The sequence below is a fragment of the Methanomethylovorans hollandica DSM 15978 genome (genome assembly GCF_000328665.1).
Classification (GTDB): Archaea; Halobacteriota; Methanosarcinia; order Methanosarcinales; family Methanosarcinaceae; genus Methanomethylovorans; species Methanomethylovorans hollandica.
In genome coordinates, this window is the sequence record NC_019977.1 from 2,012,842 (window position 1) to 2,243,527 (window position 230,686).

245 protein-coding genes, 2 tRNA genes and 1 pseudogene (2 of these 248 running past the window's edge) are annotated in these 230,686 nt (G+C 42.9%); 123 read left to right on the forward strand and 125 right to left on the reverse strand.

What is annotated here, in order from left to right; genetic code table 11:
• Positions 1-1,010, reverse strand: partial view of an indolepyruvate ferredoxin oxidoreductase subunit alpha gene (gene iorA, locus METHO_RS09720; protein WP_015325361.1) — the 5' portion only. It extends 796 nt beyond the left edge of the window; the window shows 1,010 of its 1,806 coding nt (coding positions 1-1,010); the start codon lies at positions 1,008-1,010; the stop codon falls past the left edge of the window.
• A 205-nt stretch (positions 1,011-1,215) separates the two neighbouring features.
• Between iorA and METHO_RS09725 the strand changes: the two genes are divergently transcribed.
• The 5 genes from METHO_RS09725 to METHO_RS09745 all read left to right on the forward strand — a co-directional run bounded on the left by METHO_RS09725 (position 1,216) and on the right by METHO_RS09745 (position 6,476).
• Complete coding sequence (locus METHO_RS09725; protein WP_281162781.1) at positions 1,216-2,589, forward strand: glutamate-5-semialdehyde dehydrogenase; 1,374 nt, start codon at positions 1,216-1,218, stop codon at positions 2,587-2,589.
• Positions 2,590-2,602: 13 nt separating this feature from the next.
• Positions 2,603-3,727, forward strand: a complete 1,125-nt coding sequence (proB, locus tag METHO_RS09730; RefSeq protein ID WP_015325363.1) for a glutamate 5-kinase — start codon at positions 2,603-2,605, stop codon at positions 3,725-3,727.
• A 134-nt stretch (positions 3,728-3,861) separates the two neighbouring features.
• Positions 3,862-5,223, forward strand: a complete 1,362-nt coding sequence (gene cca / locus METHO_RS09735) for a CCA tRNA nucleotidyltransferase (RefSeq protein ID WP_015325364.1) — start codon at positions 3,862-3,864, stop codon at positions 5,221-5,223.
• A gap of 93 nt (positions 5,224-5,316) precedes the next feature.
• The gene (locus METHO_RS09740) at positions 5,317-5,511 is read left to right on the forward strand and encodes a hypothetical protein (protein ID WP_015325365.1); all 195 of its coding nucleotides are present in this window, start codon (positions 5,317-5,319) and stop codon (positions 5,509-5,511) included.
• 368 nt (positions 5,512-5,879) lie between these two features.
• Positions 5,880-6,476 (forward strand): hypothetical protein, encoded by a 597-nt coding sequence (locus METHO_RS09745; RefSeq protein ID WP_015325366.1) that lies wholly within the window; start codon positions 5,880-5,882, stop codon positions 6,474-6,476.
• A gap of 61 nt (positions 6,477-6,537) precedes the next feature.
• Here METHO_RS09745 and METHO_RS09750 read toward each other — a convergent pair whose 3' ends face one another.
• From METHO_RS09750 to argC, 6 genes are read right to left on the reverse strand one after another with little or no spacing between them, the layout of a single operon-like run.
• Positions 6,538-7,377, reverse strand: a complete 840-nt coding sequence (locus tag METHO_RS09750) for a DNA-3-methyladenine glycosylase family protein (RefSeq protein WP_015325367.1) — start codon at positions 7,375-7,377, stop codon at positions 6,538-6,540.
• 10 nt (positions 7,378-7,387) lie between these two features.
• Positions 7,388-8,725, reverse strand: a complete 1,338-nt coding sequence (locus tag METHO_RS09755; RefSeq protein WP_015325368.1) for an ADP-dependent glucokinase/phosphofructokinase — start codon at positions 8,723-8,725, stop codon at positions 7,388-7,390.
• An 11-nt stretch (positions 8,726-8,736) separates the two neighbouring features.
• Positions 8,737-10,215, reverse strand: a complete 1,479-nt coding sequence (gene pfkC / locus METHO_RS09760; RefSeq protein WP_015325369.1) for an ADP-specific phosphofructokinase — start codon at positions 10,213-10,215, stop codon at positions 8,737-8,739.
• A gap of 48 nt (positions 10,216-10,263) precedes the next feature.
• Positions 10,264-11,448, reverse strand: coding sequence for a bifunctional ornithine acetyltransferase/N-acetylglutamate synthase (gene argJ / locus METHO_RS09765; RefSeq protein ID WP_015325370.1), 1,185 nt, complete (start codon positions 11,446-11,448; stop codon positions 10,264-10,266).
• Positions 11,445-11,918 carry a CBS domain-containing protein gene (locus METHO_RS09770; RefSeq protein WP_015325371.1) on the reverse strand — a complete coding sequence of 158 codons (474 nt, stop codon included), beginning with the start codon at positions 11,916-11,918 and terminating at the stop codon, positions 11,445-11,447. The genes argJ and METHO_RS09770 overlap by 4 nt, the downstream gene beginning before the upstream one ends.
• A gap of 30 nt (positions 11,919-11,948) precedes the next feature.
• Complete coding sequence (gene argC, locus METHO_RS09775) at positions 11,949-12,962, reverse strand: N-acetyl-gamma-glutamyl-phosphate reductase (protein ID WP_015325372.1); 1,014 nt, start codon at positions 12,960-12,962, stop codon at positions 11,949-11,951.
• Positions 12,963-13,423: 461 nt separating this feature from the next.
• Here argC and METHO_RS09780 point away from each other — a divergent pair, with 461 nt between their 5' ends.
• On the forward strand, positions 13,424-14,881 hold the full coding sequence (locus METHO_RS09780; protein ID WP_281162808.1) for an ATP-binding protein: 1,458 nt from the start codon (positions 13,424-13,426) through the stop codon (positions 14,879-14,881).
• Positions 14,882-15,013: 132 nt separating this feature from the next.
• Here the strand turns inward: METHO_RS09780 and METHO_RS09785 are convergent, their stop codons facing one another.
• The gene (locus METHO_RS09785) at positions 15,014-18,814 is read right to left on the reverse strand and encodes a disaggregatase related repeat-containing protein (RefSeq protein ID WP_048831144.1); all 3,801 of its coding nucleotides are present in this window, start codon (positions 18,812-18,814) and stop codon (positions 15,014-15,016) included.
• Positions 18,815-19,499: 685 nt separating this feature from the next.
• Here METHO_RS09785 and METHO_RS13760 point away from each other — a divergent pair.
• Positions 19,500-19,700, forward strand: a complete 201-nt coding sequence (locus tag METHO_RS13760; protein WP_156811106.1) for a hypothetical protein — start codon at positions 19,500-19,502, stop codon at positions 19,698-19,700.
• Positions 19,701-20,269: 569 nt separating this feature from the next.
• Here the strand turns inward: METHO_RS13760 and METHO_RS09790 are convergent.
• Together METHO_RS09790 and METHO_RS09795 are read right to left on the reverse strand one after the other, a co-directional pair.
• Positions 20,270-21,379 carry a transposase gene (locus tag METHO_RS09790; protein ID WP_015325375.1) on the reverse strand — a complete coding sequence of 370 codons (1,110 nt, stop codon included), beginning with the start codon at positions 21,377-21,379 and terminating at the stop codon, positions 20,270-20,272.
• 181 nt (positions 21,380-21,560) lie between these two features.
• A complete protein-coding gene (locus METHO_RS09795; protein WP_015325376.1) occupies positions 21,561-23,000 on the reverse strand; it encodes a TIGR00297 family protein in 1,440 nt (479 codons plus the stop codon).
• Between the two features lie 510 nt (positions 23,001-23,510).
• On the opposite strand from METHO_RS09795, the gene METHO_RS09800 reads away from it, so the two are divergent.
• The 5 genes from METHO_RS09800 to METHO_RS09820 all read left to right on the forward strand — a co-directional run bounded on the left by METHO_RS09800 (position 23,511) and on the right by METHO_RS09820 (position 28,664).
• Complete coding sequence (locus METHO_RS09800) at positions 23,511-24,065, forward strand: helix-turn-helix domain-containing protein (RefSeq protein WP_015325377.1); 555 nt, start codon at positions 23,511-23,513, stop codon at positions 24,063-24,065.
• A gap of 17 nt (positions 24,066-24,082) precedes the next feature.
• A complete protein-coding gene (locus tag METHO_RS09805) occupies positions 24,083-25,753 on the forward strand; it encodes an AMP-binding protein (RefSeq protein WP_015325378.1) in 1,671 nt (556 codons plus the stop codon).
• A gap of 162 nt (positions 25,754-25,915) precedes the next feature.
• Entirely contained in the window at positions 25,916-26,155 is a 240-nt protein-coding gene (locus METHO_RS09810) for a 4Fe-4S dicluster domain-containing protein (RefSeq protein WP_015325379.1), read from the forward strand.
• Positions 26,156-26,178: 23 nt separating this feature from the next.
• Positions 26,179-27,243 (forward strand): 3-methyl-2-oxobutanoate dehydrogenase subunit VorB, encoded by a 1,065-nt coding sequence (locus METHO_RS09815; RefSeq protein ID WP_015325380.1) that lies wholly within the window; start codon positions 26,179-26,181, stop codon positions 27,241-27,243.
• Positions 27,240-28,664 (forward strand): 2-oxoacid:acceptor oxidoreductase family protein, encoded by a 1,425-nt coding sequence (locus METHO_RS09820; protein ID WP_015325381.1) that lies wholly within the window; start codon positions 27,240-27,242, stop codon positions 28,662-28,664. The genes METHO_RS09815 and METHO_RS09820 overlap by 4 nt, the downstream gene beginning before the upstream one ends.
• A gap of 122 nt (positions 28,665-28,786) precedes the next feature.
• Here the strand turns inward: METHO_RS09820 and METHO_RS09825 are convergent, their stop codons facing one another.
• The 5 genes from METHO_RS09825 to METHO_RS09845 form a co-directional block, all read right to left on the reverse strand.
• Positions 28,787-29,143, reverse strand: a complete 357-nt coding sequence (locus tag METHO_RS09825; protein ID WP_015325382.1) for a P-II family nitrogen regulator — start codon at positions 29,141-29,143, stop codon at positions 28,787-28,789.
• A 4-nt stretch (positions 29,144-29,147) separates the two neighbouring features.
• Entirely contained in the window at positions 29,148-29,852 is a 705-nt protein-coding gene (locus METHO_RS09830; protein WP_015325383.1) for a DUF1538 domain-containing protein, read from the reverse strand.
• Positions 29,853-29,861: 9 nt separating this feature from the next.
• Positions 29,862-30,557, reverse strand: a complete 696-nt coding sequence (locus tag METHO_RS09835; protein WP_015325384.1) for a DUF1538 domain-containing protein — start codon at positions 30,555-30,557, stop codon at positions 29,862-29,864.
• A 278-nt stretch (positions 30,558-30,835) separates the two neighbouring features.
• A complete protein-coding gene (locus METHO_RS09840) occupies positions 30,836-31,276 on the reverse strand; it encodes a universal stress protein (RefSeq protein WP_015325385.1) in 441 nt (146 codons plus the stop codon).
• 208 nt (positions 31,277-31,484) lie between these two features.
• On the reverse strand, positions 31,485-33,542 hold the full coding sequence (locus METHO_RS09845; protein ID WP_015325386.1) for a cation:proton antiporter domain-containing protein: 2,058 nt from the start codon (positions 33,540-33,542) through the stop codon (positions 31,485-31,487).
• Positions 33,543-34,027: 485 nt separating this feature from the next.
• Here METHO_RS09845 and METHO_RS09850 point away from each other — a divergent pair, with 485 nt between their 5' ends.
• A complete protein-coding gene (locus tag METHO_RS09850) occupies positions 34,028-34,819 on the forward strand; it encodes a hypothetical protein (RefSeq protein ID WP_015325387.1) in 792 nt (263 codons plus the stop codon).
• Between the two features lie 3 nt (positions 34,820-34,822).
• The gene (locus METHO_RS14310) at positions 34,823-34,945 is read left to right on the forward strand and encodes a hypothetical protein (protein WP_281162782.1); all 123 of its coding nucleotides are present in this window, start codon (positions 34,823-34,825) and stop codon (positions 34,943-34,945) included.
• A 321-nt stretch (positions 34,946-35,266) separates the two neighbouring features.
• Here METHO_RS14310 and METHO_RS09855 read toward each other — a convergent pair whose 3' ends face one another.
• The 6 genes from METHO_RS09855 to mdh form a co-directional block, all read right to left on the reverse strand.
• Positions 35,267-36,559, reverse strand: coding sequence for a methanogenesis marker 16 metalloprotein (locus tag METHO_RS09855; RefSeq protein ID WP_015325388.1), 1,293 nt, complete (start codon positions 36,557-36,559; stop codon positions 35,267-35,269).
• Positions 36,560-36,714: 155 nt separating this feature from the next.
• Complete coding sequence (locus tag METHO_RS09860; protein ID WP_015325389.1) at positions 36,715-37,848, reverse strand: hypothetical protein; 1,134 nt, start codon at positions 37,846-37,848, stop codon at positions 36,715-36,717.
• 76 nt (positions 37,849-37,924) lie between these two features.
• Entirely contained in the window at positions 37,925-38,884 is a 960-nt protein-coding gene (locus METHO_RS09865) for a tyrosine--tRNA ligase (RefSeq protein WP_015325390.1), read from the reverse strand.
• 54 nt (positions 38,885-38,938) lie between these two features.
• A complete protein-coding gene (locus tag METHO_RS09870; protein WP_015325391.1) occupies positions 38,939-39,670 on the reverse strand; it encodes a tRNA(His) guanylyltransferase Thg1 family protein in 732 nt (243 codons plus the stop codon).
• A gap of 7 nt (positions 39,671-39,677) precedes the next feature.
• Entirely contained in the window at positions 39,678-39,950 is a 273-nt protein-coding gene (locus tag METHO_RS09875; protein ID WP_015325392.1) for a PRC-barrel domain-containing protein, read from the reverse strand.
• A gap of 55 nt (positions 39,951-40,005) precedes the next feature.
• Positions 40,006-40,956, reverse strand: coding sequence for a malate dehydrogenase (gene mdh, locus METHO_RS09880; RefSeq protein ID WP_015325393.1), 951 nt, complete (start codon positions 40,954-40,956; stop codon positions 40,006-40,008).
• A 163-nt stretch (positions 40,957-41,119) separates the two neighbouring features.
• Here mdh and METHO_RS09885 point away from each other — a divergent pair, with 163 nt between their 5' ends.
• From METHO_RS09885 to METHO_RS09905, 5 genes are all read left to right on the forward strand, one after another.
• On the forward strand, positions 41,120-41,890 hold the full coding sequence (locus tag METHO_RS09885) for a ribonuclease H-like domain-containing protein (protein ID WP_015325394.1): 771 nt from the start codon (positions 41,120-41,122) through the stop codon (positions 41,888-41,890).
• A 312-nt stretch (positions 41,891-42,202) separates the two neighbouring features.
• A complete protein-coding gene (locus METHO_RS09890; protein ID WP_015325395.1) occupies positions 42,203-43,636 on the forward strand; it encodes a TrkH family potassium uptake protein in 1,434 nt (477 codons plus the stop codon).
• A gap of 170 nt (positions 43,637-43,806) precedes the next feature.
• On the forward strand, positions 43,807-45,645 hold the full coding sequence (gene uvrC / locus METHO_RS09895) for an excinuclease ABC subunit UvrC (RefSeq protein WP_245546282.1): 1,839 nt from the start codon (positions 43,807-43,809) through the stop codon (positions 45,643-45,645).
• A 122-nt stretch (positions 45,646-45,767) separates the two neighbouring features.
• A complete protein-coding gene (locus tag METHO_RS09900) occupies positions 45,768-46,499 on the forward strand; it encodes a glucose-6-phosphate isomerase family protein (RefSeq protein ID WP_015325397.1) in 732 nt (243 codons plus the stop codon).
• A gap of 74 nt (positions 46,500-46,573) precedes the next feature.
• The gene (locus METHO_RS09905) at positions 46,574-47,329 is read left to right on the forward strand and encodes a DUF128 domain-containing protein (protein ID WP_015325398.1); all 756 of its coding nucleotides are present in this window, start codon (positions 46,574-46,576) and stop codon (positions 47,327-47,329) included.
• A gap of 4 nt (positions 47,330-47,333) precedes the next feature.
• On the opposite strand, the gene METHO_RS09910 is transcribed toward METHO_RS09905, so the two are convergent.
• Together METHO_RS09910 and METHO_RS09915 are read right to left on the reverse strand one after the other, a co-directional pair.
• Positions 47,334-48,734 carry a single-stranded-DNA-specific exonuclease RecJ gene (locus METHO_RS09910; protein ID WP_015325399.1) on the reverse strand — a complete coding sequence of 467 codons (1,401 nt, stop codon included), beginning with the start codon at positions 48,732-48,734 and terminating at the stop codon, positions 47,334-47,336.
• A 9-nt stretch (positions 48,735-48,743) separates the two neighbouring features.
• Positions 48,744-49,241 carry a hypothetical protein gene (locus METHO_RS09915; RefSeq protein WP_015325400.1) on the reverse strand — a complete coding sequence of 166 codons (498 nt, stop codon included), beginning with the start codon at positions 49,239-49,241 and terminating at the stop codon, positions 48,744-48,746.
• Between the two features lie 77 nt (positions 49,242-49,318).
• On the opposite strand from METHO_RS09915, the gene METHO_RS09920 reads away from it, so the two are divergent.
• Positions 49,319-49,513: a DUF7472 family protein gene (locus METHO_RS09920; protein ID WP_015325401.1), complete on the forward strand. Its 195-nt coding sequence runs from the start codon at positions 49,319-49,321 to the stop codon at positions 49,511-49,513.
• 197 nt (positions 49,514-49,710) lie between these two features.
• On the opposite strand, the gene METHO_RS09925 is transcribed toward METHO_RS09920, so the two are convergent.
• The 7 genes from METHO_RS09925 to METHO_RS09955 all read right to left on the reverse strand — a co-directional run bounded on the left by METHO_RS09925 (position 49,711) and on the right by METHO_RS09955 (position 57,080).
• Positions 49,711-50,109: a DUF1699 family protein gene (locus METHO_RS09925; RefSeq protein ID WP_015325402.1), complete on the reverse strand. Its 399-nt coding sequence runs from the start codon at positions 50,107-50,109 to the stop codon at positions 49,711-49,713.
• A 609-nt stretch (positions 50,110-50,718) separates the two neighbouring features.
• Complete coding sequence (locus METHO_RS09930) at positions 50,719-51,120, reverse strand: DUF1699 family protein (RefSeq protein ID WP_015325403.1); 402 nt, start codon at positions 51,118-51,120, stop codon at positions 50,719-50,721.
• A 207-nt stretch (positions 51,121-51,327) separates the two neighbouring features.
• Positions 51,328-51,729, reverse strand: a complete 402-nt coding sequence (locus tag METHO_RS09935) for a transcriptional regulator (RefSeq protein WP_245546283.1) — start codon at positions 51,727-51,729, stop codon at positions 51,328-51,330.
• Between the two features lie 31 nt (positions 51,730-51,760).
• Positions 51,761-53,401, reverse strand: coding sequence for a tRNA uridine(34) 5-carboxymethylaminomethyl modification radical SAM/GNAT enzyme Elp3 (locus METHO_RS09940; RefSeq protein ID WP_015325405.1), 1,641 nt, complete (start codon positions 53,399-53,401; stop codon positions 51,761-51,763).
• 15 nt (positions 53,402-53,416) lie between these two features.
• A complete protein-coding gene (locus METHO_RS09945; protein WP_015325406.1) occupies positions 53,417-54,457 on the reverse strand; it encodes an AAA family ATPase in 1,041 nt (346 codons plus the stop codon).
• Positions 54,458-54,459: 2 nt separating this feature from the next.
• The gene (locus tag METHO_RS09950; protein ID WP_015325407.1) at positions 54,460-56,172 is read right to left on the reverse strand and encodes a preprotein translocase subunit SecD; all 1,713 of its coding nucleotides are present in this window, start codon (positions 56,170-56,172) and stop codon (positions 54,460-54,462) included.
• Complete coding sequence (locus tag METHO_RS09955) at positions 56,169-57,080, reverse strand: protein translocase subunit SecF (RefSeq protein ID WP_015325408.1); 912 nt, start codon at positions 57,078-57,080, stop codon at positions 56,169-56,171. Before METHO_RS09955 ends, METHO_RS09950 begins: the two co-directional genes overlap by 4 nt.
• A 104-nt stretch (positions 57,081-57,184) precedes the next feature.
• On the opposite strand from METHO_RS09955, the gene METHO_RS09960 reads away from it, so the two are divergent.
• On the forward strand, positions 57,185-57,646 hold the full coding sequence (locus METHO_RS09960) for a deoxycytidylate deaminase (protein WP_015325409.1): 462 nt from the start codon (positions 57,185-57,187) through the stop codon (positions 57,644-57,646).
• On the opposite strand, the gene METHO_RS09965 is transcribed toward METHO_RS09960, so the two are convergent.
• From METHO_RS09965 to METHO_RS09975, 3 genes are all read right to left on the reverse strand, one after another.
• The gene (locus METHO_RS09965) at positions 57,629-58,393 is read right to left on the reverse strand and encodes a coenzyme F420-0:L-glutamate ligase (RefSeq protein ID WP_048831145.1); all 765 of its coding nucleotides are present in this window, start codon (positions 58,391-58,393) and stop codon (positions 57,629-57,631) included. The two genes, METHO_RS09960 and METHO_RS09965, sit on opposite strands and share 18 nt — an antisense overlap.
• 198 nt (positions 58,394-58,591) lie before the next feature.
• On the reverse strand, positions 58,592-59,053 hold the full coding sequence (locus tag METHO_RS09970) for an Hsp20/alpha crystallin family protein (protein ID WP_015325411.1): 462 nt from the start codon (positions 59,051-59,053) through the stop codon (positions 58,592-58,594).
• A gap of 112 nt (positions 59,054-59,165) precedes the next feature.
• Entirely contained in the window at positions 59,166-60,365 is a 1,200-nt protein-coding gene (locus METHO_RS09975; RefSeq protein WP_015325412.1) for a cofactor-independent phosphoglycerate mutase, read from the reverse strand.
• Between the two features lie 103 nt (positions 60,366-60,468).
• On the opposite strand from METHO_RS09975, the gene METHO_RS09980 reads away from it, so the two are divergent.
• The 4 genes from METHO_RS09980 (at position 60,469) to METHO_RS09995 (ending at position 64,280) form a co-directional block, all read left to right on the forward strand.
• Positions 60,469-61,470, forward strand: a complete 1,002-nt coding sequence (locus METHO_RS09980) for an S-layer protein domain-containing protein (RefSeq protein WP_048831146.1) — start codon at positions 60,469-60,471, stop codon at positions 61,468-61,470.
• A gap of 102 nt (positions 61,471-61,572) precedes the next feature.
• A complete protein-coding gene (locus tag METHO_RS09985) occupies positions 61,573-62,967 on the forward strand; it encodes an aspartate kinase (protein ID WP_048831147.1) in 1,395 nt (464 codons plus the stop codon).
• A gap of 13 nt (positions 62,968-62,980) precedes the next feature.
• Positions 62,981-63,982: a phosphoribosylformylglycinamidine cyclo-ligase gene (purM, locus tag METHO_RS09990; protein ID WP_048831148.1), complete on the forward strand. Its 1,002-nt coding sequence runs from the start codon at positions 62,981-62,983 to the stop codon at positions 63,980-63,982.
• 10 nt (positions 63,983-63,992) lie between these two features.
• Positions 63,993-64,280 carry a DUF1894 domain-containing protein gene (locus METHO_RS09995; RefSeq protein WP_015325416.1) on the forward strand — a complete coding sequence of 96 codons (288 nt, stop codon included), beginning with the start codon at positions 63,993-63,995 and terminating at the stop codon, positions 64,278-64,280.
• 90 nt (positions 64,281-64,370) lie between these two features.
• Here the strand turns inward: METHO_RS09995 and tnpB are convergent, their stop codons facing one another.
• Entirely contained in the window at positions 64,371-65,483 is a 1,113-nt protein-coding gene (gene tnpB, locus METHO_RS10000; RefSeq protein ID WP_015325417.1) for an IS200/IS605 family element RNA-guided endonuclease TnpB, read from the reverse strand.
• A gap of 134 nt (positions 65,484-65,617) precedes the next feature.
• Positions 65,618-66,184 (reverse strand): hypothetical protein, encoded by a 567-nt coding sequence (locus METHO_RS10005; protein WP_015325418.1) that lies wholly within the window; start codon positions 66,182-66,184, stop codon positions 65,618-65,620.
• A gap of 194 nt (positions 66,185-66,378) precedes the next feature.
• On the opposite strand from METHO_RS10005, the gene METHO_RS10010 reads away from it, so the two are divergent.
• Positions 66,379-67,431 carry a hypothetical protein gene (locus METHO_RS10010; RefSeq protein WP_156811108.1) on the forward strand — a complete coding sequence of 351 codons (1,053 nt, stop codon included), beginning with the start codon at positions 66,379-66,381 and terminating at the stop codon, positions 67,429-67,431.
• A 49-nt stretch (positions 67,432-67,480) separates the two neighbouring features.
• Here METHO_RS10010 and mtrH read toward each other — a convergent pair whose 3' ends face one another.
• Genes mtrH through mtrE form a run of 8 tightly spaced genes read right to left on the reverse strand, consistent with a single transcriptional unit; the run spans position 67,481 to position 72,445 of the window.
• Positions 67,481-68,437 carry a tetrahydromethanopterin S-methyltransferase subunit H gene (gene mtrH / locus METHO_RS10015; protein WP_015325420.1) on the reverse strand — a complete coding sequence of 319 codons (957 nt, stop codon included), beginning with the start codon at positions 68,435-68,437 and terminating at the stop codon, positions 67,481-67,483.
• 12 nt (positions 68,438-68,449) lie between these two features.
• Complete coding sequence (gene mtrG / locus METHO_RS10020; RefSeq protein ID WP_015325421.1) at positions 68,450-68,680, reverse strand: tetrahydromethanopterin S-methyltransferase subunit MtrG; 231 nt, start codon at positions 68,678-68,680, stop codon at positions 68,450-68,452.
• Complete coding sequence (locus METHO_RS10025; RefSeq protein WP_015325422.1) at positions 68,680-68,913, reverse strand: tetrahydromethanopterin S-methyltransferase subunit F; 234 nt, start codon at positions 68,911-68,913, stop codon at positions 68,680-68,682. The genes mtrG and METHO_RS10025 overlap by 1 nt, the downstream gene beginning before the upstream one ends.
• Before the next feature lies 1 nt (position 68,914).
• Positions 68,915-69,640: a tetrahydromethanopterin S-methyltransferase subunit A gene (gene mtrA / locus METHO_RS10030; protein WP_015325423.1), complete on the reverse strand. Its 726-nt coding sequence runs from the start codon at positions 69,638-69,640 to the stop codon at positions 68,915-68,917.
• A gap of 1 nt (position 69,641) precedes the next feature.
• Entirely contained in the window at positions 69,642-69,965 is a 324-nt protein-coding gene (locus METHO_RS10035; RefSeq protein WP_015325424.1) for a tetrahydromethanopterin S-methyltransferase subunit B, read from the reverse strand.
• On the reverse strand, positions 69,962-70,789 hold the full coding sequence (gene mtrC / locus METHO_RS10040) for a tetrahydromethanopterin S-methyltransferase subunit MtrC (protein WP_015325425.1): 828 nt from the start codon (positions 70,787-70,789) through the stop codon (positions 69,962-69,964). Before mtrC ends, METHO_RS10035 begins: the two co-directional genes overlap by 4 nt.
• A gap of 1 nt (position 70,790) precedes the next feature.
• Positions 70,791-71,534: a tetrahydromethanopterin S-methyltransferase subunit D gene (gene mtrD / locus METHO_RS10045; RefSeq protein ID WP_048831317.1), complete on the reverse strand. Its 744-nt coding sequence runs from the start codon at positions 71,532-71,534 to the stop codon at positions 70,791-70,793.
• Positions 71,535-71,539: 5 nt separating this feature from the next.
• Entirely contained in the window at positions 71,540-72,445 is a 906-nt protein-coding gene (gene mtrE / locus METHO_RS10050) for a tetrahydromethanopterin S-methyltransferase subunit E (RefSeq protein WP_015325427.1), read from the reverse strand.
• A gap of 404 nt (positions 72,446-72,849) precedes the next feature.
• On the opposite strand from mtrE, the gene METHO_RS10055 reads away from it, so the two are divergent.
• A complete protein-coding gene (locus tag METHO_RS10055) occupies positions 72,850-73,662 on the forward strand; it encodes a sugar phosphate isomerase/epimerase family protein (protein ID WP_015325428.1) in 813 nt (270 codons plus the stop codon).
• Here the strand turns inward: METHO_RS10055 and METHO_RS10060 are convergent.
• Positions 73,636-74,088: a universal stress protein gene (locus tag METHO_RS10060; protein WP_015325429.1), complete on the reverse strand. Its 453-nt coding sequence runs from the start codon at positions 74,086-74,088 to the stop codon at positions 73,636-73,638. The two genes, METHO_RS10055 and METHO_RS10060, sit on opposite strands and share 27 nt — an antisense overlap.
• A gap of 92 nt (positions 74,089-74,180) precedes the next feature.
• Between METHO_RS10060 and METHO_RS10065 the strand changes: the two genes are divergently transcribed.
• Positions 74,181-74,648 carry a DUF5806 family protein gene (locus METHO_RS10065; protein ID WP_048831150.1) on the forward strand — a complete coding sequence of 156 codons (468 nt, stop codon included), beginning with the start codon at positions 74,181-74,183 and terminating at the stop codon, positions 74,646-74,648.
• Between the two features lie 4 nt (positions 74,649-74,652).
• On the opposite strand, the gene METHO_RS10070 is transcribed toward METHO_RS10065, so the two are convergent.
• The gene (locus METHO_RS10070) at positions 74,653-74,916 is read right to left on the reverse strand and encodes a hypothetical protein (RefSeq protein ID WP_156811110.1); all 264 of its coding nucleotides are present in this window, start codon (positions 74,914-74,916) and stop codon (positions 74,653-74,655) included.
• A 120-nt stretch (positions 74,917-75,036) separates the two neighbouring features.
• Between METHO_RS10070 and METHO_RS10075 the strand changes: the two genes are divergently transcribed.
• Together METHO_RS10075 and METHO_RS10080 are read left to right on the forward strand one after the other, a co-directional pair.
• A complete protein-coding gene (locus METHO_RS10075; RefSeq protein ID WP_156811112.1) occupies positions 75,037-75,453 on the forward strand; it encodes a hypothetical protein in 417 nt (138 codons plus the stop codon).
• A 63-nt stretch (positions 75,454-75,516) separates the two neighbouring features.
• Entirely contained in the window at positions 75,517-75,801 is a 285-nt protein-coding gene (locus METHO_RS10080; protein WP_015325432.1) for a signal recognition particle protein Srp19, read from the forward strand.
• A 55-nt stretch (positions 75,802-75,856) separates the two neighbouring features.
• Here the strand turns inward: METHO_RS10080 and METHO_RS10085 are convergent, their stop codons facing one another.
• Both METHO_RS10085 and METHO_RS10090 read right to left on the reverse strand, forming a co-directional pair.
• Positions 75,857-76,030 (reverse strand): preprotein translocase subunit Sec61beta, encoded by a 174-nt coding sequence (locus METHO_RS10085; protein WP_015325433.1) that lies wholly within the window; start codon positions 76,028-76,030, stop codon positions 75,857-75,859.
• A gap of 89 nt (positions 76,031-76,119) precedes the next feature.
• On the reverse strand, positions 76,120-77,139 hold the full coding sequence (locus tag METHO_RS10090; protein WP_048831151.1) for an S-methyl-5-thioribose-1-phosphate isomerase: 1,020 nt from the start codon (positions 77,137-77,139) through the stop codon (positions 76,120-76,122).
• A gap of 568 nt (positions 77,140-77,707) precedes the next feature.
• Between METHO_RS10090 and METHO_RS13765 the strand changes: the two genes are divergently transcribed.
• The 4 genes from METHO_RS13765 to METHO_RS10100 all read left to right on the forward strand — a co-directional run bounded on the left by METHO_RS13765 (position 77,708) and on the right by METHO_RS10100 (position 80,686).
• A complete protein-coding gene (locus METHO_RS13765) occupies positions 77,708-77,860 on the forward strand; it encodes a hypothetical protein (RefSeq protein ID WP_156811116.1) in 153 nt (50 codons plus the stop codon).
• 18 nt (positions 77,861-77,878) lie between these two features.
• Positions 77,879-78,007: a hypothetical protein gene (locus tag METHO_RS14315; protein WP_281162783.1), complete on the forward strand. Its 129-nt coding sequence runs from the start codon at positions 77,879-77,881 to the stop codon at positions 78,005-78,007.
• A gap of 88 nt (positions 78,008-78,095) precedes the next feature.
• The gene (locus tag METHO_RS10095) at positions 78,096-79,925 is read left to right on the forward strand and encodes an HD domain-containing protein (protein WP_015325436.1); all 1,830 of its coding nucleotides are present in this window, start codon (positions 78,096-78,098) and stop codon (positions 79,923-79,925) included.
• An 8-nt stretch (positions 79,926-79,933) separates the two neighbouring features.
• Positions 79,934-80,686, forward strand: coding sequence for a tRNA (adenine-N1)-methyltransferase (locus tag METHO_RS10100; RefSeq protein WP_015325437.1), 753 nt, complete (start codon positions 79,934-79,936; stop codon positions 80,684-80,686).
• A gap of 3 nt (positions 80,687-80,689) precedes the next feature.
• On the opposite strand, the gene radB is transcribed toward METHO_RS10100, so the two are convergent.
• Positions 80,690-81,343 carry a DNA repair and recombination protein RadB gene (gene radB / locus METHO_RS10105; protein ID WP_015325438.1) on the reverse strand — a complete coding sequence of 218 codons (654 nt, stop codon included), beginning with the start codon at positions 81,341-81,343 and terminating at the stop codon, positions 80,690-80,692.
• A gap of 379 nt (positions 81,344-81,722) precedes the next feature.
• On the opposite strand from radB, the gene METHO_RS10110 reads away from it, so the two are divergent.
• The 6 genes from METHO_RS10110 to METHO_RS13155 all read left to right on the forward strand — a co-directional run bounded on the left by METHO_RS10110 (position 81,723) and on the right by METHO_RS13155 (position 91,245).
• The gene (locus METHO_RS10110; protein ID WP_015325439.1) at positions 81,723-81,974 is read left to right on the forward strand and encodes a glutaredoxin family protein; all 252 of its coding nucleotides are present in this window, start codon (positions 81,723-81,725) and stop codon (positions 81,972-81,974) included.
• 114 nt (positions 81,975-82,088) lie between these two features.
• Positions 82,089-84,377: an anaerobic ribonucleoside-triphosphate reductase gene (gene nrdD / locus METHO_RS10115; RefSeq protein ID WP_245546385.1), complete on the forward strand. Its 2,289-nt coding sequence runs from the start codon at positions 82,089-82,091 to the stop codon at positions 84,375-84,377.
• Between the two features lie 10 nt (positions 84,378-84,387).
• Positions 84,388-85,164, forward strand: coding sequence for an anaerobic ribonucleoside-triphosphate reductase activating protein (locus METHO_RS10120; protein WP_015325441.1), 777 nt, complete (start codon positions 84,388-84,390; stop codon positions 85,162-85,164).
• Between the two features lie 69 nt (positions 85,165-85,233).
• On the forward strand, positions 85,234-86,091 hold the full coding sequence (locus METHO_RS10125; protein WP_015325442.1) for a DUF4349 domain-containing protein: 858 nt from the start codon (positions 85,234-85,236) through the stop codon (positions 86,089-86,091).
• 141 nt (positions 86,092-86,232) lie between these two features.
• Positions 86,233-87,231 (forward strand): thiamine-phosphate kinase, encoded by a 999-nt coding sequence (gene thiL / locus METHO_RS10130; protein ID WP_015325443.1) that lies wholly within the window; start codon positions 86,233-86,235, stop codon positions 87,229-87,231.
• Positions 87,232-87,273: 42 nt separating this feature from the next.
• Positions 87,274-91,245 carry an S-layer protein domain-containing protein gene (locus METHO_RS13155; protein ID WP_015325444.1) on the forward strand — a complete coding sequence of 1,324 codons (3,972 nt, stop codon included), beginning with the start codon at positions 87,274-87,276 and terminating at the stop codon, positions 91,243-91,245.
• A 6-nt stretch (positions 91,246-91,251) separates the two neighbouring features.
• Here METHO_RS13155 and METHO_RS10140 read toward each other — a convergent pair whose 3' ends face one another.
• Positions 91,252-91,773: a helix-turn-helix domain-containing protein gene (locus tag METHO_RS10140; RefSeq protein ID WP_015325445.1), complete on the reverse strand. Its 522-nt coding sequence runs from the start codon at positions 91,771-91,773 to the stop codon at positions 91,252-91,254.
• A gap of 161 nt (positions 91,774-91,934) precedes the next feature.
• Here METHO_RS10140 and METHO_RS10145 point away from each other — a divergent pair, with 161 nt between their 5' ends.
• From METHO_RS10145 to METHO_RS10155, 3 genes are read left to right on the forward strand one after another with little or no spacing between them, the layout of a single operon-like run.
• Positions 91,935-92,942 (forward strand): ABC transporter substrate-binding protein, encoded by a 1,008-nt coding sequence (locus METHO_RS10145; RefSeq protein ID WP_015325446.1) that lies wholly within the window; start codon positions 91,935-91,937, stop codon positions 92,940-92,942.
• 50 nt (positions 92,943-92,992) lie between these two features.
• Positions 92,993-93,820, forward strand: coding sequence for an ABC transporter permease (locus METHO_RS10150; protein WP_015325447.1), 828 nt, complete (start codon positions 92,993-92,995; stop codon positions 93,818-93,820).
• On the forward strand, positions 93,820-94,587 hold the full coding sequence (locus METHO_RS10155) for an ABC transporter ATP-binding protein (RefSeq protein WP_015325448.1): 768 nt from the start codon (positions 93,820-93,822) through the stop codon (positions 94,585-94,587). The genes METHO_RS10150 and METHO_RS10155 overlap by 1 nt, the downstream gene beginning before the upstream one ends.
• Before the next feature lie 25 nt (positions 94,588-94,612).
• On the opposite strand, the gene METHO_RS10160 is transcribed toward METHO_RS10155, so the two are convergent.
• From METHO_RS10160 to METHO_RS10185, 7 genes are all read right to left on the reverse strand, one after another.
• The gene (locus tag METHO_RS10160) at positions 94,613-95,044 is read right to left on the reverse strand and encodes a DUF583 domain-containing protein (RefSeq protein ID WP_015325449.1); all 432 of its coding nucleotides are present in this window, start codon (positions 95,042-95,044) and stop codon (positions 94,613-94,615) included.
• A 95-nt stretch (positions 95,045-95,139) separates the two neighbouring features.
• Complete coding sequence (locus METHO_RS10165) at positions 95,140-95,832, reverse strand: prenyltransferase/squalene oxidase repeat-containing protein (protein WP_015325450.1); 693 nt, start codon at positions 95,830-95,832, stop codon at positions 95,140-95,142.
• A gap of 35 nt (positions 95,833-95,867) precedes the next feature.
• Positions 95,868-96,098, reverse strand: coding sequence for an anaerobic ribonucleoside-triphosphate reductase (gene nrdD, locus METHO_RS14415; protein WP_083885804.1), 231 nt, complete (start codon positions 96,096-96,098; stop codon positions 95,868-95,870).
• Between the two features lie 39 nt (positions 96,099-96,137).
• Positions 96,138-96,977 (reverse strand): Mrp/NBP35 family ATP-binding protein, encoded by an 840-nt coding sequence (locus METHO_RS10170; protein ID WP_015325451.1) that lies wholly within the window; start codon positions 96,975-96,977, stop codon positions 96,138-96,140.
• 53 nt (positions 96,978-97,030) lie between these two features.
• Entirely contained in the window at positions 97,031-97,366 is a 336-nt protein-coding gene (locus tag METHO_RS10175) for a DUF134 domain-containing protein (RefSeq protein ID WP_015325452.1), read from the reverse strand.
• A gap of 71 nt (positions 97,367-97,437) precedes the next feature.
• Entirely contained in the window at positions 97,438-98,421 is a 984-nt protein-coding gene (locus METHO_RS10180) for a radical SAM protein (RefSeq protein WP_015325453.1), read from the reverse strand.
• 36 nt (positions 98,422-98,457) lie between these two features.
• Positions 98,458-99,168 (reverse strand): MBL fold metallo-hydrolase, encoded by a 711-nt coding sequence (locus tag METHO_RS10185; protein ID WP_015325454.1) that lies wholly within the window; start codon positions 99,166-99,168, stop codon positions 98,458-98,460.
• Positions 99,169-99,309: 141 nt separating this feature from the next.
• Between METHO_RS10185 and METHO_RS10190 the strand changes: the two genes are divergently transcribed.
• The 7 genes from METHO_RS10190 (at position 99,310) to METHO_RS10220 (ending at position 105,305) form a co-directional block, all read left to right on the forward strand.
• The gene (locus tag METHO_RS10190; RefSeq protein WP_015325455.1) at positions 99,310-101,244 is read left to right on the forward strand and encodes a hydantoinase/oxoprolinase family protein; all 1,935 of its coding nucleotides are present in this window, start codon (positions 99,310-99,312) and stop codon (positions 101,242-101,244) included.
• A 166-nt stretch (positions 101,245-101,410) separates the two neighbouring features.
• Positions 101,411-101,743, forward strand: coding sequence for a NifB/NifX family molybdenum-iron cluster-binding protein (locus METHO_RS10195; RefSeq protein WP_015325456.1), 333 nt, complete (start codon positions 101,411-101,413; stop codon positions 101,741-101,743).
• 11 nt (positions 101,744-101,754) lie between these two features.
• A complete protein-coding gene (locus METHO_RS10200; protein ID WP_015325457.1) occupies positions 101,755-102,180 on the forward strand; it encodes a NifB/NifX family molybdenum-iron cluster-binding protein in 426 nt (141 codons plus the stop codon).
• A gap of 51 nt (positions 102,181-102,231) precedes the next feature.
• A complete protein-coding gene (locus METHO_RS10205; protein ID WP_015325458.1) occupies positions 102,232-103,077 on the forward strand; it encodes an ATP-binding protein in 846 nt (281 codons plus the stop codon).
• Between the two features lies 1 nt (position 103,078).
• Positions 103,079-103,951, forward strand: coding sequence for an ATP-binding protein (locus tag METHO_RS10210; RefSeq protein WP_015325459.1), 873 nt, complete (start codon positions 103,079-103,081; stop codon positions 103,949-103,951).
• Positions 103,952-104,600: 649 nt separating this feature from the next.
• Positions 104,601-104,777, forward strand: coding sequence for an MM0924 family protein (locus tag METHO_RS13910; RefSeq protein ID WP_015325460.1), 177 nt, complete (start codon positions 104,601-104,603; stop codon positions 104,775-104,777).
• A 339-nt stretch (positions 104,778-105,116) separates the two neighbouring features.
• Positions 105,117-105,305 (forward strand): hypothetical protein, encoded by a 189-nt coding sequence (locus tag METHO_RS10220; protein WP_015325461.1) that lies wholly within the window; start codon positions 105,117-105,119, stop codon positions 105,303-105,305.
• A 51-nt stretch (positions 105,306-105,356) separates the two neighbouring features.
• On the opposite strand, the gene METHO_RS10225 is transcribed toward METHO_RS10220, so the two are convergent.
• Positions 105,357-105,992: a hypothetical protein gene (locus METHO_RS10225; RefSeq protein ID WP_015325462.1), complete on the reverse strand. Its 636-nt coding sequence runs from the start codon at positions 105,990-105,992 to the stop codon at positions 105,357-105,359.
• Positions 105,993-106,118: 126 nt separating this feature from the next.
• The gene (locus METHO_RS10230; protein WP_015325463.1) at positions 106,119-107,558 is read right to left on the reverse strand and encodes an MBL fold metallo-hydrolase; all 1,440 of its coding nucleotides are present in this window, start codon (positions 107,556-107,558) and stop codon (positions 106,119-106,121) included.
• Positions 107,559-107,741: 183 nt separating this feature from the next.
• Here METHO_RS10230 and METHO_RS10235 point away from each other — a divergent pair, with 183 nt between their 5' ends.
• The 4 genes from METHO_RS10235 to METHO_RS10250 all read left to right on the forward strand — a co-directional run bounded on the left by METHO_RS10235 (position 107,742) and on the right by METHO_RS10250 (position 110,781).
• A complete protein-coding gene (locus METHO_RS10235) occupies positions 107,742-108,173 on the forward strand; it encodes a metal-dependent transcriptional regulator (RefSeq protein WP_015325464.1) in 432 nt (143 codons plus the stop codon).
• A gap of 91 nt (positions 108,174-108,264) precedes the next feature.
• Complete coding sequence (locus METHO_RS10240) at positions 108,265-109,203, forward strand: metal ABC transporter solute-binding protein, Zn/Mn family (protein WP_015325465.1); 939 nt, start codon at positions 108,265-108,267, stop codon at positions 109,201-109,203.
• Positions 109,204-109,953 (forward strand): metal ABC transporter ATP-binding protein, encoded by a 750-nt coding sequence (locus tag METHO_RS10245; protein ID WP_015325466.1) that lies wholly within the window; start codon positions 109,204-109,206, stop codon positions 109,951-109,953.
• A 12-nt stretch (positions 109,954-109,965) separates the two neighbouring features.
• Entirely contained in the window at positions 109,966-110,781 is an 816-nt protein-coding gene (locus METHO_RS10250; RefSeq protein WP_015325467.1) for a metal ABC transporter permease, read from the forward strand.
• A gap of 21 nt (positions 110,782-110,802) precedes the next feature.
• Here METHO_RS10250 and METHO_RS10255 read toward each other — a convergent pair whose 3' ends face one another.
• Positions 110,803-111,126 carry a DMT family transporter gene (locus tag METHO_RS10255; RefSeq protein ID WP_015325468.1) on the reverse strand — a complete coding sequence of 108 codons (324 nt, stop codon included), beginning with the start codon at positions 111,124-111,126 and terminating at the stop codon, positions 110,803-110,805.
• 291 nt (positions 111,127-111,417) lie between these two features.
• On the opposite strand from METHO_RS10255, the gene METHO_RS10260 reads away from it, so the two are divergent.
• The 5 genes from METHO_RS10260 (at position 111,418) to METHO_RS10280 (ending at position 116,071) form a co-directional block, all read left to right on the forward strand.
• Positions 111,418-113,199, forward strand: a complete 1,782-nt coding sequence (locus METHO_RS10260; RefSeq protein ID WP_156811118.1) for a DUF2207 domain-containing protein — start codon at positions 111,418-111,420, stop codon at positions 113,197-113,199.
• 21 nt (positions 113,200-113,220) lie between these two features.
• Positions 113,221-113,793, forward strand: coding sequence for a LemA family protein (locus METHO_RS10265; RefSeq protein ID WP_015325470.1), 573 nt, complete (start codon positions 113,221-113,223; stop codon positions 113,791-113,793).
• A gap of 327 nt (positions 113,794-114,120) precedes the next feature.
• Positions 114,121-115,155 (forward strand): MFS transporter, encoded by a 1,035-nt coding sequence (locus METHO_RS10270; protein ID WP_245546389.1) that lies wholly within the window; start codon positions 114,121-114,123, stop codon positions 115,153-115,155.
• A 52-nt stretch (positions 115,156-115,207) separates the two neighbouring features.
• On the forward strand, positions 115,208-115,537 hold the full coding sequence (locus METHO_RS10275) for a nucleoside triphosphate pyrophosphohydrolase (protein WP_048831153.1): 330 nt from the start codon (positions 115,208-115,210) through the stop codon (positions 115,535-115,537).
• 111 nt (positions 115,538-115,648) lie between these two features.
• Positions 115,649-116,071, forward strand: coding sequence for a phosphate-starvation-inducible PsiE family protein (locus METHO_RS10280; RefSeq protein WP_015325473.1), 423 nt, complete (start codon positions 115,649-115,651; stop codon positions 116,069-116,071).
• A gap of 164 nt (positions 116,072-116,235) precedes the next feature.
• Here the strand turns inward: METHO_RS10280 and METHO_RS10285 are convergent, their stop codons facing one another.
• From METHO_RS10285 to METHO_RS13385, 3 genes are all read right to left on the reverse strand, one after another.
• Positions 116,236-116,541: a hypothetical protein gene (locus METHO_RS10285; RefSeq protein ID WP_015325474.1), complete on the reverse strand. Its 306-nt coding sequence runs from the start codon at positions 116,539-116,541 to the stop codon at positions 116,236-116,238.
• A 117-nt stretch (positions 116,542-116,658) separates the two neighbouring features.
• Complete coding sequence (locus tag METHO_RS10290; protein ID WP_015325475.1) at positions 116,659-117,546, reverse strand: DMT family transporter; 888 nt, start codon at positions 117,544-117,546, stop codon at positions 116,659-116,661.
• A gap of 573 nt (positions 117,547-118,119) precedes the next feature.
• A complete protein-coding gene (locus tag METHO_RS13385) occupies positions 118,120-118,314 on the reverse strand; it encodes a CxxC-x17-CxxC domain-containing protein (protein WP_083885766.1) in 195 nt (64 codons plus the stop codon).
• 414 nt (positions 118,315-118,728) lie between these two features.
• Here METHO_RS13385 and METHO_RS10295 point away from each other — a divergent pair, with 414 nt between their 5' ends.
• On the forward strand, positions 118,729-118,938 hold the full coding sequence (locus METHO_RS10295) for a YwbE family protein (protein WP_015325477.1): 210 nt from the start codon (positions 118,729-118,731) through the stop codon (positions 118,936-118,938).
• A gap of 57 nt (positions 118,939-118,995) precedes the next feature.
• Entirely contained in the window at positions 118,996-119,835 is an 840-nt protein-coding gene (ygiD, locus tag METHO_RS10300; protein WP_015325478.1) for a 4,5-DOPA-extradiol-dioxygenase, read from the forward strand.
• A gap of 144 nt (positions 119,836-119,979) precedes the next feature.
• Here ygiD and METHO_RS10305 read toward each other — a convergent pair whose 3' ends face one another.
• From METHO_RS10305 to METHO_RS10320, 4 genes are all read right to left on the reverse strand, one after another.
• Positions 119,980-121,605, reverse strand: coding sequence for a tetratricopeptide repeat protein (locus METHO_RS10305; RefSeq protein ID WP_015325479.1), 1,626 nt, complete (start codon positions 121,603-121,605; stop codon positions 119,980-119,982).
• Positions 121,606-121,811: 206 nt separating this feature from the next.
• A complete protein-coding gene (locus METHO_RS10310; RefSeq protein ID WP_052309360.1) occupies positions 121,812-122,819 on the reverse strand; it encodes a ComEC/Rec2 family competence protein in 1,008 nt (335 codons plus the stop codon).
• A 167-nt stretch (positions 122,820-122,986) separates the two neighbouring features.
• Complete coding sequence (locus METHO_RS10315) at positions 122,987-123,751, reverse strand: GTPase (RefSeq protein WP_015325481.1); 765 nt, start codon at positions 123,749-123,751, stop codon at positions 122,987-122,989.
• A 69-nt stretch (positions 123,752-123,820) separates the two neighbouring features.
• Positions 123,821-125,131, reverse strand: a complete 1,311-nt coding sequence (locus METHO_RS10320; protein WP_015325482.1) for a hypothetical protein — start codon at positions 125,129-125,131, stop codon at positions 123,821-123,823.
• Between the two features lie 250 nt (positions 125,132-125,381).
• Here METHO_RS10320 and METHO_RS10325 point away from each other — a divergent pair, with 250 nt between their 5' ends.
• The 6 genes from METHO_RS10325 to METHO_RS10350 all read left to right on the forward strand — a co-directional run bounded on the left by METHO_RS10325 (position 125,382) and on the right by METHO_RS10350 (position 135,111).
• Entirely contained in the window at positions 125,382-127,706 is a 2,325-nt protein-coding gene (locus METHO_RS10325; protein WP_015325483.1) for an efflux RND transporter permease subunit, read from the forward strand.
• Positions 127,703-128,812, forward strand: a complete 1,110-nt coding sequence (locus tag METHO_RS10330; RefSeq protein ID WP_015325484.1) for a COG1361 S-layer family protein — start codon at positions 127,703-127,705, stop codon at positions 128,810-128,812. Before METHO_RS10325 ends, METHO_RS10330 begins: the two co-directional genes overlap by 4 nt.
• Positions 128,813-128,835: 23 nt before the next feature.
• Positions 128,836-129,633: a TrmB family transcriptional regulator gene (locus tag METHO_RS10335; RefSeq protein WP_015325485.1), complete on the forward strand. Its 798-nt coding sequence runs from the start codon at positions 128,836-128,838 to the stop codon at positions 129,631-129,633.
• A gap of 206 nt (positions 129,634-129,839) precedes the next feature.
• Complete coding sequence (locus METHO_RS10340) at positions 129,840-131,345, forward strand: small ribosomal subunit Rsm22 family protein (RefSeq protein ID WP_015325486.1); 1,506 nt, start codon at positions 129,840-129,842, stop codon at positions 131,343-131,345.
• Between the two features lie 136 nt (positions 131,346-131,481).
• Complete coding sequence (locus METHO_RS10345) at positions 131,482-132,816, forward strand: COG1470 family protein (protein ID WP_015325487.1); 1,335 nt, start codon at positions 131,482-131,484, stop codon at positions 132,814-132,816.
• 327 nt (positions 132,817-133,143) lie between these two features.
• Positions 133,144-135,111 carry a methyltransferase domain-containing protein gene (locus METHO_RS10350; protein WP_015325488.1) on the forward strand — a complete coding sequence of 656 codons (1,968 nt, stop codon included), beginning with the start codon at positions 133,144-133,146 and terminating at the stop codon, positions 135,109-135,111.
• Between the two features lie 310 nt (positions 135,112-135,421).
• Here METHO_RS10350 and avs4 read toward each other — a convergent pair whose 3' ends face one another.
• Entirely contained in the window at positions 135,422-140,128 is a 4,707-nt protein-coding gene (gene avs4 / locus METHO_RS10355; protein WP_015325489.1) for an AVAST type 4 anti-phage nuclease Avs4, read from the reverse strand.
• A gap of 431 nt (positions 140,129-140,559) precedes the next feature.
• Here avs4 and METHO_RS10360 point away from each other — a divergent pair, with 431 nt between their 5' ends.
• The 4 genes from METHO_RS10360 to METHO_RS10375 are packed head-to-tail and all read left to right on the forward strand — an operon-like array spanning position 140,560 to position 144,556.
• On the forward strand, positions 140,560-141,819 hold the full coding sequence (locus METHO_RS10360) for a UbiD family decarboxylase (RefSeq protein WP_015325490.1): 1,260 nt from the start codon (positions 140,560-140,562) through the stop codon (positions 141,817-141,819).
• Positions 141,820-141,826: 7 nt separating this feature from the next.
• Positions 141,827-143,005, forward strand: coding sequence for an aconitase X (locus METHO_RS10365; RefSeq protein WP_015325491.1), 1,179 nt, complete (start codon positions 141,827-141,829; stop codon positions 143,003-143,005).
• Positions 143,002-143,406 (forward strand): DUF126 domain-containing protein, encoded by a 405-nt coding sequence (locus METHO_RS10370; RefSeq protein ID WP_015325492.1) that lies wholly within the window; start codon positions 143,002-143,004, stop codon positions 143,404-143,406. The genes METHO_RS10365 and METHO_RS10370 overlap by 4 nt, the downstream gene beginning before the upstream one ends.
• A 43-nt stretch (positions 143,407-143,449) precedes the next feature.
• The gene (locus tag METHO_RS10375) at positions 143,450-144,556 is read left to right on the forward strand and encodes a TIGR04013 family B12-binding domain/radical SAM domain-containing protein (RefSeq protein ID WP_015325493.1); all 1,107 of its coding nucleotides are present in this window, start codon (positions 143,450-143,452) and stop codon (positions 144,554-144,556) included.
• Positions 144,557-144,587: 31 nt separating this feature from the next.
• Here the strand turns inward: METHO_RS10375 and METHO_RS10380 are convergent, their stop codons facing one another.
• Complete coding sequence (locus METHO_RS10380) at positions 144,588-145,292, reverse strand: YkgJ family cysteine cluster protein (protein ID WP_015325494.1); 705 nt, start codon at positions 145,290-145,292, stop codon at positions 144,588-144,590.
• A 183-nt stretch (positions 145,293-145,475) separates the two neighbouring features.
• Here METHO_RS10380 and METHO_RS13915 point away from each other — a divergent pair, with 183 nt between their 5' ends.
• Together METHO_RS13915 and thsB are read left to right on the forward strand one after the other, a co-directional pair.
• On the forward strand, positions 145,476-145,649 hold the full coding sequence (locus METHO_RS13915) for a DUF5350 domain-containing protein (protein ID WP_015325495.1): 174 nt from the start codon (positions 145,476-145,478) through the stop codon (positions 145,647-145,649).
• A 184-nt stretch (positions 145,650-145,833) separates the two neighbouring features.
• A complete protein-coding gene (thsB, locus tag METHO_RS10385; RefSeq protein ID WP_015325496.1) occupies positions 145,834-147,489 on the forward strand; it encodes a thermosome subunit beta in 1,656 nt (551 codons plus the stop codon).
• A 78-nt stretch (positions 147,490-147,567) separates the two neighbouring features.
• Here thsB and METHO_RS10390 read toward each other — a convergent pair whose 3' ends face one another.
• From METHO_RS10390 to METHO_RS13770, 4 genes are all read right to left on the reverse strand, one after another.
• On the reverse strand, positions 147,568-148,683 hold the full coding sequence (locus tag METHO_RS10390) for an ORC1-type DNA replication protein (RefSeq protein WP_015325497.1): 1,116 nt from the start codon (positions 148,681-148,683) through the stop codon (positions 147,568-147,570).
• A gap of 100 nt (positions 148,684-148,783) precedes the next feature.
• Positions 148,784-149,311 carry a GNAT family N-acetyltransferase gene (locus METHO_RS10395; protein WP_015325498.1) on the reverse strand — a complete coding sequence of 176 codons (528 nt, stop codon included), beginning with the start codon at positions 149,309-149,311 and terminating at the stop codon, positions 148,784-148,786.
• Between the two features lie 48 nt (positions 149,312-149,359).
• Positions 149,360-150,541 carry a cysteine desulfurase gene (locus METHO_RS10400; protein WP_015325499.1) on the reverse strand — a complete coding sequence of 394 codons (1,182 nt, stop codon included), beginning with the start codon at positions 150,539-150,541 and terminating at the stop codon, positions 149,360-149,362.
• 40 nt (positions 150,542-150,581) lie between these two features.
• Entirely contained in the window at positions 150,582-150,737 is a 156-nt protein-coding gene (locus tag METHO_RS13770) for a hypothetical protein (RefSeq protein ID WP_015325500.1), read from the reverse strand.
• A gap of 196 nt (positions 150,738-150,933) precedes the next feature.
• On the opposite strand from METHO_RS13770, the gene METHO_RS10405 reads away from it, so the two are divergent.
• Entirely contained in the window at positions 150,934-152,211 is a 1,278-nt protein-coding gene (locus METHO_RS10405) for a YcaO-related McrA-glycine thioamidation protein (protein WP_015325501.1), read from the forward strand.
• Positions 152,187-152,870 (forward strand): TfuA-related McrA-glycine thioamidation protein, encoded by a 684-nt coding sequence (locus METHO_RS10410; protein ID WP_048831155.1) that lies wholly within the window; start codon positions 152,187-152,189, stop codon positions 152,868-152,870. Before METHO_RS10405 ends, METHO_RS10410 begins: the two co-directional genes overlap by 25 nt.
• A gap of 157 nt (positions 152,871-153,027) precedes the next feature.
• On the opposite strand, the gene METHO_RS10415 is transcribed toward METHO_RS10410, so the two are convergent.
• The 11 genes from METHO_RS10415 to trpD form a co-directional block, all read right to left on the reverse strand.
• Positions 153,028-153,798 (reverse strand): CPBP family intramembrane glutamic endopeptidase, encoded by a 771-nt coding sequence (locus METHO_RS10415; RefSeq protein ID WP_015325503.1) that lies wholly within the window; start codon positions 153,796-153,798, stop codon positions 153,028-153,030.
• 167 nt (positions 153,799-153,965) lie between these two features.
• Complete coding sequence (locus METHO_RS10420) at positions 153,966-154,532, reverse strand: flavin reductase family protein (RefSeq protein ID WP_015325504.1); 567 nt, start codon at positions 154,530-154,532, stop codon at positions 153,966-153,968.
• 79 nt (positions 154,533-154,611) lie between these two features.
• Positions 154,612-155,217 carry a YkgJ family cysteine cluster protein gene (locus METHO_RS10425; RefSeq protein WP_015325505.1) on the reverse strand — a complete coding sequence of 202 codons (606 nt, stop codon included), beginning with the start codon at positions 155,215-155,217 and terminating at the stop codon, positions 154,612-154,614.
• Between the two features lie 162 nt (positions 155,218-155,379).
• A complete protein-coding gene (locus tag METHO_RS10430; RefSeq protein ID WP_015325506.1) occupies positions 155,380-156,150 on the reverse strand; it encodes an ABC transporter permease in 771 nt (256 codons plus the stop codon).
• Positions 156,147-156,803, reverse strand: coding sequence for an ABC transporter ATP-binding protein (locus METHO_RS10435; protein ID WP_015325507.1), 657 nt, complete (start codon positions 156,801-156,803; stop codon positions 156,147-156,149). Before METHO_RS10435 ends, METHO_RS10430 begins: the two co-directional genes overlap by 4 nt.
• A 16-nt stretch (positions 156,804-156,819) precedes the next feature.
• Positions 156,820-157,257, reverse strand: a complete 438-nt coding sequence (locus METHO_RS10440; RefSeq protein ID WP_015325508.1) for a MarR family winged helix-turn-helix transcriptional regulator — start codon at positions 157,255-157,257, stop codon at positions 156,820-156,822.
• A 143-nt stretch (positions 157,258-157,400) separates the two neighbouring features.
• On the reverse strand, positions 157,401-157,952 hold the full coding sequence (locus METHO_RS10445; protein ID WP_015325509.1) for an adenylate kinase family protein: 552 nt from the start codon (positions 157,950-157,952) through the stop codon (positions 157,401-157,403).
• Positions 157,953-157,976: 24 nt separating this feature from the next.
• Positions 157,977-158,564 (reverse strand): anthranilate synthase component II, encoded by a 588-nt coding sequence (locus tag METHO_RS10450; RefSeq protein ID WP_015325510.1) that lies wholly within the window; start codon positions 158,562-158,564, stop codon positions 157,977-157,979.
• On the reverse strand, positions 158,564-160,135 hold the full coding sequence (gene trpE, locus METHO_RS10455) for an anthranilate synthase component I (RefSeq protein ID WP_015325511.1): 1,572 nt from the start codon (positions 160,133-160,135) through the stop codon (positions 158,564-158,566). The genes METHO_RS10450 and trpE overlap by 1 nt, the downstream gene beginning before the upstream one ends.
• On the reverse strand, positions 160,128-160,814 hold the full coding sequence (locus tag METHO_RS10460; RefSeq protein WP_015325512.1) for a phosphoribosylanthranilate isomerase: 687 nt from the start codon (positions 160,812-160,814) through the stop codon (positions 160,128-160,130). Before METHO_RS10460 ends, trpE begins: the two co-directional genes overlap by 8 nt.
• Positions 160,768-161,826, reverse strand: coding sequence for an anthranilate phosphoribosyltransferase (gene trpD, locus METHO_RS10465; protein ID WP_015325513.1), 1,059 nt, complete (start codon positions 161,824-161,826; stop codon positions 160,768-160,770). Before trpD ends, METHO_RS10460 begins: the two co-directional genes overlap by 47 nt.
• 122 nt (positions 161,827-161,948) lie before the next feature.
• Between trpD and METHO_RS10470 the strand changes: the two genes are divergently transcribed.
• Positions 161,949-162,455 (forward strand): mCpol domain-containing protein, encoded by a 507-nt coding sequence (locus METHO_RS10470; RefSeq protein WP_048831156.1) that lies wholly within the window; start codon positions 161,949-161,951, stop codon positions 162,453-162,455.
• 41 nt (positions 162,456-162,496) lie between these two features.
• Here the strand turns inward: METHO_RS10470 and METHO_RS10475 are convergent, their stop codons facing one another.
• Positions 162,497-163,975, reverse strand: a complete 1,479-nt coding sequence (locus METHO_RS10475) for a cobyric acid synthase (protein WP_015325515.1) — start codon at positions 163,973-163,975, stop codon at positions 162,497-162,499.
• 120 nt (positions 163,976-164,095) lie between these two features.
• On the opposite strand from METHO_RS10475, the gene cbiT reads away from it, so the two are divergent.
• From cbiT to METHO_RS10510, 7 genes are all read left to right on the forward strand, one after another.
• Positions 164,096-164,647: a precorrin-6Y C5,15-methyltransferase (decarboxylating) subunit CbiT gene (gene cbiT, locus METHO_RS10480; RefSeq protein WP_015325516.1), complete on the forward strand. Its 552-nt coding sequence runs from the start codon at positions 164,096-164,098 to the stop codon at positions 164,645-164,647.
• A 14-nt stretch (positions 164,648-164,661) separates the two neighbouring features.
• Positions 164,662-165,273 carry a cobalt-factor II C(20)-methyltransferase gene (locus tag METHO_RS10485; protein WP_015325517.1) on the forward strand — a complete coding sequence of 204 codons (612 nt, stop codon included), beginning with the start codon at positions 164,662-164,664 and terminating at the stop codon, positions 165,271-165,273.
• Between the two features lie 16 nt (positions 165,274-165,289).
• Complete coding sequence (cobM, locus tag METHO_RS10490) at positions 165,290-166,021, forward strand: precorrin-4 C(11)-methyltransferase (protein ID WP_015325518.1); 732 nt, start codon at positions 165,290-165,292, stop codon at positions 166,019-166,021.
• Between the two features lie 77 nt (positions 166,022-166,098).
• Entirely contained in the window at positions 166,099-166,530 is a 432-nt protein-coding gene (locus METHO_RS10495; protein WP_281162809.1) for a cobalamin biosynthesis protein CbiG, read from the forward strand.
• Positions 166,527-166,880, forward strand: a complete 354-nt coding sequence (locus METHO_RS10500; protein ID WP_015325520.1) for a cobalamin biosynthesis protein — start codon at positions 166,527-166,529, stop codon at positions 166,878-166,880. Before METHO_RS10495 ends, METHO_RS10500 begins: the two co-directional genes overlap by 4 nt.
• The gene (gene cobJ / locus METHO_RS10505) at positions 166,849-167,655 is read left to right on the forward strand and encodes a precorrin-3B C(17)-methyltransferase (protein ID WP_015325521.1); all 807 of its coding nucleotides are present in this window, start codon (positions 166,849-166,851) and stop codon (positions 167,653-167,655) included. The genes METHO_RS10500 and cobJ overlap by 32 nt, the downstream gene beginning before the upstream one ends.
• Positions 167,645-168,370, forward strand: a complete 726-nt coding sequence (locus tag METHO_RS10510; protein WP_015325522.1) for a precorrin-8X methylmutase — start codon at positions 167,645-167,647, stop codon at positions 168,368-168,370. The genes cobJ and METHO_RS10510 overlap by 11 nt, the downstream gene beginning before the upstream one ends.
• Before the next feature lie 33 nt (positions 168,371-168,403).
• Here METHO_RS10510 and METHO_RS10515 read toward each other — a convergent pair whose 3' ends face one another.
• The 6 genes from METHO_RS10515 to METHO_RS10540 form a co-directional block, all read right to left on the reverse strand.
• Positions 168,404-169,060 carry a cytochrome c biogenesis CcdA family protein gene (locus METHO_RS10515; RefSeq protein ID WP_015325523.1) on the reverse strand — a complete coding sequence of 219 codons (657 nt, stop codon included), beginning with the start codon at positions 169,058-169,060 and terminating at the stop codon, positions 168,404-168,406.
• 29 nt (positions 169,061-169,089) lie between these two features.
• Positions 169,090-169,560 (reverse strand): thioredoxin family protein, encoded by a 471-nt coding sequence (locus METHO_RS10520; protein ID WP_015325524.1) that lies wholly within the window; start codon positions 169,558-169,560, stop codon positions 169,090-169,092.
• Positions 169,561-169,655: 95 nt separating this feature from the next.
• The gene (locus tag METHO_RS10525; protein WP_015325525.1) at positions 169,656-170,339 is read right to left on the reverse strand and encodes a 2,5-diamino-6-(ribosylamino)-4(3H)-pyrimidinone 5'-phosphate reductase; all 684 of its coding nucleotides are present in this window, start codon (positions 170,337-170,339) and stop codon (positions 169,656-169,658) included.
• Positions 170,340-170,393: 54 nt separating this feature from the next.
• Entirely contained in the window at positions 170,394-171,245 is an 852-nt protein-coding gene (locus tag METHO_RS10530; RefSeq protein ID WP_015325526.1) for a CBS domain-containing protein, read from the reverse strand.
• 18 nt (positions 171,246-171,263) lie between these two features.
• Positions 171,264-171,719: a universal stress protein gene (locus tag METHO_RS10535; protein ID WP_015325527.1), complete on the reverse strand. Its 456-nt coding sequence runs from the start codon at positions 171,717-171,719 to the stop codon at positions 171,264-171,266.
• 20 nt (positions 171,720-171,739) lie between these two features.
• Entirely contained in the window at positions 171,740-172,843 is a 1,104-nt protein-coding gene (locus tag METHO_RS10540) for an amidohydrolase family protein (RefSeq protein ID WP_015325528.1), read from the reverse strand.
• A 415-nt stretch (positions 172,844-173,258) separates the two neighbouring features.
• On the opposite strand from METHO_RS10540, the gene METHO_RS10545 reads away from it, so the two are divergent.
• From METHO_RS10545 to METHO_RS10550, 3 genes are all read left to right on the forward strand, one after another.
• On the forward strand, positions 173,259-173,576 hold the full coding sequence (locus tag METHO_RS10545) for a DUF167 domain-containing protein (protein WP_015325529.1): 318 nt from the start codon (positions 173,259-173,261) through the stop codon (positions 173,574-173,576).
• A 79-nt stretch (positions 173,577-173,655) separates the two neighbouring features.
• Complete coding sequence (locus METHO_RS14320; RefSeq protein ID WP_015325530.1) at positions 173,656-173,781, forward strand: hypothetical protein; 126 nt, start codon at positions 173,656-173,658, stop codon at positions 173,779-173,781.
• Between the two features lie 63 nt (positions 173,782-173,844).
• A complete protein-coding gene (locus tag METHO_RS10550; protein ID WP_015325531.1) occupies positions 173,845-174,345 on the forward strand; it encodes a toprim domain-containing protein in 501 nt (166 codons plus the stop codon).
• Here the strand turns inward: METHO_RS10550 and METHO_RS10555 are convergent.
• The 3 genes from METHO_RS10555 to METHO_RS10565 form a co-directional block, all read right to left on the reverse strand.
• Positions 174,342-174,734, reverse strand: a complete 393-nt coding sequence (locus METHO_RS10555; RefSeq protein WP_015325532.1) for a DUF356 domain-containing protein — start codon at positions 174,732-174,734, stop codon at positions 174,342-174,344. The two genes, METHO_RS10550 and METHO_RS10555, sit on opposite strands and share 4 nt — an antisense overlap.
• A 125-nt stretch (positions 174,735-174,859) precedes the next feature.
• Positions 174,860-175,675, reverse strand: coding sequence for a pyrroline-5-carboxylate reductase (gene proC, locus METHO_RS10560; RefSeq protein WP_015325533.1), 816 nt, complete (start codon positions 175,673-175,675; stop codon positions 174,860-174,862).
• Between the two features lie 21 nt (positions 175,676-175,696).
• On the reverse strand, positions 175,697-176,179 hold the full coding sequence (locus tag METHO_RS10565; protein ID WP_015325534.1) for a multiprotein bridging factor aMBF1: 483 nt from the start codon (positions 176,177-176,179) through the stop codon (positions 175,697-175,699).
• Positions 176,180-176,262: 83 nt separating this feature from the next.
• Here METHO_RS10565 and METHO_RS10570 point away from each other — a divergent pair, with 83 nt between their 5' ends.
• Both METHO_RS10570 and METHO_RS10575 read left to right on the forward strand, forming a co-directional pair.
• Positions 176,263-177,555, forward strand: coding sequence for a proteasome-activating nucleotidase (locus METHO_RS10570; protein ID WP_015325535.1), 1,293 nt, complete (start codon positions 176,263-176,265; stop codon positions 177,553-177,555).
• A 50-nt stretch (positions 177,556-177,605) separates the two neighbouring features.
• On the forward strand, positions 177,606-178,196 hold the full coding sequence (locus METHO_RS10575) for an endonuclease dU (RefSeq protein WP_015325536.1): 591 nt from the start codon (positions 177,606-177,608) through the stop codon (positions 178,194-178,196).
• A gap of 7 nt (positions 178,197-178,203) precedes the next feature.
• On the opposite strand, the gene glmM is transcribed toward METHO_RS10575, so the two are convergent.
• The gene (glmM, locus tag METHO_RS10580; protein WP_048831325.1) at positions 178,204-179,544 is read right to left on the reverse strand and encodes a phosphoglucosamine mutase; all 1,341 of its coding nucleotides are present in this window, start codon (positions 179,542-179,544) and stop codon (positions 178,204-178,206) included.
• 100 nt (positions 179,545-179,644) lie between these two features.
• On the opposite strand from glmM, the gene larE reads away from it, so the two are divergent.
• From larE to METHO_RS10595, 3 genes are read left to right on the forward strand one after another with little or no spacing between them, the layout of a single operon-like run.
• Positions 179,645-180,451 (forward strand): ATP-dependent sacrificial sulfur transferase LarE, encoded by an 807-nt coding sequence (gene larE, locus METHO_RS10585; RefSeq protein WP_015325538.1) that lies wholly within the window; start codon positions 179,645-179,647, stop codon positions 180,449-180,451.
• Positions 180,432-180,908 carry a GNAT family N-acetyltransferase gene (locus METHO_RS10590; protein ID WP_015325539.1) on the forward strand — a complete coding sequence of 159 codons (477 nt, stop codon included), beginning with the start codon at positions 180,432-180,434 and terminating at the stop codon, positions 180,906-180,908. The genes larE and METHO_RS10590 overlap by 20 nt, the downstream gene beginning before the upstream one ends.
• Positions 180,877-181,422, forward strand: coding sequence for a DUF531 domain-containing protein (locus tag METHO_RS10595; protein ID WP_015325540.1), 546 nt, complete (start codon positions 180,877-180,879; stop codon positions 181,420-181,422). The genes METHO_RS10590 and METHO_RS10595 overlap by 32 nt, the downstream gene beginning before the upstream one ends.
• Positions 181,423-181,448: 26 nt before the next feature.
• Here METHO_RS10595 and pheS read toward each other — a convergent pair whose 3' ends face one another.
• The 6 genes from pheS to METHO_RS10625 form a co-directional block, all read right to left on the reverse strand.
• Positions 181,449-182,927: a phenylalanine--tRNA ligase subunit alpha gene (gene pheS / locus METHO_RS10600; protein ID WP_015325541.1), complete on the reverse strand. Its 1,479-nt coding sequence runs from the start codon at positions 182,925-182,927 to the stop codon at positions 181,449-181,451.
• 30 nt (positions 182,928-182,957) lie between these two features.
• Positions 182,958-184,256, reverse strand: a complete 1,299-nt coding sequence (locus METHO_RS10605) for a tryptophan--tRNA ligase (RefSeq protein WP_015325542.1) — start codon at positions 184,254-184,256, stop codon at positions 182,958-182,960.
• 106 nt (positions 184,257-184,362) lie between these two features.
• Positions 184,363-185,580, reverse strand: coding sequence for a radical SAM/SPASM domain-containing protein (locus METHO_RS10610; RefSeq protein WP_015325543.1), 1,218 nt, complete (start codon positions 185,578-185,580; stop codon positions 184,363-184,365).
• Complete coding sequence (locus METHO_RS14170; RefSeq protein ID WP_015325544.1) at positions 185,567-185,761, reverse strand: ATPase domain-containing protein; 195 nt, start codon at positions 185,759-185,761, stop codon at positions 185,567-185,569. The genes METHO_RS10610 and METHO_RS14170 overlap by 14 nt, the downstream gene beginning before the upstream one ends.
• A gap of 82 nt (positions 185,762-185,843) precedes the next feature.
• Complete coding sequence (locus METHO_RS10620; RefSeq protein ID WP_015325545.1) at positions 185,844-186,452, reverse strand: translation initiation factor IF-2 subunit beta; 609 nt, start codon at positions 186,450-186,452, stop codon at positions 185,844-185,846.
• A 32-nt stretch (positions 186,453-186,484) separates the two neighbouring features.
• Positions 186,485-187,003, reverse strand: a complete 519-nt coding sequence (locus METHO_RS10625) for a 50S ribosomal protein L16 (RefSeq protein WP_015325546.1) — start codon at positions 187,001-187,003, stop codon at positions 186,485-186,487.
• 219 nt (positions 187,004-187,222) lie between these two features.
• Between METHO_RS10625 and METHO_RS10630 the strand changes: the two genes are divergently transcribed.
• The 3 genes from METHO_RS10630 (at position 187,223) to METHO_RS10640 (ending at position 188,987) form a co-directional block, all read left to right on the forward strand.
• Positions 187,223-187,768, forward strand: a complete 546-nt coding sequence (locus tag METHO_RS10630) for a MogA/MoaB family molybdenum cofactor biosynthesis protein (protein ID WP_015325547.1) — start codon at positions 187,223-187,225, stop codon at positions 187,766-187,768.
• Between the two features lie 117 nt (positions 187,769-187,885).
• A complete protein-coding gene (locus METHO_RS10635; protein ID WP_015325548.1) occupies positions 187,886-188,587 on the forward strand; it encodes an RAD55 family ATPase in 702 nt (233 codons plus the stop codon).
• Between the two features lie 139 nt (positions 188,588-188,726).
• Positions 188,727-188,987, forward strand: coding sequence for a YhbY family RNA-binding protein (locus METHO_RS10640; RefSeq protein WP_015325549.1), 261 nt, complete (start codon positions 188,727-188,729; stop codon positions 188,985-188,987).
• 6 nt (positions 188,988-188,993) lie between these two features.
• Here METHO_RS10640 and METHO_RS10645 read toward each other — a convergent pair whose 3' ends face one another.
• The 11 genes from METHO_RS10645 to METHO_RS10695 all read right to left on the reverse strand — a co-directional run bounded on the left by METHO_RS10645 (position 188,994) and on the right by METHO_RS10695 (position 195,924).
• Complete coding sequence (locus METHO_RS10645; protein ID WP_015325550.1) at positions 188,994-189,320, reverse strand: DUF190 domain-containing protein; 327 nt, start codon at positions 189,318-189,320, stop codon at positions 188,994-188,996.
• A 23-nt stretch (positions 189,321-189,343) separates the two neighbouring features.
• Positions 189,344-189,724, reverse strand: coding sequence for a fluoride efflux transporter FluC (locus METHO_RS10650; protein ID WP_048831326.1), 381 nt, complete (start codon positions 189,722-189,724; stop codon positions 189,344-189,346).
• The gene (gene crcB, locus METHO_RS10655) at positions 189,705-190,079 is read right to left on the reverse strand and encodes a fluoride efflux transporter CrcB (protein WP_015325552.1); all 375 of its coding nucleotides are present in this window, start codon (positions 190,077-190,079) and stop codon (positions 189,705-189,707) included. Before crcB ends, METHO_RS10650 begins: the two co-directional genes overlap by 20 nt.
• 60 nt (positions 190,080-190,139) lie before the next feature.
• Positions 190,140-191,330: a molybdopterin molybdotransferase MoeA gene (locus tag METHO_RS10660; RefSeq protein WP_015325553.1), complete on the reverse strand. Its 1,191-nt coding sequence runs from the start codon at positions 191,328-191,330 to the stop codon at positions 190,140-190,142.
• A gap of 5 nt (positions 191,331-191,335) precedes the next feature.
• Positions 191,336-191,620 (reverse strand): ubiquitin-like small modifier protein 1, encoded by a 285-nt coding sequence (locus tag METHO_RS10665; RefSeq protein ID WP_015325554.1) that lies wholly within the window; start codon positions 191,618-191,620, stop codon positions 191,336-191,338.
• Between the two features lie 188 nt (positions 191,621-191,808).
• On the reverse strand, positions 191,809-192,192 hold the full coding sequence (locus tag METHO_RS10670) for a hypothetical protein (protein WP_015325555.1): 384 nt from the start codon (positions 192,190-192,192) through the stop codon (positions 191,809-191,811).
• 390 nt (positions 192,193-192,582) lie between these two features.
• Positions 192,583-193,029, reverse strand: a complete 447-nt coding sequence (locus METHO_RS10675; RefSeq protein ID WP_245546287.1) for an AraC family transcriptional regulator — start codon at positions 193,027-193,029, stop codon at positions 192,583-192,585.
• Positions 193,030-193,614: 585 nt separating this feature from the next.
• A tRNA-Pro gene (locus METHO_RS10680) sits at positions 193,615-193,692 on the reverse strand.
• Positions 193,693-193,818: 126 nt separating this feature from the next.
• The gene (locus tag METHO_RS10685; protein WP_015325557.1) at positions 193,819-194,370 is read right to left on the reverse strand and encodes a UbiX family flavin prenyltransferase; all 552 of its coding nucleotides are present in this window, start codon (positions 194,368-194,370) and stop codon (positions 193,819-193,821) included.
• Positions 194,371-194,374: 4 nt separating this feature from the next.
• Positions 194,375-194,731 carry a prenylated flavin chaperone LpdD gene (lpdD, locus tag METHO_RS10690; RefSeq protein WP_015325558.1) on the reverse strand — a complete coding sequence of 119 codons (357 nt, stop codon included), beginning with the start codon at positions 194,729-194,731 and terminating at the stop codon, positions 194,375-194,377.
• On the reverse strand, positions 194,728-195,924 hold the full coding sequence (locus METHO_RS10695) for an HD domain-containing protein (protein WP_015325559.1): 1,197 nt from the start codon (positions 195,922-195,924) through the stop codon (positions 194,728-194,730). Before METHO_RS10695 ends, lpdD begins: the two co-directional genes overlap by 4 nt.
• 80 nt (positions 195,925-196,004) lie before the next feature.
• Here METHO_RS10695 and cofD point away from each other — a divergent pair, with 80 nt between their 5' ends.
• The 11 genes from cofD to METHO_RS10750 all read left to right on the forward strand — a co-directional run bounded on the left by cofD (position 196,005) and on the right by METHO_RS10750 (position 203,914).
• Positions 196,005-196,919 carry a 2-phospho-L-lactate transferase gene (gene cofD, locus METHO_RS10700; RefSeq protein WP_015325560.1) on the forward strand — a complete coding sequence of 305 codons (915 nt, stop codon included), beginning with the start codon at positions 196,005-196,007 and terminating at the stop codon, positions 196,917-196,919.
• A 67-nt stretch (positions 196,920-196,986) separates the two neighbouring features.
• A complete protein-coding gene (hpt, locus tag METHO_RS10705; RefSeq protein WP_015325561.1) occupies positions 196,987-197,544 on the forward strand; it encodes a hypoxanthine/guanine phosphoribosyltransferase in 558 nt (185 codons plus the stop codon).
• Between the two features lies 1 nt (position 197,545).
• Entirely contained in the window at positions 197,546-198,538 is a 993-nt protein-coding gene (gene dph2, locus METHO_RS10710; RefSeq protein WP_015325562.1) for a diphthamide biosynthesis enzyme Dph2, read from the forward strand.
• Between the two features lie 17 nt (positions 198,539-198,555).
• Entirely contained in the window at positions 198,556-199,158 is a 603-nt protein-coding gene (locus METHO_RS10715; protein ID WP_015325563.1) for an METTL5 family protein, read from the forward strand.
• Between the two features lie 133 nt (positions 199,159-199,291).
• Positions 199,292-200,020 (forward strand): exosome complex RNA-binding protein Csl4, encoded by a 729-nt coding sequence (locus tag METHO_RS10720; protein WP_015325564.1) that lies wholly within the window; start codon positions 199,292-199,294, stop codon positions 200,018-200,020.
• 28 nt (positions 200,021-200,048) lie between these two features.
• Positions 200,049-200,327, forward strand: a complete 279-nt coding sequence (locus METHO_RS10725) for a DNA-directed RNA polymerase subunit L (RefSeq protein WP_015325565.1) — start codon at positions 200,049-200,051, stop codon at positions 200,325-200,327.
• A gap of 109 nt (positions 200,328-200,436) precedes the next feature.
• The gene (locus tag METHO_RS10730) at positions 200,437-201,012 is read left to right on the forward strand and encodes a flavodoxin family protein (RefSeq protein WP_015325566.1); all 576 of its coding nucleotides are present in this window, start codon (positions 200,437-200,439) and stop codon (positions 201,010-201,012) included.
• Between the two features lie 26 nt (positions 201,013-201,038).
• Positions 201,039-202,202 (forward strand): O-phospho-L-seryl-tRNA:Cys-tRNA synthase, encoded by a 1,164-nt coding sequence (pscS, locus tag METHO_RS10735; RefSeq protein ID WP_015325567.1) that lies wholly within the window; start codon positions 201,039-201,041, stop codon positions 202,200-202,202.
• Between the two features lie 97 nt (positions 202,203-202,299).
• Entirely contained in the window at positions 202,300-203,190 is an 891-nt protein-coding gene (locus METHO_RS10740; protein ID WP_015325568.1) for a mechanosensitive ion channel domain-containing protein, read from the forward strand.
• A 69-nt stretch (positions 203,191-203,259) separates the two neighbouring features.
• Positions 203,260-203,331, forward strand: a tRNA-Gly gene (locus METHO_RS10745).
• Between the two features lie 40 nt (positions 203,332-203,371).
• Positions 203,372-203,914 carry a copper chaperone Copz family protein gene (locus METHO_RS10750; protein WP_015325569.1) on the forward strand — a complete coding sequence of 181 codons (543 nt, stop codon included), beginning with the start codon at positions 203,372-203,374 and terminating at the stop codon, positions 203,912-203,914.
• Positions 203,915-203,941: 27 nt separating this feature from the next.
• On the opposite strand, the gene METHO_RS10755 is transcribed toward METHO_RS10750, so the two are convergent.
• The 4 genes from METHO_RS10755 to mer all read right to left on the reverse strand — a co-directional run bounded on the left by METHO_RS10755 (position 203,942) and on the right by mer (position 206,838).
• Positions 203,942-204,151, reverse strand: a complete 210-nt coding sequence (locus METHO_RS10755; RefSeq protein ID WP_015325570.1) for a hypothetical protein — start codon at positions 204,149-204,151, stop codon at positions 203,942-203,944.
• A gap of 126 nt (positions 204,152-204,277) precedes the next feature.
• Positions 204,278-204,796, reverse strand: coding sequence for a nicotinamide-nucleotide adenylyltransferase (locus METHO_RS10760; RefSeq protein WP_015325571.1), 519 nt, complete (start codon positions 204,794-204,796; stop codon positions 204,278-204,280).
• A 12-nt stretch (positions 204,797-204,808) separates the two neighbouring features.
• Positions 204,809-205,840, reverse strand: coding sequence for a F420H2 dehydrogenase subunit FpoF (fpoF, locus tag METHO_RS10765; protein WP_015325572.1), 1,032 nt, complete (start codon positions 205,838-205,840; stop codon positions 204,809-204,811).
• A 17-nt stretch (positions 205,841-205,857) separates the two neighbouring features.
• Positions 205,858-206,838 carry a 5,10-methylenetetrahydromethanopterin reductase gene (gene mer, locus METHO_RS10770; protein ID WP_015325573.1) on the reverse strand — a complete coding sequence of 327 codons (981 nt, stop codon included), beginning with the start codon at positions 206,836-206,838 and terminating at the stop codon, positions 205,858-205,860.
• A 388-nt stretch (positions 206,839-207,226) separates the two neighbouring features.
• On the opposite strand from mer, the gene METHO_RS10775 reads away from it, so the two are divergent.
• The 8 genes from METHO_RS10775 (at position 207,227) to afpA (ending at position 211,796) form a co-directional block, all read left to right on the forward strand.
• Positions 207,227-207,466: a DUF2180 family protein gene (locus METHO_RS10775; RefSeq protein WP_015325574.1), complete on the forward strand. Its 240-nt coding sequence runs from the start codon at positions 207,227-207,229 to the stop codon at positions 207,464-207,466.
• A gap of 8 nt (positions 207,467-207,474) precedes the next feature.
• Positions 207,475-207,693: a DUF2180 family protein gene (locus METHO_RS10780; RefSeq protein ID WP_015325575.1), complete on the forward strand. Its 219-nt coding sequence runs from the start codon at positions 207,475-207,477 to the stop codon at positions 207,691-207,693.
• A 27-nt stretch (positions 207,694-207,720) separates the two neighbouring features.
• Positions 207,721-208,086: a carboxymuconolactone decarboxylase family protein gene (locus tag METHO_RS10785; protein ID WP_015325576.1), complete on the forward strand. Its 366-nt coding sequence runs from the start codon at positions 207,721-207,723 to the stop codon at positions 208,084-208,086.
• 105 nt (positions 208,087-208,191) lie between these two features.
• Positions 208,192-209,607: a multiheme c-type cytochrome gene (locus METHO_RS10790; RefSeq protein WP_172635198.1), complete on the forward strand. Its 1,416-nt coding sequence runs from the start codon at positions 208,192-208,194 to the stop codon at positions 209,605-209,607.
• Positions 209,608-209,670: 63 nt separating this feature from the next.
• Positions 209,671-209,859, forward strand: a complete 189-nt coding sequence (locus tag METHO_RS10795; RefSeq protein WP_015325578.1) for a 4Fe-4S dicluster domain-containing protein — start codon at positions 209,671-209,673, stop codon at positions 209,857-209,859.
• Positions 209,860-209,900: 41 nt separating this feature from the next.
• Positions 209,901-210,539, forward strand: a complete 639-nt coding sequence (locus tag METHO_RS10800; protein WP_015325579.1) for a flavodoxin family protein — start codon at positions 209,901-209,903, stop codon at positions 210,537-210,539.
• The gene (locus METHO_RS10805) at positions 210,536-211,234 is read left to right on the forward strand and encodes a ferredoxin--NADP reductase (RefSeq protein WP_015325580.1); all 699 of its coding nucleotides are present in this window, start codon (positions 210,536-210,538) and stop codon (positions 211,232-211,234) included. The genes METHO_RS10800 and METHO_RS10805 overlap by 4 nt, the downstream gene beginning before the upstream one ends.
• Before the next feature lie 16 nt (positions 211,235-211,250).
• Positions 211,251-211,796 carry an archaeoflavoprotein AfpA gene (gene afpA / locus METHO_RS10810; RefSeq protein ID WP_015325581.1) on the forward strand — a complete coding sequence of 182 codons (546 nt, stop codon included), beginning with the start codon at positions 211,251-211,253 and terminating at the stop codon, positions 211,794-211,796.
• 4 nt (positions 211,797-211,800) lie between these two features.
• On the opposite strand, the gene METHO_RS10815 is transcribed toward afpA, so the two are convergent.
• A complete protein-coding gene (locus METHO_RS10815; RefSeq protein ID WP_015325582.1) occupies positions 211,801-212,619 on the reverse strand; it encodes a DUF429 domain-containing protein in 819 nt (272 codons plus the stop codon).
• Between the two features lie 4 nt (positions 212,620-212,623).
• Positions 212,624-213,727 carry an inositol-3-phosphate synthase gene (locus METHO_RS10820; RefSeq protein ID WP_015325583.1) on the reverse strand — a complete coding sequence of 368 codons (1,104 nt, stop codon included), beginning with the start codon at positions 213,725-213,727 and terminating at the stop codon, positions 212,624-212,626.
• Between the two features lie 282 nt (positions 213,728-214,009).
• Between METHO_RS10820 and METHO_RS10825 the strand changes: the two genes are divergently transcribed.
• From METHO_RS10825 to METHO_RS10855, 6 genes are all read left to right on the forward strand, one after another.
• Positions 214,010-214,501: a ferritin family protein gene (locus tag METHO_RS10825; protein ID WP_015325584.1), complete on the forward strand. Its 492-nt coding sequence runs from the start codon at positions 214,010-214,012 to the stop codon at positions 214,499-214,501.
• A 15-nt stretch (positions 214,502-214,516) separates the two neighbouring features.
• Positions 214,517-215,719 (forward strand): FprA family A-type flavoprotein, encoded by a 1,203-nt coding sequence (locus METHO_RS10830; protein WP_015325585.1) that lies wholly within the window; start codon positions 214,517-214,519, stop codon positions 215,717-215,719.
• Between the two features lie 43 nt (positions 215,720-215,762).
• A complete protein-coding gene (locus METHO_RS10835) occupies positions 215,763-216,038 on the forward strand; it encodes a ferredoxin-thioredoxin reductase catalytic domain-containing protein (protein ID WP_015325586.1) in 276 nt (91 codons plus the stop codon).
• Between the two features lie 338 nt (positions 216,039-216,376).
• Positions 216,377-216,916: a PfkB family carbohydrate kinase gene (locus tag METHO_RS10845; RefSeq protein ID WP_015325587.1), complete on the forward strand. Its 540-nt coding sequence runs from the start codon at positions 216,377-216,379 to the stop codon at positions 216,914-216,916.
• A 12-nt stretch (positions 216,917-216,928) separates the two neighbouring features.
• On the forward strand, positions 216,929-219,640 hold the full coding sequence (locus METHO_RS10850) for a cation-translocating P-type ATPase (RefSeq protein ID WP_015325588.1): 2,712 nt from the start codon (positions 216,929-216,931) through the stop codon (positions 219,638-219,640).
• A gap of 510 nt (positions 219,641-220,150) precedes the next feature.
• The gene (locus METHO_RS10855) at positions 220,151-221,632 is read left to right on the forward strand and encodes a S8 family serine peptidase (RefSeq protein ID WP_245546289.1); all 1,482 of its coding nucleotides are present in this window, start codon (positions 220,151-220,153) and stop codon (positions 221,630-221,632) included.
• Positions 221,633-221,726: 94 nt separating this feature from the next.
• Here METHO_RS10855 and METHO_RS10860 read toward each other — a convergent pair whose 3' ends face one another.
• Positions 221,727-222,170: a Fur family transcriptional regulator gene (locus METHO_RS10860; protein WP_015325590.1), complete on the reverse strand. Its 444-nt coding sequence runs from the start codon at positions 222,168-222,170 to the stop codon at positions 221,727-221,729.
• 281 nt (positions 222,171-222,451) lie between these two features.
• On the opposite strand from METHO_RS10860, the pseudogene METHO_RS13395 reads away from it, so the two are divergent.
• Positions 222,452-222,804 (forward strand): annotated as a pseudogene (locus tag METHO_RS13395) (IS1 family transposase); the annotation flags it as partial.
• A gap of 149 nt (positions 222,805-222,953) precedes the next feature.
• Entirely contained in the window at positions 222,954-223,307 is a 354-nt protein-coding gene (locus METHO_RS10865; protein WP_015325591.1) for an ArsR/SmtB family transcription factor, read from the forward strand.
• Here the strand turns inward: METHO_RS10865 and nikR are convergent.
• Positions 223,301-223,723, reverse strand: a complete 423-nt coding sequence (nikR, locus tag METHO_RS10870) for a nickel-responsive transcriptional regulator NikR (protein WP_048831329.1) — start codon at positions 223,721-223,723, stop codon at positions 223,301-223,303. The genes METHO_RS10865 and nikR overlap by 7 nt on opposite strands.
• 290 nt (positions 223,724-224,013) lie before the next feature.
• Between nikR and purC the strand changes: the two genes are divergently transcribed.
• Both purC and METHO_RS10880 read left to right on the forward strand, forming a co-directional pair.
• On the forward strand, positions 224,014-224,727 hold the full coding sequence (gene purC / locus METHO_RS10875; protein ID WP_015325593.1) for a phosphoribosylaminoimidazolesuccinocarboxamide synthase: 714 nt from the start codon (positions 224,014-224,016) through the stop codon (positions 224,725-224,727).
• A gap of 21 nt (positions 224,728-224,748) precedes the next feature.
• Positions 224,749-226,224 carry a phytoene desaturase family protein gene (locus METHO_RS10880; RefSeq protein ID WP_015325594.1) on the forward strand — a complete coding sequence of 492 codons (1,476 nt, stop codon included), beginning with the start codon at positions 224,749-224,751 and terminating at the stop codon, positions 226,222-226,224.
• Here the strand turns inward: METHO_RS10880 and METHO_RS10885 are convergent.
• The 6 genes from METHO_RS10885 to nifS form a co-directional block, all read right to left on the reverse strand.
• Positions 226,213-226,905 carry a TIGR00153 family protein gene (locus METHO_RS10885; RefSeq protein ID WP_015325595.1) on the reverse strand — a complete coding sequence of 231 codons (693 nt, stop codon included), beginning with the start codon at positions 226,903-226,905 and terminating at the stop codon, positions 226,213-226,215. The genes METHO_RS10880 and METHO_RS10885 overlap by 12 nt on opposite strands.
• Positions 226,902-227,939 (reverse strand): inorganic phosphate transporter, encoded by a 1,038-nt coding sequence (locus METHO_RS10890; RefSeq protein ID WP_015325596.1) that lies wholly within the window; start codon positions 227,937-227,939, stop codon positions 226,902-226,904. The genes METHO_RS10885 and METHO_RS10890 overlap by 4 nt, the downstream gene beginning before the upstream one ends.
• A 96-nt stretch (positions 227,940-228,035) precedes the next feature.
• Positions 228,036-229,259, reverse strand: a complete 1,224-nt coding sequence (locus tag METHO_RS10895; protein ID WP_015325597.1) for an Nre family DNA repair protein — start codon at positions 229,257-229,259, stop codon at positions 228,036-228,038.
• 51 nt (positions 229,260-229,310) lie between these two features.
• Positions 229,311-229,619 (reverse strand): transcriptional regulator, encoded by a 309-nt coding sequence (locus METHO_RS10900; RefSeq protein WP_015325598.1) that lies wholly within the window; start codon positions 229,617-229,619, stop codon positions 229,311-229,313.
• A gap of 17 nt (positions 229,620-229,636) precedes the next feature.
• Complete coding sequence (locus METHO_RS10905) at positions 229,637-230,008, reverse strand: iron-sulfur cluster assembly scaffold protein (RefSeq protein WP_015325599.1); 372 nt, start codon at positions 230,006-230,008, stop codon at positions 229,637-229,639.
• A gap of 2 nt (positions 230,009-230,010) precedes the next feature.
• Positions 230,011-230,686, reverse strand: the 3' portion of a protein-coding gene (gene nifS / locus METHO_RS10910) for a cysteine desulfurase NifS (RefSeq protein WP_015325600.1). The gene runs 488 nt beyond the window's last position; the window shows 676 of its 1,164 coding nt (coding positions 489-1,164); its start codon lies off the right edge, out of view; the stop codon is at positions 230,011-230,013.

A 230,686-nucleotide genomic window follows, 5' to 3' on the forward strand; every position in this document is an offset into this window, starting at 1 on the left:
AAAGCCTTTGAGATGGCATCCATACATATATCAACATTCAACTCCCCATGCCTGGGAACAAGACCCTCTAATTTCCCCAGAACCTTTACTCCGATACCATGCTTCTGTGCCATGATACGTATTTCATCTTCTAACACCGGCTCAAGTTCCTCTATCACAAGCACTGTGTCTGCATGCTCCAACATACCGGTAATCTTGTCCTCAGGAGCCGGATATGCACATATTTTTAGGAAAGATGCATCCAGACCTATTCTTTTTATGGCTTCCCTGGCATAGACAGAAGCTACGCCTGAAGATACAACACCTATTTTCGATCCTGTCTTGAGTTCAAGCTGGTTCCATGGGGAATTCTCAAGCTCTTTTCTGATGTCCTCGTACACCTGCAACACATAAGGATGTCTTAGCCTTGCATTCTTAGGCATCATTATCCATCTTTCAGGGATCTTTTCGAACTTTACCTGCGGCCTCTGTTCAGTTATATCCCCAAGTTCCACATCAGACTTGCCGTGAGAGATACGGGTAGTAGGTCTGAAAATAGCAGCCGTCTGGAACAAATTAGACAACCTGAAAGCATCCGGTATCATATCCTTTGCCTCCTGGGGATTTGAAGGATCAAAACAGGGCATCAGCGCGAACTGGGCATATTTACGAGTATCCTGTTCGTTTTGAGAGGAATGACATGAAGGATCATCCGCAGAGATTATTATCATTGAACCTTTAACACCCATATAAGAGAGGGTCATAAGTGGATCTGCAGCTACATTAAGACCCACGTGCTTCATGGTGACTACAGATCTTACACCTGCAATAGCAGCCCCTGCAGCCACTTCAAAGGCTACTTTTTCATTAACCGACCATTCCACATAGAAATCCCTGTTTTCCATTGCTGCCAGAGTATCTATGATCTCCGATGAAGGAGTGCCCGGATAACCAGCAATTACCTGGCCACCTCCTTCTACAATGCCCCGTGCTATAGCGACATTACCTAGCATGAATTCACGTGTGCTCATGTCAATCTCCTGCTACCCCTTACAGAGCAATTATTGATAAATATATCTAAAATTGGAAATGATGATCTAGTTAATTCATTATATACAGAGTTTTTATACGTGTCAGGCCATTATCGATAAGTATAAGACTTAAGAACTAATTGCAATATCAGTTAGTCTATAATCCGAAGAAAATGAGATATCCCTCTTTAAGGAACATGTTCAGGTGGTCCGATCCATGGTAACAGAGATAGAAGCAAAGGTGATCGAAGCTAAAAAAGCATCAATCACACTTGCAAGTGTGAGCACGGATATGAAGAACCGTGCACTTGAGGAGATGGCAAATGCGCTGGATATTAACAGGCAAGCCATACTTTCAGCTAATGTAAGAGACCTGGAAGCCGCTGAGAAAGCCCAGAGAAAAGGTGAACTTTCCCAGGCAATGGTAGACAGGCTTAAGGTCAGCGACAGTAAGATAGATGGTATGATGGCCGGCATCAGAGATGTGATACATCTCGAAGACCTCGTAGGAAGAACGATGAGTTCTCTTGAACTTGATAATGGTCTGGAGCTTTATCAGGTAAGCTGTCCGATCGGTCTGATCGGAGTTATATTTGAATCCAGACCGGATGTTGTTCCTCAGATAATGGCACTTTGTCTGAAAAGTGGTAATTCCACTGTGTTCAAAGGCGGAAGCGAGGCACTTAACTCGAACAGGACTATCTTCAATATATTGGTAGAAGCCATCGAGAAAGTCGAAGGCATACCAAAAGGAGCTTTCCAGCTCATGGAAACCAGGGAAGAGGTAATGGATATACTGGCCATGGACCCTTACATCGACCTGCTCATACCCAGAGGATCTAACTCCTTCGTAAAGTTTATCCAGGACAATACAAAAATACCAGTCCTTGGCCACGCCGATGGAATATGTCATGTATATGTGGATGATGAAGCTGACCTGGCAAAAGCCTATAATATCTGTTTCGATTCAAAAGTGCAGTATGCTGCCGTGTGCAATGCCATGGAAACTTTACTGGTACATGAAAAGATCGCAGAGAAATTTCTGCCTAAAATGGCTCAGATGCTGGAAGGTGCAAGTGTTGAATTGCGCTGCGACAATAGATCGTTTGAGATATTAGAACAGATAGACTTTATTAATAAACTAGTGCGTGCCATAGAAGAAGACTGGTCTACCGAGTATAATGACCTAATTCTGTCTATAAAAGTAGTCAACTCGATAGAAGAAGCTATTGAACATATCAATACTTATGGTTCCCACCACACTGATGCTATAGTTACCGAAAACAAGAAGAAAAAGAAAAAGTTCGCTGACTTTGTAGACTCCTCCAGCGTCATGATAAACGCATCTACAAGGTTTGCCGATGGTTTCAGATATGGTAAAGGAGCAGAAGTAGGTATAAGCACTAACAAGATACATGCCAGAGGACCTGTGGGCATGGAAGGTCTTATGATCTACAAATATGTGCTCATAGGAAACGGAGACAAAGTTGCCGACTATGTAGGACCAGCAGCAAAGGAATTCACTCACAAAGAGCTAAACAAAAAACTCTCCGATGTCATAACAGAAAATAAAGTGTGAAGAGGCAATGTTCTTGAGCAGCAGGAAAGAGCTTTTAGGCAACATAAACAAAATTGTGGTGAAAATAGGGACTACATCAATAAACCAGGATGATGGTAAAATTAGCCCGGCTTTCTTAGACTCTATAGCTTCCCAAGTTTCCAACCTGCATAATGCCGGCAAAAAAGTGATAATAGTAAGCTCTGGCTCTATTGGACTTGGCGTGGATGTACTGGACCTTGACTCAAGACCACGGGAAATACCTGTAAGACAAGCTGCAGCAGCTGTTGGACAGAGCATACTCATGCAGGAATGGAGTAAAGCCTTCAGCAAGTATGGACTGAAAGTAGCTCAGTTGCTCCTTACTTATGATTCCTTTTCTAACAGATTAACATACCTCAATCTCAGGAACAGTATGCACACCCTCCTTAGTTACGGAGTTATCCCCATCATAAATGAGAATGACCCAATATGCGTACATGAGATAGAAGCTACTTTTGGGGATAATGACAAGCTCTCTGCCATGGTTGCAAGTAAAACAGAAGCAGAGCTTCTGATAATCCTCTCGGATATTGACGGGCTCTATGACAAGAATCCACACAACAATCATGGTGCTAAACTGCTCCACCTTGTAGAAGAGATTACTCCTGAAGTGGAAAGCTATGGAGGAAATCCAACAAGCCTTAAGGGCGTGGGAGGCATGCGAACAAAGATAATGGCTGCCAAGATCTGCGGCCTTTCCGGATGCCACACGATGATCGCTAGCAGCAGAGAAAAAGATATCTTGCTCAGGTTGCTAGATGGTGAGGAAATAGGTACGCTATTCATGGCGAACAAGGAAGTCCACACAAACAGAATACGCTGGATCTTATTATCAAAATCCTGCGGTTCAGTGGAAGTTGACGAGGGTGCAAAAGAAGCCATTGAGAATAGTATGAGTCTCTTACCTTCCGGAATAACTAATGTTGAAGGTGATTTCAGAAGAGGGGATATCATCGAAATTAAATCCAGAGGAGAAGTCTTTGCGAAAGGTATCACTGATTACTCATCAACTGAGCTTGCAAAGATAAAAGGTCAACACACAAACCAGATAATAGATATCCTTGGATACAAGAATTACAACCATGTGATCAAAAAAGAGAACATTGGACTGTACTGAAGATCACTTCGCTTTCTCCGGATCTCTTCTATGGCTAAATAAAACAAAAAAATTTTATTTTTATTTTGGTAGCACTCCATAAATTATAACTTCAAGAACAACATAAGCAGCCTCATAGGGTAGAAAGTGGCTTTATGGAAAACGATTTACTTAAAGATTTGAAAGAAGCCGTTCTGGAAAGTATAAGTCCAAAAACTGAAGAAAGAGCTTATCTGAAAGAGATCGCAGAATTGCTTATAAAAAAAATTGATCGTATAGCCTGCTCAATGAACCTGAAGGATGTTTCTGCAAAACTGGTTGGTTCAGCTGCCAGAAATACCTGGATATCGGGTACACATGACCTGGACATATTTATTATGTTCCCTGGCGATGCCAGCCGGGCAGAGCTTGAAAAAAAAGGACTGATCATCGCAAGAATGATAGCTGAAGAATCCGAGAGTTTTGAAGAACGCTATGCAGAACATCCTTACATAAATATGAGATATAGAGGGTTCGATGTGGACATTGTTCCCTGTTTCAGAGTGGATTCGGCCTCTTGCATAAGGTCTGCTGTAGATAGAACACCTTTTCATAACGAATTTATAAAAGAGAATATTCAGGGACTTGAAAAAGAGGTACTGCTCTTAAAACAGTTCATGAAAGGAACAGGTGTATATGGTTCAGAACTTAGAACACAGGGTTTCTCAGGTTACCTCACAGAGCTGCTTGTGATAAAATATGGTTCTTTCGAAAATGTGATCAGATCTGCCTGCGACTGGCAGCCTGGAACATATATTGACCTTAATTCTCATGGAATTATGAAACATAAAGAACCACTTATTATGGTAGATCCCACTGATCCGAAACGTAATGTTGCTGCCGCCCTGTCGCTGGATAAATTCTGCATGTTCATTGATTCATGCAGGGAATTTGTATTGCACCCTTCATTGGATATCTTTTTCCCACGAGCAGTGATACAAATTGATGACATGAAACTTTTCCAGAAACTGAAATCACGTGGTACCGCTTTTATTGCCATAACATTCAAAACACCTGATGTAGTGGAAGATGTGCTGTATCCACAATTGTATAAGATGGAGCAGGCAGTTGTTGCATTGCTCGAAGAGCATGAATTCAAGGTTCTGAATAAAGGATCATGGGCAGGACAAAACACAGTGGTCTTACTGGAACTCATATCTGCCAACCTTCCAGCCTTGAGTAAGCACAGGGGCCCACCCGTATGGGTACATCAACATGCCGAAAGCTTCAAAAACAAATATATGGCTGCAGAAGACGTTTTTACATTCTATATCGAAAATGGTATCTATGTAGCAGAAGTTCCCCGGAAATACCCGGATGCATATTTACTTTTAAAAGAAAGACTTACTTCGTGTTCTATAGGCAAACAGGTCAGCTTTGCAGTAAAAGATGGATTTAAGGTGCTGAGAGGCAGTGAAATATGCAGTATTCAGGACCCGAGCTTGAAATTGTTCCTGATGAACTGGCCAGGGATCTAATATAGATGACTTTTTTTATATTTAAAGCAGTATTCATTATTACCAATTCAACTATTAAATAGTAGAAGATCATTTTTAGAAAAGGGTGATATTATGATATGGGTATTTTCTTCACTTACGGATGAACAGATAAAATCTATCAAAGAACTGGAAGGGAAAATGGGTGTAACATTGTTGGCTTTTTCGGGAATTAAAACCAAGTATGCTGACATTTCCGAAGAAGATCTTAAACTTCTCCTTCAAGCTGAAAAGGACATTGGGGTTTCATTGGTTGCAGTTAATGTGTAATGAAAAAGAAGGAAAATAGTTGCAATTTAAACCTTGCAACTTGCCTTTATTCAACAGTTTGATCATGCCTTTATGAGCCCCTCAAATCCATATTTAAGCAATTATTTAGCTTCAATTCAGGCATTCTATGATAGACGTCTATTTTTTATTGACGACACTGCAGTAAGTCTTAAGAAGAAAGCATGACCTGCTCCCAACATCTGATGCTTTAACATCTTAATAGAGATCAGAAAACAAACATATAAGAAAGTGTAGAAAATAATATAGCATAGTAATATACTTGTAATCTATAGAACCAAAGACTAAAGATCATGGACTGAAAAACAAAGAAAAATATGAATAATATATCTCTTAAAGGAGGATTTTTCATGGGGAGAAAAAACAATCTGTTCCACAGGGCATGTATTGTATTGATGCTACTTTTTGTATCATCGTTTGTTGCTTGCGGGGTATCAGTTGCAGCGGAAGATACAAACGACATGGTCAACAGTGATATAGACCTGCAGATCTCTGAACAGCCGAACAAGAATAATATGACAGAGGCTGAAGAGAAGTTGAGCACGGATCTGCTTGAACTTCTGAGAACAACAAGACCAGGATCATCAACCGGAGCTATTATTAACTCAGATGAACAGGACCTTGTACATGTATATGTTTACCTGTATAAAGGTAACAACACCGATGTTATAGCACCTATAGTACAGGAGATCACCAACTGGGACGAGGAAACTTCAGTAGCTGTTGCATGGGTAAGTGTAAACAGGCTGGAAGAGCTTGCCTTGCTTGAAGAAGTAAAAAACATAAGAACGGTAATTCCTCCTGTAGTGAATAATGGTTCTGCTACAAACGAAGATAACATAAGTACTGATGCTGAAAAGGGTAACTATCTTGAAGACGGGAACTGGATAAAAATAATAGGGGTACTCCTTTTTACTGCAATAGTATTTAAAAAGAGATCTGAATGACAGTGTTTTATGCTGCTCCCCTCAGCAGTGTTTTTCATCAGATCACCTTTCTTTTATCAAATCACTTTAACCCTTCAAGTCTTTTCTGATAGAACAGATATTGCTGTGCATAACCACAGTACTTGCCAAAGTACATTCTGCCCCACATACCGATCTTGGTCTTGCTCATACCACCCTTGAAGAAGTCCTGGTTGCCATAGTAGGTCCTGATCACCTTTTCAACATGTGTGTCCACTGGAAAAGCTTCCATTTTCTCAAAAGCGAAGAGAAGGATACAATCTGCCACTTTCTCGCCTACACCATCAAGCGTCATTAGCTTCTTTTTAGCAGCCTCGTAGTCAAGTTCAAAAAGCTCGGCAAGGTCGATATCCCCATTAACTACCTGTACCGCTGCCTTTCTTATACGATTTGTTCTAAAACCCAGTCTGCAATCGCACAGATCGGAATCACATGCTATCGCTAATGAGTCTGGTTTTGGAAAACTATAATAGCCATCAGCAATTTCCTCACCAAAAATTCTAGATAGCTTGAAAATGCCATTTTTTATATTGGGAATGCTCCAGGCAGTGGCAAGAAGATATGATATCAAACATTCCCATGGGTCCTGCCGGATAAGGCGCATTCCCCTGTAACCGCTGATAGCTTCAGCCATGTATTTATCTTTATTTACAGCTTCCATTATACTGTTAAGATCATCATCAAATCGGAAATAATTAAGGAAAAAATCCTTCGGCAATATGGAATCGATGTGTACAGCACCTGTTTGTATGTCCTGCCAGGTACGTACCACATCCCCCCGGACGACACCTGTCCATACATCACCAACCTTGTCCCATCTGAAAACCTGGCCACAATCCAGTGTATAGTCCAGATTGAAATCATCACACTGTAGAGTATGCATTGTTCTCACCTTACTTTTTCCGCAGTTCCAGCTCCCTGAGAAACATTGAAGCGGTTACAGTATCTCCAAGACCCACAGTGGAAACAGGATCATCAGTAAGCAGAGCAGGTATCATGCACACCTGATACTCATTATAAGTTCCTGCTGCACCACGACCTAACTGAACAGCTGCTGTTGCTTCAATGAATCGCTGCATCTGACCAAGACCAATTTCGCTTTCCTTCATATCTGAAGACATTGACCATAGTTTATTTCGATCATGAAGCTGGCCAGTAGATGCAAAAACTCCTGCACATGCCACACCGAAACCCATAGCTTCAAGCTGCTCTTCCGGCAAAATGTCTTTCTGGGAAGATATGCTTAAGATATATTCCCTGGTGTGAACTATCATTTTCCGAAGACCTGAAGCCACAATACTACGCCTTGCAGCTTCCATTAAGGAAAAAACTTCCATCCGCAATATTTTGGCTGCATCCACCTGATGTATGGAAGTTAACATGGCAAGCTCATCTTCATTCATACCTATAGAACTTACAAGAGGTGATATCCTGGAAAACACATCCTGGGCGAGAACCGGATTACTAAAATGACCAAATTCAGCATGTATTGACATGTCATTGTTCATGTGACCCCACACATTTAACTGTTCCATTACTTTGTTGAGTTTGTCCCTGAAAGTAGAACCATCGGGATAGGACTCAAGCATCATGTGGAAGCCCGATATAAGAAGACCATCCATTTCACCCGCATGCCTGATGGCATATTCTTCGAAGCAAGGATTGACCAGAAGAGACATGTTCATAATGTCATAAGTAGCTATGAAACGGTTCTCCCTTGGTACTGTAAAATGTACATTCCCCCATGCCACCTTATCCCCTTTTTTGAAATCGAACACAAAATGTATGGGCTCATCTTCTTCACACCTGGTTTCCTGAGAATATGTACCATCCCCGGGAATAAGAACAGCTTTTTTGGAAAAAAAAGAGAGCTGCCTTTTTGTGGGTTTCACAACGTTGGCAATTACGAGTTCTGCACCCATTTCCGAGAGTACATTTGCCATTATACCCATATTGCCACCCATCCTCAGTCGGGACCCATTGATGAACTTATCCTTAAGAAGTTTGAATGCTTCCGGTCTGTGGACAAGCCATTCTGCACCTGTGCCCTCTTTCATACAGATAAGAAGTCCAGCAAGAAGATCAGACATGGAGTTTATAACGCCTGTGGGAGTTGCTATTTTTTCCACCAGCTCTGCTGCATCTTCAGAAGCGAGCATATCAGACACTTCCGCTCCTGTGATGGAATATAAGGCGTCTATATTGGCATTGTATGCGCAGAGTATCTTCATCTCTACTCCTATCAGTTAGCTTCATTCTTTTTCTTGAGCATAGCAAGGATCGCTACAAAAGCACCTGCTGAAATGGTGTCCCCGATACCCACAGTAGCCACAGGGTCAGGTACCACTTTTGAGGGGATGACAATAAGGTCATGGGTAAGCGCACATACGCAACCATCCTCGAACTCGGTCCCGGTACAGACATCTCTTCTGACAAGATATTTTTCAAGTTGATCAAGATCATGATGTCCCTGGCTGGATATTGGGACACTGAGACCGATTTCCCCTTCCCGGAGACTACCAATGCCACCATGCAATGCCTGGGCTGCTGCAAGAGTAGACGAGAACATCAAAGCATCTCTGTGCTCTTCAACGCTAAGGGGGAAATCCCTGCAAGCCACACAGATATAGAACCCTAGGCAATGAATATGGACCCTTTCAAGTTTCAGTTCACATAAGAGCTTAACAGCACCCTCGTACAGGGCAGAGATACTATTCTCGCCTTTGCTGATAACAGCATATGCAAGCTCCTCATGGCCCAGTACATTAAGAGCGTTAGCCACCTCAACAGTATCCAGTCCTAAAGAAGACACATGCTTGTACACAATATCCTTAAGGATCGTTTTTCTTATGACCTTGTTCTGGATAGAAGTAAACTCCACATGTATGCGCATATCAGGGTTGCCTTCCTTAAGCCTTTTGATAACCTGCACAGCCTTTTTCACATAATCACGGTAAGTGGTCCCATCCTCATATTTCTCCTTTATCATCTGATAACCTGCGAGTATAGCACCATCGATAACTCCATTCATATGCGGAATCTGATCGTATAGCTGCTCGCTCATATCTATGCGCAGCCAGGATGGTCGTGAAGAAATGATCAAACGATTATCTCTGGGAACTTCAAAACTGTCTTCATAATATTCAACCTTAGTACCTTTTGAGAATTCAAGTATCCAGTTTACCTTAGGACGCTGGTCCGGATCATAGGCCTCTGAGGGATGTCTCAGTTTGAGCACACCATCCTCAATTACCGGATATTTGAGATTAGGAGAATCAACAAAATATTCTGCTTGTTCCCTGGACAACCATGGAACATAGGTTATAACATTTTTAATTCCAAGATTGGCAAGCAAGTTAGAAATGATGCCAGCCTGACCTCCCATACGGGCTTTATCGAATACCAGATTATCCATGAGCCACTGGTGGATATCAGTAGTATAGGTAGGCACTTCGGCAGCTTTGCCATCGCGCATGGCTATCACAAGCCTCGCCAGAAGGTCCACCGGATCCTGAACTTCACGTGGATATCCTGCTATCCTTTGCTGCACCGCCTTGGCACCCACTATGGAAATGAGCTTATGGATATCTTTTTCAGTGACATGCTTTATAGCATCTACATTACTGTTGTATGCTACAAAGATACCATTAATGTCACCAAGTACATCACTGATACTGGAAAAGGCCGTAGAATAACGCTTCTCCCATTCTTGTATGTCCATGCATTCACCCTTATTTGTAACCCCTTGATCTGAAAATAAAAACTGAGCTTATGTAGTGTACTCAGCATTTATGCGCACATAATCATAAGTAAGATCACAACCCCAGGCTGTAGCACTGCTTTCCCCCAATCCCAGGTCAACTATGATATACACTTTCGATCCGCCCATTATTTCCCCAAGCAAAGAGAGAGCTGACTCACTTGTCCCCTGGACCTTACCCCTGCTGACTAATTCGATCATGTTCTTGCCATCTGAGAAAGCCAGCGATAGCTTGTGCTGATCTACCTCTGCACCGGAATAACCCACTGCTGCTGTTACACGCCCCCAGTTAGGATCTTTACCAAATACTGCCGACTTCACAAGTGGTGAGCGTACAATGGCCTTTGCTGCTATACGAGCATCTTCATCAGATAGGGCACCTGTTACCTTTGCCTCTATGAGCCTTGTGGCCCCTTCGCCATCTGCAGCTATCATTTTTCCAAGCTCTGTCAACACATGGTCAAGCCCCTGCTGGAACGCAGCTGGCACTGGCTCAATACCAGACTTACCTGTTGCTGTTAAGAGCACCATATCATTGGTACTTGTGTCACCATCCACTACTACCATATTAAAACTTTTGTCCACAGTCCTGGTAAGGCATTCTTGCAATGAGGCTGAAGGCATTTTTGCATCCGTGTAAGCAAAACATAGCATTGTGCCCATGTTGGGCTCTATCATACCAGCACCTTTGGCAATGGCCCCGATACGGACACCGCTATCAAGTTCAATAGCTATCTCTTTCATTGTCGTATCAGTGGTCATTATGGACCTTGCTGCTGCACGGCTGCCTTCGTGATCTGCTTTTAATGAAGCTATGACATCCAGAAGGTTCGAAGCTATCCATTTTATGTCCAGCCGCCTGCCAATGACACCGGTAGAAGCTACTGCCACCTGTTCAGGATCCAGGGACAACGCATCCGCCAGCATGCTGGCCATTTCCCTTGCATCTTCAAGACCCTGTTCACCGGTAAAAGCATTTGCATTGCCGCTGTTGACTATTAAGGCACTGAGCTTGCCATGTTTTTGAAGATGCTCCTTTGTAACTACCAGAGGAGCAGCAATGACCTTGTTCCTGGTAAACACTCCAGCAGCATTGCCTTCTGCCACGATCACTCCAAGACCCATCTTACCGGGTTTGATACCCCAGGCTTTAACACCCTTTACAGCACAAATACCACCATCTATCGGTTTCATTGCTCCGTATTCCCTCCAAGCCCGTGTATGATATCACCACGAGTGATGATACCGACCAGAATATCATCCTCTACAACCGGGAGGCGGTTCACCTTGTGCTTCGTGATAAGCCTGACCGCATCCTGGATACTGTTTTCAGGGGATATCAAATGCACATTCTTTTGCATGATCTCGCTGACAGGCTTTGAACCAATGTCATCAAGCATGTGTTTAGTTTCCTCCCAGTTCAGAAGTTCACGTATGGGTATCTCTATTACCTCAAAGGGACTGGGCAGCCACAGACCTCCATGCTCAGGAACTTCCAGCAATTTGAGAAGGTCGCCTTCTGAGACTATGCCTACAACCCTTCCCTCTTCTACAACCGGAAGGCCACTAATGTTATGCTTTTTGAGCAGCTGAGAAGCCTCACTTATGGTTGTGTGAGGATCACATACGATCACATCGGTATTCATTATGTCTTTGACTTGCATAGATTACACCATCTTAATAAGCATTGAAACTTAAGGGGCTACACCTGACATCCACAAACCGGTAGTTTCACCTAAGCCACACATGATGTTCATATTCTGTATAGCCTGTCCTGAAGCTCCCTTTACCAGGTTGTCGATCGCGGAGATAACAACTACGCGATTATTACGGGTATCCACTTCAAAGCCTATATCGCAAAAATTGGAGCCTCTTACTGCACTAAGAGAGGGAATACCATCCACCACTCTGACAAAAGGCTTGTCCTGATACATTTCTGCGTACAGGTCCATGACATCATATTGTGTAAGCTTGCCTTTGGTAAAGATGTGAGCTGTAGTAAGTATGCCCCTCACGGAGGGAATAATATGAGGTGTGAAACTGATCCTGGTAAGAGAATTATCCAGACGCTGTAGCTCCTGAGTGAACTCGGCCAGATGCCTGTGAGTTGTCAGTTTGTACGGCTGAACATTCTCGGCCATGTTTGGATAGTGTGAAGCCTGACTCGGTTCAATACCAGCACCTGAAACACCGGTCTTCGAATCAAATACGACATTTTCGATCATAGAAACCTGCGCAAGGGGAGCGGCTGCAAGAGTGGCACCTGTTGGAAAACAACCAGGATTGGCTATGAACTTTTCGTGCTTCACTTCCGGATGCAACTCCGGCATTCCATAGACCACATGACGCGGATCCTGGTGTTTAATACCGTACACTTTCTCAAAGACATCTGGATTAAGACGATAATCAGCACTCAGATCAATTACCTTCACTTTGTCGTCGAGGAGCTTTGGTACGATCTCCATGGCAGTGCCATGAGGCACAGCTACAAAGACCACATCACACCTATCTTTTATTTCCTGTGAATCGGGGTTTTCAAACTCCAGGTCCACCATGTCCTTGAGATGCCTGTGAGTAGCAGATACTTTCTGGCCGATCAACTTACGGGATGTAGCAAGTTCGACCCTGGCCTGCGGGTGGTTAAACAGCAAGCGCATAAGCTCGCCGCCTGTGTAACCTGATGCACCGATGATTCCTATGTCAAGCATGATATTCACTTTTGTATTAGATGATAAAGATTAATTTGAGTATTGTTTAATGCTTGAACTAATAAAAGGGTTTGTCAAGAATAGAGCTTGATCAGGGGATGCAAGATACCAGATATCTGTTTTTCAGGATACTATTAAAAAATGATGCTTAAATCTAACAGAATGCAGCAATTTGGCAGCGCATCTTAAATGCTGTAAAATACGATATCCTGTACCTTAGTAGAATATTGCTAACAACTAGGAGAAGTTACAGGAAAAATTTACAGCGAAATGGATACGCTACATTTATAATTGAGGGAAGATTAGAAAACAAGAATATAATGAAATATAAATTCTCCCTTAAATACGAAATCTGTACTTGTAAGCGTTCAATGCAGGATTATTAAAGGAGATGTGAGAAAATATCGCTTCCTGTAAATGTCAAAGAGCTGATCAATGGCCACACAGTTGAATGGGAGCGTATCGAATTTAAAAATGGCTGGAACCCAGAATCAATTTTGCACAGCATCTGTGCATTTGCCAATGATTTTAATAACTGGGGTGGTGGCTATATTATTGTTGGGATAGGGGAAAAAGAAGGACTTCCTGTTTTCCCTCCTTCTGGGCTTGAAATTGAACAAATCGACAGGATACAGAAAGAACTACATGGCATGTGTAATAAACTGTATCTGGCATATTTTCCTGTTGTTGAACCTGTATACTTCCAGAAAAAGCATGTTTTGATCATCTGGGTACCTGGAGGACAAAATCGCCCTTATAAATCTCCTATTTCACTTGGTAAGAAAAATGACTATGCCTATTACATTAGGAGATTCTCAAAGACTGTAAAGGCAAAAGGCGATGAGGAAAGGGAACTGTTGTCTATGACTGCGTCACTACCATTTGATGATAGGATAAATCACAATGCAAGTATTGACGACCTGAACTTTACTCTTATCAAATCCCATCTTAAAGAGATAGGTAGCGATCTTCTCACAGAAGCTGATAGAATACCGTTCATAGACCTGTGCAGAAGGATGAACATTGTAGAAGGACCTGATGAATATGTTAAGCCAAAAAACGTGGGTCTTTTATTCTTTAACGATGAACCCCACAGGTACTTTAAGGGAGCACAGATAGATATTGTTGAGTTCAAGGATGAGGTAGGAGATAGCTTCACAGAGAGAATTTTCACAGGTCCTCTGAGGCAGCAGATAGTTTCTGTTCTAGCATACATAAAGAACAATATCCTTGTTGAGAATATAAGGAAAGTACCTGACAGGGCAGAAGCGATACGCTTTTTCAATTACCCATACCAAGCTTTCGAAGAAGCCCTTGTGAATGCGGTCTATCACAAAAGTTATGAGATAAATGAGCCCGTAGAGGTCAGGATATACTCTGACAAAATGGAGATACTCAGTTACCCGGGACCACTTCCTCCTCTTAATAAAGACAATCTGATGAATGAAAATATCTCTTCAAGACGATACAGAAACAGGATAATAGGAGATTTACTTAAAGAACTACATTTGACAGAAGGCAGAAATACTGGATTCCGGAAGATAAGAAAATCTCTTATGATGAACGGTTCCCCAGAACCTGTATTTAGGACAGATGACGAGAGGAGCTATTTCCTGACAGTTCTAAGGATACATCCTGAGGCCCAAGTCGAGGCCCAAGTCGAGGCCCAAGTCGAAAAGGTAATAGGATTGACTGATACTCAGGCAAAGATCCTATCTGAATGTGCTATAAAACCGATGTCTAAAAGAGAAATAGCTGAGATACTAGGCCATTCCAATGTGTCCGGGAACTTGAAAAAAGCTATAACAGAACTTCTAAGTAATGGGTTGCTCGATTATACGATACCTGAAAAACCAAGAAGCCGATTACAGCGGTATCAAACAACTGTTTCAGGCAGGAAACTCATTAAAAAAGACTGAATTCGTGGTAGCATTATTTGCAATCCTTTTCTTTACAGTGCCCATAGACTTCTTTCAGACATATCTTTTTAAGATTGTTATTTAAAAATAAACGGAATAGAGCGAAATAATATTCGCTCACATTCAAACTATTCAAGCTTTTGTCACGGTCAACTTCGGTCTTTGAGCTGCATTGGTCCACTCCGAGCTGTAAAAAGCAATGTAATTGCCGCTCTCGACCTTTGCTTTCAGGAAGAAGCCCGTGTTCTTGTATTTGACACTTACATATTCCTGTACAAGCTGTGTGACATCAAAATCATAGTACTTGTTGTCAGGAACTTTACTACCTGCAAATGTTAGTGAAGCATACGGTGTAGCACCCTGAGCAACATTATTCTTATCATACCAGCTTCCTCCAGCATTGCTCCATAAGACACCAGACATTCTTGAATTCCAAGTCACATATTGTGGATTCCATTCAAGAGGTCTATAGACTTCGACGATTGTATCAGAAGTGCGTGTCTTACCTGCAGGATAGTACCAATACAACGACAGAGTTGCCTTTGATATCATATCCGTTGTTTTATAACTGCTCAGATCGAATATCATCACATCTCTACAAACAGGTGTGCTCTTTCCTATGTCAAGATAAGTGGTCGTGGATAGAACACTAGATGGAGTATCTGAACGTAACCTGTTGTCAGAGGTTGGTGCATAAGATACTGTACTTGTTGGAGGTGGTGTACCACTTACAGTTACCTGCAATGTATCAGTAGATTTCTGGCCAATTGTGTCTGTAACAGTAAGTGTTACAGTGTAAGTCCTTGCGGTAGTATAGGTCTTTGTAGCACTAACAGTGCTTGCTTCTGAAGTTATGCCATTTGATGCATCGAAGTCCCACGAATAAGATACTATTCCCTTATCATCAATGGAAGCACTTCCGTCAAATGTCACTGCAGAACCTACAGTACCGGTTTTATCGGCGCCTGCATTTGCAACTGGCATTGGGTCCCCAGTACTTGCTCCCTTAGTCACAGTTAATTTTGGCCTCTGTGCTGCATTAGTCCACTCAGAGCTATAGAATGCAATGTAATTGCCGCTCTCGGTCTTTGCTTTCAGGAAGAAGCCCGTGTTCTTGTACTTCCCACTTACGTATTCCTGTACAAGCTGAGTAACATCGAAATCGTAGTATTTATTGTCAGGAACTTTGCTACCTGCAAATGTCAGAGAAGCATAAGGTGTCGCACCCTGAGCAACATTATTCTTATCAAACCAGCTTCCTCCAGCATTGCTCCATAAGACTCCAGACATTCTTGAATTCCATGTCACATACTGTGGATTCCATTCAAGAGGTCTGTATACCTCAACTATAGTGTCAGATGTGCGAGTAGCGCCTGCAGGATAGTACCAATAAAGTGACAGAGTCGCTTTGGAGATAGTATCCGTTGTCTTATAGCTGCTTAGATCGAACAGCATTACATCCCTGAAACTGGATGTACTTCTTCCAATGTCAACATACGTGCTAGTGGAAAGAAGTGTAGTTGGAGTAGCATCCCGCAATCTGTTGTCATAAGTAGGCGGATAAGAGACTGTACTTGTTGGAGGTGGTACAGCACTGACAACTACCTGCAATGTATCAGTAGACTTCTGGCCAATTGTGTCTGTAACAGTAAGTGTTACAGTGTAAGTCCTTGCGGTAGTATAGGTCTTTGTAGCACTAACAGTGCTTGCTTCTGAAGTTATGCCATTTGATGCATCGAAGTCCCACGAATAAGATACTATTCCCTTATCATCAATGGAAGCACTTCCGTCAAATGTCACTGCAGAACCTACAGTACCGGTTTTATCGGCGCCTGCATTTGCAACTGGCATTTGGTCCCCAGTACTTGTTCCCGAAATCACAGTTAACTTTGGCCTTTGAGCTGCATTGGTCCACTCCGAGCTATAGAATGCAATGTAATTGCCGCTCTCAGTCTTTGCTTTCAGGAAGAATCCAGTGTTCTTGTATTTGCCACTTACATATTCCTGTACAAGCTGAGTAACATCAAAATCATAGTATTTGTTGTCAGGCACTTTGCTGCCAGCGAATGTTAGTGAAGCATACGGTGTAGCACCCTGAGCAACATTATTCTTATCAAACCAATTACCTCCTGCTGTAGTCCATTTAGTGCTTGATGCACGGTTGGTCCAGCTTACATATCTTGGATCCCAGTCAGCTGCTGGTCTGTAGATCTGTACTACTGTATCAGAAGTACGTGTCTTACCTGCAGGATAATACCAGTACAGGGAGAGCGTAGCCTTTGAGATTACATCTGTTGTTTTGTAGTTACTCAGATCGAACATCATTAGATCCCTGCAACTAGCTGAATTCCTTCCAATATCAATATAGTTTATAGTGGGGAATGCACTTGTCGGGGATGAAGTCCTCAGTCCATTGTCATAGGTCGGAGAATATGAGGTCGATCCTGCTGGAGATGGTGTGGTAGTTGTTGAATCGCTGGTAGATGGAGCTGTATTCACATTGTTGCTCATTGTGAAACCTCCTCCATATGTGTCCCCATTCTTATTATTGTAAAAATTGTTGCTCTGAACTATGAACTTTGCATAGGATGGCTGTGTGTTCCATATACCCACTCCTGAGCCTGTAACCCCACTCATTCCATCATTGTTCATTATGACATTGTTCCTCACATAAGTGGTGAACTGTGCCTTTTGTTGTGCAACAGATACAAAAGCATCATGATTTGGATACCCAGACCATACATGCCATTTTATTGCAGCATTACCACCATCATCAAATACATTATTCTCGATGATAGTATTATCAAAATTCTGCATTGTGATCGCTGCATTGGTGTATCCGGTATTCAAAGGATCCTGTCCTACTTTTGTAAAAGTATTGTTATGTATATAGACATTCTTTGCCCTTATGACATTATCAGTATATGCTGCAACCATCAAGATTCCTGAACCTCTCATGGTACTTATCTTATTATTATATATTTCTATATTATTAAAGGACAAATTGCCTAAACTATTGGTTTTATCGATCTCTATTGCCGGCCCTGTTGATGTGCCGCCCCCGTCAGAATAGATTATATTATCATGAACAGTAAAATCAGAGGCACCGCCGAATAACCTGCACGCACTATTTGTCCGTGTGAAGACAGTGTTGTATGCAACTTCACCATTATTCGAGTAAAGTATGTGAAAAGCATCATGCCCAATCTTGTAAACATCATTATGAGTAAAAACGATGTTACTGCCTCCTCTTACCTGTACACCATCGTTACAACTCCATTCAAAACGCATGTTGGATACTTCTATGTTACTAGAATCTACAAAATTTATTAGATTATAATAGCTTCTTCCAAAAGGAACACCCTGAGTTTCGCTGTTTCCATCGATAATAAATCCGGTGATCATGATATTCTTTGCTCCGGTATCACCTCGGATCATTGGAACATTGCTGGACCAACCTGCCTTTGGAACAAGTTTTATTTCAGCAGTGGAGTCACCTGTGAGTTTTGTGTTTGAGCCGATGTAAAGAGTGCTATCTATCCAGTATGTGTTTGGACCTTTCAGGTATACAGTACCGCCACCAGTACTTTTTACGTATGCCAGTGCTTTATTTATTTCAACATGATCATTCGTTCCGTCACAAATGTAGTCGGCACTTCCACTCGCCGCAACATATGCATTTGCTGCAGATGATATACCGGATCCGATTATTGAAAAACACAGGAAACAAAATACTAATCCAAGGACAGAAAAAGATGTTTGTTTAAAGGTGGTGTTGTTTTTATTTTTAGCGAAATTGTATTTTGCAGAGAAAGTAGCTGATGTTGAGTAAAAAGAACTGCTCAACCATAAAACAAGTAAGAACACATAACGTGATTTAGCCCACCTATGGGCACTAAATCTTTTAAAAATCTTAAAACATATATTATCCATATATTTACACCCCACTTTGACATCACAAGTGATAAAAATATTATTAGCCTTGCAGTTGTTGACTAGATATGCAGCAAAAACTAGGAACATACGATATAATTCCTAACGACAATATATGCATTCCTATCGGAACCATTATGGCTGTAAACAAACTCTATGATGTTCTTGACTTTCCCACTATTATTGGTAAACACTAAAAGAATGGAATTGATATCAATGACCTGCTGAAAGCTCTTGTGAGCTACAAGCTTACAGACAATTTCAGCATAAGTAAGGGTGGGCAGCGTATCTATTTTGCTGTAAAATATGATAGCTCTGTACCTTAATAGAATATTGCGAACAACCAGGAGAAGGTACAGTGAAACGGGGACACTACCTAAAATCCCAAGCCATCTGTATATTCACATACCTTTAGCATATTATGCTGCCCATAATAATTTACATTCGGGTCTTGTTAAATATCATTGTGCTATAAGTGGTTTCAACCCAGTCATAAATTACTGGGGCTAAATCCATAGGGGATTAAAAATCCCACAAACTTCCCACGATGTCAGCAAAATTCTCATTCTCTCCATGCTGGCATCTCCCACTCTTCACAAAGATGTTGGTTAAAAGATTTGATATGCTATCCTGCTTTGTTGCTTTACCGGACTGCGTTCATGTTTGACAGCTTAATATAAAAAATATGCACCAGAAGCATGATCATCTCCTCCTGTTGATCGTACGGAATGCTGTTGCAAAGAATCCTGCGAACACTGCATCTGCCAGCCATGCCTTCGGCAGCCATTTTGTTTCTTTGATCCAGTATGTGCCATCTGCTAACCGGGTTACTGACCGTTGCCTGCGTTGCGTTAGCGATAGCCGTGCCATACACAGTATTGGTTAAAGGGTCGTACAATTCGTAGGTCCATTTATTCGTTACATTGTATAGCGGGAAGATCTATTCGGTTGCATTTGTGGAATTAGCTATGATGATCTGCACATTGCAGGTCATGCTATTGGTATTCCAGTCCTTCCACACGGTTGTGGGTGGGAAATAGCCAGGAACTTCAGTGATGGGAGTATGTCAGCTGCCTGCCTACAGACCTGCATTAACAATTAGTTGTTCATGATATTTTACAATAAAAGAGGAGAATATGAACTAAAACACAGGCATATCAAAGACACAGTTAAATTCGACATCAGAAAAGTAAGAGTGACGAGTAGAGAACTTTACTCCCTACTTAGTTTCGTAGCATATCAGTTTTTGATACTTACGGTACTATAAAATTGTTTTCAAGAAATAAATTCATTTGGGAGGTTCTTTCGACAAATATTGTCTAATTAGAATTGGGAATATTTGAAGCTAATTAGATGGTCTCAATGATAGAAAAGGTATGGCCAAATAACTTAGGTCTTCATAAAGAGGCCATCAAATTAGCTCCTTATATTTCTATTCTAATTTGATGTACTTTTTTAGAATAGCCTCCCAAACGAATTCCTGAGTTTAACTTTATTTTGCAATTCAGTAAGCACTAATAGTTGATAGGAAACGAAATTCAGCAGAGAGTAGAGAGCTCTGCTCTCTACTCTTATTCTTCTGACATCGAAGTTCATCGTATCTTTCATGTGGCCATGTACTTTTTCGCATTCTACTCTTTTCTTGTATAACTCCCAAAATAATTCATCGAGGATGTTTTGATTTCTTAGGTACATCCCAACTTGTTCTTGTCTTCCATTTTCATACAGAAACTTCAGCTTATTTTCTATTTTGGTATGAACTTCTCCACCAAGTTTCCACATTTTGTTCACCCAATGATCAATCCTCTCTACTTCACCTTCTTTGTGCAATACTGCATCACACGAGTAGGAAATAATTGGTTTTGCATTCAGATGATACCATATATCTGCATTGTTTTGGAATGAGTCATAAGCTCCATCCGCAGCATAAAATTCAATATTAGCTTCCATTTTCTTTAATGCGTGTATGTGTTTGATAAGTTCCGTAGAATCAGAACTAAGGCCATTAGTATATGTCATAAATACCGGATAAGTTCCAATCATTGTAATGTGAGCTTTGTCCATTTTACATTTATAATGCGGATTATAATCCGCATATTTGTCATATCGTGAAGCTTCAAGAGGTGTTGAATCTATCTTGGCGTCTTTTAACTTTGAGCTTTTAAGAATCTTTTCGCCTACCATTATTATTAGTTCATTGATCCCATCTTCTCCAAGTCTATATTTTACAAAATGATGGAGGGTTCCAGCTGAAGGAAGTCTTATTTGCCCATTTTTATCACAGAACGATAGCATAATAGCTTCTTCTTCTGTTAAACTGGATACTGTTTTTTCATAAGAGAGATTCCTGAAGCACTTTACAATAAAGAGCTTTATCATTGAGGAAACGTTATATTTAAAATGCCAACGTTTGTTGGTATACACAGTACGTTCAACGTATTGTGAAATGTCTTCTATACAGAGAAAATGAAGAAATTGGCAAATAGAGGCAGTTTCTCTGTAAAGATAGTTTTCTATGGAGTCCTCGAAGAGGACTCCTCTATACTCGATAGATTTTTTATCCATAAAGAAGCAAAATTTTTTATATTTATAGCTACCACTGACCAAAAAAAAAGAGAATAGCAGTATCAACGAAAAAAGGAATAGGTTTTTAAATCAAAATCCTAATTTGAGATTCTCCATAAACATACAGGCAAAATAGGCTTATGGCAGTTGCCGCAAATAGAGAAGCAACATATACCGTAAATTACCCCAATAGTAAAAAAAGTAAACCTGAAACTGCAGCTCCGACAAAGGTAGCATAGAAATTCACACCACTGTTGGTCAGTATCCCCCTGTTCTGAAGTGTTGCACCAAGTAAGCTGTCAATGTTGGTGCCAATGAATCCTCCAAGAGTTGTCACTAAGAGCGCCAGGGGTATGTTTTCTACCCTGCCGAACAGAATAGCTAAAACAGCTATGACAAGAGAACCAAATATGCACGCAAGTTCACCAAGTATAGTAACAGCACCATCACGCCCTGGTTTTGCAGGCTTGAAATTCGTGATCATGCGTGGTTTTTCCTTTGAAGTTGTCCCGATCTCACTTGCAAGAGTATCCCCGGTAGCCGTTGCAACTGTACCCAGATATGAATACATTATGAGTTCACTGTGCTGTGGATATATACCATAGGCAACAGCAAGCACAAGAGCTGCCATACTATTGCTAAAGACATTCTCATAGCTCCTGACACCCCCTTTGGATTCAGCTATGCCAATGGAGGCCTTGTAAGCATACTTGTATTTGGTAAAACCACCACCCAGTATGAAAAAAGTTAGGAGTAACAGGAACCAGAAAATATCGGCAAAGACTATGATCAGTACACCCACAATGCTGGCACCCAAAAGAGCAGAGATATCTGCTATACGTGCTCTGTAAGCAAGATATCCTAGCAAAAGGGAAAAAAGAAGAGCAAAGAACATGTGTCCTGGAGGTACTGTGTACCCAAACGACGCAAAAAGCCACATTACCATGCATGACCCGAAAAGAATGGAAATATTATCATCCACTCTGGATGGAATGGACTTAAAAAGAGCACCAGTTACCGAACCTATAACAGCTATGAAAAAGATCATGTCGTAGGATACGGCAATTTCCTTCCAGTGAATGATCCATGCCCCTACCAGAAAAGCTGAAATGATACCAATGATCAGCATGACGAGACTTGAAGACAGATTGAACATATCGTTGTCTTCTCCCTTATATTTCTTTTCGGGATAATCCAGCCTTGCCAGACATTTTAGTTGAGCTCGTTTCCAATACCGGAATAAGTTAGCAGAGGCACTTCCAAATGTGCTGATTGCTACAGCTCCACCGATCACATATAAAGGGAAGGTTACCCCTTCCAGCCTAAAAGCATAGTTGAAAAGCAAAAGCAAAAGAATGGCAAAGACGATATTGTTTGCACTCCTGACCCCCTTATCGAAGGTCTTTTTCTGGTCGACATTTTCATTTGAGGAAAGGATCTCATATAGTTTTGACCTTTGTGAAGACCGCCTCAAAACCACAAGCATAAGGAACATGATCAATGCCAGTATACCTATAGGAAGAAAAGGATAGAGAAAGCAGGTAAGCCCAAGTGAAGCATGAAGCAGATATCTGATGTATACTGGATCCATCTTTTTGATAACCCTCTCTATATTATCCATGTTCACCCTTTCCGAAACTGTTGGACATATGTTTAAGAACATATATATTTGTGATGTGTCTCTCAATGTACAAAGCTGTCAATTACCCCTCCCTGCCACGCTAACGCGTGGCTAGGAAAGAACTTGCATATCAGTGATGAGAATATCAGATTATCTCATGCGTATGGGTGATTGACTGACACCCCTGAGATTCTAAGGTATACCTAAAATCTCGTGCTCTGTGCTCTATGTTGTTTGCAGCATTAAGATCAGCATTCATCTCATAACCACATATAACAATGGAATTTAAGGCTGTGTCGATTGTTCCTGCTAATAAATGCATTGCTACTGATATCCTTAATAAGAATGAATATGTTAAAATAATAGTAGATTTTAACTGAACTAGACTATCGTGATTGGTCCAATCAGACATGCAGTGAAGCGTCTATCTCCTTAAAGATTATTTTGATCTGTCAAAGCTCGACCAAACATGTGATATTCAAGGTAAGTGCAAGAAAAGGAAGGCTGAATATGCAGGAAAAGATAAAAGAAATAGCTATTCGTGTTAAGGAACTGCGCGAGATATCCAACATCTCGGCAGAGGAAATGGCCAGCCGGTTGAACATTGATACTGCCACATATCTAAGATACGAAGCAGGTGAGGCAGATATTCCTGCCAGCATCCTCTATGAGATAGCCACTGAGCTTAAGGTCGATATGGCTGTGTTGCTTAAAGGTGAAGACCCCAGAATGCATGTTTTTACAGTGACCCGTAAGGATAAAGGTATAGTCGTTGAAAGAAGAAAAGAGTACAAGTATCAGAGCATTGCTGCCAACTTCATTCACAAGAAAGCCGAGCCTTTTGTGGTCCAAGTGGAACCAAAACCTGAAGGCACACCGATCTCTATGAACGCACATCTTGGACAGGAATTTGATTTTGTTCTTGAGGGGACATTGAAAGTGGTTATACATAATAATGAGATCGTGCTTGAAGAAGGCGATTCTATATTCTTCGACTCCAATTATCCGCATGGTATGGCTGCTGTCGGTGGAAAGAGTGCCAGGTTCCTGGCAGTAATAATGTAATTGGGAGACGAGAAAACATGAATTCTTTGTTAAACTGTTTCGTTCCTGTTTCAGAATTTAAATCCTATGAGGATTTTAAGGAGAACTTCACGATCAATGTACCGGATAAATTTAATTTCGCCTACGATGTTGTAGATGTTTATGCTGCGCAGCAGCCACACAAAAAAGCCCTTGTCTGGTGTGATGACAATGGCAATGAAGCGGTCTTCGATTTCAAAGACCTGCAATACTACAGCAATAAAACAGCAAACATGTTCGTCAAATATGGCATTAAGAAAGGCGACAATGTGATGCTCATAATGAAAAGCAGATTTGAGTTCTGGTTCTGTCTGCTTGCCCTGCACAGAATAGGAGCTGTTGCGGTGCCTGCCACTCACATGCTTACCAAAAAGGACATAGTATATCGCGTGGAGCATGCAGACATAAAGGCAATAGTCTGTGCCATGGATGATTATGTACTTGGAGAAGTTGATGCAGCCTATAAGGAATGTGATTCTATCCTTAAGCAAAGGATGGTACTGGGTACAGATCGTGAAGGCTGGATCAACTTTAATACCGAACTGGAAGCAGCCTCCGAGAGCTTCAAGCGTCCTGTGGGTGAGGAGGCAACCAACAACAGTGACATATCAATCATATATTTCTCATCAGGTACCACAGGCTTGCCAAAAATGGTACAACACGACTTTGCATATCCTTTAGCACACATCATAACTGCGAAATACTGGCAGAACGTAGCTAATGAAGGGCTCCACTACACAGTGGCAGACTCAGGATGGGCTAAATGTATCTGGGGAAAGATATACGGTCAATGGATAGCAGGTAGCGCGGTCTTTGTCTATGATTATGAAAAATTTTCTGCAAATAAGATGCTGGAAAATACCGTAAAATATAATGTGACCACTTTCTGTGCTCCTCCCACTATATACCGTTTCCTTATCAGGGAGGATCTTAGCAAATACGAGTTCAGTAACCTGAAATATTGTGTGGTTGCAGGTGAACCCCTGAATCCGGAGGTTTACGAGCAGTTCCTTGAGCTTACCGGTCTGAAGCTCATGGAGGGCTTTGGACAGACTGAGACCGTGGTGAGCGTAGCTACATATCCCTGGATGGAGCCAAAACCCGGTTCCATGGGTAAGCCTTCCCCTATGTATGATATTGAACTCCTGAACGCACAGGGAAATGCCTGCGAGGTGGGTGAGGAAGGAGAGATATGCATAGATACAAGTTTTAGTAACCCTCCTGGGATATTTGCAGGTTACCGCTCAGAACCTGAGAGGACGGCAGATGTGTGGCATGATGGTTACTATCACACTGGAGACATGGCTTGGAAGGACGAAGATGGATACTTCTGGTTCGTGGGCAGAGCAGATGATATAATCAAGACCTCCGGATACAGGGTAGGTCCTTTTGAAGTTGAAAGCGCATTGATAGAACACCCGGCAGTACTCGAGTGTGCCATAACCGGTGTACCTGAACCCGTACGTGGGCAGGTCATTAAAGCCACTATAGTGCTTACAAAGAACTACAAGGCCAGTGATGAGCTGAAAAAGGAATTACAGGACCATGTGAAGAAGGTTACTGCTCCATATAAATATCCACGCATAGTAGAGTTCGTACCTGAACTGCCAAAGACGATCAGTGGTAAAATCAGGCGTGTGGAGATACGCGACAAGGACAAAGAAGAATGAATGCGTCCTGTGGTGAACTATTTATAAGATATGTATAGTAGCAAATGCCAAAATACAGAAAGCTACAAATATAAATGGCCTTTTCAATAAGGCCATTATTTTGTATGAACTGTTTTCTGAGATTTGTTGATCAATGCATCTTGAGTATTAGAGGCTTGAAATATGTCAGATTTCGTAGAAAAAAAGGATCCTTACCCGGTAATAAACATATTGGAGTGTAAAGCCTGTGGACGCTGCATAATCGATTGTCCGAAGGACGTGCTTCGGATGAGTGAATGTCTTAATGAGAGAGGATACCACTATGTGGAATATGTGGGTTCTGGATGTATAGGATGCGCTAACTGCTACTATACATGCCCTGAGCCTCTGGCAATAGAGATACACATTCCCCTCAAGGAATGAATTAACCTAGCGGAGTTTTCATCATGGTTACACAATTAGTGAAAGGCAACACTGCAGTTGTTATCGGGGCTTTGTATGCAGGATGTGACTGTTACTTTGGCTATCCAATAACCCCTGCCAGTGAGATATTGCATGAAGCATCCTCCTATTTCCCGATGCTTGGCAGGAAGTTCGTGCAGGCGGAATCAGAGGAGGCAGCCATAAATATGGTCTATGGCGGAGCATCCACCGGCCACAGGGTGATGACAGCCTCATCTGGCCCTGGGATCAGCCTGAAGCAGGAAGGCATTTCATACCTTGCAGGCGCAGAACTACCCTGTGTGGTAGTGGATATAATGAGAGCCGGACCTGGCCTTGGTAATATCGGTCCTGAACAGGCCGATTATAACCAGGTGGTCAAAGGAGGAGGCCATGGCAACTACAAGAACATAGTCCTTGCTCCTAATTCCGTACAGGAAATGTGCGACCTTACCATCAAGGCCTTCGAACTTTCTTTTAAATATCGTAATCCTGCATTTGTCCTGGCAGACGGAGTGCTGGGCCAGATGGTGGAGCCGCTGAAGTTCCCCACAATTGCGGTAGAGCCACAGATAGATACTTCCTGGGCTGTGAATGCTACCGCGCAGACAAGACAGAACCTGGTAACTTCCATCTTCCTGGACTTCAAAAAGCTTGAAGGATTCAACAATGAGCTGCAGGAGAAGTACAAGCTCATTCAAGAGCATGAAGTTGACTATGAAGAATATATGATGGAAGACGCCGACATCATCCTGGTGTCATATGGTATAAGCAGCCGCATTTGCCGGTCTGCTGTGGAACAGGCAAGGAAGAAAGGTATAAAGGCAGGTCTCTTCAGACCCATCACCCTTTTCCCCTTCCCTGAAAAAGAACTGCTCACATTGGCACAAGCAAGAGATTGCACATTCATCTGCGTGGAGATGAGCAATGGGCAGATGAAAGATGATGTACTGCTTGCAACAAAATGCCTGCGACCTGTTGAACTTGTGAACAGGCTTGGAGGGAATCTAGTAACTTTCGACCAGGTAATGCAAAAGATAGAGAGTATTGCAACAGGAGGCTCAATATGAAAGAGAAGGTAATAGGTAGACCTGCAGGTCTTTATGCCGAATTCCCCCGAAAAGGAGGAGCTGCTCCTACTGCAACTCACTACTGTCCGGGATGCGGCCATGGTATCCTACATAAGCTCATAGGTGAGGCTATGGGTGACCTGGAGATTCAGGACCGTACAGTGATGATCAGCCCAGTGGGCTGTGCAGTGTTCGCTTATTATTATTTTGATTGCGGGAACTTGCAGGTCGCACATGGCCGCGCTCCTGCAGTAGGTACCGGTGTTTCCAGAGCCCTTGATCATGCAGTTGTTATTTCCTATCAGGGTGATGGTGATCTGGCATCCATTGGTCTTAATGAGACCATCCAGGCGGCCAACCGGGGAGAGAAGATAGCTGTATTCTTCGTGAACAATACTGTGTACGGTATGACGGGAGGACAGATGGCACCAACCACCCTCATAGGCGAGAAAACAGTGACGTGCCCCACCGGGAGAGACCCAATGTATGCAGGTTATCCCCTACACATGTGCGAATTGCTGAGCAGTCTGCAGGCACCCGTTTTCATAGAAAGAGTGTCTGTTTCAGATATATCTCACATCCGCAAGGCTCGTAAAGCCGTAAGGAAAGCTCTGGAGATCCAGCGTGACGGTAAAGGCTATGCCTTTGTGGAAGTGCTCTCCAACTGCCCTACGAATCTGAAGCAGGATGCAGAAGCAAGCACAAAGTTCGTGAACGAACAGATGGAAAAGGAATTCCCTCTGGGTAATTTCAGGGACAAGTCAGATGAAGTGGATACGCTGTGTCGCAATGGAAGCAATTTCAGTAAGGAAGCTATCGATATAGCTTTTAGCCTTGAAACAGAAGCATCACCTGACGCTGTGGAAGATCAGGATTTCGGACAGGTTTTGGTAAAGGTCGCGGGCTTCGGCGGACAGGGAGTATTGAGCCTTGGTCTGATACTTGCAAAAGCAGGATGCAGAGCCCAGAGACATGTATCATGGTATCCTTCCTATGGCCCTGAACAAAGAGGGGGTACAGCCAACTGTTCTGTAGTGATCTCAGGTTCTGCCATTGGTTCACCCATAGTATATGAGTCAAACATATTGATCGCCATGAACCGTCCATCCCTGGAAAAGTTCGCCATGGACGTAAAACCCGGAGGTGTCATACTCTATGATTCGACCATAGGGGAATATGATATTCCTGAAGGAGTAAGAGGTATTGCGGTACCTGCCATGGAGATAGCCTGCAAGGCCAAGGCAGAGAAGGCCGCAAATACTGTAATGCTTGGCGTACTGAAGGAACTTGGTGTTACAAAACTTCCGGCAGATGCATTTACTGAGGCTCTGGCAGAGAACTTTGCAAGTAAACAGAAACTTATCGACATCAACAAGAAGGTACTGGAAGCAGGAGCGCAGTGGGTTAGAGATAACCTGTAAATATGTAAATAAGATCCCAGGCTCCTTGCCTCTTTTTTTTCTTTTTCTTTAAATGAAGAAGTGCCTGGAAGTGTATCTCCTCTATTCAATTGAGTGCCTGATTGAATCTAAAAAAGACGGGATCATTTTTCATCTTTAAATGAAAAATCAGGAGAAGATAGTATCTGAGCAGTACCGAATACGCTATCCAATGGTACAACAAATCCTATACCGCATCCTGGTTCATTGATACCTATTGAATCCTTTATTGCCCCGATGACCTTATCTGTGATTTCAGCTTCGACTATTGTCAGAATTATTTCTTTTTCAGGTTCTATCATCAGGCCAAGCAGGCTTTTGTTCTCATGTACCCCGGTACCTCGACCAAACAAGATCGTGCCACCTTTAGCTCCTGCTTTTCGTGAAGCTCGCACAACTTTGTCTCCCCAGCCCTTTTTTACAATCGTTACTATCAATGAAAATGAATTTTCTTGTGACATTGCCTCATCTCTTCTTATATTTCACATATACACCAAGCAGCATAATAAATATGATAGGTGCCAAAGCCACCAATGCAATAAGCCCAAAACCATCCACTATGGCATTTCTTTCACTATGTGAAGAAGCCACACCCACAAGCATTGACATAAGGAATGATACAGCCATAGGACCGGTGGCAACACCTCCTGCATCAAAGGCAATACCAATAAAGTCTTTATCAGATACCCATAGTAGCATCAAAGTTAACAGATATCCAGGAACAATGATGTATATAAAGGGTATTCCATATACTATTTTTACCATCCCGATAGCAACAAATACAGCAACACTAAATGATAAAATGTAAAGCATAAGCTTTGCTCGTAGATATCCACTTGAAGACTGCTCAACCTGGTAACAAAGTACCCGCACAGCAGGCTCGGCGAATGCTGTCAGAAAACCAAGAACAAAACCTATCGGTATCAAGATCCACATTTGTTCAATGTTCCCGAGGAATTCGCCGATCTGAAACCCTACTGGGTAAAATCCATTGTAAACCCCATAAAGGAACAATATCATCCCTACAGCTGTCATTAACATGCCTATTAAGATCTTGACGACCTCAAAGGAAGGAAGTTTCAAATATCTCAGCTGAAAAAAAATAAAAAATAGAATTATGGGAATAAGTGCCTGAAGGACCTCTATTGTGACATCTGTGATTCCTTCCATATATTCTCCTCAGTGTGATAGAATTCCTAAGATCATCAAGCTCAAAATTGGACCAAGAGATGCGAGTCCTATCAAGCCATAACTTTCTGAAAGTTCAGACTTGCCCCTAAGAACAGAAGATATACCTATTCCAAGAGCCAGTATCACAGGTACTGTCACCGGACCCGTAGTCACGCCACCTGAGTCGTAGGATATTGCAAGATACTCGGTTGGTGTTATGAAGGACAGCAAAACTACCATCAAATAACCGACAAATAACATATGATTCAAAGGAATACCATAGATTATCCTGAGCAGAGATGCGGCTACGAAGAAGCCAACACCCAGAGATATAGAGAGTATCATCGTAGTGCGTTGTATACTACTTTCAGAGACTGATTCGATTACAGTGCTTAACACCCTAACATCAGGCTCAGCTACAGTTGCCACAAAAGTGAGCAAGAAACCGACGATAAAAACAAATATCACTGAGCCGTGCTTTGGCAGATCAGCGCCGATGGCTTCTCCAATGGGCAGCATTCCTAGTTTCACACCCATCAGAAAAAGGCCCATGCCAAATATTACAAATAGAGCTCCTTTAAGAAAGGTAATCAAAAGACCGGTATCCGCACCCATGAACAGCAACATAATTAACAAGACTGCTAGTGTTAATGGCAATGTTGCCTGTAGTACTTCCTTATATGTCTCTTTGAAGTCTTGTATCATGATATATTCCTTAAAGATGTGGTTTCATATATTATTTTGATATTTTAAAAGTCTTTCTATAGAGTAGAGTAGAGTACACATATAGTTCTGTTCATATTGAATTTTGCTATAAACATAAAAGTATTAAAATGCTGTACAGGAATATAGATAATAAATTCAAATCAAAAAGTAAATAAAAAAAAATAAAGAAATAAAATTGGTCTGTTTATTGAGCTTTCTGGATTCAGGTATGCACCTGCTATTAAGAAAGTCCAACAGCAAAGTTTAACCCTTTATAATTATGGAATGACCAGTACCGGCTTTTTTGCATGCCTTACCACATTCTCTGCAACGCTTCCAAGGAGAATATGCGTGAGTCCTGTGAGTCCCAGTGTTCCCATCACTATGAGGTCTATATCGTTCTCTGTAGCAAAATCCATTATTCCATCGGCAGGGGCTTTACTATCAATGATCACGCATTCCACTTCAACCCCTTCTTTCTTGCCCATTTCCACCACATATGCAGTAGCTTTCTCACCTTCTTCCTTCAGGTGGCTCTCCAACGCCTTTGCCCACATCTCACCACGCATAGCAACAGCTACACCTGCAGGAGGCACAACATAAAGAGCCGTGATCTTGGCATCGTTTGCCTTTGCCAATCCTATACCCCAGTTAACTGCATTTTTTACATTTTCTGATCCATCAGTTGCTATCAGTATCGACCTTACATTTACAGTCATAATTAATACTCCCAATATAGAGTTAAGGTTTGTATATAATATACCTATTGGTTGAATCCGTATCTGTAGAACTGATAGATAAAGCTGACAAGGAGTATATACGACCATAAGAAAAAAGAAAGAAAAAATAGTACAGATTTGTGTACTAATATCCGACCATCTTTTCAATTTCGATACGTATATAGATTATTTTGCAGTAAGACAAATCTTATGCACCTTCATAAGAACAAACTCCGGAGGAAACAGTATCAGCATCTCCTCCCAGGAAATTTCTCAGCTGACATAGCCTTTCAGGTTTTCCGAGTACAATTAGCAGATCACCTGATAGGAGTTGCGTATCACCCACAGGGTTCTCAATGATTTGTTCACCTCTGCGAATGGCCAGTACTGTTGCACCATGAATGTTCCTTAGATCCGCATCTTTGAGGGTACTTCCGTGAATGAGACTGCCTTCCTTGATCTTAAAAGATGTTACATCCAGTCCCGGGAGATCATCTTTCAGGCTGAAGGTGTCCTTTTTAGTTCCAACGGAATGCTTTCTCAACATAGAGTAACCGTTTGCACGTATCTCCCTTGTGAATGAATAAATATCCTCTTCCGGTACAAGATATTTTTTAAGAAGACGACTGAATATTTCCACCGATGTTTCATACTCTTCGGGAATTACCTCATCGGCACCCAGCTGACTGAGGGTTTTGATCTCGCTCATATATCGTGTCCTTGCGATAATATAGATATCCGGATTCATCCTTCTTGCAACATCGGTTATTGCCCTCGTACCGATGAAATCAGATATGCCTACTACAAGTACTCTGGCGGACTTTATGTTAGCAGAATCAAGAACAACTTCATGAGTTGCATCCCCATAGTAGATCCTTTCTCCCTTTTTTCGTTCATTGCGCACGGTTTCAGGGTTTGTTTCTATGATGACATAAGGTATGCCTGCAGTCTTTGCAGCATTAGAAACTGTTTTTCCATTGAATCCATAACCTACGATAATAAGATGATCATCCAATTCCACATTTTCGTCTACAGGCATTGCATTAGTTGAGTATATACCCATGCTCTTTGCATACAGACCGTTGACCAATATAGGATTTTTAGTCTTGTTAGTTAGTTTGTGCGAGAAACTGTGTGAGAAAGTCATCACAAAGGGAGTAGCTGCCATAGTTACTATGGAAACAGCAAGGAAAGCCTGATAAAGACTTTCATCGAGCAGCCCGTAAGACTTTCCAAAGCTTGAGAGGACAAATGAGAACTCACCCACCTGGGCCAGCGTCATCCCGGTTATGATCGTGGTTCTCAGAGGATAGCCCAAAAGGAAGGTAACAAGCCCCGATGCCATAGATTTTACAAGTATTACCCCTGCAGCCAATGCCAGGAGGGTGAATATATTCTCCAGGAAAAAACCGACATCCATCAACATTCCTATGGATATAAAAAAGAAGCTTATAAAAACATCCTTAAAAGGCATCATGTTACCGACAGCCTGGTGACTGTACTCAGATTCAGATATGATCAGACCCGCCAGGAACGCTCCTAGAGCCAGTGATAATCCTGCTTTGGAAGTCAGCCACGCTGTACCGAACACCGTGAATATGATGGTCAAAAGGAAAAGTTCTCTGTTCTTGGTCTTAGCGATCCTGAAGAGCAGTGCAGGCATTATCCATCTAGCAGTGACAATCACAAACAGCATGATACCAAGCCCTTTCAGAAGAAAGGTGACAGGACTGTCTCCTGAAGTGGAGGGCACGCCTGCCAGTATGGGCGTGAGGAGTATCATGGGAACAATAACAATATCCTGGAATATGAGTATGCCAAGGGAGATCTTGCCGTAAGTGGTGTATGTCTCTCCTTTTTCCTGAAACAGTTTCAGTACTATAGCAGTACTGCTGAGAGATACCAGAAATCCAAGGAAAAGAGCAGTGCTGGGACTGTGGCCCATATAAAGTGAAATATAGTAGACAAGTGCTGTAGTGATACCCACCTGCAAACCACCGCCCACCAGCACGAATCTTTTGATGTCCCAGAGCTCTTTGATGGACATCTCAACCCCTATTGTGAACAATAACAGAATTATCCCTATCTCTGAAAGTACCTCTACCTGCTCCACTTCACGGATGATACCAAGGACATGAGGGCCTGCTACAATTCCCGTAACAAGAAAACCAAGAACTGGCGACAATTTAGCTTTATGAAAAACCAGCAAAATAAATATCGACAAACCAAAAATTATTTCAATATCAGTAAACAGTGTCAGATCCATATAGTAGCCAATCAGTCCTGATTGAGCCTAAACTATAAAGATGTGTTGACCTGCATAAAATCATATAACCAAAGTTTGGCAGTTTCATTTTTTGGCCTTATAGAATTTGACAGTGAACTGGTTTCAAAACTTATTCTCCACTCATTTCATCAAAATTCGGTTAAATGAAATAAAAACAGATTATGTTTAATAATTTATCGTTGTAGTTAAAAATGAAAATAGTAGAGGTTTTGAATTCGATGCATCACAATAATTAAATATCATTAAATAAATACCCATATATGGGTGAGTTGTTCTTAATGCTTACATTGAAAAATGTGGCAAACAAGAGTAGCTTGTAACTCGTTTTCTCAGTTTTTTGGTTATACAATAGTAGGCTAAATAATTTTTTACTGGGAAGTAAGTTTACGACAGAAATGTGTACTTGTGAAAGTACGTAGCTCTGATCGAAGTATGTAAATAAATGGGAATAAATGGGGGTATATATGATGACTAATGAGATGAAATCATTTAAAGGATACCTTTCTGGAAAAAGATTACGGTTAAGTGTTGTTGCGATCATCCTGGGAATACTGGTGCTCGCACCATTGGCTGCGGCAGCAAAAAATCCGAATCCTGGTGTTTTGCCGGTTGATTCACACGCCTATGGGATGACTTATGGAGAATGGAGTGCAGAATGGTGGAAGTGGGCTTTTTCCATGCCTGCAGGCCAAAATAATCCTATCCAAGATACAAATGGAGATTTCGCTGCTGAAGGACAATCTGGAAAAGTATGGTTCCTTGCTGGTACCACGTTTGACTTGTCAGGACAAACTGTAGAGCGCTCTTGTGAGATTCCCGCTGGCAAAGCTCTCTTTTTCCCAGTAATTAATAGTGCCTTTTCGGAATTAGAGCTCGGTTTAGATAGTAGCGTAGATAATGAAGAGACGTTGCGTGCTGCCGTCACTGAAGCAATGTATTACGTAACAGATATAGAGGCAAGCGTCGACGGTAAAGAAATAGAAGATCTGGAGAATTATAGAGTCCAATCCGATCTTTTTGACGTAGTGATAGATCCAGAGACCATTTTTTTTGAAGTGCCAGACGATTGTGTAGATTATGAGACTGTTGCAGTATCTGATGGTTACTGGATAATGTTAGCACCTCTTTCTGTCGGTGAGCACACAATTCATATTTACGGCAGAATGGATGGTGTGGATTCGGAGGATAAGCCTTGGGTTTTTGTTACAGACGTGATCTATCACCTTACTGTTGTGCCCGGAGGTTCAACTAAGTAAGTGATGGCAAACATCGAGAGTATGGAAATTATCTCAACAAAAGGGGGAGAAAAAATGTTGTATATGGAGATAATTACATGGGACCCAAAGGATGATATGGAAACTGCTAAGCGCTATGCTGAATAAGTTCATGGAGATTGCTGCAAAATTTGGGGAAATGTGACTACCTTCGTATATTCTTGACAATATACTCAGAAGTAACACTTTCCTTCACTTTTTTTATTTATAACATGGGTTCGCCATGACAAAAAACAATTAGGGAGTGGATGATATGAATCAAGATGTTAAGGTCCGAATGAATTGGCTGAAGGGGATGTATATTTATACCATCATTGGAGATATCATCGCAATTCCTTGTGCTTACATTTTTGCGAAAGAACAGTAGGTTCGTTTTTATTACTTTTTTCATTTTTTCTTTTTTTAGATAGGTTTTCCACAGAGCCGGTATTACTTTATCCTCTGAGCCATCTGTCCCATGACAAAAGAACCTTCCATCAACTTGTTCTTTAGTTCTTCAGCCATCTTCTGTGCTCTTTTGCGGTCAGATTGGCGTAGTACAATAGGTACTTCCCTGTAGCTGTCTGCATCATAACAATTCAACTTTGTCTTGATATTTCCAAGCTTTGCAATGAATACGCCTGCAGGACATAGAGTGGAGCAAAGACCACAATTAAAACAAAGATACCTGTCAAGCACAAGCTTGCCTTTATTCCTATGTATGGCATCCATGGGACAGTTTTCTTTGGCTTCACATGTTGTACATTGAATGCATGCAGATGGATCAAAACGAACATCAAGGTCCACATTCTGCCAGACATCCCCATAGCACGCCTGACCTATGGGCTTTCTGCGAGCAACATCCATTACAGGAAGAGGTATATCTTCATCTGTGGCCTTGATAGCATCCAGCACAGACTGACTTGTCACTGGTATGGGAATAGCCCAGGAAACAATGCATTCTGGTCCGGAACTGGTGGTAAAACCACCCATTAGCTGAGGGTCCATGCCATGCATATCCGCAAATCCTGTGAGGTTTGGTTTTGCTGCACTACTACGAGTACCATCGCCTATGACAAAACCCTCACTACCATTCATAAGGAAACGCGTACCAATGCCAATGGTTTCCAGCAGAGGGTCATTCTTAACAGGATTTATCTCTCCGCAGCCGGATACAGTAGCTCCTGAAAGTTCGGGACTGAAACCCATTGCATGAAAGATGGTGTGAACTGCCTCAGAAGAACAATTAACAAATGCAGAGTAGTTCTTGAAGCAGTGTCTGGTCCCGAACAGGCGGGCAAAAGGTACATGGTCCAGAGTAATGCCTGAGGTGAAAGTATCATGCTCATCAGTGATCACAGAAACCTCGATCTCTTTTTGCTGCACCATATCCCGGAAAAGATGACCAGCACCGTAGTCTGGCCTGAGGCCGGAATGAGAGGTCCCAAAGACCATAAGATCAAGTATGCCCAGCCTCTCATTAGGACAGGGGCCTGCAAAAGCAGGTACACCATTCAGGAATATCTTTTTCGCCCGTGTGAACTGCCGCGGAGCTTCAATGGGAAATGACATAACTGCATAAGTACCGCTCATTATTGCCCTTGTGGCTGTGGTAACCACATCCACATCTTCCATTCTTATATCCTTACCCTCTCTGACAAGCTGACAGATCTCGTGGGCGGTCATGACCACAGCTTCTTTCCTGCTGATCTTGGAACATATCTCTTCCACAGTACGTTGCATGGCCTTATTCCCCTTTATGATTCCAATATCCGATCTGATTCGGAATTAAGCACCCAGTATGTTGTTATTTAATGGTGAAACTATCAAACACAGAAACAAAATCCAGGATCCGGGTGTCTGTAAGGATCATTGGATGAAGAACATTAGCCCTCTTTTTATTCCACATTAAGTATGCTTGCCAGTTCAAGTCCTTCACTGCCAAGTTCCGCCAGCTTGTTAAAGAGCTCTTCTTTTGTTACGTACTTTTCTGTCCTTGTGCCATCAGTACGTTCAATCTTTATGGTTATCTCGTTCTTAACGAATCCTCTGTCAATGCATTCGCGAACAACATCACCATACCTTTCCATAATGATCTTGAAACAATCAAAGACTTCATTGTTATGGACTGCATCCCTGCCATCAAGCATGACTTTTTGAAGTTTCTGAGACATAATAGACATTTCTAAAAACTTTATAACATCAGTGCCTAGTGGTCCTATCCGGTCCATATCAATAGATTGGGATAGAGTTTTATCTGTAGTTATATCGCTGCTCCCTTGAAGGATCTGAATATCCTCGGAGTTAAAAATTATTTTGAACTGCTGGTCCTGCTTTTTGTTCTCAAAGGCCAGGTCAAGATGGGAAATACCATCAAAATCGATATTCGTGATCATGAACTCACTTACATAGACCATCTTTACTTTGTTTTCCTTATGTATTATCCCACTTTTTGCCCAGACAGGGAGCTGGATATTCCCATGAACTTCACGCATAAATAATGGCCCATTGCGATATAGAAGATCACTTTCGTATTCCACACCTGATATAAAAGCTTTGAGCTCTCCCCGCATAATGCCATTGTCAAGACGAACCGAATACTTCCGAGTAGCACCGTATATACCGTCCTCAAAAAGAGAATTGAGCATGGGAAGCATTTTTTGTTCCAGTTCGCTGATATGCACCTCATGTTCCCGCTTTTTTTGCTCGAGCTCTTTTTTGAGATTATGAAGACCAATACTGGCACTTTCATCACATGCATCGATGATGGCATTATGACAATCGAGGATCTCCACACTTTCTGCATTAAGAGAAATAGAGCTTACATATGTTTTTACATCTGTTGCAAATTTTTCCAGATCGACTATCCTGCTTTCCAGAGAGGAAATAGCCTTCAATTCAATTTCATTTGCATCGATAGCATCATTTTCCAAGGAGAGGACTTTCCCTGCTATTTCAATAAGATCATTTATATCCTGAATAAAATCACGCTGTACGGGCAGGTCTGTGGAATCCTGATAGGTATACCTCATTTGATCCTCCGCCTGAATAAATATTCAGACTATTTCTTGTATGTAACCACTTAAATATGTTGCGACTTTAAAAAGTTCAATTACCTTTCAGAACCTTTCTGACAGGCTCAAGTATCATGCTCATGTACTTTGCAGCACCTTTCTTGAGATCCATAGGATGCAGTTGTCCATCAGAAAAAACCTTAGTAAGCTCTTCGTAGCTTCTGCATACGAGGTTTCCACCGTATTTCTCCGGCCTTTCAAATATAATTTCCTGATATCTGGGACAGATGTGATACCTGAACAATTCCAGCATAGGATTCTCATTCACCTGACCGGCCGGACAAAAAGCTTTTCTCATCTTCTGATCAATTTCTTCTTCTGAATCATCCACAGAAATGAAATTCTCACTTGAAGAGGACATCTTTTTTCCGTCCAGACCCAGAAGTATGGGAGTATGTATGCAAAGAGGTGATCTGAAACCCAAAGCTGGCAGACCTTCCCTGGCAAGCATATGTATCTTGCGCTGGTCTATACCACCCACAGCTACATCCACACCAAGAAGAGCGATATCTATTGCCTGCATCATTGGATAGACCATCTGGGAAACCTTGGGATCTTCCATCTTTCTGCCAACCTCGTCCATACTTCTTCTTGCCCTGTTAAGAGATGCAGTAGTTGTAAGCTTGAGTACATTGAGCATGTAATCGGATGTTAGCTGGAAATCAGAACCATACACGAATTTAGTCTTGTCCGGATCAAGCCCAAGTGCAATGAAACAATCCCTGTTATAATCAGCAGTTTTACGTACCTCTTCGAGAGTGCCTTTCTGATTAAGGTATGCATGTACATCGGCAAGCAGGACTATTATCTGAAAACCGGCATTTTGCAGATCAAGGAGTTTATTGACAGTAAGCACATGGCCTAAATGGATCTTGCCACTTGGCTCATAACCCACATACGCAACAGGTTTATCCTTCTTTTTTAGAAGTTCTTCCAGTTCTACCTCTGTAACAATTTCCTGTACGTTCCTCTTTATAAGCTCCAGTTTGTCCATGTGTTCACCATTCGTAAATAATGGTTCATATAAAACCCCTTTCTGTTTATATGGTTAACTGTCGTCAATCAACGAATTAATGAGCGATCTGCCTTCTGGAGAAGTAAAGAGAGGTACATCCCAGTTCTGAACAACTCTTGAACGGATGCTGCTTGTATTTACCTGCATCAAAGGATCATATCCTTCAATAGAGTATTGCTCTTTATGGACAAGTATTCCTTTCCTCTGCCATGCAGGCACTTTAGAGATGTTGATACCATGCCTGAAAAGTAATTCATGGACATCTGATGACCTTTTCTTTTTAAGGGCAGCAGCTGCTTCCTTCTCACTGGACCCTTTTGAGACAAGAGTGTAAAAAGCATATGAGTTGATACAATTCCTCCATGCTTCCTTCTGCCTCCATTCCAAATATTCAACTATCTGCTCTCTGCACACAGGAACAATTCGGGAATCAAAGGCAAGTGGCTCCTGTACATTTAGACCTAAAGTAAGTGCACTACTTAAAAAACTGGGAACAATCGAATTCAGTTTTTCCACCCTCCCGTCAAATGGCGTGTCCTTGAACAGGAGGTTGATCTCATCAGAGAAAGTATATCCAAAAACAGGTGACAGACCACTTTTCTTTAATAGTGCCTCTACGATGTTACCCATAGAAACTGCAAACCTGCTATCAAAGGGCTTTTTTAAACCCATACGTAACAGTGAGGCTTTGAATGTTCTGCCATCTACACGAATAATAAAAGGAGGTGCACAGCGCAGATCACTGTAGATCTCTCGCTTCTTCATGTGCTTTTTACTCTTCTTCTTGTTCTTTTTCTTTCTTATTCTTAAACTTGCTAACGATACTTCTAATTATAACAATGTCCCCTGTGGTCACTACCCATCTGTAGGGAATAATGGCACCTCTTGTAGGTACATCAAATATATCCCTGTTGATGTCAGTTATGGCTATCCCTTTAACATTCCTTTCTTCCACGTTCAATACAAGGTCAGCCACTTTTCCAATGTATGTGCCAGCATCTGTGTAGACATTAAGCCCGAAAAGTGATGTTAGATCCGTACGCATGCTATCTCTCCTTTATTTAAGAGTACTTATATATGAATATTCGTATGTAAAAGCGCTATACTAGAAATGCTTTTTCATATAACCCCATATCTAGCTTTCCTATACCGTGCCGAACGGACTTTTCCGATTTTGAAAGCGCTACTATCTGTTCTTCTGAGAGTTGTATTTCAATGACCTTTTCAATGCCATTCTTTCCCAGCTTTGCAGGTACTCCCAGACATAGGTCACTGAACCCATACTCCCCTTCGAGATATACAGATACAGGCACCACTCTTCCTGAGTCGTTTATGATCGCGTCCACCATGGATACGATTGCCGCCGAGGGAGCGTAGAAAGCACTTCCTTCTTTTAGAAGGCTGACTATCTCAGCTCCCGCGTCTATGGTCCTTGCGACAAGCCTGTCAATAGTGTCCTTTGGCAGGAATTCGGATATGGGTATACCTGAAACTGTCGTATACTGTGGGAGAGGGACCATGCTATCTCCATGCCCGCCCAGGACCATAGCATCTACATCCTTTACAGAACAGCCTACCTCCATGGCTACAAAAGAGGCAAACCTGCTTGAATCCAATAGTCCGCTCATACCAAATACCCTCTTTTTCCCAAATCCTGTACATTTGTATACAGCATAAGTGATAATGTCAAGTGGATTGGTAACCGTGATAACTATGCTCTTTGGTGCATACTCCCTGATATTGCCGCATACTTCTCTTGTGATCTTGGCATTGATGTTCAGCAGATCGTCTCTTGTCATACCAGGCTTGCGTGCTATACCTGCAGTTATGATCACGATATCGGAACCCTCTATGTCTGCATAGTCATTGGTTCCCTTTATGTTCACATCATATCCCATCAAAGGCGCAGCCTGCATAAGATCAAGTGCTTTCCCCTGAGGAAGTCCAGGTACCACGTCCAGCATAACAATATCACCTAATTTGCTCTCTGCCAGCCTCTGCACAGTGGATGCACCCACATTGCCTGCACCTATTACTGAAAGTTTTTTCATGTCCATTCCTCTTATAAGGTGTTTTTTGACATTAATACACTAATATAAAAGCTATTCATATAATATAGTGGTTGTGATTCATCGTTAAGTATATCCTCATTATATACGCATAACGTCACGGTTATTAATCAATAGCCTATACTAAAGAACAGAGGCCGGTTGAATGCTAGAAAGCACTTATATCCACATGCCGACTATAGGCGCCACGATCGAGAAACGCATATGGAGCAGTGGTGTGAGAACATGGGAAGAATTCCTCTGTGAAAGGGACAGTGTGTACATTCCTGACAAGAAGAAAAGTCTCATTTGTGCAGGCATAGTTGATTCTCTGGACCGGCTTAAGGCAAAAGATCATGAATTCTTTGCCTGTTCCCTGCCTTCTTCAGAACATTGGAGGGCTTACAAGCATTTTTTGGATGATGTGGCATGTGTGGATATCGAAACCACGGGTCTTGCCCCCTGCCGCGACAATATTACCGTAGTGGGCATCTATAATGGAAAAGAAGCGAAAACATACGTCAAAGGTATTGACCTTGAAGATATCGTTGACGAATTGCCAAAATACAAAACACTTATTACTTTTAACGGTGCCCGCTTCGATCTGCCTTTTATCAAAAGAGAATTCCCTGAGATCGAATTTGACCAGTTGCACATCGATCTGATGTACCCTCTGCGCCGTATCGGTTTTTCGGGCGGATTGAAAAAGATAGAACAAATTCTTGGCATCTCCAGAAGTGAGGGAACTACAGGACTTTCCGGTTTTGACGCAGTGCGCCTCTGGCGGGAGTACGAACGCGGAAACAACAGATCCCTTGACCTTTTGCTCGAATACAACCGTGAGGATATAGTTAACCTTAAAACTATAATCGATATGGTATATGACCGGTTAGTGGAGAACAAGTTTGGGCAAGCTGGGACCTCTTGTGAAAAGTAAGTCCTGTGGACTTTAATCAGAAACTCATAGGACCCATTTCCAAAACTGAGCTTTTGGCCTAATTCAACAGATCTGCATAGTGATATGATTTTAACTTAAATATCCGAACCTATAGTCCAGGTGCTGATAATTTATAATATAATTACAATGTTATAAGAAGTGCATACGCTAAAAAATGAGGAATCAGAGAATAAAGCTGAGGAAATATTATATTGTACTGTAGAGATTCTAAACGCCAGATGTGGAAGGAAATATATCTATGATGATATATGGAAGTTTCAAAGGGGCTTGTGAAGTAAAAAGGGAGATTCAATGAATTCAGCCGTTGTGCTTAGTGTACTGGGAACTCTCCTGCGCTTTCAGGGAATTATAATGATAATTCCCCTGTTAGTAGCAGTATATTACAATGAATCCACAATGCCTTTCATTGTTGGCATTGTCCTGACCGAGATAGCAGGGACATTTCTCTGGTTACGCTATAAGTCTGATGCTGAATGGAAACACAGAGAAGCTTTTGCTACCGTAGCTTTCGGATGGTTGACAGTTACGATCTTTGGCACCATACCTTTTATTATAAGTGGCATATCCCCTATTAATGCTTTATTTGAATCCATGGCTGGATTCACAGCTACTGGCGCAACTATCCTTGATAATATCGAAAGTCATTCGAAAAGCATTCTATTCTGGCGCAGCATGATCCAATGGATAGGAGGCATGGGTATAATTGTGCTGTTCATTGCCATCCTTCCTAAATTAAACATTGGAAGTAGACACCTATTCCGTGCAGAAGTTCCCGGATTGAAAGAAGAAAAGATAAAGCCCAGGATAAGAGAAACAGCGAAGATCCTCTGGATGGTCTATTTATTGATATCATCTTTGCAGATCGCAATGTTATACTTGGCTGGCATGTCAATATACGATGCTATCGTTCATACGTTCACTACTATAGGCAGCGCAGGTTTCTCTCCTTATGGAGAAAGTATTGTCGCTTTTAACAGTCCTTTGATAGAGGCGATAATCACACTATTCATGTTCATAGCAGGAGTTAATTTTGTACTCTTGTACAGAACATTCTACATAGACCACACAAGTATTTTCAGGGATGAAGAATTCAAGTTCTACACTGCTATAATTTTAACAGCCACCGCTGTGCTTATCCTTACATTAAGATATGGCATAGCTGCTGATCCATTCACATGCTTACGCTATGCTTTATTCCAGGTCGTATCTATTATCACCACCACTGGTTTTGCGAGTGTGGATTTCAATCTGTGGCCTGATTCTTCCAGGATCGTCCTGGTGTTTATGATGTTCATAGGAGGATGTGCCGGATCCACCTCTGGTGGCCCAACAGTTGTAAGAGTGCTCTTACTTTTGAAATATGCAAACGGTGAATTATTCAAGTTTATTCATCCCAGAGCAGTAAAACCGATCAAATTCAATGGAAAAGTTGTCCCAGCTGAAATAATACACCAGGTAATATCATTTATGGTCATCTATTTCCTTATATTCGTTACCAGTACTTTCCTTATTTCCTTAATGAATGTTGATATAGTCACTGCTTTTACAGCATCTATTGCGACTCTGGGCAACGTTGGTCCTGGCTTGAATCTTGTTGGACCGATGTCAAGCTACAACTGTATGCCATCCATAGCTAAACTGATAATGATAATGAATATGTGGATAGGAAGACTTGAAGTATTCACAGTTATGGTATTGTTCACACCAGAATTCTGGAAAAAATAAAAGACTCACACTAATAGGTCATTGATTAATGTCATCCACAGCTTTACATATAATTTGGAGTTGCGATCAGCATGGATCTCACAAGAGTGAATTCATGCAGCTTCAGGCAGAAGATCATTTTACGGATCACAACGAGCATATATATATTTCCAGTTTACGCATAATTATATTTGGAGAATTGTTCCATGGCCATTGATCTATCTTCACTTCCGGATTTTTCGGGAGTGTACCTCATGAAGGATGATTCGGGAGAAGTGATATACGTGGGTAAGGCGCTTTCCCTGAGAAAAAGGGTACGCCAGTACTTCCAGTCCTCAAAGAACCTCACGCCAAAGACTAAAACTCTTGTTAGACACATAGAAGATCTGGAGTATATAATCACAGATACGGAAGTAGATGCTCTTGTTCTTGAAGCTAACCTTATCAAAAAATATAGGCCACGATACAATGTACGCTTGAAGGATGATAAGAGATACCCTTATGTCAAGGTCACAGTGAATTCCAGATATCCCAGGATCTTCCTTACACGCCGCAGACTCATGGACGGTGCTCTGTATTTCGGACCATATACCAATGCAGGTGCTGTCAGAAAAACATTGGATATCATTTCTCAGGTGTTCAGAATACGCAGGTGTAGGCAACCTCTTAATCAAAAGAAGGAAAGACCCTGTCTGGACTACCATATTAAAAGGTGCTTTGCACCCTGTGCTGGCAAGATAAGTGAAAAGGAATACATGGAAAATGTCCAGGAAGCTATAAAATTCCTCAAAGGAGAGACCTCTGAACTAGTGAAAGAGCTGGAAGAAAGGATGTATGACCTTGCATCAAAGCAGGAGTATGAAGCTGCTGCCCAGCTCAGAGATCAGCTGGAAGCTATAAAGGTGCTCTCACAACAACAGATAGCCACCTCCGGAACAGATGATAGGGACGTTATAGCAGCTGTTCAGAGCGGTGACACTGCTTCCATTCAGATATTCTATGTAAGACATGGCAATATGGTAGGAAGAGCTGACCTTGCTATGAGCTCTGCTGAAGGCACCACACTTCCTGAAACCATCTCACAATTCATAAAACAGTATTATCTGGATTCACCCATCCCTACGGAAATATTGGTACAGTACGACATACCTGACCATGACCTTATCACCTCATGGCTCAAACAGAGATCCGGAAGAGAAGTTCACATAAATGTACCACAGAGAGGGGATAAGAAGAAGATGCTTGAAATGGCTTTAAAGAATGCAGAAATGACCATGCGGATGAACCGGTTGAAGGTTACTGCAGCAAGCGAGTCACTGGGATCGCTCAAAGAACTGCAATCAGTACTTTCACTGCCCTCAGTGCCTCTATACATAGAAGGATTTGATATATCAAATATCTCAGGGACAGATGCAGTAGGCTCAATGGTAGTATTCGAGAATGGAAAGCCATCGAATAGCAAATACAGGCAACATAATATCAGAACTGTAAAGGGTATTGATGATTTCGCAATGATGGAAGAAGTAGTGGGAAGGCGCTATTCTCGCCTTAAAGACGAAAAAATGCCTTTCCCTGATCTTATCCTTATAGACGGAGGACCAGGACAGTTATCTGCAGCAAAAGCTTCACTTGATGAGTTGGGGATCGATATCCCTGTGATTGGCCTTGCCAAAAGGTTCGAGCACATAATCACTACTGAAAAAGGTCCTGGTGAAGTGATAATTCTGCCCCATAGCTCCCAGGCTTTGAAACTCCTTATGCATGTAAGAGATGAGGCACACAGATTTGCAGTGTCCTCTCACAGACGCAGAAGATCAGCAAGGCTTACGCATTCCATACTTGACGGTATAAACGGCATAGGAGAAGCAAAGAAAAGAGCGCTTATCAGTCATTTTAGTTCTGTGGAAAAGATTGGGCAGGCCACAATGGAAGAACTATGCAAGATTGAGGGTATAAACAAAAAACTGGCGCAGCGTATACTGGAAAAATTCCAGGAACATGGACCCTGGAATCAGAATGATAAAATGTGAAACCTATAAGGCTATATATATACAAATCAATAATAATAGTGTATTTACATAGAATGTAATATTGAACAGTAGACATTGATTATGTATTAAAATATATATTAAAGATACTGAGGGATGTAAAAATGGGGAAAGAACTTAATTTTTTTGGACATATTAAAACACCAGACATCAGGATGCTGCATGATATGGATGAGGTTCTTTATGATACTGAGTGGGCCAGGACCGCAGAGAACACAGAACTTTATTATATGTACAGGGATCTCTACAGAAACGAAGTAGAACATGAATCTATTAAGGCCCAGCAACTTAGATACGATATCACTGCCATTCCACCCCAAATGCTTGGAAGGGAATATGTTAAAACAGCAGGCCATTATCACCCTAATGTGCCTGGGGCTTCAGTATCCTATCCAGAGCTCTATCAAGTCCTTGAAGGTGAAGGTAATTACCTGTTGCAGAGAATGGAAAAAGAATCTATTGAGGACGTAGTGCTCGTCGAAGCAAAAGCTGGAGATATAATAATGGTTCCACCAGGATATGGCCATATTACCATAAATTCTTCAGATGAAGTCCTTAAGATGGCAAACTGGGTGTCCAGAGAGTTCGCGTCCATGTACGAACCCATCAAGGAGCATTCAGGAGCCGCATATTATCTTCTTGAGAAAGGATATATACCCAACCCGAAGTATACTAAAACACCACCTATCCGCTACCTTAAACCTGCTGATGCTTCAATGCTGGGGCTTGCAAAGGGAGAGGATATGTACAATCTTGTCAGTGACCTCAGCAAACTGGATTTCCTTAAAAATCCTCATTTATACAGTGCAATGTTCTCAAAGGTGCTTGAAAAATGAATGTGAAACTTCTCATATCTGCATCGATAGTGTATAATAGAATAAAGACAAATAGATTCTCTTGAGGTCTGTCGGTGCAGAAAAACTACTGTATCCAGTTCACATCAGCAAAGATAGAAGATCTGATGTTCAGAACAACTTTTGATCCGGTAACACGGGAAGGTAAAGTAATAGTCAATCTGTCCATTACCAATAAGAAAGATCTGGAAGATGTGATGGGGATATTTGAAATGGCCATCAATAGTGGCCTTTCAGTAAGTCCTTATATAAGAGTACTTCATGAAGGAGATAACATTGAGGGAATCACTGTGGGGCCAGATCAAGTTGGTTTTCTAACAGTGTGCAGCATTACCATAGATGGAGTCCTGCTCAAGAAAGGAGTGCTTGTAAATCCACGATTTGGCGGATTGGTGGAGATCAAGAATGGAATACCACTTAGGTTCACTAATGTGCTCACATACCATAGTACTACGATCGATCCTCTGGAAGTGCTCATGTCCCAGGAGGTCACATCGGTAACTGAAATGCTAAAAACAGGTTCCGGGAAAATACTGGCGAACCTCAGAGAAGCCCCCTTGGCTGCAAGGGATGATATCGACCGCATCCTTTCAGATATGATGGATGCCGGTATCACAGGTATCCTGGAAGTGGGAGAGCCAAATACACGCATTCTGGATGTGCCGGTAGAAAGGGATCATCTGGGAATTGTTGTGATTGGAGGCACTAATCCCATGGCCATTGTCCAGGAACACGGTATAGGTATAAAATTAAATGCAATGTCAAATGTTGTTGATATAAAGGAACTGCGACATATCAATGATTACACCTGACAAGTCATTTTTTCAATATCTGAGTACCGATAATTGAATCGAGCTTGCGGATGAACTCATCCTTAGTACTTTGAGGAATGGTTGCTCCGGCTGCTATGTCATGTCCGCCTCCAGCTCCTCCCACCTCTGCAGATACAAAGGCTAATGCTTCTGAGAGATTTAGCCCTTTTCTTACAAGGTCCTGAGTACCTCGAGCAGAGACTTTGACACCTTCTTCCGCATCTGCAAATGCGATAATAGGATAATTCCTGTCAGCAACAACTGATGTACTCATACCGGCAACAATTCCTATTATTGTTTCCTTTATATTTGAGCCAGCATCGAAATACTGTAAGTTACTGAGTTTTGTGATTCCATTTGTCTTTACGAATTTAAGTCCATTCACAAGGTTAGATCGATGTTCAGTAAGCAATCTGCTCGCTTTCTGATAGGCTTCCTCCCTGTCTCCCATACATACTTCCATCCCGATTTCAGCATTGTCATATCTTCCAGTTGCGTTCAACAATGTCGAATACTCAGTGGCATCCCGCATTTCAGTGCCTTCCCGTTCATTCAACAATATATAAACTTCCCCAATAAGCCTCTCCAGTTTGCAGGATTCCTGTCCCGAGGAAAGACCGTGTTGTAAAAGAGCAGAGACTATTCTTTGCTTTTCTCCCTGTTCCAGATCTATCCACCTTCTCCATCGGTCATCATCTCCAAAACGAAGCCCTATACGATGAAGGAAATCTATACAGGCATCTTCATCTCCTGTTAGACCTGGAAGATATGGATCCGAAGCATATTGCAAGAGTTTAAAAATGGGTCTTGTTTGCTTACCAAAAAGCATGACATCTTTTTCAAAGGATAATACCTTTTTAGAAACACCTTCCTCAAGGATCTCCCTATTGAGATTGATAAGATGGCCATTACGTCTGTTCTGCATATCACCGATGGCACCAACTATTGCGAGATCTGCAAGGTCATGATTATCTCCAAGTTCACTGGCCAGCAAATATGTTGTTCCTGAGCCACTTATGTCTGTAGAGCCATTGGCTCCAAAAAGATGAGGATTAAGATGGTTCTTTACAAGATTTTCCGGGTCGCCGCGCGGGCGATGATGATCAGAGATCACAACGTGCAACCCGGATGTTATGATAGATTCAAGCATTCCGCTTCCCAGGTCAGTGAATATGACAAGCTCAGGATTCTGATCCTTGAGCCTTGATATAGCGTTTTCATCAAGTTGCTTTACAAAATTAACAGAATTGTCAATGCCTGCACGATCAAGTGCTTTGCAAATAATGGCAGCGGATGTGATCCCATCTGCATCTATATGTGATACAACTTTTACTTCACTTATCTTCTGTATAGTTTCTGCACATTTTTTTGCACAATCCCTCATTTGCTGTAGACTACCTGACATTTCAACCACTTATCCGAGTACTCTTCCTGCTTTCCATTTTGCAGGATCTATAAGATACCTGTTTCCCTCTCTCTCTATCATGGAATACTCCTTTAAATCTGATATAGATAACTTAGTTTCTCCCTCGGTATTAAAAAGAGTATCCAGTTCTGTCCAAGGCACTATATATGCTTCACGGGCATAACCTACCCCCATCCTGAGTTCCACTGCCAGAAAACCTGCGCGCCCCGAAAGCCTGAGAAAATCAGAGATGCGTGATATCTGATGAGTGCCTTTTTTATCTACAGTAAAGTGCTGAGAAAAATACAGAGCTTTTGCTCCTTTATCCACAGAAATACTTTTGCATTCTATTCCCATATAAAAGTCAGGGTCAAGTGAATCCACAAGTACATCCAGAAACTGGGGAGTAAAACGGTGCTGTTTTACTCTGTGTGCTATACCTTTTATTCCATTCTCAGTGAAAAAGGAATTAAAAGATTGCACAAGCACTCTCTCAAATTCTGTCATATATCACCTATTAATTGGCATGTTTACTGACGATCCGGTGCGTTAAATTGATGTACATCATCCTCTAATTGAAGCACATGAATAAAAAGACCCTTGAAGTACTATTGTCCATCTTTTCAGTGCTAGTCCTGATCGCCCTTATTATTGTCACCCATTCTACATTTTCTTCTAATCCGGACCCATTGATGGAAAGTTATGGATTCATAGCCTCCTTGGTTATTTTTATACTTCTTATTTCCGGAATAGGTATTAAGCTGATGGATGTGGAGTGAAAGTATTCAGGCATTTTGACATTGATCTAAGTCTTCTTTGTAACTCAGCTACCAAAAATAATGTGAATTTTAATCTCTAGCCGCAGTACTGTGCTGGGTGAGTAATATACTGCGTGATACTTTACTGTGTGCGGGAGTGAGAAAGACAGATAAAAAAATGATACCGATCGTTTAGACCGGTCTGATATACATTGGAATTAATTGCTTTTGATAAGGAATGAAATGAAATCCGGACTGAGCCTGGTTTCCCTTACCATCTTGTCAGCTATATCGTCTTCCTGCATTCCATCCATACGATACTGCTTTATGCGATCATAAACATTCTGTGAGACCTCAGAATACTCGTTGATGTCCTTACGGTGCCCCCACACGTCTCCCTCGAGCAGTTCGATACCCTGCATTTTGAGATACATTTTTGCAGAGTTGGAAATAGTTCTCTTGTAAGAACTTGGAATGTGGAGTGCCTTAACCTGTGGACACTTCATGATAAGTGAGAAGATGTCCGTGTTGGATGGCCTGAATGCAAGATGCACTATCTCTTCATTTGGGCTCAATGTGTTGATTTCTTCTTTGGAACTGACAACTCTTATTTTCATATCTTATACCTCTGTGGATCGTAAAATATTGTTTTTTTACAAGTAAAATACTTTATAATCCTATTTTCTGTGTATCTACAACTTTCTATTTAAAGTTTATTAAACTAATTTTATACGGATCATATAATATGTAAAATTTATTAAGTTAATTTTACATTAATAGCCTTTGATATAAAGTAATCAATTAAGTTAAAAAATTTGAATATAAATCTAGCGCCGACATATTATAGAAAGATAAATAGTAATACACATATAAAATATTTCTTACTCATTTAATCTGTATTAATTATATGATATTTATTAAAGATAATTAGATATTATGATTCATATTCTTTGCATATATTAAATTTTAAGACAGATGAGATCGTCGTCAACTGTAATACACATATACAGAAAAACTTGATCTTTATATGGATATAGCATGCACCTAATTATATAATAAAAAAAGTTTGTCAACTACAGTAAAAATATGTTAATTTAGAGGTAACAAGACAAACATTGGAAAAATAATAAATATTGATAAATAGAATAGTATACACTTTTCAACAATACTGAGATCAATAACTTGATAAAGATGTCCAATGATAAATAGAGGGAGGAAAACTCCCGTCATTTAGTTCTGTTGATGAGGAAAGAAAGGATATCAAGACTTAAACCGGTCTCTGTTTTCATTTGTGTTAGTATATCCTCATCAGACATTCCCTTTTGTCTATATTCCCCGATACTGTCATAAACATGTTGTGAGATCTCAGAGTACTCTTCTATTGCTTCTCTGTGCCCCCACAAATCACCTTCAAGAATTTTTACACCCTGCATTTCTAGGAACATGAGGGATGACTTGGAAAGTGTTTTGTTATATGAGGTAGGCATATGGATAGCTTTGAGTTTAGGGCATTTTGCTATCATTGAAAAGATATCTGTATTTGAGGGCCTGAAAGCCAGATGTATCATTTCCTCACTCTGGTGCAGGGTTTCTATCTCTTCTTTTGAACTTACTACTCTTATTTTCAATTTGACCTCCAGCTTTGTATAAAGCTAGTTACTGTTATAAAATTTTTAACTGAAAGCGCGAAATCTATGTATATTATCATATATATAGTTAATGACAACTATGTTCACAAAACAATATACACTGACACAACAAGACAAAAAAGTTAAATTAATTTCAATAGCGAGTAATCAAAGTAATCCCTATTCTGAAAAAAGATTATATGAGATTTAATCAATGTTCTTATTATCGATGATGCAAAAATATACCTTTCTACCTGCACGGTATTTTTTCACATGTCTCATCCTCACAAGCTGATTGAGGTAGCCACTTTCGACAGCCCCCTCCTTAAGTGTAACCTGTGATATGTCTTCAGCAGTAGACTCCCCCAGTTCAAATAATACCGTTGCAGTGGTTCTCAAATGTTCCGGCAGAGAAAGCAATGTCATTACATCCAGACCAGTGGATGGACCCTCATTGTCATCTTCTATTGAAGTTTTTCTGGTCATAGAGACATCCCCCGGAACCAAACGGTCCATTCTCTGATCGATACTGATCAGTGTTTTAAGGATCTGCACCAGTATCTCTTTTTCTGACATGTTCTCTATCTGATCACTACTCATTATTGTCATGATCCATTACAGGCATTGGTAAAAAATGTATCTAAAACCACTTAGACATGTAGACCCCATCCAAAATATAACCCTGCTTACGATAATATTCCCTTACTCCAATACCACTTATAACAGAGATCTTTTTAAAGCCTGCACCCTTTGCCACTTCTTCCGCATGTGCAAGCAATTCTGCTCCATAGCCTCTGTGCTGCCAGGCATATTCTTTTGCATGTTCACCTACAGGAACCATAGATCCGTATACATGCAACTCCCTGACCAGAGCTGAATTCTGAAGCTCGGGTCGGTAAGGATCATGAGGGAACCTCAATCTCAAAAAACCTATCAAAATATCCGATTGTATATCTTCAAAAGATATGAAATGTTCCACACCACCACAACAATCATATTTTTCAACAACCAGCTTAATGTTGTCAGGATGAGGATACTTTCCATTAAGAATATTATGACCTACCTCGCGGCAGCGGATGCACTGACAGGAACCACCATGTTCTTCCAGCATACTTCTAGCAAGTTGTCTGATATTGCTTTTACGAGTACCTGCAAGTATCTGATAAGCAGGAATATCCCGCTGTATCCGTTGTAATCTTACCCATTTAGGCAGGAAGGATTTGATCTTAGCAAGCAGTTCCACAGCATTTTCATCTGTAAGGGCTTCATATTCCCCGTCCTTCCACATTCTCTGAAGTGCTGTCCCCTCTGTGACCAGTGTAGGATATATTTTCAGATAATCCGGCTTGAATCTGGTATCTATAAAAAGTTTTTTGAAATTGCGCACATCCCCTTCAATATCCATTCCCGGAAGATGAGGCATCATGTGAAAACCTACTTTCAGAGCGCTGTCCCTTAGAACCCTATTAGCCTCTGTGGCATCTGCAACAGTATGCCCACGGTTCATCCTGGAAAGGACAAAATCATAGGTGCTCTGCACTCCGATCTCAACTTTGGTGGCACCTAATTTTAACAGTACATCTACATGATCTTCTTTAGCCCAGTCTGGCCTGGTCTCAAATGTCATACCTACATTGCGGACCTTTGCTGTCTCATTGGCCTTCTGCACGTCCTCAAGAGTGAGGTAGGGGAAGGTCTTACCAATAGTAGGGACATGTTCACGCCATTGGGTATCAAAAAAATCGTTCATTGCTTCAAGACATCGTTTTACATACCATTCCTGATAGTCTAAAGTGCGGGCTGAATATGTTCCCCCCATTATGATCAATTCGGCTTTCCCTATATCATGCCCTATCTGTTTTAATTGCTCAAGACGGGCAGCGGTTATCCTGTATGGATCATACTCATATTGGATCGCGCGCATTGCAGAGGGTTCCTGCCCCATATAGCTTTGCGGCGAGTTAAAAGAAGAAGCTGGGCCTCCTGGGCAGGGAACACATGTGCCATGGGGGCAGGGGGCAGGCGATGTCATAGCTGCGATCACAGCTACACCTGAGATAGTACGAACCGGTTTTTTCCGAAGGAAATCCCTTACCAATAGTTGCTCTTCTTCGCTACCGGAAATCATAATGTCCGCATTTGTAGGCAGTGAAGGAAGTTTGTGATGTTTACTTACAAGTTTCTTTGCCTGAACCAATTGATCCGGATCCCGTATCTCGCCATTAAGCACCATTTCCAGAAGCTTGCGGCAAGCCAGTGTGAATTCACTATTTGCATCCATGATCACTATTATATGTTAGTTGCAAAAATCTGTCACAAGAGCTTCAAGCTGAATTCTGTCATTAGCAGCCTGTAGCATTTTAAAGTTGGCATCTGCGATCTTAATGTTCCATCTAGCGATCCTTTGCTCAGGTTCTCCAGACCCTGCAACAATTCTGTGAAGGCGTTCTAGTATCTCATTGCCTGTAAAACCGTAATCAACCAGCATACGGTCTATGAATTTCCTGGCCTCTATTATATTCCCGACAGTTGCAGCCTCATAGAGCAATCTTACATCTCCTACTTCTTCCCTGACAGCAGCCGTATATATGGCTTGGGCCCCTATTGGTTCACCATTTGAGAGAATAACTGCCACCTGTAATGTATTAAGTGAGGTTGCTACGTTACCTCTTGAATGATACAACAATGCCTGTACTCCATTTTCTGTGATCAGAAAGCCTTCGGTTTCCGCTATATGCTTTATGAAATCAGCCAGTTTTTCATCAGATACATGCCTGAAAAAAAGCTGTAGACCTCTGGAACGCAGAGGTGCTATCAATCTTGAGGGCTGAGTGGTAGAAAGAATGAACCTGCAGGTTGTTGTGTATTTTTCCATTATGCGCCTTAATGCATGCTGTGCATTCGTATCAAGAGTTTCGGAACTGTCTATGAATATGATCTTGTAGTCCGAGTCTATTGGCGCCATACTTGCATATTCGTTTATTATTTCCTTGAAAACAGAGATCACACTTTTCTGGATCTTCCGTGGGTCATCTGTGCCCAGTATACGCGTGAACCTCTTGTCCCGGACAAGATAACTTTTACCGTTATCAAAGAAATCGGATGCATTGAAGTAAGTGAAATTTCTCTCAGACCCTTCTCCGTAAATTTCATTTGCAAGGGCGAAGGCAGCGGTGGCTTTTCCGGAATTGGACGGCCCATACAATAACAGGTGCGGAACATTACGAGATAATGCGAGCCTGCGAAGGGTATTCACAGACTCTTCATTACCTACAAGCTCCTCAAGCCTTGAAGGTCTATATTTCACAGTCCAAATATCTTTTATGCTTGCTTGCATAATCAGATCTGACCCTCACTTTTATCTTTCAATACTTCATTTATCATCTTTCCATAAACTGGCCTTGCTATTACCACACCTATGAACACACCTATTATGGTGGTTATGGCAAATCCTTTGAGGGATCCGAAACCCATCAATACCAATGGACCCATGGCAATTACCGTTGTTGCTGCTGCACCCAATATTATAGTAAATGCCTTGGCTATCCTGGAAAGATACACCTTTGTAGGAGGTAATTTTCCTTCATACAATACTTCGTCAGTGATGATAACAAGGTGATCAATACCTGTACCAATGGCAGCAATAATACCTGCAATACTTGGCAGGTCAAGTTGCCATCCTATCGCAGAGGCGACACCTAATATCATTATTACCTCACTTACAGAAGTACCCACCATAGGGATAAGAATTTCCTTTTGGTGATATTTTCTGTACACCACAAAGGCCACTGCGAACAAAGCGATAAGACCTGAGATCACAGATTGTTTCTTGAATTGAGTTCCGAGTGCTGCATCCACGTGTCCTGCGCCTATGACCTCCACATTGACAGGGAGAGCTCCGGCCCTCAGATGAATCTGAAGCTGCTGTGCTTTTGACTTACCCTCATCATCAGAACCTGTAGAAGATTGCCATGAATAGATCGGACCTGTTTCCAATTGCTGAGCAGCAGAGTTACTTAAAGGAGCACTATATACCTCGTTGCCGTCAAGTAACATTATCAGATTATGCTCCATGGGATTACTTGTAGCCCCGGTCTCGATAGCTGCTTTTTGCAGGGCTAGTGCTCCCGCTTCGTTGAGAGTGAAGGGTGTAGACCACATTCCATCCTCCTCATTATAACCAACTATCCCGACACTCTCTATATTTTCCCCATATAGTACATGTTTTGTTTCATTGCCTGTTGTCTGGATGCGTATCTCGAATTTACCGGGTTTCTCTGCAATCTCCCTTGCTGTTGCCAGATCAATGCCTGCAAAGTCTATGAGGATATACTCATCACCTACAGTCTTTACAGGTATGTCCTTAAGTCCAAGAGAGTTCATCTTTTCACTAAGGATGGTTTTGGTAAGATCGCGGGTCTCTGCCCTTACCCTGTCTTGATACCGTGAACTGCCATCGGCATTTTTAACAATGGAACCGCCCACTGCGTTCATGAGGGCTTCTATCTGCTGCTCTGTTACAGCTGTCCTTATCTCATATTCCACTCCATCAGTAGTAACCATTGGAACGATCTCAGCTTTTAATGAATTACCCAGATAGGAATCAATAAGTGTCTCTTTAGAAGTGGTTAGTTTGACTTGTGTAAGCTCATTTTGCTTACTGATGGTGTATTCACCCAATCCAAGGAGATCCATCTGAGAATTTGTAATGGTACCAGGAGTTGTGAACGTGATGGTCTGGGTTTGGGCCTGTCCTTGTACATTCACAGTGGCTGTTGAACCTGTGATCTCGATAGTATTAGTTATCAACGGTTCTATAAGAGCCTTAAGCAGCATATTCATGTCTGCGTCTACCTGCACCAGTGCGCCCTGAAGCTTAACCTGTAACCATGAGCCACCTTCCAGGTCCAGCCCATATTTGAGATTTGTCGTAAATCCATCTTCAGAGTTATATCCGGGATGAATGAAAACTATCGATCCCAGAAGAGCAATTATGAAGATTATCACCCGTAGATCCCTGAATATACTTTTTGGCTCCTCATCTTCTCTCATGCTCTTCTCCTCCTTGCTCCTTTTGTTCCTTCTCTTTTAACATACCAGCGTAGAATTGAAACGTTAGTAAGCCATGTATTTATAATATCAGCCAAGAGCCCGAATATGAGTACAATAGAAATATCCGAAAGCAGATTGATCTGGGAAAAAGAAGGTATGATCAAATAAGAATATGTGGTCACTACATACAGCACTATCAGGGCTGCAAGAGTAGTGGTGGTCATTGTTATACCAGTACCCATAGCATTTGTTATGTTTTCTTCGACTTCTCCTCTTCTCTTAAGCACCCTGGTAGTGAGCAATATGTCGCTGTCTACAGAGTAACCTATAAGCATAAGCAGCGCTGCAACAGTACCAAGAGATAGCTCGATACCGGCTACATTCATAAAAGCTACTGCGATAACAATATCACAGAAAGCAGCTAAAACTATTGCCAATGATGGAATGAAGATCCTGAAGATTATGAACACAACAAGAGACATGCCTATGAATGAGAAAATAACTGCTTTAATTGCCTGTTTTTGCAGATCTGTCCCATAAACCGGACCTATCTGTCTAATCTCCACATTCTGATAAGTATCCGTAACATCCTGGGTAAGACTCAGCTGTTCTTCATTGGATAGTGGACCAAATTGTATGACTGTCCTTGAGCCTGTCTGCCGTACGTCAGTCAGAGGATAAGCCGAATACTTTTCCTTAAGAGCAGCTGCCGGCGTATCAGTTGTCAGAGAGATCATTGTACCACCTTTGAATTCCATGCCCAGTTTCACCGGTGCCCCGGTCGTAGCTAAGGTGAAGGCAATGATTAATATGGCTATAAGGAAGATAGCAACAGGCAAAACCAGCAATTGTCGGTCGTTGTGCTTCCTTACGAACGAATCCAGTTTTTCCGTAAGAGATAGACTCATCTTCTGATGCTCCAAGAGTGTAAGAGTGATGGAAATTGAGATTTATATTTTGTTTCCAACATACACTACAACTTATATATACTACTTGCTATTTTTATAAGTCGATGATAGAGAGGCCGGGATTAGACGAATATTTCCTCGAAATAGCTACCGTTGTAGCAAAAAGGTCAACATGCCTGAGAAACCAGGTGGGTGCTGTGATCGTCAAGGATAAAAGGATACTTTCCTCAGGCTATAATGGTGCCCCCAGGAACATGGCCCATTGTCTTGACATTGGCTGCATCAGACAGCAGAACAACATCGAATCGGGTACACGCCACGAGAAATGTCGGGCAGTGCACGCCGAGCAGAATGCCATCATCCAGGCAGCACTTTATGGGGTCAGCATAGACTCGGCAACCTTGTACTGCACACACCAGCCATGCATCCTGTGTGCCAAAATGATCATCAACTCAAATATCAAAAGAGTTGTGTTCCTGCAATCCTATCCGGATAGGGATTCCATTGAATTCTTTGATGAGGCCGGAGTAGAACTTGTTAACCTGCCCTCAAACCCGGCACCTTAGATATTTCAGGCTTTTTTTAATCAGATCTTCTTCATCCGACCTATACATTTCCTTTACGGATGCACTATCTTTGGACCTTAATTTCAGGCCACGTATTATCACTACAGGATATCCGCCGTTACCTTCACCCATAAGCAGGTTCGCAGCTCCTGCGACCTCATCAGCGACAGCTTCTTCTGTGATCTTAAGTTCTTTACCGAACAGATCTTTTTGTCCCTTCCAGTCTTTGAGAGGATGGATACGATAGACTCCTACAGCAACCCCTGTTTGACCACGCTTAAAGGCTCTCCCATTCGTATCGGTAATGATTACACTGATCTGCGTACCAGTGTAACTCTCGATCCCCTTTCCAATATATGCAGCGCTTGCATCAGAATCTGCCGGAAGCTCCAGAAGTATTTCCTCTTCAACATTAGATTCATCAATGCCTGCATTGATGCATATATGGCCATTTTTCATCTCCACAAGCAATACTGGTGAAGAAATCAGGCATTCCCGGCTCCTTTCAAGAACCGCCTGTATAAACTCGGGAGTGAAACGGATATGTTTGGAGAACTCTACTGCCTCTGCACCAGGAACTATATCCACCAGGGAAAAAGTCCTTCCTTCAGCTTTCCCCACAATGGTGGAAGCTATAACTATGACATCCCCATCAAGGATATCGGTTCTTTCACAAATGATCTGTGCGATATCATCCTCTTTTTTTATCAGTGGGATGTTTTCCACTACAAAAGCCTCGAATCTCAAAAATTACACCTGGTGTTAACAGGTCATTAGGCATAAATAAGCCTATCTACATATGAACAGATGCGGCGATGATGATAGTTACCCCGACTGAGCAAAATATGAAGAGGTTATTTCCCTGATGCCGTAAATATATAAATTACTGAAAAAAGCGATAGTACGTCCATCATATATGGACGTACCCTAGAAATTATCCACAACTCATTCGATAAGTATCTTCTGCTTTTCCTCTATCTCTGCCTTAGGTATTTTTATGGTCAGAACGCCATCCTCCAGTTTGGCTTTCGCTCCTTCTGTCACAACATTCGCAGGCAGGCTGAAGGTCCGGGCAAACCGTGAAAAAGCGCGTTCATGCACCACATATCCTTCCTTCTCTTCTTCCTTTTCGCGATGCGTGTTTGCATTGATGTAGAGCATATTATTCTTAATATCGATCTCCACATCTTTCTTGTCTACTCCGGGCATGTCGGCCTTTACAACTATTTCGTTATCCTTATCCTGCACGTCCATCATGGGTGAAAGCGTGTCTAAGGTCTTTATTTCACCCGAAAGTGACAGTTCACTGAACAGCTGTCTTAGAAGTCCCTGCATCCTGCCTACCTCTTCAAAGGGATCCCATTTAGATATACCCGAAGGTGTCCATCTTGTAAGACCTTGTTTCATGCAATCCACACCTTTGAGTATCGGGGTTTAGCCATTCCCCGCATAACTCCAATGAAATACATGAGAATTAATTATAAAATTTGACTATGGTTAAAAAAAAGAGATTGTGTTCTTATGTGTGGCGTTGTATCATGAGCTTTACCAGATCAGCAGCATACACAATTCCATAGGATCCCTCCCGCACATCAACTTCATTGAATGCTGTGGCATTGTCGGGATGTTTCTCATTGGTGGAGTAGATAGCAAAAGGTATGGGATCAGATGTATGCGTCCTCAGGTGCACAGGAGTCGGATGATCAGGCATTACCAGGATGGTCACATCTGCGGCCATGGAATTAGCACCCTGCAGTATGGTGCCAACAACCTTCTCATCAAAATCCTCGATGGCCTGGATCTTAGCCTTTGCATCTCCCATGTGCCCTGCCTCATCCGGTGCTTCCACATGTACGACAACGAAATCGTGATCCTTCAGAGCATCCAGTGCATACTCGGCCTTTCCTACGTAATTGGTATCCAGATAACCTGTTGCTCCGGGCACCTCGATTATATCGAAACCTGCGTATATTCCGATCCCCTTCACAAGATCTACTGCGGAGATGATAGCTCCGGTCTTACCGTACATATCCCTGAACAGAGGAAATGCAGGCGCACCTCCCTGTCCCCATAACCAGATCGAATTGCCTGGCTTCTTACCTGCTGCTATCCTGTTAAGGTTCACAGGATGCTTCGCAAGAATGGCCATGGAAGTATCGATCAATTCACAAAATATCGTACTGTCCTTGCCTTTTGGCATATGATCTTCTTTTTTTTCGCCTATCACGTCATGAGGAGGAGTGCACGCGGTTTCAGCACCAAAGTTGTTCTTTGTAACCATCAGATGTCTGTAGCTGATACCCGGATAGAAGCTGATCCCGTCCTTACCTAACTCTGCATCTACGGTTTGTATAAGTTCCCTGGCCTCTTCGCTTGAAATGTGTCCGGAACTGTAATCAGCGATCATTCCGTCCTCTATAGTTATGAGGTTACATCTGAAAGCCACATCATCAGCATCCAATTCAATGCCCATGCTTGCAGCTTCAAGAGGAGCCCGGCCTGAGTAATACTTTTTAGGATCATATCCTACAATAGACATGTTCGCAACATCGCTTCCCGGATGCATACCTTCCGGGACGGTCCGGGCCAGCCCCGCTTTTCCATGGGCAGCAATATAGTCCATGTTGGGCGTTCTTGCCTTCTGGAGTACAGTTCTTCCTCCCAGTTCAGCAATAGGTTCATCCGCCATACCATCTCCGATCAGTATTATATATTTCATGATATACACCAGGGATCCTAAAACCGACAGACTAATCAACTAATAGAAGAAACAAGCATGCAATCACATGTAATGTCCTTTAATTTGTATGATAGTGGTTCCTATGAGATATATACGTTTTGTGGTTGTCTGTGTAATGACATTGCTTATTCTGCTGTCTTCCCCAGTTTATTGTTCCCCTGAAGAAGGGGCAATGATATATTACTCTGAGGAAACTCTGAGTGCAGGCGATATTGTACAGTTAGAGCAAGGTTATTCTTTCAAGCTCATAGATTCCAGCAAAGACTCCGGAGACATATTATTAAAAGTGTACTATAAAGATGAAGAGATCGATATAAGGGATTCTTTCGGAGACGAAGATAAACCATTTGAGTACATAGTCACCATGGAAGAAACAAATGAAGACAAAAAGGAAGAGGAAATAGATTACGTTGTACTCAGGATCACACCCGTGGATTTTGATGAAAAAGATGATAGGATATATGTTGAAGTGGAGATCGAACAGTTCCTTGATCCTGAGCAGGAAGATGACGATTTCCTTATGCTGGATACCTCAAAGTCTGTTAAAGTTGGAGAAAGCCTTTCCCTTGAAGACGGTTACACTCTGGAAGCAAGTGATGTGGAAGATGATTCTGTGATCCTTGAACTGAGCAGGGATGGGAGATCGCTGAAGAAAGAAGAACTGGAAACTGGCGATATATTCATTTATTCCAAAAATGTGGATGGCAATTCACGGACCATTTTTATAGCAAGGATAAGTAAATTTTTTGAATCTTCGACCAGTTCCACTGTTATCCTTAAAGATGTGACGCAGAGACCTGATCTGGAAGAAAATAGCATAGGAAATGTAGTAAGAGATATATCAAAAAATGTATCTGAAAACAACAATAATGATACGAATCCTTTGATATCAATACCTGATAGCATTGACAAAAATAAGGGAGAACTTAATAGCTCTGCTACACAAAACATAATGAATCCTTCATCAACACCTGCCACTAACGGAAATGGGAATGTGACAGATCATGTGAATACTGATAGTTTTATGCCAATTCTATTCATAATTATCATAGCGATAGGAATTGTGATCTTTAAATTGAGCTAAAAGTAAAAAATACATTAATCTTACTTTAATGGGTTCATAATCTTTATATCACACAATCTTCTTTATAGTGCAATCCATAACCGCGGAAAGTGTGAAATTAATATGAGAATCGTAATGAAATTTGGTGGTACTTCGGTAGCAAATGGAGAAAAGATCCGCCATGTTGCTACACTCCTGAAAGGCTTCCATGAAAACGGTCACGAGCTTATTGCAGTTACATCAGCACTTGGTGGTACTACAGATGGGCTTTTGAGCACAGCAAAGGATGTTTCAAAGAACGGCAAAGTCTCGCTGGTCAAAGAGTTCATAGCGGACATCACCAAAACGCATTATGATGCCATACATGCTGCAATAGATGATGAGAATATTATCTCTGAAACCACAGAGGTAATTGATGTTAGATTAGATGAACTGGAAAAAGCCTTAATAGGAATATGTTATCTTGGAGAGCTTACGCCGCGTTCAATTGATTATATTTCTTCTTATGGGGAGAGGTTGGCTGCACCCATAGTAAGTGGCTCTATAAGGTCTTTAGGTATTGATTCCAAATGGCTGACCGGTGGAGAGTCCGGCATTATCACTGATGGCAATTATGGGAACGCACTGCCCCTTGAAAAAAGCTATGAACTTATCAAGGAAAAATTATCTCCTTTACTGAACTGTTCAATAGTAACAATTATCACTGGTTTTATTGCAGAGAACGAAGACGGAATCATCACCACCCTTGGCAGGAGCGGATCTGATTTTTCAGCTTCGATCATTGGCGCAGCTGTCCAGGCTGACGAGATTTGGTTATGGAAAGAAGTACATGGAATAATGACCTCTGATCCAAAAATAGTTCCTGAGGCAAAACCACTGGCTCAGGTTTCTTACATCGAGGCTATGGAACTGTCATATTTCGGCGCCAAGGTACTTCACCCCAGGACAATAGAACCAGCTATCAAACACAAGATACCTGTTAGAGTAAAAAATACTTTTGAACCTTCTTTTGAAGGCACTCTTATAGTGGCTGATCAGGTACCAAGCCAGAATGTAGTAAAAGCAGTGACCTTGATCAAGAAAGTGGCGCTTATAAACATCTGTGGAGCTGGCATGATGGGCACGATCGGTACAGCTGCACGGGTTTTCACAAGTCTTGCTAATGCAGGAGTAAACATAATTATGATAAGCCAGGGCTCTTCTGAAGCAAATATGTCTCTGGTGATCGATGAGGACCAACTGGAAACTGCTGTCGCTGCAGTGCGTTGCGAATTCAATAGAAATGTGGTGGGAGACGTTGTCTTTGACAGAGATATCTGCGTGGTCGCTGTTGTAGGTGCAGGTATGGATGGCACACCAGGTGTCTCGGGCAGAGTATTCAGTACGCTGGGAAGAGAAAAAATAAATGTGATAATGATCAGCCAGGGCTCATCACAGCACAATATATCCTTTGTTGTGAGCTCAAGGGACGCCATTAATGCAGTTAGGGTTTTACATCGCGAATTCTATAATTTATGAAAGGGGTAGTTCAATGAGTGAAAAGCATCTCACATATGCAGGATCGGGCGTGGATATAAGACAGGAAGAGAGCACTATCAAAGCCCTTACCAGTAAAATGACCTATATGCGTACAGGCCTGGGTGCTCCGCTAACAGATATAGGGCATTATGCAGGTCTTCTTGATTTTGGGGAATACGCCCTTGCAATGACAACAGATGGAGTTGGTTCAAAAGTCCTCATTGCAAACGCGCTTAAAAAATGGGATACAGTCGGAATAGATTGCGTTGCTATGAATGTAAATGACATACTGGCTATTGGCGCAGAGCCAGTGGCTTTTGTAGACTACCTGGCACTTGAATCCCATGATGAATCATTCGCAACTCAGATTGGAGAGGGATTAAGAAATGGTGCTGAGTTTTCCCGCATGTCAATAATAGGCGGTGAGACTGCTACCCTCCCGGACGTTATAAAAGGTTTTGATCTTGCAGGCACTTGCCTTGGTATGGTTAAAAAAGATAAGATCATCACTGGTGAAAATGTGCAAGTGGGTGATGTGCTTGTCGGCATACCCAGCAGTGGAGTACATAGCAACGGTTATTCCCTGGTACGCAAAATAGTCGAAGGGTCCGGACATTCTTATAAGGATCCATTCCCATACAACGATTCTACTACCATTGGTGAAGAGCTGCTCATTCCCACCAGGATATACATGGAAATACTTGATGTGATCGGGCAATGTGAAGTACACGGTTTGGCTCATATCACGGGAAGTGGCCTCTTAAAACTTCAGAGGGTCACCAAGCTCGGATTTGATATTTCCGATCCCATAGAACCCAACGATATTTTTAAGTTCTTGCAAAGAGAAGGTAATGTAGACGAACTTGAGATGTACAGGACGTTCAACATGGGAATGGGGTTTGTAATAATACTGCCCAAAAAAGACGCTTTAAAAGCAGCTGAGCTTACAGGCGGGAAGATCGTAGGCAGTATAGTAGAATCCGGTATAAGAGTAAAGGGACTCACAATAATTTGAGGCGGTTAACATGTCCAGATCATCATGCACAAAAGATATGCCTTATGAGGTATTGACTAGTGGGGTTACTCTTACACAAAGTGAAAAATACATAAAGGACAACTCTGAAAAGGTATTTCATGTACCCGGAGGTTATAGCATAAAGGGTATGAAACTTATTGGTTCAGATAAGATCCCTGTGGGTGTAAAAGGTAACGATCTGATCTTCCAGTTCATAAAGCCCTGTTTTGGATTATTCATACTAAAAATGACTGATGTTCAGGAAGAAATAGAAAAGCTGCAAAAAGAGTTTCCGTGAACTACTACCCTATTAATAGGGTGGCTTCCTACTTCATACCCCTGACCATTGCCAGTAAGTCCATAGGCTCTTTCCGTAGTCCCTACGGTGTTATATCCCGATTAGGTTTTGCTTATTAAGAGCAGACTTTTTGATATTAATAGCGGCATTAACATCCCTGTCATGATTGGTTTTACAATCAGGACATTGCCATTCTCTATCTGCAAGTGTTAAGTTCTTATTGTGATATCCACACACATTACAGATTTTAGTTGACGGTTCAAACTGTCCTATGCGTAAAATTGTTTTTCCAAACCATTCTGCCTTATATTCCAGTTTAGTTACAAAAGAACTCCAAGAAGCATCTGCTATGTGTAGTGCAAGGCAATGATTTTTCAACATACCGCTAACGTTCAAAGTTTCCAATGCTAACGCTTGATTCTCGCCTATCAGCTTAGAGGATAATTTATGTTGAAAATCATTTCTCTGGTTGCTTATTTTTTCATGGAGCTTTGATACTGCATTTCTGGCCTTTGCCCTGTTCTTTGAACCTTTTTGCTTTCGACTCATCCTTCTTTGTAATACATGAAGACGTTGTATAGAGGTTTTAAGGTATTTCGGATTATCTATTTTTTTACCATTGGAAAGTATAGCAAAGTCCTTGATTCCAATATCGATACCAACAGTTACCTTTTCATTGAACAGACTTTTAACAGGTGTTTCCTGTTCATCATCTACAAGAATACTAATGTAGTATTTTCCAGTTGGTGTTCTGGATAATGTAGCGGTCTTTTCAATACCCTTAAATTTACGATGTAGTTTTGTTTTTATCCATCCAATCTTAGGGAGCTTTACTTTATTGTTATCAAAGTCCACTTCGTAGAATTGTGGTACTGAAAAAGATTGTACTGGATTTTTCTTAGATTTAAAATTCGGAAATCCTTTTTTTTCTCTAAAAAATTTGGTAAACGCAGTTTCAAGATTAAGAGTAGCACCTTGTAATGATTGTGAGTTTACATCCTTTAACCATGTATGTTCCTCCTTCAATTCAGTTATCATTTTATTCAAGGTGAATCTTGATACGGATTTATCATTTTGCTCGTATGACTTGATTTTGTTCTCTAAAGCCCAATTATAGACAAACCTACATGCACCGAAATGTTGGAAGAACGATTCTTCCTGCTCCTTTGTAGGATATATTCTATACTTGTAGGCTTTTAACATACAAACAGTATATTGTTTTAACAATATATATATATATATTTAGTATTGAGTTGTGTGGAGAACTTCTTTTGTAGAATAGACGTAATTCATCCACCGTTTGAAAACGGTGGTCTTCTTACTCCAACATGATAAACTCAGATCTTGCAGCTTGAAGACATAGCCACTATAGTTTGCAGAAAATCTTGAGAAGGAAACTCATGTATGGAACAGGCTATGACCTTGCCCTTACCTACATCTTTTACGACCATCAGTGACCTGCCCTTTGGGTCCTTTAACACAACGTTTGCATCCGTGTCAAGGAAATACCCGTCATATTCCACTTCAGTTACATGCTTTTCGATGACACAGATATCTTCATGTGCTTCCATCCTCTGCACTGTGCAAGAACCCTGTTCCTGCACATATTTCAGTTTAAAGGGTAGCCAGTCATAATCATATTCCGGCACCATCGGCCCAAATATGACTACAGTACCTCCTTTTTTGAGGAAGTTTTCAATTTTATTTTTGTTCCTCACGATACCCTTGAGAGTGGAGGTATATACAGGGTTGGCAAAACCTGTGGGAAGAACAATACATCTGCACGGAGGCAGGAAAGGTGTGCCTATAGATTCAGCTTGCACTCGCTGGCATTTAATATTATACTCTACAAATAATTTCTCAAATAAAACGGGCGTGTCCCAGAGAAGCATTACATCTGTCATGGAAGCAGCATTAGTGCATTCTCATATTAATCTTTCTGAGTAACTGGTTATATTTAAATAGCATTAGATCAAACCTTCTTATAAGGAGTATATTAAAAAATGTCCCCTTGTATGTGAAAGGGTGGGGAGTAAATCCATCTGATTTACACCCGGTTAATTTTGACCGATTTGTGGAACATCAAAATGTCATGGTGATGATGCATGAAATGACCGGTTACAGAAGAATCCGGTGCATCGACCAAGCAGGCTTTGGTATCGAGGCTTTTAGAATGGTGATACCTGATGACTGGACGTGTTATGGCGGGATCACTTGGGTTAATGACATGCATATGCCTGTATACATTAATTTTGCAGTGGCCAGTCCCGATGGACTAATTGCATTTGAAGGTTTTCCCATCCTGAAGTTCACGTGGTCGAGCAAACCTATGGCAGTTATGAACCAGCAATTATGGCAGAGCCAGAGTACAAAAGTTGCTGCGCCCATGCAACCGGACGAAGTGCTCCTTAAATATATAATAGCTCCTTTCCGGCAAAAGATGCAGCCTTACAGGATAGTTCTTAGAGGTCCGGTGCATCCTGATGACCCAATGGTTGCAGATGCTTTTACTCCTCGTACCGAAGCCAATGTGAGATTTGGAAAAGTACGAATAGCCTATGAAATTGCAGAAAATCCTATTGAAGAGGAATTTTATGCCGGAGTCTTATACGAACAGGTTCCGGTGATAGGTGGAAACTTCATCCTCTGGCAGATGCAGACTGGATCTATCCGTGCCCCTGAGGGGCATCTTGAAGAGAATCTGCCCCTTTTCAGAACGATGAAGGCTTCTCTTCGGCCAAATGAGATATGGGTCCGGCAGCTAACAGACCTGATGATAGGATTGTATCAGCAGCAGATTGCAAATATCCAGAAGATAGGCGTTTTTTCAAGAAAATACAGCCAGATGCAGGATAGGTTAAGAGAGCAGAGAATACGCAGCTGGGAAGAGTCCAACAGGCAATTCGAGGCTGACAGAGCAGTAAATAATACACAGATCGATCGGGAAAGCCCTTCTGAAAGGTTCAGTCGCGAGGCCATTCTTGGCCTTGAAAGACGCTGGGACCCTTATGAAGAGAAGGAGATCGATGTTGAGAGCGGACATGTGGATGTTTGGATAAATGCTCTGGGAGACAGAATCCTCTCTGACAGCTACAATTACAACCCGGATGAACATCTTATGGGCAACTGGAAGAGAATGGAAACACTTTAGAATGGATTTGATCAAAAAATCAATTAAAAAAGAATGGAAACTGGTATGATCATACCAGTTTGAATATGGGGTGGTTCGGGTCCTTAACCTCAAGACCAAGTTCCTTTGCAGTTTCGGCCAGCATGATATCTACCATGGCTGTTGCAGGGAACACTTTGTCAGTGTTCTCAATTGGACCGAAAAGCTGGAAGTTTGAACCGAGCACCTGTGGCACAAGGTTTGTACCTATATCTGCCGGCATGTAGATTGCCTGCTTTTCTTCCTTTGTCTCGAACTTCTTCTTGTAGTTCTTCATCCAGTCCCATGCAGATGCCATGTTGTGGTATCCACCGCCCACAGGAAGACCAAGGTGCCCCTTGATCGCCAGGACTGCTCTCATGGATGCACCGGAACCAGCTCCCAATGGTGTTGCTGCCACATCGACCAATGGTTTTGTGATACCACATTCCTTGGCAATCTCAAGCATTCCCTTTGTCTGGCCTGTACCACCGGTCTCAAGGATCTCGAGCTTACCTTTTACACTTGGGTCAGTTGCATTGAATGCAAGGACAATAGAACAGTTGATGTCACTTTCCCTGACTGCTTCCATCTCGTCCGGGTGGATACTGGCATTGATAGAGTTGTAGATAGCCCTGTCAGCTACACCGATCTCTGTAACGTGCTTCGCGGCTGCTGCACGAACATCGCCTGCTGAAGAGTCGATAAGGAAGGGAGTCTTATCATCAAGCTCAACAAACCAGTCAATGTACTTTGTGATCGCTTCAGGAGTTTCTCCCACGATCTGGTTGACATATGGGTTACCTGTGGTTGCACCCATCTCCTGAATGTTATGCCACAGATTTTCTGCAGCTGCCTTGTCGAATATACCTTTATCTTCATCTGACACGATCTTGTGCCTTGCATAGAACATCGTACCTACAAGTACTGTTGGGTATTCTCCGGGCTGGCCACCGAACTTGACGCTGCCTACCTCGTATACCTCTTGCTTTTTATCAAATCTGAACATTTGTACACCTCTTTATCCAAATAACCATGGTTTTATTGACAGGTAAACAAGGAATATTAGTATTCCGGCAACGGCTCCATACAGTATTCCAATGTCCCTTCCAACCTTCCTACCTATCCTCTGTGCGACTTCACTGTGGACGAACTCTATTTTCTCGTCTATCTTGTTAAGTCTCTCCAGCACTTCAGCGAAATCCGCTGGGTCTGTGACCACGCTGGGTACTCTATCGCTTCTTTCGGTCATTAGTAAATCACCTGCCAGATGATCAATGGAAGAACTACTGCCATAAGAATGGCAAATATAAAACCAGCAGCAAAACCAATGAATCCTGTTGCACTTACACCGGAATCAAGCTTCTGGTTCCTTGCAATGAGCTGGGCGCGGGCCCTTATGTCCGCTACAACATTATCTATAGGTCCCATCTGAGGTGAGATGACCATAGGGACACCTTTATCATATTCCAACTGTTCAGCCATGTTAGTTACCTCCCAGCAGAAGACCCAGTATTGTCAGAGTAATACCCAGGCCGATCATTATACCTTCTACCTTACCGGCATGGACACCTGCATGGAACTTGTTGAGGTTACCGATACCCATCATCTCTTTGTTGACACTGAGTATACGGCTCCTTACAGTAGCCATCTCTGCAGCCATTGGCTTGAGGCCACCTGCTTCTTCCTTCTCTTCTTCTCCTCCCTCCCCTATCTTCAGGAGCATAGGCTCTGCATCATAGGCTCCGGGGTCCTTTGCAGCATACTCTTTGATCTTTGCTACAATTGCATTGGTATCTTCTGTTCCTATGAAGTTGACACATTCGACCTGTTGCTGGAACCTTTCTATGGCTTCTGCCGTAAGGTTCTCTATATAGGGAATAGCACCTACTGCACCAACTATCCTGTTATCTTTAACACCGTTCTGGTGCATCTTCAGGATTGCATCACCGGTAACGTGTCCTTTGACCTCTGAACCGGTTACAATGAGAAATCTTATGTTAGGATTGGAGATTATGTGTACAACTACCTTCTCTATACCCAGGTTCTCTGTCTTACAGGGCCCAGTGATGCAGGCTCCTGCATCAAGTTGAGGACCACCGGTAAGGTGTGAACCCAGGGTGATGACAGCAACACAGTTCTTTACATCTCCTACTTCATATTCACCTTTAAGTACAGGCCACTGTGGTGCTGGCTCTCTCTTATCTACCATCTCACATCACTCCCATAGTTTTTAGCACATACATCACGATGAGCAGCAGACCTGCAACTCCAAGACCTACAATTATTCCGTAGAAGGAATTTCCATATATACCGGCAATGTAGGATGTATTTTCACGACCGGGGAATGAGTTCATAAGTGGCCGGTCAGGTGCAAGGGAGTTCACCAGATCATCCGCTATCTTGTCCAGTTCATCAATCTTTGCAAGTATGGGATCCATTGAATACTGGATAATATCGGGACGTTCCTCTGCCAGTAAAGAGGTTAATGGATCAAGCACCAGGTGCGCTTCTGGTGCAACGTGTATCATGCTCATTCTAACTCCTCCTCAGATGGCAGTAACCCAGTTCCAACTACTTTGAAGGCATCTCTCTTGACACGTTCATAGAATCCCATGAACCCAATGTACCAGAGGAATATACCTATAATGATGGTTACCATACCAGCTGATGCATTCTGCACAGACAATGCTACTATACCTGCTATGATCATTGCTATAGCACTTTTTTCAAATGCAGTATACAGAGTACGGTCCTGCTTTTCATCCGGGCCGAGGTTTGCATTGAACGGGTGAAGCATAGCCATACCGCCTGCAATGAAGATCACTGCGATGTAACCTGTGGTGATGACCTCTGTAAGCACAACATCGAACGTGAATGTGCCTGTCATTGCAACAGCAAGACCAATGATCAATATGGTCCCTGATGCAGCTATCTCTGTCATTGACTGTTCCATTACAGGGATATTCATATTCAGGACCTTGTTAGCAAAGATACCAATAACTAAACCAATTATTGATGCCACTACAACAGCTACCACAGGACCGGCGATTTCAATACCCAATCCTTTACCTACTGCAAGGCCGAACATGGCTGCAACGACACCCATACCTAAGGCCAGCATGCCTATAGAAGGTACACCGGTACCAAGACCATAGCTTGCCACTCTTCTAACGGCTGCAGCGCCCCATATAGTAGCGCATATAGCACCAAGAGCACCCATGAATGATAAGACGCCGCCTGCTACATTTGACAGGAAATATGCTGCATATATTCCTACAAGGCCTCCGATTATACCGAAAGCTATTAGCTGATTCTGTGGGATAGCTGCATGAGCTTCCCCGCTTCCTCCTGCTGACATCTTACATACCTCCTATGGTGACCACTGCCAGAACAGCACAGAGAAGGGTAACGACTAAAGAAGTGATCGCTGCCTTTGGCCATTTCTTGAACTTCGGGTCATGGAAACCTTCTATGGTTCCTCCAATGTTGTATGATGGAATAACCGCGTTCATGAAGAATATACCTACTGCGAAAATACTGGCAAGGCCCACCAGTTGATGACCTGTTGCACTCATGATATCCTTAATGGTCAATCCTGCAGCAACTTCTCCCATCTTCAGCAGTGCATAATAAACAGTGCCTCCGCCAAGTCCTCCAAGCCCTGCTCCGATAACACCGCTCACAAATGAAACGGTTGGGATCGCATGGCCTTCAGTACCCTGGGATATGTAAAGGTCCTGCCTGTCCTTTGTTATAGGGTCGTATTTTACTTTTGCTGATGCTGCGGGACAACCCACACCATAGAAGTAGACCCATTGACCTACAATCATGGTAACAGCTATCATGATCATACCACCCACTGCACCTGAGGCAAGCACCAATCCAATATTATCAGTAACGCCCATCATTGAACCTGCTGTGACCAGGCCTGTAAGACCTGCTCCGGCAGCCAATTGCACGGTACCTGTTCCGATACCGGTTGCCTGGGCCATTGCAGCTGGCGCACCGCCTACTGGCACGAAGTGAACGCTAACAGATACAAGGACACCTCCGAGGGTGATAAGCAACATATACATTATGTTATCTGCAATTAATCCTACTATATCTATCATGCTGCTTCCTCTTTATCTTCTTTGTAGGGACCGAATGCTTTCCTTGCCTGGATTTCGATCTTTCTGTTATAGATGATCATAATGAAGACAATGAGAGCTCCTGCAATAACAGACTCCCATCCGGCCGTGGGGCCTTTTGACGGATCGAAAACAGTAGTTATCCATCCACTAAGGAAGACTGTCATACCAAAGGCAATACCCGTTACAGGTCCTCCGAACTTTGCACAGAACCAGGAATTATCCATACTGCTCCTGATCCCGGATTCTGCCTTTCTTACGATCTTACCGGAGTTTGCGGTGTTAAGACCGGAACCGAACTCCACATCCTGGAACTCACGCTCGGCACCATAGTGCACATCACCTGTGGATGAGCCGATAGCGCCAACGGTGATACCCCATATGAATGCCAGTAGCGGAAGCGGGAAGGGATGAGCAAAAACAGTCATCATTAAGTAAGATACTACAAGAATAGAGAATGTTGTTATGAATGAGTATCCCATTATTGCCGGCGTGTGAGAACGCAGCACATCAAGGTATACCATCTGTTTGAAACGTTTCTGGCTGGAGCATCTGCCCATGTATGAAGTTACTGCATATGTTCCGTGTACCATGGCTGCGACCAGTGATCCTATGGTCAGTGCAAGCACTGCGGAAAAGTTGGCGTTCAACATAACATAAGCTATAGTTCCACCGATAGCACACATAAGAGCGTTCGATGGTGGTTCTCCAGAAATGGCTTTATTATAGATCCTGTGTGGATACGACATCTGGGGCGCAAGTTGCACTTGAGAGTTAGGGTTACTCTGAGATCCGATATCGGATTCCAGATCTTCTGATGCACCTGCTATGGTAGCAGCAGCACCCATAAGTGCTAACGCGCCCATGCCTATGAGCGGGTCCATATATTTTCCTCCTACATCTTTGTCTTCTGATTGTGAATTAATTCTATTATATGGATAATATTTGTCCATCATATAGTAAGTAGTGTCAATGATGGTAATATATTACCATTCGCTGAAATTGAAGATACTGTCTCATTATAAACCTTTCGAAGAAAAACTCGCATTGCATAGAGCTATTTTTTATCTTAGTTATATTATAATTAGAGATATGTCAGAACATTACATATGACAGTAGAGTTTAAATACTACTATACGCTTTTGTCTAGGCCAACCGGATTTTTAAAATATTCAAATTCTAGAATATAGAAGTTTTTTCTGCGTGTGCCCTGTTAAATACAAAGCCTATGGTACATTTTGGCAGTCAACCACAAATATCTTATTACCAGGATATCACCTGATAGTATATGATAATTGGAGCATCTTCCTTTGCAGGTTCCCTCTCTGAGCTGTCAGATGAAGTAAGATCTGTGGAACTATACATACCCAAAATGCATGTATATAATGGTCCAAGGCTGGACCGTGATGTACTGTCAACGATCCTCGATGAGCTCTCTACTTTGAACCTCATGACCTCGATACATGCCCCCTACTCTGCCCAATCATCCACCTATCCTAAAGACCTGCAAGTAGACACTGCAAATATGGAACCAAAAGATTTCAGGCTCATGCGTGAATCCATTGAACTTGCAGCAAGCCTGGGCTCAAAAGCAGTTGTCCTTCATCCCGGCAGGATCACTGGTGATCGTGAACTTTCCTTTATGAACATGGTATCCAATCTGAAGCAGCTTGCAGTACAGGCAGCTGACTTCGGGGTGATGCTGGGACTTGAGAATAAGGAAGGTACAGACCCCACAAACCTCTGCTGCCAGGCAGAGGAACTTATGGCTGCAGTGGAAGCCGTGAATTCGGATAATCTGAATATCACACTGGATATCGGACACGCAAACCTTACATGCGATGGTGATCCTGAAGAATTGCGGACATTTGTCAGAACTGTAGCACCCCGTGTGATACACATGCACATGCATGATAACAATGGTAGGTGGACCAGTACGTACGACGGGGACGAGCACCTGGCCCCTGGCAAAGGTACTGTAGACTATACAGTATTAAAGGAGATACATAACTATAGAGGCATCTACAATCTTGAAGTGTTCTCCATGACGGAAGTTATCCAAGGTAAAACTACATTAATGAATTGTCTGGACATCATTTGAGTTGTCTTCGACCTGCGAAAATGTGTAATTAGGCGGTACCACCAATACTAGCTTTTCTGAAAGCTCCAGCACCTTAGCAGTGACAGAGCCCATTATTTTCTTTAGACCACTTTTACCCTGGTTACCCATGACTATAAGATCAACTTCATATCGATTAGCCACATCCACGATTTGTGCAGGTGCATTTCCTTCTTCTACGACCTTCTTTATCCTGGAACTGTCAAAACCTATCTCGATCAGTATATTTTCGATAGAAGAGAAAAGAACATCAGCTCCATCTTTCTGCCATGATTTCATACCCATGCCTTTATCTGCAAGTACATGAAGAATAATGAACTCATTATGCTCATTTCCTATCCTTTTAGTGACACGCGCAGCATTTTCTGAATATGTAGAGCCATCAGTGGGTAGTAAGATCTTCATCATTCCTTCATTAGAGTTAAATATATTAAAGCCCTTTGAATTGAAATTGTACTATAGTGGCTGCAATACAAATTTGGAATTTCAGGAGACAAGGCATGAAGTACCAGAAGTTCAGAAAAATGGATAGCAAAAAATACCTAGAGGTTACCCGATTCCTGAAAAGGACAACACACCTTACTGCAAGAGAGTGGGTGATAGCTCACCTTTGCGCAGATTTCAAAGATGCATCCAATAGATCTGAGATGACATGGATAGGCTCCAATCTTAAAGAACTTGTTCCTTTTATGGAAGAAGAGTATACTCGCCAGGAAGTTTCAAATGCAAGAGCAGTGTTCAAAAAAAAGGTTCAGCGCAGTGGCACTACCTTCTTTTATGCATATTATGCAGGCCTCATTACACAGGAAGAAATGATAGGCATGATACATAAGATGGTACAGGACATGAAAAAACTTATCGAAACTGAAGGTGGGGAGATTCCGGCAGAACATGCGACCGAAGTGCAGATGCTTGTAGCAGATGTGCTGAGAAAGATCAATGAATCAATGGAAGAAGATTTTTATTAAGATATTAAATCCTTTTTTCCATATACCCTTCGTAATAAGCAAGCATGTGCTTTTCAATGCGCCTCAGATGATGAGCCTGTACCCTTGAAATATAAAGCTTATTGGGTCCTATCTGCATAACGATATCCGAATCCTTCGGAGCTTTCATCTCAACTGGCACGATCACAGGCCCCCCACATGTAGTGCACAACCTGAAGTCTCCTTTACGTTCCGATATGAAAGCTCTGACCTCCGGATCAACATCAAAGATGCTCTGATTTTTTTCCATGCCAAACATGCATAAAACACCAACTATATGTATCTTGCTGAAACTTGCCCGAGAATATCTTAAATACAAGAGATAGAAATATTATAAAATATATATATGCATATATATATACCCAGAGTTATGGTATCATTGATATTGATAGCAGCCATCTGCCTTTGTGGTTATATCGAGAAAAAAGAGGAAGAAATTCCATTATATACTGACCCTGGATACCCGAATACTTATTTTGCCCATCCTGTCCTGGGCTGGCACCTGAACAAGACATCCCATGTGTATGAAGCTCAAGGACAGTCAGCGGCTTTCCTGTATTATACTTCCGACCCTTTGCTGAGCACCCGGGAAGGTGATCTTAAATTAAGGATCCACACAACTGAAAAGGATCCTAACGATCTTGAGACTTTGAGGGGACTTGGCACAGACATACTCACAGTTTCTGTTGATGGCACCACTATAGCATGTTATATCCCAATCGGTAGTCTGCAAGAGCTTGGAACCCTTGACTTCGTGAAAGATGTAAGTTCTGAGAAAAAGGAGTAAATCGTCAAAAAGGATCATCAGGGAATTTTAAATCACATGAAGTACTAACTAAAGGCCATGTTGATGCGTGATAGGAATAAACTGGTCATATGGCCAGCCTATATAGACAAGAACAGATCAAGAAGCCAGGGACGTATTATTTCAAGAAAATCCTCCGTTGGAGAACCAACTCTCACTGAGATAGAGAAAGCAGCATTGAAGCTCGGCCTTAATCCAGAAGTCGAAAAAGAGAAGTCCTACCCCAGATCATGGTGGGAAAAGAGCGGCAGAGTCCTTATTGATAATACGGCTCCGAAAACACAGCTTTCAAGAAAAATAGCTGCAGCTATAAAAGAGATACGTGCATAAATAACAGAAAGCCGATCTGGAAAAAAACAGAAAAAAAAACTGAATATAATAAGAATTATGGCCAGAGGCCATACATAGCATTGAGCATTATGATAGCAAAACCAATAACTACACCGAATACCAGCACAGATTTTGGATCGATGTGAATTGCCTTCTTATCCGCTTCATAATAACGCATCAGACCGGCTGAGGACATCAACCCGCTACCACTTGAACTTTTCTTAGACATATTTTCTCCTGCTGATAAATAGGCTATATTTATATTAGTGCTTTATGCTGAATTGCATTTAACCATTTAAAGCCTTATGGTCTAAGCGATCAAATGAAGAGTTCTTCCAGCAGAAATGGAGGATAATATACCCCCTTTTCTGTGATAAGAGCAGTGATATTTTCCATAGGGGTTGCATCGAATGCCGGATTATATACCTTTACATCTTTTGGAGCTATTGCTTTTCCATTACAGAAACGCAACTCATCCTCGTCCCTTAGTTCAATGGGTACAGTTTCCTCCCACCCTTCAAGATCAAAGGTAGATAGGGGTGCAGCTACATAGAAAGGTATCTCGTGCTCCTTTGCAAGCACAGAATGGGTATATGTCCCTATCTTGTTAAAAACCACGTCACCTGTTATCCTGTCAGCTCCCACTATAACCTTATCTATGAAACCGTTTCTCATCAGGTGTCCTGACATAGAATCCGCTATCAGAGTGACAGGGATATTATCCTGCATCAGTTCCCAGGCAGTGATCCTGCCCCCCTGGTTAAGCGGCCGGGTCTCGCATGCTACCACCTGTATTTGCTTACCATCTTCCACTGCCGAACGTATCACACCAAGTGCTGTACCCCAGTCCACACAGGCCATCCTGCCTGCATTGCAGTGAGTGAGCACCACGTCACCATCTTCCAGCAATCTGGCACCATGTTCCCCTATTTTCCTGTTCTTGGCTACATCTTCATCTGCCATCCTTTTTGCCTCCGATAGTGCCACAATTCTTATACCTTTCAGATCATACGTATCGTTGATGGCATGCAATATCCTGTCAACACCCCACGCAAGGTTGACAGCAGTGGGTCTTGTAGCCTTTATGGTCTTTGCCGCAATTTGCATGTCTTTTAACAATGCATCCATATCCTTGGCACTACTAAGCCTGGCTGCAAGAGCCATACCATACCCACCTGCGACCCCCAGAGCCGGAGCTCCGCGCACTCTGAGAGACATGATGGCCTCACACAAAGATGCGAGAGTCGTACATTCAATCACTTTGTATTCTGCCGGAAGCAGAGTCTGATCGGTCATTACTATTGAATTTGATTCATCATCCCAGTCTATTGTCCTCATGGTATCTGCTTTGTAAAGGTGCAAAGAAGGATAAAAATATGGAGGTTGGTACATGAGTCGGTAAGTCCGAAGATCGTGCCAGCAAGTCACGTGTGGAATTTGTTTATTGGAGCCGGACATTCTTCCTGGAAAACTTATTCCCTTTCATATTTTATGATAAATAATAAATATACTAAATTATATAATAAATGCTCAATCACTTGAGGAGAAAATATGCATCTTTCCAATTACATTGGTAAGTACTGGACCGGAGCAGAGGTTATCTATGCAGTGATCCTCGCAATGACCTTCACCAGTTTCCTTAGGACTTAAATTGCCATGCCAGTAGGATCATACTTCCCTATAATATATTCTGCACTTTTCTGCTGTATTGCATGAGGGATCGCTGATGGTGCATTCTATATATGGAAGAGAAATTATAATCTCGGGATAGAGAAATATAATAGAAATATGTAAGTCAGACCTGAAAGGAGAAGCTGCGATTTACCTGATCAGCGAAAAGCTTGAAAATACTATTATTAGCAACATTTCTGAAGAAAAGAGACTTGAATTATACAGAGATCTTATATTGCATCTTGCAGCAACCGGGGAAAAAGAAACAGTATCTACCCGGGAAGTGCTGGCTATAATCGTGGTCACATCCCTGATATCCACAGCTTCAGGAGTCACAGTTGTCCTGCCGTTCTTTCTGGCGGACAAGCTGATCCATGCACTTGCTTAGTCTAATCTGCTGGGAATATTGCTATTGTTTATCACCGGCTACTACAGAACATACGAAAAGAACCTTTACGGCAAGGTGAGATCAGGATTTGGCACTACGGTCATAGGCATGTCGATTGCAGCGATAACGATCGTATTGGGAGGTTAAGGGTATAAAGTGGCTGATAAGACCTGGTCAGGCATTTAAGATCGCATTTGCCTTTCCTTTATATATCCTCTTATCCTAATATAATCCAATGCAAAAACCCCTCATAATACATGATCCTGTGCACAAGACCATCATCCTTGATGAGTTCGAGCAGATGCTTCTGCACACACGTCAAGTCCAAAGGCTCAGGAACATACAACAACTTGGGTTAGTTGACCATGTCTATCCCGGTGCAAATCACACTCGTTTCGAACATAGCATCGGCACCATGCATATGGCATCTGTCATCGGCCAATCGCTTTCACTTGAAGAAGAGGAAATACGCAAAATAAGAATCGCTGGACTCTTACATGATATAGGCCACTCAGCATTTTCTCATGCAGTAGAGAGTGTCCTCAGGCGTAATCCCCATTTACAGCCAGTGGTCAAAGACAGGAAGTTCATAAAACACGAGGCCTTCTCAAAGGATATAATCAGGATGATGCCAGAGGATAATTTCATTGCAAGATACACGGAATCTGAATTTGGTACAGACCCTTTCTGTTTCTTTGATGAGATCGCAAATATTGCCACAGGTAACGCATATGCTATCTCAAAGCCATACCTCGCCCAGATAATATCAGGTGATATAGATGCCGACAGAATAGATTTCCTTCTAAGAGATTCTTATCATACAGGTGTATCCTTCGGACTCATCGATGTTGACCAGATAATCGACAGCCTCACCATCAAGGATGGGAATGTCGTGTTGGGAAGCCCGGATGACTCGGACTATGGCAATGAAATGGCACTCACGGCTGCAGAATCCATGTTAATATCCCGAGCTCACCATTATACTGCTATCATACACAACCCGAAGACTCAGGCCGCCAGGGTAATGCTGCTCTACGCACTTGAGGATGCACTTGAAATGTTCAGAAATGAGTATGGAATAGAAGCTGCAAAGAACGAGATAATTAGCTTTTTCACTGAATACAATGACAAGGACCTGCTTGGTTTCATCAGGTCACATGCATCTGAAGGACCTCTCCGGCTACTTAATGACCTCCTGGGTGATAGATTATATGTACCGATTGCAAGGTTCAGCCAGAAGATGCTCAGACCTTCCACAAGGATGGCACTTGCAACCATTGCCCGACACAGTGTGGCTAAAATGAAATTTGAATCAAGGCTTGCCCGGGAGCTGGGAGATGTGCTGGTAGACCTGGATGTAGCATCCGGTGTTCCAAAAAGTATGAGAGTATTGATAGGGAATGAAGAAAGCTTCTTCTATGATGAATCTGCCCTGGCCAACGGACTTGTCAGGTCCATTTCAAGGCAGCTTTCACTTACGACATTTGCACATCCCGATGCTGTCGCAGGGATGGATGGATCAGTGGTTTCCGATCAGATGCATAAAGTTGTGGATGAACTATCGCCCAGGCTTCTGGGCTTTATTCGTGCAGAACAGTATCTTCCCATAGAAAGCATAATACTGCTTTTCTATGCAATATACAATATCTTTAAGAAGGAAGAAACTGGTTTCATCTCAGTGCCACGGCTCAGGCATATTACCTGGTTGTACCGTACCATACATCAGTTAAGCAATCATGCTTCTCTGAAGAACCTTTTCGAGTATGACTTCCATGAAAGATATGGGTTCCCATATAGTGACAAAGCCTTCGAGGATATACAGGTGCTTGTTGCTATGGGCATAGTAGATGAGGATCTTAGATACTATGAAAAGCATGGGCGATACAGACAGAGATACGAGTACGTGCTCACACACGACGGCACTGAATATGCACATAAACTTGCCGGGTCCTATGCACATGAATTCAGGCAGATAGAGAATTATGTTCAGATAAATAAACATTCTATTCCCAAGGACATAGTGACCATGCCCCTGGTAAGATACACGCCCCAAAAACATATCTAGGAGATATTATGGAATATGGAGAAATGGTATTATTGAGAACGTTCTTTAAGGAAAAGCCAAGAGAATTCATAGTATGCGTTTCTGAGGATGCGTTCCACAGCGATTTTGGTATTATCGAGCTGGAAGAACTTACAAGATTATCGTCCGGAGATAAGATTTGTTCTCACAAGGGTCAGGAGTTCATTGTGCAGAAACCGCGTATGCCTGATATGTTCAGGCATGCACAGCGTTCTGGCGCCCCTATGATGCCCAAGGACATAGGCATGGTCATTGCATACACTGGAATTTGTAAAAACGATGTTGTGTTAGACGCAGGTACTGGCTCTGGCATTTTATCTATGTACCTTGGTTCCATAGCAAAAAAGGTAGTCACTTATGAGGTAAAAGAAAATTTTGCACAGCTTGCACGCAGCAATATTTCAAAAGCCGGTCTGGATAATGTGGAAGTGCGTTGTGGCAACATCGTTGAAGAGATCAGCAAAATAGAAGAAAAATTTGATGTTGTTACCCTTGACACTATCAATTCCCCTGAAGTTATTCCAATGGTGCGAAGAGTGCTTGTACCCGGCGGATTTGTAGTGACATATTCCCCATTCATAGAACAGACAATAGCAATACGCAAAGCTCTGGATGCTTCCGGACCATGGGATGTCACTACCATAGAATGCATAGAAAGACCTTTATCCGTATCAGAAAGAGGGACAAGGCCCGCGACAGGTGGAGTGGGCCATACAGGCTATATCACTATTGCCAGGGTATGACTTTCATTCAACCCCTTCAGAAGTTATTGTGAACTCACAGCTTATACCTTCCGGAAGGGAACGATGTTTCCTGAGAACTGCCCGCCTTTTTCCATCGCCAACGCGTTCTAACTGGATAATGGTCTTGGATATATGCTCGATGATATTCCCTCCAACGGGCCTCAGCGTGCCTGAGGTAATATCCGTGTATACCTGATTGGTGATGACTACAGATATGCCATATTTTCTTGCAAGGCTGTGCAGAAAACCTATCTGACTGCCAAGTTCGCGTCTTGCCCGCATAGCAGAATCGTCCTGCTCCAGTTCAAATCTGTAGAAGGCTGTAGCAGAGTCAACAATGATAAGACCAATGTTCTCCTTTATGACCTTTTCAAGTTCTCTTACTGCCGCATGCTGCTCTTCAAAGTTATGGGGTTCATAGATTATTATCTGCTGAGCTATTTCCTTTGCCCGGTCTCCTGCTATCTGCCGGAACCTACTGGGAGAAATACCTTCTGTATCAATGATAATGACCTTTTTTCCTTGCTCAACACATCTTATGGCAAGCTGAAGACACAGATTTGTTTTGCCGCTGCCAGCTTCTCCAAAAAACTGAGTAACAACTCCGGCTTCTAGCCCTCCTGCAAGGAGATCATCAACTGATTTGCAGCCAGACATTAAATGTGAATCTATGTAAACACCTCTTGAGATTACTTGCTATAGGAGGATAATTTATATCACTTTTTTGTACATTGGGTTGATGATCAAACCTGATCAGCGATATATTACCAGATATGATTATTAAACATGGAGGCGGATAAGGTTGTAGATCAAGTTTGTTACCGGAAAGGATTTTTGTGTATATAGATATGCTATGAAAAACCATTATTAAGCTATAGGTCATTTGTATAATTTACCTTCAAACGAGAGAGACGAGTTATTGAGAAGGGTTTTTTGCTTGTGGTTTTTAGATAGGTACAGGCAATGCTTGCTCATGACTAAATAATATACAATTAGAATAATAGATTAACGAATAAGGAAGAATGGACGCGAGAAAATGGCTGAAGTCACTATATATACAACAAAAACCTGTCCTAAATGTGAACTGCTCAAAAAGACCCTTAAAGAGAGTGGAGTGTCCTTCAAGACCACTGATATGTCCACACCGGAAGCTCTCACAGAACTGAGAGTCAATGGAGTTTTCACCCTTACAGCTCCTGTAATGCAGATAGATGAAGAGTTTCTCACTCATGATGAACTGTTCAATGGAATGGAAGTAAAAAGAGAAGTATTTAATAATTTACTTTGATCAGAAGGAGACCGGATAATGGATACATGCACCATAGAGACACAGGACAAGAAGGAAGAAGTACCTGAAAGGAGTGACAAAAGGCTTAAGTTCACGGGTACTGTTCAGGAGGACATGACACAACCGCAAAAACAGGCCGTACAAAGGACCCTTGATGGCCATTCCATATCTGTTATGCCAAAAGTGCGTACCACTGACGGACACATGGTGGACTGGGATCGTAATATAGTGGTCAACCAGCTGATGAAGGAAACAGGCCTTGCCACAAGGTTCTACAATAAGCCTGGCATAACCAGAAAAGAAGCTCAGGAAATTGCAAAAGATACAGAAAGACGTATAAGACAGATGGACCTCAAATTCCTTTCAGGCCCACTCATCAGGGAAATGGTAAACATGATCCTGCTGGAGCGAGGACATGTGGAATGGAGGAACGTTTCCACCAGAGTGGGTACTCCTGTATATGATGCCTGCGAGATCGACCTGGGATCAGGTTTTGAGGCGAAGGACAATGCAAATCTGCAGGAGAATGCCGAAACATCACACAAAAAGAAGGCAGACAAGATCTCCAAAGAGCAGTATTTGCTGCTGTTGCCACCCAGACTGGCAGACCTACACCTTAACGGCGATCTGCACATCCACGACCTGGAATACATGGGCACACGTGCCTTTTGTCAGGACTGGGACCTGAGGTATTTCTTCTACTATGGCCTTATGCCCGATGGGTCTGGTGCCAAGGCCAGTGTTGCGGGTCCTGCCATGAAGGCAGAAGTTGCCATCCTGCATGCAGTAAAAGCATTGGGTAGCGCCCAGACCAATTTCGCTGGAGGACAGGGATTCTACAATTTCCTGACATTCCTTGCACCTTACTTCGAAGGCAAGAGCTACAAGGACATCGAACAGCTTATGCAGATGTTCGTGTACGAGATGACACAGATGATGGTAGCCCGGGGAGGCCAGGTTGTCTTCTCCTCAGTGCAGTTATCCCCTGGTGTGCCAAAGCTCTGGAAAGATATTCCTGTAGTATACAAGGGCAAGGTGCATGATGGCACCAACGGCACTGTCAGGCGTACATACGAAGAGTTCGAACGGGAGGTAAGGCTGGGATTCGCAGCACTCATGAACGTTATGCTTCAGGGAGATAACTGGGGCAAGCCGTTTAACTTCCCAAAGCCAGAGATATCCATTGAACCGGATTTCATGCAGGAGGATGATTTATTCAACCGTGCCCATCCTGAGCTTCCCACCTATGATGGCCTGTACACCCTGGCATTCGAACTGGCTGCAAAGTTCGGCACACCTTACTTTGATAACCAGTTACCTGAGTATAGAGGATCAGGAGATGGGATCTCATGTTATCAGTGCTGTGCATACCAGTTCTCTGCAAATGCAGATGCAGATGACAGATTTGATGACAAACTCCATTTCAGGGATGGTATGCATTTCTCCATGGGCTCATGGCAGGTAGTGACACTCAACTGTCCAAGAGCAGCATACAGGGCAAATGGTGATGATATGGCGCTGTTTGCGGACCTCAAGAGTCTGATGGACCAGGCCATCAAGATCTTTGCAACCAAAAGACAGTGGATGGAGAGTATTATAGAGAATGAAAGGATGCCCTTTGCGACCCAGCGTCCAAAAGACCCGATGACCGGTAAGAAGGGCTCAATAGCAGTGGATATAGACTCACTGGTATATACCATAGGTGTTGTGGGAATAAACGAGATGGTGCATTACCACACAGGCAACCAGATATATGAGTCAAAGGCTGCCTTCAAGTTCGCTATAAGAGTTATGACAGAACTTGAAATGTATGCACGCGAGCTGGGCCAGAAGCATGGAATCGAGATAGCACTTGCAAGGACCCCTGCAGAGACCACAGGTCAGAGGTTTGCTGCATCCGACCTGTTGCATGAGGAATATGCAGATAGTGCAAAGCAGGTCGTGCAGGGAGATCTGGAAACAGCTCTGGCAAAGATAAAGGACACACATGACCTTCCTATCTATTACACCAATGGAACTCATGTGCCACCTGGAGCTGATATATCCCTTGCTGAGAGGATAAAGATAGAGCATGTGTTCTTCCCCATAGTGGATGGAGGAAATATCTGCCACATCTGGCTGGGAGAAGGTTCACCGGATCCAAAAGGTCTGAAGGAATTTGCTATGAACATTGCAAAGAACACACAAGTAGGATACTTTACCTTCACCAAGGACATGACTATCTGCCTGAACGATTTCCACATGATGTCCGGACTAAAGGATGCATGTGAGAACTGTGGTTCTTCCAATGTGGAACAGATGTCCAGGGTCACAGGATATATCCAATCTGTCAGCGGCTGGAATGCTGCAAAGAAGCAGGAACTGGCAGACAGGAAGAGATATAAAGTAGCTGGCATTGCTTGATTGTGGTATAATGAACGCCAATTACGGCTCATATATACCCATTTCGACTGTAGACTGGCATGGGAAAGCGGCTGTAGCCCTCTTTTTGAGAGGATGTCCTTTCCGCTGCCCCTACTGCCAGAACTATGAGATCCTGGAAGGATCCGACCTTCTTGAAGTGAAGGTCCTGAAGGATAAAATTGAAAATTCGATTCCTTTTGTAAGCAGCCTTGTAATTTCCGGCGGAGAACCCCTGATACAAAAAAATATTGTGAAGGAACTGGCAAGCTTTGCTAAGAAAAAGGGATTGCTGGTTGGCATACACACCAATGGTTTTTTTCCACAGGTTATTGACGAACTCTTGCAGGAATCATTAGTAGACGCTTTTTTCCTGGATATCAAAGCGCCTATGAACGACCCTATAGCTTACGGCAAGGCCATTGGCCGTGATGAATATAACCTTGATCTGGAACCTAAAATGGTTATAGAAAATATTACAAAGAGCCTGGACATCATTTCCGGAAGTGGTGCACAGCTGGAGTTGAGGACTACTGTTGTACCCGGCATTGTGGGCAGCAAGGAGGATATTGCTGCTATAGGTCAGTTATTATCCCCTTATGTCAAGGACAAAGACATACCCTATGTGATACAACAGGGACTACCTGAAAATGCCATGTCTGAGGGCTTAAGAGATACAAAGCCTTTCACAAGGGAAGAATTGCTTGAGATGGCTAAAGCTGCATACCCTTTTCTACATAATGTCTGGATAAGGACAAAAGAATCAGGCAATGAAGAAGTTAACTTCTAATTTGTTTGAAGTTAACATAATTTGTTTATATGTAAGACTTCATACATTATAAAAGTTGGAGTCAATCGAATGAAAATAAACTATCAACTACTGGTTGTAGTATTGCTCCTTATAGGAACAAGTGTTGCAGGCTGTATATCTCAAACGAGTACAGACTCATCATCTCAAGCCCCTCAAGTCACCGTATATCCTGCTTCTGAGAACAGTGCAGCATATGAATATACGAGTGATGAGACGTTCGCGGGAGCTGGCACTTCTGAAATTTACCTTTCTGAAAGAAAGACTATCACAAACGTGGATATATCGATGGAAGCAGACAATGCTTTCAGGACTGTGGATGAGATCACAGTAATGGCAACTGCTGCAGGTGGTTATGTTTCAGGTTCATCTGTTTATGATCCATACTACAGTGATACCTCCCGCCAGGAAGGTTATATCACTGTACGGATACCTGCTGAAAATTATACTGCTTTCGTGAGAGATGTTGAAAAACTGGGTGAAGTTAACTCTAAAAGCATAACAGGTACTGACGTTACAGAGGAATACATAGACATGGAAGCCAGGCTCAATAACCTGCTAAAGCAGGAAAAACGCCTGACAGAGATCCTCAATATATCCACTACCGTCGAAGAAGTGCTTAGTGTGGAAAAAGAACTAGAGAGGGTACGCGGAGAAATAGATAGCCTTACTGGAAGGTTGCAGTATCTGAACAACATAATAGATTTTGCCACGATCAATATCAGAGTAACAGAACCAACACCTATCACACATTCATGGGGTATGAGGGATGCTCTTTCCAGTTCAGTGCAGGGTTTTGTGTCAACTGTCAGAGCCATGGTAATTCTGGTCGGATATCTGCTCCCAATTCTAATAGTGCTTTCGACCCTTGTAGCTATCCTGTTGGTGATAAGGCGCAGGAAACAATAAATGAGTAATATTAGTAGCTTATATGGACAGTATATAGAAGGCGTAGAAGCCTTATATTGAATGAAGGTCTATGACACATGCGATCATATAAAAATGGTATGGCCTATGTAGAGACTTTTTCCAGATATTAAATGATGACTCATGAGATACACACCAGTTTCAAAAATTGGAGAAAGACCTCTGATATCCCTGATATCGAATATATTCCGTGAATTGCCTGATGGCATCATTTTAGGTGCCGGTCCCGATGACTGCGCAGTAATAGATATAAAAGAGAGTTCATATCTTGTAGTTACTACGGATATGCTGCATCGTATGACAGATTTTCCCTGGCAGATGAGCCCCTGGCAAATTGGATGGATGTCTGCTGCAGTTAACCTGAGTGATATTGCTGCTATGGGTGCCAGGCCACTAGGTGTACTGGCAGCTATAGGCCTTCCGATTGACACAGATGTCGCTTTTGCGGAAGAGATCGCCAGAGGCATGAGGGACTGTGCCAGAGAATATGACACTGCAATCATAGGCGGAGATATTGACACCCATGATGAACTTACTATTTGCGGTACAGCCCTTGGAACCGTGCCAAAGGAACAACTGCTTACAAGAAAAGGTGCGCATGTGGGCGACAAGGTATGTGTTACAGGATATGCAGGTGCTGCGGGTGCTGCCCTCTATGCTTTGGAAAACGATATTAACGCACCGGATAGTGTCCTTAAGGCTTTGCTCGAACCCACACCCCGAATAAATGAAGCAATGAAACTTGCATCCATGGGCCATGTGACAAGCATGATGGATACAAGTGATGGCATTGCAATGTCACTTTATGATCTTTCAAAATCCTCCGAAGTAGGATTCAGGCTTCAGGAAAAGATGCTACCCCTGCAGCCGGAGGTAGAAGAATTGATGTCTTTTAACAGGGAAAATCTATATTCTATGGCCCTTTATACAGGCGGTGATTTTGAACTGATCTTCACTGTGAGGCCAGAAGGCATTGAAGATGTGCTGAAACTGGGTAATATCAGTATGATCGGAGAGGTTGTACATCAGGAAAAATCGATCTCCATACAAAAGTCGGATGGTACTGTGTTGCAAGTGGAACGAAAAGGCTATGAACAGTTAAAGATAGCAGATAATACATAAAATGCAAGAAATAAAGTAAGTAGAAATATGGTAGGTTATATCATGAAAACGCGTTTAGGTTTTGCTATATATTTAGTATTGATACTGCTGGCAGGTGGGGCAATTGCGATCCCAAGCATTTCTGACCACTCTCCAGCCAGCGATCTGACTTCAACAGTTGGTGATAGCCAAGATTTCAGTGTTAACATAAATGAAACTGCTGATGTTACCTGGTTTTTGAATGGGACACTGGTCAACACAGATGAAGCAGTAACCACTTCTACATATTCAAATGACGATGCATCCGCTGGAGTATATAATGTTACAGCAGTAACACAGAATGCCAATGGAACTGACCAGTATATCTGGATTTGGACTGTAAATAGTACACCTTTGACTATAACAGGCTACAACCCCGATGACACTACCCCAGAATCCATAACAGGAGAATCAGTAAATTTTGATGTCACACTCAACCAGGAAGCTGAGATAAGATGGCTTATTAACGGAACAGAAGTGGATACAGCAACAGGTGCTTCAGACTCATATTCAAACAGCACAGCTCTTGCCGGAAGACATAATGTAACGGCTGTTGCATCGAACATGAACGGTACTGAACAGAGAACCTGGGATTGGACGGTCACAAACGCAACAAATGAAACACTGTCCATTACAGATTTCAGGCCTACTGATACCACCCCAGAATCGACCACCGGAACTCCAATAGAATTTAATATTACACTCAACCAGGAAGCTGAGATAAGATGGCTGATCAATGGAACCGTTGTGGATACAGCAACCGGCACTTCTGATTTATATACTAACAGTACGGCTGTTCCAGGAACATATAATGTAACGGCAGCTGCATCGAATGCAAATGGCTCTGCTCAACAAATATGGGGTTGGACGGTCACAAGCGCAACAAATGAAACATTATCCATTACAGATTTTACACCCACTGACACCACTCCAGAATCTATCACAGGAACTTCAATGGAATTTAATGTTACACTCAACCAAGAAGCTGAGATAAGATGGCTGATCAATGGAACTGTTGTGGATACAACAGCTGGAACTTCTGATTCATATTCTAACAGTACGGCTGTTCCAGGAACATATAATGTAACGGCAGCTGTATCAAATGCAAATGGCTCTGCTCAACAGATATGGGACTGGAAGGTTTCAAATGCTGAGATCGGATCTCCCGAGATCACAGGTTTCACTCCTGAAGAGGACCCTGCAAGTGTGGTGGGTGCTTATCAGAATTTTACAGTTGAAACTAATCAGGATGTCGATATCGAATGGTATATCGATGGAGATCTGGAGCAAACCAACGAATCTGTATCATTTGCAGCATTAAATGTTTCGGATAAGGCTACAGGTTCCTATAATGTAACAGCGATAGCATCAAATGAAAATGGAGATGCTCAGAAGAGATGGACATGGACAGTAGCTTCAAAAACATATCTGAGTGGTGACCGTATATGGGACGCTGATGCCAATCAGTCTCTTGATTATACATGGACGGCCCTGAGCTACTCCGGTTTTTACTATGACCTTGATACAGGAGAAGGATCAGAGACCATGACCGTGCATCTTGACAGCAGGTCTGACAGATCTATTGACAGAGAGGATCTGGAGTATGAAACCACACCTATAACTACTGATTTTGAGTATGGCAATTGGGGTAAGTATCAGGTCATAGGTTTCATGGCCGAGAAATATTTCGCAGGATATCTGGACACTACTCGGTTTACTGACGAGATAAGTGTCATGTCGGACGGCATACTCTCTAAAGTGCTCTTAGATGAAAGTGATAAAAAATCACTATATGCAGGCTCAAGCCTTACCCTGGAACAAGGTTATGCCCTGAACATAGTAGAAGTAGACGTGAACGGTAACAATGTGTATGTAACCCTTTCCAAGGATGGCTCACAAGTTGATGAGACCATAGTAAGAGATAATGGTACCTATGTCTATGAAGCCGAAATGGGAGACAGTAATGATGTCCCAATAATAGCGGTGCATTTCGGCAATGTATTCCTGGGTACTGAGGCCAGTGCAGTGTTCATAGATGCTATTTTCCAGATATCTGATGAATACATAAGCGTTGATTCCGGTGACAGCTATGGGGTCATGGAAGTTCAGACCGTGAGCAACGAGAAGATAACCATGCAGAATGATGATTCGATCTCCCTCAATAAGGGCAAGGTAACCAATATAATGGGTAAACTGGAATTCATCGTTGCTGATGACTCTACTCTGAGATTTGCTCCTTTTGTTGACATGTCAGAAACTGGAACCTATGAACTAAGAGGTACTGTTTCAGAGGAAGAGGCCTTTGAATGGACACCTCTGAACTTCGAGGGGTTTTACTACAACATTGATGAGGGGATAGGCACCGAAAAACTTGAGATAACTGAATTATCCGGCAGGACCATTGACGACGGGAATCTGGTATATACTTCAACTCCGGAGGATGTGAGTTTCGAGTACGATGACTGGGGAGATTTTGAAGTAATAGGATTCATGGCTGACAAATACTTTGCAGGTTATCCAAAAAATGATTTCACAAATGAGGTAAGCCTTGTTTCACAGGGTCAGCTCTCCAAAGTGCTTCTGGACAAAAGTGATAAAACATCGTTAGTCTCAGGTTCATCTTTAGTACTGGAAGAGGGTTATGCACTGAGCATTGTAGAGGTTGACGTGAACGGCGACACAGTGTATATACGGCTTACAAAGGATGGCGATCAGATAGATGATGACATTATTTCCTCAGACGCGACCTATGCCTATAAAATGAATGTAGGGGATGTTGATGATGTACCTGTCATAGCGGTTCACTTCCAGGATGTATTCCAGGGAACAGAAAGTAGTGCTGTTTTTGTAGATGGCATCTTCCAGATATCAGATGAGTATGTATCTGTAGAAAGTGGTGAAGCCTTTGGTGAGATGGAAGTGACCGGTATCTCGGAAACCGGCATTACAATGGAGAACGAAGATTCAATATCACTTTCAAGGGACAAAGAAGTCTCTGTTATGGGTGACATTAAGTTCAAGGTGGCTGATGACAGTACTGTACGGTTCTATCCCTTCGTGGAAGTGGAAACAGCTGCATCTGAAGCACTCATTATAGATAATAATGAGGTAGTAACCCAGGGCGTTCCAATGAATATAACGGTCACTTCCAGAGGTATGGCTGTAGGCAATGCCACGTTGAAATTAGATAGCGAAAATATTGGCTCCACTTCTAATGAAGGAACACTCCGATATACACCCGATCAAACTGGTAACTTCACCATCACTGCAGAAAAAGATGGATATGCCTCTGCAACCTCGAATTTAGAGGTAATATCTTCTCAGGATGAATCAAGAAAGATGACCATCGATATCATTCCAGAAGAAGTTTTTGAAGGAACTACTGTTGAATTCCGCGTACTTAAGGCAATCGGCGGAGAAGCCATTGAAGGAGCAGAAGTGGCTTTCGATGGTAGGCCTATAGGTAACACTTCAAGTAATGGTAACATTACCCATACGGTTACAGAAGTGGGCATACACAAGCTGACTGTTTCAAAGCCCGGATTATTGGACGCAGAACTTAACTTTGAGGTAAAGGAGCTTGCTGCCAGGTTCACCTTTACGAACCTGCAGATATCACCCCTTGAAGTGAGAGCCGGAGATGAGGCAACTTTCTCTGTGGATGTATCGAACACTGGCACAGCACCTGGGAACTATACTGTTGAACTGAAGATCAATGGTACTGTGGCAGACTCCCAAGCAGTGACACTTAACAACGGAAATTCCACAACACTAAAATTCGTCCATGTGGAAGAGGAGCCAGGTACATACATTGCTTCAGTGCGTGAACTGAACAGTACCTATGAAGTACTTGAGAAATCAGGTACTATATGGTATATCCTAGGGGGTATAATCCTGCTGGCTGCAGCAGGGGTTGGATACCTCTTTACAGCTGGCGGCTGGACAGTGGAAATGGCAAAGGCGAAAATAAATGAATTTATCGGTTCTATCCGATAAATTCAATTAACCTATTTTTTTTGACACTCTTTCTATTGCCTCTATCAGGCTGTTCTTTGGCATGATGGTAGCCACCGGAATCCTCAATATTTTTTCTACTGTTGAACTTACAATTGGTGCACATACCAGTGCACGAGCTCCTTCACGTTCTGCTTTAACTGCTGCAATTATGGCTTCCTCTATAGAGGTTGCAGAATATTCCCTGATAGTACAGAGGTTTCCCCCTATCTTTTTCTTTGTCTCTCTTATATTATCAAGCACAGGTCTTGCAGCAATTACCGCGATAAAACTTCCTTTTTCAGAATTTTGCAGTCTTTTTATGGTTCTGACTATCTGTCTCAATGTTTTCATGTTAGGCTCTCTTTTGCCTGACATTATCTTATACAAAGTACTTGCAGGCATATTTGCCTCCTGAGCAAATTCCACCGCATTCAAACCCAAATCTTCTTTCATTACCCTGGATAATGTTTTTTGGAACTCCTCATAAGAGGCCAGTATAGCATCTACTACTTCATCTGATGATTCCATGTTCTTTCCTTATATCTGATAAAATATCCGCATAAGGAAAATGTACCGACAATATTTATACTTTCAGGAAAATTCCTTTGTAGCTCACAGGAAACATTAAATATAGCTCAGTAGAACGAGTTCATTATTAAGATTCACCATTGAGAAAAAGAGGTGGAATTATGTACAGCAAACAAATTAACAAAATAATAGGGGCCATTTTAATCATCACTGCTATGATGGCTATTGCATTTATTTCAGGTTGCACTGAACCTCAACAGAAAAAGGAACTGACAGAGATAAAATTCGGATACCAGCCCAGTACTCATCAGATAGCGTATCTGACAGCAAAGGACAAAGGCATGTGGAACACGAGCCTGGCACCTTTGGGTATAGTGAAAACAAGTGATAATCTGTTCCCAAGTGGAGCCCCCGAAATGACAGCTATGCTTTCAGGAGACCTTGACGTGGCGTATGTGGGGGCCGCACCATTCATATCTGCTCTGAGTGAGGGGCTCGATGCCAAAATAGTGGCTGCTGTTCAGGTACAGGGCTCTGATCTCGTAGTACGCACAGGTGTACCTTATGAGAAGCCTGAAGATCTCAAAGGACTGAAGATAGCTACATTCCCGCCAGGGACTATTCAGGATACACTGCTTAGAAACTGGCTGAAAACAAATAACATTGACCCGGACAGAGATGTGACCATCCTGCCTATGACATCTGCAGACGCTGTAACAGCCATCTCAGCCGGCCAGGTGGATGCTGTGTTCCTGCCACATCCCTCACCAACTGAAATAAAGGAAAAGGGTTATGGAAGAACTGTAATCCAGTCCGGAGAGATCATGCCTAACCATGCATGTTGTGTCGTTGTGGTCAGTGGAGATCTCATCAAGAATCACCCTGAAGTAGTGAAGCAGATAGTTAAGACACATGTAGATGCTACAGAGTACAACAATGCGCATCCTGATGAAGCGGCCCAGATCTATGCGGCTGATCAGCAAATGAATATAACCATTGTCCAGCACTCAATTAATGAATGGGATGGCACATGGGTGTCAGATCCGCATCTGATCGTAAACTCAACAGTGGATTATGCAAATATACAGTATGAACTGGGATATATAAAGAAACCACTAACGGAAAAAGATATATTTGATATGTCTTTTTATGATTCCTTACAAAACTAAGAGCATTGACAGCAATTTACATGAAGTAGCAAGGAGTCCTGTAGGCAGACATGATAAAAAAAATAATACACGCAGTAAAGAGCAGAGCAGTGGAGACCATTTCCATAGTCTCTGCCCTTCTGCTGTGGCAAATGACAGCGGATCTTATAGTTCGCAATAAGTTCTTTCTGCCAAGTGTCCTTGATGTAATTTCTGCTGCATTAATGATAGTTCAGCGCCCATCGGTTTTAGAAATAGGGGCATTGGCCATAGAAATACCGGTGGTTTTAGTTGACCTCTTGCAAAGCCTGTTACATTTTTCCATAGGCATGGTAGCAGCCTTGTTCGTAGGAATACCCGTAGGCATGATCATGGGCTGGTTCACAACATTGAACAGAGTACTTGATCCGATCATTGAGATGTTAAGGCCTATACCCCCACTTGCCTGGATACCTTTTGCGATAATATGGCTGGGCCTCACTCCTGTATCAGCCGGTTTTCTGATCTTTATTGGAGCTGTGTTTCCCATTATTATTAACACTTTCACAGGCCTTAAGAACGTACCACGGATATATGTAGAAGCTGCCAAGGTACTTGGATGCAGGCAGGACCGTGATCTTATAAGATACGTTGCCCTTCCTTCTGCTCTACCGTCAATTGCAGCTGGTATAAGGATAGCTATGGGCGTGGGGTGGATGTGCCTGGTGGCTGCGGAGATGTTCGGTGTGAGCAAATACGGACTAGGTTTCAAGATATGGCATCATTACCACCTTCATCAGATGGACTTGGTGCTCGTATACATGATGGTCCTGGGCCTTCTGGGGCTTTTGATTGACAAGACCCTCAGATATGTTATCGATGAACACCTGCTCAAATGGCAGGCAGGAGTTGTCAGATAATGGGAAAAGTAGAAATAAACAATATTACCCGCGTGTTCAGAAAAGAAGGTGCACCTGAAACCCTTGCATTAGATAACGTGAGTCTTAACATAAATGATAAGGAGTTTGTATGTTTCGTTGGACCTTCTGGTTGCGGTAAGACCACTCTTCTGCGCATTATTGCCGGACTTGATACTCCAGATTCAGGAGAAATACTATTGGATGGAGCAAAAATATCCATACCGGACTCAAAAAGAGGCATGGTATTTCAGGAATATTCGCTGTTCCCCTGGAGAAACGTCACCGAAAACATCATCTTTGGCCCGGAAATGAAAGGCATTCCCAGAAAAAAAGCGAAAGAAGATACTGAAAAATACCTTGAGCTGGTGGGCCTTACCCAGTTCAGGAATAGTTTCCCTCATGAACTATCCGGAGGTATGCGACAAAGAGTTGCTATTGCCCGTGCACTTGCAAATGAACCGGAAGTATTGCTCATGGATGAACCTTTCGGTGCACTGGATGCTCAGACAAGGAACGCGTTACAGTATCAGTTGCTGGATATATGGGATAAGAAGCACATAACCATCCTATTCGTCACCCATAGTGTGGATGAAGCTGTATTTTTGGCCGACAGGATAGTAATTATGACAGCAAGGCCCGGAAAGATTAAAGAAGTAATAAATGTGGGTCTTCCACGTCCCAGAATACGAACAAGCCCTGAAGCAAACCAGCTGAGGACCACCGTATTAAAATTACTTTCCGAAGAAAGAAAGGAAAGAATTGATTAAGCTAAAATAGCTGGTTCAAAATAACTCATTCGGAACGTACTATCACTTTCGTTCCGGCCTCTATATCCTTTATGCTGACCTTGCCTACCAGTTCCAATAGTGTCTCAGCTTTTACAAAACCCACCGAACAGCCTGGTCGCACAAGCATCTGCCCACCACATGTAGCAGAACCTGCGATATCGACATCATCCATTAGTGTAAGGTCTTTGTCCACCTGTAAGCTACCCCTTATCTCACAGTGCGGACCAATGATCGCATTATGTGCCTGCACATCCCCTTTGACCAGAGAGTTCTTCCCAAGTTCCAGATTTCCTTCAACTCTCAGTTCCTGCCAGAAGTTACAGCTTGCGCCGACTATCAGATTGCCTTTGAGCAGAACACTATTCTCAAAGTATGCTTTTTTCTGGATGATGTAGGTATTAGAACCGGGATGGTATTTGATAAATTCTGTATTCATTTTATCACTGGTACAAGATGATGCAACTAAGAACGTGTATTATAGGCTGGCCTCTCATATATATTAGTTTCATAAGAGGCTATTTGAGAAAGCTGCTATAAATGCCATAATGCAAGCGTGATCAATGAAAGAGAACTTGCAACAATGCTATCTTCTCCTATACCCCAGAAACCTTCAGAGTTCTGTGCTTGCATAAGCCAGTCAATAGAAACTTTAAGCTCTTCCCTCAAACCTATCATTAAAAGTGACTGCATCACTATATTGCTGGTTGCTATGTTCTTCCATCCACCATCAGGTCCGCGTTTTTCAAGCAACCAGCGTGCTCTTCCATCTATAAGGTCACGATATTCATCCTGGGTAGCACCCTGTTTTACCAAAGCCATGATCACCAGCGCAGTGGTTCCAGGATGTTCCCATTCAGGCCCATAGTTATCAAATAACCATCTGCAACCTTCCGGATCATGAATACCCATATCTGCAAGGGCTATGAGGGAATATGTGGTATCGTACACGTTACGGTCCCAGGAGCCTTCTTTTTTTTGTGAAAGAAGCCATTGCCCCGCATCCGGGAAGATCAGACCCATATGAAAAAGAGAAGAGATCACTCTTGCAGTTTCTCTTACATTCCCTCCCCAGGGTGGATTGCCTTTGAGCCAGACAAGGCGAGCAGTATGCCGGCTGGGAAGTTTCCATGCGCCGCGAGCCCAGACCACGCGGGAGATCTCCTTGGTGGAATCAGGTTGTTGTATATCGATCCAATCAAGTGCCTTTGATATCCTGGGGTCCATGAAATATAATATACGGGTCTGTATTTAGTGTTTTTCTAGCAATGCATCCTATACCTGTGCCTCTTAGCATACTCTGCTTTTTTTCCGGGATTCCATTGGTTCACATGACTGTAATAGCCGGTTACCCTGGATACAGGATCAGTTACCGGACTTGAGCATAGCGGGTATATTTCACTTACACCTCTGGAAGTATACCCCTTATAACATATGGAAAAATGAGGGGAGAAACAGAAATAAACAAAACAATATAAAAATGTATTGTGCAGGGATCATAGACTTTTCCCCGCACAAAAAGTGTACGAAACTTACACCTGTTTTTTAAATCCAACAACAGAATCTACTATCTTTGTGAATTCCCTTGACCACTCAGTGGAATCGGCATCCAGAGTATGCACCTTTCCGCTATCCTCGATCTCAGCGAGCTTTGGATCCATGGGCAAAGCGCCAAGCACCGGCACATCAAAGTCCTTGGCTGCCTTTTCAACTCCACCTTTACTGAAAAGATCTATTCTCTCATCACAATGAGGGCAGATGATCACACTCATATTCTCCACTATGCCGATCACAGGAACCTTTAGCATATGGGCGAAGGTAATAGACTTGCGTACACTTACCAGTGCCATGTCCTGAGGTGTAGTGACGACCACAGCACCATCGATCTTTTCAATGAGCTGAGCAATGCTGAGGGGCTCATCACCGGTTCCCGGTGGCAGGTCAACGATCAGGTAATCAAGCTTTCCCCATGAAACATCTTCCAGGAACTGTTTGATAGCTGCCATCTTGGCCGGTCCTCTCCATATCACTGGAGAATCCTTGTCCTCAATTAGTAAGGCAATGGACATAACTTTGAGGTTATCTGTCACTGATACTGGAACAATGCCTTTCTCGTCCACTTCAGGTCTTTTGTCCTCTATCCCGAACATCTTGGGAATGCTTGGTCCGTGAATGTCACCGTCAAGGAGACCAACTTTGAATCCTTTTCGGGCAAGCTGGGCAGCAAGATTGGCTGCAACAGTACTTTTGCCGACCCCACCTTTTCCACTCATTACCATTATCTTGTTCTTAATAGCCCTCATATTGGCAACTAATTTTGATTCCTGTGGTTTCTGGAGCAGATCCTGCGTTTTCTGAACTTTCTTGTCCATATTGTTTCACCTGAATGATAATTCAAATTTTAAGAGATATCCGTGCATGTGGCTTATGCTGACCTTCTGCAACCTTTGTTTTCCTCTCCGACAGTGACATAATCCCCGCCTGAGATCTCGATAGCTTTCCCATTAGTGAGAGCAAAAGTAACTTTTCTTCTGGCACTTTGCAGATCTTCCCAGAAGGCTCTTCTTGATATCCCCATTTTAAGGGATGCCTCTTCCTGTGTAAGACCTTCAAGATCCACAAGACGCAAAGCCTCAAGTTCTTCTATTGCAATACAAACTACCTCCAGTTCACGTAGAGGCACTCCTCTTGGTTTAAAATAGATCACTTCCGGAGTAAGCTCCACACGTCGTGGGCACTTAGGACGTCCTCGCTCTTTCATAGCATTTTTTCACAATGGATATTAATTATATATAGTTTCCTACAGTCAAAAGTGACCCGATGTAGAAAGGGTCAAGATGCTTTATAATATCTTCCATTTTTGGATACGATACTTATTATATCGTCAGAGGAGATCAGTTTTTCCAGAATAGGAGTCAGTTGTGCACTTGAGATACCAAGGGATGCACATATTTGCTCGCAAGTGCAAGGCCTTCTAAGTATAAGGTCATAAACCTCTTCTCCCAAATTTTCGTGCTGCATGCTTGACCTTTCTCGTCTCAGGCCTTTGAGTACCAGTTTCACTCTATCCCTTCCAAGCTCTGCACCAAATCTGTGTGCTATCTCCTTTAATCTTATTTCTGCCACCGGAACAATGAACTTCTCCGCAGATGGCCTGCTGACAGTTAGTATCTCTATCTCGTCCGGATCAATGGTTTTAATGACCTCTATAAGCTTGGTAATCTCCTCATCCGTACTATTCACCAGATACCCATTGGTTGAATCAACAAGCATTACCTCAATCCCAAGTCTGGGACATTTTTCCAGATCTTTCATTGCCTGCAACCCTTTAATGATGTTATTAAGTCGTATACCTTCAACAGGCCTGTGTATGGCTCTGAACGTATCTTCATTGCCAGAAACAAGGGTTGCTATTACAAGATCTGCTTCAGCAAGATTGGAACGCACGTCATCCCTGTCCACAAGAGAAGAATTTGTTAGCACACAAACAGATTGATCTGTGATCTGTTTTACTCCTAGTATCATTGATCCAAGTGAAAGGTTAAGTGTGGGTTCGCATGTACCGGAAAAAGTAATATAATCAAGGTTTTCGATATTCCTGTGAAAAGATCTGATCCCCTCCACCACTTCTTTGGTGGTGACGGCTCCTGTAACATTTTCCGGTGCTTTTACCATATTATCTACATGTCCCAACTGACAATAGACACAATCAAAATTACAATTCTTCTTTGAATCCTTTCTTTTGATCACATCGATACCCAAGGACCTTCCAAGCCTTCTTGAAAGAATGGGACCATAGATAATTCTTGATTTCATTTATTCTACGACCTAAGTATTATTGATGTGTATTATTCAAAACTCCACAGAATATCCTGCAAAAACATCGACAAAAGCATCCGGATATTTCATCCTGATCTCTTCTTTATGAGCTGTACAATGACCCGCACCTATCAAATGCATGCCTTTGAATAGACCATATTCCTGGCTGTCGTGCAGACCACCCACGATACCAACTACATTACCATAAGAAGAAGCCGCATCCAATATTGCAGGAAGCCCAGGGTGGGCGCAACCAGTTATAACATACAGTCCTTTACTGGAATACAGTATCAAAGATTGTTCTTTTATTTCTTTTCCAAGCTCGCCAGTCGTGTAGATTCCTTTACATATCTCCTGAGGTTCTTTTATCTCATACAACCTCGGATTCATGGAAACATCCACCTCCGAAAAAGAGAGATAAGTACCCCCCTGTTTTCTCCTTGTAGAGATCTCTCTTTTCAGATTGGATGAAAAACTTGCCGGTATAAAGATGTCCACATCTGACTGCATATTGAGGAAAGTTGGCACACCGCCAATGTGATCCCAGTGCTGATGAGATAGCACCAGAATGTTAACATCTTCAGGAGAAAAACCAAGTTTTGCCATATTTGCCAGAAGAACATGGCCATCCCAACCAGTGTCAAAAAGAATATTATGCCCTGCAGTTTCAATTAAGCAAGAAAAACCCCACCCGCTATTCAAACCTTTCTTTGCTTCATTATCATAAATTACCGTAAGCTTCATATTGATACTCCGAACCGACAATAATCGCCTCTTATTGAACCATATTAAACACATGTGAGAATAAATATATATAACTATCTGAAAAGTCTTAAATATAAAATCTCCATATAGAGAATATAAGAAATGATAGGAGAATAATTTTTGCACTATGGTCTTGGTATTGATACCGGTGGAACGTACACCGATGCTGTCCTTTTAAGAGGATCAGACGGTATGATCGTAGATTCTAAAAAAGCGTTTACCACATATCCTGACCTCCAGATCGGCATAAGTTCGGTTCTGGATGCCCTTGACCAGGAACTGCTTAGCCAGGTCAACCTCGTGTCAGTCTCTACCACTCTTTCCACTAATTCGTTACTTGAAGGCACAGGAACCCCGGTGGGACTTATACTCATTGGGCAGCACCCTGTGGATAAGGAATTCCCCACTACGGATTTCATTGTGGTTCCTGGCGGCCATGGTCCAAGCGGTGAGGAGGAAGTGCCCTTAGATAGTGAAGTTATCAGGGAGTTTGGCATCGGGACAAAGGACAAAGTGTCAGCATATGCTATCTCAGCCTTCTTTGGTACAAGGAACCCCGACCATGAACTGCGGGCAAAATCCCTGATCCAGAAGATAACTGGTAAACCTGTCGTATGTGGTCACGAACTTTCCCAGGAACTAGGAGCCTATGAAAGGGCAGTGACTGCTGTGCTTAATGCTCAATTGATACCTGTTACGCATCATTTCGTCAGCGCTGTGATGGCAGATATCAGGAAAAGAGGTATAGATGCCAGGATGCTGATGCTGAAATGTGACGGTTCTGTGTACAATCTGGAGGATGCTCTGGAAAAGCCTATTGAGACCATTTTTTCCGGCCCTGCTGCAAGTCTTCTCGGAGCATCGTATCTTGCAAAACTGGACACATGTGCAGCTATAGATGTGGGAGGAACCAGTACCGATGTATCTGCCATATACCACGGAGTACCGGAAATAAGCGCTTCGGGTTCTATGGTGGGTGGGTGGAAAACAAGAGTAAGAGCTATGAAGATGGAAACTTCAGCCACTGGTGGAGACAGCCATGTATGGATAACTGATGGAAAAGTGAAGATAGGCCCCAGACGTGTTATTCCCCTGTGTGTTGCTGCTATTAAGTATCCAGGTCTGTTGCAGAAACTTAATCTTATGAGGCTGCTGCCCCGTAAGTCACTGGATGAGAACTATCAGCCCACCAAATTCTTTGTACGGACCGGCTATGCTAGCAATGGGCTGAATAATGAGGAAGCTGAAATGCTTCAGCATATCGGAAGCGACCCTATCAGCATACATGAACTCTATAAATATATGCATGCCATGCCTTCCGGAAAGATAATTGATTCACTTATAAAGAAAAGACTGGTGCAAGCTATTGGTTTCACTCCTACGGATGCTTTGCACGTGAGAGGAGAATACACTGCCTGGAACCTGGATGCTTCCCACATGGGTGCTGAGCTCCTTTCCCGCCACAACGGCAGTAAGAAATATGAATTTTGCACCCATGTGAAAGAACATGTGGCAAGGAATATGGCATACAGTCAGATGGCTTTTCTTTTGCCTGAAAGGTCCAGACCCCTTGTGGATGACCTGCTGAGTGGTCTGTATCCGGCAAAGTTCAGCCTGAAATTGCCTATTGTATTATTGGGAGGACCTGTAAAAGCATATTCAGAGGAAATGTCTGCACTTTTAGATGCTGAAATTATTGTCCCGGAACATGCAGATGTGGGGAATGCAGTGGGAGCTCTTGCCGGAAAAGGCGTCAAGAAAGTTGAAGTGCTGATCATGCCAGTGTCCATAGAAAAACCTGCAGAGGATTTCCTTATCTTCTATCCGGGTGGAAGGGAACATGTTGTAGATTACAGAGAAGCCTTTGAGAGAGCAAGGCAGATCGGACTGGACATGGTGCTTGAATATGAAAATAGATGCGGGGTAAGCAAAGAAGAGACCCAGACTAATATTTCAGTGAAGAACATTTCTCCTGAGAACTGGCCTTATCCACCTCTGGAAACCAGGATTACCGTTGTGGGCATAGGCAATCCCATGATGATAATAAAGAAATAAAAATATTAATTTTTACACTTACAGTAAACTAATCTTTTATTTATATAAGACAAGGTTGTATTAAATTTAGTATATTAAGTTTTCGAGGTATGTATTTATATTTTATCTCATATTAGAGTAAATAACAATAAAGAATAGACTTAAAAATACGTAATATAAACGGGCCATGAGCAAAATGAAGATATGCGTTACTACGAAGGACAATGGTCCTGAAGCGAAAACTGACCCACATTTTGGAAGATGTGCATATTTTATGTTCTTAGATACGGACACCATACAGCATGAATTTGTGAAGAATCCCTATGCTGCTGAATCCCAGGGTGCTGGCGTGCAGGCTGCACAGTATATTGCAGACCAGGGAGCAGACATGCTGATCTGCGGGAACCCTGGCCCAAATGCCGTATCAGTAATGGAAACTGCAGGCATAAGGATAGTGAAGTATCCCGAAATGAAAGCTACGGAAGCTGTACAAAAATTTCTTGAAACAAATGATATTTAAAAGGTGAAAATATGAAGATATGTGTACCATCTATGGGTGAAACTGGCCTGGAAGACCAGGTCGGACAGCATTTTGGAAAAGTTTTGAACTATATTATGTACGATACAGAAACCAGCGAAGTTTCAGTAATACCCAATACAAGTGAGCACAATGGCGGAGTAGGCCTGCCTCCTGAACTGATGTCCCAAAATGGAGTCAGTGTTATGCTTTGCGGAGGTCTTGGGACAAAAGCTGTTGCAATGTTTGAGCAATATGGAATAGAAGTATATGTGGGAGCGCAGGGCACTATCTGGGATGCTCTGAAAGCATGGGAAACAGGAAAATTACAAAAGGCAACCATGGACAACGCATGCACTTCTCATGAACACGACGACCACAATCATAGCCATGATCATCACAATCATCACAGTCATGATCACGGTCATCAGCACCACTAAAGTTCACATCCTCTGCAGAATGACAACAACATAAAAAGTAACAGAGGCTTCATGAGAATAGCAGTAGCAAGTGGCAAAGGAGGTACTGGTAAGACCACAGTGTCCCTTAACCTTGCATTATCCCTTGGAAATGTTCAGCTCCTCGACTGTGATGTAGAAGAGCCGAACTGCAATCTGTTCCTGGACCATAAACTTGAAAAAGTAGGAGATGTGGAGATCCAGGTACCTTTTATTTCAAAAGAAAAGTGTGATCTGTGTATGAAATGTGTAGATGTCTGCCGTTTCAACGCACTTGTTAAACTGCCTAAAAACCTCATGTTCTTTCCCAAATTATGCCATGGCTGTGGAGCATGTTCCATTATATGCCCACAGGGTGCTATATATGAGGAAGCAAGATCCATCGGGACCATTGAAAGGTCCGTTTCAAAAAATTGCGGCACAGAGCTATATCAAGGTCTATTGAATATCGGCGAGCCTATGGCCTCTCCTATAATCCATGCACTTAAAACACATATTGATGATACAAGGACCGTGATCATAGACTCTCCGCCAGGTACTGCATGCCCGGTCATTTCTGCCATAACCGGGGCAGATTACTGTGTGCTTGTCGCTGAGCCCACACCTTTTGGATTACATGACCTGTCACTCGCAGTGGAACTGGTAAAAGAAATGTGTATCCCATATGGAGTGGTGATCAACAGATGTGACATAGGCGATGAAAGAGTGGAAAGATATTGTTCTGAGAACAACATTCCGGTGCTTATGAAGATACCAAATGAAATGAAAATAGCTGAACTGTACTCTAAGGGTATTCCTTTCGTGCTGCAAATGCCACACTGGAAAGAAAAGTTCCTTTATATGTTCAGACAACTCCAAGCGCTGATAGGAAGGTGTTGAAATGCCACAAAAGATCACTGTTATCAGTGGCAAAGGTGGTACCGGCAAGACCACTCTTACAGCGGCTTTTGCTTCCCTCGCGAACAAAGTCCTGATAGCAGATTGTGACGTGGATGCTGCGGATATTCATCTGATACTGGATCCAGAATCGACCAGTAAAATGGATTTCTATGGCATGGAAGTAGCTTCAATCAACGAGGACAAATGTTCTGCCTGTGGCTTATGTGTGGAAAGATGCAGGTTTGGTGCTATCTCAAAAGAATTGGTGATCGATGCACATATCTGCGAAGGATGTGGCGTATGCTCGCTTATCTGTCCTGAAAATGCCATAACAATGAAGGAACATAAAGCTGGAGAAATATTCAGATCTGTAACAAGATTTGGTCCTTTAATTCATGCGAGGTTAGGAATAGGAGAAGAGACCGGCGGAAAACTGGTCTCGATGGTTAGAAAGATCTCCAGTGAAATGGCTGCAGAGAATGACATTGATATAATTATTATAGACGGACCTCCGGGAACAGGATGCTCTGTAATTGCTTCCATATCTGGCGTGGACCTTGTATTCATAGTTACAGAACCAAGTGTATCAGGGATACATGACCTTGAGAGGGTACTTGAGGTCACTGCTCATTTTGGGATAAAGGCAGTTGTCTGTATCAACAAATACAACATCAATGAAGAAAAAACAGCAAATATAGAAGAATTCTGTAAAATTAAAGGTATTGATGTAGTAGGCAAGCTCCCTCTGAGTGACATCCCCATTAAAGCAATGCTTGAAAGCCAAACAGTTATAGAATATGATGATAGCATATTTTCCGGAGCAGTTAGGGACATGTGGCGTAAGATAATGACATGCGATACGTTGAAAGAATAAAAGATGAGAGGTGGAATTTTTAAACTAGATGCACAATGAAAGGCATCTAAAAAGTAATTGCTAAAAAGTATTGTAATGAGAGACCAAGTTTACCTTAAAGCTTTCCTATGTGCGTTAAGTCATCAGTTGTCAGCTTAGTATTCTTATGTTCTGCCCTGCACATTGTTGGTTACTATCCATCCGAGCAAAGTATAATTTTTATGGGTATTCAGAAAAAATATTGATTTTTTACGTTTTTGTTGGAGGAGGTAATTCTGGATGGATGGTAACACAACTTAGATTGTATTAAGCTTTTATTAGATATAAATATTACTGTGTTACCAAACATTATTTGCACCTTTTATTGTAGCTTATTATTTGAAAAAATACACTCTGCATTTGTACACAAATATTTTAAATCAATTAAATTTAAGTTATAACATTCTATTTGAAATGGCTAATAACATATGGATTACTACTACAGGCATAGGGGTAGTATACCATCAGTTAAGGTAACATAAAAGATGCCACGATGTAATACATTAATAGAACATGTTTAAAGAAAAAACAACCATTCATCACCTTTTTATTGCATTATCACCTTTCTTTTAATAAGAATAGGAGAAACTTTTCATATACCTATTCACTAAAAAGAGGAGGAAGAAAAGATATGCAATCATTCATTGTTGAACACTATCTGCAAAAAAATGTAGATGTATATTGTGGTGGACCAGATACCTTCCAGGGAATAGTTGAAGCCTGTGCTGATGGAGTCCTTACTCTCAGGAAAGAGGACAAGTACACTCACATAGCTATTGACAAGATCATCGCTATCTGGGAGAAATAATTCATCCGAGAGTAGAAAGTTTTACTTTCTACTCCAATAGCTGCACATTTCGCAGTGTTCCGATGCTTCACAATGGCAAAAATAAACAGAGTAAGCTGCGGAAGATTTAAGAGACTGTATGCAAAAATAATTTTGCACTATACTTATTTGATTCAACCCATCATAACTAAAATAACCTTCTCTTTTGTTTATAAAGAGATATTTGCAGGCTTAACGGCCGTTTACATGTGGATTATTTTTGTTATGATGTCCCTTGACAATATAACAAACATTCATTATAATTATCAAAGTGCTTTTATTGGAGAAGCGAGATAAGATTAAGTATAGCAGGGGATAGATATGTCCAGCATCCTTAACAAAAAAGCTGGTGGATCTCACCCACTGGCAAATGCGACTCTGGATTATGCAGAGGTCCTTATTGCACTTCTTATCCTGATACTATTAGCGCTTTCAATAGACAGGGCAGTAGATTTTTTTAGCCTGATAAAAGCAGTTCTTTGTCCTGGCGGTTTCTCATACGGGCCATAAAATGCCTGAAACATAAATAAAAAAGAAAGAAAGAAAGAAAGAGGATTTTTCTTATTTCCTCTTTTCTACGAACAGAAGTGCAATGAATGCGAAAATAGCTGAAAACACTACAAATCCTGGGGTCGAAGGTACAGATACAGCACCCTTAGGTTGTTCTCCGAAATTAAGGGCTTCAATTGCATCGATATCTGAACCAGGGGACCTGCCAGAAATACTTGTTTCCCTATCTTCGATCTTCACATATCTTGCCCAATCGAGATCTGAATCACCAAGATCGAACTCAGCAGTTCCTATTCCCTCACCCAGGGATTCCCACGCATCCATATCCTGGCTGACAAAAACTTCATATGCTTCAGGGGTGTCCATACCATAGAAAATCTGGTCGGTCTCATATACTCTCAGGTCATCCCCTTCTTCATCAAGGATTACCTCATTCGCACCCATATCAACTACCACATATCCGCCGCCCAATGACATTGGTTCGATCTTTTTCAGATCTACGACGCCTATAATATAACTATCAAGATTGTTGATATTGGCCGTCCCCCCTAATTCCTTTTCAACAACAATGTTAGCATAGGCACGACTGTCAGTTCCCGGGTTTCTCTCATCTGCAAATGCAACGATCGAGAAAGAGAACATAAGAATCAACGATATGATCATATACGATATTCTTCTTTTTTGCATGCGACCACCCATAGTGAATTGTCATAATTGATACTTACTTATCTGTAGATAAAACTATCTGTATTTTCAGAGAATACTCTGCATCTAAAGCACAGCATATTGAAAAAAAGAATGCCTGCTGAGGTATTAGTTATTATTCCTTATTCTATCCGACCTCCCTGCAAAAGATGCCCATGGCAGTGTACAGAGTGGGCATTCCGGGCCAAAACCAGCAGCTGCATAACCTCGCATTCCACCTGCTACGTTGAAAACCTGATCAAAACCTTTTTGTTTCAGAATACTGGCAGCCATGCTTGATCGTTGCCCGCTTCCGCATATAAGAACTGTTTCTTCTGCAGGATCAAGTTCCACATACCTCTCCCTCAACTCAGCTACAGGAATATTGAGAGCATTCTGAATATGGGAAGTTTTGTATTCACTTAATGCCCGAACATCCACAAGGACAGCTCTCCTGCCTTGGTTCACCCGCTGATTCAATTCATGGGAAGATAGCTGTGGTACATGCGCTGTAGGATAACCGGCAGTGACCCATGCATACATACCACCGGCCAAATACCCATAAACTCTGTCAAGTCCCACCCTGTGCAACTGTCTGGAAGCCTCAACGGCCTGTCCATATCCTTCGCAGACCAGGAGTATGTCTTTATCCGGAGGAAGCAACCATCCTGCAAAGGTTGGAAAATTACCATTCATATCAATGCTGTACGCTCCTGGAACGTGTTGTCCTCCAAATGCTTCAAAGTTGCGTACATCCAGCACCAGAACATTGTTATCGGCTGTCAGAGAGGAAAACGCAGGGGGCTCAAGCTCTTCCAGAGAGGGCAAATCAATAACCTTTACAGGACCTTGTCGATTGATATCGGTACACCTGCTGAAATGATCAGGTGCATCGGGCATACCATGTGTCAGAGAGTCTATGAATTTCCTACGATCATTTATCTTCAGTGCATAGTTGAATTTCTTTTCGTACCCTATAGTGCTTGTTCTCTTTGCAGCCATTGCCCTGCCACAGAGAGAACCTGCACCGTGGGCAGGATACACTTCACAGGTATCGGGTAATCTCATAATTTTCTCATGGAGACTGTCATAAAGTTTGGAAGCAAGTTCCTCCGCTCTTCCTGGAAATAGATCAGGACGGCCCACATCCCCTACAAAAAGAGTATCTCCACAGAACAATGCCACCGGATCTTCTCCCCGGGACCTGTCAGTCACCACATAGGAAATGTGTTCAGGAGTGTGTCCTGGGGTTTCAAGCACCTTTATGGTCATATCTTCCATCTCAAAAGAATTGCCTTCTAGGAGAGGTACATGATCAAAATCGAAATTAGCAGACCTGGGGCCACATATAGCGGCTCCGGTCTTCTCTGCCAGATCCATGTGCCCGGATATGAAATCTGCATGCAGGTGAGTTTCAAGTATATACTTGATCCTGGTTCCCATCTCTCTTGCAACTTCAATATATATTTCAGGATCGCGGCGAGGATCTATTATAGCGCATTCCTTGTCCCCGCCCAAAAAATAGGAACTATGTGCTATCTTTTTGGTAAAAAACTGCTGTATTATCATTTAATTCACTCCCATTTTGTATATTGGTTATTTTGTTTATCTAGAAATAAATGACTTATAAATATATATGACCTTAAAGTCCCTCATATCTATAGCACTTATTTGAATAACAATCCAAATAACAATTTGGAATTTGATACAATATCAAAAAACTTAAATAAATCCTATTTGCTACAAGAATTCATGGAAGTGTTTACCGGACTGGAAGTATCCCCGCGAAAAGTTGATTACCTGAAGTTCCTTCTCAAAAAAGAAGAAACTGTGCGTACGACTGACATATCATCCGAACTCAAAGTGGACCCATCCACTACAACAAAGACCCTTGCAGATCTTGCCTCTCAGGGATATGTGGACCATGTACCCTACAGAGGAGTACGGCTGACAGAAAGGGGTAAAGAATATGCCCAGTTCCTTATCCACCGACATAACATTTTAAGCTTGCTTTTGACACATTATGGCCTCTCTGCCGAAGAATCCTGCCATGAGGTGTCCAGGTTCGAAGCGTATGTTTCAAGAGATGCTGTAGAGAAGATATGTGCTTCAATGGGTCATCCTGCTGTAAGCGCCTGTGGGAAAATCCCTCATGGATCATGCAGAATAGGGGATATTGCCTGATTAGAACGGTACTTTAATTATAGATGTTTGGTATGAGACCAAACTTTTTGGATATATGGAATAAAAATGAGAGTTCAATGAAAGGTGGAATATGAACAAACTAATAAAACCATTAGTTATCTGTGCGATCTGTGCTATATTGCTTTTTAGCGGTTGTACTGAGAAAGCACAGAATAAGAATACAGAAACTTCGGCTGATGAACTGGTAGTTGCCGTAAGCGTTCTTCCACAGGCAGAATTTGTGGAACAGATAGGAGGAGATAAAGTTCGCACCGTGGTAATGATCCCTTCCGGAGCAAGCGTGCATACATACGAACCCACTCCAAATCAACTGAAGGATCTCAGCAAAGCACAGATCTATGTAAAGGTAGGATCGAACCTGGATTTTGAACTTGTCTGGATGGATGACCTCCTGTCTGTTAACCCTGATATGTATGTAGTGAACTCATCTGAAGGTATCCAGTTCAGGAGCATAGAAGAACATGCTGAAGAAGAAGCCAACACTTCAGAAGAGCAAATGGAAGAAGAGGAACGTGAACATACAGGTCTTGATCCGCATGTCTGGACTTCACCTCAGAAAGCAAAGATAATTGTCAAGAACATATATGACGGACTTGTGGCCGTTGACCCTGAGAATGAAGAAACATACAAACAGAACTATGATGTTTACATCACCAAACTGGATGAAGCAGATGCCAAACTGAAAGCTGCACTTGCCGGAAAAGAAGGAAGCAGTTTCATTGTGTATCATCCTGCGTGGGGATATCTTGCAGATGATTACGGGTTACATGAGATCTCCATAGAAATAGAAGGCAAGGAGCCAAGCGCACAGGATATGCAAAAGCTGATCGACACTGCTAAAGAAAAAGGAATAAAGGTCATCTTCGTACAAAAAGGTTTCAGCACATCAAGCGCCCAGACCATTGCCAAGCAGATAGGCGGAGAAGTGGTGGAGATAGACCCACTTGCAAAGGATTATATAGATAACTTGGGTAGGGTTTCTAATGCATTTGCAAAAGGACTGGCATAAATGACAGAGGTCGTAGAGCTTCAGGACATATGGGTGAGTTATGGTGACGTCACAGTACTGGAGGCAGTTGACCTTACAGTACAGGATAAGGATTTCCTGGGAATCATTGGCCCAAACGGAGGAGGGAAAAGTACACTTCTTAAAGTAATCCTGGGCCTCATAACCCCTGACAAAGGGATTGTGAAGCTTCTGGGCGACAATCCCGTAAAGACGCGCAAACATGTGGGGTATGTACCCCAATATGCCTCCTTCAATCTAAATTTCCCTATCAGTGTCTTGGAAGTAGTCCTTATGGGACGCATGAACACGGTCGGACCTTTAAGGAGATACGGTAAAAAGGACCATGATGCTGCACAGGAAGCTCTGAAGAAGGTCAAGATGTTGGAATACAAGGACCGGCAGATCAGTGAGCTTTCCGGCGGACAGCGTCAGAGGGTGTTTATAGCCAGGTCACTTGTAACCGACCCAAAACTCCTGATACTTGATGAACCAGCAACAGGAGTAGACTTTGTCATGCAGAAAGAGTTCTACGAACTGTTACAGGAACTTAAACAACACATAGCTATTATCATGGTCTCTCATGATATCAGCGCTATTTCTGTCTACGTGGACAAGGTAGCATGTCTTAATAGAAATTTACACTATCACAATTCCAAGGAACTAAGTCCGGAGGATCTTGAAGCCTCCTATGTATGCCCGGTGGAAATGATTGCACACGGGATGCCACACAGAGTGCTTAAACTACATTGAGGTAGTAAAAACATGATAGAGATCCTTCAGTATGATTTTATGAGAAATGCCCTGTTCACTGCGATCCTTGTAAGCATAGCCTGTGGAATAATAGGCGTCTATGTTGTTGTCAAGAAGATCGTGTCCATTAGCGGAGGAATCTCCCATGCTTCTTTTGGTGGCGTTGGCCTTGGATATTTCCTTGGCATTAATCCCCTTTATGGCCTCATACCCTTCAGCCTCTTTTCCGCCCTGGCAATGGGGCTTGTGAGCAAACGTGCAAAGATGTCCGAAGATACTGCTACTGGTATACTCTGGTCGCTGGGCATGGCCATAGGGATCGTTTTTATCAACCTGACACCAGGCTATGCACCTGACCTGATGACCTATCTTTTCGGTAATATTCTCACGGTTTCAACATCTGACCTATATGTAATGCTTGCTCTGGACGCCCTCATAGTGGTGATCGTATATGTGTTCTATAAAGAGTTCATGGCAATGTGCTTCGATGAGGAATTTGCATCTGTTATAGGAGTTCCCGTAGAACGCATGTATCTACTCCTTTTATGCCTCATAGCCCTCACTATTGTGTTACTCATAAAAGTAGTTGGCATAATCCTTATCATCGCCCTGCTTACAATGCCTGCTTCACTGAGTGCACATTATACGCATAACCTGCGTAACATGATGTACCTATCCATGTTCTTTGGAGCATTTTTCAGCATTACAGGCCTTTCCCTGTCCTACCTTCTGGATATCCCATCGGGTGCGACCATCATCCTGGTGATGGCAGGAGTATACATCATCCATTTCATATACGACGGACTTACAAAGAAAGTACACGCCTAACAAGGAATGAAAATAAGGTGATCATTGTAGATAGCTGCTTAAATGCAATCCTACAACTCCTACTATAACCAGTACTATAGATATTATTTTTACAAGGGACATTGGTTCATGAAAACCCACGTATCCGATAATCGAGATCATTGCCACGCCAAGACCAGCCCATATAGCATAGGCAACACTTACATCTATCTTTTTCAGGGCGATGGTAAAAGACACAAAACTGATACCATAGAACACAAATATCAATATTGATGGCAACATTCGTGTGAACCCTTCGGACAGTTTCATACATGTGGTCCCGCATATCTCGAACAGTATGGCAGCAGCAAGGTATAGATAACTCATAATCCTCCTTTATGTTTTTTAGATCTTGTGAGAAAATTGAATTTAGTTAGCAGCAGTGTTTGACACCTAATTATAAACAATTTCCTCTGAGTCGAACATGTCTACAAGAGAGAAAACATAACATTATAGAAATGTAGCTTCCGGAAGGTAAAATCAGCTTTCTGTTGTTTCTCCAAAATAAAGATGACTTTAATTAAAAGGAGGCGAATGTTATTTACAATTATCAATACCTTGCCATAACGATAAGTGTATATACCAACACCCTCTTTTTTTAAATAGGGTGCGTGTTTCGTGTATAAGTTCTCCACAGGCAGAAGTGGCTGTTCAAGAACTATGGCTTTTGTTTCTGCAATAGCCCTTATTTTGTTATTACTTTTGCCAATTGCATCTGCCCGGGATTATTCTCTTGAAAGTGCAATTTTAAATGTCACAGTATCTCCTGAGGGCATAGTTCATGTTCAGGAGTTCCTCACATATCACTTTGATGGCACATTTTATGAGGTATACAGGCAAGTATACCCTCCACCTGGAGGTTCCATGGAGAATATACAGGGCTACTGCGAGGGAAGTTCGTGTGATTTTTACGTGAATGATATTTACGGAGGTTATGAACTCGTAGGCAGGCTCCCGTCTCCGACACCGGAAAATATCACCTTTGTCACTTCTTATGACTACTATGGCGGCCTCAAAGTATACAACGATGTCTCAGAGCTGCACTACAAATTCTGGGGAGATGAATGGGAAAAGCCTGTCCATAACCTTGCAGCAACCGTTACCATCGTTCCCTCCAAGGGCTCTGAGATAACCTACTGGCTACATCCGAACGACTATACCAAAACCGCGACCATAAATGATAATACGATCACAGTGCAGGCAACTGATATCCCTGCCAATAGCTGGTACGAGATACGGGCCATCTTTCCAAGGCTCACTTCACCGGACTCAAGATATGTGACCATGTATGATCAGAACGCTAAGTTCCAAATATTCCGTATAGAATCTCAGTACGCACTGAAGCAGAAGGCTCTGTATGTGGTTTTCATAGTATATGTGCTTCTGGCATTATCTCTTCTTATAGCTCCGTTCTATCTGTACTTCAAATATGGGAGGGAACCTGACATAGCATACGAGGGTATCTACGAGCGTGAACTGCCATATGATTCCAGCCCGGCTGTGGTCAATGCCATGATGAAAGGTGCAATCGGCCTACCTACAATAGAAGGTTTTGCTGCTACAGTAATGGATCTTATACACCGGGATTATCTGAGTATAGATGACAGCAACCCACAGGACATTGTGCTGCATATTAATGTCCCGGAAAGGAAAAAAGGAAATTCCTCTGGACTTCTGGATTTCGAGCAGGATGTGCTGGACCTTATCATAAGTCATTCGGATGCACGCCAGTTGCATTGGAAAGAGTTTCATTCCAGGCTCAAAAAAGGCACATCCTTCTATAATTTCATAAATTCGTGGAATAAAAAGGTGAAGGCTCATATAGATCTTGAAAAGCTCTTCATCGAAAAAGGTGCCACGAAAATGGACTATTTTGCGGGCATACTTTTCCTTGTATCCCTCCTTAGCCTTTTCGCTATTCCCTGGCTGGGAGACTCGTCTGCTTATCCGATAATTAAAAAATTGGGTTTCATGCCTATAATCATTGCATTCAGTTCACCTGTTGTGTTTGTCCTCAATGCCAGATACAGGACCGTTCTGGGCAGATGGACCCCGGAAGGTAAGCTTTTTGTAGATCGCTGGAAGAACTTCAAGAAATATCTCACAGACTTCTCTGCTCTGAAGGACCATGCTCCGGGGTCGGTGAAGATCTGGGACCATTATATGGTATATGCTATGGCGCTGGGTGTGGCGGAAGAAGCACTCAAAAACATGTCTTTAATAATTCCAAAAGAGGAGTTCAGGACAAGCCACTTCCGTAACAGGGTCTATGTTACAGGCTATACTTCAGATTTCAGCCATGCTTACCAGGTATCCGCCCCAAAGTCATCTTCAGGAGGAAGCAGCGGAGTAGGCGGTTCCGGAGGTGGTTTTGGTGGTGGCGGAGGCGGTGCGAGGTAAGTCAAGAAAAGAGGGAAAAAGATGATACAAGATGTATTATGGATAATAGGTGTAGTTCTTGTTATAGTGTTGCTTGTTGCAGTGTTTGTCTTTTCCATTTATAACAAACTAATAGTACTGCGCAACAGGGTGGAGAATGCATGGGCTCAGGTAGACGTCCAGCTTAAGCGCAGATTCGACCTGATACCCAATATAGTGGAAACAGTAAAAGGCTACGCAAAGCATGAGAAATCTGTGTTTGACGAGGTCACAAAAGCCAGATCTGCATGGATGTCGGCATCTACTGTAGGCGAGGCTGCACAAGCATCTAATATGCTTACCAATGCATTGAAGTCCTTATTTGCTGTTGCAGAGGCATATCCTGAACTTAAGGCCAATGAAAATTTCAAGCAATTGCAGCAGGAACTCTCACAGACCGAAGATAAGATCGCCTATAGCAGGCAGTTCTACAACGATACTGTTATGAAATACAATATTTCCATCCAGCAGATACCGAACAATATAGTTGCAGGTATGTTCCATTTTGAAAAGAAGGAATTGTTAGAGACCACAGAAGAGGAAAAGATCACTCCAAAGGTGAATTTTGAGTCATAATTCTTAAGCCGGTTGAACAGGCTATAGTTTTTTTCCTCCTTTTTTTCAGATCATGATCTTCAATAATCATTGCTGTTCAGGTCATAACTATGCTCTCACACTCCGTATTTATGCCATATGATCCTATAATAGGCTTCATTTTCTATACACGGAAGAATATTTTAAAGATCACTTTGAATTCAGAACATTTATTTTTTACCGGACAATTATAAAATCATGAGCTTCCAATAAATAGAAGTAGTTTAACATTATTCTGGAAATATATTTAGGACATGATGAGCAATGAGATTAAACCTTATCCAATTTCTGGCAAATTGTTCCCTTATGATGTCTGGTATCTTTATACCTGTTTTTGCGAGATCCCTTGGAGCTTCATACTTTGAAGTTGGCCTCATCAGTGCCTTTTTTGCAGCAGCTTCCTTTTTTTCTTCATTCATGTTTGGGAAAGCCGCGGATATAAATCGTCTGCGACCTATAATTCTCGCAGGCCTTGCAGTGTCTGCAGTGTCTTTCTTCATGCAAATATTCGCTCATAATGCCGCTTCACTTGCCGTGGTACGTGCAATGGTGGGTTTCAGCGTAGGAGTATATCCGGCTGCCCTTATTGTTAGCGTGTATTATGAAAAAGAAAGTATCGGCAAATTCAGCTCTTTTGGTTCCCTTGGCTGGATGGTGGGGTACCTAGTTGCCGGTTTCATAGGAAATATAGAGCATCTTTTCATTTTATCATCGCTTTTTTTCACCATCGCTTTTTTTGCAGCTTTTGGGCTTGCTGATGTACAGAAACCTTCTATTTCCGTGAGTTATTTTTCATTGGCTGCTTTCAGAAAGAACCTTGATGTCTATCTGTCAATGTTCCTGAGGCATATGGGTGCAATTGCTGTGTGGATCATTTTACCTCTGTACATGGCTTTCCTTGGTGCTTCTAATTTCTGGATAGGAGTTATATACGCCATCAACCCTTCCATACAATTCATAATTATGCGCAGGCTTGATAAGTTCAGCAACGAATGGCTCATCAAATGGGGAATTATCATTTCCGGGATATCTTTTGTAAGCTATTCTCTGGCACAAGATTTTTATTCCATTGTTCCTGGGATGGTATTGATAGCCTTTGGGTGGTCATTCTTATACGTAGGTGCAAATCAGCTGGTTGTAGAGCGAAGCATTGAAAAAGCAAGTTCTGTAGGTATTTTGAATTCCTCCATATCTGCAGCGGACATTGCAGGATCGATAATAGGAGGAATTATCATGCAATACTTTGGTTTCAGGCAAACAATGCTGTTCGCTGCGATATGTTCAATACTGTCTATAATGGTTTTTAGCTGGATGAACAGATCTTCGCAAAAGGGTTCAATTTAAATCGATATAATTTAGTTGTCATTTGATATCAAAGCATGTGTGGTCAATGAACATGGTCATGAATTCAGATGATTGCAATGGAAAGCTCGTAAGAGATAAGATCCCTTACATTATCAGGCAGAGTAGCAGAAAACCTGTGTATCACCGGGCTTCCGAGGAAGAATATATTACAAAGCTGCTGGATAAACTTGTAGAGGAGACAAATGAGTTCAAGTCTTCTCCTTCTGAAGAAGAACTTGCAGATATATTAGAAGTGATCTTGGCTCTTTCAGACATTTTTGGATTTGGCCTTGATAATGTTGATGATATTCGCTCTTCAAAGCTCAAAGATAGAGGCGGTTTTAGGGAAAGATATATTCTGGAAACAGTAACTCATGAATGAATCAATACATAGCTCGTATTTTCCCCCATGAACACTTTTATAATCAAGTAAAGCATGTTTTCATTAGAATTTTCAGATATCATCTCAGATAATTGCCAGAGGGAATATTTCATGATGAAATATGTCAGCGGTTTTCAAAAATTGGTCATCAAGGCAATTATTTTGATGATGATTGTGGTCATTCTCAGCTCCACTCTGGAAATAGGATGGATAATCCTTAGTGACTTGGTCAACCCCCCGGTAATGTTCCTTAACGTAAAAGAAGTACTGGATATATTCGGCCTTTTCTTCCTAGTCCTTATCGGTATTGAATTATTGGAAACTATAAAGATGATCATCAATGAATCTACATTGAACGTTGATGTGATCATACTTGTAGGTATTACTGCAATTGTAAGAAAAGTAATGATTATCGATCTGAAAACCACTCCTCCAATGTTCCTGGTAGGGATGGGTATACTGGTGATCGCTCTGGCAGGAGCATATTATCTAATTAACAAATCAGGCAAAGAGTTCAGATGTGAACTTAAATGAATATACTGAAACCGGATGTTCACAATCATATATTTACAGATTTTTTACCCTTAAATGAGTTGTTGCCCATAAAAAAGAAGAACATTTCCTGATGCTCTGTCAGCTAACCAGTTCACCATATGCCCTTTTCAGTTCATTTTTTGGATTACTACCGTATTTGAACTTTAATTTCTGTGAAAGTGCCTGGATAGTGACTGTCCATTCTGATCTGCTGCCATTTTCACATACCTTTGAGTGTAGTTCATTCCACCAGCTATCTGGCTGCCCCATTTCCCTAAAAAGCCTTTCCTTTCATCTTCAGCTTGTTGTCTTGCATCCTCTACCACTTTCTTCACTATTTCGGATGTCAATTTGGCAAAAACACTATGATCCTTTGTGACGATGAGAGTAAAACTATTATATGCAAGGCCCATTATTTTCGGTTTATGGAGGGGGCCTATTATTGAAACTACATTTCCATTGTCAGACATATTCCCACCTCAATATTATATTTAGACTTATTTAGAAATTAAAGTATTTTAACCTATGGACCAGATGAAAAATACGATTGAAATATCGTTGTGACGGTTTTTTCATGGGAATGGCAATTAATTGTCTTTCCTTACAGGATCCCTTGCACTCACCATAAACGCAGAGATCAGCACCAGAACACAGCCTATGAATACGTTAATTCCAAGTTGAACGCCCAGTAATGTAACATCAAACAGGACACCACTCACAGGTTCTATCAATGAAAGCAGGGAGCCTGTTTGTGCTTCAACCTGAGAGAACCCTATTATAGTAAGGAAGGCCCCTATCCCTATGGATACGGCTCCAAATGATGCGAGCACATTGAGATTTTCTACGAATATGTTCCAGGGAGTACTGAATGCAAAAGGTGTCATAAGTAAGCAACTAATTCCCATTGACCAGAACGCTATCCCCATTTCCGGATATTCGTCTTTCATGAGCCGTATGTTCATGATCAGAGTAGCCGCAAGGATACCTGAAAATATGCCTGAGAGGATTCCTGACAGATAAACAGGATCTGTCTGAAGTCCTGAAAATCCACCTTCTGGTCTTATCACAAGTATTATACCTGTAATAGCTATGACCATTGAATAGATACTTCCTCTGGCTATCTTTTCTTTCAGTACGAAAGGCGAGGCTATCATGACATAGATGGGGGATGTATATTCAAGCAATATGGCGATCGAAAAACATGTGGTTTTGACACAATAGAAATAGAATAACATGTTCACTACAGTGATAATTCCCTGCAGTGCCAGTAATTTCTTTTTTTTCCGAAGCATGATCTGGGATAGATTTCCGGTAATAAGAATAACCAGAAGTATCAACAGAACACCGAAGAACAATCTATAGAAGATCATAGATGGAATGGCCATTGCATGTATATGAGCCAGGAATATGCCTGTTGTCCCATAGAAAACACACCCAAGAAGTATGGCCAGATGTCCTTTCTTGCCTTCTAACATAGGATACAGAAGTCTAAGGTTTCTTAAAAATATTGCGTGACATCAGATATCTCAGAAAAAGCTTGCCCCACATATACTAGAGTCCGTTTATGGCTGATGCTATATGGACAAAGATAATTATCACTAATTACAAAAGGCTGCAATTTACCAACGAGAAAAATAGTATTGAGAACTACTAAAAGAAGGTAAGTATATAACCCAGATTAAAATAATTTTTTTAATTAACTTACTAAGCATTCATGCTTATTATTGGTGTAACATGTAAAGCTTTTATTGCAGTTAGTACATCTGGATGCAGACTTATATTTTGCTCCGAAAGCAGCAGGATCCCCCTGTTTCAATGAGACGCATATTATCTGCTGTCCTAATGGTACCGTAGCAAAAATTTGAGTTTCACAACTTGGACATATTATGTTCTCTCTTGTCATTTATGTACTCCATTAACTTCATTAAAAAATTACATCACGTAATTTTATATTTTTAAGAAAACAATGAAAAAATCATATGGCAGAAATATTTTCATATATCTGCCTTTGAATTAAGTTATAGAATTAGATATCTGTTAGTACAGATCTAATATCTGGCTGGTCTATGCTTCTGGTAGCATTCTCTGCAGTACACTGGCCTGTCACCGGATGGGACGAAAGGTACTTCAGTTTCCTGTTTACAGTCTGCGCAAGTTGCTTTGTGCATTTCTCTTGGGCCACTTGGTCTGAAGCCACCGCTTCCACCGCTTCTACCGCTTCCGCCTCTACTATCGAATCTCATATATTTTACTTTCCTTTATTTAGGTAGTTCGCCTCAGCAAAAGCTGAGATCGAGAATTTTCGCATGACAGGTTTGATCTGATCTTGATCAGATCTCTACTTTATGCTACGATCAACTCTTTGTTGTGAAATCAATAAACTAAAAGAAGAACACAAGAATGATATAATCCTTTTATTAAATCGACAAACACTCGAACTCTAGTTATAGAAACACACACATACTATATAAGCATGTTGCACTCAATATACTCTTGACTTCTAAATATATATCTGGAATGAATATACATATAAAACAAAGTCAGTAATTACTTACTATTAACTCATTCCCCGGCAATCCTGTTGCCATAAATCTGATTGGTGTAAAATTCAATTTTATGAAAGAACATGCTTATATGATGGAAGATCTACTATTGTCATGAGCTCAGGCAATATAAGAGGGAATATTAAAACAGGTTTGAATGTGGGAATTGTTCTGAAAAAAGATCAATCTACCGGAAGGATAACACGTGGTGTTGTGAAGAGGATATTAACCAATTCTTCAACTCATCCACATGGAATCAAAGTGCAATTAGAAGACGGCTGTGTAGGAAGAGTTAAGGAAATCTATACCTCAGATACCGCTTAAGGTCCAGTTTTATCCTATGGAACCAAAATATGTATCAATTTATCCGATCCTCTATTAATGGGTGATATGATGCACAGAGAGATCGATGAAGAACTGCCGGGAACTGAAAGAATGCCTGTACTGTTCATAGGACATGGCTCGCCTTTGAATATAATTCTAAATAACAGCTATACAGACAGCCTAGTGCGTCTTGGAAAAAGCCTTCCAAAGCCCAGGGCCATACTGGTAGTTTCAGCACACTGGCTTACAAATGGAACATATGTCACATGCAATGAAAAACCAAGACTTATCTATGATTTCTACGGTTTTCCCCGCGAATTGTATGGGGTAAAGTACTCCAGCCCTGGATCACCTGACATCGCAAGGCTTACGTGCGCAACAGTACGCAAAGTGCAGGTCAAATGCAGTAATGATTGGGGGCTGGATCATGCTTCATGGGCTGTCTTAAAGCACATGTACCCAAAAGCCGACATCCCTGTTTTCGAAATGAGCCTGGATTACTCCTTTAATGAATGGCATCCCAAAATGATCCAGCATCATTACGATCTGGCATCAGAACTTGGAGAATTGCGCAAAAAGGGTGTTTTGATCATTGGAAGTGGTAATATAGTCCATAACTTGGGGATGCTCGATTTTCGTAACATCGATGCAAAACCTTTTGACTGGGCTGTGGAATTTGATGAAAAAGTAAAATACAATCTACTTTCAGGGAACCACAGGGACCTCATTGATTACCGGAATATGGGAAGAACTGCACATTTTGCAGTGCCTACTCTTGAACACTATTTGCCTATGATCTATGCTCTAGCCTTGCAGAAAAAAGATGATCATTTGGAGTTTGTGCATGAAGGGTTCCAGTATGGTTCAGTTTCCATGAGAAGTTTCCGTATAGGCTGATCCCATACAAGGAAGTGTTATTAACGTATTAACGTATGAATAAGTTACAGAAGGAAGTGTCAGGACAGGCCAGGGGCTGTCCTCATTTATGGATATCATCAGGGATTCCTGCCCATAATTCACTTTCAGTACATATTCTCTGTTTTAGTCTTCTTGTCGCAATTCTCTTAGTATGACAACAAGATCATTCTTTACTATTTCAGCATGATGAGGAAGTTTCAGATTTTCAAATGTTTCAAGTGCTTCACCATAGGATTTTGCTGCTTTTTCGAGATTATTGTTCATATCTTCAACATCTGCCATGCAAGTGTATGCCATCCCAAGGTTCTTCCAAGCCATTGCATATTGCAGGGAGAATTCTTTGAGGGTTCTTGCTTTGATGGCTTCCTCATAGGCTCCTATAGCTTTTTCCAGGTTTTTCTTCCTCTCGTCAACTGCTGCCAGGTCACTGTATGCAAGTCCCACATTGTTCCAGTTCATTGCATGGTCCATAGGGAATTCGTCCAGCGTGTACACTTTGAGCGCGTTCTCATGTGCTATGATGGCTTTTTCCAGGTTTGGTTTTCTTTCTTCCACCGCTGCCATATCCCTATATGCAAATCCCAGACTACTCTGGACCATTGCGTGATCGAGGGGAAATTCTTCCGGGGGTCTTAATCTCAGTGCTTGTTCATATGCTTTGACAGCGGCTTTCAAGAACTCGGCTTTTTGTACCCTGACGAGAGAATACGAGGAAGCTTCGTTGCCAATACCTGTAAGGACAGCGTAATTTAGCGAAAAGGTGTCTACCATCTCATTGAGGACCAAGAGTTTCGATGCTGTTTCATTGAGTTTAACTATCTTTTCCAGATATACTTCTTCAAAATGGATCTTGTTTTGATCACGTACAGAAACTAATTCACTGCCTTTAAGCGGACCAAGCACATGTTCCCACTCTAATTCAGCATCAGGGTGATCCTTTGTATAGACGGTTTCTATCAGTGCATAAGGGAACAGATGATTTCCCTCATATATGCCACACATATGCAGCTTCTTTATTATTCTTAATAGTTCTTTTTCCCTTTCCATAAGAGCATCATATCTTCTTCTCATTTCATGCAATTTCATGAAAACAGAACCAAGGGTCCCGTCAAAATCTATATATTCCCACTTGATATCTTCTCTTTCACCTATTCTCTGAGCTTCATCTTTGGAGATAAGACCAATGTCAATAATATTATTGCCAAAAATAGTTCCAATATCAACCTTTTTACTCACAAGTTCTAACTTCTCATCGCTCTGACAAGTTGCAACGATGAGAAAATGTTTAGCCTTGATCATATCCATTATCTTTCCAAAACTGCTCATTCCAACAAATCTGTCAAGATCGTCTAGGATAACAATTTCAATGTTCATCCCATAATTATCTGCAAACGGATAATCCCCTGAATCAAGATCTTCAGGGAGGGGAATGATCACATCGACCAGGGAACCCATGCTTTTCAGTACTTCAAAGGCAGTTCTGGTCTTGCCGGCAAGGGCATTTCCCCTGATCAACACGCTCTTATCTTCAAGCAACAGGTTTCTCAGGATCTCATCTTCTTCACGTGGACGATATTTGCAATAAGGCCTATCCCCCAGCATGTCATTTGGTTCAAGTCTTGCACCGGATATCCATTTTCGTGTTAAAGACTTTTTTTGCTTTTTTTTCCTTTCAGAATACTTATCGTACAGACCATATAAGAATTTCACACGAGAAAAAGGAACAGATTCTTTAGTATCACCACTCATTCGCAGCACCTTCAACACAAATGTTCCATCTTGCAGGATATATATTTTATGCACTGCTGCTTTAAAAAATCACATTTATGCTCAATAGGTCCTTGGATTTCTGACTGAAGCACCTTTTGCCTGAATATCCTTTACGGGGTCAATGATCATGGTATAACCTTCCTTTATGCCTTCAGGCAAAAGGAGAAGTATGCATCTATGAGAATTTATTCCCTCACTTTAATAACGGGGAAATGTGAAGAAGTCCCATCCTTCATGCTGTCCTGATCTGTAGGGTTTCTTTCAGTGATCACTTCCCAGGTTAAACCATCAGTTGTGACAGTTATGGTACCGTGGTGATCTGTTCTGTAAATCGTGGATACGTTCTGCAATCTTTCGAGGATCTCAGCATGAGGATAGCCATAGTCATTATCTGTGCCCACTGAGATAATACTTATGCCAGGACTTACCTCTTCAATAAAGCTTGCTCCGGAAGCATCAGTGCTAGCATGGTGACCCACCTTGAGGATATCGGAATCCACATAATAGCCTTCATATATGATGCTGTCTTCCGTTTCAAGGCCTGCATCTCCCATGAGCAGGAACGAGACATTATTATCTATGATCCTGAGAACTATTGAATTCTCATTGATCTCTTTGGAGTGCTGTTTCTGCGGGTTCAGTACCTGGACCTGTATGCCGGGAGCAAAGTCCAGAGCTTTCCCTCTTTCTGCTACCTGGAAAGAGATGCTTTTATTTTCAATGATACCAAGCATTTCTTCGTATATCTGTGTTGTATGAGGATAGCCCGAGTCCACGAAATTACCTACAGGATATTCATTAAGGATTGTGAGAAGGCCGCCTATGTTGTCCTCATGCGGATGGGTCGCTACCACATAATCAAGGCTGGATATTCTCAGCTCCCTGAGAAATACTGAAACACTCGCACCCTTATCCCTTCCACCGGCATCTATAAGCATTGTCGCATTGGCACATTCAACGAGAATGGAGTCACCCTGCCCAACATCTATAAAGTGGATTGTCAGGTTGTCTATTTGAGTGTCAGATGATACTTGTTCATGCAAAGCATCTTGATCTACAAAAGCGTTCTCATCAAGGCCAGTAGTAGTATTATTTGGGGGCTGAACCGCAGATCCGGGCGGGCGTTCCTTTGGCTCTCCTAGCAGGACACCTAGCATCACTAGCACAATGAAAGCTATTAGTATCCATTTCAATTCCTTTTTGATTATATCCCCTCTACACAGCAGATAAAATAAGCGTTGAGACCTAATGCAGATAAAGTTTTCTTGTGAGAGGTCATGGAATATATTTTAGTGAGAGTAGATTAGAAAAATTGAGGATATGGTACAATCAATTTATATATAATTATTTGATCCATATTCTACACCAGCAGCAATCCCCGCTGCCAGTCGTTCACAATGCGTATACCTACCCGTGTATCGTCTACCTCTCCTTTCTTTTTAAGGCAGTTTGCCTGCCGGCCAATGAGTTCGAGCACATCATAAGAGTCCTGGCTCTCGATGGTCACCTTGTAGAAGGCTTCCAGGGCAGTTCTGTTCTCAGCACACATTTTCTCTATGATCTTCAAAGCCACCCCTATGGGATCCTTCAGATGAGTAGCGTCCTTTATACCAAGCATCCCCTGAATGTATTCGTCATGCTCATCAAAAGGTATCACTCCCGGGGTATCGATGAACTTGATCCGGGAACCAGCATTCACGAGCTGTACCCCTTTTGTGTGGCCTGAGATGGAAGAAGTGCTGGTTCTGTGCCTTCCTACCACGCCATTGATTACGGAAGATTTCCCGGTATTGGGATATCCAAGGCTTCCGACAAGTATGTCCCGGTCCTTAATGTTGGCGAGTTCAAGGATCCTGTGCCTTAGCATTGTTGTGCCGAACCTCTCTTTGCTGGATATGAATACAACAGGAGCAATCTTAGACAGGAGGGATTTCTTTTTCTCAAGGGTTTCCTGAGATACAAGATCACATTTGCTCATGACTATGATAAAAGGTTTCTTTGCACGTACTATTTCAGCTTCCACCTCGCTGTTCCTTGTCTCATCCGGAAAACGGGCATCTACCACTTCAAGCAGGACATCAGCCTTTCTGATGACATCCTTTACCATTACCTTGTAGCTTGCCATGGTACACGTAATGCTCCATGAGCATATAAGGATGTCAGAATAGGCCCTCGATAGAAGTCCGGTCTACAATTATTTTTCATTCCCGGAGGCAGAAAAGGTGTCTATTCTTCTTGCAAGCCTATAGGAAATATCCGACAGATAAGCAGTACCCCATGCAGCCACAACAAGTGCACCAAGCAGATCAAAGAACATATCACGCATCGTATCATCAATCCCGTGCTGTGTTAAAAACGCATCCATCTCAAACTTAGCTACCATCTCATCTGTAAGGAATTCGAGGATCTCCCATATTACACCTGCTGCGAGGATGAAAAGAAGGATGAATACAAACATGAATTTGGGAGGTATGTATAACTCATCAGTGTAGATATCAATGGCCCTTATCACCACATATCCTGCAGCTGCAATTACACTTGCAGAAAGTGCATGGGTCAGGTTGTCCCATCTTGCTACTGTTTCATAGAATGACACAGTACCTAGCGTATGCAAGAAAACGGCAAGAGTGATCCACAATGCCAGGCTGGGATCGAGTGAGATATAGTATTTATGGGTAAGGACAATTGGCACAAAAGTAATGCCCAATGCTATAATTGCATTAAGTACTACATGGGTGTCCTTCAAATATATCCCAACGAACATCATTATCAACAGACATGCCTGCATGACCCTTGTTGCAAGCTCTAGTTTTTTTTTCGATATACCAAGCAATTTACGGATAGGTTCAGGTGGTCTAGCTGATGTGTATGCGGGAACGTCCCGTTCATCCTTTGAGGGAAATCTAACTATACTGGGAATAGATCCTCCTCTGGATCTAAAGTACCATCCAAAGATAAGACCTGCGACAATACCTGCAACTGTAGCATACATGAACTCATACATTACCGCAGTGTTGACAGCTTCCTTGGACCTGCCATCTAGAATGAAACTTGTTCCAATATTTGTGTCCAGTAACCATTGCATAAGGTACCATAGACCCGATATTGCAAGAGTGGTAATGAAAACGAAAAGAATTGCAAATTTGTGATTCATTTTCACAGAAGTGAACCAGTTGATCTCTGCAGCTAACAGCAGTGCAATAGTTGCTACTGAGATATAATGAAGTATACTGCTGGAAAAAAACTGATAATCTATTGCATTTCCAACTATTGGTAATGCAACTAACATTAAAAGATACCATGGTGGCATGATTGACAAATTCTTAAAGAACAATGCTGGAAGGAGTATTATACAGATAGCGAATGAACTAAGGATACCCCATGTATATCTGCCATCCATAAAATCCATGAAGGTCAGAAAAACCAGGCCCGATAGGATCATCCAGGATAAGATCGCATTTCTAGAGGTATTTAAAAGAAGTTTGCTAAGCTTATCTCTGTCCATATTACATCACTTAAATGTCAGGTCTAAACTTTATTGTGTAGTAGATAATGTTATAAGAATATATAAGTCTGTCAGAGTGCGGATTATCGAACTTCAGATCAATTATATTTCTCCGGTCTTTGTGCCGTGCACTTTTAACATCTTTTGAGATCAAGTTTTCTCACATATAATAGTAGACTCATTATATTAATTAATGGTTGATAATAGCAAATTATATATTCATTTAGTATTGTACTACTAACAGCATATCATGTCTGTAAAACAAATATTTGAGAAAATTGGGGAATTTGTAGAAAAATCACCCAAAAAAATACTTGCGACAGCCATTATCTTGATGCTATTGTCATTCATAGGTGCAGGCCTGATAGAACAGAGAAGCGGTACAGATACATTTGTTAAAAAGAATTCTGAGACATACCAGAACTATGACCATCTATACAAACAAAACTTTGGTAGTGAGGTCATAGTTGTACTTGTGGAATCTGATGATGTAAGAGAGTCCGAAGTGTTGGAGGCCATTAACAGCTTTGACAGGATAATTGAGCAAGACAAGGATGTAGAGAATGTAGTCAGTATGGCATCGCTCATCAAAAGTGCATCCTATTCTGCAACAGGCCGTTCAGAGATTCCTGATGATAACACCATCCTGACATTGATCGACCAATTGCCATCTGCTTACGTTGAGCAGTTCATGCCAGACACCACACATACGCTCATAATGATCCAGATGCCTGGCAGTATAAATGAAGATAACAAGAAAAGGGTCCTTGCTCAAGTAGAAAAAACAGTAGAGATAGTTGACTTTCCAGCAGGTACCACTGCTGTGGCCACTGGTGAGCCGGCATACATAATAGCGATGTCAGAAGAAATGACCTCCAGTCTTGGAAGCATGTTGTTCCTTGCTTTCGTTCTGATGATAATAGGGCTTAAGATAGTTTTCAGACATGTTAGATGGTCCTTGCTTCCAATACCGGTTATCCTTGTGGGCTTGATTTATACATTTGGAGCCATGGGTTTGCTGAGCATTCCCATGACTATGGCATCAATGGCAGTATTTCCAATCCTTATCGGACTGGGAGCAGATTATGCGATCCAGTTCCAGAGTAGGATCGAAGAGGAGCTCGCAAAGGGAGAGTCTGCCGAAGAGGCAATAATCGATACGATAAAACACACGGGGCCTGCAGTAGCTATTGCGGTCACGGCAACATCTTTAGGTTTTATAGCGCTGTTCATTTCTCCTGTTCCCATGATACAGGACTTTGGAAAGATGAGTCTTGTAGGAGTGATCCTGTGTTACCTTGTTGCAATGTTCGTGTTGGTCGCTCTACTATACAGGCTCGATAGAAGATCATTGGAAAAAGAAGCAGAAAAGAACTTGAAAAAAGAACTTAATGGAAATAAAACAACCGCAGAGCCAACAACAGAGCATAACTCACCTCTTGGGACATTCCTTGCAAGAGTTTCTCTGCTGACAACAAAACACTATATGATCGTCATCGTACTAGCATCTATTTTTGCAATTGCGGGACTATATGCAGATGAACATGTCGGAGTACAGACAGACACAAAGGACTTTGTGCCTCAGGACATGCAGGCACTTCAGGACCTTAACAAGCTTAACAGGGTCATGGGGGGTAGCGACCAACTAAGTATAATAATCAGGGCAGACGACATAATGGACCCGGACCTGCTACAATGGATGGTCGATTTCAGTGAACTGGAAGAGGAACGCCACAACCAGATAACAGGCTCTGGCAGCATTGGTTCATTAATATACTCTGGCTATGGCTCAATACCTTCTGATAAGGACACAGTAATTTCTATAACAGACAGTATGTCTTCTGTCATTACTGACCAGTACATTGAAGGCGGGAACCTTGGTGTTCTTAACCTTAAACTTGAGAGCAATCTGCAAACACAACAGGTATCTAATATCATTGAGGCAGTTGAAAATGATCTGCAGTGGTATGCTCCTCCGCCTGGGGTCACAGTCACTGTCACGGGCAATAAAGTAACAGAAACTTCCATTATAGGTGCCCTTACATCAGGCAGGACTGCCATGGGTTACCTGGGAATGGCTATTATCTTTATAGGCATGTTACTGATCTACAGGGACTGGATGAAATCCCTGGCAACAATACTGCCTATAGTGATGGTCACGGGATGGCTCGGCGGAGTGATGTACCTGTCGGGTATGGAATACAATCCGCTTACAGCCACACTCGGTGCTCTTGCAATAGGGATAGGGGCAGAGTTCACTATCCTTATGCTGGAACGTTATTTTGAAGAACGTGACAGGGGACTGGAGCCACTTGATGCCATGGAGACGGCTGCACTTAGAATAGGACCAGCGATCCTTGCATCAGGTTTTACTGTGATATTCGGTTTTTCAGCTCTTGTAGCATCATCATTCCCAATGCTGCGTGGTTTTGGGATCGTTACGGTGATAGCTGTAGCTTTTTCATTATTCAGCACCATTGTCGTCCTGCCACCTATTATGGTTAACCTAGACAGGTGGAGATCAGGACGCAAAGCATCAAAAAAATATATAGAAGATAATAAGGTGAATATATGATCACTCTTAAAAATTTAAAGTTTATTTCGATCGCAATTCTATTACTCAGTAGTATGCAGTTTGCATCTGCGGGTATAGACGAGAATGTTGTCGCTGAAATTGCAAGCGATTACTATGATGTGTACGGATCTCCTAATCTGATAGCAAACCTCGCTTGTGATGAAGTGTTTGAGAGAGGAGAAAAAGGCATCCTTTATGTGAATATACTGAACAATGGGCAGATCACAGGATTTGAAGCCAATGAGGATGAGATAGAAGATGATATAGATGAGTACGGTGAAACACTCACCCGCACTTATATGTCAAGCGAACTTCTGTCAGACCGGGCGATAACAACAGCAGATTCTATGACAGCAACACTTTCACTTGTTGACCCCGATGCTCCCATAAAGATAGAACAGGATACTTTACTCCTGGGTTCACTGAACGCCGGCAAATCCCTATCTACACCCGCCGAATTCCCTATAGAAATATACGACAATGCAAAAGCTGGCACTTACGATCTGCAGCTTTATATTGCATACAGGTCCCAGAAGGATTCTGCGGTAACACCTCCTTACGGTGATACCAACTACTGGTATGAGGATATGAACCAGACAATGATCCTTCAAGTAGTCGTTGAAGAAGAACCGTATTTCAGGATAGATAATGTTGAATCTGATCTGCGGGCTGGCGATGAAAAAACCATCAATGTAACATATACCAATACAGGAGAGCAGATAGCACGTGAATGTATTGCAAGGATAAGTGTTGTAGATCCTTTCACAACCACAGACGATCAGGCATATCTGGGAGACATGCATCCCGGCGAGTCAAGGACCGCAATATTCGATCTCAATGTGGCAAAAGATGCGACCGTAAAGGAGTATTCAATAAGCAGTGAGATAAAATATAAGGACGAACAAGATAAAAGCCAATATTCGGATAATCTTAAATTACCTGTGTATGTTGGTCCTGCAGAATCCCTTAATGCCTCTGTTGCAGTTGGACTTGTGCTTCTTGTAGGTATCATCGGTACTCCGGTATATATGATCTCCAGGAAGAGGAAGCAGAATAATTACAAGAAATATCTGGATAACAAAGAAACAAAGGCAAATGACAAATAAAAGTATCCTGTGAAAGTATTATTATGAACAACTTGATAGAATCACTTCAACAACTAGGTCTGACAACCTACGAAGCTAAAGTGCTCATAGCACTTACACGCTATGGTAGCGGAACTGTGGCGGATATCCATGCATTATCGGGTATCCCCCGCTCTGCCGTGTACGGGGTGATCACCAAACTTGACGATAAAGGAATTATCGAGACACAGCATACCAAACCCATGCGTTACAGAACACTATTTCCGAACCAGATCATTGACAGGCTGAAAGTGAATTATGAAAATGCTGTTGAAACATCTCTTGAGCAACTTGAGAAGATTTATCATGCACCTGATACCTTAGTAGAGGAAGATGGAGTATGGAACATCAGTGGTGTGAAGAACGTTACTGATAAGATAGTCCAGATGCTGGACTCGGCTAAAGAAGAAATAATACTTGCATTAACCTATCCTTCTTTGGACAAGGCCACCGAAACATATCCTGTCATGGAGATCATCACAACAAAACTTCAGGAAAAGATAGATAAGGGTCTTAAAGTAAAGATCACTATCAATGAACAGCAGGCAAGATGTGGTCAGCAGACAGGTAAAAATCCTATTTGTGGTGCAGAGGTAAGAGTCTATTCCACAGAAGACAGCGCTCATCCTTTGAAGGGGGGAATTATTGTGATCGATGATAAAGAACTTCTTATCGTCACAGTTAAAGATGATCCTACTCCCCCTAACCTTACTGCCACATGGTACAACGGAAAGGAACAGGTTTCAATTTTCAGGCATTTTATAGAGGTAGAATGGAATGCATCCAGACCTCTGGAACGCTGAGGAAATGCCATATTTTGAACATTCCTATCCCATTGAACTCACATTGTGTGCCTTCTTTCATCCCTTTAAATATCTATTCACTGAAAACATAAGGAGACCATTATATTAGACCGCAGATCTAATGAGGTTATTTGCTGTCCTCTTTGTATTGGATATATTTTTTGGAATCAGTACATTTATGAGCCTTCCCGCCGTCCCTACTATTAATGAAGGATAGTGAAAAGGAAATTATTTCCACTCTTAAGTATGTCTGCCACATGAAACATGAGTTCATGCTGTCGGAGATAAAGAATTACATTACAAGTGACATGTCCGTAGAACAGATCTATGATATTATTAAGCCATTTCTGTACGAGCTGGACATTGATGCCATTCCGGAAGGTGCTGATTTCAGAATGAGGCTGTCTCCTCCTGCAACAGTGATGCAACTTACCGAGGAAGAAGTAAAGAAAACTGAGATTTTCTTAAGGTCTGCAGTGGTGTCGGCAAAACTGCAAACAGTTATCGAGCAATACATCAGCAAAAAGACCGCAAAGCAGTGGGATGATCCGGTCGTTCTGGACAGGATCAGAAAAGCAGTCGTAGGTCAGAAGAACGCTTATTGGAGAGAAGGCAGTTCCAGGAAGATCTCTTATGAAAAAGGCTACAATGTGCTGGGATACCTTGCTTATCACTTCCCGGTGTATTTTGTGCAGTTCCAGCATATGTTATATGACATGGCTCAGGCCGGTATTCTCAAAACACGCATGAAGATCCTTGATGTGGGCACAGGTCCGGGCACAGTGCCTCTGGCTATTGCCGATTTCTACAAAAGGCTGGAAGGTCGCAAGGCCGACATCTACTGTGTGGAACTGTACGATGAGAATATCGAGGCTTTCAACTCCCTTGTTCCAAACTATGCTTCGGATTCCATAAATCTGCACGAGCCTGTAAGATCAGATATACGTAAAATAAAGCCAGAAAGTCTGCCTGAGAATATCGACCTTATGGTGTTCTCGAATGTGCTCAATGAGATAAAAGATATTACCATAGAGCAAAAAGCGGACATCGTGCTAAAAATGGCTCAAAGACTGGCATCTGATGGCAGTATACTTGTAATAGAGCCCGCAGACAGAGCAAACTCAGTGGAGCTACGCAGGCTGAGCATTGCGCTCAAGGAAGCTGGTCTTGGCATATATGCCCCATGTTCCTTCATATGGGGTGCAGGCTGCAGCCTTGAAGAATGCTGGAGCTTCGGGCAAAAGCAGGACATCAATCCAACACTCCTGATGCGCAAACTTGCAGAGTGTGATGAGCCGTACCGTTATATCAATACTGACATTAAGTACTCTTATTTTATAGTAAGAAAGGATGGCCTAACCAAAGAGTGCTACAGAGTCGCGCCCAAAGCAAAGTTTGCACGTTTCTCCAAAATGAGTACGCACAAAGATAAGCGTATCAATGTAGTATGTTCCCTAATGTCAGGTGATCTGGGTGATGAAAAGTACAGCCTTTACAAAATGTGCGACGGCACTTCCAGAAAAGCAGTCTATGCAGTAATTCCATGGCATAATGTGACTGAGGACAATAGTCTTATTAAACGGGCAGATTACGGAGAGATACTGGAGCTTTATGATGTACTCGTGAACTATAATAAGGAGAAGGATGCCTATAATCTTCTTCTTAGCAAAGGAAGTACAGTTTACCGGGCAGGTGATGAAAGAGACGATTAATGGTCTTTTTCTCTTATTTGATCTCACCGGGTGCTTTATTTACTAGCCGATAACTACGAATTGATTTGAAGTTTAAGAAGTTCTTTAATATGTGCACACCCATATTATGAATTGTCAGTTCAGGAGGGTGAAATTCATGAGCAGATCACAATTCATAATATACGCATCATTAACTGTGCTTTTTGTATATATGGCAGTAGCAACAGTATTTGCAGGCAACACGGCAGTTTCCGAGCCTTCGATGGCGATTACAGATAAGGTAATATCTTCTACGGTAGGTGGCGTGATCTCCAATACAGGGACGATCACTGAAATGGATACGATCAGCGTTGATCCCAGCTACTATAATACGATGTTGCAGCCCGGAACCAGTGAGAACTTCACCGTTACCGTGACCAACATGGAAGATGCTGCGATCACAGTTAATCCGACAATGGTTATCACACCATATACTTACAGTTTCATGGACGAGAGCTGGATCACAATAACTCCTGCACAGGAAGTTCTAGAGGCAGGAGAAAAGGCACAGTTCGGAATAAAGATATCTGTCCCTGAGGATGCTAAAGTAGGGAACTATGCTGCAACGCTGACCTTTATGGAAAATGTGCCTGAAGGAGATATACTGTACCAGGGATTCCCGGGCACTGTACAGTTAAACGTAGATGTCTGGATACCCCCTAAGGTGGAGATCCTCACAACGTACGTATACGACAGGGTTGAAGCAGGTAAAGTATACGACTATGAGATCATGCTCAGGAATACCGGTGATTCCGAAGTAACTATTGATCCGAAGCTTGTGGAGAACATGTACTACCCCTACCCCATGAGCGCAGAAGCACGCCCGATGGCAATGGATTCTGCAGTATCTATGCCATATTATGGCGGATATGAGCAGGCCTTTGGAAAAGATGCGATCACCATAACTGGTCCTTCAACCATAAAGCCTGGAGAAACAGTTGTTGTAAAGGTACAGGTTAAGGTACCTGCTGATGCAAAAGGAGATTTCTCCGGCAGCATAGATCTGAACATAGATGATCCGGGTATCCAGGATTATGAAGAGATGGTACACCTCAGCTTCCATGTGGCAGTGCAGCCTGAAAAGCCCTATGAGATCCCCTTTAAGGTAAATGACAATGGAACCGTCACTATTGAGCTAAGATCATATATATATGATGTGTATCCTTCAAACAGCATTGCAGATCCATCCTTTGAAGTAAAGCTCACAGATCCAGATGGCAAGGAGGGCAAAGCTGTGCAGAAAGCTGTGCAATATGCAGGTTCAGTCACAATGGGAAATGTTCCCTATCCGGTATTCAAGGTATCCGGGAATAATTCAGAATATCAGGAATACTCAAAGAGCTATGTGGAAACATATACATTAAAGGCATCTGCAGGCCAATGGACACTGTCAGTAATGCCACATAACACGGAGAACTTTGAGTACTCCATAAGTGCCGAACCTTCCCAATGAAACGAGGTGAAGTTGCCAGCCTGACGGGAACTAGAGGGGAAGCTGGCACCTCACACCTTTTTTACTTCTATTGATATGGATGTTATCAATTAACAATAGGCCAGAGGGTTTTTGATCTATATTAAAACCGACCAGAAAGCTTCCAGGCACTTATTTTTGATCTCCTGCTATCTTTAGCTGCATTACGGCATCAGAAATACCCCATAGATCATCACATCATGGAAGTATTACGTTTAAAATATTAGCACTTCATTTTTATTCTATTAATTACATTAAATTAACTTGTGGACATTCCAGTCCATTTCCAAATCCGGAAGGTCAAGTCAGATGAATATAAATACTTTGGTAGATCCCCAGAAGAAGTGTGCGCCAAAGCCCAAAAGTCTTGGGCCTGTATCCAGTCTTGAAGAACATGTGAACCCTGACTGGTGGAAGAAGATATTCAATTCCCTCTATCTGAAGACAGATGCTGATGTAGTAGGTGATTCCGAGATAACCAGGGAAGAGATCGATATGTTCCTATCCGTTCTGAACCTTGCGCAGGAGAGTAAGATCCTGGACCTGTGTTGCGGACAGGGACGCCACTCCATGGAAGTATCAAGAAGAGGGTTCAAGAACGTGGAAGGACTGGACAGATCTCATTACCTTATTCAGAAAGCAAAAAGCGTTGCTAAAAGAGAAGGCCTGAATGTTCGTTTCAGGGAAGGGGATGCACGTAAAACACCCTATTCGACTGATAATTTTGATGCTGTGTTCCTGCTGGGGAACAGTTTTGGTTACTTTGAGACATCCGAAGAGGATCTGAGGGTGCTGAATGAAGTAAAAAGAGTGCTTAAACCCTGGGGAAAAGTCCTGCTGGACGTGACTGATGGCTCTTACCTGAAATCAAATTATCAGCCCAGGTCCTGGGAATGGATTGATAAGCACAACTTCGTGTGCAGGGAACGTTCTCTATCTCTCGATGATCAGAAACTGATCTCCAGGGAGGTAATAGTCAATGATGAACAGGGTGTCATTGCCGATCAGTTCTATGCTGAAAGGCTGTACACACAAGAGTCACTTCAGGAGCTCCTCAAAAAGGCTGGTTTCAGTGATGTTGAGGTCGTAAACTCCATTGGATCTAACAGTAAGAGGAACCAGGACCTTGGCATGATGGAGAAGCGCATAATAATCACTGCTAACCTGCGCAAGGAATGGACAGAACCTAAAAAGAAGGTCCATGCAATACAAAAGGATGTAGTGGTAGTATTCGGTGATCCGTCCAAGAGAGATTCTCTGAAGCCATGCGGTGTTTTTGATGATGATGATCTGTATACCATTGACCAATTAAAAGGTGCTCTTAAGGAAAGAGGAGAATATTCTTTCAAGTTCCTGGATAACCATGACACCCTGATACAGGATCTGCAACGCCTTAAGGGAAAAGTGGATTTCATTTTCAACCTTTGTGATGAAGGTTATTCTAACGATCCACTGAAAGAACTGCATGTGCCGGCTTTGCTTGAGATTCTGGGTATACCTTATACCGGATCAGGTCCTCAATGTCTTGCTTTCTGTTATGATAAAGCTCTGGTAAGGGGTATTGCTAAGGATCTTGGCGTGCCTGTTTCCGAAGGTATAGTCATTAAGGCGGAGGATGTTCTGTTCGAAGTGCCTATGCAGTTCCCTGTAATAGTCAAACCCAACTTCGGGGATTCAAGTTTCGGACTCAATCAGCACAGTGTATGCCATAACCGTGATGAGGTTGTAAGGGCTATCTATGACATAAGAGAGGGTCTGGGCTATGATAAGCCCATCCTTGTTGAAGAGTTCCTCACAGGAAAGGATCTGAGCATAGGCATCATAGGAAATCCTCCGGAGAACTATACGGTTTTACCCATTATAGAGGAGGACTATTCTGAACTTCCTTCCGAATTACCCAGGATGTGCGGTTATGAGGCAAAATGGATCCCTGATTCCCCATACTGGAAGATCCATTCCATTGCAGCTGAAATTCCAAAGGATGTTGAAGAGTTCATACTGGAATGCAGCTTAAAGATGATAACAAGGCTCGAGTGCAGGGATTACACGCGTCTGGACTGGCGTATGGATGCAGCCGGCAACCCAAAGCTACTGGAAGTAAATCCCAATCCCGGATGGTGCTGGGACGGACACCTGGCTAAAATGGCGGCCTTGGCAGGCATCTCCTATCCGGAAATGATCGCCAGCATCCTCAAAAGCACAGATGAGAGGATAACCGGGGCAGAACCGGTCAAGAGTTCGGGACCAGTTCCTGAATTTAAATTTGAGCTCTGTTAGAAGCAGCGTAGGGAGTGAATTTTAGTATTGGCCCATGTCTTGATGATGTGGGCTTTGATTCTATTTTTGGTGATGTGCAGCATTCTATACATCAGATACTATTTCAGAATTATGATTCAGTGTATCGATTCCTAATTCTATGATAAGAACGGAACCCGAATATTCTGTAGACATTGACACGAAAGATGCTTATTAATTGCACAAATTGTACATAGAACAATTCCATCATTAAAAACAATTGAATCACTGCCTTAATCGTAATTGTAATTTTAATATAAATTTTTGTAGAAAGTGTTTCGATGTCAAAATACTATAGGATATCCTCCCTTACCATGTAACCAACGACAGATTCTTTCTCAATTAAAAAATTTAATACAACTAAAAGTTCTTGTTTCAATTTTACAGTTTTTCTTATATCTTCCCGATTCTTATAACTGTACTTCTTCACAATATTTTCTATATAATAAATGGTATTTGTCTCTAACTTCTCATTCCATAAATTCTGATTAGTAGTCAATATTTCAGAAATCCAAGATATGCCATTGTTAAGATAGTTACTTCCTATACCATTTAACAATTTTGAAATTGAATAAAGGGTAGAAGTACAAGGCCCTATCTTTTTTATTATATTTGCAAAGAATCGTCTATTAGCATCTGTTAGTGTTTGCCAATCTGTGTCTTTTTCGTTCCAGTAGGTTTGAGCGAAAAGATAACTTTGCACAATACTTTTTACATCCTTTTGTTTATCACCATCTTTACATAAATCAACTACTTTCTCATAAAACATATCCCATACTTTCCAGAAATTATTGTAGCTATTCAACCTATATTCTGCTACTATGAATTCTTCAAATAAGTCAGCTATAGCTTCTGAACTGCTGAAATTATCAATAAATGGCCTTAGATAAGTAGGAATATCTTGTTCAGAGGAACTCAACGTAAAATATGCTAGTTTTTTTAAAAAGGAGTGCCCAGTGTTATAATCAACTATTTTCTTGGTTCTGTTAGATAATAGTTCTTTTGCAAAAGTGGAAATAATAGACTGAGCAATTATTTTATGCTCGTTATTGTCGGTATTTAATGGGATTATCTTAAAAGCTGTTTTTAATATACGTGGATCTAATTGCTCGATATTTTTTAAATCATCAAATGATATCTTGTTCTCGATGACTTTTTTTATATCTTCTTCATTCTCTGTTAAGAACTTTTGATTCACTTCCGTATATAAGTCATGTGTATTTCTTACATATTTTCCATATCGAAGATCTTTTTTTAATGCTTCATATCTCGGTTTTAGGAGTAAATATCCGAAAAGTAAAGATTGAGCCTCTTTGAAATTTACTGACCATATACTATCGATTCCTATAATAGCGAATTCATTGAATTCTGTTCCTGCCATGCCAAAAGTTTCGTCTTTAAACATGGTTAATATCAAAATTATTTTTATTTTTATTTTATCTTCTGGAAATTTTTGAAGCAATAGAGGAAGAACAGAAAGTGTTGACTGTGTTCCATCTGATACTTGATATTTGTAATTTGGCTGTAAAGAATGACAAGCAACATTTAGAACGACCTCTTTACAAAAAATTCTATCATCTGCACTGATATCTCCAAAGTACTCTCTTAATAAAATAGAGCAAACCTCTGCAGGGATGGAATAATTAAAAAGATAGAACGTATCTTCAGGGGCTTGCTCTAAAGTATAAACTATTTCTTTAACTTCTTTCAATGCAAGCTGAGGATTATTTTCATATTGTGTATATTGTTGATGTCTTTGATCATTTTGTATTTTATATTTAGCCCATAATTTTAATCTGCCGTATTTCATTGGTTCCAAGTCATTTTCTACTGATCTGTCTATGTATTTTCTTAGTTCAGAATCGATCTCAGGGTTTAAATGAATAACAAAACCATCTTCTTTTTCTTCGATTGTAGGTTTAATTTTTCTTTTGTCCATCCTTGCTAGAAAGAGTCGCCATGTTTTATCATCTTCAGTTTCATCTTGCTTGTTTGGTAGTTTTTGATGATATTCGTCAAGAATATTCCATATAATTCTTTGTTTTCTATCTGCCTCATTTTCGCTAATATCTTTGCTCCTAAAAAGCTGATAGTTTAAAATTATATTCTCTATGGATAGCTTTCGGTGTTTATCATCACAAGCTTCTCTCCTCTCGTCTGCATATATTTCTTTTTTGTAGTCTATCCTAAATCCAGCTAAACCCAAAAGGGTATTATTATTGTATTGTTCAGAGAATAATCTTTGGGTGTCATAGAATAGTAATTGCTTAGTTTGGAATAGCGCCATTGCAACATTAAAAGTTTTATCGGGATATGCTAAAACAATGCTAGTTACTACTGCTGTAATAGAAGCTGATTTCGAGTTTTTTAGCAAAAACAATAGCAGCCTTTCTAAAGTCTGTTGATCTGTATATTTCCCAAAATCTAAGAGAAATTTCTCTAAAGCCATATGGATTGATTCAAGTAGATAAGTAGATCCTTTTGTACCTCTATAAGTGTTCCAAAGTCTATCATTAATGTATTGCTTATAAGTGCGATCATCAATTGTGACTTCTACTTCTTCAATTTTGTCTTCATATTTTGCAAAGTCCGACTTTGCATAACAGTCAACTACTTTGTTAGTAAATTTGATTATAAAAAGGATTGTTTTCTCGGGAGAACGTTTAAGTAACCAATAAATAGGTGTTTGAAATGCACTTGATGGATAGTAATTTTGATGATTTTCTTCTATACAAAAATACTTTTCAATTTCCATTATTGAATACGACTCAAATTTTTCTTTTTCAGGGATTTGGAACCAAAATAAATCTGCAAGTTTTAATATGCAATCGGGAAGTGTCTTAATAACTTCAATGTTTTCCATGCATTTAATCAAAATAGTATTTACCATATCATAATATGGATCTCCGTATCTTTTCCATTTATTATTTAATATGTTTTCAAAGATCTGATTTAATTCATATTTGATTTCGGATGCACCAGATAAAATAGTTTTGCAAAGATTTTCTTTGACATCACCATGAGAATAGTAGCTATCTTTTTGAACTAGCCATTGATAATACTTTAAAGCTATTAGACTAGATAATTTTGTGGTTTTTCCGTGCTTGAATTTGCCATTCCAATCGTATATTATGGGTAATAAAAAAGAAGTATTTTCCACTCCTATCTGATTCAAAAATTTATACGTAAATTCTATAAGACTATTCCACCCCTCACCCTTGGGTTTGGAAAATATATATTCTATTGGATACAAATTTAATTTTTTAATTCCTAATTGTGTAATGAATTCGTAATCAACTTCTTTGCAGGCAATTTTTAGTAAAAATGATATTCTTTTCAGTAGTTCTTGGTTATTCTCTAGCAATTTCTCTTCAAACAATTCAAAGAAAGTATCTGAATAATCAGAAAGTAAAATCGATATTAAAATCTCATCTTTCCAATATAATTGAATCTTTTCATCATCGATTGCTTCTTCAATGAATTGTTGAATTGATTCATCTTTTAATAATAACTTTTCTGAGACCCAATTTCTAAAACTTCTACGAATCGGAAGCTCTTCTCCAATTCGTTCAAAAAAATCTAAATTATTAGACCTTTTTAAATATGCATTTTGAATTATTCTCTCTAATGCCCATTCTTCATAAATATCTTGAGTAATGAAGTAACCTGCTGTATTATATTCTAATATTCCATCATGGTATAATTCTTCCAAAATATATGGATCACAATTTGGGGTCACAAAGAATTGAGATTCTTTAACTCTTTGCAAAGCAATATGTAAAAAGCATTGTTCCCTTGTTGACTTTGATTTTTTAATTTCTTTATTCCACAAATTGTTTCTAAAATTCAAATAACCAAGGTTTTCTTTTGTATAGTACTTTAGGTATTCTTTCAAATAGAACGAATTTTTGATAAGTTCTATTACTTTTTTATCCTCTGGAAGTATGAACCCATGCTTCTGGGATAGTTCAATTAATTTGCCTTCATCTAGAGTTTGTAGATCTATATTGTAAGGTATAATCTTATAAATTTCAATAAATTGGTAATTGAGATCTTCTAAATAGTTAGTTCTTGTAGTAAAAATAATCTTCCAATTGTTTTTTATCATGGCAGATAGACACTCTTTAAAAGGATCTGTATTTTGTAGATCCAATAATCTTTCTGCCGAATCAATGACAATAATCTTATTTTCTTCCTCTCTATGAGCTTCTATAAAATCTTGTAAATTAAAATTTGAAAATAGAACCTTTATGTTGCCTACGTTAAACTCATTAGACTTAAAAATATAGAATGGAATCTTCTTTTCTAATTCTTGGTAATATTTTTTAATGACAGCAGTTTTTCCTACTCCTCCAACTCCACTTAAGATTATTATCTGTCTTTCACTAATGTTATTTTTAATCTTTTGTAAAATGTTACTTCTGTCAATTTCTATTTTTTCAGTATCGAACTCTATATATGTTTGAATTTGAGATAGCAATGACTCTGTACTTTTTTCTTTTTCTTTTAAAAGGGTAATAATACTTCCATCTAACAAAAAGAAGTGAGATGCTATATTTTCATTGGTAGTTGTTACAAAAGGGGATTCAAAAAAGCTTGCTGTTCTCCAATCGATTTCAATACTTAAATCATTGGCTCTTTGTTCTATAGTTTTTTTTGTTTTTGGAGCATCTTGCCCTGTTCCTTTAGTCCAGTCCAGATTTGTATAAACAATAATTTTAGTAATATCGGGGTAATCTCTTTTGCTTTTGTTTAACATTTCAGTGAAATCATCGAGATGATCTTTCAAAGGAGTCTCATAAAATTTTGCTTGCCAACCGATTACCTCCCCTTCTTTATTAATAGGGTTTGTCTCAATCCCAGATTGGTTTTTGTATCGAAAAATGCCCGGAGTCTTGTCGTATTCTTGACAAAAAAGAGAATAGCATAACCACTCAAAATTTCTGTGAGGATTGTCACTAAACTTTGCTTTAAATATATTCCAATCTGGTTTAATCATGTATTTGAATTCATTCCAACATCTTATAAATAAATCGTTTTCATAGGTTCATAGTGAAAAAGTTCTAAATCGCTTTCAGAATGTAGAAATATGGCATAATATACAGATTTTTATTTAATCGGGTGATAAAGGAATCAATATGGTAAAAATAATTACTGTGTATCTAAAAGCCATGCACACAGCTTACAGATTCTGATTTCTTCTTGCTATAAGACGTTAATACATAGCTCCAATTATTATATTTGTATTTTAATCCCTCGGTGCTTCATCGTCTATAGATTTTCAATTCTTTCAACTTAGCATTCTTTGTGTCTATAATCCTCTATTTTCGGATCAGTTCTCAGAATAGAGAGGGTCTATTATCTCGCCTACCTAACCATTCTTACACGAAAAATGTATGTATCTCTCCGAGCATGTAATAACCAGATACGATGAGAGAATTTATAGAACAGCTAAGAAGCAATGGCAAGATCACGGATATCAGGCAGAGTGTTTCAAGGGAGTTCGAAGCACCCAGGATAGCGAAAAAGACACCTGGACCTGTGTTTTTCCATGATATCGAGGGAAAGAAAGCGATCATGAACCTGCTGGGTACGCGGGATGAGCTTGCAGTCATGCTCGGAGTGCCCCGGGATATGATCATTCAGAAACTTTCTGAAGTCCAGCCGAACGGGGAGGTAGTAATAGTTTCGGGGTCTCCTACAATGGAAGTTGTGGATGAGGAGGTTGACCTGTACAGCCTCCCCATTATGAAACATTTTGCAAAGGACGGAGGTCTTTACATCACTGCCGGTATCGTGGTCAGTGAGTACGAAGGCTCCATGAATGCATCCATACACCGCCTGATGGTGCTTGATAAGGATAAGCTGGCTGCAAGGCTTGTGCCTCCGAGGCATACCTATGTATTGCACAAAAAGGCTGCTTCAAAGGTAGACAAACTGCCGATAGCAATTGTCATAGGTGCCGATCCGGTAATAACGTTCGCCTCAACCACCCGTGTGCCCGTAGGAACAGAATTCCACTATGCAGCAGCTCTTAGAGGTGCTCCGGTGGAATTGTTCGCATGCAGCAATGGCGTGAAAGTTCCTCACGCTGAGATCGTACTGGAAGGTTACATCGACCCTGTGGAACGTGTGTCAGAAGGACCATTTGTTGATATCACCGGCACTTATGACGAGATACGTCCTGAACCTGTTATACACATTACAAAGATCATACACAGGAAAGATCCCATTTATCACGGCATCCTTCCGGCGGGACCGGAACACCTGCTTATGATGGGTGTGCCATACGAACCTAAAATATACAGAGCTGTGAGCGAGGTGACCACAGCGAAGAACGTGGTGCTCACAGAAGGCGGATGCTGTTATCTGCATGCAGTGGTGCAGATCGAAAAGCAGACCGAAGGTGATGGAAAGAACGCTATCATAGCAGCCTTTGCAAGCCACACAAGCCTTAAGCATGTGGTGGTAGTGGACGAGGACATCGATATCTTCGACCCGAAGGACGTGGAGTTCGCCATTGCGACCCGCGTAAAGGGCGACATGGATGTCATGATCATTACCAATGTCCGGGGAAGTTCCCTGGACCCGCGGGGCGCACCTGACGGCACAACTACAAAAATAGGTATAGATGCCACTAAAGTCCTGAAACAGGTGGAGATATTTGAAAGGGCGAAGATGCCCGAGTAGGTGGACCATGTATCTTACAACAGAAGAACAGGCAATGCTCGATGGCGAAGAAGGCGAAACACTTCGGAAGGCCATTGAGATACTGGTTTCCCTGGGCGATATTTACGGTGCTGACAGGCTAATTCCTGTCAAGAGCGCACAGATTGCCGGTGTTTCCTACAAGACCATAGGCGATGCAGGCCTGGAATGGATATCTGATCTGCATGGCAAAGTAAGGATCCCCTCCATACTCAATCCTGCGGGCATGGACCTGCAGGACTGGGAAAAAATGCGGATAGATCCGGAATTTGCACATAAACAACAGCTTATTATTGAAGCTTACGAAAAACTGGGTATCAGCTCCAAATGCACGTGTACTCCCTATTATCTGGAAGGATTCAATGCCATCTGCGCAGATCACCTTGCATGGAGCGAGTCATCCGCAGTCTCCTATGCAAATTCCGTCATCGGGGCAAGGACTAACCGTGAAGGTGGTCCATCAGCTCTCTCGGCAGCCCTTGTGGGCAAGACTGCCAACTATGGATACCATCTCGATGAGATGCGCAAACCCACAGTATCGGTTACAGTGGATTATGAACTGAAGGGCTCTGATTACGGTGCCCTTGGGTATATCGTAGGGAATATAGTGGGCAGCAGAGTGCCTTTGTTCATCCTGAAAGGCAAGCCTGACAATGAAGAGCTGAAGTCGCTGGGTGCTGCCATGGCCGCTTCCGGAGCTGTTGCCCTGTATCATGTGGAAGGCGTTACCCCTGAAGCAAGGAAGAACAAATTTGCAAGGCCCGATGAGAACATAGTCATCGAGGAAAGTCAGATAAGGGAAATATACGACAAGACAAAACCCGACATCAATGACCTGGATATCATAACAATAGGCTGTCCGCATTGTTCCCCGGCCGAACTTTCTCTGATAGCAGGATTGCTTGAAGGCACGACCGTTAGTAAGGAAGTGTGGATCTGCACTTCCAGGGAAGTTGCAAACAAGTATGCTGGAATTGTAAAGTCCATTGAGAAAAGCGGGGCAAAAGTGATCTGCGATACATGTATGGTCGTATCACCGGCAACTGAAAAATATAAGGCGATGATGGTGAATTCCGGCAAAGCCCTGGCATACGTACCCGGTATGTGTGGGGTTCCCACCCTCTTTGGTGATATCTATAAATGTATCAGGGAGGCGGTGAAGGAATGAAGGTCAAGTGCCGGACCATTTCCAGAGGCTGTGCAGAGGGGGAAGTGCTGATTACGAGTGATACCATCTCGTTTTTGGGTAACATAGATCCTAAGACCGGGAAAGTGGTGGATGGCAACCATGAACTTTTCGGGCAGTCGATCAAGGACAAGGTCTTGGTCTTCCCTCATGGGAAGGGCTCGACTGTGGGTTCATATGTAATATACCAGCTCTTCAAGAACGGCGTTGCCCCTGCAGCCATGATCAACCTGGAATCTGAGCCTATAGTTGCTGTAGGTGCTATTATTTCTGCCATACCGCTGGTTGACAGACTGGAGAAGGATCCAGGTTCCATCCTCAAGAATGGCATGTCCATAAAAGTAAATAGTAGTGAAGGGTATGTCGAAGTACCTGAAGGATAATGACCCTGAAAATGCAAAAAGTTACTGAAAAAGTGGGGTACTAATGGAAATTTGTCTGAGGTGGAAAAGAAAGAACGCTTTCAGCCTTGCTGCGCTTGCACCATTGCTGCCCAGTATACGCAGAGTTAAAACACCCACTGACGGTATAATGATCTATAGTCTGGTGACCAGGCAGGCAGCAAGCGTTTTCAGGGAAGTGCAGAATGCAACCACCAATTCAATTTTCATAGCTGGTGGCCCTCATCCATCTGGAGATCCTGAAGGCACTTTGCGATACTTTGATTATGTGGTGATAGGTGAAGGTGAAGCAACACTTCCAGAGCTTGTACAAACGTTGCTGCAAGGTGGAGATGTGAGCACTGTCAAAGGTATCGCCTACAGGGATACCGATGGAAAAATAATCTTCACTCCAAAAAGGGAGCCTATAGAACTGGATGATTTCCCCTGTTTCGATCCGCATCTTATCAAAGCTCCCATAGAGATCAGCCGGGGATGTCCCTGGAAGTGTAAATACTGCCAGATCCCACAGATGTTCGGCAGTAAAGTAAGGCACCGCAGTATAGATTCCATAGTGAAGTATGCTCAGCACTATAAGGACCTGAGGTTCGTTTCATCTAATTCGTTCGCCTATGGAGGCGATGGTATACATCCGAGGTTCGATAAGGTGGAAAAACTACTGGAAGCGTTGCATGCGATCGGGAACAAGGACATTTATTTTGGTACTTTTCCTTCGGAAGTGAGACCAGAGTTCGTGACAGACGAATCTCTGGAAATGGTGAACAAGTATTGTACCAATGACAGGATCAGTCTTGGTGCACAGTCCGGCAGTGAATGTGTTCTTAGAGAGATCCGCAGGGGTCACAGTGTAAGGGAAGTAGAAATAGCCGTTGAACGTTGTTTTGAACATGGGATCACACCTACTGTTGACTTTATCCTGGGTTTCCCTGATGAAACCGAAGAAGAGCAGGAGATGAGCCTTGAACTTATAAAGTGGATATGCATCAAAGGCGGTGAAGTGCGGGCACATTATCTTGAACCTTTGCCTGGAACACCTTATGCTCGTGTGTCTCCAAGCAAGGTAAGCGAAAAGGTTAACAGTGAACTTGGCAAGCTTGCTCTGAACGGCAAGATAACGGGTTCATGGGAGTGAATGTTCTGTGATGATCTGGGTATTGTAGCTTTCAAAGCAGGTGCTCTTCGAATTTCCCATTACAAAATACCATGACCCTCACTTTTTGACCTTTACTCAGCTTGCGCATCATGCGGTCATAGATGCTCTGGACATGTTTCAGGTGGTTTTTTTTAAAATGTGCACTGACCGTTTCCAGAAACCATATATGATGCTTAAGGTATGCTGTTTCGTATTCTTTTGTCAGGGACGCTATACTGGCGCATTCTTCATCGGTTATCTCTGAATGATAGCATCCATGTTCGTTCAGACCGCTGATCTGTCTCCAGTCCATTTTCCCGGACTCATCTGCTTCACGGTGCAGCATGTACGGATAAAGCCTGCAGATCAAGGGCCTGTCTTCGTAGATCCGACATCTTCCTCCTTCAAGGAACATGCATGACCCATCTTCTTTGGTACGCAGCGCGTAGCCGGAAACATAGAAAGCCCCGTTGTTATCGCAAAATTCAAAATATGGCGCAGGTTTCAAGGTATCAGATGCTATTTCCCTGATACGGCGTACTTCCGGATCAAGCAGGAAAATATGATCGTTGAACTCATGAGTACAGCATTTTGCGCACATATCACACTCAAAGCCTACCTCTTTGATGATCTCGCAGAGCTTTTCCACTGGGTATTCCTCCAGATCATGGAGCTCTATTTTTATGTCAAGTATCTGTTCTTCTATAGATGGTCTGGCTACAATGACCAACTCCATTGATGATGACCAACATTTGACCGGTACGTTATTAAGTCTATCTTCAATGTATTCTGAAGGCTTTCCGCAGCAAGGTCAAAAAAGAGCAATGTTCCCGTAAAGTTTAATTATGAGCATCGCCTCTAATGCTAAACTTACTTATGATTACATTATCGATATTCAAATATTACATGAGGATTCATAATGGGTAAAACAGGCAGCATAGTATGGGCAAAGGTCAAAGGAAGAAAAGGTAGGACCATAAAGGTAAAGAAAGCAGAGGAAGCTAAGGCACACCCCGGCCCTGCACAGAGGTATATGGCATCGGGTGCAAAGAGAAGATTCATAAGGCGCTCTCCGAAATCTATAGTCAAGTAAAGATTATTCTTTTTTCAATGGCAGAGTATTCATAGTGTTTTCGATATCACTCTGCGATTTTTCACTTTTTGTCTTTAAGTGGGTTTGACCAAACTCATGCGTAAAGGATATATAGAACTACAATCATTAAAAAACGTCTGATAAAACTAATCCCTTATTACACTATTAAGGAGGATAAATACAAATGGCAGGACAGATGGCTGGACAGCCGATTTTCATCTTAAGAGAAGGAAGCCAGAGAACAAAAGGCAGAGACGCTCAGAGCAACAACATTATGGCCGCAAAGGCAGTTGCAGAAGCAGTGAGGACTACCCTGGGACCAAAAGGCATGGACAAGATGCTGGTGGACAGTCTCGGAGATGTTGTTATCACCAATGATGGTGCAACCATTCTTAAAGAAATGGATATAGAGCACCCGGCTGCAAAAATGATCGTAGAGGTCTCCAAGACCCAGGACGATGAAGTGGGCGATGGTACCACCACAGCAGCAGTAATAGCAGGCGAACTGCTGAAAAAAGCAGAAGAGCTTATAGAGCAGGACGTTCACCCAACTATTATCGCTTCCGGGTACAGGCTTGCTTCAGAAAGGGCTGCAGATATCCTTCAAACCCTTTCAAAGAAAGTCACCATTAATGATGAGGCTATTCTCTTGAACATCGCCGGGACAGCAATGACCGGAAAAGGTGCAGAGGCTACCAAGGACGTGCTTTCCAGGATCGCAGTATCCGCTATTAAGAGCATTGTTGACACTACCGACGGTAAGAATAAGGTAGAGATGGACAACATCAATGTCGAAAAGAAGGTTGGAGCACGTATCGAGGAATCCGAGCTCATCACCGGTATGATCATCGATAAAGAGCGTGTGCACAGCAATATGCCCAAAAAGGTTGTAAATGCAAAGATAGCTCTTATCAATATAGCTATCGAGCTTAAGGAAACCGAAGTTGACGCAGAGATCTCAATAACATCCCCCGACCAGTTACAGTCCTTCCTTGACCAGGAAGAAAAGATGATAAGGAGCATCGTCGAGAAGATTGTGGCAAGCGGTGCAACTGTTGTATTCTGTCAGAAGGGTATCGATGATATGGCACAGCACTTCCTGTCCAAGAGCGGTATCTTCGCAGTGAGGCGTGTCAAGAAGAGCGATATGCAGAAGCTGGCCAGAGCAACAGGCGGCAGGCTCATTACCAACCTCGATGAGATCACAGCCGAGGACCTGGGCAAAGCACAACTTGTAGAAGAGAAGAAGGTCGGCGGCGACGAGATGACCTTTATCACTGGTTGCGAAAACCCCAAGGCAGTCTCAATTTTGCTGCGCGGCGGTACCGAGCATGTCATAGATAACATCGAAAGAGCACTGCACGATGCACTGAGAGTGGTCGGAGTTGCTATAGAGGATGAGACACTGGTCGCAGGCGGCGGTTCACCTGAGGTAGAACTCGCACTGAGACTCTATGAGTATGCAGCGACCCTCAGCGGCAGGGAACAGCTTGCAGTTAAGGCATTCTCAGAGGCACTTGAGATCATCCCAAGAACACTTGCAGAGAACGCAGGACTTGACCCCATAGACAAGCTCATGGAGCTGCGTGCTCACCACGAGAAGGGATCCAAGACTGCAGGTCTTAATGTGTACACTGGCGAGATCATTGATATGTGGGAAGCTGGCGTTGTGGAACCTCTCAGGGTCAAGACCCAGGCGATCAATGCAGCTGCAGAATCTGCTGTTATGATCCTCAGGATCGATGATATCATTGCTTCAACCCGTGCACCCGCAGGTCCATCTGGCGCAGACATGATGCCAAACATGCCACCAGGAATGGGCGGCATGGGCATGGAATAAACAAATTCCAATAGAACAGAGCGCAGTACATCTGCGCTTACATCTCTTTTTTATTTATTTGTTTATAAAAGAAAAAAATTACTTTTCAAGACAATGGAGTATGTCTGCCGGATTATATCGAGTTTTTATGATCCTGGTCCTTCCACGCATGCCCTTTCCAGAAAAATCTGCATCTATATACTGCAAAGCGTTAAGTTTCTGTACCAGCTCATAGAAGCGAGTGTATCCAAGTTGCGTGATTTCATGGAATTCCTTGTAAAGTTCCCCTGTTTGAGGGTCCTTGCCCTGAGCTATTAGACGTAGCAATGTTTTCTCATGTTCATTAAGGGAAACTATGCTCCTGCACAGGTGTAAAAGTCGGGAAGCTTCGTATGCTTTTTCCACATCTTCTATAGAAACTGTACGACTTGCTTTTCTCTCTGCGTTCAGGCCAGCTCTCTTGAGCAGATCTATCCCTATGCGCAGGTCACCTGTAAGGTCTGTGTACTCAACTATCTTTTCCTGTACCTCAGAGGGTACAACATGTGGAAAGAATGCGTGGTACACCCTATTATTGATAATGTCCTGCAACTCACCATACTCATACCTTGGAAAAGCGATCTCTTCCGGCAAAAAGACAGATCCGACCCTGGGATCGAACTTGTACATGGCACCAGTATCGCTCACAATAGCTATAACCCCGATACGTGCTCCTGTGTATTGTTCATGTGCTCTTAGGAGAGAGTACATAACCTCATCGGCATGACCTTCATGAAAAAGGTAGTTGATATCATCAAGGGCAACCACGAGTATCTTGTCAGAGGCTATAAGGTGGTTCACAACCTTCTGGAAAACTTTTCCGAAGGACACTCCCGAAGAAGGGGGAGAAACCTTTAGCAGATTTTCATATATCTTAGCCATAACGGCAAAGCGAGTGGAATCTATCTGACAGTTGACCTTCACAAAGACTACATTCTTGACATGTTCCTGCAGCTCAGCGAATACCTTTTTGATGGCTGTTGTCTTTCCGGTGCCCGGGGGACCGCTTATGAGACAGTTGAGAGGCCTCATGCCTCTTGCAGCAGGTCTGAGAGTAAATTTGAGTGACTGCAACTGGCTATCTCTGTGAGCAAAATATTCAGGAACATGATCTAGTTCAAGTATTTCGGGATTCCTGAAAATAGTTTCGTCCCACATTAACATGTCCTTGCTCAATCAGATGCCTCCTTGTTAATTAAGTAAATTACATTATATTAATATAAAATGTTGTTTCAATTAGTTATGAATAATCTATCTGAAAATACGGTTCCGTATATCAAAGGTATTTTCTCATCACAATAGCATCCGAATTAGCCATATCATTGAAAAATCCATGTATCCTTTTTGTTTCCCTGAAACCATCGCTCTCATATATCTTTTTTGCAGGCATCCACTGAACTGAAACTATCAGGATCATGCTTGAAATATTGTATTTTTCAGTAACCTTGCTGGACAGTTCTGAAAACAATAGTTTTCCATATCCTTTTCCACGATACTTTTTAAGGATACCTATTGAAGAGACATACAGCTCTGACCCTGTAGCGTCATGGACACTGGTGATGCTGTGGCCCAGATAGAACATATCTTCCCTTACATTTTCCGAGTAATTCCAGATCTCTGAAGATATATATCCGCAAACATGCCCTGCTACTTCCAGGACCAGGAACCCATCTGGAAAAGTTGTGATGCGATCTCTGAAAACCGTTATGTCCTCATGCACATTCTCACAAAAAGATTCGTGTTCTATGTCCATAATATGCGCGATATCGTTTACTGTAGCACTCCGGACCAGTATATCTTGCAACTAACCACCCATCCAACACTATGTGATAGTATTCTTGTTAATATACTTTTACGCAACAAGTGTAGCTATATCTGAAACAGTTTCTACAAGTGCCTCTACTTCTTCCATAGTGTTATAGAGGGCAAAGGATGCACGTACTGTGCCTTTAAGACCAACACTCTGTATTGCGGGCATGGCACAATGGTAACCACTGCGCACGCATATCTTACGTGTCTGGTCAAGTATAATGGCCACATCATGCGGATTCATTCCCCGCACATTGAAAGATACAACTCCTGCCCTGTTCTGAGGACCATATACCTGGACCTGAGGTATCTCGGCAAGCAGGGAAGCAGCTTTCTTTGCCAGTATTGTTTCATGCTTTTCTATATCCTCAATGCCTGTATCCCGTACATATTCCACAGCTCTGCCAAGACCAATGACTCCGGGAATATTGGGTGTACCTGCCTCAAAGCGTGCAGGGCTTGCCTCTATCTGGTAACTGTCTATTGATACAGAACTAACCATGCCTCCACCTAAGTACATTGGTTCAATTGAATCAGGATCCCTGAGACAGAGAACACCAGTTCCCTGCGGGCCCAGTAATCCTTTGTGCCCCGGAGTTACCAGAAAATCCATACCTAATTCTTTTATGTTCAGCGGCATGTGTCCCGCGGACTGGGAGGCGTCTATGAGCACCTGCGCACCATTTTTATGTCCGATTCTGGTAATCTTCCTGACATCCTGAATGGAGCCGAAAACATTGGTCACATGGTTGACAGCCACCAGACGCGTGTTATCTTTTAGTGCTAGATCGATCTGCTCAGGTGCTACAACTCCTTCTTCATTGGCCTGTACAACTGTTACCTCTACTCCATGGTCACGTAACCTCAACCAGGGCAACAGATTGGAGTGGTGTTCCACAATGGATACGATCACATGGTCGCCAGGATGCCACTGCAGGCCGTACGCCACCATATTTATACTTTCTGTGGCATTGCGGGTAAAAACAGTTCCAGTAACATCAGTATTAAGGAATGATGCAATTGTTTCTCTGGCATCTTCGTACTTATCGGTAGTCATCCGTGCAAGCCTGTGGGCTCCTCTGCCATGATTGGCGGCATATTTGTAAAAATATTCCTCCATGGCTTTTACTGCCGGCACAGGGGTCTGTGTTGTGGCAGCATTGTCCAGATATATAAATTCCTCAAGAAGAGGAAAATCCTTTCTTATTGCTGGGAGATCGTACATGCGACCTAATACGCCAGCCTGTAAAAAATAGTTTTGCAGGCTATTTTGCCTGAAGACCACCGACCATGAAACGGTACAGGTCCATATCTTCTGGATCAAGCCTGCCTTTTATGACCCCACCGACCACTGTATAGCAATCAGTGGATGAACGGCAGGAATCGTTTTTCCTACTTTTCTCTTGTGTTTTTGTATTCATATTACACCTCATCTCTCTTTTTAGACAGGACAAGCCTTCTGGCATTATTATACACATAATAAACATATTTATTTTTGTGGGGCTTGCTGAGCCTCACATTTGTTTTTTAATATATAAATATTTAACGCTTATTAAATATAAGAGATAAAATTGACGTCGAAAAACATATAATACATGCAGGAGAGTTTCGATACTAATGCCTGAGATTATCATAGACGAATCACTTACCTACATAGAGGGAACCCAGCGTGTGTTCACGGAAGAGGAAACCCTTCAAAGGGTGCAGCCCCTGCTCAAGGATATTGGAGTGACCCGTATTGCCAACATCACCGACCTCGACAAGATAGGCATACCCGTATTCTCCAGCATCAGGCCCAGCGCCGCTGAGGGTGCCATCTCAGTATACTCCGGAAAGGGAGCTAATGAGGTGCAAGCGCGTATATCTGCTATCATGGAAAGCTTTGAGAGGTGTCTTGCAGAACGCAGTGGTGTTAATAAAGATGTGCAGGAGAGCATAGCTTCCAAAGAGTTTATAGAAACACCGGAAATTGCCGGTAGTAGTTACACTCTTATAGAACCCCGCTCACTCCTGCTTTCCGAGAAACCGGCGTCTTCTTCCCGTGTTGAATGGACTACCGGATGGGACCTGCTGAAAAAAGAAGAGGTTCTCCTACCCTCTAATGCCGTATATCATCCGTACGATCCCCCTGGACTTTCTTTAAAACTTTTCCGTACCAATACAAATGGTCTGGCTGCAGGTAACACTATTGAAGAGGCTATTTTTCATGGACTGCTGGAAGTCTTGGAAAGGGATGCTCTAAGCATTGCAGAGTTCAATCGTTTTCCCGGAAAGGAAATTGTGCTCAGTGAAGATGACGGGGAGAACTACAGGCTTGCTCAGATGTGTAAAGAGAATGGTATAGATATCAAACTCTGGTTGCTCTTCCATGATACTGATGTTCCTACAGTGGTAGCTGCCTTGGATGATGTGCAGCTCAAGGACCCAGCATTGCTTGTAATGGGTGCGGGCTCGCATCTCGACCCTTCCATAGCTGTGAGGAGGGCCATTACTGAAGCCGCACAGTCAAGAGTGGTACAGATACATGGTGCCAGAGAGGATACCGAAAGGGAGAAGTTTGTAAGGGATATCGGCTATGAGCGCATCAAACGCATGAACAGCTACTGGTATGAGGAAGGAGAAAAAGTGAAGCTTGCCGACATCAAGGACCTGTCCAATGACCGTCCTTCTGCTAATATTGATCTGCTACTTCAAAAGATAGGCAATGTAGCACAACGTGCGGTGGTTGTCGACCTTTCCAGAAAGAGTATAGGTGTACCGGTAGTGCGGGTCACAGTGCCCACATTCGAGGTGTACACTATTGATCACGAACGCATGGGTAGCAGGATCAAGAAAGCTCCCCGCAGAAAACTGTCTGCAGATGAAAGGCCATGGAAGCGGAGAATGCACCATTGATGAACGACAGAAAGATCGTAGTGTTCACAGGCACCAGCATAAGTCACCAAGAAGCAAAGAGACTCTTGGATGCCACATACAAGCCCCCTATCTTCCGGGGGAATATAGATGAAGTTCTCCGCGAGGGTTATGGGACCATAGGCATTATTGATGGCACTTTCTTTAACAGGGCTGCTGTAGCACACAAGGAGATCATTAAAGCTCTTGAGTCCGGTGTAACGGTTATCGGAGGCAGCAGTATGGGGGCTTTGAGGGCCTCTGAACTTGATGTTCATGGCATGATCGGTGTTGGGAGGATATACGAATGGTACAGAGATGGTGTTATTGAGGACGATGATGAAGTCGCAGTGGCCACAAACCCCGATACTTTTGAACCGGTATCTTCTCCCATGGTAAACATACGTGAAACATTAAAAGCTGCATCAGAGAAAGGTATTATTGTCCCGTCTTTGTGTTCGGAACTGATTGACATAGCCAAGAAGACACAGTACGGGCAGAGAAGCTATTTCGGAGTGGTGCAGAAGGGAATAAAGGCCGGGTTATTTTCCGAAGAAATGGGAAAAAAACTTTTGGACTATTGCCGCAATCAGGAGACGGATGTTAAAAAACAGGATGCTATCATGGTACTGAATAAGATAAGAGAGATATCAAATGCTTAAGAGAGATTTTCGATAAGCCTCTTTTGTAATCTACCTACACAATTTTTTCTCGATGCTAAGGCGCAAAGAAGCAAGTAACAAGCTTTGCACCTTGCGACTTTGTGCTAAAAATAATTTGCAGTAAAAAAGTTATCCCATAGGTGCAAAAGCTGATACTTCAGATCACTGCTATCAATGGTAACATCACATGCAACACTAGATCCGCAGAGAAATGTGATATCATGGACGCTTCTAAACCTTTTTTCCAATAAAGCCATCCAAATATAATTCCGCCAACAGCATTCAGAACAATGGTACGGGCAATTACCAGCGGTGTGAGCGTTGTTATAGCCATTACTGCCGGTAAATGGCCAATGCCAAAAATAACAGCTGCTATAATGATAGCTAACCACATACCTGCATTTGTTGGCTTTCCTTCTTCTATTGATTTGATTTTGAAGATTATCCATGCAATGAGAGTCATTACGAATAATCTTAACAGTACCTCTTCATTTATCCCGCCATAAAACGATGCAAGAAGGCCCTGCCATGCAGGAGGAGTTATTGAAGCCTGAGTTAAACTGATCGGTACGCCGGCAAAGGAAAACAAAATATCAAGTCCGATTATAAGGATACCGCCCAGAATTCCAAGCCCTATCGATATTCCAAGTATGGATCTTAAATAACTTTTAACTTCCCTGCCTTCAAGCCATCCTTCAAGGATCGGAAGGCCAAGTCCAACTTTTTTGGCAAGATGAAGGCCAACAAAGATCGCAATACCAAACAATACTATAGATTGGATAAGCTGAGCAGCCAGGAGGACGTATAAAGGTACAGGTAAATTCTGAAGTAATTCTCCCTGAAGAGTAAGAGTATAAGGCAGTACAGCTATTGTCCCAAAGATACATGCAATTAGTAAAATCAGGAATAATTTTCTGTCTGCTCTCATATTAGATCTCCTTATTGCCTGTAAATCCTCTAATGATCAAAGTCAATTGCCCAAAGTAGATTGTTTACATCAACATCCGACAGTAGATCCAGAATAATTATCCACCTAGACCCTCACCCCGAAATTGAGGAGTTATACATACCCTCAATTCCATCGCTTTTTATCATTCAGCGTTCTTTCCCTATAGAGAAAGCTTTTCCAAGATCAGGTCCAATGCCGTAGTAGGTTCTGTTCCCTGGCCCATATATAATCGGTCGGATCTTTTCTATATCGGGATTTCCGTTTTCGTCAAGTACGGACTCTTCTGCCTTGATATCGACTATCTCTCCGACAAACATGGTGTGAAGCCCTATTTCAAATGAGTGGAGCAGTTTGCATTCGAGAACGAAAGGAAACTCTCCGACATAGGGAGCAGCTACAAGCTCACTCCTTACAGGGGTCAGACCGGTTGTCTTGAATTTATCTTCATCCCGGCCACTTGCAAGGCCAAAGTAATCGGCTTCTTTTACATGATCTTCGGAAGGAATGCTTACGGTAAATGCCTTATTTTCTATGATGCCGCCGTAGCTGTAGGTAGCCTTTCGTAAAGACACGCTGATACAGGGAGGGGCAGAACAGCAGATCCCGGCCCAGGCTACGGTCATGGCGTTTGGCTTTCCGTTCATATCATATGTACCGACAACCCATGTTGGTGTCGGGAACGCGAGTGTCTTTGCTCCAATTGATCGTTTCATGGTTTAATGTTCTTTCAGATGATATAAAATGGTTTTCGAGCCTAATCTAAATGTTCTTCTGCTAACCGAGGTATAAATGCTATCCTAAATCCACACCAGAATTAATTCTCGGCAGATCCTTTGAAGCCATATACATGGCAAACATTTCCAGTTCATCGAAAGGTATTTGAATCTCTTTTAAAGTATTCTTCATGTGAAATCCGGAAAGTTCTTCGGCATAAGACTCGATGGTGTTTTCCCATTGTGCTATAACCCTGGTCTTTTCTTCATCGGATATGCCTGCTTTTGAGATATTGGAGATCATCCACAATGCGAACTCCCTGATGATCAGAAAACCTACTGGACAGGGTTGTAAGCCTATGGAATTGCCTGAAGTGTTTACCTTAAACGGATACAGACCACACACAATGGGGCGCTCGTAATAAACACCGCATCTGTTATGTGGTTTTAAAAAAGAGCACGGCGTCTCTATTCTGTAAAGAGGACTTGCAGGCATCTCGCTCTGTATCCTCTTTGCCTTTTGTGGATCAATGAGAGAGAAAATTCTGTACTCTTCCTCGAATATGTGGATCTGGCCATGCTTGCAGCAATGAGCTTCACATTCCTCCGGGCATATGTAATATTGCAGTATGCCCTGTATGGCACCATAGTGAATGGCCTTTTTGACAGCTTCTCTCATATCCATAAATAATCGCACCGAATTTGAACTTTTTATGCTGTGACATCTGTAAAGTGTCTGATAAAATCAATAAATTGAATATATAGGTTTCCCAGAAAGAAATATTATTTTAGAGCTACTGCCTTCAATTAAGATGTTCCCGGATATTTTTTAAATGTTGTTTTGTTTTCATTTAATTGAGATCAATTGTTTCCTGTTATTGAAAAAGTTCCTGTAAGACAGGTAGCAAGCCACATAGGAAGAAATAGAAGTGGTCGAGAGCAGCATGAAAGTGACCATGATCTGATATTTTATTGCCTCAATGGGAGATATTCCGGCAAGTATCAATCCCGTCATCATTCCCGGAAGAGATACGATCCCTAATGTTCTTGCAGAGTCAATCGTTGGGATAACACCTGTTTTGATCGCATCCCTTATAATTGCGACAGAAGAAGGCAGGATATCTGCCCCTAACGATAGTTTAGTTTCTACTTCTTCACGCTTGATCTTAAAATCAGACAGCATCTGCCTATAACATAGTCCAAGTGCGATCATGGAATTGCTGATGATCATACCGGCCACAGGAATTATCTGGTAGGGCTCATATGCTATTGTCCCCGAGAATACAAGTACAGAAAGGGTCAGCACTGTGCCTGTTGCAATGGAGCAGAAAGATATGACCAGTATTTTATTAATGCCCTTCCCTCTTTTGGAAGCATTGTATGCAGCGCTGAAGGTCATAAAAAGAAGCAGAAGAGTTGTAAACAGAGGGCTTTCAAGACCGAATATGTATTCAAGGATGTATCCTACAATAACGAGTTGGATAATAGCTCTTACCACACTGACAAGTGTTTCCTTCTCAAGGCCCAGCTTTTGTGAGTATGACAGATATAGCGACACCAACACAAGGGATGAAGCAATGAGCAACGACGTATTATCGATAGCTACTGAACCATTCATTTTAAAGCCTCCAGTGACCTGATCTCACCAGCTTCCAGAGTAATGATCTTATTTGCATACTTCTGGCTTTGTTCAGGATCATGTGTGATCCACAGGACAGTAATACCACCCCTGTTCAGGGAAGAAATAGCATCCTCAACCATGCGTGTATTTTCCACATCAAGGGCAGATGTGACCTCGTCCAGCAGCAGAACTTCAGGAAGGAACAATAAAGCTCTTACCAGCGATATCCTTTGCTTCTCGCCCCCTGAAAGGTTTTGGACATCTGCATTGCGAAAAGTGAGGGATATATTGAACAATGAAAATAGTTCCTTTACCCTGCCTTCGTTAAAGTGCATATTTCTGACGGAGAAGGGAAAATCCAGGTTCTCCTTCACATTATTGCCAAAAAGGCAAGGTGATTGAGAGCAATAAGCAATGTTTTTTCTTAACTCCGTTGAAATGTGCTCGGTCATATTTATGCCTTTATAGAATATGTTTCCAGCTGTCGGACTTATCAAATGACTGCAAAGTTTTAGCAATGTGCTTTTACCACTGCCTGAAGGACCAACTATAGAGATAAAATCTCCAGCCTCAACAACAAAGGATACATTTCTGAGAATTGTCTTACCATCATTGACAAAAGATACGTCCTGAAGATCAAGCAATGGCAAATCCAATACCTCCTTCCTATCGGTGCTTTGGAAAGAACATGGACACCAACTCGATATTATCAAGCAGTTCCTCAAGAAGTGCTTTGAACTGCTCTCTTTTTAGAGGTTCCAGACCATCGAACAGGTTCCTGGCAAAGATATGGTCCTCTGTAATATGCTTTTCAACAGCCGACTTCCCATTTTCCGTGGCTACCAGCTCTATAGACCTTCGATCTTTGTTTGTTTTCAACCTTGCAATGAGTTTTTTATTTTCCAGCCTGTCAAGGATCCCCGTGAGCGTGGATGGAGGAATATTGTATTTTTGAGAAATGTCCTTTGAAAGTATGTTGTTGTGCAAGTATATCCTCTCAAGCACATACATCTCCTGAGGAGGGATCCTGGATGTCTGAAGCTGATATTCATTTTTGTACTGAATGATGTCGATGATCTTATGAAGTAAGACATTCTCATCCAAATCTCATTTCCCCCAAAAATAATTCGTCTATCGAATATTACGATATACGAAAGATATATCTCTTTTGGTTTCAATCCCTATTATTTTTTCATCAAGACGCATTTTATAAGATCAGGGTGTTTTCGATAACTGCTTCAAAGGAACTATGCAAAAAAATCCTCACTCCAGTCCACAGAACCAGGTTTGTATTTTGCCGCTACTTGTTCATCCCGGCCTTTGAGCAGTGCATCGAGGATCTCTTCAATATCTGCAATGGTCTCCCCAATGGTCTGGTCAGTGGTGTCTATTTCAAAGACCTTGTCGCACCACTCCACTGATTCGAACAGGATAACATCCAGAGCCTCAGCTTCCAGGTTTTCCTGGACCTTATTTTCAAAATAGTTCCTTTGCTGTAACCTTTCCCTCAGTTTGTCAGGAGATACCCTAAGCACGATGACAATATCAGCAATATGATGGGAAAGATGGCTGTCAAGTATAGTAACTGGGCTGAAAATGTCGACTTTTTCCATGACCCGCTGTTCCACAAGGTCCATGTCAGCCACAATACAGTCCCTTTCGGAATCCACCTCAGAGTAAAGCTTCTCTTCCCTGATCAGTTCATTGAGGTGGATCACCTGGTATCCGGGCTTTTCTTCCAGCCGGACTGTGACCGATGTTTTACCCGTTCCGGGTGTTCCTGTGATCCCTATAAGCATGATCCTCAATAAACCTGCAAAGGCTTAATCCTTATGCATGCCAGCTATTATTAGAAAGTTTTCGACGATTTTCATCCCGCTTTCAGTAAGCACGGATTCCGGATGGAACTGCACACCGTATATAGGATACTTCGTGTGTTCCACTGCCATGATAATGCCATCAGGTGTCCTTGCAGTCACCTCAAGTTCATCCGCCAGCTTTTCAATGGCAAGGGAATGGTATCTTCCTCCTTTGAAGGTGAGTGGTATACCAGCAAATAGACGTGAGCCATCATGGCTGATGTCAGATGTCTTGCCGTGGATCGGACCGCCTTTTGCATGTCCGACACTGCCTCCGAAAGCTGCATTGATGGCCTGGTGACCAAAACACACACCTAGCACAGGGATATGGGGACCAAGATCCCTTATGATACCAAGACAGTTGCCCACATCTCCAGCCTTGTGAGCTGTGCCCGGCCCAGGCGATATCACGATGGCATCCGGCTTTATCTTCCGTACTTCTTCTGAAGAGACGGTATTTGGAACGACCACTGTGTCCGGCTCGAATATGGATACATAGTCCACAAGGTTCCAGACAAAAGAATCCTTGTTATTGATGAACAATACCCTCATTATTTTCCCCCGATGGCTTTTATCATTGCGGCCATTTTCCGTTCGGTTTCCAGGTATTCGTATGTCGGATCTGAATCTGCCACAATACCTGCTCCGGCCTGCACATAGGCAGTATTGTTCCTGATCAGGACCGTCCTGATGACTATGGCAAAGTCGGCATCACCATTCCAGGAATAATAACCCACGCCACCACCGTATATGCCTCTTGCATTGGGCTCCAGGTCATCGATGATCTCCATTGCGCGTATCTTGGGTGCACCGGATAGCGTACCTGCCGGGAAGATGGCGCGTGTGGCATCGAACTGATCACATTCATCCCTCAGTTCTCCACTTACAGTACTCTCTATATGCTGAAGATGAGAATATTTTACCACGCTCATGAGGTCATCTACCTTGACTGTTCCGCCTTTTGAGACCATCCTCACATCATTGCGTCCTAAGTCTACGAGCATGATATGTTCTGCCCTTTCCTTCTCATCTTTAAGCATGTGAGAGGCAAGTTCTTTGTCCTCGCCCTCATCCTTGCCCCGGGGGCATGTCCCTGCAATAGGATTGGTGATGACCTTCCTGTCGTAGACCGTCATGAGGGTCTCAGGGCTTGCACCCACGATACCGATATCCTTGAAATTGAAAATATACATGTAAGGGCTTGGGTTTATGTCCCTGAGCCTTATGTACAGTTGCAGGGGGGTCTGGCTAATTTTGACAGTGTACCTGCGTGAAAGCACTACCTGGAAGATATCGCCGTCAATGATGTGCTGCTTTGCAGCCAGCACTGCTTTTTCAAAGGTTTCCTGATCAGTGCCTGGAACCGGTTCTTCTGACTTTACCTTTGCCAGGATATCGGAACTGATGCCTATCACTGAAGACATGTGCAGTGAGCGCTCCATGAGCTGCGCATCTGCTAAAGCGTGTTCGTATACTGCTTCAAGATCACTTTCCTTTGTAACGAACGGAGTGATGACCAGATATGTTTCATTGGTTATATGATCAAAGACAAAAGTCTTGGTCATTATGGCAAAATGCATCTCAGGTGTGTCAGCATCCGGCTTTTTCTCCCTGTCGATCCAGGAATCATAAACCAGTTCATAACCGTTGTAACCGATAGCCCCCCCAAGGAACGTTTGCCTGTCAAAACGTTTCTGATTAAGCATCTCAACATTGTTGCTTGTAGGGAACACCTCACGGAAGGCAGTAAAATCATCATCCTGTTCCTTTAACTGTACCCGGAACCTGCCTCCTATAAGCGATTCAGTAGTCCCCATTGCTTTTACTTTATCATAGATGAACTTTGAAAGCTCGGAATTCTTCTGGCAATCGATGGTAAGGTACCTGTCCTTTATACCTACCACGATCTCTGGTTCAGAACCCACAAAAGAGTATCTTGCATGCCTTTTTTCCTTTTCCACTGATTCAAGAAGATATGAATAATTTGCGTTCTGCAAGGTCGCATACAGTTGCAGGGGAGTGCATATGCTGTCCACCTTAGCCATTAGCTGTACGATGGCGGGTGTCTTTGAGCGTTCAACAAGAGCAATAAAATTATCTTTATTAAGATCGAACTCAACCATTTGCACACCTTATCTGTGAAATGAACCTGCGCACTTTATCAGGGTCCTTCTTTCCATTTTTCTCAACTCCGGATGCAACATCCACTGCATAGGGCCTTACTTCTTCCACTGCCTGGCGTACATTTTCTGGATCCAGGCCGCCTGCCAGCATCACTGGAGCTTCAAGCATTTCCACGATCTGCCTGCTTACGGACCAGTCATGCACAGCGCCGGTCCCACCCACGATACCGGCTTTGCTGGAGTCAAGCAGTACGCCATCTATAAGATCATTCTCGAATCTCTCTTCTATTGTAGCTATTGCAGGACCCATCTCTTCCAGAATGTTATGTGTGTCAACAGGTATGGCAAATGTTTTGATGATCTTCTGCCGGACATTATCTCTTACATATTCAAGATCTGAAAGTAAGAGGTCGCTATGCAGCTGGACGATGTCTGGCTTGCATATGTCAATAAGTTCCACAGCTTCCTCCCCGTTCTCCGGCATGATCACAAGCACAGAATCCACGAACAACGGCACCTGTTCTATAAGGGCAGATGCGGATGCAGCGTCGAGCCTTCTGGGACTAGGTACTGGCACTTCCGTTACAAACCCCACAGCATCAGCTCCAAACTTCACGGCCATTGCTATGTCTTCAGCACACCGCATACCGCAGATCTTCGCCCTTATAGGAAATTGCATATTCTATGCCCTCAAAGGTCTTGTCGCTGAACTGTCTGAGCTTTCCCATGGCCCTGCCTGAATCAATGACTTCCTCGACCATGGGTATAGCTTCCTTCAAAGAGTCCGCAGCACCTGCAACATAGAGTGTGGCTGCAGCATTTATGACAATAAGATCTCTTTTAGGTCCCTTTTCCCCTTTGAAAATGTAGATTATATCCTTTGCGTTCTCTGCAGGCGTGCCGCCTACGATATCTGTAGCCTTTGCTCTCTTGATGCCCAGGTCTTCAGGAGAGATCGTATATGTCCTGATCTTGCCATCTTTAAGCTCTGCAACCTTGGTCTCTGAGATATTGGAGATCTCGTCCATGCCGTCCCCATGTACGATCATAGCCCGCTTTGCACCCATTTTCTTAAGCACCTGTGCAAAGACCTCACAGAGGCCGGGGTCGTATACGCCTATGAGCTGTGCATCAGCACTTGCCGGATTTGTAAGAGGACCCAGGATATTGAAAATCGTCCTTACACCCATTTCCTTCCTTATGCCTGTAACTCTTTTCATTGCAGGATAGAATACAGGCGCAAGCATGAATCCGATGCCTATATTTTCAATCGATTCTTTCACATGTTCAGGATCTTTATCGATCTTTATCCCCAACTGCTCCAGTACATCCGCACTGCCGGAAAGAGAAGTGATAGCACGGTTGCCGTGCTTTGCCACATTCACTCCTGCAGCAGAAGCAATGATGGCAGCAGCAGTTGAAACGTTGATGGTCTTATGTCTGTCAGCGCCTGTTCCCACGACATCCACAAGTGTGCCTTTTACATCAGGGTGTATGCTCCTGGCAGCTTTTTTCATGCCGCATGCGAACCCTGCGATCTCATCAGCAGTCTCACCTTTCATTTTCAAAGCCATGAGCAATCCGGCTATCTGGGCATCTGTGGCCTGAGTGAATATCTCTGTGATTGCCTTCTCAGCCTCTTGCAATGTCAGGTTCTCACCTGCACTTACTTTTTGTATGTACGACTGCATGATAACACCATTATACACATCAATGTTTTAAATTGTACATTGATGTATAATTAGGTGATGACATATATACATTGCTGTTGAACAAGAGATGTCTAAAAATATTGAAGATCAAGTGAAATAACATGAATGAGATAGTCCTGAAGAATACATTATATCTATTGAAACCGAATATATTAATGAGGGAGTTCAATATGATATACATAGCCATAGATGGGGACGATATTCATCAAAAATTCGAGAAATGCTTGCTTGAAAGTGATGAAAAGAACATCGTCAGGACAAGTAAAGAGATAACAAATACTATTGACAGGATCATTGACCATTTGCAGCATGAAAGCCTGAGAATAGTATTCTCTGCAGGCGATTGCATCTTATGTAAATGCGATGCAGTTGATCTGATAGACCTGTCCAATTACTTGGATAAAATAGGTAATACAAATACTGTTTCTGTTGGGATCGGAGATACTTTGGAAAAGACGTATATCGCTTTCAAGTATGCCAGATCCATTGGAAAAAACAGTATCGTCAAATACACTTTGAATAATAAATTAGAGGTCTTTGATCTGAATACCGTAGTTCCGCATTCATCCTGCTTTGCAGAAGGCCTTACTCCGTGTCTGGTAGAATAAGGCTTTCTACTTTAATTTAACTTTCTGCTTTAATTTTAAGATCAACTTTCCTCGATCATCGCATAGATCTTGTCCATGTCCAGACAGCTGCGTACGATGTCGGCAAGTTCCTTATATGCTTCTTCTTCGGTGGTAGCCACCTCGGGGTGGAATTCCACACCCTTCTTTTCTGTTAGATAGATCATCAGCGCAGTTCTTACATTGCTGTTCTCAAACAGGCCATGGAGGTATGTACCTACGACAGTTCCACTCTGATCGATGCTGCCATCATCACCAAAGGCAGTCCTTGGAGTGTCTGTCTTACCCATGTGGATCTCATATCCCCACACTTCCTCACCCTTGATATGACGGAATATAGGTCCCTCGGCAACTACTTTCTTTTTCACCTGGGTAGTGGTCTTCTTATACTCACCGAAGGCTGTCTCCACCTCAAGCAGCCCCATCCCCTCATAATCCGCTTCAAGGCCGTTCTCTATGCCGGAGTCATGCAAGGTCTTACCAAGCATCTGATAACCGCCGCATATTCCAAAAATGGGCACCTTGCCATACATTTTCTGGATCTGCTTGTCCATACCTGTTGCTTTGAGGTCCAACAGATCGCTGATAGTGTTCTTGGTACCCGGAATGATTATACAATCCGGAGTGCCAAGGTCCTCATGCGGTTCCACATATCTGACTTTTGCCAGGCGCTCTAGAGGTTCAAAATCCGTAAAATTGGATATGCGTGGCAATCTTATTACTGCAATGTCCACATCGTTTAAGCATTCCGATGAAGTATTCCTGCTTTTTGAATAGATGGCCATGGAATCCTCGGATGGGATATTGAGTTTGTAATAGGGCAATACGCCCAACACGGGAATGCCTGTCATCTCCTCCAGTTGCCTTAACCCAGGCTCCAGGATGGCAGGATCACCTCTGAACTTATTGATAACGAAGCCCTTTATGTTGCCGCGTATGTCCTCGGGCAACAGTGCAACTGTGCCATACAGGCTTGCGAACACACCCCCGGATTCGATGTTGCCCACCAGAATAATGGGGGCCTGCGTAAGCCTTGCTGTGCCCACATTCACGATATCCCGATCATAGAGATTAATTTCCGCAGCTCCTCCGGCTCCTTCCATGACGATGAGCTCGTATTTCTCGCCAAGTCGGTCAAGAGCTCCCTTTACAACTTCCATTGTCTCTGATATGGAATCATAGTAGTTGCCTGCGGATTTATCAGCGTAAGGTTCACCCAGGATGATAACCTGTGAAGTCCTGTCACCTTTAGGTTTCAGGAGCACCGGATTCATATCCTCTGTAGGGTCAACTCCTGCCGCTTTGGCCTGCACAGCCTGTGCTATGCCTATTTCCTTGCCGTCCTTAGTGATCCAGGAGTTGAGGCTCATGTTCTGGGCCTTGAAAGGAGCTACTCTGTATTTCTCAGAAAGGATCTTACAAAGGCCTGTGACCATGATACTTTTGCCTACATCAGAAGCAGTCCCCAGTACCAGTAACATTTTAGTACTTTTATCAGTCATATCCAACAACCTTTTAATATGGAAAGCTTTTGTGTTAACGAATATTTCGCACAAGTTTTATGAGGAACAAGTTATATCTACTTAACTCCAGAACTCCAGTTTACTTAAATTAGGTGGAACATGTTTGATCTTTTACGTGTAAGCGGCGGACCAACAAAACCAGAAATAATCGCTATCGCCCTATCGAAGATGGGATTGAGGGACAGCGATCGGTTCTTTGATGTGGGATGTGGTACAGGTGCTGTATCAATTGAAGCAAGTTCACTTGTTAAGGACCTTCACATCACTGCTATAGATGCAAGGAAGGAAGCTATGGAAGTAGCAGAGAAAAATTTCGAAGCCTTTAAGATACCGAACGTGAATCTGGTTTTCGGTGAATCCTCTGAGGTCATTGCACAGGCGGAAAAGGTGGATTGTGCTTTTGTAGGCGGATCTAAGAACATTCTGGAGGTGCTGGATGCTCTTGCAGCAAAGAATGCCCGTAGTATAGTCGTGGACGCTGTGCGTATAGAGACCGTAGTAAGGGTTATACGGAGGATGCAGGAACTTGGCATATTCCGGGAGGTACTCCACGTAATGGTATCCCGTGGGGTCGATCTTATGGGTGAAACAATGTTCAAGCCTGAAAATCCGGTGTATATCGTTGTCGGAGGAACAGACAAAACGAATTAGAGGAGAATTATATAATGCTGATTGGAGTTGGACTTGGACCGGGATCCCCGGAACTTCTTACGTTGAAGGCTGTAGAGACCCTTAAGAAAAGCCACAAGGTGTACGTGCCTGGCAGAATGGCTGCAGAGCTTGTTGCTCCGTACGCTGAAGCGGAGATCCTTGATTTCCCTATGCTTACCGATTATACTGTCCTCAACGAGATATGGACAAAGAATGCAGAGCTTATAGCAGAAGAGTCCAGGCATAACCTCATATCTTTCGGACTTATAGGCGATCCAAATTTCTTTTCTACCTTCACGCATCTTAAAAGAGTGATGAACAGGCTGTACCCGGATATTGAAACTGCCACAATACCCGGTATAAGTTCCATTACATCCTTCGCCTCCAGAGCTGATGCGGAGGTCGATGCTTCATTTGAAGTAAGTGATGGGTCAGAGAAGACATACAAAATAGTTCTTAAAGCAACAAGACCTCTTGAGATCATTGACTCCATGAAAAAGGAGGGCTATAACAAATTCACTTTTGTACAGCGCCTGTTCATGGAAGATGAAATAATCATCAAGGAAGTGCAAAAGATCCCCGAAAAAGGTAATTACTTCAGCATAGTGTTCGGGCAAAAAGAATAACTGAGGAATAGATACAATGGCTCATAAGGTATTTTTTGTGGGTTCTGGCCCGGGTAACGCTAAATATATAACCGTCATGGGCAAGGAACTTCTGGAACAAGCGGACCTGGTGATATATGCCGGTTCTCTTGTGAACCCCGAGGTCCTTAACTATTCAAAGGGAGAAAAAGTAGATAGCTACGGACTCACCCTGGACGAGACAAACAAACTGATGGTGGATGCTCTGAACGCCGGCAAAAAGGTAGTGCGTCTACACAGTGGGGATCCGTCGCTCTATGGCTCTATAGTCGAACAGATAGAGGAATTGAAGAAGTTCGATGTTGAGGTGGAGATAGTTCCGGGAGTGTCCTCAGTGTTTGCAACCGCAGCAGCTCTCAAAACGCAGCTCACCCTGAACAACGTTACAGAAACCCTCATCATAACAAGACCCGCGGGAAAGACCTTGGAAGAAGACCAGATAAAGGAACTTTCCCGGCATAATGCCACAATGGCAGTCTTCCTGGGTACGCAGAAGATAGAAGAGATCATGAAAAAGGTGGAGTATAGTCCCGATACTCCGGTAGCTGTGGTGTACCATGCATCCTGGCCTGACCAGAAGATAGTAATCGGCACTGTGGCAGATATAGCTCAGAAGGTTAAAGATGAAGGCATAAAACGTTCAGCCATGATCCTCATTGGAGGAGTGGTGGACCCAAAGAACTATGGGAGGTCTTACCTATACGGAGTAGCACAAGAACCGCTGTCATAACCTTTGAAAGGAATCTGGAGATCGCTGAGCGTATAGCCAGCCATGTCGATGCAGATGTACTGCTATACGAAAAGGGGATATTCAGAAAGGCCTTTGAGGAATACGATGCAATAGTGGCGGTGTTCGCAACTGGTATAGTGGTGAGGGACATAGCACCACTTATTCAGGATAAATGGAAGGATCCGGCTGTAGTTGTGGTGGATTCTAACCTCAACTTTGCGATCTCCCTGCTAGGGGGGCATCATGGTGCCAACGAGCTGGTCCGCAGGATTTCAGAAATAGGAGCCATACCGGTCATCACCACAGCCACAGAAGTGCATAACCGCAACTCTGTGGAGGGTATTGCCAAGGCATTGGGATGCTACATCGTTAACAAGGACTCCACTCGGCAGGTCAACTGTTCCCTGCTGGAACAGGATGTGGAAGTGCTTGAGATAAAAGGTCCCAAGATAGTTGTAGTGGGCGATGATGTGTCTGTGCTTAAAAAGCAAAAGGCGGAAAACAGATGATCATAGGTATCGGGGCCAGGCGGGGAGTCAACAAAGAAGAGGTCATATCTGCCATTGAGGCTGCACTTGCAGAAGCGGGAATGAAGAGCGATGATATAGATATGTTCGCATCCTCAACGTTAAAGGAGAATGAAACTGGCCTGCTTGAAGCTGTTAATGTCCTGGGAAAGGAAATAAAGTTCCTTTCTGAGGAAGAAATCAATCTTTATGAAGCGCCATCGGGATCCCAGGCAAATCGGTTCGGTTTGACAGGAGTGGCAGAACCATCTGCATTGGCGCTTTCTAAAAAAAAGGAATTGATCTTAAGGAAGAAAGTATATGGAAGGATCACAATCGCAATCGCAGAATAACACCTCTGCTGGAAAAGGGAAGCTGTACATAATAGGCATAGGACCTGGTTCAGTGCCACAGATGACCATTGCTGCCAGAGATGTATTGATGAACTCTGACTATATAGTCGGGAACGGCACATATCTTGACCAGATCACAGAGCTGATCGATAAACAGGAGATCATCCGCAGTGCTATGGGCAAGGAAGTGGACAGGGCTGTAAAGGCAGTACAATTGGCCAAGGACAAGATAGTATCCATGATCAGCGGAGGAGATGCCAATATTTATGGGATGGCAGGACTTGTTTTAGAAGTAGCGGAACACGAGGGTCTTGATGTAGATATAGAAGTGCTTCCGGGAGTTACGGCTATCACTGCCGCAGCAAGCGTGCTGGGTGCTCCCATAGTAAATGATTTTGCAGTTATAAGTTTGAGCGACCTGCTCACACCTTGGGAAGTCATTGAAAAAAGACTGCATGCAGCAGCTTCTGCAGATTTTGTGATCTCACTCTACAATCCAAAAAGCCGGCAGCGCAAGTCTAATTTCTCACAGGCCATAGACATAATCAAAAAATATAAGAATGGTTCAGTACCTGTCGGCCTTGTAAAGAATGCATTAAGGACCGCAGATCAGGATTATGTTGTCACCACCCTGGATGAAGTTATGAACTACAACGACTGGGTAGATATGAGCACCACCATCCTGATAGCTAACAATGAGTCCAGGATCTGGAAGAGCAATAATAGAGAAAGAATCATTACTCCAAGGGGGTATCAGAGAAAGTATGACTACTAAGAGCAAAGAAAAGTCCGGTTCAATGGCAATTGAAGAACTTGTTGAGTTTACTACAAAAATAGACCCTGCACTTATTGACATCTGTACTGACCTCGGCGCCCAGACCGATGAGGCCAAGGCCATTTACATGACAAGCCGCAATCTTGCTAAACAGATAGTGGGAGACAAAACAATAGAAGATAGAATCAGACAGCGCTGTATGGTTGCTGTAGGCGATATCTCCATGGCCTACCTCATGCACTTTAATAAAGATCCTATCCAGGCAGGCGTAGACGCTCTGAAAAAAGGTGCCCCAATATTTGTAGATATCAACATGGTGAAATATGGGATCACAAAGATGGGACATAAGTCCGATGTCATCTGCGTGATGGACGAGGATAAGGACTCCGCCATCGCTAAAAAGTTTGGAATCACAAGGACAGCAGCTGGTTTTCTTGCGTGCCGGGACAGGCTGGAAGGCTCTATAGTTGCCATAGGCAATGCCCCTTCAGCAGCACTTGCAGTGTGCCGTATGGTGGAACATGGTATAAGGCCCGCTCTTGTCATAGCAACCCCTGTAGGCTTTGTGAATGCTGCAGAGTCCAAGGAAGTCGTTAGGGATACAGACATACCTTCAATTACATGTGTCGGTACCAGGGGAGGAACTCCTATAGCTGTTGCATGTGTCAACGAACTTGTGGCGATAGCCAATGAAAAAGACGAATGCGAGGACTAGTTTTCCACGCATCCACTTTATTTATCTTGTTTTTTAGAACTGGAAAAGCGTAGTTATTTGACTGGTGTATGCCATCCATAACCCTGCAACAATCAGTAAAAAGCCTGCTATTTTTTTCATAAAAACATCATAGAGGGCTATGCTGCTCAATCTCTTGGAAGACACATTTGCAGAATATGCTATAATCAGCATGGGCACTGCAAAACCTATTGAATATATTAGCAGCAATGATGCTCCGTAGACCAGATTGCCCTGCACAGCCACCAGCAAAAGCACGCTTCCCAGTAAAGGACCAACGCATGGAATCCAGATGATCCCCAGGGATGAACCGAGAAGAATACCTCCTAGAAAACCCTGTTTTTCAACATGTACCTTACCAGTGAATGATAATATCCTGTTGAGAAACTGGAGATCAAATAACATGACAATGCCAAAAAGAATAATCATAATGGAAGCTGCGAGATGCAAATAAGGTATATAGTCTAGCAGAAAAGCTCCAAAGGCAGATGTGAGAACACCCATTGCAGTAAAGGAAAGGGCTAATCCGATAACCACTGCAACAGGCCTGTATTTCCCTTCCTTTGTAGAAAAGGCCAATATTGCAGGCAGTAATGGAAGTGTGCAGGGCGAAAGTACACTCACAATGCCAGCAAACAGCACAGCCAGAGGGTCAAGATCTGTAATGACCATATATTCTTTTGCCTGTCCTTTTTTACTTTTTACTGATTGTTCCTTGATGCAATAGCCATATCCAAAGTTTTGAGAAGGGTTTCTTTGTCAGTTACCCCGATAAACCTGGCAATGTCCCTGTTCCTGGTAATATTACCATCAGAGGCCATATAGAGATACCCTTCCGAATCATTGTTCAATATAACGAACATGTCAGGAACAGAATAGACATTGAAGCCTCTAGCCACCTGAGGACTCTCCCGCGTATCAATATACATAATTGTTGCTTTCCCTGTATACTCCTGTGAGATCTCTTCAATTGTGGGTTTCATGATCTTGCATGCAGGACACGAGGCAAAGCCCATAGATACAAATACAGGCCCTGAAACCAGAGCCTGGTCTATTTGCTGCATATCTTGAACATTCACTACGGTGCCGTTCTCTGAAGAAGGATCTGCATCAAGACAACCGGAAGCGCCTATCAATAAGGCTACAATACAAAGGAAAAGATATTTTTTCATAAACTCACCTGGCAACTACAGATCAGTATACTGTCTTGCCTGAATATAGGTTTTGTGCAGTTGATACACCGCGGTACAAAACCGTCTTGCATCCGTTATTGGAAATTGAGGACCTTCCATTTCAAAAGAATACCTTGCTCTATTTTCTCTGCTGAAATAAGTTCAAGAGGCAGAGTACTTGTATCCTTAAATCCTTCACCATCCACCAGAGTGGGCGCTACTTGACCTCCAATTATAACATTTCCCACAAAAGTGTATATCTCATCCACAAGCCCGCTTGAGAGCATGGCCCAGTTAAGTGTTGCTCCACCCTCAACCATTAAACGATTGATACCCAGCAGATACAACTGCTCCATAGCATCAGGAAGATCGACTCGGCTTTCACCGGCGATGATGACCATGGCTTTCCTCCTCAATGCTTTTACATTTTCAGAAGGAGCGGATGAACTAACTACAACTATTCTCCGGCCTTCACCCTTTTTGAAAATATCAGCATCAATAGGGGTTCTTGCTTGACTATCAATTATAACGCGGACAGGATTTTCATCAAATCCTTTCTCCTTACGTTCAATTTTTCTTTGCACAGATTTCACTGTGAGACTTGGATCATCCGCAAGTACAGTACCTATACCAACCATGATCGCATCCGATCCACAACGCAACCTGTCCACACGATCAAAATCTATAGCCCCTGAGATCCGCACCTGTTTTCTCTGCCATGTAGAGATCTTCCCATCAGCAGACATGGCAGAATTGATGAATATAAAAGGCCTATCCATTCTGAGCCACCATTGGTGTAGTGACCGGATGATAAAAGCATCCGGCAAAAAGGATCAAAGATCGACAATTGACTTCAGTAGATCACGATCCCTTAATAGTCCGAGGAACTTCTGGTTTGCATTGACTATTGGGACCTGGTCGATACGGTTACGTTTCATCTTAAGTGCACATTCACTTACACCAGATATATATGAGGCTTTTACAAGGCTAGTGACCATAATATCCTTGGCAAACACGTTTGGAACCTTGATCCTTGAAACACTGTAGTAGATGCTCATGGTATCACGCATGGATTCCCATGTCCAATGATCATCATCCGCACCATTTGACATGTTTGACATCTCTACTGAGTCTTCGATTATACTGGCACTGATAACATCCCGGTCCGAGATGATACCCACAAGCTCGAGTTCTGAGCTCAGGACGGGAACTGCTTTCACGTTCGCAAGTTCCATGACCCTTGCAACAACGTTAAGAGGGCATTCACTCCATACAGGTACTGATTTATTACTGCTGTACTGACCTACATGATCAGTGAGATTCAGATCTGCAAGAGCGCCAACAAGATCAGCGACCGTAAGTAACCCTTGCAGTTTCCCATCTTCGACTACAGGAAGCCTGCGAATATTATGTTGCAGTATCAGCCTGGCAGCATCTGTGATATCCTTATCCGCGCTTATACTGACAGGATCCCTGGTCATAAGCAATGCAAGTTGTTCTTCTTCCGGGTTCTGTAATAGATTTGACCTGCTGACAATACCAACAAGCTTTCCATCCTTTAATACAGGGACCCCGGATACTTTTTTTGCCTTCAGTATCTCAAGGACTTCATCTCTTGAGCCTGGGAGTGTTGCACAAGCAACATCTTTTACCATTATGTCTGAAACTTTAATGTTTTTAGGCATGTGGATCCTCTTCCGTGATCACTCTTTCTTGGAGGAGACACCCTTTACTACCAGGACAGGAACTGGGGAGTTGCGAGTCACTTTCTCTGCAACGCTTCCCAGAAGGAATCTGTCAAGACCACTCTTTCCAAGGGTGCCCATAACTATAACATCTATCCCGTTTTTCTGTGCGAAATCAATTATCTCATTGCTTGGATGACCTTCCAGTACAATTGTTTCTGCATCCACACCTGCTTGCTTCGCCAGCTGTTCAACATTTTTTACAGCATTGTTTGCTTCTGTTTCCAGAAGTTCATACATCATTTCCCATCCTGCATCCATAGGAATAGAGGCAAAAGCAGCAGTGTCCACAACGTAGCCGACAAATATTTTACCCCCGGCTATTTTTGCCAGTTCTATGCTATACTCTATAGCTCTTCTGTTCTGTTCAGAGCCGTCTGTCGCAATGAATATTTTCTTAAACTCGGCTGTCATTATCCAATCTCCACAACATATTAATTGATAATTGTAAGGATATCATCGGGTCTTGCCCTGCGAACAATACCTCTTAGAGGATCGGCAATACCTGCAAGGTTGTCAGAGTTTCCATTCATGAGCATGATCTTTGGACTCAGACCTTTTGCAATATATCCAGATTCATTGACATTCAGTATTGATGCACCGTTAAGCGTACACATCTTAAATACTTGTCTATCATCTACCCCGAATATTTTCACAAGTAGCTCCATCTCAGTGAACATATTGGGAGAATCAAGCATCACATTGTCAGTACCTACAGCTACATTGATACCAAGGTCTAGCATTTGCTCCACAGGTGGCATGCCTACGCCTGTAATGAAATTTGACCTTGGGCATACAACTATTGGTTTCTGCTGATCTGCAACTTGTCTGAGATCAGACATCTCTGCATGGGTCATATGTACTAGTACATCCGGTTCCAGGGAAAGTGCCGAACCAATATCGCTCCTGTCCCTCTCCCCGGAGTGAATGAAAAAGGGTTTCTTGCGCGAAGCTGCAACTTCCCTTAAAGTTTCCAGTACATTCCTGTCCAGATCTCTGGCACCACTTACACCCAAACCATGGGATTCCTGTAATAAGAGCTCAGCTTCATATTCAATGTCGGACTTATCACCTTCTGTCTGACTTATTCGGCCAAGGATCATACCTTCTATATCTTTACCTTCAAGCGCTTCCTTTAAAGCAAGTGTACCTGGCACTCCACCTTCTCTGAAATCTGCAAAAGCAGATGTTCCTGTAATTATCATATCAGAAATGGTTCTTTTCATTGCTTCGATAAGTTCGGACTGCGGAGTGGCCATTAATATACGATGTTTAAGGCCATCCGGAGGCTTGACAAGGGCATCCAGATCACGCTCTATCCGATTATCAACTGTCTTCCCAAGTACAGGATCTTTAAGTACAGAATCACCTACGTGAGTATGCGAATTGACCAGGCACGGGGAAATAATTACCTCGCTTGTGGTATTTTCCTCTCCGATATCAGTTATGACACCGTCTCTCAGACAGATATATCCTTTGATGATTTCTGGTTCCGGCCCCAGGATGATTTTCCCATAGATTACCTGTTCGCTGGACATTTGAAACTCGTTGCTGTGTAGTTAGTATTAATATATCCACAAAAACTGTGCTATTAACCGGGTAAATAGGTATAATCCTTAATAAGATTATGTGTATTGAAATCCGCTTGCAACATCAAAAGATAGATTTCTTGCGGATCGATGCGTAATGTTGATATAGATGCATTATAAACAATTGACTGCGCATTTATAGGTCCTTGCACAAGAATATGGCAGAGCCATTCAGTGAGTGTACAGTCAACCAAAATGCGCTACAAAAGATAATGCGAAATGTGCCTGTCACGAGGGAAACTGGGAGGGACTGCGGACATTCCAGAGGATGAACTCCCGGAGTTAGTGCGTCAGGCCACAGCATTATCGGCGACAAGCTTGCATTCTCATCACTTCTATATACGATTTGGAGATTTCTACATCCATGCCTTTCAAAGATGCATTAAGAGAGGTCAGTGATGGAATAGTGATAGACCTTGAAGTCACTCCGGGTTCTAAACGTGCATGTGTCCCGAGTGGCTATAATCCCTGGAGAAAGCGCATTGAAGTAAAGCTTTCCCAAGCTGCACAGAAAGGAAAGGCTAATGAACAACTGATAGAACATGTGGCAGCTTTATTCGGCGTGGCCGGCTCCTCTGTCAGCATCATCAGCGGGGCTAAGAACAGCCAGAAATCCATCCTTGTAAAAAAGGTGGATATGGACCTTGCAGTAGCTGTTCTTGGCAGGAATATAAAAGAGTGACCTGCTCCTGTGAATACTTTCACCTAGCTTGGGACCGGTTAATATATGCTCCTTCCATAGTGCATATGAGGTGAAAAGCATGGATATACTATTCGAAGGTTTGCTTGCACGGGCAAGGCATTATGAGCAGTTCGAACAATTCCAAAGGTCCGTACAAATGGTGGATTGTCGGGAAGCTGACACATGCCAAACCACAGAAGCATGAAATAATTATGAAAATACTTATCAAGGCAGGAACTAATAATTAAACAAAAAAATATGTCTCCATATGTCTAAGAACTTTAATACCCATAGGATCTCAGGCCAGGATATAATCCTCAAGGCACCAATGTTCGTATATAGAAAACGTCTTGAGCTTATGGAAGAGTTGCTTGAGGAACTCCTTTGTTTTTCTAGTGAAGGGAACATGATCCTTGTAGAGGGAAAAAGAGACAGGGCATCACTTGAAAAGCTTGGTATAAAGGGAAAAATAGAACTTGTTACCTACTACCCCTTAACAGATATCTGCGAAAAAATTGCTGCTACTGGAAAAGAAGTAGTAATATTGACAGACTGGGACCGAAGAGGTGCCATTCTTGAAAAGAAGATAGCGGGGCACTTGGAGCATTATGGAGTTAAAATAAAGCATCAACTAAGGGAAAGAGTACTGTCGCTTGTACAAAAGGATATAAAGGATGTGGAAAGCCTGTATACCCATATTCAAAGATTAAAACAAATAGCTGATCCTGGGTACAACTATAACAACACTGATGATAACGTTTTCATTTAGCCATAAGCCGATTGAGTACTGTCCTGAGACACAAACTTACGTTCAAATTCAGGATATAGCTCGGCTTTATCCACTAATTCTTCGTAGACTTTATGCCGTGGGCTCACAATTACAATGTGAGCAGGCGGGTGGATCTTACGAAGTTTACTGATAGCTGCTCCCGCATTATTGTCGAGTTCCACCAGCGCTGCAGAGTTGCATTTGGATTTTAGAGGTACTCCGACCACACTAACAAGCACATTATCAGCATACTGGGGTTCGATGCGCTTAGGCTTTGATAGAAAACGTAGATGACCATAGTGTTCGAGATCATGCAATGCTACATTAACCTTATCGGCATTGTCTGCCCTTATGACAGCAAACGACTTAATGTCAATCCCTCTGGTCAAACTACAATCCCCCTTTTTGATCTAAACATAGTTTATGATTCACGATATAAGAGTTTTGTTATTTTAAATTTCAAATGCTCAACATTTAATAAATTCTGTTTAAATATATAGTTTTCCATGAGATTTTATTCCCCAAGTTCCCGGGACCTTTTTGCAGAAGCAATGACCGCATTCATAAAGGCAGCACGTACACCCCTTTCCTCAAGTTCCTTTATGCCCCTGATAGTGGTTCCTGCAGGAGAAGTAACCATATCCTTGAGCTCACCCGGATGAGCATGGAACTCAAGCGCCATCTTTGCTGCACCAAGCACCGTCTGAGCTGCCAGCACAAGCGCACTATCCCGATCAAGACCTTCATATACTCCACCATCAGCCATAGCTTCGATAACAGGGAATATATATGCAGGTCCGCTTCCTGAAAGTCCTGTCACCGCATCCATCAGTTTTTCCTGGACTATTATAGCACTGCCTACAGAACTGAAAATCTCAAGTGCAAGTTCGGCATCTTCCATGGAAGCGGCTGCTCCCGGACAGACTGCAGAAGCAGCTGCTGAAACTGTTGCAGCGATGTTTGGCATCACACGTATGATCCTTGTTTCAGGAACAAGCTCTTTTGCTATCTCCTGCAGAGGAACACCTGCAGCTATCGATATCACAAGTTTCTCAGAAGTAACCTTGTCCCTTATCGATTTGAGCACACTCTTCAGGATCTGAGGTTTGACCGCAAGCAGGATTACATCGGAATTCACAACAGTAAAATTATTATCATTAGACACATTTATACCGATATCGGTACGCATTTTTTCCAGTCCTGGATCATACACATCACTTGCATACACATTGGAAGGGGCTATAATCCCTGAATCGCATATTCCTTTTATGAGGGCAGAACCCATCTTCCCAGTCCCGATAATCCCCAGCTTCTTATCCTTAAGGCTCATTGACTTACAACTCCTGTATACTTACTTACGCTTGATATTGACTATATCTCCAAGGGTCGTTCCTCTATGGAGCTTATCACCTTTCCAGTCATCATCACTAATCTTTTCAATTAGTTTGACCTCAAGGATACGTTCAAGCTTTTCCCTTACGCTGTCCTCAGGGACCAGCTCCCTGCGTTCAAATTTCCGGATGAGGGTTGCCTTTTCCTTTATTTGGGCAGCAAGTTGTTCAGGCGTCCAGCCACGCTTTTCCCTTGCTTCCCGAATAATCTGATCATAATTATCCATGATCTCTTCAGCAAGCTTTTCAAATCCAGTCCTCTGAGTTCTCCTAGGCCTGACAGATGTTGGTTGCACCGGAGAGACCTTTCTGGAGACGGGCACACGTTTGCTGGCAGGAGCACCATAGTGGGAGCATTTGGTACATACAGTCAGTTCACTACCATCGATAATGACCTTAAAAGGACTTTCACGAATATCTTCACCGCATATTTCGCATTGCATACACAAATCACTCTTAAAAGTCTACATAGCGTTTTTACGAAAGGGCTATATATCGTATGCACTTAAATAATGTTCGGAGCTGTATGAACGAGACCAGTGAAACAGATACCAAGAGGTTCGCACCTGCGGGGGCGGACAGGAACAACTATGAATATTCTGGTTCAGAAACTGACGAAGATTTTTCCAAATACCTGCTGGACCGCATGAAACAATTAGAATCCCGTAACACTCTTCTGAAAGAACAATGCGACCAGATGGAATCGGAAAAAAGATATGTAGAAAGCCAGAAGCTCAGATTTGAGCGAGAAGTCCGCAGGATGCAGGCTGAGATAGATAGATTAAAAACTGCACCTCTTGTAGTTGCAACAGTAATAGACCTTATAGGTACTGACAAAGTCCTTGTGAAAAGTAGTACTGGCCCCCAATTCCTGGTGGGCATTTCCCAGTTCATTGATGACGAGAGCCTGATGCCTGGTGCTACAGTGGCTTTAAATCAGCAGACGCTTGCTGTAGTGGATGTTATACCTTTCACTGAGGAGCCCATGGTTAATGCTATGGAAGTTGTCGATCCCCAGGATGTGGACTATGACCAGATAGGCGGTCTTGATGAGCAGGTACAGGAGATAGTAGAATCTGTGGAATTACCTCTTACTAAACCCGAGGCATTTGCCAGAATAGGTATATCACCCCCAAAAGGAGTATTGCTCTATGGAGAGCCGGGCACAGGAAAGACCCTGCTTGCAAAGGCAGTGGCTAACAGAACAGAAGCTACTTTTATCAGAGTAGTGGGTTCCGAACTGATACAAAAATATATAGGTGATGGCGCAAAGCTTGTGAGGGAGATCTTTGCCATGGCAAGGAAGAAGGCACCATCCATTATATTCATCGATGAGCTTGATGCCATTGCCTCAAGGCGCCTTAATGATACGAATGGTGCCGACCGTGAGGTCCAGCGAACGCTTATGCAGCTTCTTGCCGAGATGGATGGCTTTGACAACCGCGGAGAAGTGCGTATAATAGCCGCAACCAACCGCCTGGATGTACTTGACCCGGCCATACTGCGCCCCGGCAGATTTGACAGAATAGTTTATGTGCCCATGCCTGATGCCAATGCAAGAGAGATGATCCTTAGGATCCATACCCGGAATATGAAGATAGCAAAGGACATTGATTTCAAGAAACTTGCCTCTCTTGCTGAAGGAGTAAGCGGTGCAGACCTTAGTGCTATTGCCATGGAGGCTGGCATGCTTGCTGTCAGAGAGGATAAACAACAGGTAGAAATGGAACACTTCCTTGGATCAGTAAAGAAAGTAATGTCACCTATAAAGTATTCCGTTCAGGTCACTACCGATCAACCACAAACAATGTTTGGCTGATGTTCGTGGTTGACAATTGATTTTTTTGGGTAAGAGGACAATCTATTCTTGTGTACAGATCATTCCATGTAAAAAATGAGATAAGAGTACTTGCCATAGACGATTCTGCACTGATAAGTGACCAGATAATGATAGTTGGAGCCTTCTTCAGAGGAGGAGACTGGCTGGACGGGGTCATGAGATCCTATGTCAAAAAAGATGGTATGGATAGTACGGATGTTATTACAAATATGATAATGTCCAGTAAACATCGTGAGCAGATACGCATAATAATGCTGGATGGAGTGACTTATGCCGGTTTCAACCCAGTGGACATTAATTTGATATGGGAAAGAACAGGTCTTCCCATAATTGCGGTCATGCGATGCTACCCTGATCTCAGAAAGATAGAAGATGCCTTGATGCACCTGCCTGAACCAGAAAAAAGAATGGATACCATACTTCGGGCTGGCAGTATCACAGAAGTACGACCAAACCCAGGGTCAAATCCGATCTATATACAATGTGCAGGAATAGAAGCACAACATGCAGCAAAGATAGTAAAGCTGACAGCTACAAGGAGTAACATCCCTGAACCTCTGAGAGTCGCCCACCTCATTGCAACAGGAATAGTACTTGGAGAGTCAAGGGGAAAAGCATAAGGAAACCTTATGCATATTTTTCCACTATTTGAACCCCATTGTTCATAAGTTCCACAGCACGCTCATTTGTCCTTGACTCTGCAAATACGCGTACGATAGGTTCTGTACCTGAAGGCCTTATCAGCACCCACCCATCCGGATACCAGATCTTCACTCCATCAGTGGCATCAACTTCCATACCCCCGGTAGTTACCTCCAATTTCACTTTTTCCATGATGACTTTTGGATCGTGACACTCAACCTTTGTTTTAGAATTGAAATACACAGGTACACTCTTTGTCATTTCTGAAAGCTTCTTTCCGTCAGCCATGATCTCCAGCAGTTTTGCACAGGACATGGCACCATCCCTACAATACTGATGCTCCGGGAAAATAAGTCCTCCATTACCTTCGCCACCGAACACGGCTCCTACTTCCATCATCTTACGTGCAACGTTAATAGAACCTACGGCAGTCCATATAAGTTCCACACCAGCTTCTTTTGCAACATCCAGCATCCTCTGGGAAGAACTTACAGGCGTCACAATGACTCCTTTCTTCTGCTGCAGTACGTATTTTGCCATCATTGCGAGCAGAACCTCTTCATCGATGAACTCTCCATTCTCATCGAAGAACACAGCACGATCTGCATCACCATCATGTGCCACTCCCATCTGTGCCTTTTCCTTGATCACAAGTTCTGAGAGCGATGTAAGCACATCAGGAGTGGGTTCCGGATTACGCGATGGGAATGTACCGTCAGCCTGTGCATTGATAGTAATCACCTCACACCCCAGACGGCGCAGCAGGAAAGGCAAAGTAAGGGAACCTGCCCCACACCCTGTATCAGCCACTACTTTGAACCTCCTCTGCCTGACAACATCTGCATTTATAGCGTTGATGATACCTTTTATGTAAACATCGTTGGCATTTCCATCATGCCTGAGGTCTCCCGTGTATTCCCAGGCGGCTGGCTGGAACTCCCTCGAGAAATAGATCTTTTCGATCTTTTCTTCGTCTTGCCTGGACATCTCGGTGCCATCACCGGCTATTAACTTAATACCATTGTATTCCCTGGGATTGTGGGAAGCAGTGATGACTATTCCTGCATCGGCATGATCCCGGACATAGTATTGTACAGAAGGGGTCGGTCCAATGCCTATATCTGTTACCGTTAGCCCAGATGACAAAGCACCCGCAATTGCAGCGGATTTCAACATTTCACCGGATATACGGGTATCTCTGCCTATGGCAACGGTGCCTTTATTACCCATGAAAGTACCCAGGCTTCTCACAATATCCATTACCATTTGGGGCGTCATATAAGCATTAGCTATGCCCCTCACTCCATTAGTTCCGAAAAGTTTCATCATTTATCACCAGTAGCTGGAATTATTATGACACCGCAGTATATATTATCTTGTGGTCTGCGAGGTATAGATATACATCTTCCGAGATAGACATTACCAGATGTTCCTTGGCAAAATACAACAGATAAAGGAAGCACTTGCTTCAAAGAGAAGAGTATTGGTGGCATTTTCAGGTGGAGTGGACAGTTCCGTCCTTGCAGCCCTTGCCTTGGAAGCACTGGGAGATAATGCACTGGCAGTGACTATCAATATGCACTCTTTGCCGGCAGGGGAACTGCAAAGGGCAAAAGATGTTGCCAGAGAGATTGGAATAAAACACAAAGTAGTAGATTTTGATGAGTTCAATGTACCCGGTTTTGTAGAGAACTCACCTGACAGGTGTTACCACTGCAAGCAGTCCGTTCTTGAAACCCTTTTTAGGGTTGCCGACGAGGGAGGATATGAAGTTGTGATAGAAGGCACGAACATCACGGAAACACGAGGTCATCGTCCTGGCATGCAGGCCGTTGAAGAAATGGCTGATAGGATCATGTCACCTTTCCTGCAGTTCGCGGTGACCAAAGACGAGATCAGGCAAATGGCAGAATATAGGGGAATGTCTATTGCCTTCAAACCTTCTTCACCATGCCTTGCATCACGCATCCCCTATGGAAAGAAGATCACAGTTGAGATCATTGCAAGAGTAAGGTCTGCAGAAGAATACTTATCATCCATGGGTTTTACTCAATTCAGAGTCCGGTATCACGGAGATGTTGCAAGGATAGAAGTAAAGCCTTCTGATCTTCCTGCTGTGCTGCAAAGGAAAGATGATATTGTAAATGAGCTTAAAAGACTCGGGTTTCATTACGTAGCCCTTGATCTCGAAGGTTTCAGGAGTGGAAGCCTTGATGAAGTTATCAGCAGGTGATGTTGGCTTCCGGCCTGCCACAGAGCAGGATATGCAGGATATCAAATGCATTGCTTCCACATATTTTCTGGATACGGATGGACTGGAATACAGCGATTGTATTGTGGCAACGCTACAAAACAGGATAATTGGTATTGCCTGCTTCAAGTATACGGAGTGTCCTGAGCTGCATACCATTGCAGTCCACCCTAATTACAAAGGGAAAGGCATAGGTGCATTGCTTGCCAGGGAACTTGGGCTTACCCTATGCAAAGGTCAAAAGTGCATATATGTGCGGACCACCGTCCCGGGCTTTTTTGAAAAGGTGGGATTCGTAGCTCTGGAAAACAATATGAAAAAGGAATTGTGGGCCGATTGTGCAGGTTGCGATAGGTTTAACAACTGCAAACAAGCTGTTATGCGTCTGGAACTGCGGAGAGAAGAATATGCTGACAATGGGAATAATCAATACCTATGACAAAATCAAAGTACTTGATGCTCACTACCGTGCCATCGCCAGGGCAGCTCCCATTTGCCATGCGTTTGGATTTCGACTTGCACTGTATGATTTTCCTTTCAGTATGACTGCTGAAGAACTTGTGGAATATGTTACTGATAAGACCACCATAGGTGAATCGGGTAAATATCTCCGCCTGCTGCATGAGAAAGGCCATTTCTTTGTGTTCGATCTGCCTAAAAAGGGCTTTCAACCCCAGTTCGGGACAGCGGTCGTAACCACCTCTAAACCTGAAAAGAAACGTGCCATAAATCCAGAAGAAATAGCAAGCGGAATACTCAGGAAAAGCTCATACCTGCTGCTTGTCGGCCTTGGCAGGAAAGGCCTTCCAAAAGAGATGTTCGAACAGGCACCACTGCACCTTGATATCACCTCAGCCGGAATATCCCTGGAAACCTGCACAGCCATTGGGTGCATTCCTGCGTATATAATGGGCATGGTGCATACTAAGCAAGAGCCGAAATCTCAGTTTTGAGGGCGGATAAAAAAAAAACAAGGCTCTCAGAGCCTCGGAGAAGGTGTCTTGCGCAGCCAGTCGATATCGGACTGATATAGCTCACGCAGGTCCTTAAGTTCCAGCTTGAGCATTGCCAAGCGGCTTACTCCCAAACCCCAGGCAAGCACGGGGTAATTAATACCAAGAGGATGTGTAACTTCCTTCCTGAACACGCCTGCACCTCCAAGCTCTACCCAGCCAAGTCCTTCAACGTAGACCTCGGGTTCCACACTGGGTTCAGTATATGGGAAATAACCCGGCCTGAAGCGCACATCCTTGAAACCCATTCTGTGATAGAACTCCGAAAGCAAGCCTAGGAGATGGGCAAAGGTCATATCCTTGTCCATCACCACACCTTCCAGTTGCTCGAATTCCGGTGTGTGGGTAGGATCAATGGTTTCACGCCTGTATGCCCTGTCAATGGAGAATGCCTTGATAGGTGGCTTGGGATTATCTGCAAGGTATTTGATAGTCACAGCAGTGGTATGAGTTCTCAGAACATTCTTGCAGGCGATATCCTCGCTCCACTTGCCACCCCATCCCTTTGATGCAAGATCTCCTCCATGCTCATGCATGGCACATACCTTGTCTTTGTACTCCTCAGGAAGTTCTGAGGTTTCTTTAAGGTGGAAGGTATCCTGCATCTCCCTTGCAGGATGGTCCTGGGGCTGGAACAAAGCGTCAAAGTTCCAGAAAGAGCTCTGCACAATATCTCCTTTTATTTCAGTGAAGCCCATTTCCAGGAAGATCTGGCGCATCTGATCGATAAGGCGCTGGTAAGGATGTACCTTGGCAGCATAAACAGCACGAGGAGGCGTATGAATATTATAAGATCTGAAGTTTTTCTCTTTCCATTCTCCACTTTTGAGCATCTCGGAAGTGATCTGGGTGACCTCTTCCTCGATAGTTATGCCCTCAAGCACTAGTTCCTTACCTGCAGAAGTCAGAACGATGGACCTTAACTTCTCTTCATTTCTGACAACAAGTTTACGTTTAATGAGATCCTGAATAATAGTGTTGTCCACTCCCAACTGGTCAAGTGCAACTTTTCCACTTCTTAAACTGGCAAGAGCCTTTTCATCATTTCCCACCTCTGCCTTACCTGAAGGGATGACACTTCCCTGTTCTATATTTGCCCATCCTTTACGGCGGACCCAGCCAGTAGCAATGCCCACGATTTTAGGTGATACTTTCTCCTTGAGCTCTTCCAGAGAAGTAGGACCAGACATTGCTGAGATCATTTGTCTCTCAGGAAGACCACACCTCGCATACTCGTCACCCTCCGAGGTAAGGTTATAAGACTCTATGATCTGCTCGGAGACATCAGCAAGCCCTTTCTCCTGTAGCATAAAAGCAGACTGGGCAACAGTCTCTACCTTAAGTCCGGACATCTGCGCAAGTTCTGTAGGACTCAAATTACCTTGCTTCCCAAGATCGATCAGAACAATTTTCTCATTAGTAGTAAGATTATACTGGCGGTTCATTGTCACACCTTATGTAAATGATAGTTGAATTCATAAACAGTACTCATCAAGCCTTTCCCTTGCAAGTTCTCTTTTCTCCTGGTGTTCCTTCAGGAACTTCTCCATCCTTTCTGCAGCAAGGTTCTTACAACTGCCACAGGTCCTCTGGCCTGTGACACATGCTTCATGTATCTGTAAAAGTTCCTGGTCATCTTCTAGGAGGTGGAAAAGCAAAAGATCATATACAGAACATTTATCTGGCTCACCACCCAGTTTTTTTTGCTCTTCAAGGCTAATGCGCCCTCCTGTCTTTGCACGCTTTACTTTTTTTGCACCTTCTCTGGGATCGTCAAGAAGAGCTATATGGCTTTCAGGAATACTGCTTGACATCTTTCCGCCCTGTAGGCCGGACATGAAGCGATGGTAGGTGGATGCAGGCGGTACGAAAGCATATCCCCCATAACGCAGTTCAACATCCCTGACAGTCCTTAGCAATTCCTCAAAGTTATCAGCACCAAGAACATCCAGATGACCTTCGAAGAGCTTTGTGTTTCCGGGAATAGTATCATGCAGTTCCTCCAGTGCCCCCTGGGGAGCTGCTTTACTGCGTATACTAAAATAATGTTGCCCGTCTTTATTTTCTCTGCCCTCTATTTTGAACATGTTCATTTTATGGGCAAGTCCCCGGGTAAGACGCATATGAGGGTCCTGGTCAGCGCCTACAGGGATAACAGTTGGCTTTGGACCCCCATGATCCTCAAGTTGGGGATGAAGAATATCAGCACTTTGAGTTATTGCACTGACCATATGGGAAACGCTTGTTTCCCCTGTGAACCCATAGATGGCACTTAGTTCTGAAAAGTTTGCCTTTGAGCCAAGCTCAAAAGAAAGGTCTTTCACATTATCCGAAGACGACTGGAAATAAATGTGCCCATGAGGTTCAAAACCAAGAGCTATTAAGCTTACAATATACTCATTGATGCCCGTATCCCTGCATTTCTCCCACGATATACCCCTTACCGAATGAGCTTCACGATCAGCTATCCCTACAAAAGCGTCTGCACCTTTCTGCTGATGCCATATAATTTCCTCCATAACCATCTTATGACCAAGATGTATATGCCCGGAGGGCATGAATCCGCTCATTACAGCAAATGGTTCCTTATTCTGCATTGCATCAAGCACATACTCATAACTGCGATGGCCGAAGATCACTTTTCTGCGCATTAACCTGTGAGGATTGTCTATGCGAGGATATAGATCATCGAACGGCATTATACCAAATTCCTCAAATAATTTGGAATAATCTACGATGTTAGTTGAACTCCATGGATCTATTTTTACATTCATGAGGGATCTAGGTCCTGTGTATATTGATATATCATGTATGCCGCTGGCTACCTGGCAATAGTAGAAACACGTAGTTATATGTAAATGTTCTTATTGCAGATGGAGATCATCTGGGTTCTTTTTCCAGCAACCTGAAATCATATGGTGCAGACTCATCCTGCGGGATACCTCTCACCAGTTCAAGAAATGCAGGCTCATGCATTTTGCAGGTATAACGCTCTCCCCTGTAATATGGGCTTTTGCGTATCCTTTTCCATATAGTCTTCAGAGACTCTTCACTGACATTACCATAACTGAAAGGAATATAAGGACATGCTTTTACAGAACCTTCGACACATACATGTAGCCAGCGCTGTCCAGCCATGCATCCCAGCATACGTCCTTCAAAGTACGTATTTGCGAATATGCGCGGTCCACCCTTTGAGGAATTGATACGCCGATACATGTCTAGGATCTCTTTACGCTGCAGATCGGAAAGTATGGGATCTTCCGGTTTCTTGGGAATGCTTTCCCACAGAGAAAATTCATGTACGCCCAAAGATGTTGCCATTTCATACATCGCAGGCAGCTCATCAATATTCCCGGGAGAAACGTGTGTACACATTGTAACCAGCAATCCGGCCTCAAGTCCTATTTTCATAGCAGAGGTTGCCTTTTCAAATGCACCTTCAAGCCTGCGGACCTCATCATGTTTCCGTGGCTCAGTGGAATATATACTAATCAGAAGATTATACAGTCCTGCTTCTTTGAGCCTCCTTGCGGCCTCCGGAGTCATTTCAGTACCTGGAGTGTACATATTGACGATGGCACGCTCCTTATCAACATATTCTATAAGCTCGAATATGTCCTCGCGAAGCATGGGGTCTCCCTCCGTAAAAGTGATTATGAAAGCTCCCATGTCCAATGCTTCATCAATGACTTTTTTCACAGAGGAAGTGTCAAGTTCGCCCTCTCCACCACTTATCACACAATGCGCACACTGGCACTTACATTTGCGTGTGATCTCAAAGGATACAGTCTCTGGTACATACCTGCCAAGTGCGGTCTGGACCTCTGCAAGCAACAACCTGTTAAAAACTTTACCCGGAATAGGAGGAAGCCACGTGGAAGCCACGATATAGTCTTCCGTTACAAGAGCAGGCTTTTCGTCCTTAAGACGGGAGTTGATCATATTCAGAAAAGGAGTACATGCCCTTTTGAGGGGACCTTTTGCTTCAAGTTTGAGAAACACATCATTCTTATGTAATTTAATGGTGAGCCCGGATATAGATACAAGAGTGATATCATTTTCAGGACTGTTTATGGAATATTCAGCAGAATTCATCTATATGCTCCTTTTTTTGAGGAGTGCTGCGGAAAACATCTCCTTTCTGACCCCGGAGAGAGCCGCGAGGATCAATAACTATCCCTGCACCCGGCCCCCCGGCGAGCAGAATCACATCATCTTCGATAAAACCGCCTTTGATCAGTTCATCAAAACCAGGTATCCCTGTAGGCACTCTCATAAAAGAACCTTCAAGTAATATTGGATAGGGGATTATATATGATATATACAATCCAATATCCTTTATGCCTGTCTATTGCCTTTCAAACCCTTTCTGCAAAGGCAAGATTACCGCTGATTCTCTTGATCCTGGCTTTAACGGTTTGCCCTTTTGAGGTGTTAGGAACGAATATAGTGTACTTGGATAATTTAGCTATCCCATCACCTTTCGAACCGACGGAATCTATCATCAGTTCATATTCCTTTCCTTCTTCGAGCTCATTTTTCGGAGCCTGAGCTACTGCACGTCTCTTTTTAACTGGCCTGTGACCACCACATGCCGAACACCTGAGCATAAGTACCCTGTCGACTTTGACAAGCTGCGTATCCGGACGACCACATTCAGAACAGATGACATATTCTTCAACATAAGCATCTATGTTGGATTTTATCATCTCTTTAGTGAAACGGCCCTGAAATACAGCTCTATTTCCCTCTATTTTGCCTGCCGTACCGAGTTCCCGGGTCATGTACTTCATCAAGTGGTCCGGGTCCCTGTTGAATACATCCGCTATGTTGCCAAAATTATCCAGGAGGGTAGTTTTTCCTTCAACCATTAACCTGGGTTCGGGGACCACAAAACGTTCACCAGTGGTTTCCATGTCAGGCAGATCGGCCAACGCGCGGTCAAGCAACTTCTCATAGCTATCCATATTAATACCTCAGGAACACCGGGTATAAAGATTTACTGTACAAGTTCAAGTCCCTGGTCAATTACTATCCTCACCGGAGTGGGAAGTTTATGACCGGCACGTCTCAGTGCATCCTTAGCGATAGCATAATTCTCTTTGTTCACGGATATCGTAAAGATCTTCTGCCCGGCAGACATCCTGGCAGCAGTTCCTACATTTTTCCCGTAGGCACCCCTCATACCGCTTGATACACGGTCTGCACCTGCACCAGTTGCCTGCTTATTCTCTCTTAGAACTTCATGGGGATACACTCTGAGCTTCAAATGGAAACCTGTACGACCGGCTGCAGTCGTTATAGCCCTGTTGGCAGTGATACGTGCAGCTTCAAGAGCAGTATGCCTGATCTGGCATCTCTCTTTCACAATGAGAGAGATTTTTACGGGGAAATCTTCAGTTTTGCTACCCATATCGTAGTGAATGACCTGGCTTCCCGGAACACCACCCATGTATTTCCTGCGGGTGAATGAACGTTGTCTGACGTTCCTGTACATACTTGCTGGCTTTCTTACCATGAATAAAATCTCCTTTAATTTATGACTAAGTCCTCAGAATAGAATCTGGGTCCTTATAGATAATGTAGGTATTTGAATCTGTTGAGCCCTCTGGCAAATTACTTAGAGTAGAGGCTTTTCCTTTACTACCTTGTAGTTTATAAGCCTTATTGCCCAGTATCCATTGATCCTGCCGCGCATCGAGTGATTCATATAGATTATTCTTCAATAAACACTATTATGCAATCCTCAACACCACGATCCCACAAAATATCTATAAAAGAAAATATACGATTTGCGCTCATAACCGTTTCAACATCGAGGTTCGAAAAATATGGTCGTGCAAGATCGCCACAGGAGGCTGAAGACCTGTCCGGAGATCGGATGTACACCAAAGTCAAGGATAACGGGCATGAGGTTATATCGTATTCATTGGTTCCCGACGATACAGTATTTATCCGGGATCTGATCTCCCGTATGATAGACGAGGATGTAGACGTTATAGTGACCAGCGGTGGCACCGGATTAAGTCCTGACGATGTGACCATAGAAGCTATATCTCCTCTGTTCCACAAGGAAATACATGGTTTTGGAGAATACTTCAGATACCTCAGTATAGGACAGATCGGCAGTTCTGTGGTCCTCACAAGAGCTTGTGCTGGCATAGTGGGAAACAAAGTGATATTTTGTCTTCCGGGTTCACCAAACGCAGTGGATCTCGCGTTTTCTGAAGTAATCCTGCCTGAAGCAGGTCATATTTTGAAGCATGTTGGAAAGGTAGCGTGAAAGGAAGTTTTTATAATACCTGTTATATACCAGTAAAGATATTATTTATGACAACAATTTGACAGTTAGATAGATAATAAGGACAAATAATAAATAGGATCTTTCAGAAGGTTGTGCATGGCAGGATATTCATTAGGCATCAAAGAGCTAGATGAGATCCTTGGTGAAATCAGGGAGGGAACCAATATCATGATGATAGGTCCTCCTATGAGTTCTAAAGATGAGCTCCTTAACTTGATCGTTTATAGCGGCTTTATCAATGGTAATTCATCCATAATCGTATCCACCAGAGAAACAGGTGAGAGGTTCTTCGAGTGGTTCGATCGTAATGAAATAAATATATCAGAAGCTAATATAGGCATAGTTGATTGCGTTACCAAGACACTTGGAATGGGGGCTTCTGAAACAGAGAGGATAAAACGTGCTTCAAGCCCGGTGGATCTGACAGGCATTGGAGTTAAGATCAGCCAGTTCTTTGAGGACTTTGTGCTGAAAAAAAAAGTACCTCAGAACAGACTTTGTATAAACTCCCTTTCAACGATCCTCATGTATTCCAACCTGCAGACTGTGTTCAAATTTCTTCATGTGTTCACCGGAAGAATGAAAGCAGCAAATGGATTAGGAATATACGTAGTAGAGGATGGAATGCATGATCTTCAAGCCATAACTACCCTCCAGCAGCTTTTTGATGGCATGATAGAGATCCATGCAAGTGGCGAACATCACTGCTTGCGTGTAGTGGGATTGACACCAAAGCCAACTCCCTGGTTTGAGTATGAGATCGAAGGCAGCCACCTGAAACTAAAAGAATGCAAATAAAGGAAGGCTACCCACAAAAATATATTTCAATCTATTACTCATTTCTATCAATTGATATACAATTCACATTGTACCAATTGTATAGTACTACTCTTTTATATCACAGGATATTTGAACATTAAGATAATTGAGGATACCCATGGACAAAGACAAATTATACAAACTAAAAGTAGAAGCTTCACAACTGAAACCCATAATGAACATTGGTAAGAACGGAATTACTGATGCAGTGGTGGAAGAAATAAGGAAGCATCTTAAAGCCAACCGCCTGATCAAAATAAAAATGCTAAAAAGCTCCAGAGAAGAAAAAGATACAACAACAATAGCCGGAGAACTTGCACAGGTCACAGCCTCTCAAATAATAGAAATAAGAGGTAATAACGTAGTACTGTACAGGTGAATAAGGTTATTTATGAACCACTGAAGGAGGTATTACCTCCACTTCCTGCAGTATCATTAGCTCACGCGGAAGCATCTGGCGCAGTTTTGGGATTATTGACCGGATCTTATCCTCCGCATCAACTGCCTGCACTATTATGGGCAGGTCTGCACCAAGCCTTAGCACATTTGCCGTATGGATCACATGATCCACACCATAACCTGCTATACAATGATGTACAGTTACTCCCGCTATGCCTGCTTTTTTAAAGAATTCGATCACAGCATGATATGCAGCCTTTCCACGATACGAATCCTTTTCGCTCAGGTATATCCTAAGGATAACATGCTTCATTATATTTTATTATCTGACACTTATTAGATTAAGTTTACCAGCAACTGGCCTGCCTTCACGGATGCCAGGCATATGACCAGGTTGAGTCCTATATTGAGAACAAAATAACTTAGTTCGTTCTCCTCCAGCAGACGAAAACTCTCATACGAGAAAGTGGAGAATGTGGTGAAGGAGCCCAGTATGCCGATGTTCACTAAGTATAAGATCCCGCCATTGGCTCCTGAGAAGGTCAGACAGGAGAGTATGAAGCTCCCAACAACGTTCACCGTCAGAGTGCCTGCAGGGATCACAGATAGCCTCGGCATTGCTCCGGCTACAAGGTAGCGCAAAATTGCACCTATAGTGCCGCCGATGCCAACAAGCAATAAGGCGGAGTATGACGTGCTATCGCCTCCTTCCCAGATAGATAATACAGGCTCGCCCCAGGAGAACACCCAACAGGCCTGGCAGTATATTGGCACACATGAATATCAGAGAAGTTATAAAGCTCATCTGGAAAGCATACACTGCAAAACTTGAAAATGTCGTGAACGAGCCCAAAAAACCGATGCCAAGGAACAGGCGGGTGCGGGGAGGAACATAACCCAGATAATCACTGTGATACATAAGCAAGCCCAGGCAAAAGCTCCCCAGGACATTAACAGCCAGAGTTCCTTTAACAGATGTCAGGCTCTGATAGAACGCGAACCTGGCCACTGCACCCAGAAATCCACCGCAGCCAATTACAAGCAGATCCTTGAGATCCCAGTCTCTGGACATTCTTACTACTCAGTTACTATTCAGTTACTGCCCAACTACGAGTCTGTTACTACCCGGTCACTATTCGATCAGCACGACATCGACTTCGCTGTCTTTTTCATATCCTTCGACATGTTCCGTTATGATAACGAATCCCTGGGATTTGGCAATGGAACTAAGAATACCGGCGCCTGCAGTCATCAGAGGATGTGCAGTCCTGCCATCGAGTATCACTCTCGCGTAACTGAGATAACCTTCCCTCGAAGTGACCTTGGAGCTCAGCTGTGCCTTTACAATAACATCGGGCACATCCGGGGCATTTGCCACCTTTCTGAGTGCGGGTCTGCCAAAAACGAACAATGCCACAAGACCCGCAGCAGGATACCCTGGCATACACACAACAGGCTTACCATTGACCAGACCAAGAGCAGTGGGTTTCCCCGGACTCAGACCCACACCATGCACCAGCAGTTCTCCCCGGGAAGCTACAACTCCGGGCACGAAGTCCTTCTCTCCTACGGATGTGCCACCGGAAATTATCAGCATATCTGCATCTATGTTCTCTTTAATAGCCTGTTCGATCTGAGCAGTATCCTCAGGCACTATATTATGATACTTAGGTACTCCACCCCATTGTTCCACATACAGTCCTATCATGAGGCTGTTGCTTTCCAGGTTTTTGCCGGCAGAAGGCAGCTCGGTGTACGAGAGAGGTACAAGATCATCGCCAACCGGAATTATGGCAACCACTGGCTTACAGTACACTTTTACTTCCCGGATACCCAGGGAGGCCAGCACTCCGACATCACATGCCCTAAGCAGATGACCTTTGTTGAAAAGGATCTCATTCTTGCGTATATCCTCGCCAATGTCGCCCACATTCTTGCCCGGATGTAACTGTGCCCGTATTTCGATCATATCCCCCATGGATATAGTGTCTTCTATCATCATCACCGCATCAGCGCCTTCAGGCATATGCTGACCTGTGCCTATCCTCGTGCATGTGCCTTCTTCCACAACATCAGAAAGCTGTAACATCACAGGATTAAGAGGAGATGCTCCCAGAGTGTCCGCAGCCCTCATGGCATAACCGTCCATTGCGGATCGTCTGAAATGAGGCACATTCCTGGGAGCTATGGTGTGTGTGGCCAGCACCCTGCCGGGACAATCCCGGATACTGATATCTTCGGTCCTTGTAAGAGGAACAATAGATGCCAGGAATTTCTCTTTTGCCTGGCTGACGGGCATGCGCTCCTTGAATATCCTGTCCATCAAGATCACCCGCCGGATACCGGAGGCAATACGCCCAGCTCATCGTAATCACTGACCTTGGTGTCAAGACCATCAAGATGAGTGATATTGTCACCGTTGAGAAAAACATTCACATATCCGCATAATATGGGATCAGAAGCAGTTGTTTCAAATATCCTGTCCTTAAGGCCGGGAAATTGCCGCACAAGGGCTTCCAGCACTTCAAGCACCGTATCGCCCCCGAGCTTCAACTCAGAAGTCCCTGCTATCTCTTTAAGGTTTGCAAAGAGCCTTACCTTAACCTCTGTCATGGGCCTCTATTTATAAAGATATTAGATAAACCTTGTGTCGAAGCGGGAGTTTAGGAGGTGAAGAGTAGAGGGATGGGAAATGATTTGGGAGGTTGGTTGAGATGGAGTAAGTTCTCTACTTGCAGGCAACCATCCCGCAGGGCACTATAAGCGATTTATCATTTAATGATCCCATAACACATAACCCCTTATTTTTTATTTTTTAAGGCGATCCCAATAGTAATACTCATTACAGGAATCACTACGTACCTCAATCCTATCTGCGAAAAATAATCTCTCAGAGGCATACCAGACATCTGGACCAATATCAGTAAATCGAGTAGCACATTTATAGCAAACCACGTAAACCCAACAACAATCCCTTCTTTGTAGTATTCTGCATTTATGTTCTTAAAGTAGGAAATCAAAAGAAATGCAGCTGAGATGGAACCCACTACAATCATAATTGATTTGAACAAAAAGACATCAATTGTCAGTATCCCTTCTTTAGTGTAGAAAAACAATGATGCTACAAAAGGTATTAGCCATGCCAGAAAACCATAAACAATAACCTTAAGGTATTTATATATCATATTCTTAATTCCCAAAATTATGCTATTTAAAGACTTTTATCCATATATTCAAATAGATCCTATTTCGGAAAGCCCTGTAGAAAAACTATTTTGAATAACAAATAAGATCCTGAAACACCTGTTGCTTTCGTCCAGGCGAGCTGCTGGACCCATGTGAAGTGGAGATAAGTCATTTGCACTCAATAAGCACCCAGTAGAGAAACGAAAAGCAAGAAGTGAAATATGATAACTAGTTCAGTTAAAATAAACAAGCGGGATTACATAATACTGAACCAGGCAAATATATCTTAAACGATTGCTCTGTATCAAATCCTTTTTGTAATACCCCTTGATCTTGGCTCACTTGATGGGCATGCAGATATCAAGGATATGATGGTTTTCCGGATGTTCTCAGGGAGAGTTTAAATATATCTCATAACTTGCCCTGGACATATCAATTTCAAGGTTATTTTGTATCATCCACTCAACTACCTTTTCCCATGCAGGACCATATTCTTCTGCTCCTGTCAGTTCTGCACGCATTACTACATACTTTCCCCCGGGAAGCTTTTTCTTTTTTATTTCCCCTTCAACTTTAATATCATCTTCAATGGTCATACACACATCCAGCTTAAGTTCTTCCGGAGGTGTAACGCTTGGATCATCATGATAGGCAGACATCAAAATAGTATCTGGTCCCATCAATTGTTTCGGACCTGCCCAACCAAGAAGTTTAGTGAACAAGTCATTAAAGACGTTGGTGTTTCCCAGATAGTTGCCGACAAATGAAACATATGCTACATTCCTTTCTTCTATCTCTTTTATCTCGGGCTCGTTTAAAATTTCCAAACCTATCACCTGCTTTTATTGTCAAGAGATTTTCTGTAATATCTGCTATAAAAGCCCATAGTAAATTGAGTGAAAGTGTTAAACTGTCCGTGAGATGGAATCTCAAAGATTTCTGCAGTGCCAGCTCATGAATTTTGATAAAAACGAAGTATCAGAAATTGATGTATAATGTTAAAGCTACAAAATAATTTTCAATGAGCCAGTTTCAAAAAACACAAGTTTTTGCTTCACCACTGAACTAAAAAAAGGAATTAAAAATTGTACAACTAACTGGATTCTTAACTTTCTCCTAAGCCATTCTTCCTCTTTTAGATCTATAGGAACAAAAAATATTCAGCATCTAAGTGCAGATAAGAGATATTTAATGAGACTAGTGCAGTAGAGTGCAGAGGGGTCAATAAAAGGGATATATCTGCTTTGTATTAGGATGTGCCTGCACATCATTCAGCAAAAAACGATATCATATCTCATCAGCTCTCTTTGAGCTTTTGGTGTGTAAAGGTAATACAAAATAACGTGTAATTTAATAGCAGCCCAAATGATCTATAAATGCACAACAGAGTCTAACGATCAGAAAAGTTATTAAAAAAAGTTTGGTGGGATAGCGCGGATTTGAACCGCAGTCCAAGCGTCCCAAACGCTCGAGGATGGACCAGGCTACCCTACTATCCCAAAAGGGTAAGCACTGCAATAGACTTTATAGATTAAAAACCTTCCGTATGAAATCAGTCAAAGAATATAAACAGGGCAGAAAAAGATCAAAAAGTGAAGAAATGAAGGTCATAGAAAACAGAGACCTTATTTCCATCTTTTATATATGTCATTATCTATCCCTGCGAGGTCCAGGGCTCTTCCTGCAATGGAGTTTACAAGATCATCAATGTTCTTAGGCTTTGAGTAGAAGCCCGGGCATGCAGGCAGTATGATAGCTCCTGCCCTGGTGAGCTTTAACATGTTTTCAAGGTGTATCTCGTTCAATGGAGTTTCCCGCGGCACAATAACAAGCCTGCGTCTTTCCTTGAGGCATACATCAGCCGTTCTTTCTAGAAGGTTGTCAGACATGCCATTTGCAATGGAGCCAACTGTCTTCATACTGCATGGAGCAATGATCATACCGTGAAACCTGTGTGATCCACTGGCTATGGGTGCAGTGAACTCTTTTTCCTCATAGACATAGCTTGCTATATCCTCTACCTCGACAACTGAATAGTCAGTCTCTATCTCTATGATCTGCCTTGCAGATCTGGTTATAACAAGATGTGTGACTATGCCCATCTTAGAAAGTATCTCAAGCAGCCTTATGCCGTAAAGAGACCCTGATGCTCCGCTGATCCCTACTACAATTTCCATTTTTTCACCTTAGATTCTCAATAAGCTCATCTATCATTGCCTCTGAAGCCTTCAATATCTCCCGGATCTCATCAACCGTTATATTATCTACATGGATGCCGACCATAAAGACTATTGTGCTCTGTGTTACAGCACTGACCTTCCTTGCTGCGCGCAGAGCGATCTCATCTTCTCTGTGCCCCGGGGAACTGATCACGGAAGCTGAGGCACGGTGACTTTCCCGATCATAGATGCCCATGGCAACAGCACCTATATGCTCTCTGCCACCCGATAACACAAAGAATAGATCAGTTCCTGCAGACTCCCCTTTTAAAAGGAGCTGTATCCTTCCAACATCTTTTTTGATCTCGATCACGATCATAACTCCGTGAGTCTGAACTGCTTGGTGGTCTTTTTTACCTCAAAGAACTCCCTCGCAGCTTTTCCCACTTTTTCGCGGAACTCCTTTGGAGTGTAGACACCCATCTTCCAGTTATCCCAGTGAGCCTGCTCAAGCGTGGCAACAACATAAGAAGCTTCATCAAGTCTCACCATCCTGCCGTTGAGCTTCACAAGTGCTTTTAGCTCTGGAATCTCCGGAGAGCGAGGTATGTCTATGAGCACATCTGTGGGATCGATGCCAGCCATAGATGCGATCTCAGCTTCGATCCTGCGTATATTACCTCTGTGCCTCAAAACGCCCTCTGTGACCTCCTCAAATCCTACGTACAAAGCCCTTTTATAAAGCTTGCGTTCTTCAAGACGTCGGGCCAGATCACCGCTATGACCATCATCGTAACGCATGATGTGCAACATGTCTGAATCATCCATCTGCCGCAGTTCCGTGGGCTTGATCGCATTTTTCTGTATAAGTTCCTCAATAGCACGGATACACATCGTTTCTGCTATACGGGATACATGGTGATAATATACGGATGGGTGCATGAGAAACCTGGACACAAGCAAAGATTCTGCGGCCTTGACCCCTCCTGAACCTACTACCAGGTTGTTTTCATAGAACTGCATCTCATGTATGAGCCTTACATGGTCCACCAACCCGAATGCAACACCCGTATAATGAGAATCTCGTACCAGATAATCCATACGATCCACATCAATCTCACTGCTCAGGATCTTGCCAAGGTCTGTTTCTCCTTTGATGTGTTTCTGGATGGTCGTGGAACTTAGACCGTGTGCATCCAATATTTCTGCGATCTCACCTTTACGCAGCAAATGAAGCACATCCTCATGCTTCTGGCGTGTATATTGAGTTATAAAGCTCTCTGTTACATGTGAAAGAGGACCATGCCCTATATCATGGAGCAAAGCTGCAGCTCTCAGTTCATCCTTTTCCTGCTGGGACACTGAATCGATCTGCCTTGTCAATATGGTCGCAAGGTGCATGACACCCAGAGAATGCTCAAAACGTGTATGATTGGCACCGGGGTAGACCAGATTAGAAAGCCCGAGTTGCCTTATCCTGCGCAAACGCTGCATAGGAGGAGAATCTATAAGAGAAAGCATGAGCTCATCGAGTTCAATATAACCGTGAATGGGATCACGAACAACCTTCATATTGTTTAAATATCCCCTTATACTATAATGCTGTTCCTGTATCATAAATAATTTCTATCAAAAACTAAACGAGGACATACATGCTCATATTTTCCGGTGGGACAGGAACTCCCAAACTTATTGAAGGCCTCAGGAACATACTTCCTGAAGAAGAGATAACTATAGTTGTGAATACAGCAGAGGACATGTGGGTATCCGGAAATCTAGTAACACCGGATCTCGATACCTTGCTTTATCTTTTTTCTGGTAAACTTGATACTGCTAAGTGGTGGGGAATTAAGAATGACACTTTCATGACCTCTGATGCCCTCAGATCCCTGGGACATGACGAAATAATGAGGCTGGGTGACCAGGATCGTGCCACAAATATAATGCGTTCCGATCTTTTAAGAGCGGGCTATTCCCTTACGAAAGCAACAAAAAAGCTTGCTGGAGCTTTAGGTATCCGGTCAGCAATACTGCCCATGTCCGATGATCCGGTAAAGACGATGATAACAACATCCTCCGGAAAAGTGCATTTTCAGGAGTTCTGGGTGAAGGAACATGGCAAACCCGAGGTGCTGGAAGTTGTGCAGGAAGATATCGAAAAAGCATCCATTGCACCGGATGTTCTTGAAGCGTTGGAAAAAGAGGATCATGTGCTGATCGGACCCAGTAACCCTATCACGAGCATCGGACCCATACTGGCCTTGCAAGGGATGAAAGAACTGCTTAAGAAGAAAAAAGTTGTCGCGGTAAGTCCCATAATTGGAAAGGAACCTGTGAGCGGACCAGCCGGAAAGCTGATGGCTGCAAGAGGTTTAGAAGTCTCTTCTGCCGGTGTAGTCGATTGCTATGGGGACATCCTGGACATAATGATACTGGATGAGAGGGATGAGTATGGTATCTCTGCTTTGAAGAATGCAGCATGTAAGATACTTATCACTGATACCCTCATGAAGAATGCGGATAAAAGTACAGCTCTGGCCAGGTTTGTAGTAGAGGCTTTTACTTGATCATAAGATAGACTCTCTTTTATATGTGTATACATATATGTGGCAATCTAAACAAGGAGTATTTCAGATGCTAGAGATATTACGCGAGTCCTTTAAAGAGATCCCTATTGTGAAAAGGGGAGATTACTATTATTTTATCCATCCGGTCTCTGATGGGGTTCCTGCACTGGAACCGGAGCTTCTGGAAGAGATTGCAGAGTACATTGTGGAAAGAGCAGACCTGGATGTGGGCAGGATACTTACAATAGAGGCCATGGGCATCCCGCTGGCAACCACTGTTTCTTTGATGACCGATATACCTCTTGCCATTGTGCGCAAAAGGAAATATGAACTGGAAGGTGAAGTAACCCTTTCTCAGAGCACTGGCTATTCTAAAGGTGAATTATACATCAATGGCGTAAAAAAAGGTGACAGGGTGCTTATAATTGACGATGTGATCAGTACCGGTGGTACTTTGTTGGCACTGGTAAGGGCGCTGAAGAACATTGGAGCCACAATTGCAGGTATCTTTGTTGTCATAGAGCGCGGTGAAGGGGTTGCAAGCCTTAGAACAGAAGGCATAGAAGTGACAACACTGGTGCGTATAGATGTAGATGAACATGGCGTGCATATACTGGAGGACTAGGTTGGCAGACAGTGAAGCATTTGATTTTCAGATATCAAAGATCATTGATGTAATAAGAGACACAACTGCAAAAAGAGTGGGGTTACAGTTCCCTGAAGGCTTCAAGCGCAGAGCTGCAGGCATAGCCCTAGAGATCGAAGAAGCCACCGGTGCGCATGTGCTTATATCCGGCAATCCATGTTTTGGGGCATGTGACATAGACGTTGATCTGGCACGCAGAGTGGAGATACTCTTCCATTTCGGGCATGCAGTGCTTGATGACAGTAGCTATGCACAAAATGTGTATTTTATTGAGGTAAGGTCCAATGCCGATATTGGACAAGTTGTGAGCAAGTCCCTGAAAGCGCTTGAAGGTGAGAGGATAGGGGTCATCACCACAGTACAGCACGTGCATAAGCTACAGACAGCATGTGAAATATTACAGGCCCATGGCAAAGTTTGCGTGATAGGGAAAGGCGATGCAAAAATAGCATATCCCGGACAGATATTGGGATGTAACTTTTCCTCGGCAAGGGCCGAGTTGTGCGATGAATACCTGTACATAGGAAGTGGCTACTTCCACCCCATGGGAGTGGCATTGTCTACAGGAAGAAGAGTGCTCATAGCAGATCCTTTTGTAAATGAAGTCAGAGAGCTGGATATCTCAAAGGTGCTCAAACAGCGCAGTGCAGTGATAGGAAGATCACTTGATGCTGCCCTATTTGGAATAATCGTATGTTCAAAGCCCGGACAGGAACGCATGGCACTTGCACTGAGGTTACAGGACATGGTGCGCAGGCATGGTAAAGATGCCAGGATCATAATGATGGACCTTGTTACACCTGACCAGTTACTCCAGTTCAAAGTAGATGCCTTTGTGAATACAGCATGTCCGAGGCTTGCTATTGATGAGGTTGGCCGTTTCAATGCACCCATGCTTACTCCACCGGAACTGGAGATCGTACTGGGTGAGAAGAAATGGGAAGATATGGCATTCGATGAGATCACTGCCTGAAATGTGCTGGTAATAACATGAAGCAGAGAAAACTTGAAATCATGCTGGAAAAGGTAAAAGGGTTCGAAAGACCTGATGTAAACCTGGAACAATATGTCACACCTGCCCCAATAGCCGCTGAAGTGCTGCACTTTGCGTTCATGCATGGAAACCTGCAAGGAACGGTATACGACCTTGGATGTGGCACCGGTGTCCTTGCTATTGGTGCAAAGCTCCTGGGTGCAGAGAGAGTAATAGGTTTTGATCTGGATCCCAGTGCTCTTCAGATAGCAAGACAGAACGCATCTATGATGGGAGTTGATGTGGAATTCGTGCAATGTGACATCTCAGGTGTACCTGAACATGCAGATACAGTAATAATGAACCCGCCGTTTGGAGCACAATGCAAGGGTAATGACAGGCCCTTCCTCTCAACTGCCCTGAGAGTTGCAGATGTGACATATTCCGTACATAATTGCGGAAGTCACAGATTCATTAAGAGTTTTATAGAACCTGCGATCATTAGTGACTGGTATGAAACTGGTTTTCCTATAAAACGAACATTTAAATTTCATAAAAAGGATGTAGAACTGGTCAAGGTTGAGATCTACCGGATAGTCCGGCGAGATGGCAGCACGTAATCTGCTGATGTTTGCAACTGCTTTATATAGCGGGAAATATATGTCTTGCAAACCGGTGTTCAATCATATCGATCTAACTTCATTATGAGGGATTCTTATTCGGATAAGGAACAGAAAAAAGGTTTCACGCAGGATGATCAAAGGCTCTGGCGAGGGATCAGAAAGTGCACAGTCTTCTGAAGAAATAGAGCAGAAGATGACAAAGGGAACGAAAGTGGAGGCAGCTAAAGTGGCCAAAGTGCCTAAGAGAAGCATTACTAAGCCTCCAAAGAAAGTTATAGAGGAGGAGAACATGGATGAAGGGGAACTTGTCTTTGTGATGCCTGGAGACATCATTGGTACTACCGAAGAATTTATTCCCGGGATCGGAACTTTCCTAAATGTTGCTGATATCCATGCTGCTTCTACAGGTATTGTGAAAATAGACCGGAAAGCACGTATGATATCCGTTGTGCCCAGCACCAAGTATCCTCCATCTGTTAACGTAGGAGATATCGTAGTTGGCAGTATAACCAGCCTCAGAGAGAGCGTTGTACTTGTTGAAATTGCCGCTATAAAGGATGAAGGCGAACGTGAGTTCCAGAAAGTTGGCATTGCTGCCATACACGTGTCAAATGTAAAAGATTCCTACTGTAAAAGACTCGATGAGGAATTCTCTGTAGGAGATATAATCAAAGCAAAGGTTTTGAATACTGAGAATATGAGGCTTAGTACTGCAGAGCAGGAACTTGGTGTAATGAAAGCTCAGTGTTTCAACTGCCGCACCGTTATGGTCAAAGATAATAACAAACTGTTGTGCCCTGAATGCGGAAGAACAGAAAAACGTAAGCTCTCCCAAGATTATGGAACTGGCATTGTATAAATAAATCTAGCTTATATGGGTGAATTCCATGGAACTAAAGATCATAGACAAGACAGAAGATGAAATGCACCTTGAGATAAAAGGTGAGACACATACTCTTCTTAATATGCTTAAATCTGTGCTACTTGAAGATATAAGGATACACACTGCTTCCTACGATATGAAGCACGTATCCATAAGCGAACCGATCCTGTACATAAAAACAGACGGTACAGATCCTATAATAGTAATAAAAGAAGCTGCTGAAACTCTTGTTGCACAGTGTGAAGAGTTCATCAGCGTATTTGGAAAAGCTGTGGACGTATAATAATTTCCACTGCATTTTTTTTAATGTTTGATATTGGCATTCATTATTTATTATACAAAGTGGATACTTTGTAACCTGGAAGGAATTTATCAACTGGAGATGTAATACCGTGAAAGTAGTGGCATTTAATGGCAGTCCCAGAAAAGAAGGCAATACTGCAACGCTCATAAAGTATGTCTTTGAAGAACTGGAAAAAGAAGGAATAGAAACCGAGCTTGTACACATTGGAGGCAAAAAGACAATTGGATGCACCGCATGTATGAAATGTTATGAGAATAAGGATAGGAGATGTGTCTTCAATGATGACTTTGTGAATGAATGCATTGCGAAAATGATAGACGCAGATGGAATTATCCTGGCTTCCCCCACATACTTCACAGATATAACGACGGAAATGAAAGCTCTTATAGACAGAGCTGGCTTTGTGTCAAAAGCCAATGGTGACCTATTCAAACGTAAGGTAGGTGCATCTGTCGTAGCAGTGCGCAGAGCGGGTTCAATCCACGCTTTCACCACCATGAACAATTTCTTTACCATTAGTCAGATGATCATACCGGGTTCCATGTACTGGAACATAGGTGTGGGTGGCGCCCCGGGAGATGTGCAAAAAGACGAGGAAGGCATCCGTACAATGCTGACCCTGGGACAGAACATGGCATGGCTGATGAAAAAACTGTATCTTTGAACTATAGTAAAAACAGAGGAGATATAATGGCACTTGATGAGGCAGCACTGAAGAAGTTTGGATTCATCCCGCGCGAGACAAAAGATGCAATTAATATTGATCCCCTGCAGACCGCAGGCAAGTTAACAGAAGAGGCCAGGCGTGCTCTGCTGGAATGGGGAGATGGCTATTCCGTCTGCGACTTCTGTGGAGGTGTGCTGGACCTGATCAAGAAGCCACCCATTGAGGAATTTGTGCACGGGGCACTTCCCGAATTCCTAAATATAGATGCTGTGAGAATCACACATGGGGCAAGGGAAGCAAAGTTTGCAGTAATGCATTCTATTGCACAGGAAGGGGATTATGTGGTGATGGATGAAGTTGCACATTATTCCTCTGTTGTTGCTGCTCAGCGGGCCAGACTAAATATTAAAAAAGTGCCTCATAGCGGCAGCCCGGAATACATGACAGATGTAGAAGGATATGCTACTGCTATTGAAGAAGTTATAAAGGAAACAGGTAAAGCACCGGCATTGGCTCTGGTCACCTACCCGGATGGAAACTATGGGAACATCACCGACGTGCAGCGTATATCCAAGATATGCCATGATTATGATGTGCCTCTGCTGCTCAATGGCGCATATGCTGTGGGAAGGATGCCAGTGGATGCAAAAAAGCTGGGTGCTGACTTTGTAGCAGGTAGTGGCCATAAATCTATGGCTGCATCAGGTCCTATAGGACTTTTGGGTGTCAGAAAGGAATATGCCGACATCGTGTTCAGGAAGTCACCTACTAACAAGAACAAGGAAATAGAACTATTGGGATGTACATCCAGAGGCGCCACCATTATGACAATGATAGCCTCGTTCCCTCATGTGGTAGAGAGGGTGAATAACTGGGACCAGGAAGTGCAGAATGCACGCTGGTTCTCCGGTAAACTGGAGGAAATGGGGATCATACAGAAAGGACAAAAGCCACACAACCACGACCTTATGTTCTTTGAAGCACCTGTGTTCTATGAGATATCCCAGAAGGCAAAGAAGGGAAGGTATTTCCTGTACAGGGAACTTAAGGAACGTAATATCCATGGCATTAAATCGGGTCTTACTAAATACTTCAAACTGAGCACATTCCAGGTGGGCAGAGAAAATCTGCAATACGTTCTGGATTCATTCCAGAGTATCATTGAGAAGTATGAAAACGAGAAGTAAGAGAAAAACTTTACTTCTACTTCTTTTACCGCCGGATATTAGTCCCATATTATTATAAACAAAAGAGTATAATATAAGACGTAACAAGTGTATACCAATGGTTAGAGATTCAATTATCCGGCCTTCTAGGGAGAAGCTCAGTAAAATAAAGATGAGACTCACTCATGACCAGCTCAACAAAACCATATTACTCTTTATGATAGTGATATTACCCATCATAGCTATAGATCTGGCAGGACGACAGGAGATCATACCCATCCCTGAAACATTGATGAAGGTAATTCAAGGTATCATAGTGATCTTGGTCTCTTTTGGTGTGGCCACACTGTTCATAAGACTGACCATTAGCTTCATTGCAGGTAAATTTGAAGGTATCGGACAACCTGAAGAAAAGATCCTGCTTAGCAAGTTGTATGTCCTGCTGGTGTATGTGCTGGCTACAGTGGTTGTATTCCTCCAAATGGGTATTGGCATGCAGAATATAGCATTGTTTTTAGGTTTGACAGCCACCGGTTTTGCCTTTGCTATCCGTGATGTGGTACTTTCCTACATAATATGGTTCATGCTGCTGACAAAGAAACCATTCAAGATGGGTGATTACATAAATGTAGCTGGCGAGGAGGGACAGGTCAAGCACATCGGCATGTTCTATGTTTTAATAGATCCATCACCTGAAACGTATGCAGACTATACCAAGGTACCCAATAAGGTCTTCCTCGAAAAGCCCATCCGCAACTATGGGAGTTATAAATTCGCGTCAACGTTCGACCTCTACCTTAAAAATGTGCCAAAGGACATAATTGACAGACTTGAAAGGATAAGGGAAAAGGGCAGTACTCTCAAGGGTGCCGATGCTACTTTCTATCTTAACAGTGACAGCGATGGAGTTAAGATCACTGTGGAGTTCAAAACGGTCTATGGGGACAGGGATATCCTGAGAGACCGCCTTATGTCCATGATGCTGCAGGAATTGGACATCAGTGCCTGAAACAATGCCAGCTGCCTTACCACAAACTCTATAATCAAAGAAGTAATATAAATTATGCTTTTTCAGAATGCGGCTGTGGTTTAGTGGCTATGACCTGGGCTTCCCAAGCCTAGAACCCGGGTTCGAATCCCGGCAGTCGCATATCATATATCACCTGTGTATACTCTATAGATGAGAACATATGAGCAAAACTTCCCTTTTCAGTTCTGAAAAAAAAGATAATGATCGCACAATTATCCCCCTTAAAATAGGTTCTTGCAATAAAGGAGAAAAGATTTTTTTTACTGAAAATGTGTTGTGCCCTTTGTGCAATAAAACCGGACAGCATGTTAAAAGCATTACAGTTAAACATCTTATTAAACAAGAACTAATGGATAGACTAGGTGTTGAGGATTATTTTCTGTGCATGAACCCTGGATGTGATGCTGCATACTATAGCGCAACAGGAACGGTATTTGAAAAAAGTGATATCACAGTACCATTGTGGTTCAAGGATGATGCGGAGCCCAAGTATGCATGTTACTGTAGTGAGATAACTGAAGAACAGGTCATTAGAGCAATGATCGAACAGGGCATGACAGATATGGCTACGATCAAAAAGTTATATGATCCGGGAGCAAAATGCCAATGTCATCTCAAAAATCCTACTGGTAAGTGCTGTACTGAAGTATTTACTAAAGCTATCGACAAAGGGATAATATTGGAAACAACTAAAAAAATGTAATAGGGGAAATATATCCAATTCAACAACTCACTTTTTGCGGGAATTTCCCGGTATTTTTTTATCTGGCGTGACACCGTAGAATTTTGTCCTCGCTTTACCCCAGATACACCCGGTCTTGCCAAATATCTTAAGTTCCAGGTTCTGTATAGCCTTGCAGATACCGTTACCTGCTCTTGCCCCTTTACATACGATGCAATACTTTTCACAGAACACCGGTGGTTTTCCCTTATCTGCCATATTGTTACCTCCAATAAATAAGAATAAATATACATAGAAGTAGGAGAGATATGTTTATAAAAGATGTGTCTACATGAAAGATATGTTTATCCAGGAAATTATTGCCTGTAGAATTAAAATAAGCAATTATTCCATATCCTGCATGGAAACATTGCGAATCCTGGTGACGCCGCCGATCTCGTCTATAACCTCCGCCACAGCGGCCGGGACGAGCTGGCGCCAGTCTTCGCCTTCGATCATCTTTTTACGGACCTCTGTTCCAGAGTAGCCTTTCCTGTTGAACATAGGAGGCTGCCTTACATTCATATTCGCTTCCCTGAAAAGCTGGATCACAAGAGGATTATTAGAATAAACCACATCAAAGGGAGGGGACATGGAAATTATATGAGATACCCATACTGCGTTACGCTGCAGGTCTTCAATGGGTATTGCATAATGTTTCACATCTGCATCTTCCAAGGCATGGCGTATCATCATAACCCTTTCACCTGCAGTAAAGGGGTTCCAGGGATCATGACTTTTCTGGGCACTGCCTATCCCTATTACCAGCTCATCTACTTCCTTTGCAATGGCGCAAATGGTGGAATAATGCCCAAGATGGAATGGTTGGAAGCGTCCTATATAGAACGCTCTTCTCATGTGCATAAATGACAACCGTTAACGTATACCACATTCGTCAAATGAGAATTTCTCACAGACTTCAAGATAATGGCCTGAGTTGTTATCGTGTTTCATTTTTGCAAGTTTCTTTACAAGATCCAATCCAGGGGGTGCAGGATTCTCCATGATCTCCAGCGTATCCTTCACCATATCGAAGTATCTCTGCCCTTCATCTGTGCGTATAAGCACACAGTTCCAGCCATCCGGAGTACCTACTGAACCTACGGATATGTCTGCGAATACAGATGTATAATCACAGCAATTATGACAGGGATGCCTTGCATAAGGTGCAACTTCAGCGATCTTGACACTGTGCTCCTGACCATCCTTCGTGTAGTTCCAGAACTTACCTTTTCCGAAATCCATCTTCACAACGTCGTCGACGTTAAGTTTCATGATCTCAGGAACTATCTTCTCCCTCATAGTTTCATGATAGAAACTTTCCATGCACAAAAGACCCACTATAAGAACGATCTTATCATTAACGTTCTCTGATATAAGACGGGCTCCATGAGCTTGGCAGGGTACACCTACAACAGCTATGCGATTATATTTCTCGAAAGGCTCCTTAAGTGCCTCCAGGACCGAATCATAAGTATATTTGGTACCTGTGGTCTTATCCACGTCCTCAGGTTTTGTCATGAGAACAAGTTCTGTTTCCCACACATTATTCCGGGAAATACCAACAACACAGTCTATCTCGCCTTTCCTGAGAAGCTCTTTAAGTATATGGGAAGTCACACCTCCATCCTGACCGACAATAGTGCTCTTTGCACCAAAGAAGGACTTCACGTTGGCAAATTCGTCATCGTAATATCCATCGATCACTGGACAAACTCTTCCACATGTGAAACAGCCTTCACACACATAAGGAGCTGCCCCTTGCTCATATAACTCAAGATTGTCGGGATCGCGTACTTCTGCCCGCTTATTTATAACAATGGCACCGGCAGGACATGCAGATGCGCATGCCCCACAAGCAGTGCAGACGTCATGTTCAATGACCTCTAAGATCTTTGGATGAACCATCCTCCAGATCCTCCCAATTATCCGATTATTTCCTTACCAATGAGCTTTATTGCTTTCTCCTTGTCAGGACCTATCGGAGAGCCTGCAACGATCTGTGTAACGCCTATGTCCAGGAGTTCATTGATCCTTGCCTTACAGTCTTCAGGTGTACCGCTTATAGAGAACGCATCCATCATCTCGTTGGTTACCATACCGCCCATCAGGGAACCGAAGTCGCCTTTTGCAATTGCTCCTCCGATAGATGCCTTTGAGGCTATGTCAATGCCGTGACGCTCAAGGACCATGTCAGGGGAACCGGCAACTATGAAAGCAACAACTACCTTTGCGGCGTTCACTGCTTTTGCTGCATCTTTGTCAATGGAGAAACATGCATAAGCAGCAACATCAACATCCTTGGGGTCGCGTCCAGCCTTATTTGCGCCTGCTGCTATTTGCTTAACAGCCTCTTCGAAGTCCCTTGGGTGAGAAGCATTGATCAATACTCCATCAGCAACCTCTCCGGCAAGTTCCAGCATCTTAGGACCTTGTGCACCCATATAGATAGGTATATTACCTGCCTTGAATGCCATCTTTGCACCGCCGAACTTAACAATTTCACCGCTCATGGTCACTTTCTTGCCTTCGAAGAAAGAACGCAGTGCCTGAATGCTTTCTTTTGTTGTTGTCAGAGGTTTCTCCCACTCGATACCCATTGCATCGAATGTTGCTTTGTCTCCGGGACCGAGGCCGATGATAGCACGTCCGCCTGATATCTCGTTGATAGAGGCTATGCTTGATGCAGTTACTGCTATGTTCCTTGTGTAGGGGTTGGTGACACCCGTACCGAGCTTTATGCTGTTGGTGTTCATTGCCAGCACGGCAAGAGTAGAGTATACATCACGGTTGTTGTAGTGATCTGTGATCCATACGTTGTCAAATCCCTGCTCTTCAGCAAGCTTAGCATAGTGTGCGATCTTAAGGACCGGGTCGCTTGGTACGAATTCTATTCCAAATGTCATTTCAATCCTCCTCTTATAGAGTGTTGGTAATCAGGTAACTGTACCTATTTATATGTTTGTTGGTTTAGTCATTGGCCTTGGCACTTGCAGATAATACATTAACAGAAGATACATAACATCTGACATTATCAATTAATCTTTTTGAAATATATCTGCAACTGCATTCGACCAGTCAACTGAAATAGGCAGTGTGCAGGATAATTGAATATTATGTTTTCCTGAAGATTAACCAACACAGATATATCAATTGACATAAAGAATATTGTTCAATTCACCAGGGGGTGAGATGGGGAAAATCACTTTTCTGGGGAAATAATGCGATGATCCCAACAACTGGATGGATTAGCATACTTTTGTCTTTAACAAAAAAAAGAAAAGAAGGATACGCATGAAATGCTACGAATGTGCTAAAACTGGAAAAGAAACGGACACCGTTGCTGCTTGCATAATATGTGGAAGAGGGGTTTGCAAGGAACATCTTGTCCGGGAAGAGACACCTATATGGGAAGGAGAATACAGCATAAAACTGAGGTGCGGTATGGGGACTGAATGCAAACTTGATGATATAAACCGCTGGAAAAAAGTGCTCTGTATACCCTGCCACAAAGCTCTGAAGGAGAACTACTAGGTGATATTATGATGAAATGCTATGATTGCATGGAGAAAGGAAAGGATTCCAACGCAGTATGTATCTGCATCACTTGCGGCAAGGGTTTGTGTCTGGATCATACAAAGGAGCTGGAACTCCCGGTGACTGTAGGAACACCCCCTGATCTTAAGAGATTGCCAAATAGCCTGCCAAGACTTGTATGTAACTATTGCATCAACCAGATAATAGAAGATGGATTTGATTGATCGAAATAATCAGAGGAGGAGAAAAAAATGACCAGACATAACGATATGTTAGAGGATAAAGAACTTATAAGATCCATGTCAGAGAAACTGGGATTTACCCCGCAGATACTTGAGACTCTGGGTGAGCTGGAACCTGAGTTCCTGACTAAATACAACAGATGTAACCGCAGATTATTGCAAGATGGAGCACTGCCTGCGAAAGTCAAGATACTTATGGCACTTGCCGTAGTAGCATCCAAACAATGCGAAAAGTGTGTGGTAGCCCAGATGAAGAGTGCACTGGAGAATGGTGCGACCAAGGAAGAGATAATGGAAACAATGGATGTGATATCCATCACTTCCGGTGCACCTGCCGTTGCAGCATGCAGGGATGCATTGAGATTGCTGAAATGAACCTCCCCGGAAGGCCATCCCACAGATGGCTTTCCATTGGGATAAATTGACAGATCACCTTTATTAGAATCATATAGTATTGAGGGGGTACCCCGCATTAGAACCTTGAGAACTATATATCTGACAATATTGGTAATGATCGCACTGTACGCAATAACTTTCAATGCACTTGCAGTCACACCCACTGCATATGGTGAACTATCCTCTGACATGTTCGCTGATAGTGATAAATGTTCACAATGTCATGCAATTGCCCATGACCAGTGGAAAGGCACCATGCATTACAACGCTTATGAGGATCCTTTCTACCAGAAGGAAGTTCTAGCTGCAAGCAATGATACACAGGGTATAGTGGATGAATTCTGTTCCCGTTGCCATACTCCCATTGGAGTCGTATCAGGCGAGATACCTCCGGTCGGCGGAGCAAATCTCAGTGCTATTGCAAGAGAGGGAGTACAGTGTGATTTCTGCCATGTCATATCCGTCAGCAACGGCACAGGGAATGCACCTTTTGTTGTCAGCCCGGGGAATATCAAGTGGGGACCCTTTGATGATTCAAAGTCCGCATACCATGAATCAGAATATCTGGAATTGTACACCACCTCGGAATACTGTGGCATGTGCCATGACGTGACACATCCCCTCAATGGCCTTGTTGTCGATGACACGTACACTGTGTGGAAAGAAGGACCCTATGCTGAAGAAGGGGTTGAGTGTCAGGATTGTCATATGACCTCTGGTATAACCAAATTTGAGGCAAATCCCGGAAGAGCAGGTTCCGGTGCACAAAAAAGAGAACATATATCCACCCATGCAATAGTAGGTGGCAATGCTTTTATAACAGAGATCCTTGGAGAAGATAAATATAAAGAAATGGCTGTTGAGAGGCTTAAAAAGACTGCAACTCTTTCCATTGATGCACCACAGATAGGCCAGAGAGGCGACAACTTAAGTCTTAACATATCCATTACCAATTCCGGAGCCGGACACAAGATACCCACAGGAGTTTCTGAGATCAGGCAGATGTGGCTGACTGTAAGCGTAAAGGACGGCAGCGGTAAACAGGTATACAATACCGGAGATGTTTATGATAATGGAACTGTAGGGAATGCAAAGATATACAACACTGTTCTTGGTGATGCACAGGGACAGCCGACACTCAGTTTCTGGCTTGCCCAATCCATACTTGAAGACAACAGAATACCTCCCAGAGGAACAGTTTCAGAAAAGCACAGTTTCAGAATACCTGAAGATGTGACTTATCCGCTTGCAATAGAAGTAACTCTGCAGTACCGTTCAGCACCACAGGATATTATTGACCATCTCTTTGGAAAAGATGTGTATGAGGTACCTGTCATCAGCATGACGGAAATATCTACTAACATCTATGAGAATGAAGAGACAGCAGCTGCGGGTGCAGCAGATGCAGCAAAACCTTCAACCCCTGGAGTAGGCAGCCTGGGCTCTGTAACTATCCTGCTGTGTGCAGCATACTTTTACATGGGAAGAAGGGAAATATGAGTAGAATTCACACCAGGCTGTAAAGATCACAGCCTGGCGATATATAAAAAGGAGATAAGAAAAATGCCAGCAAAAGTAGATCCGAACATATGTGAAGGAATAGGAGCATGCAAGGAATCTTGCCCTGAGGATGTCTTTGAAATGAAAGATGACGGACAGGGACTAAAATCTGTGGTCGTCCATCCGGACAACTGTATAGAATGTGGATTATGCGTAGATGCGTGTCCTATGGGCGCAATAACCATCGAGTAAATCCCATATCTCATATCTAAAGAGAACAATGGAGTGTCTTGATGACGGGTGATACAACGATCAGATTGCTTGGCATCTCAGGAAGTCCAAGAAAGAAATCTACAGATCATGTAGTAAACGAGGCCCTGAAATATGCACAGGAGAAATTTGATGTTGAAATTGATTATTTCTCTGCGAGCGGAAAAGATCTTAAGTTCTGCATACACTGTGACTATTGCGTGCGCAAGCAGCAGGGATGCATCCACAAAGACGATATTGTGGCCCTCTATGACAAAATGCTATGGGCTGATGCCTGGATAATAGGCACTCCTGTGTACCAAGGCACGTTAAGTGCACAGACGAAGACTATAATGGATAGATGCAGGGCAGTTGTGGCACGTGATCCAAAAGCCTTCAAATACAAAGTTGGTGCTGCCACTGCAGTTGGAGGAGACAGGATAGGAGGACAGGAACCGGCTATCCAGACCATACTGAACTTCTATGTGATCAGTGAGATGCTACCCATTGCCGGAGGGTCCTTTGGTTCAAATCTCGGAGGAACTTTCTGGTCTCAGGACAGAGGAGCAGAGGGGGTTGCAGAGGATACCGAGGGCATACGAAGCCTGCACCGCACTGTGAATAAACTTATCAGGGCCGCCCAATTCATCAAAAAGGCTCAGCGGGAAGGAGATAGCCTGTGAAGTTTGAAGAAAAAACAACAGACATAATAAAAAGGATACATGATGTAAAAAGCTTCAGGTTCAGGCGGCCTGAAGGCTTTGAGTATAAACCCGGCCAATACATACTTGTAAGCCTCACTGTGGAAGGAAAAGTTGTCACAAAGGCATTTAGCCTTTCCAGCAGCCCCACCGAGAAAGGTCATATAGAGTTCACTAAAAAACTTACCGGTCATCCTTTCTCAAATGTGCTTGACAATATGAATATTGGAGATAGCGCTGTCATTAGCGGGCCATTCGGGAACATGACCTTCGAAGGCGAGTATGCAAAAGTGGCATTGCTGAGCGGCGGGATAGGTATCACTCCCATGGTAAGTATATGCAGATATTGTACAGACATGCACCTTGATGCTGACATTATGCTGATATATAGCAATAAGACCGAGAACGACCTTGCCTTCAGGGAAGAACTTGACGAGATGATGCACAACAATAGCAATTTAAAAGTAGTGTACACCCTGACCCGTGCATCAGAAAGCTGGACAGGTTGCCGGGAACGTATATGCGAGAACATGGTGGCCCGGGAGATACCAGATTACAGGGAAAGACATTTCCTGATATGCGGCCCACCTGAAATGGTCAGGTCCATGGAAGAAATGCTGATAGCAATGAAGATCCCAAAGGATATGGTCAAAAAAGAAGCATTGGCAGGATACTGATTAGTGGAGAGATGACATGAAAAGAATAGCATGGGGAATAACAGGTTCAGGAGACCTTATAAGAGAAACGTGTGACATAATGTTGGACATCAAAAAAAGAGCAGATATAGAGCTAATGACCTTCTTGTCCAAAGAGGGAGAGGTTGTCCTGAAATGGTATAAGATGTGGGATGACTTTAAGACAAACTTCCCGGATCTGAAGACCGAAGGAGGACCTAATTCACCATTCATTGCAGGACCCTTGCAACTTGGACATTATGATATGCTGATAATAGCACCTGCAACTGCCAACACCGTGGCAAAGATAGTGCATGGCATTGCAGACACACTTGTAACAAATGCTGTTTCTCAGACTGCAAAAGGTGATACCCCGATCTATATCCTGCCAGTGGACAGAAAGAAGGGAACTGTAACCACTTACTCGCCAAAGGGCAAGGAAATAATACTCAAAATGAGAGACATAGATATAGAGAACACAGAAAAGCTGTCCCGTATGGAAAATATCATAATACTTGACAGTCCTGAGGAACTATATAGAATAATAGGTGTTTCCAAAGAATGAGGTTTCACATAAAAGTGAAACCTTCATTTATATAAGGTTCATCAATCACTTTTCCCGGAACCAGCATGTGCAGAACACTGAATACAGAATACGCTGCTATGATGCTGTCCAGAGCATCACCGTCGGCGTTCTGCAAAGCCTTGTCCCGTATATCTTCGGGCAGATCCAATGCCTTTCTTTCAAGGTGGTCCAGAATATGTTCTCTAACTGCCTGCTTCTTTGCTCCTTTTCCTTTATAGGGAATATACAATCCTTCCTTTTTCAGAGCAGAGGCTGGGCATATTTCTATAATCCATGGGACATCGGCCCTAAGAGACTGCATAGGCAATATACTGGCAGCATCTGAGATCACAAGTGGTCTTATGATGTCCCGTATACCAAAATAGGTCTGCCTGTACAATCTGAGGTTATAAACACAAAAGGGAGCTTTTACATCTTTGTCCGTTGCTCTTTTGAGCTCTACATTCCCTGAAGTTCTGCGGTTTATATCTCTAAACTCATCTTCACTGGCATAAAGTTCTGGAAAATGCCTTATGAACTCATTCCAGCTGAGTCCCTGCATGAGCGGAAGCGGAATTCCAAAAGGAAAATCCATACCAAAAATAGAACTTTTACTGGAACATATAAGACCAAGCAGAGCACGAAGGCCATGGTCCCTGCCCAGTTTAGCTGGACTGACCTCACTGAGAGGATAACATTCCACAAGAACTAATCTTTCCCCGATCACTTGCCCGTGGCTGATCCATATCTTATTACAAGCAGCCTTTGCGCCGCTAAAATCCACACCGAAGATATCGTGCTGGCCGGATGAAGCCAGGGACATATGTTTAATAATCCCTGGTACCCTCAATGAATTCAAGGGTCATGTTGTAGGCCTCATCGTCAGTGAACTGTTTAGGAGGATGTTTCATGAAATATGCAGACGGAGAATAAAGTATACCGCCAATACCTCTGTCCAGGGCAAGCCTGCAGCACCTTATGGCATCAATGACTACACCGGCAGAATTGGGTGAGTCTTCCACTGACAGGCGCAACTCGATGTTCATAGGTACATCACCGAAAAGCTTGCCTTCCATCCTGAGGAAACATACTTTATTGTCATTCTGCCAGGGCACATAATCGCTTGGACCCACATGTATATTGTCATCATCCAGACGCTCTCCTACAACAGACTGCACAGCTTCGGTCTTGGACTCTTTCTTAGAAGCAAGCCTGCTTCGATTTAGCATGTTAAGGAAATCAGTGTTACCCCCGGTGTTCAGCTGATATGTTCTTTCAAGTTTGACACCCCTCTTGCGGAAAAGATCAACAAGGGTACGGTGTGTGATGGTAGCGCCAAGCTGGGCTTTGATATCATCCCCGATTATAGGAAGACCTTTTTCAGCAAAACGGGCAGCCCACTTAGGATTGCTTGCGATGAAAACCGGCATGTTGTTAACAAAAGCCATACCTGCCTCAAGAGCACATTCTGCATAGAACTGGGTGGCCAGTTCGGACCCCACTGGCATGTAATTCAAAAGGATCTCCGCCCCTGAATTTGTAAGTTCCTTGACAACCTGTTCTTTTTCTGATTCAGGTGCCTTTGAGACAATGAATTTACGGGAGTCAGCATAGTCTGCCATATGCTCTGAAACCCCATCCAGCACTTTTCCCATCTTCACAGTGACGCCTGTTTTTGGAACACTGCAACAGAACACAGCAGTGCAGTTGGGCAGGGCAAAGATCGCTTCTGATAAGTCCTTTCCAACCTTCCTCTCATCTATGTCAAAGGCAGCTACCACTTCTATATCAAAGGGCTTGTAACCACCCAGATCCCAGTGCATAAGCCCGATGGCATCCTTTGAAGATTTATCTTTATAGTACTCAATACCCTGAATGAGTGAACTGGCACAGTTACCAATTCCGGCAATAGCTATCTTTATTTTGCCCATTAGATTACCTCATGATCAAAAGAATTGAAGAATATGAACCCACATGATAAATTTAAACTTCATAATGGATAAGGGGTAATAAAAAGGTTTCTAAATACAAATATTCACTAGCTTGCCTTTCTATCGATGGAATGCCTGCCCAAAATGTTGTATATATGTTCGAAAGTTATATAATTTATATAGGTTATAGTCACAGAGTGTGGGGAATTGCAAATTGATCTTTAGCCATATATACATATCCGTATAATCCATATACATAAAAACAGATGGAGATGACGAATAATGAAAGATGTATTACAGGAAATTTCGGAGCAACTTGACAAATTGGATACATTGGAAGAAGCCATTGATGTAGCCATCAAACTTGAAGAAGACGGAAGGGAATACTATCTTGAAAAATCGGGATCAATGCCTAACCCGGCTGCCCGCGAGATGTATGCATTTCTTGCAGGGGAAGAGAAGAAACATGCTGATATGCTGAGAAAGTTCAAAAACGGAGACACGAGCGCTGCACATGTTGAACATCTTTTCCCGGACTTTACACCTTCTTTGACACAGGAATTCTCAGACAAGAAACTCGAAGAGATAGGCATACTGCTTGCTGCCCTGCGCTTTGAGTACAAGAGCGAGTATTTCTATATGGAACTTGGAAAAAGGGCAACAGAGCCTGAACAGAAAGAGTTTTTTGACAGGATAGCTGCAGCGGAAAGAGGGCATTACAGGCTTATAGATGAAATGCTGCAGGCTGCTACAGAGTTCAGGATGCAGACATGAAGGAGAGATGTGTACGTGGGAAATGAAATACAGACTGTACAAATATCCGAAGGTGTTTACTGGGTAGGTGTGGTAGACTGGAACCTGCGGGATTTCCATGGGTATGAAACACCTAAAGGTGGAACTTACAACTCATATCTGATAATAGACGAGAATATAACGCTTATCGATACTGTTAAAGCACCCTTCTTCGAAGAGATGCTGGGCAGAATCTCCCAGATAGTGGATCCTTCGAAGATAGACTACATTGTGTCCAACCATGTTGAAATGGACCATTCCAGTTCCTTACCGGCTATGATGGAAGTATGCCCCAATGCAAAGTTATTTTGCTCTGCAAAAGGCAAGAAGGGCCTGTTCGAACATTACCGTGAGATGGGATTCGAGAAATGGGATATACAGGTAGTTAATACCGGGGATGAGATAAGCATCGGAAAAAGGACCCTGCAGTTCATTGAAGTTGTGATGCTGCACTGGCCGGACAGTATGCATACATATCTCAAGGAAGACAGGTTACTCTTCTCTAACGATGCATTTGGACAGCATATAGCAACCTCGGAAAGGTTCGAGGACCAGGTAGAAGGCGTTATGGAGGACGCGCAGATATATTATGCCAACATCCTCATGCCTTTTGGCAAACAGGTCCTCGGTTACGCTGAGAAAATAAAGCAGATGGGGCTCAAGATCGACATGATAGCTCCTGCGCATGGAGTAATATGGAGAAAGGAACCTGAAAGGATAGTCGAATCCTATGTCAAATGGGCCAATGCTGAGGCAAAACCTGAGGTACTCATAGTGTATGACACAATGTGGAACAGCACTGAGATAATGGCAAAGGAGGTCCTTGAAGGTGTGCAATCCGCGGGAGTGGATGTGAAACTCAGGAACCTACGCAAGAATGACTGGAGCAAGATAACAAAGGAACTTATGGATGCATCGGTAATTGCCATAGGTTCCCCTACGCTGAACAATAATATGTTCTTCACCGTTGCAGGATTTCTTAGCTATATGAAAGGCCTCCGGCCAAAAGGCAAGAAGTTCTTTGTATTCGGCTCTTACGGTTGGGGCGGCGGTGCAGTGAAAGGAATTGAAAAAGAACTCACTGAATCAGGTTTTGAGATCGTGGAACCTGGGTTCCAGATCAACTTCAGGCCATTTGAAGAAGACCGTGCAAAATGCAGGGAAATCGGCAGCCGGCTTGCTTCCCTTGCAAAGGAATAAATCATAGTACATAAGAATAGTTTCTGAACAAAGGAGTGTTAACATGCAATTCAATAATCCACTTGAAGAAGAATTTTATGAGAAGTCTAAGAAAAATGCGGTCCAAACCGGATACAGGCTGAACCCTGACTATGATGTAGTAGTTATAGCAGTGAAGGGTATAACCAACAATAAGAAGGAATATGGTGAATGGTATTGCTTCTGTCAGAAGAGGACGGGAGATAAAGAAGCTGACAAGAAGATCATTTGTCCTTGTGCGGCCAGAAACCGTGACATAGAGATGCGCGGGTCCTGCAGATGTGGCCTGTACATTAAATAAGTACACTTAAAGTGCAACTTTATGATATCCCTTTGACATCAATTTTAAAGGGATATATGATCTTTTTTTGATCAATCTTTTGTATCACATTTTATCATGCATCTGATCTTAGGTGATGCATTCTGTGATCTGTAATTAACAACCGTCAGCAAATACTTAAATAATACATAGTTAAATCCTTTATTGCTCTTTCAAGGGATCCGCCAAATGATCTTGCTGTAGTTTCATTTACTATAGCACCCACAAATGACAAAAAAGGGAGAAACAAAGACAGTGGAAGAGAACTTTCATGCATTGTGGCCTCCGGGAAATGTTCTAAAGGATTATATTCGAAATGCATGGAAAATGTAGTGTATCTGACAATATGTGCTACACATTTGCTATATCGGGTAGGCAATAAAGTGAGAAGGGTATTTACCATAGACGAAAATTTCTGTGATATAACTTTTCGTGAAAATGTACCTGCTTCTGCAACCACCGGCGGTGCGATGCTCAATACTGCTGTTTCTCTTGCAAGATGCGGGATAGATGTAACACTGATAAGCGAGTTCTCTGCAGACCATTTAGGCAGCACTAGAAATGACTTCCTGATGTCCAATGCAGTGAATACCGAGAGCATATATAGATATGAAAGAAAAAATCCTCTTGCACTGGCTTTTCTGGATGAGATGAATGATGCAGAATATGCTCTTTATGAAGCATATCCCTATGAGAGGCTACAGATAGTGAACCCTGTTCTCAAGAAAGGTGGCATCATACTTTTTGGCTCGCTGATGGCAGTATCAGAGCAGGTTAGAAAGAAACTTTCGGACATATTGAAAAGTGCAGGAGAACATATCACTGGCACATGTGGTAAAGGATTTTTTATATGCATTTAACAGGAGAATGACATGAATACCGAGGAAGCCCTTTTGGAACTGGAAAGCTCCCCTGAGGGGCTATCGAACGAGGAAGCTAAGAAAAGGCTTGTAAGGTACGGACCTAACCAGCTTGAAGAAAAAAACAGAGTCACCCCTTTGAAGGTTTTTGTAAGGCAGTTGGCAAATGTAATAGTGTGGGTACTTGCTGCTGCTGCCATAATATCGCTGATGGCACACGAAGTAATCAATTTCTGGGCCATAATCGGTATCATCCTCTTTGTAATACTTATGGGGTTCCTGCAGGAATACAGGGCAGAAAAGGCCATGGAAGCCTTAAAGAAGTTCGTGCAGCCGCTCACACGAGTGCACAGGGAAGGGACACTGAAGGAGATACCTTCCAGTGAAGTTGTTCCCGGGGACATACTGATGCTTGAAAGCGGAGATATGATACCAGCAGATGCTCTTGTGATGGAGATGGTGGGGCTTCGGATAGAAGAGGCGGCACTGACCGGGGAGAGCATGCCTGTGAGCAAAGAAAAGAATGATATGATCTTTGCAGGTACCCAGATAGTGCATGGTAAATGCAGCGCTCTTGTGGTTGCCACGGGCATGGGAACAAAACTGGGAGAAATTGCCGGACTGGTACAGCAGGAGGAGGAAACAACCCCTCTGCAGCAGAAGATTGCGAAGCTTGCACGTACACTGGCCATCATTGCCCTGATAGCTTCGCTGATCACTTTAGTCACGGGCGTATCAAAGGGAGCTCCGGTTGCAGAGATGCTCTTGATAGCCATTGCGTTAGCTGTGGCTGCAGTGCCTGAAGGTTTACCACTTACCATGACCATCACTCTTGCCAGCGGGATGAGACACATGGCGAAGCATAATGCCATTATAAGAAAAATGCTGGGTGTGGAAACACTAGGTTCCACTACTGTGATCTGTACTGACAAGACAGGTACCCTTACCCGCAACGAAATGATCGTGAGGAGGATCATCCTTCCTGGAAGGGAACTGGATGTTACCGGGAAGGGATATGAGCCGATAGGAGAACTGCTTGATGATAAAACTCCGGTTGACGTTGAGAACGATAAAGGACTGGAACTGTTGCTCACAGCCGGGGCCCTGTGCAACAATGCTGCACTGGAAGAATCGGATAACGAATGGAAAGGTGTGGGAGACCCTACGGAAATTGCCCTGATAGTGACTGCAGCTAAAGCAGGGGTATGGAAGGGAAAGGTGGATAATGAACTGCCAAGGTTGCAAGAGGTCATATTCACATCTGAAAGGAAGATGATGAGCACACTGCACGATACACAGGAACATGAGATGGCCTTTACAAAAGGTGCTCCTGAAATGGTGCTTGACAGGTGCACGCGCATATATGGTCCTTACGGAATGAGGGACCTTACGGAGCAGGACAGAGAGGAGATGCTTGAGAAAAACCGTGAACTTGCGCAAAGAACATATCGTGTGCTTGCCCTGGCGTACAGGCCGCTTGACATTAGGAGCGAGGAGCTTGAGAAAGATATGATCTTCCTCGGACTCGTGGCTATGCTGGACCCGCCCCGGGAAGAGGCAAAAAGTGCCATTGAGACCTGCCATAAGGCGGGGATCAAGGTTGTCATGATCACAGGGGATAATCAGGAGACTGCAAAGGCCATTGCCAGAGAGATCGGCCTCTCTGATGGCACTGTGTGCCTGGATAATATCACTGATGAGAAGATAAGGAACATTGTGGCTGACGGAGCCATCACCGGTACTGAACTGGACGAGCTTGATGACGAAGAGTTCAAAAGCGTGGTAGAAGGGATAAATATCTACGCAAGAGCAAGGCCGGAACAGAAGCTCAGGATCATCAAAGCGCTGCAGGACAAGGGACAGGTAGTGGCTATGACAGGAGACGGGGTCAATGACGCTCCTGCCCTGCGTAAAGCCGACATAGGCATTTCCATGGGTGTCAAGGGTACCGATGTGGCGCGTGAAGCCAGTGTGATGGTCCTGCAGGACGATAATTTCGCCACAATTGTGGAAGCTGTGAAGATGGGCAGAGGTATCTACGCCAATATAGAGAAGTTCACCACGTACCTGGTATCCCGTAACTTCACTGAGATGATGCTCATCCTCATTGCAATAACCCTTCTGGGTTTCAACTACATACCCTTGCTGGCTCTTCAGATCCTGTTCATCAACATGTTCAATGAGGTTGTACCTGCTATATCTCTGGGTATGGACCCGGTGAGAGATAGTATCATGAACAAGAAACCCCGCGATCCGAAGGAAGAGATCCTGGGCAGGCGGAACCTGGTGCTTGTGATCAGTATTGCACTTACTATGAGCATTATATCCTTCCTGGTGTTCCTGATAGCGGATCCTTTTGCTGATGTGCAGAAGGCAAGGACACTCACGTTCGTGACCATAGTCAGCATGGCACTGTTCGTACCCAATGCCTTCAGATCCCTTGATGAACCTGCCATAAAAATGGGACTGTTCTCCAACAGATTGATGCTGGGAGGGATGCTCATCACCTTGCTGCTGATCCTGTCAGTAGTGTACATCCCGCTGTTCCAGATGGTATTTGAACTGACACCCTTAAGCCTTGAGGACTGGGTGCTGCCCATTGGAGCTGCTTTCCTTACACTGCTCATAGCCGAGGGTATCAAGTTAGTTGCCAGAGGGCCTAAAGAGGAGGCAGATATAATAAATGCCCAGTGCGGATCTTTAGAAATAACAGTGGATAAATAAAAAATGCACGCGGTCCGTGAGGACCTGTGCATCACGACAGGTGATACAACTGTGTAACTCTGTATATTGAGTTTTCTTTCCACATCAGCGGGAGCTATGCCGCTCTTCTGCTGAAAGTGTGGACCAGAATAAGATCCCTATAATAAATCTGTCACTAACTGCTCCTGATTTTTCAGAGGATGTATCAGCTGAGGAGAGTATCATCGGGAAGAGCTCTGCGATCCAAAAAGCACTAAGAAAGACCTTAATGCCAACCTATGGCTTGCGATGAACGCCGCATGTTTCCTGTGGAGGTTCATTAACTAACCTGCATGGATATTGTGCTCCTGCATCCAGATGACGGGACGGGCAGCTAAGTAGCCAGCATGCCGGATATATAATTGCAGTAATAACAAACAGTTAATTTATTTTTCAATGAAAAGTAAATAAACCTATATATATACGACCATAATATATTCAATGGGTGTTACCATAGGAAAGCAAACAAAATTGCTAGTAATGTTGATGATAATGTTTTTCCTGACAGTACCTGCAAGTGCAGCGCAGGAAAAGCAAGAGAAGGTCCCCGTTCTGATCAATTTCAAGGAAAAGACCGATACGGAACTTGTAAAAGCTCATGGTGGAAACGTGAAGCACGAATACACCATTATCCCTGCTGTGGCTGCAGAGCTGCCCCCACAGGCCATCGATGCCCTGTCGAAGAACCCGAAGATAGATTTCATTGAACCTGACGGCCAGGCTCAGATCCTTGCCGATGAGATCCCCTGGGGTATTGCCAGGATAGATGCGACCGCTGCCCAGTCCGCCGGTGTCACCGGAAATGGCATCAAAGTCGCTGTTCTGGACACTGGCATCGATTACAATCATCCTGACCTGAAGGCGAATTACCTGGGAGGGTATGATTTCGTGAATGCTGACAACGACCCCATGGACGATCACAGCCATGGCACCCATGTCGCCGGCACGGTTGCTGCCCTTAGCAATGACATCGGCGTACTGGGAGCAGCACCCCAGGCAGGGCTGTATGCCGTAAAGGTCGCCGACAGCTCAGGATCATGTTCATATAGCAATATCATAGCCGGCATTAACTGGGCGGTAAACAACAATGCCAATGTCATTACAATGAGCATTGGTGGTACAGCTTCCTCGTCCACGCTCCAGAACGCCTGTAACAATGCCTACAACAATGGCGTGGTACTGGTGGGAGCAGCCGGCAATTCCGGCGGTGCTGTGATATATCCCGCAGCTTACTATTCAGTAATAGCTGTGTCTGCAACGGATTCGACCAATACAAAGACCTCCTGGTCATGCTATGGTCCACAGGTGGAATTTGCAGCACCTGGCTCCAGTATAAAATCCACTATGCCTGACGGCCTGTATGGTTACAAGAGCGGTACTAGCATGGCAACACCACATGTAACAGGTGCTGTGGCGTTGCTGATGAGCACGGATATTGCAGGCACTGTCCATGATACCAACGGCAATGGCAAATGGGACCCTGCGGAGGTCCGCTTAAGGCTGCAGAGCACGGCAACCGACCTGGGTGCCAGCGGCAGGGACAATTACTACGGGTATGGCCTTGTGAACGCCTATGCAGCGGTCAGGGACCTGAGCAGTACACCAGTGGATGACCCTGTTGTCACACCTCCTGAGTCATCAACACCTGTTGTGATGTACGTGGGAGAGCTGAGCCTGGAGCAGCAGTCCAAAGTGAGCGGCAAGAACACCTTTGGCTGGGCTGTGGCCACCGTGCAGGTGGTGGATGCTGACGGCAAGACAATCCCCGGAGCAAGTGTCGCAGGAAGCTGGAGCGGCCTGACAGCAGCAGCTGTCTCAGGGACCACTGATGCAAATGGTGTTGTAGTGTTCACATCCGCACAGGTGAAAAAGCCCAAGGGCACGCTGACATTCACAGTTACGGGCATCACATGTGACGAATACGCATACGACCCAACGCAAAACGCCTACTCTGCAAAAAGCGTCACTTTCTAAGTGAAAGACACTTGATCAGGATCGTATCCTGTACTTCCAGGATACGATGATCTTTTTTTATGCCGGAAGAAAAAGGCTTCCTTGAATCTTGCCTTTAAGTGTTCTTATCTGCCTGGCATTTTCTGCAAACGCCATGTATGTCAAGTCCGAACACGTTCACGATAAAATCTGCATCATCGGATATCCTCGAAATTACCTCTGACAGGAGAGGGTCCTCCCAATCGGCAATGTCGTTGCATTTCACACAGATCAGGTGTGCATGAGGCTCCAGATTCGGATCGAATCTCGACTGGCCGTCAGGCAGGTTCAACTCCTGGATAAAACCAAATTCCTTCAGGACCTTAAGGGTGGCATAGATCGTTGCAAGACTGACGGTCGGATGCGTTCCCCTGATCTCCTGATAGATCCTCTTAGCTGTCGGATGCTCTTTATTATTGAGCACATATCTGGCGATGGCTATCCTCTGGGGAGTGACTTTTATATTTTTTTCCCTGAAGGCAGTAATTATTGTTTTATCAATATATTGTGAGTGAGTCATAATTATTATTAGTTAATAGTTTTTTTTGTATAAGGATTTACTCACATGTAAGATTAATATGAAGTAAAGCATTGCTTTATAAGTAGTATATTAGTTTACAAATATTACTGCTGCTTTTGAATGATACTTTCATTCATAATCTCAAATGTACCAGTGGAGTTAAAAAAGTGTATTTAGAAAAGAACTCTATAAGGGGTTAATAATGAAAAAGTGGAATAAACTCGTAATTTTGGTGTTGATATTTAAAGATTGATATATAATATGAACTCACATACTTCTGAATGAATTGCCCAAGATGTAATAGTTCCATTCACAGAAAGAATGGTATAGTCATGGACGTCAACGATACAAATGCCATGATTGTGACTATAACTATTCAGTAGAGATAAAATCGACTGCTTTCTCTTCTTTTGTTAAAAGACAGGCTTTACAGCTCTATCTTGAATGATTAGGATTTCGCTCAATAGGACGTATATTAGGAGTAAGTCATGTTTCTGTCCAGAAATGGATAAAGAAGTTTGGTCAGGAATTAGAGGATATGAAGAGTGAAAATGAGAGCGAAATCGTTGAACTCGATGAGATACACCCTACATCGGGAACAAAAAAATATTGCTGGACCTGGATTGCTGTTGATAGCTTCACACCCGACTCCTTGTTTTAAGGAATCGCCCGAACATATTTTAACCTTTCTAAATTGTTCTGCAGCAGACAGAGCTGACAGTGTTCTTACACCAATAATAGCGTAAAAAGATTATTAACATATCAGGACATCATTCAGTGATTATGAGTGGAAAAGAAAGACTGCTGGAGCCGGAACCTTATATTCTGCCTGATATGGTCATGCAGAAGGTCCATGAATCCATGCAGGAAAATGTGACAGGGCTGGTGGACCTGTTCAAGGTGCTTTCAGACCCCATCAGGATACATATTCTTAAAGCTCTGGAGGTGCAGGAGCTGTGCGTATGTGTGCTCGTGGAGATAACAGACTATAAGCACTCTGCACTGTCATACCATCTGAAGCTGCTCAAAGGAGCAGGCCTCGTGGAATCCACGAGGAACAAGAACTTTCAGATGTATTACCTGACAGATCTGGGAAGGTCCCTGCTCAAGAATATAGAAAGCACCTTCAATCAGTGACTTTCCGTAGGCTGGGCAGTGTTGAGCTTCACATACTTCACACCCTTAAGCGCCATCAGTTTCTCAGCTATTGTCTTTACCTCCTGACCCTCCCCATCCAGAATAACTACCTCCAGGCAATTATCATGGTCCAGGTGGATGTGTATCGAGGTCTTGATCAGAGCAGAGTGTTCATGCTGTATCTCCGTAAGGGAGCTGGTCAGTCCGCGTTTTGTATGGTCATAGATAAGAGTGATAGTGGCAACACGCCTGCCTTTCACATCGCTCATCCATTCGTAATGCGTGATGTAGCTTCTGATAGCATCCCGTATGCCCTCTGAACGTGATGAATATCCTCTTTGCTCGATAATGCCGTCGAATTTCGTAAGAAGGTTCTCAGGCAGCGAAACACCAATCCTCATTAATTCTTGTTCCATTGGATCACCCATGAATAAGAAACATATAGCAGCTCTGTAGAAATCATCATGAATATATCACATCAGCAACAACCGCAGAGAACACAAAGCCCATAGAGGACTTTTTATCACTTTCCATCCCCTTACATGCTCTTGTGGTTCAATTTAAATGCACGTTCTCTACAGAACCCATAATATACTAATGAAAGTAAAGAGTAATAACATTTTGTATGTCTTGACGATAGGTTTATTAAGATAAATAGTAATTATAGGGAAAATATATTAAAATAACATTGATATAGAGGGACATGATGAAAGGTGAACAATTATACTCAGGAAAAGCAAAGACGATATACAGGACCGAAGACCCTTCGAAGTACATATCCGAGTTCAGGGACAGTCTTACTGCTTTTGATGGCAAGAAGAAGAGCGAAGCCTCAAAGAAAGGATATTACAACGCCCAGATATCCAAAAAGCTCTTCGAGCTGCTGGAAAGTAAGGGTATAAGGACCCACTATGTCAGGATGCTATCAGACACTGAGATGCTTGTGGAAGCTGTGGACATCATCAAAATAGAAGTCATACCCCGTAACATCGCTGCAGGCTCCATCACGCGCAGATACCCTATAAAAGAAGGTACGGTATTCAAGAAGCCTGTCATGGTCATGGACTACAAAAGCGATGAGTACGGAGATCCCATGCTCAACGAAGACATTGCTGTAGCCCTGGGTGTCGCCACATACGAAGAAATAGCCACGATCCGCCAGATTGCCCTCAAGGTCAACGAGATCCTCATCAAATACCTTGATGAACGTGGCATAGCCCTGCCCGACTTCAAACTGGAGTTTGGGAGAAAGGACGGGCAGATCCTGGTAGCCGATGAGATATCCTGTGATACATGCCGCTTCTGGGACAAGGAAACAGGAAAGTCCATGGACAAGGACATCTTCCGCTTTGACAAAGGGGATCTGACAAAAGCATACGAAGATGTAGCAAAACGTATTGCCCCTGAAATATTCCAGTAAGCCTTCAAGGAGATTAGCATCATGCCGAAATATGATGTTATAGTCGTAGGCTCAGGAGTTACCGGGCTGCTCTCAGCCCTTGTGCTTTCCAAGCACGGAAAAAAGGTACTGATACTGGAAAAGAGCAAACATGTAGGAGGCAACTGCAATAGTTATGTAGTGGATGGTTATCAGGTGGACACTGGAGCACATGCCATCACACATCTCATCGAAGGTCCGTTGAAAAGGCTCATGGAGAGCTACTTTGACTACCTGCCAGTATTCGAGAATTACGGAGACTATTTCATCCGCACGGATAAACGCCTTATGAAAGTACCTTCCAATATCAAGGAATTCGTGACTTTCGATGTACTCCCCAAGATGGACAGACTGGTACTTAGCCAGGCAGTCACCAAAGCCCTTACCTACAGGACCTTCGGAATGGACTTGTCCAAACAATCCGTATATGAATTCCTTCCCAAGAACCTCTCACAGGATACTTACGACTTTGCCAATACTATATCTTATTTCCTTACAGGCAAGGACATGAAACATACATCAGCACAGAGGGTACTTGAAGGAAGTGCATTCGTGCGGGACAGCGTAACACCTGAACAGTTAGAGGAGATCCTTAAAATAGACGAAAAGAATGGTCATGAGGAGAAAGTTTTGCAGAACCTCATTCCATTGAACCTTCACACATCCCTGCAAACCCGGCTGAACAAAGTATCAAGCCCCCTTACGACCCTGGGCAGGCTTGCCACTAACAAGGTCAGCTATTCTCAGGGATATCCGCGTAAAGGTCTCAAATCACTCCTTAATGCTATACTTTATTCGCTGCCCAAGTCAGTGGAGATCATGACGGAGAATCCTGTGCATAAGATCCTGACAGAGGAAGGCGTGGTAAAAGGAGTTGTGGCAGATGACACATATCTTGCTGATATGGTCATACACACAGGTTTTGCAAAGGACCTGCCATATCTTGTGGAAGATCTGCCCCCTTCCTATGTAAAGGAACTTGAGGGCATAGTACAGACAAAGAGCCTTACTATCTGGCTTGGGCTGGACACTACCATGGAAGCTTTCAATTATATTGGTTCTGAGATCTGGTTCAAGGAAAAGGCCTACTGGGCAATGCCCATCAGCAATTATGACTCGTCCCTTGCGCCTGAAGGAAAACAACTGGTCGGCTTTAGTTTTATAATGGACCCGGAAAAAGATGAGAGCTACGAGATCAAAAAAGCCTATGAAACAATATACAATGCTGTGCCTGATATCAAGGAACATGTAGAGATGAGGCATGAACAAATCCTCATCCCTGAAAAAGCGTCAGTCACCATTGATGGGAACTTTGCAGACATCAGGACACCCATAAAGAATCTGTATGTTGCCGGTACCGACACTGACCGGCGCAGTATGGGCATCACCCGGGCAGCATATTCTGTGATAGAGATGCTGCGCATAGTGAACTCAGATGGTAACCTGCACATGAGAGGAGCTAAAAGCTCACCTCCTTAATACCATGGTCCGCAACCTGTCCGCAGCACTCTCGGTACGGTCAGCAATGCGGCCTATGTTTTTGGAAAGTTCCAGGAAGAAATAAACTCCTCCGCCACCAAGCAGTTCTTCCTTCTCAAATATCTGTTTCATAACTTGTTTTTCTATAACGTCCACCTGGTGCTCCATTTCTTCTACCTTGGAAACAAGCTCCAGGGTTTCGTGTACATCCTTCTTCCCAAAAGAAGACTCCAGAAGCTCGCTTAGCGTGTCCACTAGAAGTTCATACATCTCCACTGTTGCCAAGGTCCTGGACATCAGTTCACGGAACCCCTCTTCGAGTTCTTTTGGCACCTGACAATTTCGCAGGGTCAGCCAGTAAGCTGCGTCCTGGCACTCATCGGAAATAGAATCCTGTGGTTTGAGGAAATTAAGCAGATCATCCGCATGTACCGGCAGCATAATGGTAGATGTGAGTTCCGCCCTGATGGTCTGTTTTATTACATCTGCCTCATGCTCAAGGATATCGATCTCACTATTAAGCCTCAGCACGGTGGGCGTGTCACATTCAAAATAAGCAGAAAGCTCCTCGCTCAGCTTCCGAACAGCATCCCCCCCTTTCGTGGCATGCATATGCAGAGGCCTGAAAGGAGATTTTGCAAAGACGCTGAGCACAGAGCGTATATATTCTCTCTTTGTCAAATTCCTATCCCCATGAGTCCTGTGAATATTAAAGCTGATGTCAACGCTGCTACAGGCACTGTGATTATCCAGGATACTGCTATCTTTCCTATTACACTTAAATCAACCGCTGCAAGACCGCCCGCAAGACCAACACCTATGACAGATCCAACAAGTGTGTGGGTAGTTGAGATGGGAAGAGAACTATAACTGTGCATCACCACAACAGATGCAGTGGCAAACTCTGCACAGAAACCTCTTGTCGGAGTAAGTTCAGTGATCTTATTACCAATGGTCTGTATCACTTTGTAGCCCCATGTAGCAAGCCCGAGCACCATACCGAACCCACCGAGAACCATAATCCACGTAGGTACCTGCGCACTATCCATACCCAGCACATTAAGTCCTGCATACAAAGGACCTATTGAATTTGCAACATCATTGGAACCATGCGCGAATGCCATATAACATGCTGTCATGATCTGAAGAGGTACAAACTTCTTTTCAATAAGAAAAGGATTGTCTGTACGTTGGAGGATAAAATGGGATACCATTATAAAGAGGAGATATGCAATAAGAGCTCCCAGCAGGGGTGAAATCAGCCAGCTTGCTACGATCTTGGTGAGAACAGCCCAGTGTATATCACTGTAAGGGATAATTCCATGATATGCTGAAACTAAACCAAAACCAAGAACTGCACCGACTATTGAATGTGTGGTAGAAACTGGCAGATTGTAGAATGTGGTCAACGTGACCCAGAAACCTGCGGCCAGGATCGCCGCAAGCATACCGATAACAACAAGATGAGAATCAATCATTCTAATTTGGTCTAATGGAACTATGCCACTTGCAATAGTCGAAACAACTCGTTTACCGAAAAATGTAGCACCAAAGAATTCGAACACTGCTGCAACAAGGATCACTTGTTTAAGAGAGAGGGCCCCACTACCCACCGAAGTTCCCATAGCATTGGCAAGATCATTAGCCCCTATGTTCCAGGCCATGTATAATGCCGCAGCTATGAGGGCAATCACAAAGGGATTAAAAACATCCATTTTCCATTATCCTCCTATAAACTAAGTGGACAATTTAGTAAGATATAGATAAATGTAGTTACAATATTCTATATACCACTATATAGTCATATAGACCTATAAGAAAGAATCAAGAGTCCTCTGACACTTTAACTCGTTGACAAGACTTGCTTTTGGCCTCCATGCTCCAATAGGGGTTTGAAGCCTTGAGGACATATCCGCCAAAGCTGCATCTATGCTCTCGAACTTCTGTGGAGGATTCTGCAAAGCATTGCGCGCAGCTTCCCTTACAACCCATACACCCAGAGGTGCCCAGTAATCGGGCGTTATTTCCCTTATCATGAACACGGTTGCCTGTCTTCTGATACCGTTGAGGTACTCAAGTGCCCCAAGACGCGCAGCATAATAACCGCCTGCGAGACTGGAATATCCTTTTTTCCCACCCAGACCCTCACTGTCAGCACCTATCCATGTGGATTCACCCGACCATACAGCCCTGGGCATCCATATTTCTATTAGTTCATAGGAAAATACACGTGGAATTAAGAGTATTTCAAAATGGTTACCGAAAGCACCTCCGCTAAAGAGCATAATATCACTTACCTGGGGATGATCCCGCACCCTGCGCAACATATCCTTGCCCAGCATATCATCCACTGCTGTTATGGACCAGCGGGTGGGTACCAGCTTGCGCTCTTTACCGAGCAGACCAATGGAAAGAAGGCGTGTGATGTGATCCTGAGATATATTTGAAGAGATAAGCTCTGAAACAACGTCTTTTGCCAAGGCATCGTCATCATATACCAGATAATCGACCTTCTTTGGAACATTAGGATTCTCAGCGATATCGAGATCCTTTAGATCACCTGATGGCCCCATTGGAGTCATTACGCTATCGAACTTCAACCTGTTGGACAGAGGCTTATTGAACCAGGCTTCAGTATCCACAGGCTTTATAGAAAGGGCCAGTTCCTGGGATTTCAGAAGTAAAGGATCCCTGGGATCTGCAGCATCTTTAACGTTCATGCGCGCCCCTGCCCGCACAAGCCTGGAACGCGCTGCAATGATCTCACCAATGTTCATGCTGAGCAGCTGCTTTGGATCCTCCAGCATGGATGATTCATCTGCACCCATGTTAGGAGGCACCATGGGACCCGACATCACCGAAGGATAATCATGCCTGCCAATGAAAACTGCCGGAGGGGAGGCTCCAAATATGGAAGTTGCTCCTTTACTGGCTATTACAGACGACTCTATAGACTTGAACTTCTCAAGAATGGGACATACAGGACGCCCACAGAATCCTCTTCCCTTGCAGCTTACACATTGATTATGGCTCAACTTTGCTCTTTATCCCCACATAGGATGCATGATCCTGCTTCAGGTATGTTCTTATCGAACCAGCCCGGAGTGCTGCACGAACCTGCAGATATTGCACATACCTTCTACCTGGTCCTTTTGGTCCATGTCCTTAAGTAACCTGGCAGAGAACTTCCTCACCTCTGCACGGACCTCTTCTGGGAAATCAACTTCGGCTCCTCTTTTCTCACTCATGTACTGTGAAACAGCGGCCCTTGAAAGACAGAGAATATCAGCGATCTCCTGCTGAGTACATCTGTGTTCAGAGAACATCACACGTGCGATCTCTGCACGTATCGCCGGAAGAACTTTTTGTACCATGACCTCACACGTCGTTTTCAAAAGATGGACCTCCATCATCAGGTCTTTTGTTTTTTCTGATAATCTTCAATGGCCATCCTTAAAGTATCCGGAGCAAAGTTCGAACAATCCATCTTACCTGAAGGAAGACCACCCAGAGCCTCTGCCACTTCTTCCTTTGTTATAAGCCTGGCTTCTTCTATGGTCCTGCCTTTTGCCATTTGCGTCACCATACTTGAAGTGGCGATAGCGGCCGCACAACCAAAGGTTTTGAACTTTACATCCACAAGTACATCATCTTTTACCTTTATGTAGATAGTTATGACATCACCGTCTGCAGGATTTCCCAGTTGCCCCACACCATCTGCATCCTCAATGACACCTACGTTCTGAGGGTTAGTGAATTCTTCCAGAAGTCTTCTGCTGTACATAATTATTTCTCCTCCTCAAAAGGCGACATCTGGCGAAGTTTCATGACTGCCTCTTCCAGATGGTCTACTGCAATATCGATTTCTTCCATGGTGTTCTCCCTCCCCAGGGTGAACCTCAGCGAACCATGGATGTAATCGACACCTGGATCTATGGCTGTAAGTACATGAGAAGCTTTCTGGGACTTTGAGGAACATGCAGAGCCGGTGGAAACGGCAACACCTTTCATATCAAGAAGCATAAGCAATGATTCGCCTTCCACATGTCTGAAACTCATGTTGACATTATTTGGAAGACGCTTTTCTTCATGACCGTTAAGCCTGGCATACGGTATTCTGCTGCGGATGTTGCATATCATAGAATCCCGCAGATGTTGCATGTGCCTGGAATCCTCTTCCAGTTGTTCCCTGACAATGGTCATTGCCTTTGCAAAGCCCACAATGCCAGGAATATTCTCTGTACCCGGACGCAGCCCGCGTTCATGACCACCTCCCTGCACAAGAGGCAGGATATTGACACCACTACGCAAGTACAGGGCTCCCACACCTTTGGGACCATGGAGCTTGTGGGAAGAGATGGACAGCATATGCACACCCAGTTCATTCACATCAACGCGTATCTTACCCACGGACTGGACAGCATCTGTGTGAAGAACTATCCTCCGCCCTTCTATGAGCTCA

Coding starts and splice junctions, on each gene's coding strand:
- cca (WP_015325364.1), top strand. CDS start 3,862: ATGGAAAACGATTTACTTAAAGATTTGAAAGAAGCCGTTCTGGAAAGT.
- METHO_RS09740 (WP_015325365.1), top strand. CDS start 5,317: ATGATATGGGTATTTTCTTCACTTACGGATGAACAGATAAAATCTATC.
- METHO_RS09745 (WP_015325366.1), top strand. CDS start 5,880: ATGGGGAGAAAAAACAATCTGTTCCACAGGGCATGTATTGTATTGATG.
- METHO_RS09750 (WP_015325367.1), bottom strand. CDS start 7,377: ATGCATACTCTACAGTGTGATGATTTCAATCTGGACTATACACTGGAT.
- METHO_RS09755 (WP_015325368.1), bottom strand. CDS start 8,725: ATGAAGATACTCTGCGCATACAATGCCAATATAGACGCCTTATATTCC.
- pfkC (WP_015325369.1), bottom strand. CDS start 10,215: ATGGACATACAAGAATGGGAGAAGCGTTATTCTACGGCCTTTTCCAGT.
- argJ (WP_015325370.1), bottom strand. CDS start 11,448: ATGAAACCGATAGATGGTGGTATTTGTGCTGTAAAGGGTGTTAAAGCC.
- METHO_RS09770 (WP_015325371.1), bottom strand. CDS start 11,918: ATGCAAGTCAAAGACATAATGAATACCGATGTGATCGTATGTGATCCT.
- argC (WP_015325372.1), bottom strand. CDS start 12,962: ATGCTTGACATAGGAATCATCGGTGCATCAGGTTACACAGGCGGCGAG.
- METHO_RS09785 (WP_048831144.1), bottom strand. CDS start 18,814: ATGGATAATATATGTTTTAAGATTTTTAAAAGATTTAGTGCCCATAGG.
- METHO_RS13760 (WP_156811106.1), top strand. CDS start 19,500: ATGCACCAGAAGCATGATCATCTCCTCCTGTTGATCGTACGGAATGCT.
- METHO_RS09790 (WP_015325375.1), bottom strand. CDS start 21,379: ATGGATAAAAAATCTATCGAGTATAGAGGAGTCCTCTTCGAGGACTCC.
- METHO_RS09795 (WP_015325376.1), bottom strand. CDS start 23,000: ATGGATAATATAGAGAGGGTTATCAAAAAGATGGATCCAGTATACATC.
- METHO_RS09800 (WP_015325377.1), top strand. CDS start 23,511: ATGCAGGAAAAGATAAAAGAAATAGCTATTCGTGTTAAGGAACTGCGC.
- METHO_RS09805 (WP_015325378.1), top strand. CDS start 24,083: ATGAATTCTTTGTTAAACTGTTTCGTTCCTGTTTCAGAATTTAAATCC.
- METHO_RS09810 (WP_015325379.1), top strand. CDS start 25,916: ATGTCAGATTTCGTAGAAAAAAAGGATCCTTACCCGGTAATAAACATA.
- METHO_RS09815 (WP_015325380.1), top strand. CDS start 26,179: ATGGTTACACAATTAGTGAAAGGCAACACTGCAGTTGTTATCGGGGCT.
- METHO_RS09820 (WP_015325381.1), top strand. CDS start 27,240: ATGAAAGAGAAGGTAATAGGTAGACCTGCAGGTCTTTATGCCGAATTC.
- METHO_RS09825 (WP_015325382.1), bottom strand. CDS start 29,143: ATGTCACAAGAAAATTCATTTTCATTGATAGTAACGATTGTAAAAAAG.
- METHO_RS09830 (WP_015325383.1), bottom strand. CDS start 29,852: ATGGAAGGAATCACAGATGTCACAATAGAGGTCCTTCAGGCACTTATT.
- METHO_RS09835 (WP_015325384.1), bottom strand. CDS start 30,557: ATGATACAAGACTTCAAAGAGACATATAAGGAAGTACTACAGGCAACA.
- METHO_RS09840 (WP_015325385.1), bottom strand. CDS start 31,276: ATGACTGTAAATGTAAGGTCGATACTGATAGCAACTGATGGATCAGAA.
- METHO_RS09845 (WP_015325386.1), bottom strand. CDS start 33,542: ATGGATCTGACACTGTTTACTGATATTGAAATAATTTTTGGTTTGTCG.
- METHO_RS09850 (WP_015325387.1), top strand. CDS start 34,028: ATGATGACTAATGAGATGAAATCATTTAAAGGATACCTTTCTGGAAAA.
- METHO_RS14310 (WP_281162782.1), top strand. CDS start 34,823: ATGGCAAACATCGAGAGTATGGAAATTATCTCAACAAAAGGGGGAGAA.
- METHO_RS09855 (WP_015325388.1), bottom strand. CDS start 36,559: ATGCAACGTACTGTGGAAGAGATATGTTCCAAGATCAGCAGGAAAGAA.
- METHO_RS09860 (WP_015325389.1), bottom strand. CDS start 37,848: ATGAGGTATACCTATCAGGATTCCACAGACCTGCCCGTACAGCGTGAT.
- METHO_RS09865 (WP_015325390.1), bottom strand. CDS start 38,884: ATGGACAAACTGGAGCTTATAAAGAGGAACGTACAGGAAATTGTTACA.
- METHO_RS09870 (WP_015325391.1), bottom strand. CDS start 39,670: ATGAAGAAGCGAGAGATCTACAGTGATCTGCGCTGTGCACCTCCTTTT.
- METHO_RS09875 (WP_015325392.1), bottom strand. CDS start 39,950: ATGCGTACGGATCTAACATCACTTTTCGGGCTTAATGTCTACACAGAT.
- mdh (WP_015325393.1), bottom strand. CDS start 40,956: ATGAAAAAACTTTCAGTAATAGGTGCAGGCAATGTGGGTGCATCCACT.
- METHO_RS09885 (WP_015325394.1), top strand. CDS start 41,120: ATGCTAGAAAGCACTTATATCCACATGCCGACTATAGGCGCCACGATC.
- METHO_RS09890 (WP_015325395.1), top strand. CDS start 42,203: ATGAATTCAGCCGTTGTGCTTAGTGTACTGGGAACTCTCCTGCGCTTT.
- METHO_RS09900 (WP_015325397.1), top strand. CDS start 45,768: ATGGGGAAAGAACTTAATTTTTTTGGACATATTAAAACACCAGACATC.
- METHO_RS09910 (WP_015325399.1), bottom strand. CDS start 48,734: ATGTCAGGTAGTCTACAGCAAATGAGGGATTGTGCAAAAAAATGTGCA.
- METHO_RS09915 (WP_015325400.1), bottom strand. CDS start 49,241: ATGACAGAATTTGAGAGAGTGCTTGTGCAATCTTTTAATTCCTTTTTC.
- METHO_RS09920 (WP_015325401.1), top strand. CDS start 49,319: ATGAATAAAAAGACCCTTGAAGTACTATTGTCCATCTTTTCAGTGCTA.
- METHO_RS09925 (WP_015325402.1), bottom strand. CDS start 50,109: ATGAAAATAAGAGTTGTCAGTTCCAAAGAAGAAATCAACACATTGAGC.
- METHO_RS09935 (WP_245546283.1), bottom strand. CDS start 51,729: ATGACAATAATGAGTAGTGATCAGATAGAGAACATGTCAGAAAAAGAG.
- METHO_RS09940 (WP_015325405.1), bottom strand. CDS start 53,401: ATGGATGCAAATAGTGAATTCACACTGGCTTGCCGCAAGCTTCTGGAA.
- METHO_RS09945 (WP_015325406.1), bottom strand. CDS start 54,457: ATGCAAGCAAGCATAAAAGATATTTGGACTGTGAAATATAGACCTTCA.
- METHO_RS09950 (WP_015325407.1), bottom strand. CDS start 56,172: ATGAGAGAAGATGAGGAGCCAAAAAGTATATTCAGGGATCTACGGGTG.
- METHO_RS09955 (WP_015325408.1), bottom strand. CDS start 57,080: ATGAGTCTATCTCTTACGGAAAAACTGGATTCGTTCGTAAGGAAGCAC.
- METHO_RS09960 (WP_015325409.1), top strand. CDS start 57,185: ATGATAGAGAGGCCGGGATTAGACGAATATTTCCTCGAAATAGCTACC.
- METHO_RS09970 (WP_015325411.1), bottom strand. CDS start 59,053: ATGAAACAAGGTCTTACAAGATGGACACCTTCGGGTATATCTAAATGG.
- METHO_RS09975 (WP_015325412.1), bottom strand. CDS start 60,365: ATGAAATATATAATACTGATCGGAGATGGTATGGCGGATGAACCTATT.
- METHO_RS09980 (WP_048831146.1), top strand. CDS start 60,469: ATGAGATATATACGTTTTGTGGTTGTCTGTGTAATGACATTGCTTATT.
- METHO_RS09985 (WP_048831147.1), top strand. CDS start 61,573: ATGAGAATCGTAATGAAATTTGGTGGTACTTCGGTAGCAAATGGAGAA.
- purM (WP_048831148.1), top strand. CDS start 62,981: ATGAGTGAAAAGCATCTCACATATGCAGGATCGGGCGTGGATATAAGA.
- METHO_RS09995 (WP_015325416.1), top strand. CDS start 63,993: ATGTCCAGATCATCATGCACAAAAGATATGCCTTATGAGGTATTGACT.
- tnpB (WP_015325417.1), bottom strand. CDS start 65,483: ATGTTAAAAGCCTACAAGTATAGAATATATCCTACAAAGGAGCAGGAA.
- METHO_RS10005 (WP_015325418.1), bottom strand. CDS start 66,184: ATGACAGATGTAATGCTTCTCTGGGACACGCCCGTTTTATTTGAGAAA.
- METHO_RS10010 (WP_156811108.1), top strand. CDS start 66,379: ATGATGCATGAAATGACCGGTTACAGAAGAATCCGGTGCATCGACCAA.
- mtrH (WP_015325420.1), bottom strand. CDS start 68,437: ATGTTCAGATTTGATAAAAAGCAAGAGGTATACGAGGTAGGCAGCGTC.
- mtrG (WP_015325421.1), bottom strand. CDS start 68,680: ATGACCGAAAGAAGCGATAGAGTACCCAGCGTGGTCACAGACCCAGCG.
- METHO_RS10025 (WP_015325422.1), bottom strand. CDS start 68,913: ATGGCTGAACAGTTGGAATATGATAAAGGTGTCCCTATGGTCATCTCA.
- mtrA (WP_015325423.1), bottom strand. CDS start 69,640: ATGGTAGATAAGAGAGAGCCAGCACCACAGTGGCCTGTACTTAAAGGT.
- METHO_RS10035 (WP_015325424.1), bottom strand. CDS start 69,965: ATGAGCATGATACACGTTGCACCAGAAGCGCACCTGGTGCTTGATCCA.
- mtrC (WP_015325425.1), bottom strand. CDS start 70,789: ATGTCAGCAGGAGGAAGCGGGGAAGCTCATGCAGCTATCCCACAGAAT.
- mtrE (WP_015325427.1), bottom strand. CDS start 72,445: ATGGACCCGCTCATAGGCATGGGCGCGTTAGCACTTATGGGTGCTGCT.
- METHO_RS10055 (WP_015325428.1), top strand. CDS start 72,850: ATGATAATTGGAGCATCTTCCTTTGCAGGTTCCCTCTCTGAGCTGTCA.
- METHO_RS10060 (WP_015325429.1), bottom strand. CDS start 74,088: ATGATGAAGATCTTACTACCCACTGATGGCTCTACATATTCAGAAAAT.
- METHO_RS10065 (WP_048831150.1), top strand. CDS start 74,181: ATGAAGTACCAGAAGTTCAGAAAAATGGATAGCAAAAAATACCTAGAG.
- METHO_RS10070 (WP_156811110.1), bottom strand. CDS start 74,916: ATGGAAAAAAATCAGAGCATCTTTGATGTTGATCCGGAGGTCAGAGCT.
- METHO_RS10075 (WP_156811112.1), top strand. CDS start 75,037: ATGGTATCATTGATATTGATAGCAGCCATCTGCCTTTGTGGTTATATC.
- METHO_RS10080 (WP_015325432.1), top strand. CDS start 75,517: ATGCGTGATAGGAATAAACTGGTCATATGGCCAGCCTATATAGACAAG.
- METHO_RS10085 (WP_015325433.1), bottom strand. CDS start 76,030: ATGTCTAAGAAAAGTTCAAGTGGTAGCGGGTTGATGTCCTCAGCCGGT.
- METHO_RS10090 (WP_048831151.1), bottom strand. CDS start 77,139: ATGAGGACAATAGACTGGGATGATGAATCAAATTCAATAGTAATGACC.
- METHO_RS10095 (WP_015325436.1), top strand. CDS start 78,096: ATGCAAAAACCCCTCATAATACATGATCCTGTGCACAAGACCATCATC.
- METHO_RS10100 (WP_015325437.1), top strand. CDS start 79,934: ATGGAATATGGAGAAATGGTATTATTGAGAACGTTCTTTAAGGAAAAG.
- radB (WP_015325438.1), bottom strand. CDS start 81,343: ATGTCTGGCTGCAAATCAGTTGATGATCTCCTTGCAGGAGGGCTAGAA.
- METHO_RS10110 (WP_015325439.1), top strand. CDS start 81,723: ATGGCTGAAGTCACTATATATACAACAAAAACCTGTCCTAAATGTGAA.
- nrdD (WP_245546385.1), top strand. CDS start 82,089: ATGACACAACCGCAAAAACAGGCCGTACAAAGGACCCTTGATGGCCAT.
- METHO_RS10120 (WP_015325441.1), top strand. CDS start 84,388: ATGAACGCCAATTACGGCTCATATATACCCATTTCGACTGTAGACTGG.
- METHO_RS10125 (WP_015325442.1), top strand. CDS start 85,234: ATGAAAATAAACTATCAACTACTGGTTGTAGTATTGCTCCTTATAGGA.
- thiL (WP_015325443.1), top strand. CDS start 86,233: ATGAGATACACACCAGTTTCAAAAATTGGAGAAAGACCTCTGATATCC.
- METHO_RS13155 (WP_015325444.1), top strand. CDS start 87,274: ATGAAAACGCGTTTAGGTTTTGCTATATATTTAGTATTGATACTGCTG.
- METHO_RS10140 (WP_015325445.1), bottom strand. CDS start 91,773: ATGGAATCATCAGATGAAGTAGTAGATGCTATACTGGCCTCTTATGAG.
- METHO_RS10145 (WP_015325446.1), top strand. CDS start 91,935: ATGTACAGCAAACAAATTAACAAAATAATAGGGGCCATTTTAATCATC.
- METHO_RS10150 (WP_015325447.1), top strand. CDS start 92,993: ATGATAAAAAAAATAATACACGCAGTAAAGAGCAGAGCAGTGGAGACC.
- METHO_RS10155 (WP_015325448.1), top strand. CDS start 93,820: ATGGGAAAAGTAGAAATAAACAATATTACCCGCGTGTTCAGAAAAGAA.
- METHO_RS10160 (WP_015325449.1), bottom strand. CDS start 95,044: ATGAATACAGAATTTATCAAATACCATCCCGGTTCTAATACCTACATC.
- METHO_RS10165 (WP_015325450.1), bottom strand. CDS start 95,832: ATGGACCCCAGGATATCAAAGGCACTTGATTGGATCGATATACAACAA.
- METHO_RS10170 (WP_015325451.1), bottom strand. CDS start 96,977: ATGGACAAGAAAGTTCAGAAAACGCAGGATCTGCTCCAGAAACCACAG.
- METHO_RS10175 (WP_015325452.1), bottom strand. CDS start 97,366: ATGAAAGAGCGAGGACGTCCTAAGTGCCCACGACGTGTGGAGCTTACT.
- METHO_RS10180 (WP_015325453.1), bottom strand. CDS start 98,421: ATGAAATCAAGAATTATCTATGGTCCCATTCTTTCAAGAAGGCTTGGA.
- METHO_RS10185 (WP_015325454.1), bottom strand. CDS start 99,168: ATGAAGCTTACGGTAATTTATGATAATGAAGCAAAGAAAGGTTTGAAT.
- METHO_RS10195 (WP_015325456.1), top strand. CDS start 101,411: ATGAGCAAAATGAAGATATGCGTTACTACGAAGGACAATGGTCCTGAA.
- METHO_RS10200 (WP_015325457.1), top strand. CDS start 101,755: ATGAAGATATGTGTACCATCTATGGGTGAAACTGGCCTGGAAGACCAG.
- METHO_RS10205 (WP_015325458.1), top strand. CDS start 102,232: ATGAGAATAGCAGTAGCAAGTGGCAAAGGAGGTACTGGTAAGACCACA.
- METHO_RS10210 (WP_015325459.1), top strand. CDS start 103,079: ATGCCACAAAAGATCACTGTTATCAGTGGCAAAGGTGGTACCGGCAAG.
- METHO_RS13910 (WP_015325460.1), top strand. CDS start 104,601: ATGCAATCATTCATTGTTGAACACTATCTGCAAAAAAATGTAGATGTA.
- METHO_RS10220 (WP_015325461.1), top strand. CDS start 105,117: ATGTCCAGCATCCTTAACAAAAAAGCTGGTGGATCTCACCCACTGGCA.
- METHO_RS10225 (WP_015325462.1), bottom strand. CDS start 105,992: ATGCAAAAAAGAAGAATATCGTATATGATCATATCGTTGATTCTTATG.
- METHO_RS10230 (WP_015325463.1), bottom strand. CDS start 107,558: ATGATAATACAGCAGTTTTTTACCAAAAAGATAGCACATAGTTCCTAT.
- METHO_RS10235 (WP_015325464.1), top strand. CDS start 107,742: ATGGAAGTGTTTACCGGACTGGAAGTATCCCCGCGAAAAGTTGATTAC.
- METHO_RS10240 (WP_015325465.1), top strand. CDS start 108,265: ATGAACAAACTAATAAAACCATTAGTTATCTGTGCGATCTGTGCTATA.
- METHO_RS10245 (WP_015325466.1), top strand. CDS start 109,204: ATGACAGAGGTCGTAGAGCTTCAGGACATATGGGTGAGTTATGGTGAC.
- METHO_RS10250 (WP_015325467.1), top strand. CDS start 109,966: ATGATAGAGATCCTTCAGTATGATTTTATGAGAAATGCCCTGTTCACT.
- METHO_RS10255 (WP_015325468.1), bottom strand. CDS start 111,126: ATGAGTTATCTATACCTTGCTGCTGCCATACTGTTCGAGATATGCGGG.
- METHO_RS10265 (WP_015325470.1), top strand. CDS start 113,221: ATGATACAAGATGTATTATGGATAATAGGTGTAGTTCTTGTTATAGTG.
- METHO_RS10270 (WP_245546389.1), top strand. CDS start 114,121: ATGTCTGGTATCTTTATACCTGTTTTTGCGAGATCCCTTGGAGCTTCA.
- METHO_RS10275 (WP_048831153.1), top strand. CDS start 115,208: ATGGTCATGAATTCAGATGATTGCAATGGAAAGCTCGTAAGAGATAAG.
- METHO_RS10280 (WP_015325473.1), top strand. CDS start 115,649: ATGATGAAATATGTCAGCGGTTTTCAAAAATTGGTCATCAAGGCAATT.
- METHO_RS10285 (WP_015325474.1), bottom strand. CDS start 116,541: ATGTCTGACAATGGAAATGTAGTTTCAATAATAGGCCCCCTCCATAAA.
- METHO_RS10290 (WP_015325475.1), bottom strand. CDS start 117,546: ATGTTAGAAGGCAAGAAAGGACATCTGGCCATACTTCTTGGGTGTGTT.
- METHO_RS13385 (WP_083885766.1), bottom strand. CDS start 118,314: ATGAGATTCGATAGTAGAGGCGGAAGCGGTAGAAGCGGTGGAAGCGGT.
- METHO_RS10295 (WP_015325477.1), top strand. CDS start 118,729: ATGAGCTCAGGCAATATAAGAGGGAATATTAAAACAGGTTTGAATGTG.
- ygiD (WP_015325478.1), top strand. CDS start 118,996: ATGGGTGATATGATGCACAGAGAGATCGATGAAGAACTGCCGGGAACT.
- METHO_RS10305 (WP_015325479.1), bottom strand. CDS start 121,605: ATGAGTGGTGATACTAAAGAATCTGTTCCTTTTTCTCGTGTGAAATTC.
- METHO_RS10315 (WP_015325481.1), bottom strand. CDS start 123,751: ATGGCAAGCTACAAGGTAATGGTAAAGGATGTCATCAGAAAGGCTGAT.
- METHO_RS10320 (WP_015325482.1), bottom strand. CDS start 125,131: ATGGACAGAGATAAGCTTAGCAAACTTCTTTTAAATACCTCTAGAAAT.
- METHO_RS10325 (WP_015325483.1), top strand. CDS start 125,382: ATGTCTGTAAAACAAATATTTGAGAAAATTGGGGAATTTGTAGAAAAA.
- METHO_RS10330 (WP_015325484.1), top strand. CDS start 127,703: ATGATCACTCTTAAAAATTTAAAGTTTATTTCGATCGCAATTCTATTA.
- METHO_RS10335 (WP_015325485.1), top strand. CDS start 128,836: ATGAACAACTTGATAGAATCACTTCAACAACTAGGTCTGACAACCTAC.
- METHO_RS10340 (WP_015325486.1), top strand. CDS start 129,840: ATGAAGGATAGTGAAAAGGAAATTATTTCCACTCTTAAGTATGTCTGC.
- METHO_RS10345 (WP_015325487.1), top strand. CDS start 131,482: ATGAGCAGATCACAATTCATAATATACGCATCATTAACTGTGCTTTTT.
- METHO_RS10350 (WP_015325488.1), top strand. CDS start 133,144: ATGAATATAAATACTTTGGTAGATCCCCAGAAGAAGTGTGCGCCAAAG.
- avs4 (WP_015325489.1), bottom strand. CDS start 140,128: ATGATTAAACCAGATTGGAATATATTTAAAGCAAAGTTTAGTGACAAT.
- METHO_RS10360 (WP_015325490.1), top strand. CDS start 140,560: ATGAGAGAATTTATAGAACAGCTAAGAAGCAATGGCAAGATCACGGAT.
- METHO_RS10365 (WP_015325491.1), top strand. CDS start 141,827: ATGTATCTTACAACAGAAGAACAGGCAATGCTCGATGGCGAAGAAGGC.
- METHO_RS10370 (WP_015325492.1), top strand. CDS start 143,002: ATGAAGGTCAAGTGCCGGACCATTTCCAGAGGCTGTGCAGAGGGGGAA.
- METHO_RS10375 (WP_015325493.1), top strand. CDS start 143,450: ATGGAAATTTGTCTGAGGTGGAAAAGAAAGAACGCTTTCAGCCTTGCT.
- METHO_RS10380 (WP_015325494.1), bottom strand. CDS start 145,292: ATGGAGTTGGTCATTGTAGCCAGACCATCTATAGAAGAACAGATACTT.
- METHO_RS13915 (WP_015325495.1), top strand. CDS start 145,476: ATGGGTAAAACAGGCAGCATAGTATGGGCAAAGGTCAAAGGAAGAAAA.
- thsB (WP_015325496.1), top strand. CDS start 145,834: ATGGCAGGACAGATGGCTGGACAGCCGATTTTCATCTTAAGAGAAGGA.
- METHO_RS10400 (WP_015325499.1), bottom strand. CDS start 150,541: ATGTACGATCTCCCAGCAATAAGAAAGGATTTTCCTCTTCTTGAGGAA.
- METHO_RS13770 (WP_015325500.1), bottom strand. CDS start 150,737: ATGAATACAAAAACACAAGAGAAAAGTAGGAAAAACGATTCCTGCCGT.
- METHO_RS10405 (WP_015325501.1), top strand. CDS start 150,934: ATGCCTGAGATTATCATAGACGAATCACTTACCTACATAGAGGGAACC.
- METHO_RS10410 (WP_048831155.1), top strand. CDS start 152,187: ATGGAAGCGGAGAATGCACCATTGATGAACGACAGAAAGATCGTAGTG.
- METHO_RS10415 (WP_015325503.1), bottom strand. CDS start 153,798: ATGAGAGCAGACAGAAAATTATTCCTGATTTTACTAATTGCATGTATC.
- METHO_RS10420 (WP_015325504.1), bottom strand. CDS start 154,532: ATGAAACGATCAATTGGAGCAAAGACACTCGCGTTCCCGACACCAACA.
- METHO_RS10425 (WP_015325505.1), bottom strand. CDS start 155,217: ATGGATATGAGAGAAGCTGTCAAAAAGGCCATTCACTATGGTGCCATA.
- METHO_RS10430 (WP_015325506.1), bottom strand. CDS start 156,150: ATGAATGGTTCAGTAGCTATCGATAATACGTCGTTGCTCATTGCTTCA.
- METHO_RS10445 (WP_015325509.1), bottom strand. CDS start 157,952: ATGCTTATAGGGATCACAGGAACACCCGGAACGGGTAAAACATCGGTC.
- METHO_RS10450 (WP_015325510.1), bottom strand. CDS start 158,564: ATGAGGGTATTGTTCATCAATAACAAGGATTCTTTTGTCTGGAACCTT.
- trpE (WP_015325511.1), bottom strand. CDS start 160,135: ATGGTTGAGTTCGATCTTAATAAAGATAATTTTATTGCTCTTGTTGAA.
- METHO_RS10460 (WP_015325512.1), bottom strand. CDS start 160,814: ATGCAATTTCCTATAAGGGCGAAGATCTGCGGTATGCGGTGTGCTGAA.
- trpD (WP_015325513.1), bottom strand. CDS start 161,826: ATGCAGTCGTACATACAAAAAGTAAGTGCAGGTGAGAACCTGACATTG.
- METHO_RS10470 (WP_048831156.1), top strand. CDS start 161,949: ATGAATGAGATAGTCCTGAAGAATACATTATATCTATTGAAACCGAAT.
- METHO_RS10475 (WP_015325515.1), bottom strand. CDS start 163,975: ATGACTGATAAAAGTACTAAAATGTTACTGGTACTGGGGACTGCTTCT.
- cbiT (WP_015325516.1), top strand. CDS start 164,096: ATGTTTGATCTTTTACGTGTAAGCGGCGGACCAACAAAACCAGAAATA.
- METHO_RS10485 (WP_015325517.1), top strand. CDS start 164,662: ATGCTGATTGGAGTTGGACTTGGACCGGGATCCCCGGAACTTCTTACG.
- cobM (WP_015325518.1), top strand. CDS start 165,290: ATGGCTCATAAGGTATTTTTTGTGGGTTCTGGCCCGGGTAACGCTAAA.
- METHO_RS10500 (WP_015325520.1), top strand. CDS start 166,527: ATGATCATAGGTATCGGGGCCAGGCGGGGAGTCAACAAAGAAGAGGTC.
- cobJ (WP_015325521.1), top strand. CDS start 166,849: ATGGAAGGATCACAATCGCAATCGCAGAATAACACCTCTGCTGGAAAA.
- METHO_RS10510 (WP_015325522.1), top strand. CDS start 167,645: ATGACTACTAAGAGCAAAGAAAAGTCCGGTTCAATGGCAATTGAAGAA.
- METHO_RS10515 (WP_015325523.1), bottom strand. CDS start 169,060: ATGGTCATTACAGATCTTGACCCTCTGGCTGTGCTGTTTGCTGGCATT.
- METHO_RS10520 (WP_015325524.1), bottom strand. CDS start 169,560: ATGAAAAAATATCTTTTCCTTTGTATTGTAGCCTTATTGATAGGCGCT.
- METHO_RS10525 (WP_015325525.1), bottom strand. CDS start 170,339: ATGGATAGGCCTTTTATATTCATCAATTCTGCCATGTCTGCTGATGGG.
- METHO_RS10530 (WP_015325526.1), bottom strand. CDS start 171,245: ATGCCTAAAAACATTAAAGTTTCAGACATAATGGTAAAAGATGTTGCT.
- METHO_RS10535 (WP_015325527.1), bottom strand. CDS start 171,719: ATGACAGCCGAGTTTAAGAAAATATTCATTGCGACAGACGGCTCTGAA.
- METHO_RS10540 (WP_015325528.1), bottom strand. CDS start 172,843: ATGTCCAGCGAACAGGTAATCTATGGGAAAATCATCCTGGGGCCGGAA.
- METHO_RS10545 (WP_015325529.1), top strand. CDS start 173,259: ATGCCTTTCAAAGATGCATTAAGAGAGGTCAGTGATGGAATAGTGATA.
- METHO_RS14320 (WP_015325530.1), top strand. CDS start 173,656: ATGGATATACTATTCGAAGGTTTGCTTGCACGGGCAAGGCATTATGAG.
- METHO_RS10550 (WP_015325531.1), top strand. CDS start 173,845: ATGTCTAAGAACTTTAATACCCATAGGATCTCAGGCCAGGATATAATC.
- proC (WP_015325533.1), bottom strand. CDS start 175,675: ATGAGCCTTAAGGATAAGAAGCTGGGGATTATCGGGACTGGGAAGATG.
- METHO_RS10565 (WP_015325534.1), bottom strand. CDS start 176,179: ATGCAATGCGAAATATGCGGTGAAGATATTCGTGAAAGTCCTTTTAAG.
- METHO_RS10570 (WP_015325535.1), top strand. CDS start 176,263: ATGAACGAGACCAGTGAAACAGATACCAAGAGGTTCGCACCTGCGGGG.
- glmM (WP_048831325.1), bottom strand. CDS start 179,544: ATGAAACTTTTCGGAACTAATGGAGTGAGGGGCATAGCTAATGCTTAT.
- larE (WP_015325538.1), top strand. CDS start 179,645: ATGTTCCTTGGCAAAATACAACAGATAAAGGAAGCACTTGCTTCAAAG.
- METHO_RS10590 (WP_015325539.1), top strand. CDS start 180,432: ATGAAGTTATCAGCAGGTGATGTTGGCTTCCGGCCTGCCACAGAGCAG.
- METHO_RS10595 (WP_015325540.1), top strand. CDS start 180,877: ATGCTGACAATGGGAATAATCAATACCTATGACAAAATCAAAGTACTT.
- pheS (WP_015325541.1), bottom strand. CDS start 182,927: ATGAACCGCCAGTATAATCTTACTACTAATGAGAAAATTGTTCTGATC.
- METHO_RS10605 (WP_015325542.1), bottom strand. CDS start 184,256: ATGAATGTAAAAATAGATCCATGGAGTTCAACTAACATCGTAGATTAT.
- METHO_RS10610 (WP_015325543.1), bottom strand. CDS start 185,580: ATGAATTCTGCTGAATATTCCATAAACAGTCCTGAAAATGATATCACT.
- METHO_RS14170 (WP_015325544.1), bottom strand. CDS start 185,761: ATGAGAGTGCCTACAGGGATACCTGGTTTTGATGAACTGATCAAAGGC.
- METHO_RS10620 (WP_015325545.1), bottom strand. CDS start 186,452: ATGGATAGCTATGAGAAGTTGCTTGACCGCGCGTTGGCCGATCTGCCT.
- METHO_RS10625 (WP_015325546.1), bottom strand. CDS start 187,003: ATGGTAAGAAAGCCAGCAAGTATGTACAGGAACGTCAGACAACGTTCA.
- METHO_RS10630 (WP_015325547.1), top strand. CDS start 187,223: ATGCAATCCTCAACACCACGATCCCACAAAATATCTATAAAAGAAAAT.
- METHO_RS10635 (WP_015325548.1), top strand. CDS start 187,886: ATGGCAGGATATTCATTAGGCATCAAAGAGCTAGATGAGATCCTTGGT.
- METHO_RS10640 (WP_015325549.1), top strand. CDS start 188,727: ATGGACAAAGACAAATTATACAAACTAAAAGTAGAAGCTTCACAACTG.
- METHO_RS10645 (WP_015325550.1), bottom strand. CDS start 189,320: ATGAAGCATGTTATCCTTAGGATATACCTGAGCGAAAAGGATTCGTAT.
- crcB (WP_015325552.1), bottom strand. CDS start 190,079: ATGTCCAGAGACTGGGATCTCAAGGATCTGCTTGTAATTGGCTGCGGT.
- METHO_RS10660 (WP_015325553.1), bottom strand. CDS start 191,330: ATGGACAGGATATTCAAGGAGCGCATGCCCGTCAGCCAGGCAAAAGAG.
- METHO_RS10665 (WP_015325554.1), bottom strand. CDS start 191,620: ATGACAGAGGTTAAGGTAAGGCTCTTTGCAAACCTTAAAGAGATAGCA.
- METHO_RS10670 (WP_015325555.1), bottom strand. CDS start 192,192: ATGATATATAAATACCTTAAGGTTATTGTTTATGGTTTTCTGGCATGG.
- METHO_RS10685 (WP_015325557.1), bottom strand. CDS start 194,370: ATGGAAATTGTAGTAGGGATCAGCGGAGCATCAGGGTCTCTTTACGGC.
- lpdD (WP_015325558.1), bottom strand. CDS start 194,731: ATGATCGTGATCGAGATCAAAAAAGATGTTGGAAGGATACAGCTCCTT.
- METHO_RS10695 (WP_015325559.1), bottom strand. CDS start 195,924: ATGAAGGTTGTTCGTGATCCCATTCACGGTTATATTGAACTCGATGAG.
- cofD (WP_015325560.1), top strand. CDS start 196,005: ATGCTCATATTTTCCGGTGGGACAGGAACTCCCAAACTTATTGAAGGC.
- hpt (WP_015325561.1), top strand. CDS start 196,987: ATGCTAGAGATATTACGCGAGTCCTTTAAAGAGATCCCTATTGTGAAA.
- METHO_RS10715 (WP_015325563.1), top strand. CDS start 198,556: ATGAAGCAGAGAAAACTTGAAATCATGCTGGAAAAGGTAAAAGGGTTC.
- METHO_RS10720 (WP_015325564.1), top strand. CDS start 199,292: ATGATCAAAGGCTCTGGCGAGGGATCAGAAAGTGCACAGTCTTCTGAA.
- METHO_RS10725 (WP_015325565.1), top strand. CDS start 200,049: ATGGAACTAAAGATCATAGACAAGACAGAAGATGAAATGCACCTTGAG.
- pscS (WP_015325567.1), top strand. CDS start 201,039: ATGGCACTTGATGAGGCAGCACTGAAGAAGTTTGGATTCATCCCGCGC.
- METHO_RS10740 (WP_015325568.1), top strand. CDS start 202,300: ATGGTTAGAGATTCAATTATCCGGCCTTCTAGGGAGAAGCTCAGTAAA.
- METHO_RS10750 (WP_015325569.1), top strand. CDS start 203,372: ATGAGCAAAACTTCCCTTTTCAGTTCTGAAAAAAAAGATAATGATCGC.
- METHO_RS10755 (WP_015325570.1), bottom strand. CDS start 204,151: ATGGCAGATAAGGGAAAACCACCGGTGTTCTGTGAAAAGTATTGCATC.
- METHO_RS10760 (WP_015325571.1), bottom strand. CDS start 204,796: ATGCACATGAGAAGAGCGTTCTATATAGGACGCTTCCAACCATTCCAT.
- fpoF (WP_015325572.1), bottom strand. CDS start 205,840: ATGGTTCATCCAAAGATCTTAGAGGTCATTGAACATGACGTCTGCACT.
- mer (WP_015325573.1), bottom strand. CDS start 206,838: ATGACATTTGGAATAGAATTCGTACCAAGCGACCCGGTCCTTAAGATC.
- METHO_RS10775 (WP_015325574.1), top strand. CDS start 207,227: ATGAAATGCTACGAATGTGCTAAAACTGGAAAAGAAACGGACACCGTT.
- METHO_RS10780 (WP_015325575.1), top strand. CDS start 207,475: ATGATGAAATGCTATGATTGCATGGAGAAAGGAAAGGATTCCAACGCA.
- METHO_RS10785 (WP_015325576.1), top strand. CDS start 207,721: ATGACCAGACATAACGATATGTTAGAGGATAAAGAACTTATAAGATCC.
- METHO_RS10795 (WP_015325578.1), top strand. CDS start 209,671: ATGCCAGCAAAAGTAGATCCGAACATATGTGAAGGAATAGGAGCATGC.
- METHO_RS10800 (WP_015325579.1), top strand. CDS start 209,901: ATGACGGGTGATACAACGATCAGATTGCTTGGCATCTCAGGAAGTCCA.
- afpA (WP_015325581.1), top strand. CDS start 211,251: ATGAAAAGAATAGCATGGGGAATAACAGGTTCAGGAGACCTTATAAGA.
- METHO_RS10815 (WP_015325582.1), bottom strand. CDS start 212,619: ATGTCCCTGGCTTCATCCGGCCAGCACGATATCTTCGGTGTGGATTTT.
- METHO_RS10820 (WP_015325583.1), bottom strand. CDS start 213,727: ATGGGCAAAATAAAGATAGCTATTGCCGGAATTGGTAACTGTGCCAGT.
- METHO_RS10825 (WP_015325584.1), top strand. CDS start 214,010: ATGAAAGATGTATTACAGGAAATTTCGGAGCAACTTGACAAATTGGAT.
- METHO_RS10835 (WP_015325586.1), top strand. CDS start 215,763: ATGCAATTCAATAATCCACTTGAAGAAGAATTTTATGAGAAGTCTAAG.
- METHO_RS10845 (WP_015325587.1), top strand. CDS start 216,377: ATGGAAAATGTAGTGTATCTGACAATATGTGCTACACATTTGCTATAT.
- METHO_RS10850 (WP_015325588.1), top strand. CDS start 216,929: ATGAATACCGAGGAAGCCCTTTTGGAACTGGAAAGCTCCCCTGAGGGG.
- METHO_RS10855 (WP_245546289.1), top strand. CDS start 220,151: ATGTTTTTCCTGACAGTACCTGCAAGTGCAGCGCAGGAAAAGCAAGAG.
- METHO_RS10860 (WP_015325590.1), bottom strand. CDS start 222,170: ATGACTCACTCACAATATATTGATAAAACAATAATTACTGCCTTCAGG.
- METHO_RS10865 (WP_015325591.1), top strand. CDS start 222,954: ATGAGTGGAAAAGAAAGACTGCTGGAGCCGGAACCTTATATTCTGCCT.
- nikR (WP_048831329.1), bottom strand. CDS start 223,723: ATGGAACAAGAATTAATGAGGATTGGTGTTTCGCTGCCTGAGAACCTT.
- purC (WP_015325593.1), top strand. CDS start 224,014: ATGAAAGGTGAACAATTATACTCAGGAAAAGCAAAGACGATATACAGG.
- METHO_RS10880 (WP_015325594.1), top strand. CDS start 224,749: ATGCCGAAATATGATGTTATAGTCGTAGGCTCAGGAGTTACCGGGCTG.
- METHO_RS10890 (WP_015325596.1), bottom strand. CDS start 227,939: ATGGATGTTTTTAATCCCTTTGTGATTGCCCTCATAGCTGCGGCATTA.
- METHO_RS10905 (WP_015325599.1), bottom strand. CDS start 230,008: ATGTACAGCAGAAGACTTCTGGAAGAATTCACTAACCCTCAGAACGTA.